A 230686-nucleotide genomic window follows, 5' to 3' on the forward strand; every position below is an offset into this window, starting at 1 on the left:
GCAAGCTGTAAGCAAAATACTGCTGCTCAATAAACTGATGAGGCAAATGACACGAAGCATCTGAGCACCTGATTTAAACAATTCGATGCAGTATACCGTGATCATGCAAGCGGCTAAAGAGTAAACTTGAATAGAAAAACAATATGCATAAAAAACGCCAGCTTTTCAGCTGGCGTTTAGCCATAAGTAAATCAATTTCATTACTTTTTATGACGTGGTTTATAGAAGAAGAAATAACCAATGATCAGGATAACAAACCAGATTGGGCTGACTTTCAGTGCTTTAAAAGTATCTGGCTCTAAAGACAGCACATAAATCATGCCAACAAAGAAAATAATCGTGATCCAACAGGTAAATAGGCCGCCCGGCAATTTAAATGTTGATTTGGCATGCAGTTCAGGGCGTGTCGTGTAGTAACGGATATAACTCCAGATAATTAGTAACCACACGCAAATGAACAAAATAGTTGAAAGCGTTGTTGCAAGAGTGAATGCTTCAACTGTATTCGGTACAAAATACTGTAATGCCGCACCTAACAATAAACATGCAGCAGAAAAATACAATGCATTTGCAGGTACTGCACGTCTGTTCAATTTACCAAAAGCTTTTGGACCTTGTTCTTCACGAGATAAACCAAACAACATACGGCTTGTTGAGAATACACCGCTGTTCATCGAAGACATAACTGATGACAATACTACTAAGTTCATCAAGATCGCTGCTGCCGCAATACCAGCTTGGCTAAACAAGTTTACAAATGGGCTGATCGCCGGATCAATTCTATTCCACGGAGTTACCGACATCACGATAAGCAATGCCAAGACGTAGAAAATAATGATACGAACTGGAATTGAGTTAATCGCTTTAGGTAAGTTACGCTCAGGATCTTTGGTTTCAGCAGCTGTTGTTCCAACAAGTTCTACGCCCACGAAAGCAAAGATCGCGATCTGGAAGCCAGCCAAGAAGCCATGCACCCCTGTTGGGAAGAAACCGCCATTTGCCCACAAGTGAGTAAATGAAGCCACCTCGCCCGTACTAGAAGTAAAGCCAGTAAAGATCATCCATAGACCCACTGCAATTAAAATAATAATCGCAAGAATCTTAATAAGTGCAAACCAGAACTCTAATTCACCAAATAGGCGTACAGTTAACAGGTTCAAACCCATAATAAATACAATAGCAGCCACACTAATCATTGCCCCTTCAACTGGTGAGAAAGGCTGGCCGTTATTGAAAAATTGTAAGTAATAGATAATTGCAGACAGATCGGCGATACCAATCGTGATCCAGCACAACCAATAGGTCCATCCCACAAAATAACCTGCCCATGGGCCAATTAAATCTGTGGTGAAATCAATAAACGATTTATAGGTTAAATTTGACAGGAGTAATTCGCCAAGCGCACGCATGACAAAAAACACCATTACACCAATAATCAAATAAATGAATAAGATAGATGGGCCGGCAAGACTAATTGTTTTACCTGACCCCATGAATAAACCAGTACCAATGGCACCACCAATTGCAATCAGCTGTAAATGCCGATTGGAAAGACTACGATGGAGCTCACCTTGTTCATGAGGATCACTCAGATTTTGATTCGACATTTTATGAATACACTCCAGTAATTTTTTTAGTCCGTTAGCTAAATTCAAATCAAAAAGACGATATCGCACCATTTGCAGGTATCTTTTAAATGTATATTTTTTGACAACTTTTCAGCTAACCAATTTTTGTCTGTATGGCTGATAATTTCAAGATACATACAATTAAATCCGATAATACGCACAAGAACATAGCAATACAACGCACCTTCCAGTCTAAAATTAAGACTTGAACCACTTTGATTTTTCAATTAAAAAAGGCAATCAGATCGATTGCCTTTTATATTTTGCTTCTAAGTTATTTATTCTTGGGCAAAATTACGTTTTATTTTTGACTTATAAAAACCAAAGTAACCAATTGCAAGAACGAGGAACCAAATTGGACTGACCATAAGCGACTTAGCTGTGTCTGCTTCAAGGCTTAAAATCGCAATCGTAAATAAGAAGAAAACAATAACGACATAACTCATCGCTACCCCACCCGGCATTTTAAAGTTCGATTTTTCATGCAGTTCAGGAGATAACTTACGGTAGCGGATATAACACACCAAAATCAAAATCCATACCGTTAAAAATAAAATGGTGCATAACGTTGTTGCCAAGGTAAATGCTTCAATCGTATTGGGCACAAAATATTGTAATAAAGCACCACCCATAATACAGGCACAGGAAAAAATTAAACCATTTGCTGGAACTGCGCTTTTAGTCAACTGACCTAATGTTTCAGGTGCCTGACCATCACGCGATAAGCCATACATCATTCGGCTAGTTGAAAAAATACCGCTGTTCATCGATGACATGACCGATGACAACACCACTAGGTTCATAATAATTGCAGCAGTTGGAATACCTGCCATTAAGAATAGTTCAACGAATGGACTACGGTCTGCTTTTACCTGATCCCAAGGCGTTACAGACATCACCACCATTAATGCCAATACATAGAATAAAATGACGCGGATCGGAATTGCGTTAATTGCTTTAGGCAAATGTTTATGAGGGTCTTTAGTTTCAGCAGCTGTGGTTCCGACCAGTTCTACCCCAATAAAAGCAAAGATCGCAATCTGGAAGCCGGCAAGGAAACCATTTACCCCATGAGGAAACATACCGCCATGATTCCAAATATTAGAAATAGCCGCAACAGAGCCAGATGGTGATTGGAACTTGGTCACTACCATATAGATGCCGGCAAGAACTAGAGCAATAATGGCAACAATTTTGATAATCGCAAACCAAAATTCGACTTCGCCAAATAAACGAACCGTCAATAAGTTTAAAATCAATAGAAAGAGAACACAGCCTGCACTAATCATTGCCTGTTCTATTGGGCTAAAACTAACTCCATTGGGGAGCCAAAAGCTCAAATAGCTCGTCACCGCAGTTAAATCTGCCATTCCAACAAGCACCCAACTTACCCAATAGGTCCACCCGACATAAAAGCCAGCCCAAGGCCCAATCAGGTCATAAGCCATATCGACAAACGACTTATAATTTAGGTTTGAAAGTAAAACCTCTCCCAAAGCACGCATAAGAAAGAAAATCATGGTACCAATAATTAAATAGATAAATAAAATTGATGGCCCCGCCAATGAAATAGTTTTGCCCGACCCCATAAACAGGCCTGTTCCAATGGCCCCTCCAATAGCGATCAATTGTAAATGGCGATTGGTCAGCTTTCGCTGTAAGTCGCCAGCATGATCATGATGCTGAAGATTAGACATAGGTAAATATCCTAAAAATTTCCCACCTTAGCTAAAGCAAAATACATTCCAATATTTTTAGACAACGCATGAAAAATAGGCCCTTGAAAAATGATCGGGTTCTGCCTACGTTCAGGGTGTCGTTTTGCTATACTCTGTTTTTACTGATTATGAAGTTAACAAACCGAAGTCGAATATGAGCAAAGTCAAAACTGTTTACCGTTGCGAACAATGTGGTGCGGATCATCCTAAATGGGCTGGTCAATGTTCAGAGTGTGGTGAATGGAATTCTCTGACTGAAGTTAAACTCGAACCTACTACAGCCCATCGCGCTCGTCCTAAAATTGGGGGCTACGCAGGCCAAGTTGCCAATATAACAACACTAAATAAAGTCTCGGTTTCTCATGAAACCCGCTTACCTACAGGTATTAGCGAGTTTGACCGCGTACTTGGCGGTGGCTTGGTCACAGGCTCAGTAGTCCTGATTGGTGGTGACCCGGGTATTGGTAAATCGACCATTCTTTTACAAACAGCAACCCACATGGCAAGTGCAAAAAGTTCTGCGCTTTATATTACGGGTGAAGAATCATTGTCTCAGGTGGCCTTACGTGCCCAGCGCCTTGACTTGCCTACAGACCAGTTAAAAGTCATGGCTGAAACCTGTGTCGAACGCATTTGTGAAGTTTTAGAGCAAGAACGCCCTGTGGTAGCAATTTTGGACTCGATTCAAACGCTTTACACAGAAACGCTTCAATCTGCACCTGGTGGGGTTTCACAAATTCGTGAATCTGCTGCGTTATTAACCCGCTATGCAAAAAATAGTGGCACGGCGTTATTTATTGTTGGTCACGTGACCAAAGAAGGTGCACTGGCAGGCCCACGTGTTTTAGAACATATGGTGGACTGTGTGCTTTATTTTGAAGGCCAATCAGACTCACGCTATCGTATGATTCGTGCGGTGAAAAACCGTTTTGGTGCAGTCAATGAACTTGGTGTATTTGGCATGACCGATAAAGGCTTACGTGAAGTGGCTAACCCTTCTGCTATTTTCTTAAGTCGTTATGACGAAGCCATTCCCGGTTCAATTGTCATGATTAGCCGTGAAGGAACGCGCCCGCTTTTAGTTGAAGTTCAAGCTTTAGTCGATGATGCTCAAGGACAACCTAGACGTGTCGCTCTTGGTCTTGAACAAAACCGTTTAAACATGCTGCTTGCTGTAATGCACCGTCATGGGGGTGTACAAACTACAGGGCAAGACGTTTATGTCAATATTGTCGGTGGTTTAAAAATTACTGAAACAGGTTCTGACTTGGCTGTTTTACTGGCGTGTGCATCAAGTTTACGTACCAAGGCATTGCCTCAGCAACTTGCAGTTTTTGGTGAAGTTGGTCTTTCAGGTGAAATCCGACCTGTACCGAATGGACAAGAGCGCTTAAAAGAAGCAGCAAAACATGGCTTTAAATATGTCATTTTACCTAGAGGCAACGCACCACAAAAAGCGATTCCAGGAGTACAAGTAATTGCTGTGGCACGCTTACATGAAGCCCTTACCGAAGCGATGCAGCTCAGCGATGAATTGACATAAAAAAACATATTTTTATAGTTGAAATTTAGTGTAAATGACTGCATAAATACAATTACAAATTAATTTTAAACAGGAATTTCCTATGGAAGTACACCAGCGCGGCTTGATAACCGGTATTTTAATGGCTGCTTTGGCAATTTCTCCTCTTGCTGAAGCAAAACGTGCAGGTGGTGGTAAAAGCCACGGCATGGCACGCTCTACCACTTCAAGCCAGTCATATCAACAACCTCGTCAAGTGACTCCAGTTCAACAACCTGCTACAGCACCTCAAAGATCTGGTCCGGGTGTTGGTTCAATGGTTGCAGCTGGTGTAGCTGGTGCTGCCGTAGGTGCTGTTGCAGCACATGCTTTAGCTGATGACAAACCAACATCAACTGAACAACGTGTAACCCAGCCAGATAACGAGCAACAAGCGGTTCAAGCTCAACAGCAACAAGAGAAGAAAGGTGGTATCCCAGGCTGGTTATGGGTATTACTTGCTGCTGCTGTTGCCTTTTTTGTATTCCGCAAATTGGGCGGGAAAAAAAAATTAGCAGCAAATAATCCTTACGCTCCAAACAGCAACGGTCAAAACACATTTGGCCGTTCAGCTGCACCAACTAACTCAAACGACAATACCAATATTTTTGGTCAGTCTGTTGGTGGTGGTACAGCAACTCAAGCACCGTTTGGTGGTGCAACAACAAGTAATGGCAACCAGTTACCAGATGGTAGCGAACCTGCTTCTTTCTTACGTGTTGCCCGTCAGCGTTTTAACCACATTCAGTCAATCAACAGTGCAAGTAACATCGAAGAAATTCGTCGCTACTTAACACCTGAACTTTATAACTCTATGTATAACGACATCATGGAGAATCAAGATCAGGACGTTGCCGAGTTTAGTAACTTAAATGCAATGGTTGTAGACAGTGCGACTGAAAATGGTCAATACATTGTGAGCGTACGCTTTACAGGTACAGTAAGTGAAGATTTAAATAGCTTGCCACAGCCATTTACAGAAATCTGGCACTTTGTAAAACCTGTTGGCTCTCAGCAAGACTGGGTTGTTGCAGGTATTCAACAAGCTTAATTTAAATAAGCTCCAAATAAAAAAGCCACAATATGTGGCTTTTTTATTTGCTCGCCCTCAGGCAATTTCGGCTGGAAATGCGATGACTTTTTCAATTTTAAGTTGTTCGGTTGCAACCATGAGTAAACGGTCTATGCCTAAAGCAATTCCTGAACATTCTGGCATATGAGGCAAAGCTGCTAACAAGTGTTCATCTAATGGCATAACATGAAGCCCTTGCTTAGCCCGTTCTGCATTATCTGCTTCAAAGCGTGAACGTAACACGTCTGCATCAAGCAATTCATCGTAAGCATTGGCAAGCTCTAAGCCTTCAATATAAACCTCAAAACGCGCTGCGACCTCTTCCCCATCTTCATCTACTTTCACTTTCGCCAAAGATGCCATTTCTGGCGGAAAGTCAGTTAAAAAGACAGGTGCATCAAAACCTAAACTTGGCTCAACAAAATGAGAAAACAACAAGTCCATATAAGCTAAGCGGTCGTCACCTAAATCAAGATTTAAACCAACACGATTTGCAGTATCTTTGAGTTGCTTTAAAGTTGCTTGTAACGGGTTAATATCTAAACGGTCCTGAAAGGCATGCTTATAGCTCAAAATAAATGGACGAACTTCGCCAAAACGATGCTGCAAACAGGTTTGCAATAAATCGGCTGTTTCATGCATTAATGCTTTTAAGTCTAAACCCGGACGATACCATTCGAGCATGGTAAATTCACTGTTGTGTTTACGCCCGTGTTCATCGTCACGAAAAACCTTGCATATTTGATAAATCGGTCCGCTACCACTTGCTAGCAAACGTTTCATGGCAAACTCAGGAGAAGTCTGTAAATACTGAGTCTGTAATTTGCCACTGATATGGCGTAACGCCTGAACCGAGGCTAAATGCACATCGGTAACGCCTGCTTGTGAAACTACGGGTGTTTCAACTTCCATGACCCCACGTTCTGCAAAGAACTGGCGAATTTGGGTATAAAGCTTGGCACGAGCCTTTAAAGCATCAATTGAACACGTAGGTTGATAACTTAAACTCATGCTTGCGGTCCCCCGTGTGCTGCCCATTCACGACGCAGCGGGTAATTCTTACGTAATAAATCAAATGCTTTTTGCTCTACTTTGCCGTCTTTAACACAGGCACGAGTATTGGCATCATCTTGAGCAATATCATAAATATGAGATATTTTTTGCTTTAACACTGCTTTTAAGTCATGTCCTGAAAAATAATCTTCACATGCAGGCAACTGCGTTTCGAAACGCTTATTAATGTCGTAGCCAAATTTTTGGCAAAACGCTTCATAAATCAATTGTGTACCACGAGCTTTTCCTTCCAAGCTATAACCTGCTATATGCGGTGTCGCCAAAGCCAACATATTTAAAAGCTCATCTGATATCACTGGCTCATGTTCAAATACATCAAGTACAACTTTACGTTTGGTACGTTGAATGTCTTCGATTAAAGCAACTTCTTTCACAACCGGACCACGAGCGCTATTAATTAAAATCGTATCTGGTTGAAGCGCTGCAAAAGTTTCTTCGTTGAAAAGATGATATGTCGCATGTTCACCGTTTTTCGTAAGCGGCACATGAATTGAAATAGCATTGGCTTGTTGTAATAGGGCTTTAAAGTTCACATTTTCAATTGAATCTAACGTTACATATGGGTCAAAGCCAATTACGTTCCAGCCAAGCAACCGAGCCATATAAGCTAAACGTTTCCCCACGTTTCCAAGCCCCACAATGCCTAGCGTAAATTTTTCTTGTTGTTCTAAAAGGCTAGCATCTAAATGAAGTAAAGCGGTAATGACATATTCAGCAACTGCCTGTGCATTACAACCTGCGGCATTGGCCCATGTAATATTATGCTTTTCTAGGGCTTGAATATCTAAATGATCAGTCCCGATTGTGGCACTACCTACATATTTTAAAGCAGTGTTTTGAATTAAACTTTCATTTACAGCAGTAACTGAGCGGACCAATAAAGCTTCAGCATCTTTCACATCTGCGTGCGTTAAGGTGCGTCCTGCATGGTGTTGAATATCGCCAAATTCTGAAAAAAAGTAATCGGTAAACGCCAAATTTTCATCTGCGACGATTTTCATGGTCTGCAACCCATAGTTTATAAAAACGTTATTATCCTTTGAGTTGTAGCAAAGCACAATGTTAAGGGTATTAAATTCGCACAGGTTTTAAGACTCAGTTCAACTACAAACCACCACCAAAATAAAAGTAAGCCATCACGGCAAGTGTGAGCCAAATTAAAATAATCAGTACAGCAACCAAATAATTTCGTGGCCCTTTCTCATGTTCATCTAACCATTCTTTGGCTTGTTGTTCTGCATCTAAAATGACTTGTTGAGGCGTAAAACGAAGCGCTAGCCAAATGAGTATCGGTAAAATGATGGCATCATCAATAAAGCCTAAAATAGGAATAAAATCTGGAATTAGGTCAATGGGACTAAAAGCATAAGCCACAGCCACTACCGCAATAACTTTGGGTAACCACGGCATTTGAGGATGCCTTGAGGCAAACCAAAGCATAATAATTTGTTTTTTTAGACGTTTTGCCCATTCTTTTAGTGATTGTAACCAAGACATTTGGACAGACTCTGAACCTTTTGAGTTTTATAATAATCTATAAAATCTATCCTTAGCTTAAAAGCAACAGAGATGTTAGATGAGCTTCGTTTTAAGCCCATCATATTGAACGATATATTTTAAATTTCCGTATATAAAACAAACCGGTCTCCCCTACAAAAACTTGCCAATGTGAGGCCAGATTGTTTGGCTAACTGAATGGCCATACTGGTCGGTGCTGAAATTGAAGCTAGTAAGCTAATATTCATTTGAGCGCATTTTCGTATCAGTTCATAACTTGCCCGACTAGTCATCACCACAAAACCTAAACTGGTGTCGTAGTTTTCTTGCGCTATATAACCAATTAATTTGTCTAAAGCATTATGGCGGCCAACATCTTCAAATAAAGCAACGATTTGACCATCAACCACCCAAGCAGCGGCATGCGCACCACCCGTTAAAGCGGTAATTTCTTGCTGGGCTTTTAAATGGGAAATGGCACTCGGAATTTGCTCAAGCCATAGCTTTGATGCATGCGTTGTAATTTTGGGAACATCTAACTGAAACTGCTCCAAACTTTCAATGCCACATAAACCACAACCTGTACGACCAACCATCATGCGTCGATGCTCTTTTAATGCAGCAAATGCTCTCGATGAAATGGTCATTTCAACCGTAATGCCTAATTCATTTTGATGTACATCAAGGACATATAGCTCTTTTAAACTGGTCAAAATGCCTTCTGAGAGACTAAAACCTTTGGCAAATAATTCGACATCGGTCGGTGTTGCCATCATCACCGCATGTGAAATACCGTTATATACCAAAGCAATTGGGTACTCTTGCACAATATGATCTAAAACATTTTCAGATTCGGTTTTGTTAAACCGCTGTACTTGTAATGTTTCAACCCCATAAGCATGTGGTGTCAAAATTATTTCCTTTATTTCAAGAATGGCGCTTGTTTAGAGCGCCATTTGCTTAGATTTCATTTTAAAAAACAGGTTCACTTAGAGGCTGCTGACTTTCTTATTGGCATCTTCAGGGTCAACTGCTGTTGCCAAGTTAAAGTGCTCTGGTGCATTCCCTGGATGTAAAATCACAGGAACACTTTTAGAAGCCGGAATCTTGGCATATTTGTCATGACTGCTTAAGGCCACCAAAGGATTGGTTTCCGGATAATAAGCCGCCAAGCTCCCTCGCGGAATGTTGTAGGGCACAATACGGAAACTGTGCACAATGCGCTTCACACCATCCGAGAAAACACTTTCAATATCGACCCACTGATTTGCTTCAAAGCCTGCTTCATCAATATCGGCTTGGTTCATAAACAACACACGGCGCTGACCAAATACCCCACGGTAACGGTCATCCAGACCATATAAAGTGGTGTTGTATTGGTCATGAGAACGGGTGGTCATTAAGGTATACACCTTACTTTCGGTATATGCAGCAGCGTATTGGTTTTCTTTATCCGCGTAGACTTCTTCAAGTGGCGTAATCAGAAATTGCGCTTTACCACTCTTGGTATTCCAGATGTGCTGATTAGCAGGATGCTCGAGGTGGAAACCGCCCGGTTTATAAACACGTAAATTAAAGTCATGGAATTCATCAAACACATCGGCAATGGAGTCACGAATGCGGTCATAGCTTTCGATGTACCATTTCCATTTAATCTGACTGTCTGGAAGAACAGCTTCAGCCATTCTTGCCACAATATCGGGTTCAGACAATATGTTTTTAGAAATTGGCGTATTACGTCCTGCCGACAAGTGAACATTACTCATGGAGTCTTCAACCGAAATGGCTTGTGGGCCATGAAGCTGCTCGTCTATTTCGGTACGGCCTAAACATGGCAAAATAAGTGCATCTTTACCGCATACCAAATGACTACGATTCAACTTGGTTGCGACATGGACGGTTAAATCACATTTTCTAAGCGCTTCTTGCGTATATGGAGTATCAGGAGTTGCAACTGCAAAATTTCCACCTAAACCAATAAAGACTTTTATCTCGCCTTCAGCCATGGCTTTAATCGTTTCGACCACGCCATATCCATTTTTTCTTGGTGATTTAATACCGAATACACGGTCAATGTTATCGAGTAGTTTAGGGCTAGGTAGCTCATTAATACCCATGGTGCGGTCGCCTTGCACATTACTATGCCCACGAACCGGACACAGCCCTGCACCCGGTCTACCAATTTGACCACGGGCCAACAATAAATTTGCTAGCATATGTACGTTAGCAGTTCCGTGTCGGTGCTGGGTAATCCCCATCCCCCAACAGAAAATGGAGCGCTCTGACTCTAAAAAGAGTTTAGCGAGCTTTTCTAAATGTTCAGGCGACAGGCCTGAGTGCTTATAAATATCTGCCCACTCAGTTCTTTCCACCTCAGCAATCATCTCATCGAAACCAACGGTATTCACCGCAATAAAGTTTCGGTCAAAAACGCTTGGTTTACCTGAAGCAAGTGCTTTTTTATCCCATTCATTTAAGTGCTTTAACATTCCTAACATCAGTGCATAGTCGCCACCAATTTTAGGCTGGAAATAATAACGGCTAATTGGCGTACTGCCGTTGGTCATCATTTCAAGCGGTGCTTGCGGGTCTTGGAAACGCTCTAAGCCTCGCTCTTTAATCGGGTTAATCGCAATAATGTTGCCACCGCGTTTAGACACTTCACGCAAAGTACCTAACATACGTGGATGGTTGGTTCCCGGGTTGTGCCCAAAACTAAAAATGGCATCGGCTAAATCAAAATCTTCTAAAGTAACGGTGCCCTTTCCTAAACCAATTGAGTCGAGCAAGCCTACACTTGTGGTTTCATGGCACATGTTTGAACAGTCTGGAAAGTTATTTGTACCAAAGCTTCTCACAAACAATTGATATAAAAATGCAGCTTCGTTACTGGCACGGCCAGATGTATAAAATGCCGCTTGGTCTGGATGGTCTAGCGCATGTAAATGTTGAGCAATGAGCTTAAAGGCATCATCCCATGAAATAGGAACATATTTATCGATTGCAGCATCATAACGAACTGGGTCTGTTAAGCGGCCTAAGTCCTCTAGAAAAAAGTCACTTTGTTCTGATAGCCAACTAACCGTATGGCCTACGAAATATTCAGGAGTAACGGTTTTACTGGTTGCTTCAAAAGCAACTGCTTTGGCACCATTTTCACAGAAGTTAAAGGCATGGGCATCTTTCTTTTCTGGCCATGCACAACCGGGACAGTCAAAACCTGTAGGCTGGTTAATGTTGAGTAAGGTAATTGAACCTTTACCTAAAATATCTTGTCGCTTTAGGTTTCGAGCGACACTAAGGAGTGCGCCCCACCCGCCAGCAGGATGAGTATATGGCTCAATTCGCGCAAAACCGTTATTTTCCTGTATATGCTTTTGTTCTTCTGAATTATCCACTTTTTCATCCTCTTATTTCTTTTACAATCAACAGATCCAATAAAATCACAATTTAAATTATGGTTATATCAAGACAATCTGCTGTTTAGCTTATTCGTAGAGTCTACTTTTTATAGGTTTCCGCTATTTTAAAAGCTGGCTCAACCCTTCTTATAATATGTGCCATATTGTTTACAATTACAATCATTCAAAACAACCATACTATTTATATAAAAATTTATAAAACAATAACTTAAAAATTTTATAATCCAATTTTTTACAGATAAAAACATTATTGATTTTCATTTTTATCAGATTGAAAGTATTTAAAAATTGACGCCTACATGTGTTTATCTATGTTTTTTTCGTATTAAGCAGTATAAAACAATGAGAAATTTATCCGTATTAGAACGTTTATGAAGCTTGTGATTGCCCCTGACTCATTTAAAGACAGCTTATCTGCTTTGAAGGTAGCTCAAGCCATTGCCAAAGGATGGCAAGCTGTTTTTCCCGATGCCGAAACTGTTTTGTGCCCGATGGCAGACGGCGGTGAAGGCACCATTGAAGCTGTTTTAGAAGTCTGTGAGGGTCAATGGCGTGAAAAAACGGTGGTTGGGCCATTAGGTCAGCCTGTTCAAGCCAAATGGGGATGGTTAGAAAAGCAAAAAATCGCCATCATTGAAATGGCTCAAGCAAGCGGCATACAGTTAGTCCCACCGTCTGAGCGTGATGCTTGCCACAGTACAACCTTTGGCACAGGGCAGCTCATTTTAGATGCTTTAGATGCAGGTGCAAAAGAGATTATTTTAACTGTGGGCGGCAGCGCCACCAATGATGGCGGCACAGGTTTACTCAGTGCTTTGGGTGCTGTTTTACTCGATACTAACCCAAACGCCTTACCCGCCGGTGGACTTGCTCTAAGCAACCTATCCAAAATTGATTTAACACATTTCGACTCACGCATTCAGCACACACGGTTTTTACTGGCTGCCGATGTGACCAATCCACTTTGCGGCCCAAATGGTGCATCACATATTTTTGGCCCACAAAAAGGGGCTTCCCCTGCTCAAGTACAGTTACTCGATGCAGCGCTTGCACATTTTGCCGATGTCTCAGCGGAGCTTTTAGGTTTCGACAAACGAAATGAAGCAGGTTCTGGTGCTGCTGGTGGCTTGGGTTTTACGGCCAAAAGTTATTTAAATGCAGACTTTAAAGCTGGCGTTAAAGTGGTGGCTGAACTAAACCAACTTGAACATAAAATTGCTAACGCAGATTGGGTAATTACAGGCGAAGGTAAATTTGACCAGCAAACCTTAAGTGGCAAAACTGTTTTTGGGGTGAGCCAAATTGCTAAAGCTCACAACGTACCTGTGATTGTGATTGCTGGGACTTTAGGCGAAGGCTACCAAGCACTTTATGAGCACGGCGTAAGCGCTGCTTTTTCGCTAGCAAACGGCCCGATCACATTAGAACAAGCTTGCGAACATGCAGCAGAACTCATTTATGAAAGAACCGTAGATATTGCGAAATTAATTCAATTTAGCCAAATGAACTGGAAAGATAAAAAAGCTTAATTGGCTAATTTTAAAAGGCTCTCTTTACAGCTTTCTAAGATTTCATCGCTAAGGTTAGATTGGTCTGGGCATGCGCGAGATAAGGCAATTGCCCCTACAGACTGGGCAAGAATATTAATGGCTTGCTTTCTTAACTCAGGCGCTTCTAAAGAAACTTGTTTGGCTCGCTCGTTCATAATGAACTGAATAAGTTGCTCAATACCCTCTTCAAACTCGACTTTTACTTCGTCAGGTTGTCTTGCAGCATCACAAGATAACGCCGTTAGTGTGCAGCCCAAATCCCGATTATCTCGATGAGTGCGGGACACATAAAGCTGAATAAATTGAGTTAAGTTTAAACCTTCTATTCTTTTTAAAACCTGCTCAAGTCCATGTTTAACAGTAATTGAGACAAGGTCTGTTTTCGAACTGAAATGTTTATAAAAGCCGCCGTGGGTAAAGCCTGCGCTAGACATTAATTCGGCAATGCCGACTCCATCGTAGCCTTTGCTACGAAACAGTTGAGTCGCCTTTTCAACAATTTTATCTCGGTTTTCTTTTACCTGACTTTTACTGACTTTCATGTTGGCGCACCCACTTTTATTCACCCTACTGGTCATAATTATACATTGATTATGATTGACATCAAAAATTAGTTATTTTAGATTATGATCATCATCTAAAAAATAAAGCGTGGAGACATCACATGTCAGCTCAATCAAAAGTACTTATTACAGGAGCTTCGTCAGGCATTGGTTCTGTCTATGCAGACCGTTTTGCACAACGTGGCTATCACTTAATCTTGGTTGCACGAGACACCAACCGCTTAGACAAAATCTCGAAAAATCTTCAAGAAAAATACGGTATACAGGTCGAATTTATTCAGGCCGATTTATCAAAGGATCAAGACATTAGCAAAATTGAAGATGTTCTAAAAAACGATGCTGATATTGAAATTTTGGTAAATAACGCAGGTATTACACTTAGCGGAAATTTTTTAACTCAAGATATTAAAGAAATTGAAACACTCATGACTTTAAATATGACGGCGGTTGTTCGTTTGTCTCATGCGGTTTCCGAGCAACTCGTACGTAAAGGTAAAGGCTCAATTATTAATTTAGGTTCTGTTGTTGGGTTGTCTCCTGAATTTGGTTCTACCATTTATGGTGCAAGTAAGTCCTTTATACATTTTTTTAGCCAAGGCTTACATTTAGAGTTAAAAGATCATGGCGTACATGTACAAGCCGTATTGCCTTCTGCAACCAAAACTGAAATTTGGGAACGTTCAGGTATCGATTTAAGCCAAGTTCCGCCATTAATGGACGTCAATGATTTGGTGGATGCTGCTCTAATCGGCTTTGATCGTAAAGAAACAATTACAATTCCTGTGCTGAAAGACGAAAATCAATGGAATAATTTTGAAAAATCACGTATGACATTATTACCAAACTTTTCTTCGGCTGAAGTAGCCCAACGTTATACAAACTAACAAGTACAGCTACCCAATTCTCAAGTAGGAAAATCTTATGAATGTTATTGATGCTCTCCGTAAGCGCCGTGCAATTAAACGCTTCGACCCTTCTTTTCAGTTATCTGAAGATAACAAAAAGCAGTTATTACAAGAAGTTTTAGCAAATGCACCCAGTGCTTTTAACTTGCAGCATTGGCGTCCGGTTGTTGTCGAAGATGCTGAGTTAAGACAAAAAATTCGTGCTATTGCTTGGGACCAACCACAAGTTACAGAAGCATCTTTACTGATTGTGTTATGTGCAAAATTAAATACATGGGAAGTTGATGCTAAACGTGTATGGGATGGTGCGACTCCAGAAGTTCAAAATATTATGGCTGGCGCGATTGACCAGTATTACCGTGACCGCCCACAAACCCAACGTGACGAAGTTATGCGTAGTGCAGGGATTTTTGCTCAAACTCTGATGTTACTTGCCCAAGAACATGGTTTAGATAGCTGCCCGATGGATGGTTTTGACTTTGACGCAATGGCGAAACTCGTTAACTTGCCTGAAGACCATGTGGTGTGTTTAATGATTGCTGTTGGTAAGTCAGCTTCTGAACCTTATCCACGTGTGGGTAAACTTCCTTTCGATGAAGTCATTATTCAAAATACATTCTAAGTGATAAGTCTTTTAGACCCTCATACTATAAACAGTGTGAGGGTCTAATTTTTAATGACTTTCATTATTTTATGACATCTTTTTTTCGTTTAGCTTATTGGTTAAACGGCGAACTAAAAGAAAGAATAAAGGCACAAAGAAAATAGAAAGCAAGGTTCCTGAAATCATACCGCCCGTTACGGCTATACCAATTTCTTTACGGCTAACAGCTCCTGCTCCTGTAGATACAGCCAAGGGAAGAACGCCCGCAACAAATGCCAGAGATGTCATAATAATGGGACGTAATCGCTGACCTGCTTCTTCAATAATCGCTTCCATTAATGCTTGACCTGCCTCTAACTTGGCTGCCGCGAACTCAACAATCAAAATAGCATTTTTGGCAGAAAGTCCAATGGTAGTAAGCATAGCTACCTGAAAGTAAATATCATTCACAAAACCAGCCAGACTTGCAGCCACCACAGCTCCAATCAGACCTAAAGGAATCACTAGCATGACAGAAACAGGAATGGACCAACTTTCATAAAGTGCTGCTAAACACAAAAAGATAAAGATAATGGATGCTAAATATAACCAAATGGTTTGACCGCCAGCTAACTTCTCTTGATAAGACAACCCGCTCCACTGAAGGTTAAAGCCTTGTTGTTGATCAACTAACTCCTGCATCTTATCCATAGCCCCACCAGAACTTTCACCAGTTGCCGCAGAGCCTTGTATTTGTACAGCTGAAAGACCATTAAAGCGTTGCAGCATTTGTGGTCCCATTTGCCATTTTACAGAAGAGAAACTAGAAAATGGTGTCATCTGACCTGTAGCACCGCGAACATACCATTGCCCAATATCTTGAGGTAAGGAACGATAAATCGCGTCTCCTTGCATATAAACTCGCTTAACACGTCCCTGATCGATGAAATCATTAATATAAGATCCACCCCATGCCGAAGATAGCGTATTACTGATATCTGTTTGAGCCAAACCAAGTGCACTGGCTTTTCTTTGATCGATATCGACTTGTAACTGAGCTTTATCTTCTAAACTATTTAGACGGACTGCTGCTAAGTCAGAATCAGCACTTGCTGCTTTTAACACATTATTTTGTGACGCCAGTAAAGCATCTAAAGCATCACGTCCTTTATTTTCAGCATCTTGTAACCAAAGCTCAAAACCACTTGATTGCCCAAGCCCCCTTACTGCGGCTGGTGAAAGTACCTGAACACGTGCGTTACGCAGCGACTTAAAATATGAGTTTGCCCGAGCAATCACTGCTTCTGCTGTGTTTTCACTCCCTTCTCGATCATCCCAATGTTTGAGTCCAGCAAATGCCATTCCCACATTTTGCCCACTGCCCGCGTTATTTCTACCCATCACCATGAAAATCACATTGAGATTATCCTTTTCTTTCGTCAGGAAATAATCTGCTATCAAGTTACCCACCCGTTCTGTTTCAGCGAGTGTTGTGCCTACTGGTGTACTAAACTGGACCATAACTGAGCCTTGGTCTTCTTGTGGTAAAAACCCAGTATTCATTCGCGTATATTGCCAGCCTAACAAAGCTGTAATACCTAAGAATATGATCATAAATATTTTGGGCTTATCTAAAACAGCGAGCAGCTTTGTACGATAGCTTGACTGCCCTTGTTCGACTTTACGATTGAACCAACTAAAGAATTTTCTCTGCTTCTGTTTTTCATTTGCAGGTTTAAGTAAGGTTGCACATAACGCAGGTGAAAGGGTTAAAGCAACAATGGCTGAAAGCACCATAGCCGATACGAGTGTTACCGAAAATTGGCGATAGATAATGCCGACAGAACCACCAAAAAAAGCCATAGGTAAAAATACCGCAGCAAGTACCATCGCAATACCGACCAACGCACCCGATATTTCTTTCATTGAAATTAGGGTAGCTTGCCGGGCATCAATATGTTGCTCATGCATAACCCGCTCTACATTTTCTACAACGACAATTGCATCATCTACTAGTAAACCAATTGCAAGTACCATCGCAAATAAAGTCAGCGTATTAATGCTATAACCCAATATACTGAGTACACCAAAGGTTCCTAACAATACGACCGGAACCGCAATAGCTGGAATTAAAGTCGCGCGCCAGCTCTGTAAAAATAAGAACATGACAATAATGACTAGAACAATTGCCTCAGCTAAAGTTTTAATCACTCCTTTTACAGATGCTTCAACAAATGGAGTACTGTCACGTGGATATGCAACTTTTAACCCTGATGGCATAGAACCGGTTAAACGCGTGACCTCAGCTTTTACTCTTTCAGCAGTTTCTAAAGCATTGGCGCCCGAAGCAAGTTGAATAGACATACCCGAAGCTGGCTTTCCATTCAAACGTGTAGAGGTTTGATAATTTTCTGCACCGCGCTCTACACGAGCTACATCTTTAAGTAAAACTACAGCTCCGTTTGTTTGAGTCCGTAAAATAATATTTTCAAATTGATTTACAGTCTGTAGACGGGATAATGCTGTTACGGTTGCATTTAAAGCCTGTCTCTCACGAGTTGGTAATGCCCCCAACTCACCTGCTGTAATTTGTGCATTTTGAGCTTCAATTGCAGTTCTGACATCTGAAGGCATAAGGCCATAGCTATTTAGTTTATGTGGATCGAGCCATATGCGCATTGCATATTGAGCACCAAATACTGTGATTTCACCTACGCCATCGACGCGACTTAGCGGGTCTTGAAGTGTGCTCACCATGTAGTCGGATATATCGACAGAAGTTCTTGTATTACTTTCATCGTAAAGTGCAAAAACCAATAGACTATCGCCTTGTGACTTTGTCACGGTTATACCTTGCTGCTGCACTTCTTGCGGTAGTCGGCTAAGCGCCTGATTGACTGCATTTTGGACCTGAACTTGAGCGGTATCCGGATTTGTTTTTTGATTAAAACTTAAGCTTATACGTGCCTGGCCAGCGGAGCTGCTACTCGATGAAAAATAAAGTAACCCATCAATGCCCTTAATTTGCTGTTCCAAAATCTGGGTTACACTATCTTCAACAGTTTTGGCAGATGCCCCGGGATAATTTGCAGTGACGTTTACACCTGGTGGTGCAATATCTGGATATTGTTCAATGGGTAAGGTCAAAATAGAAATGGTACCTAAGGCCATAATACAAATAGAAAGAACCCAAGCAAAAATAGGCCGTGCAATAAAAAAACTCGACAACATAGTGCATCCTCAGGTCATTGGAGTAGGTTCAATCGCCATACCGGCACTTAAACCTTGCAGGCCATCAACAATGACTTGATCTCCTTCGTTCAAGCCCGATTTCACTAACCAACGGTTATCAATTGCATTTCCTAGCGTAATTTTTCGTTGTTCAGCTTTATTATCTTTTCCAACCACCCATACAAGCGCATTTCCATCTGCATCTCTAAAAAGTGCTCCTTGGGGAATTAAAATGCTGTTAGATCGCGTACCCGTTCCAAGCTCTGCACGTACATACATTCCCGGCAATAAACCATGATTTGGATTTGAAAATGCTGCACGCAACATGATACTTCCAGTTGCTTCATCTACTGCAATATCACTGAACTTAAAAGTTCCTTGTTGCGAATAAGTGGTGCCATTTTCGAGCTGTAAACGTACTGAAAGTTCAGTTGGTTTTATTCCATTTTCAGTGAGCTGTTTACGTAGCGCCATATATTCATCACTCGACTGAGTTAAATCGACATACATCGGGTCAAGTTTTTGAATGGTTGCTAAAGGATCTGTTTGTGCAGAAGTCACTAAAGCTCCGCGTGTAATCGAAGAGCGCCCTATCCGCCCTGAAATAGGCGCAGTAACTTGTGTATAACGCAAATTAGTTCGCGCTGTTTTTAATACTGCTTCATTTACAGCAACGGTGGCTTTTGCCTGTTCATAGGCACTTAACGCATTATCAAGTTCTTGCTGACTAATGCCATTTACCTTAATTAATTCCTTATAACGCTCAGCTTGCAGACGAGTTGAATTCACTGTCGCTTTAGCAAGTGCAAGGTTACCCGCAGCCTCATCAACGCTATCGCGATAGAGTGATGAATCAATTTTATAAAGAGGCTGTCCCTTACTTACCTGAGAGCCTTCTTTAAATAATTGCTCGACAACTACTCCATTTACTTGTGGCCGCACCTGAGAAATTTCAGAGGCCACTGTTCTCCCAGCTAACTGGTAAGAAGATTCAATAGTCTCTTTTTTTATAGTGATAATGCCGACCTTTTGATTATTTTTAACAATAGGCTTATCAGAATCACATCCATTTAGAAAAACAATCAAAGGCAATAAATACAAAGTATTACGACAAAGAAAACGAACTTTTGGCATATCTGGAACCCCAGACTTATGGACAATTTATTTACTTTACTGTAAAGTAAATAAATAAGATGTGCAAGAAAACCTCAATATGTTAAAAAAATCTCCAGGACGTCCCTCTCGAATCCGCCCGACTATTGTGGCAGCAGCACGTGAACTCTTTCTTGAACATGGTTTAGAAGTTCGTTTAGAGGCAATCGCCACGAAAGCAGGCACCAATAGACAAACTTTATACAACCATTTCCCAACGAAGACTGCACTGCTAATCGAAGTTTTTGATCATTTAAAAACAGAAATGGAAGCCCCTTTTATTGAGCAACATGAGGTCAACAATAAGCGACTGGATCAGCGATTGTTGGACATTGGGCAAGCCGTGCAAAATCATTTTTATAATATTGATGTAATTCGCCTGCAACGATTACTGATTATTGCTTTAGTTGAAATGAAAGAAATTCTTCCTAAAATTCAGACCCGTACTCAAGGTAATATTAAAAGGTCTTTAAGTCATATTCTTGAAACCGCGCACAATGCTGGCGTGATTCAAGTTGAACATCCCGACGAAGCAGCTAAAGCCTTTTTGGGCGCAGTGATGGGATATGCCTATCCGGCAACGCTTCTAGGAGGTGCAGTGCCAACACCAGAAGAATTAAAAAAACTCAATAAAGAAACCTGTACTATGTTTTTAAAAGCATGGCAGTATAAAGAATAACTGCAAAAAAATGATAAAAGCCCCTATCCAACGGGGCTTTTTAAAATAGGCTCATAACTAAAACATGCTAAACAATATTGACCATATCAATCTAAACCACATGCTCACCTAAATACCATAACCGCCATCAATATTAATATTTGAACCAGTGATATATCCCGCATGCTCGCTACAGAGCCATAAAACTAAATCTGCAATTTCATTTCTATTACCATAACGTTTAATCGCCATAAGGTCTAAAAGTGAATTTGCCATTTCGCCTTCTGCCGGATTCATATCAGTATCGACAGGTCCCGGTTGAATATTATTTACGGTAATAAATCGTTCACCCAAATCTCGAGCCATACCTTTGGTTAAGCCATTCACCGCAGATTTAGTCATAGCATATAAAGTTAATCCAGCTGTAGGCACACGTTCAGCATTGATACTTCCTATATTAATAATACGCCCATAATCAGGCATATATTTAACAACCTCATGGCAGGCTACAATCACGCTTTTAATATTTACGGCCATGATCTTTTCTATTTCTTCTAATGTCACATCTTGTATTTTGTTCATCACAAAAATACCAACATTATTCACTAAGATATCAATTCGACCGAACTCATCTGCAACTTTATGAATGGCGTGAATAACCTGTTCTGGTGAACCACTATCAGCTTTAATTCCCATCACTTTTAAGCCATTCGCTTTAAGATCATCTACCAAACGGTTAGCTGCCTGATCTGAGTTTGCATAAGTAAAGGCTACTGTTGCTCCGTGTTCAGCCAATTTAGTGACAATAGCCGCACCTATACCACGTGAACCACCTTGTACAAATGCAATTTTACGTTCTAAATCATGTGATGAAGTCGTGTTCATAACTTATTCCTCTCACAAACTATTTAATTTAATTGAATTTAAATAAATTATTTTCATCTTGGTAACAGACCAAAATAGTTAGTTGTATTTCTTTAATGTTCCGATCAAAGCATCATGAAACATTTTAGGATTTTGCATTTGTGGCGAATGCCCCATGCCTTCAAACTCAATTAATTCAGCATTTGGAATCATTTTTACGGTTTCTTTACCCAAAACGCTGTATTGACCAATTTTTTGTTTAACGTCAGGTGGGGCTATATCGCTACCAATTGCAGTCGTATCACCCGTACCGATATAAAGCACGGTAGGTACTTTAAGTTGAGGAAACTCATAATAGACGGGTTGTGTAAAAATCATGTCGTAAATAAGAGCTGAATTCCATGCGACCTTTTCGTGTCCTTTGCCCGCATTTAGTCCAGCCAACATATCAACCCATTTGTCATATTCTGGCTTCCATACGCCTTGATAATAAGTTTTTAATTCATAGGCTTTGATTGACTCAGCACTCACCTTCAGTTCACGCTGATACCATTGATCAATAGTACGGTACGGAACCCCTTTTGCTTTCCAATCTTCTAGTCCAATTGGATTAACCATTGCGAGGAGTTTTGTTTGTTGGGGATACATAAGAGCATATCGCGTTGCGAGCATGCCACCTGTTGAATGTCCTAATAAAATCGGTTGTTTAACACCTAGTTTTTCGAGTAAAGCATGAGTGTTCTGTGCAAGCTGTTGGAAACTATATTGATAATGATCGGGTTTACTAGAAGTACAAAAACCGATCTGATCGGGAGCAATCACCCGATAACCATTTTGTGTTAGAAAATTAATGGTTTCTTCCCAAGTTGCAGCACAAAAATTTTTGCCATGAAAAACCACTACTGTTTGTCCATTCGGCTTCTTGGGTTGAACATCCATATATCCCATTTTTAAATCTTGCTGTTGGGATGAGAAATTAAAATACTGGAGCGGGTAAGGATATTTAAATCCTTCTAAATGCTCTCCATAAACATTATTTGCATAACTAACTGATGACGCAGTAAGACAAGCAAAAAATAAAGACAAGAATGGAAGTTTATTTTTCATCTATCATTTCTCCCAACCACTTGGAATAAAGATGTTTTAGGTGAGTTACATCCGAACCTAAGATAGATTCGGATGTAAAAGTTTTAGTCATTATTTAAATAAAAAGTTCGATAAACTTTTTTCAACACCTTCGGCATTTTCTTCCACCATCCAGTGTCCTGTATCTGGCAAAATAATGGCAGTGTATTGGGCAGGATTAGCGACAAATCTTGCTCGCATCTCTTTCACCAAAACATCATTTACACCTTTTTGGCCAGTAAGCGCCATAGAAGGTATTGTTAACTTTTTACCATTAGCGAGCAGTGCTTCATTTTGACGAATTGAGTCGGCATGCGAACGGTAATATCCAAAAGCTGCTTTTAATTTATCTCGAGTCGAATACGGCTCAATCAACTCAGCAAGCAGTTCAGGCGTAAAAATTTCTTTTTTACCTGCATACGTTTTAATAAAGTATGAGAAAAATAAATTTGGATCATTTGCAATTTGCTTCTCAGCAATATCACCAAAACTAAAATAACCAAAGTGCCAACCTAGACCCGGACCATCTGCGGTATACCCCGGATATTCAAACATCGCACGATCCGGAATTGGCGAGTCCATAAATACCGCTTTTTTGATATAGCCTTGATTATTGGCAACGAGTGGATAAGAAGCCGTATTGCCTAAATCGTGGCTGACATAATAAATCGGCCCCTTCCCAGCAATTTTCTTAATCGCACCAATCAAAATTTTTGAGGTATTTTCTGCTGAATAATCATCATTAAGTATGGGACCAGATTGACCCAGACCCGGCAAATCAATCGCAATGACTTTATGATCTTTCATATAAGAAAGCATGACAGGTTCCCACATTTTCCATGTCGAACCAAAACCATGAATAAATACGATCGGCGTGCCTTTAGATCCACCTTCAACATAATGGAGTTTTACGCCTTCAGACTCGATAAACTTACTAGATAGACCCTTTGCATAAGCATATTGCCCTAGTCCATTAGATTTCACCTTATTAAACATTTGTTGTGAAACGGCTGGTGGCGTATCAATTGACTTTAAGTTTGGGTCATATTCTGCATTTGCTTGATTTAACCCAAATATCCCCATTGCTGCGGATAAAGCCATAACTTTAAAAAACTTTTTCATTTTCTTAACCTTAATTTATCGTGTGAGCTTATTGAGCAGTAGGATAGTCGGTATAACCCGTTGCATCGCCACCATAGAAATATTCAGATTTGGCTTGCGCTAAAGCATGGCCTGACTGTAAACGCTCAACTAAATCTGGGTTGGAAATAAAAGGACGTCCAAATGCCACTGCATCTGCTAAGCCTTTATCAAGAATAGATTCGGCTCTTTCGAGTGAATAATTTCCACAAACAATTAATGTATTTGTGAACAATGAACGAAGTTTTTCTCTGAAACCTACTGGATAAGTATCACCATGTGGAAGCATGTCCCACTCAGCCAAATGGATATAGGCAATATTTCTTCTTTGTAATTGTTCAGCTAAATAAAGGGTAATTTCTTCGGGTTGTTGGTCTGTCATACCATTAATCGTTCCCCAAGGTGATAAACGCACCCCTACTCGGCCGGCACCAATTGCATCAATCAATGCGTCGACAGTTTCCAATAAGAAACGTGCACGATTTTCAACAGATCCACCGTAGTTATCAGTACGCTGGTTCGCATCTGTAGATAAGAACTGGTCAAATAAATAACCATTCGCGGCATGAATTTCGACTAAATCAAAACCTGCTTGTACAGCGTTGCGAGCAGCTTGAATAAATTCCTGTTTAACGTTTTGAATATCATCAAAATCCATTGCTCTTGGCATTTCGGCAGGCACCATTGCCCCTTCACCTTTTTCATTGGCAATAAATACTGAAGCTTTGGCCTGAATAGCAGATGGTGCAATGGGTTGTTCGTGGTTGCTATGCAGTGAAGAGTGCGACATACGCCCAACATGCCATAACTGAGCAGCAATTTTTCCGCCTTTTTCATGTACAGCTTGAGTCGCTAAAGCCCAACCTTTGATTTGTTCTTCTGAATAAATACCGGGCGTAAAAGAATAACCTTTACCCACATCAGAAACTTGTGTGCCTTCGGTGATAATCAAACCAGCACTTGCACGTTGACCGTAATAAAGTGCATTAAGCTCAGTCGGCACATCATTAGGTTGTGCTGCTCTTGATCTGGTCATCGGTGCCATAACAATACGATTGCTTAGTTCAACATCGCCCACAATCACTGGATTAAATAATTTGTGATTCATATGTTAGCCCTTAAAATATGCATAAGATTATTTATGTAGTGATCACTATATAATCGTGCTAAAATACAGTCAACATGTTTTTGTAGTGATTGATACAAAATGGAGAGCAAAATGAATAAAACCGCAGGTCGTGGCCGCCCTCGTAATTTCGATCGAGATGCTGCATTAGACAAAGCGATGAATCTATTTTGGCGAAATGGTTATGAAGCGACGTCGATTAATGACCTGACAAAAGCAATGGAAATCAACCCGCCAAGTCTTTACGCTTCTTTTGGAAACAAAGAAAAATTGTTTATTGAAGCTGTTGATTATTATGTTAAAAATTTTGGTAATTATCGAATTGAGGCACTCAAAGAGTCTTTAACTGCTCAAGAAGGCATTAAAAATTTGTTAATCAGAACGATTGATCAATTTTATAGTAAGCCTGATAAAACAGGCTGTTTAGTTGTCTCTGCTGCATTATCAGGTTCATCTGAAAGTAAAAATGTACAAGACATCTTGAGTAATGAACGCAGAAAAACCGTTGCTCTTATTAGAGCGAGACTTGAACAAGGTCAAAAAGATGGTGATGTGGCTGAAAGCTTAAACTTAGATGTATTAGCAGATTATTTTGGCATGATTCTATTTGGTATTACGGTTCAAGCAAAAGATAATGTGCCTATTGAAAATCTATACGACAGTGTAGAAATGGCTTTAAAAACTTTAAACAATTAATTTTAATGATTTTCTAGTTGAAATCATTTGGTTTGATTTCAACTTAAATCACTAAGATAAAATTGCTTTAAACAACCAATAAGGTTTGTAGGTTAGTGAAAAAAAAACGCTCACCTTGATGGTTTTTATTGTTTCTAACTTTTCATTTCCACACTTTTAGCTAAGCCAAAGCATTTAGAAAGTAATTAAATAACCTCTCTTTTTGATCGACCTGTTCTGAGCTTAAAAGCTGAATAATTGCGCCTTCAATCATATATAGCAATATTTTGGCGTCATTAAAGGCTGCATCGTTTTTTAGTAATCTAAGCTGACTATAAATTTCATTGCTAAGCCATGTTCTGTATCTGACCGCAGTTTGGTAAGCGTTTGGATAACTGTTTTTAGTTTCAAAAATAGCCTTAAATAATAAGTAGTACGGCCCTTCTAAGTCGGTATGTAATATATAAAGTTTTTTAAGTTTATCGATTGTGCTTGTGTCATGGTCGTACTCCACTATTGCAACCACTTGGTCTTGGAGCCGTTCTTTTTGCACAATTAAACAGATATCAATGAAGCGTTCTTTAGAGTGAAAATAATTATAAAACGTCATTTTATTCACTTCGGTTTCTTTCACAATTTTGTCGACGCCGACCATATGAAAGCCACCGTAGTGAAATAAGTCGATCCCTTTTTTTACAACCTCAAAAGCACGTGTTGGGAGAATTAAATTTGGCATAGTTTTACCGTTATAAAATAAATTGTTGTTGTATATAAATGAGATATAAAAGCCTTTTATTTTTTTAAAGCTGAAAAAAAGGCATAGCAAAGCCATAAAGACTGTGCTTGGCACATCTCAAGTTTTATTGTTGCTGCAAGTTTTTAGTCGTGACGATTTAAAGCCTGATTTGCCGCATGGCGATCAAACTTGTTAAAAACTAAGTTGTGTTGTTATAGCTTTTGGCAAAGGTTGCCAAGAAATAATGGATGTGCAAAGCCAACTCCTTTTTATTTGGAGTTCTGCCAGACATTTATAAAATTATGGTGGCAGAACGAGAAAGGGTTAGCAGACTAGTAATAACTCAAACTAGCACACCCGTAGGTGTCCCTCTCCCGTCCTACCGCTACGGGAAAGGAACGAGTGGCTACCACATATGAGTATTCCTCAGAAGGAATGGCTCTGATGCGGGAGTTATTATGCGGTCTGCTAAAACCGACTGGCAATGTGGCCAGCAGGCAAAGAATAGTGCTCAACCCTTTTGCAGTCAAGCACACAAAATGACATTTGTTTTAATTTAGATCATTAAAAAGTAAGGATAAATAATGGGTGTGTTATTGTTAAATGGGGGTTTATAAAGGAGAAAATGAAGGCATCAAATATTTTTATAAAGAAGTTTAAATCAACTATATTATTTCTACTTCCTCACTACATTATTAGCTAAAATATAGCCTATAGAACCTATATTAATAAAAAATAAACCCCATTAAATACATCAAAATTTTTTAAAAAATATTTATAATCGCTCATAAAATTACAATAAAACCCAAATTAACAATCAAATTTATAAAATACACTTCAAACTAATTAAAATATTAATTATAATAAATTTTCAACTCTTTTAATTTTCAAAAACTAGATTTAAAAAATAAATCTATTTGAAAATATAGATATTGTGTCACAACAAAATCAATAATCACTTGTTTTAAAACTAGAATACTTTATTACGCACAGCCCACACTACAATAACAAGTAATAATGTAGCTAAAAAAGAAGACATACCTGCAACAAAAAATAGGTCTATTGCACGTGAATTTAAAGAAAACTTCCCATCTATAAAAAATTGAACATATCTACCATCTATATGAAGTATTAATAGAAAAACACTAAAAACAAATAAAAACACACTTACAAAACACACAAATGCTAAATTCTTAATCTTCCATTTTGATTTAACAGCCAAATATCCAAATATCAATAAAGCTGTGAAAAAAATACAAAAAAATATAATAGACATAATTATTCTTTCCTTTTAAAAGGTGAATATATTTTCGTATACTCACCTTTCTAATCATTTACAATGGCAATGCGCACTTAAGATAACAACCATATTGAACAGTATCACCTGAATCAAAGTAAATAGTCCATAACCTACCATTATATACACCGTTAATATACATCTCTGAATATCCTGCTACATAACCATTAGGTTGATAACTTTTAAAACCTAAATAATCAGAGCCTTGATTAATACCACTATTACCAACTTCACCACCCCCTTGTCTACGAGCAGAACTCCGTTCATTAATATCATTTAATATCAAGTTTGTTGTTGTTTTACCTGCAATTATATTTCCTGTGAGAACCAATCCAGCAGGAGTAGTTACTTCTCTTATTTTATTAATTTTACTAGTTTTAGCCATATTGTTAATTGCATTTAAACCTTTTAACCCCCACCGTTTCAGAACCGATGTTCCCGCTGGAATGATAGTAGGTGCAGCTTTACTAATTATATGTACATCAGCAGCTAAAAAAGCAGCTTTACCAACTCCACCAAATGCTGCACCTATAACCATTTGTTGACCTAACTCTTTAATTGAAAATGATTTAGAAAAACTATCTAATATACTTTGGTCATTTTTATATGCGTCATATACTGCATTAAAAAATACTTCTCCTGTATAAAATGCACCTGCTGTTGCTGCGCTCACACCCATTGCAATTAATATTGGGTTTTCACCAGTCATATCTACATACATCACAGGATTATTTAATGCGTATATGTATGGATTTAATCCACCTGCAAGACCAATCGGATCTGGTTCCATGTATCGACCAAGTTCAGGGTTATAAAAACGATTATGGTTATAAAACTGCCCTGTAGTTGCATCATAGTACTGTCCAGGAAAACGTAAATTAAATGTTATCGTACTTACAGGACTACCTAGGCCAAAAGCTGTACTGTCCCAACTCCATACAACACTACCATTGCTATCAATTAGTCGACGCGGGGTATTTTGTACATCCGTTACAATATAATAAATCTTGGTAGTTGCTCCACTCTCGTAAACTGCTGCAACTGGTTTATCTCCTAACCAAATATATTCTACAAGTGGAATTCCAGTAGCTGTATATTCACCAATCAAATGACTTTTTTCATCGTAGATGAATTGAACTGCCGTATTACTCCATGCACTTGTACTTCCACTTAGTGTTCTTTCATTATTAGCGTTATAACTCATATAACGATTAATAGTTGTTGATGTCCCTTCACCTCGACGTCGCCCTGCATAATCGTAACTCGGTAAGATTTCACCCATATATAATTCTGCATTTGCAGTATAATTAAGTGGCTGAGCTGTTCCATTTTTTGTTAATGTGGTAAGTTTATTACCTGTATAGGCATAATCCACATTTGCAGCAGGCTGTAAATGAGTGCCGGACGCTCGTAAACTTAAACGATTGCCATTTTTATCATAAGTATAGGTAATAGCGTAGATAGAGCTTGCATCATTACTTCGACTTTCTGTCAATAAACGTCCTTCCTGATCATAACTAAAATTATCATTTAAGTTATTATTCCGCTTAATACTTATAATACGGTTATCACGATCAAAACTATAATTAAGGCTATAAGTAACAGCCCCTCCACTGTTTTTATTACTAATTTGATTAATGACACCATCTTTTGCTGAACTATAAGTCCATGTGTAACTTCCAGCATTACTTCCCCATGTCCAGCCTGTCATTTGTCCACTTGCGTCATAACTAATATTACTCAACAAAGCATTGCCATCTAAAGTTAAACCTGAAATTTGGCCTTTCGATGTGTTGTCATAATTATAAGTAAGCTTACGACCAGAAGGTAAAGTTATCCCTGTGATCTTATTACCAATACTCCATGCATAGGTATTCGATAAAGTATTTGCACTAGATCCAAATGCAGTTAAAGCTTTATTAGATTGACTCTTCCCAATAATGCGATCATATAAGTCATAGACATAACTGATATCAACTCCATAAGGCTTATTAGAGACTATTTTATCTAATCGACTATAACGACTTGAATCAAATGTATAAGTATCATCATAAGTAAGCATATCAGGTGTACTAGAACTATTACTTTGACACTGAATAGTCTTATTCCGCCCAATTTCATCTATATTCGAGAAACTACATTTGCGATTACCGTATATACTCTGAACTAATTGATCAGCCTCGTTATAACTATAACTTTTAATGCCAAAATCTTTATTAGTCTCTTGAGCCAAGACATTACCATTCCGATAGAGATAAGGATTAGTTCCAGAGGATAATGCATCAAGTACAGTAATTGGATTATCTAAAGCATCATAAGTTTTAGTATCGGTATTACCTGATCCATCAATATGACTAATAGGTCGATTTAATGCATCATAAGTCCAGCTTTCAATGATTCCTTGCGCTGTTTTTGTTTGTATAACATTACCATTTCCGTCATAACCTAATGTTTTCCAATTTGATGTAGAATCAGTTCCGATTTGAATTTTATTTATCCGCCCACTTAAATCTAAAGTCCGATACAAACCTTTAAAAACTGTAATAGCAGAACTATCTTTTACCTCATCACTACTGATAATATTGTTATTAAAATATTTTTTTGTGCTAATACTTCCATCAGAATAAATTGTTTTAATAATGCGGCCTAAATTATCATAGTAATAGCTTCTCTTTTCTCCATCTTCATTCAAGCTACCTACTAGTTGACCAAGTGAATCATAGCTAAAAGTAACTGTTTTTCCCGTAATAGTCCCTGCAGTTGAGCCACTTCCTGTTACAACACTACTTATAGTACCATCGTCATTATAAGTATATTTCTCAACCATCCCGTTTGGATAAACAATACGTTCGGGATCTCCAAATGAATTATATCCAACATATTGTTCATTCCTTTCAGTACCATTAATAGTCGTAGAAACGGATGCTAAATTCCCATAATTATCATATGTATAACTTATTTTATCTAAAGTACCTGAACGTGGACCATCCTTACTACTTAAAAGACCATTATTTGGTTTAGTAATATCCGTAAAATAATTATATGTTGTAACTTTAGACGTACTTTGCACTTGAGTAGAAGATTCAGTTTGTTTGACTATCTGACCTTTTTCATTGATTTCATTTGTTATTGTGAAATTTGAGGTTTTAATTGTTGTAGGGATATTGAATAAGTTTTCAAGTCCATTGGATAATACTCCATAGACATAATTTGTCGTTCTACTAATAGTTGTACCTGATGCTTCAACCACTTGTAGAATACGATTTAACGTATCAAAAGCATACGCAGTAATATTACCATTTTGGTCAGTAATTTGTGTTGGATGGATTTCGCTTGGTGCGTAAACAATAGACTTAATTGGTCGATTGTCTCCTGTTGTTAGACATGGAAAACCTGATACATCAATAATTGTTTTTTTATAATCAGGATGTGTTGTATTAATTACTGTATTTGCAGATTGATTTCCATCTGGAGAAAAAAGCATAGAAATTTTACTAGAATTTTGAATATCATCGTAAGTTGTTGTCGTATCAAGTGCCTTAGTTCCTGTGCTCTCCCCGAGATATGATTGTAAAATAACTTTTACAGCAGTGATCGTTTTATAAATTCCACTTGTTGTTACAACCACACTTGGATAATCAACTTTCCAGGTCTGTCTAACTTGATTAGAGTTATCTGAAACTGATTTTAATATTGGTCGCTGGGCTGCAGTTTCTGGATTACTAACATTATTATCTAACGCTGTCTCATAATGAGATAATGATAAAGCAGCATCATAAGTATAGTCTTCTTTCCTGCCATTTTTAGCATTCTTAACTTGAGTTAGCTGAGGATAACTTATTCCTCCTGCCTGTATAGAGGAATAAGTTAAATCATATTTCTGACTATCCGCTTGTGTTCCGCCTGTAAAACTTACTGAGCTAACTTGTGAGCCATTTCGAACTAGAGAAAGCTTATTATTTTTATTATCAGTTACCTGTTCTAAATTAAGTTGATTATCATAACTTAAATTAATAGTATTTCCATTTGGATAAGTAATTTTATTGAACCTAAATAAAATTTCATTATTGATAGACTTAGAAACTGTCGCGCTATAAACCACCCCTGCACGAGTAACAGTCATTGAGTTAGATGCAATTGAGAATTTAATTTCACCAAAATCTGTAGAAGCATTTCCACTAACATACCCACCACCAGGTAAACTAGAGGCTTCGGGTTCTGAAGAAGTATATAGTCTATATAAAGCACGATTATTTTCTTGAAGAAATGGTTCAGGATAACCAGTTTCTTTAAAACTCGTAGGACCATATTTAAAATAATAACGGTGGTTATCATTCGGTAATTTTATTACATAGTTTGTAATCGTAATATAACCATATTTAGCACGATAAGTACCATAAAAAACATTCACAAAACCATCATAATTATCTGACCATGAGTCCACTCCTATTGAGTTTTCTTGATCTATTGTTTGCAAACGTGTCGCTTTCCGGTAATGAAGATTGTAAGGAAGTGCTCCGGAAATTAAATTTTTACTATAATTTATTTGCCCTGAAAGTAGATTATAACCTGCTGTACACGATTTTATATTTGGATCAAATGAAACAATAGATTCTTTATCTACTGTATACATATCAGCATAGCTATACTGATATAAAATAGTTAAAATACTAAAAAAAACATATATTAATTTCAATACTTTTGATTTAATTAGATTCATCATAATAATATCACTTTATGCTATTTATTTGATATTTTATTAAAATATTCACGATCACGACTAAGCCTTATGTTGTTACTTAAATCAGTGCTAGACTCAAGCAACAATAAATTCAGAGAAGCTTTTGCATTTATACAATCTTCTCTCTGAAAATATTTACTAGTATTTTGATCACAAGCATTTTTTACTTTTTCACTTATCTGGGGATTCATTTTGTACCAGTTAATTGATCGATCTTTTTCCTTACGAGGCACACCTTCCACATTTTTTAAAACCTCTCTAATCGGATCACGACTACACCCAGAAAATAAAAATATTACTCCTGTCAAAATTAATATTATTTTGTATAGCTTATTCACCTCTCACCCCTGTTTTTTCTAATTTTCAACAATTAATGCATTAAATATGCCAAATAAAAAAAACATAATTCAAAGATATTCATTTAAAAAATGCACAAAAATATACTAATATTGCACTGTAATGATCCTTTCTAGCTTCTTTTTTTAGCAATCATTTTAAAATATAGGAAAAATTTAACCTTATAATTAACTATTTTTTATATACATATACACTAAGTATTTAAAAAAATATTCTCATTGACAAATTTAACTAAGGTAAATAGTAGAGAAATACAGATGTGGAAAGCCCCTTTTCTATAGAGGCTTTTTTTCAATTAAGTATTATTTACTTATGAACCCAAGGCACAGCTGGTGAACCAATCCAAGCAGATTTAGTCAGAATATTTTTGCCTTTCATGACCAATATTTATTTGTTCGATTTTTATAATACGGTCTTAACAAGAATCTATCGGGTAAATTGCTGCTCAAGCATGGTTTTCCCCCATTGATTTCCTTCCCATTCTTTTGTCAATTTAAAACCGAACGACTCATAAAGTTTACGAGCTGCGTCAAGACCACTAAATGTCCATAATTGCACAGCAGAGAATTCTTTTTGATCGCAAAAAGTTATAGCTTCTGCTAATAATCTTTTTCCAATACCACTACCTTGATATCCATCCTCAAGAATAAACCAACGTAAATGAGCTTCATTATTTCCTAAATCTTGGCCATCTATAGCTACAGATCCAATAATCTGATCATTATGTATAGCAAGCCAAATGTTATTATTTTCGTCATGCAGTCGTTCCGAAAACTCAGCAAGACCTAATGCAACTTTACCTTCAAAAAAATGTCCAAAGCCATAGTTTTTTGCATAATATCTTCCATGCATTTCTGCGATGCGGCCAATCATTCCAGCACGATATCCAGACACTATCTCAATATTTTTACTTACCTCAACAATTGGGTTAGTTCTACAAGCAACTAAAGCTTTTGCATATGATGTAAGACCTTGAGCAATTTGTTTCTGTTCAAATGGTTCTGAATTTTCTATAGCGCGAATTACCCTCATTTCACCATATGCATTTATTTTTTTAACCGTATTACGCCCTTTATCAGTCAATTGAAGTGATTTAGATCTACCATCATTTATTGCTTGAACTTCTTTAATTTCATCAGCTTCTATTAATTTACTGAGCATTCGACTTACACTAGATTTTTCCAATCCTAAGATTTGTGCTAACTGGATAGCAGTTATAGCACCATAATTTTCAATCTCTAACAATGTATGAACTGCTGAAGGTGAATAGTCTGTAGCAGCAAGAGTGGCATTCATAAATCCAAGTTCCCGAACAATAATTCGTGAAGATCTACGAATTTCCTCAATTAATTTGCGATCTATCATGCGAACACCTCCAAATATAGTTGCATTATACAACTATATTTGGAGGTTTTAGTCAATTATTATTTACGGGTTAATTCAAGTAACGTCTTACGAATGAAACGTAGCTAAACTACAAGGAGCAGGACAAAAGCAATTAATCACAGGTATGCATATCGGAAAATCAGGATTTGTGTATATCCATTTTATAGAACAAAAAAGATAGATATCAAATTTCATATTTAAATGAATGTCATTAACCTCATAATGAATATTCTATGAATATAAAAAACATTTGTTATTAAGTGATATATACAGTTAATATATTCTTTAAATAAAAGTATCCCCCTTCTAAAAGAGGTTTATATGTTGGAGATAGTAATCATCTGATAATCACTCTCAATTTTTACTATTGAGTTGATTATCAATGTCGCAATTTTTCTGTGGTCATGTTTCTGATCATCTCTATTTGCACGTTTGATTATTATCAAGGCTCCAACATGAATCTTTCAAAGTTCGAACAACGAACTCTCCATGTCCTTGCCAAAGGCGGACATATTAAATACCAACGTAATACATCAGGCACAGTCTATTTTGTTGAATGCTATACACGAGAAGGTTTCGTGCTATCTGATTGTTCCTTAGATGTATTTAAAAAGCTAAAAGCAAAACGTTTAATCAAGTCTAAAAATAGCCAACCTTATCAAATTACATTGTTAGGACTCCAGACTGTCCGCCCTCAACTAGACAACCGTTGATATAAGTTGCTATTTATGAAGAGAAAGAAAAATATGAACATTAAAATTCGAGATGAACAACCCGAAGATATTAAAAATATCGAAGAGTTAACCAAAGCAGCATTCTTGAATGCAGAACATTCTAGCCACACCGAACAATTTATTGTGAATAGCCTTCGGAAACATAAGCAACTCACGATTTCTTTGGTCGCCACAGAAAACGACTTAATTGTAGGTCATGTGGCTATTTCACCAATTACAATCACGTCAGGTGAAACCGGCTGGTATGGTCTAGGCCCTATTTCTGTATATCCAAATAAACAGGGAATTGGCATTGGTTCTCTTTTAATGAATGTAGCACTTCAAAAGTTGAAAGAATTAGGTGGAAAAGGTTGCGTTCTATTAGGTGATCCAAATTATTACAGTCGATTTGGTTTTAAATCTTACCCAGATTTAAATTTACCTGATGTCTCAAATGAATACTTTCAAGCTATAAGTTTCAGCAAACATATTCCCTCAGGAGAAGTTACTTATCATGAAGCATTTATGGCAACTGAATAAATAAGTTCACTTCCAACACATAATAAAAAGCCTCTATAAATAGAGGCTTTTTATTAACTTAATACTTAATTATTTATGAACCCAAGGAACGGCTGGTGAACCAATCCAAGCAGATTTAGCCGGAATGTTTTCACCTTTCATGACCAATGTTAATGGCCCTAACACGGCATGATTGCTTACGTTGGCGTTATACAAAATGATACTGCGTGTATTTACCACAACATCGTTACCAATATTCACTTGCCCGATTTTCATAATACGGTCTTCAAACAAGTGAGTTTGTGGGCCAGAGAAGCTATTAAACTCAGCACGGTCACCGATGCTTACACAGTCAAACTCTGTAATATCAGCCGTATCCATATAGACATCTTTACCAATGCGAACACCTAAAATACGCAAGAAGAATGGCAGCATTGGCGTTCCTCTCAAGTAGTTTAAGAAGTTAGGAATCGCAACTGACTCATATAAGCTCGTGATCCCTTCACTTAACCATACAAACATGGTCCACATTGGAGCTGAACGTGGTTGATAACGACCAATCAAAATCCACTTTAACAATGCAACAATAACGAAGCAGCCGACACCATAGAGCAAACCAGCAAGCGTTAAAGCCAACAAACCAGTTGGAATGTTGTATTTGTTAATAACATCAATAATCTCAAGCACAATCATATAACCCACACCAATCGCAAGAGCGGCAGGTAATACAACACGAAGGCCTTCAATAAAACCACGCATTAAACGGCGCTTGATACTTGGCAAGAATGTTAAATGATCTGGATATTTCTCAGCAGCTTCACGTGCAGGTAACAACAATGGTGGAGAACCAAACCAAGTTTGACCATCATACATTTCACGGTTATCTGGTGATTTAGATTGCACGCCAATTAAGACATTGTCTGGTAACACGGTACCATCAGCAATATAAGCACTGTTTCCGACAAAACTACGGTTACCAATTTTGGTCGATTTTAATGTCATCCAGCCGCCTTTGATTTCTTCATCACCTAGCATTACAGCATCGGCAATAAAGCTTTCTTCACCCAAAGTCAGCATTTCTGGAATAACACCGTTTGCGGTTGAAATTTCGGTATTTTTACCTACTTTTGCACCGAGCATACGGAACCATGTTGGCGCATAAATGGTCGCAAACAAGCCATGTAAAGTTTGTAAGCTTGTTTCCAAGATTTGAGACGCAAACCATTTACGATAATACGTGCCGCCATGAACCGCATAGGTTCCAGTTTCAAGACGAGGCAATGCAATTTTACGAATGACTGAAGAAATAACAGCAGTAATCATCATCATCATTGCACTAGCTGGAATCGCTAAAATGAAATAGTAAAGTGCGATTTGCAAATGGTCGTTGGTACTAATATTAAAGACGTTTGCATCTAACCAGTCGACCAAAAGGAAGCTTGGGAAAATTGGAATAAAGAACAGACATGCAATAATTAATGCGCTAATTCCATAATATGCATATTCAGCAATTTTACGAATAAACGATAATTTTGGACGCTCTGGCAATTTAGCGTGTTCGTCCACATGCCCAATTTTCTTCGCAGGTGTACCATCCCAAATTTCTCCGGCTGGTACCACTGTGTCATATTCAATTGAGGTTAAGGCATTTACGTGAGCTTGTTTTTCTAACACTGTATTTTCTTCTAATACAGCATAAGAACCCACATAACTATCTTCTTTCAAGTGAATTGAGCCTAATACCAAGTGGCCATGTTCGACTTTGGCATTTTCCAAGTTTACTTGAGAACCAATGCTCACCCCATCTTCAACAGTAAGTAAAGATGGCATACGAATATGTACTGAACTAATCGTTACGTCATGGCCGATTTTCGCACCAAGCGCTTTCAAATATAAGTTAAGTAAAGTTGAACCTGACAAAAGATAGACTGGTGAAATATTGCTAATACGGTCTGCTAACCACCAACGGAAATAAGTTAATCCCCATAATGGATATTGCCCTGCACCAACGCCCGTCATTAATAATCGTTTTACCGTAATTGAAACCACAAAACTGGCAATAATTACGCTGATATAAACCAATAAAGACATCGCGATTGCATTTGGAATACTATCTCGTGTTCCACCAGTAAAATAATGATAGGTAAAGAATGGCGCTAACCACTGCAAGATATTAATCGAGATTAAAACCGGAATAGTAACGAACTGAGCAATACCACATAACCACTTATAAGTTTGGTTACGAGGGTTATCTTGTCCAATCTGGCTATCAAACACAGTCGGCGTTGGTTGCTCTAGCATGAGTGCAGCAATTGCCCCAACCCTTCTCGCTTGATATAAGTTTTGAATAGTTAAGTGGCTATATTCCGGATGTTCACGTAGGTTCGAAATTAAAACCGCCGCTAGAAGTGAATGTCCACCTAGGTCATCAAAGAAATCTGAGTCGAGTTTAATCGGCATATTTGGAAACAAGCGATTTAAAATACCAAATAAAACTTCTTCGGCCGGGTTCTGTGGTTGGTCAGATTCACTACGATCAATCACACTGGTGAGTGGTCGTGCTTTTAAAGCCTTACGGTCAATTTTTCCTGACAATAAACGCGGAACTTCTTCAATAATCTCAAAACGGTTGGGCACCATATAAGGTGGTAATCGTTGGCTGAGATTATGGCGAATCTCTTTAATTTCGATTGCTTTCTTTGCATCAATTTCTGGTGCAATAAACGCAATGAGCTGGTCAATACCGTCTTCAGGACGAAGAATAACTGCCGCAGTACCAATACCTTCAATATCGCAAAGCGCAGCTTCGATCTCACCGAGTTCAACACGGAAACCACGAATTTTTACCTGATCGTCGGCACGTCCCAAGCAATGTACTTGTCCAAATTCATCAATTTTAGCCAAGTCACCAGTACGATAGAGCGATTGTTCATCTGGACCTTCTGCCCAAGGGTTTTGAATAAACTTATCAGCCGTTAAATCAGGTCTGCCTAAATATCCTTCTGCCACACTTGGTCCGAAAATACAGAGCTCACCTGTTTCACCTTGGGGTAGTAATTCTCTTTCAGCGTTTATGACCAACATGCCATAGTTTGGTAAAGGCTTACCAATGGTAACAAGTTTGCCACGCTCCAATGCCTCAAGACTTGCCGTAACCGTAGTCTCAGTTGGACCATACGTATTAAACATTTTGTGATGAGGCAATGCCCAACGGTCAACCAGTGAATCCGGGCACATTTCTCCACCTAAGTTAATAATTCTTAAGTTAGGTACATCTTCTGGGAATAAAGCAAGTAATGTCGGTACAGCATGTAATACGGTAATGTTTTCTTGCTTTAATGTTTGGCATAAACGTTCAGGGTCACTCACAAGTGACTTAGGTGCAATCCACAATGTTGCACCAACCAAGTAAGAAAGCCAGATCTCTTCAAACGACATATCAAAAGCAACAGAAAAGCCTTGATAGACTTTATCTTGCTCTTCAATACCCAAAACATTATTTTCACTACGTAAAAAGTGGCAAATATTTCTTTGGGTAATCACGATCCCTTTCGGCTTACCTGTTGAACCAGATGTATAAATAATATACGCAGGTTGTTCTGGGGTCGTTTTAGCTAAAGGAATATTTTCACTGAGCGGCTTTTGCAATTCAGTATTGGTCCACTTTGTTTGTGGTACTTCATCTAAATGTGCATACCATTCATCTGTAGTAATCATTCCTACAGCTTCGGCATCTTCAAGACAAACTGCTATACGGTCAGCCGGCGTATCCATATCAAATGGAAGCCATGCTGCACCACTTAAACAAATTGCCAACTGAGCTTTTAAAAGCTCAATACCACGAGGCAACCATAACCCAACAATATGACCTGGTTTTACCCCTCTTATCGTCAAATGCTGAGCCATGATTAAAGCTTGCTGATATAACTCACCATAACTCAACGTTTTATCTGCTTCAATTAAAGCCGTCTTATCAGGAAGAGTTTGTGCAGTATGGACAAAAATATCGGCCAAGACTTCATGCTGCAAAAATTCCGGATGATACTTTCCACGAATAATATTATTCGTGTTTGTTACAAACTGGTTCATTTTTATACTCTCTTTAATTTTCTGATTTGGCTCAAATGAAGTCATGTTTGTTTTTGTGACCCATTAAAGAAATCAAGATATGTCATAAATTAAATAATTGAACTTAAATCAAGATTAAAGTTTTAGTTTTAAAGTCTATTTAATAATATATAAATTCCGATTGTTTAGGCTCATTTTTTCTAAAAAAATTAAGCTCTTAGCTACAATATTTTAATTTCACCACACTCATCAGGATGAAAAACGTACAAAAACAGCCAAGTAAAAACCTATAATTCACAAGATTTATATAACTCTAATTTTAATAAAACTAATAAATGCTATCCGATATACAAATTCTCCATATTTTAAACTTAATTGATTCATTGTGAACATTTAAAAAGTCCTAAAATGGAAAATTCTATTTAAATTTTTAGAGGGTATTTAGTTATTAACAATATATTAAAGTCATTATGAGTCATTTCTATTTATCTTATATTTTTATCTGTATTTTTCTAAAAAACCTTTGCGATTGCTTAACTCAAGCTTACATATGTTTAATATCGTTTAGTTATGAAGGAGTTCTCCCTATTTTGCGCTGCAAGTATTGTTTGTTTATATAGAATCTCAAACATATGAAGAATGAGAGCTGCTGTTACGTTTAAGCAGGTCGAAGTCCCTTCATTTATAATACATTGAAAATAGACTTAAGAACTTAAATAGTAGGGATCATATGAGTCAACACATAATAAACCCAGAAGACATTCCCCTAGCATTTCAAGCCGCTTGGAATAATCATGATATGAAGGCCTTTGCAGCGCTTTTTCATCAAGATGCGACTTTTGTTAATCGTTTCGGTCATTACGTTAAAGGCATTAATGAAATTATTGCTCTTCACCAGCCTATTCATGACACCATCTATAGCGATTCAACACTAGAGAATGAGCTCATAGACGTCACCTCTTTAACTAATGATATCTGTATTTCACATTTTTGGAGTCGTCTAACCGCAGGCTTAGCTCATCCTCAGGGTCCCCATCAAATTGATACCCTTCTTCTCACCGTCCTTGTTAAGCAAAATAACTCTTGGTGTATTCAGGCGCTAGAAAATGTGACTTTAACTAACCCACGCACAGGAGAGATCATACTTAGAAATTTATGAAACAGAGCAATATAATTTTTTAAGTAATTTATAGACATAAAAAAAAGCCCTTGTCATTAACAAGGGCTTTTAAGAATTTTGGCGGAAGCGGTGTTAGTCAAATTAAACAACCAAACCACTGATAAACATACAAAAAATAATTTAATTTTAGTTTTTTACTGTTATTTTTACTACAATAAAATTTCAACCAATCATTTGTTTATATTTCATTCACCTGACACTATTCTTGCTTAGTAAGCTAATGATTGTAAATTACAAATCATCTTAAACTACCCATTCTAAGACAGTTCATGTAATTTTACCTCAATTAAGAGTTCATTCGAGAATATATTCAATTAGAAGATTTTATATTCCCCGCCCCACGTAGTGGTGAAATGCTTTCCGACATGCCATTGACTACACTAATCAAGCGTATGCATGAACAAGAACTAAAAAATGGCTTAGGCTATATTGATCCAAAACAGAATCGTATAATTACCACACATGGCTTTCGGTCTACTTTTCGTGACTGGTCTGCGGAAAAAACTAATTATGCGCGTGAAGTCTGTGAACATGTATTAGCGCACAAACTACCAGATAAAGTTGAAGCTTCTTACTTGCGTGGAGATTATCTAGATAAACGTAAAGAATTAATGGCAGATTGGGCAGAGCACTGCTCTACGCTTACAGAGTGATGTAACACATAAACCTTGTATTTCGCCTAACCAAATAATAATCTTACCCTTTATATTTATCATAGAGCCAACATGTCAATACAAACTATAAGCAGTACCATAACAAGGTTAAATAAGGAGTTAGCAGATATTACTCATCGAATGAGCTTAGAGCAGAAAAAGGGAGCTGATATAATTTCTAAAATTTTACAAATTCAAAATTCTATCGGGAAGACAACTAGCCCCTCTACATTAAAAACAAAGTTATCAGAAATTAGTAGGAAAGAACAAGAAAACGCTCGTATACAATCAAAACTTTCAGACTTACAAAAGAAAAAGATTGATATTGATAATAAGCTGCTGAAAGAAAAGCAGAACCTTATAAAAGAAGAAATACTGGAAAGAAAAAAATTAGAGGTCCTGACTAAAAAACAGCAGAAAGACGAAATTGAACATCAAAAGAAGCTGAAACGTGAAATTGATGCTATTAAAGCTTCTACCCAATATATTACTGATGTTTCAATATCATCTTACAACAATACAATACCTGAGACGGAACCAGAATATGATTTGTTTATTTCACACGCTTCAGAAGATAAAGAAGATTTTGTCAGACCGCTTGCAGAGACATTACAGCAACTTGGAGTAAACGTTTGGTACGATGAATTCACGTTAAAAGTTGGGGACAGTTTACGTCAAAAAATTGATAGTGGTCTCCGAAACTCTAAATACGGTACCGTTGTTCTTTCAACTGACTTTATTAAGAAAGACTGGACCAACTATGAACTTGATGGCTTAGTAGCTCGAGAAATGAATGGCCATAAAATGATTTTACCGATTTGGCACAAAATTACTAAAAATGACGTTTTAGATTATAGTCCGAATTTAGCCGATAAAGTCGCCTTAAATACTTCTGTAAATAGTATTGAGGAAATTGCCCATCAATTAGCTGATGTTATCTTAAATCGATAAGCGCCTTCTAAAAATTAAAATTTTGACTGAGATTTACAAATAACCTAATTCTCAGTCAACTTTTGAACACCCTACAATTTAGACACTTTACAATCAATAATTTAATTATAACTAAAACAATTTTTTTTGTGATGAGTAATACTGAATTCACAAATATTGATGTATATTGAAACAATAAAACCAAATAATTTATATAAAATCAAAAACTTAAAAAATTCTTCTTTAGCCATTTCCGCCCTTTAATATTTCTTTTGATATAAGAAATCGATTCTTCATATTTGTATCCAAGCCAAATTAATGTTATATATTTAACAAATAAGTTGAGTATACAACATGAAAATATCTTTACTCATATCCTCTTTGCCTACACAGAACACATCTACACGTATGAGAGTATGGCGTTCTCTTAAAGCAAGTGGAGCCGCAATCCTTAGAGATGGTGTGTATTTACTTCCCATTTCTCATAGCGAGAAATTTGATCCTATTGCAAGTGACGTTATTTCAGAGCAAGGCTCTGCGTATGTATTCCATGCGGAGCAGCCTTTAAACCTTGAATTAGCTCCTTTCTTCAGTCGAAAAGAAGAATACGATGTCCTCTATAAACAACTCTCTGAGTTAAGAGATCGTCAATCTAAAGATGAAAAGAAAGAGCTGCTCAAGCAAATCCGTAAATTAAGAAAAAGTATCGATGCACTCGTAGAAATTGACTATTACCCCGATGAGACTCAAGCACAGGTACTAAATGAACTTTCTGCTTTAGAGCTTTCAATAGCTCGACTTGGTGAAGTGAATGAGCCTCAAGCAATACAAGCACATATTCAACTTCTAGATAAAAATAGTTATCAAAACAAAATATGGGCAACTCGTAAGAGACCTTGGATTGATCGTCTAGCCTCTGCATGGCTAATCAAGACTTTTATTGATTCAACTCCTACATTTATTTGGTTAGAAACACCAAGTGAATGTCCAGAAGAAGCTTTAGGATTCGATTTTGATGGTGCAGCTTTCAGTCATATCAATCACTGGGTTACCTTCGAAGTTCTTTTACATAGTTTTAATTTAGAAACACCTGCTTTGAAAAAAATTGCAGAGATTGTCCACTATCTTGATATTGGCGGGATTGAGCCACCCGAAGCTTCAGGCATAGAAACCGTCTTTGCAGGAATACATGAAAACATTACAGATGATGACCAATTATTAGTCGCATCAAATGCAATCTTTAATGGCCTATTGTCTAGCTTTAATAAAAATAGCTCTGTACTGAATGATTAAACGCATCAAATACTTTTTAAATTTCAAAAATTTAGGTGAAATAGCAATGAATACAAATGAAGATTCCACTGCTTTAGCTGAAAGCATTCCCCCACATGAACTTCATGGTGTTTCATTTCGTGAAGCTTTTTGGGTATGGCTTAAAGTAGCTGCGCTTAGCTTTGGTGGACCTGCGGGGCAAATCGCAGTAATGCATAAAATTTTAGTTGAAGAGAAACAATGGATTAGTGAAACGCGTTTTTTACATGCCTTAAATTACTGTACACTTGTTCCTGGTCCTGAAGCACATAAGTTGGCTGTATACATAGGTTGGTTATTACACCGAACACGTGGCGGACTCGTTGCGGGTACTCTCTTTATTTTACCGGGTCTACTTGCATTAGGAATACTAAGCTGGATTTATGCAAGTTATGGTCAGATTAGTATTGTTCAAGCATTATTCTTTGGATTAAAAGCAGCCGTACTTGCAGTAGTTCTTGAAGCTGTCATGCGTGTAGGTCGTCGAGCCTTAAAAAACAAGGTGATGGTCATTGTCGCTATCTTGTCATTTATCGGCATCTTTATCTTTGCTTTGCCTTTTCCATTTATTATTTTAGTTGCTGCGCTTATCGGTTACATCGGAAATAAAAGTGGAAGTAAAGCATTTAACGCCTCCTCATCTCATTCTGACGCTAATAGCTCTAATGCTTCATTAGCAGCTATTGATGCTGCTTTTGCTAAGCAGATCCCAGAGCATGTACAACCTTCCCATACAAGAGCTCTAAAAATTACTCTCATTGGTTTGGTCTTATGGCTCGGCCCACTTATAGCTTTTATTACTTTAATGGGCAAAGATAATGTTTATACGCATATCGCTCTATTCTTCAGCAAAATGTCCGTACTTACGTTTGGTGGTGCTTATGCAATTTTATCTTATGTTGCACAGCAAGCCGTCGAAAACTTCCATTGGCTTAAACCTAGTGAAATGCTGATCGGACTTGGTATGGCTGAAACCACCCCTGGCCCCCTGATTAGTGTAGTTCAGTTTGTAGGCTTTATGGCAGCGTATCGAGACCCAGGATCATTGAATCCTGCCTTGGCTGGTACTCTTGGAGGTATATTAGCGAAATGGGTAACATTTGTACCCTCTTTTCTATTCATTTTTATTGGTGCTCCATATATTGAAGCATTAAGAAATAATAAGGCTTTAAATGCCATACTTTCGACAATTACAGCAGCTGTTGTTGGAGTGATCCTTAATCTATCAGTGTGGTTTGCATTACATACATTATTTGCTGAAGTTAATGTAATTCATAAATATGGAATGGTTTTACAAGTTCCAGTTTTATCCAGCATTAACCCATGGTCACTAATGTTATCAATCATAGCTATGCTTGCTTTATTCCGTTTCAAACTTGGAATGATGACTACTTTAGCTGGTTGCTGCGCTATAGGAATTATTCTTCACTTTTTCGGGATAAGCGGCTAATCACTTATAACTATATAAAAATGTTTTAGTTGGACTTATTTGTCCAACTAAAACAGAGGTGGTCCCACATGTTTGAACAACTAAAAGCTTATTTATAAGTGATACTCTGCTCTAGTTAAGCTACCTTATTTTGTTGTGGTAGCTGGTCATAGTAAAACTCATCTGGAGTCATTTTGTCCAGACTCGAATGAGGTCGTTTCAAATTATAAAATTCAAAATATGCGTTTAATTGCTTCTTCGCATCCAAAACATTGCTGTAGGCTTTGAGATACACCTCTTCATATTTAACGCTCCGCCATAATCGTTCAACCATCACATTATCAACCCATCGACCTTTACCATCCATACTGATTTGAATGCCATTTGATTTCAATACATCAATAAATGCATCACTGGTAAACTGACTGCCTTGGTCTGTATTAAATATTTCAGGTCGACCATATTTTTCAATAGCTTCATTTAATGTTTCTATGCAAAATGTAACCTCCATACTAATCGATACTCTATGCGCAAGTACCTTGCGGCTATGCCAATCAATCACAGCACATAAATAAACAAAGCCTTTTGCCATAGGGATATACGTTATATCCGTAGACCACACTTGATTACTGCGCTGAATAGCCAATCCTTTGAGCAGATATGGATATTTGCGGTGAGCTTGATTAGCCTGGCTTAAATTTGGTTTGCAATATAACGCATTAATGCCCATTTTCTTCATTAAAGTACGTGTATGACGTCGTCCTATATGATGTCCTTGACGATTCAACAAATCACGCATCATACGGCTACCTGCAAAAGGGTATTGCATATGTAACTCATCCATACAGCGCATCAGCTTCAGATCTGATGCACTCACAGGTTTTGGGCGATAGTAATAACAACCACGGGAGACTTTCAGCAGCTGAGCTTGCTTAGATACTGAAATCTGAAGTGAGTCATCGATTAACTTTTGTGGTTGAAGCGGCCCAGTTTCTTCAACACACCTTCTAAAAAATCAATTTCTAATGCCTGCTCACCGATTTTTGCATGTAGTTTTTTTAGATCGATGGGTGGTTCTGTTGGAGCTTTTGATTGATCGAAAGCTTGCGAGGAAGCTGAAATCAGTTGATTTTTCCAGTCGATAATTTGGTTTTGATGAACATCAAATTCAGCACTCAATTCAGCAAGTGTTTTTTCTGCTTTAATCGCAGCAAGTGCTACCTTAGCTTTAAAATCATTTGAATGATTTCTTCTTGGTCTACGTGCCATAAAATACTCCATATATTGATGTTTATAACATCATTTGGGGAGCAAAATATCACTTATAAGTGTTGTTCAAATTTCCTGATCCACCTCTAAAATATAAGCTTGGCAAAACAAATATTGAGCTCTTAAACTATCGGATATTGATATGATCATCATGACCTATATATTTACTCAATATAATCATCAAATAGTGCAATCAAGTTAACCTAATATAAAAGCTTATTTTCAATAAAAAACACATCATAATACCCCCTTGCCTTTTAACCACAAAAATATTGAAGTTATTATTTAGAAGCAATTAATAGAAAAATAAACAAATCTTTTTTAAACAAGCTACTAATAAAAATATCTCCATCGAAAATAAAGTATAAAAATTCAAAAACCATTTAATAAAGTATCAATAGAGTTAAAATACATATAGCTTACTTTTAATTTTAAAGAGGAATACAAGAAATAATTTCTTGTATTCCTGTTATAAGATTGGGAGAACCAAGTTGATAATTTCACCCATTTCTTTGGATCTATTAATTTAAGTTTCGACTTTACTTATTTGAGCTTAGCCATTTGGTCGAGTCACAATCGGGAAAATTGAATCTGGACGTTTAAACATTGCAAAGAATTTTCCAATTTTCAGTGGATTACCTTTGACTTTACTGTCTTTAGAAAGCAGGACTTTTACCCCTTCTATTTGACCTGTAATCATTTTTAGATATAAGGGCTTGGTTAAGGTTAATGTAGGGCAATCCAATGCCAAATCTTTACTTTCATCATAACGCTTAAACTGCATGACTGAGTTTTCAACCCATAATGAAAAATGCTCTTTGGTATCCGACAAAACCAGATTGATACACTGGTTTTCATTTTTTAAATTTTCCACATCTAAATTTGTCGCCATAGCTTCAAGAAATCTTTCAGTTGGTGTATGAATCAATAAATCACTCGGATCAGAAGTATTTTGTAGGGGTACATTATTTTGTAGCTCTTGAGCGCCCACCAAAAAGAAATTACGCCAAGTTGAAGCCTCAGCAGCATAGCCCAATTGACGATAAGTATTCGCCAATAAGTCTTTTGCTTGTTGGTTTTGAGGGTTATTCAACACAATATGTTTTAAAATCTCGGCAGCCCATCTATAGTCAGCTTGAGCGTAGGCATCCCGCGCATTTTTCAATGCATTGTTCTCCCCACCTGCTAACTCAATATATTTTTTTGCAACAGCTTTAGGGGGTAATGGATCTAAATTGGAAGGATGGGCATCGAACCATCCCATATAATATTGGTATACTGCTTTTACATTATGTTTTAGGGTTCCATAATAGCCATGAGCATATAGTTTTTGATCAAGTGCCGCTGGAAGCTTAATTTTTTCGGCAATTTCAGCGCCATTAAAACCAGAGTTCATATATCTCACCGTCTGATCATGCGTGAACTTATAAACATCTCGCTGGGTTTTAATAAAATCTTGAATATTGTCATTGCCCCAGACAGGCCAATGATGCTGTGCAATCAATACATCGGATGCTTTGGCATGCTGCATTGCTTGGTCTAGATAGCCCACCCATTTTAAGGCATCACGGACTTTAGCACCCCGAAGGGTATAAAGATTATGCATGGTATGAGATAGAATTTCTGCGCCGTTATAAAGTTTCAATGATGGGATAGAGAACGTTAATTCTGCTGGTGCTTCTGAACCCGGCACGTTATAAAACACAAAATCCAAGCCATCAACCGTCATTTTCTGTTCTGGTTGAGTGATCAGTTGTGTAGGCTCAAGGATGCCCATTTTTCCCACAGCAACAGCCTTACCTAAACCTGTATCCACCAATCCTTCCGCATTTTTAGGTAGAAAAGTTCCATACATATAAGTCGCACGACGTATCATGGCTGAACCTGCCATCACATTTTCACTGGTCGCTTCTTCCATAAAGCCTTTTGGCGCAATAATTGGAGTTTTTCTAGCGTTAATTTCTTCGCTAGAAAGAACGCCTAATGCACCACCAAAATGATCGATATGGCTATGGGTAAAGATAATGGCTGAAATTTTTTGCTCACCTAAATGCTGTCTAGCAAATTTAAGTGCTGCTTCAGCCGTTTCTTTAGAGGTTAATGTATCCACAATAATCCAGCCAGTATCACCCTGAATGATGGTCATATTTGCCAAATCAAAACCACGAATTTGCCAAACTCGATCTGTTACTTTAAATAGCCCAACATTGTTGTTTAATTTTGCTTGTCGCCATAGAGTGGGATTAACGGTATTTGGTGCTTGATCTTGTAAAAAACTAAATGCATCAAAATCCCAGATAACATTGCCTTTCTCACTTTTAATTTGACCTGTTGGCTTGGCAATAAAGCCCTTTTGAGCCTGATTAAACTCAGTCATATCCTCTAAGTTATACTTCGCCTTATATGTATTATTTGATTCAATGACCGCTTTTTCTACTACAGTATTTGCTGCAAAAACAGAAAATGGCAGAATAAGCATCAATGAAACTGTTAAAAACTTAATTTTCATCTTCTTTCCTTTTTTTAAATAAGAGGTGGTCCCACATGTTTGAACAACTAAAAGCTTATTTATAAGTGATACTCTGCTCTAGTTAAGCTACCTTATTTTGTTGTGGTAGCTGGTCATAGTAAAACTCATCTGGAGTCATTTTGTCCAGACTCGAATGAGGTCGTTTCAAATTATAAAATTCAAAATATGCGTTTAATTGCTTCTTCGCATCCAAAACATTGCTGTAGGCTTTGAGATACACCTCTTCATATTTAACGCTCCGCCATAATCGTTCAACCATCACATTATCAACCCATCGACCTTTACCATCCATGCTGATTTGGATGTCATTTGATTTCAATACATCAATAAATGCATCACTGGTAAACTGACTGCCTTGGTCTGTATTAAATATTTCAGGTCGACCATATTTTTCAATAGCTTCATTTAATGTTTCTATGCAAAATGTAACCTCCATACTAATCGATACTCTATGCGCAAGTACCTTGCGGCTATGCCAATCAATCACAGCACATAAATAAACAAAGCCTTTTGCCATAGGGATATACGTTATATCCGTAGACCACACTTGATTACTGCGCTGAATAGCCAATCCTTTGAGCAGATATGGATATTTGCGGTGAGCTTGATTAGCCTGGCTTAAATTTGGTTTGCAATATAACGCATTAATGCCCATTTTCTTCATTAAAGTACGTGTATGACGTCGTCCTATATGATGTCCTTGACGATTCAACAAATCACGCATCATACGGCTACCTGCAAAAGGGTATTGCATATGTAACTCATCCATACACCGCATCAGCTTCAGATCTGATGCACTCACAGGTTTTGGGCGATAGTAATAACAACCACGGGAGACTTTCAGCAGCTGAGCTTGCTTAGATACTGAAATCTGAAGTGAGTCATCGATTAACTTTTGTGGTTGAAGCGGCCCAGTTTCTTCAACACACCTTCTAAAAAATCAATTTCTAATGCCTGCTCACCGATTTTTGCATGTAGTTTTTTTAGATCGATGGGTGGTTCTGTTGGAGCTTTTGATTGATCGAAAGCTTGCGAGGAAGCTGAAATCAGTTGATTTTTCCAGTCGATAATTTGGTTTTGATGAACATCAAATTCAGCACTCAATTCAGCAAGTGTTTTTTCTGCTTTAATCGCAGCAAGTGCTACCTTAGCTTTAAAATCATTTGAATGATTTCTTCTTGGTCTACGTGCCATAAAATACTCCATATATTGATGTTTATAACATCATTTGGGGAGCAAAATATCACTTATAAGTGTTGTTCAAATTTCCTGATCCACCTCTAACCATTCAATAATTCAAATAAAATGTATTTCAACACTTGCATGCACAATTTCTTCATGGATAGAGAGTGCCTGTTTCACTACATCTGGTGTTAAATCTACACCTGTACTCTCTAAAGCCAAGATGCAAGAAAACTTGCCTCTACCAACTTTCCAAACATGTAAATCAGTAATATTAACTTGAGGAAATTCCTCTATAACCTCTTTGATTTCATCAACCACAGGGTGAGACATTTCTGCATCGAGTAGTGTCTTTCCTGTCTCATTTAATAATCCCCATGACCATTTAGCGACAAGAATAGCTCCAACTACACCTAATAGTGCATCTAAGAAACTCCAACCAAAATATTTCCCCGCAAACAATGCAACAATTGCCAATACAGAAGTAACCGCATCAGCTACTACATGCAGAAACGCCGCCTTTTGATTTAAGTCATGATGATCGTGGTGGTGGTCGTGTTCATGGTGATGATCATGCTCGTGGTGATGGTGGTGGCCTCCGTCATGTAATAACCATGCACAAACCAAGTTTACCAATAAACCAACAATTGCAATTGGTATTGCCTCATTGTAATGAATATTCACGGGATTCATTAATCGATCGATAGATTGAATACCCATTAAAAGTGCTACAACCATAAGTAAAATAGCACTACTGTACCCTGCTAGAATCTCAATTTTCCAAGTACCAAAACTAAATCGCTGATCATGAGCATAATGTCGGGCCATTCGATATGCGAAATAAGCTAAGCCGAGAGCAACCATATGTGAACTCATATGCCAGCCATCTGCGAGTAAGGCCATCGAATTAAAAATCCATCCCCCCAATATCTCTAGTACCATCATGATTGCTGTAAGAATTGTCGCAATCAGTATTTTCTTTTGTGCTAAAGGATTTCCTTCATCGAATTGATGAGAATGACGACGATCTAAGTTACTATGAAGTTGCATAAATTTTATCTTTCCAAGATACTCCCCCCAGTATATATTTTTTTTAGGAAAAATCATGTCTCATTTGCATCAAGATAAAAAAATACTTAATCGCATCAAGCGGATTCAAGGACAGGTTACTTCTGTTGAAAAGTCATTATTAACACCTGAAAGCTCTTGTCTTGAAGTATTACAACAAGTTGCAGCAATTAAAGGTGCTGTTAATGGGTTAATGCAGCAACTTCTTGAACAACATTTAAGAGAACATGTATTGAAAGGGGATCAAAATTTTGATGAAGAAGAAATGAAACAGTACTTATTATTATTAGATCGTTATTCAAAATGAGTAGAACAAAATGTTCTACTCATTTTTATTATTAATGGCAGTGACGATCCCCTGTCTTGCTATTCGTGTGGCAGCCTGAAGAATCAGTACCACCTGAATGAGCAAAAGCATTTGTTACCGCAAGCCCCATTAAACATACCAAGATTAGTTTTTTCATGTTGTTCCCCTTTTTTTATTGAACAATAAAATAAGCTTATAATTGTACAACAAACAAACGGAATCTTTCTAAGTCATTAGTCGAAAAAGAGTTATTTAGGCCACTTTTCATGATAGTCATCAATAATATATTCATGGACGTGTACTCCATTGATTCGATGCTGCTGCAAATGCTCATGATCTGGAGGTAAATCATCATGACTGTGGGGTAAAAGAGCCTCATCCTGTGATGGCCACAAACGCATTGCAAGTAATAAAGAAATCGTTGCAATCACTGCCATCGGTATAAAAGTTTGTAATGTTCCTATGTTAGTAGTGAGCCATCCAACCAAGGGATAAGTCACTAACCAGCAAGCATGTGAAAACGCAAATTGCGCTGCGAATAGAGAGGTCCTACTCTCACTCGATGCAGATTTTCGAATCAAACGGCCTGTAGGTGTTTGTGAAACAGAATATCCAATACCAAGCACAAACCAAAGTACAAGCAAACCATTATAAGATGTAATGAAATAACCACTTAACAGCCCAATTACAAGAATTGTTGTTCCCGTCAACATCACTGATCGATCTGGGAACTTATCCAATATCTTAGGCAAAATGAAAGCCGAAAGCATTGAACCAAATCCAAATAAACCAAAAGCCCAAGTAGTCGCATTTTCAGTTAGCTTAAATGTCGATTGAACCAATACCACGGTATTTACAATCACTACAGCGCTTGCTGACGCAATTGCTAAATTGAGAGCAAGCAATGCTTTAAGTCTAGGCGTATTAAAATAAATTTTAGCTCCCTGCTTAATACGGCTATAAACACCTCTAAACGCAGGTACTTTGGCAACTGGTAATTTCGCACTTACCACAAACAAAGCAGAACCGATAAAACCTAATACCGTTCCCAAAAATAAGTTGTGATAACTCATCAAAGTTAATAAAAATGCCGCGAGCATCGGACTAATAATATTTTCTAAATCATAGGCCAATCGTGATAATGATAGCGCATTGGTATAGTCTTTTTCTTCAGGTAAAACATCTGGAATCATGGCCTGAAATGTTGGTGTAAATGCAGCAGAAGCAGATTGCAAAATAAAAATGAGAATATAAATTTGCCAAATTTGTGTCACAAACGGTAGACACAATGCTGTTAATGCTCGAATAACATCTAGCCCAACCAATACTTTTTTTCTTGGTAATCGCTCAGCAAATGCAGATGCTATAGGCGCTACACCGATATAAGCAATCATCTTAATTGCCAATGCAATACCAAGAACTTGGGCTGCTTCCCCCTTTGCAATATCGTACGCCTGTAAAGCTAGGGCGATTGTGATTAACCCCGTTCCGATTAGCGCTATTACTTGGGCCAAAAACAAATGCCGATATGTTGTGTTTTTTAGTACTTCTAGCATCTTATGGATTCCTTTTAGAACCTGACTTCTTTAGCAATTGAATCTCCTTGGAATATTATTCCAAGGAGATTGATCAAAACTTAAAAGACTTTCTTCATTTCACTAAACTGCCCTTCTACAAGTAGAGTTACAGTCACTGGATTTTCCGTACGGTTACGCCAGAACCAACCATGCTTGCCATCAAAAGCTGCCTTTAAGACACCCTGCTGAGTTGTTTCATTCTTTCCTTTTCCATAGCCATGATAGAACCCTTTAGGAGCGTTCACTGGATCACCATGGGTATCATAATTAAGACCACCTCCAACAGCTTTCCAGTCAAAGTTGACACTTGCACTTTGTGGCATCGTCAGTTTCACTTCGGTTGCTTGGCCCGGTTTAAGCTCAATACTAATGCTCTCTTTATTAATAGCAGGCATAATCATTTGAGCATTATCAGTTGCCGTTTGAGTCGAAGTTTCTACTGATATTTGTTCAACACTATTCACTGCCTGTGCAGCATTGATACCATTTTCTGACTCTTCAGTTAGTGATTGTTTGATTTCTCCCATTTTCGTTAAACCAAGCACTTTACCCATACCTGTCGGATCAATTGCATACTCCGCAGGCATGACACAGGTAACTAGCACAATAACGGCACTTACGGCAGCAATTGCTGTTGATTTAATTAACTTTTTTGATGAAGGTAATTCGATATCTTTTGGAATTTCAGCGTTATACATAATTTAGATCCTTATTGAGTAATGAAGCCAGTAAGTTGATAGCCAACAAGTAAAAAACCGAGGAACATGAGGAAGACATTGCTTTGATAAGCTGTTTTAAAGAAATAAGGTGTCTTTCTCCAAAACGTCATTAATAACAAGATGATGCACAGAGCCATAAACTGGCCTAATTCAACCCCAATATTGAATGAGATTAAATTTGCCAACAGTCCATCACTCGGAACTTCATATTCCTGAATTTTTACTGCGAGTCCAAAACCATGAATCAGACCAAAAATTAAAGTCGCGATTTTCGTGTTTGGTTGAAAACCAAACCAACGCTGATAAGCCCCCAAGTTATCTAGAGCCTTATAAACAATCGAAAAACCAATGATTGCATCAATGATGTAGGCGTTTATCGAGATATTGTAATAAACACCCACCAGCATCGTAATCGAATGCCCAAGTGCAAATAGGCTGACGTACAAGCCGATATCTTTCATTCGGTATAAGAAGAAGATAATGCCAACAAGAAATAGTAAATGGTCATATCCAGTGACCATATGCTTCGCACCCAAATAGATGAATGGAATCACATGAATGCCATAAATTTCTTGAATATAGCCCTTATCACCTTCCGCTACTCCATGAGCAAAAAGTGTAGGGCTTACCAATGTAATGAATAAAGCAAGTAATAGCTTTATGTAAGCACTTAATTTCACAATGTGTGAAGCAATAATTTGCATGTATATCAAACTCCAAAATTTAAAATGAATTGAAAATCCATTAACTTTTTGGGCGGTTTAAAAATACGACTCACCATCAGATAAACATATTCTTTTGACCAATCTAAAATCGAAATCCCTTTTAAGAGATGAGCTAAAGCGGCCGATTTAAGTACGTCATAGCCAACAAAATGTTCATAGTAATTATCTTGGTGACTATGTGAATGTTGTTGGCTTATCTCATGATGGTGAGAGTTAATTGCATCAATTGAAACGTGTCTCTGAAATTCATTTTCAGTTACATGCTCTTTAAAGTGCAAACATAAAGCGAGACTGATCATGCAGACTAGCAACATCATCACAAATTTGTTTTGTTTATCTCGCAATATATTTGTCATTAAAGATGCCCCTAAACAACCTGTTTAGCAGCTTCGTTTGATTTTCTTGACCTACCTTGGTTAAACCACACATATAAGGTTGGCAAAATAATCAAAGTCAGTAAGGTTGATGAAATAATCCCACCAATAACAACAGTTGCAATTGGGCGCTGAACTTCAGAGCCAATGCCTACGTTTAAGGCCATCGGAATAAAACCTAATGAAGCGACTAAAGCTGTAATCAACACGGGACGGAGTCTTTCCATTGCACCATGTTTCACTGCATCAATGACACTTTCACCTTGAACTCTAAGTCGCTGAATGGCTGAAACAAGAACCAAACCATTCAGCACAGCAACACCCGATAAGGCAATGAAACCCACAGCCGCAGAAATTGAGAATGGAATATCACGTAGTGCTAAAGCAATCACACCACCTGTTAGTGCAAATGGCACACCTGTGAATACCAAGATACTGTTTCTAACATTACCTAAAGCCATATAGATCATGGCAAAGATCAGAATTAAAGCAATCGGTACTACAACCATAAGACGATTTGAAGCAGATTCCATTTGCTCAAACGTACCGCCCCAAGTCAGCCAATAACCATCTGGTAATTTAAAATCAGCATTCAGCTTAGATTGTGCTTCTGAAATGTAACTACCAATATCAGTTCCACGAACATTTGCTGTAATGACGATACGCCGTTTACCATTTTCGCGAGAAATCTGGTTTGGTCCTTGAACGTTTTTTAACTCGATCAATTCTGATAAAAGAACACTCGAACCATCAGCTAAGCTCACAGGAATCTGATACAGCTTTTCTAGATCTGTTACCGAGTTTTGATCCATACGTACCACAATGTCGAACTTTCGATCTCCTTCAAACACCTTACCTACTGTCTCACCTGTGATTAGGCTAGAAACCTGTTTTTGTACATCCTCTGCATCAAGCCCATAGTTGGCAATCATGTCTTTTTTCAGCTCAACAGAAACCATGGGTAAACCAGACATCTGTTCGACTTTAAGATCAGCAGTACCTTTGACTCCCTCTAAAATCTTAGCGGCAGCGTTTGCTGATTCAAGCAACTGCTCTAAATCATCACCATAAATTTTTACGGCAACATCTGTTCGGACACCTGAAATAAGTTCGTTAAAACGCATTTGAATCGGCTGTGTAAACTCATAATTGTTTCCATATACGCCTTTAGATACGCGTTCAATTTCAGCAACAACCGCAGACTTTTCCTTATCAGGATTAGGCCACTGACTACGAGGTTTCAGCATGACAAAGTTATCTGCTACGTTAGGTGGAACAGGATCAGTCGCAATTTCAGCAGTCCCCACTTTGGCAAAAATAGTCTGAACTTCTGGAATTTTCTTAATCTCTTTTTCTAACGTGTATTGCATTTCAATTGCTTGAGTCAACGACGTACCAGGGATACGCAAGGCATGTAGTGCTACATCTCCCTCATCCAAGGAAGGTATAAACTCTGAGCCTAAACGAGTCGAAAGACTTGCACTAAAAACAAAGAAAATAGAGACAAAAGCGATTAGCAAATATCTGTGATTTAAAGACCAATCTAGAATTGGGTTATAAAATCTTTTGATGCCATGGACGATTTTTGACTCTTCTTCTTTAATTTCACCAGTAGTGACCAATGCCACCATTGCAGGGACAAACGTAATTGAAAGAATCATTGCTGCCACTAAAGCCATAACCACTGTTGCAGCCATTGGTGTAAACATCTTTCCTTCAACACCAGTCAGAGTCATTACAGGTAGATACACCAAGATAATGATCAATTGACCATAGAGAATCGCTTTGCGGGATTCTTTAGTCGCCTCAAACACAGTCGTAAAGCGTTCTTGCCTTGTTAAAACTCGCCCAAGCTCTTTTTGTTTAATTGCCAACTTTGCTAAGGAGGCCTCAACAATTACAACAGCACCATCTACAATAATCCCGAAATCTAGTGCCCCAAGACTCATAAGGTTGGCACTAATTTTCTGGTTCACCATACCTGTGATTGTCATCAACATTGATAATGGAATAACTAGAGCTGTAATCAGCGCGGCACGGAAATGACCAAGAAATACAAACAGAACAACGATTACCAGAATCGCACCTTCTAGAAGATTCTTTTTCACCGTCTGTATCGTTGCATCAACCAAAGTTGTACGGTTATAGACCGCTTTTGCTTCTACACCTTCTGGTAATGATTTTTGAACTTGCTGTAGTTTTTGATCAACAGCATGAGCAACATTTCGTGAGTTCTCACCGATAAGCATGAATGCTGTACCCAGTACAATTTCTTGCCCATCTTTAGTTGCGGCACCTGTACGTAATTCGTGACCAATAGATATTTTGGCAACATCTTTCAATCTGAGGATATAACCATTGCTCGTCGTAATCGGGATATTCTGGATTTGCTCAATTGAGTTAATTTGAGAATCAGAACGAATCAAATACTGTTCACCATTTTTCTCAATATACCCCGAGCCTTTATTCATGCTGTTCTTAGAGATAGCCTCTAAAATCGCTTTCTGATCCAGCCCTATGCTACGTAAATAAGCATAATCAGGTTGAACTACAAATTGTTTGAGATAACCACCAATGGTATTGATTTCATTAACACCCTCTACATTTCGAAGCTGAGGTTTAATCACCCAGTCTTGTAAGGTGCGTAATTCCGTTGGTGAAAGTGGATTAGGATTGTTCTTGGCATTTTCAACGGTATACATGAAGATTTCGCCAAGTCCTGTAGAAACAGGCCCCATAGAAGTTGCAATTCCAACGGGAAGATTTGGTGTCACCCCTTGTAGCTTCTCATTCACTAATTGTCGGGCAAAATAAATATCCGTCCCTTCTTTGAAAATTGCCGTCACTTGTGACAGGCCATACCGAGAGACTGATCGGGTATAGTCTAAATTTGGAATACCAGCCAAAGCCGTTTCAATAGGATAAGTCACCTGAGACTCCATCTCCATTGGAGAGAGTCCTTGAGCTTCACTATTAATCTGAACTTGTACATTCGTAATATCGGGAACAGCATCAATTGGTAGCTTAAAATAGTTATAGGCCCCCAATGCACCGACAAATAGGAATACGATGAGTACAAGCCAACGATTCTTAATCGAGAGTTTAACAATCTGATCAAACATATTCGCTACTCCCCTTAATGGTCATGAGTAGCGCCAGATTTACCTAGCTCTGCTTTTAAAAGATATGAATTTCCTGCGGCATAAACCTGTCCTATTCGTAATCCAGATTTAACTTCCACATACCCATTGTATTTATCGCCAAGCTCCAGAGGTCGAGCTTCAAAATCGTTACCAACACGAATGAATACCACGTCCCAATCACGGAAATTCTGTAACGCATCTTCACGTACAACCATTGGCTTTTGACTTTGATTTTCAAAAATTTGAGCCGTGATTAACTGTCCAGAACGCCACTTAAACTGATTTGGTATCTCAATAAATACCTTCGCTGTACGTGTTTTAGTATCGATGACATCACTAATATATTTGATCTTGCCCAATGCCTCTTCTGTGCCTGTCGGACTTTGAGGTTTAACTTTGACTCTGTTTGTAGGGTTTATAGCATTAAGCTTGTCAGCAGGAACATTTACTACCGCCAAGAGTTGCGAAGTATTTGCGATTTTAAAAATAGGGGTTGAAGCGCTTACATTAGATCCAACAGCACCAAGGACTTCTAATATTGTTCCAGACATTGCAGCACGAACTTCAACAGTACCATTACTAGAACCACCATAAGAGTTGATTAAGTTATTCAACTCATTTGCACGAGTTTGTGCTGCGTCAAAGTCTCGTTTTGCTGAAATATAATCAATTTCAGGTGATACACGCTTTTGCCATAGCGCTCGTTCCTGTTCCATTTTTTGACGAGCAAACTGTAGGCTGTCCAAAGCAACTTTACGATCGGCATTCAAACGAATTACATCTTGGCTTTGAACTACAGCAAGTAAGTCTCCCTGACTCACCTTATCACCTAGATTACGGTAAGTTTTGATCAATGTCCCACTGGCTTTAGGCGTAATAAAGCTTTCAAAATTATCAGGAAACTTCAGTTCGCCTTTTAACTCCAAAGCATTTTCAAACATCTTTGATTCAACTTTTAAAAGCTCTAATCCACTGCTCTTAATACTACTGTCCAACATGGTGACACGGCCTTCCTTCGTATCCCATTTCCAAGTATGCTTTTTCCCTTGATAATCAACGTTTATCATCATTAAAAAGGAATGTGGCTCGTAAACAATTTCATTCCCAATTAAGTAATCACTCTCAGGTTGAAATTGAATATTTTGCTCGGCATCCAAACGTTTGATGTAGATATTTGCTGTTAAGTCTTCAGGTTTAAGTAGTTTATCTTTCAAATACCCATAAACACGGAGGTGTGGTTCCACTCCTTCCTCAAATATCTTGACCTCAGCAGAGAAATCTCCATCTCGATATAAACGACCACCGTGAGGCCCTTTCTCATCTCCAGCCACAGCTACTTTTTCTTCGGCGACCTCACCATGTGCGCTCGCTTGTGTTTTATTGCCCGATTTATACCAAGCAATTGCACATAAGACGATAAGTAAGGCAACGACACCAGTTGCAATCAATGTATTGGTTTGTTTATTCATATTCTTGCCCTTATTCTTGATCTAAATGAGTAATGTAGTTACGTTCGACATCTGCAATTTCAGTTTGCAAAGCCAACCACATATCGAATCGAGCAAGATGTTTGTCTAACCAAATTTGCTTAATATTATTGAATTCAAGTAAAGAGTTTTTCCCTGCTTGGTATCCCATTTCAGCAATTCGGAGACTCTCATTTGTTGCGGGCAAAACCGTTTGATCATATTGCTTAATCGCATCAATCAAGTTGGAACCTCAATAGCCTTGTTTTCCAATTCAATTTTAGAATTACGATTCACAAGCACCGACTGTGTTTCTGCTTTCGTATGCTCTGCTTGAGCGATCGCAATATTGCCTTTATTTCGACTAAAAATATTGAGGGGTATTGATGTCGAAACCTGAAAGACTTTGTCATTGGTTTCTTGGTAGTTTCTAACCCCTACTCCCAAAGTAATATCTGGTATTGCTTCTTTACGAGCCAACTCAAACTGAGCTTTTTTCAGCTTTGAACTTAAAGTTGCTTCTTGCTCAGACAAACTTATTTTGTCTGTGAAATTAAAGCTTAGCGGAACCTCCAATGCACTACTGGGCAGGTTGGAAGTGAACTTAGAACATAGATTTTTCTGGAACTGAATCTTCTTCACTTCATTTTGATGGCGCAATTTCGACTCAGATGAAAGTGCTATGCTTAGTTGAGCATCGGAAGGAATTACTCGCCCGTACTTAAGACGTTCGGAAAGAACGTTAGCTTGTCTGGCATTCAATTTACTCTCAGAAGAATAAATTTCAGCACGCTGAGTAGCTACATACCAGTTCGCCATACAGATTCTTAAATCTGCTTTGAGTTCAGCCTGACGCTTTGCTATTTCGAACTGATTACGATCACCTTGAAAACTCGCAATCTGTTTTCTCAAGGAAAGTTTATTACTGAGGGGGATCTCTTGTGATAGCCCCAGCAAGGTTGTTGGGCCATCCAAATCTTTCAATTTTGAATTACCGAGATTATCCAACTCCATATTGAAAGTCGGATTAATTAATCTGCCAGCAAACTTTTGATTGATTTCATAAGCTTGCTCGGACTGCTGTAAGCTATTGAGTACAGCATCATTTGCGATTACCTGCTTTTGTAGTTCTGCATAATTCGTTTCTGCGAATACATTTGCTGCTGTTGCTACAAATCCACAGGTAAGAAATATCTGATATTTTTTAGACATGACTTTACCTATACAAAAAAATTAAAAACTATTTTTTGTATAGAAAGATCAATTACGTAGGACGATTAAATCTTTAGAGAAAGTATAAGAATTACTAAATACTAGAGGGGATCGCCGCTTTAAAAAGACTCGATAAACGGGCTTTTCAAAAAGCTGGAAAAAGAATAAAACTAGTGGAAGTGCGAAACTAAGAATAAAGATTGGATCTATGCTGAAATCACTATCAGAAGAAATTGGCTTTACTGAATGATGATAGATCGGCTCATCAAAATTCTTCCACGTATGTGCTTCTGCATCATGATCAGCAGAACTTTTTAGAGAATCATCTGAGTGCTGTAAAGACCAATGACTAGAAGCATCATCCTCTACAATGATACTCAACTCATGCTGATGTTCAATATTTTCAAGTAGAACAGGCGCCCACGCATGAACTCCCGTAATTGTTATGGTAAACAAAAACAGGACAAATGCGAGTATAAGCTTAGAAAACCTACTTGAACGCATAGTCATGAACATACTTCTGATTTGCTACCAAAATACTAAAAAGCGTTATTAAAGTAAATCCATCTCTCAAAAATTCTAGGAGTGAGTATTTTCTTATCTACAGTCCAAAATCTGCAAAAAAAAGAGTACAAGTACTCTTTTCTAACTAGGTCCATTTCAATTGAGAGCCTGCACAGAATGCTGCAACCCTTTCTGAATGTCTTGAACATGAGTTAAATCACTAAGCTGCTGACCCTGCTCTGGTTTTGGTTCATTGATATAAAACTCCTCAACAATATCCAGTCCCTCCTCACCTCCTACCTCAAATCTGGCATTACCATAACCTAGCCTTGCCACATGATCTAAAGCCTCCTGATAAAACCCTGCTGTCTTGCTTTGTCCATCGATCTGTTTGGCTGAAGTAATGGCTTCTTGTAGATTGATTCCATCACGTAAGGTTAAGTCCACGTAATAAATTGGGGTACGGTAACTTTGCGTTGTGCTTTTTCCTCGTAAGGTCAGTTGCAATGGCAAACATGAAAGTAAATCACCTGAAGCCGCATGGTAATAACGAAGCCGTGCAGCTAAGGTACGAATGCTATTGAAACCTGTAGTCCTAAAAATGAATGTACCCAACTCATCCGACTCATCTAGATTGACGTAAAGCCGCCCATAAGGCTTGCAGTGTCCACCTTGGGCCAAGGGGCATAAATCAGGTGATGGACATGGATGCTGTTCAACCCCGTTTTGTCCAAGTCGCTGACAGGTTTCACCATTACCAGTACAGATGGGCCGACCAGTTTGTCGGTCGAATAGAGTGTACTCAGCTCGCAAGTTGAGTTCAGGATCATTAAAAATCATCCGGACAGGAATGGTTCTGAGTTTCTGGTTTTGTGCCTTGGCTCTTAGCTGCTCATCCAGTGGGTGTTTCACCCAGCCATCCTTATTCTGAATTTGGCTAGTAATCGTAAATTGATCATCTTTTTCAGGCAGACGTTTACCATTCTTTTCGACCACTTTACCGATACTAATTCTGCCGAGTATTGGCGGTGTAATCGCTAAACCTTTGATCATGTTGTTTGTCCTATAAGTAAAATTTTACTGATTACCCCTTGCTATGTAAGTAAACAGAAATATGAAAAGCTACGACTTCGCAAAAACCGCCATTGTTGGTCTACCGCTCCTTCGGGAGTCGGTAGATCGGGGGTGGTTTTTTTGCGCTTTTGGGAAGAATGGATATTTCATGCATATATAGTTAGCGATATAGATGCATGGTTTTGATCGGGTCAGTCATCATTGCTATAGATTTGAAAACGTCGTGTCCCCACCTTGTTTTGTGGAAACTCATTGATTAGTTCAGGATGCATTTTCAATACAGCCTTATTATCTAAAGCAATGGAGTCTTTAGATCGTTTCCACGTCACTGAACCATTGGCAAAAGTTGCTCGTTCAGCATCTTTCATTAACATCTGAATTTGATGCTTAGTTTCATCAAAGCTGTTTTGGTGTTTTTCAATATGATGCTTTTCTTGAATCAGTTGAGCAAACAACTGATTGGCTTGTTCATTTTGACTGAGATCTTCGACACTGAGTGGAATATGTTGAGGATAGAGTTGCTGAATGGCTTTAGCTGCCGATTCACTGGCATCGACTGAAGGTGGCGTGTCATTTTCCACACACTCCCAAAAGTATCGCTCTGCATTCACAATATGTTGAATGACTGATTCACTGCGTGCCACTTTATAGATACGAGTTTCATGACCACAGATCAGCACACAAATATGCGCTGCCTTTTTGCCTGTTACAGCGAGTTGATGTTGCACCTGACACAATACGTATAAAGGCACACCATCTCGCCATAACTTTGCTCCATATTCCCCTGCGGTTTTGCATTCTAAAATCTGTACTTCCTCACTACCTACCACCGAGTAATCTAAGTTAGCCAGCATAAAATGCTTATCCTCATCAGGATGTTGTAGTACGGCATTGATACGACGAACTTTGTTGTTGGTATGCATGCTGTAGTATTCAGCGACCAAAGGTTCAAGTTGTTTACCCCAATATAAAGGGGCATGACCTGTGCTTTCATCTTCAATGGATTGTTTAACTCGACCTGTCTTGATCATCCACAGTTCTAGCATCGACATATAGGGATTAAGTCCACAGGCTGCGGCACAGTCACTACTGCCAATACCTTGGCGTCTGACTTCAAGCCATTCTGCTTGAGTCATATTCTTTGTATTGACCAAGCGTTTGGCTGTGAATAATTTTGGGGCAATAAATGGGGTACTTGCCTGTTGCATAGATGGATTTAAAATTGCGGTATTCATATTGAAGTCCTGATTATTTTGCTATGTAAAATGATGGGGATCACAAAAAATGGGCATAAAAAAACCACAGCCGAAGCTATGGTTTTAATAATTTTTAAAATTCGAAATTCCATTTAAAAATGCTTAGTTAGGTCTAACTTTCCATGATTGAAAAATGTATATTCCGCACTATGCAAGCATGTTAAGTGCCTGTTCCAATCCTCGTTGTTTGATCGATGCGCCAGCACCAAACCAAGCTGAATCAAGCCGGTGATCGGTACTCATGGCACGACGTTCGTGGTCTATAAATTCTGTGATTGAACACAGTAATCCATAGGCTGTTCCTTTGGCTGAACTTAGCTCCGCACCTCGTCCTTGACCATTAAACATTTCCATAGCTCGACTCATCGATTTGGCATTTGGTTCAGCTTTGTCCTTGCCATTGGCTTGGGCTTGTAAGGCTACATCACGGTAGAACTGGATGATGTTGTCCTCCTGATCCACCACGTTGTTCATTGTGCTGTTATTGAACACGGCATCAAAGTAAGCGGATGCTTCCATCTGACTCACTTTACGTTGTGTCAGTTGCTTCATTTCATACATGTGTTCATCCCATGCACGTACTGAAATACCGAGTTGCTGTTTGACCTTATCAGCATCAAATTTAGTACTGTGTGGAACTTTGACCACACCTGCACTGCTGTTCTGTCCTTTTAAGGCAATCGCTAAAGTATTGTTGCACACTACTCGGATCGAGGTAAATTGTGCGGTGGTGGCAAGGGTTCCGTCACATGCTGTTGCCAAGAGCATATAGCCATTACTGACATCTTTGCCCTTCAACATGGATGTTTGCCCTGTACGTGCTAGTGCCCAGAATTTCTTGCCACCTTTGAGTACACCTGCGGTTTCAAGTTCAAAACCTGATTGCTCGGTGAGGTCACGATAGAATTCTAAAATCTCTCTCGGTTGCACTTCCTGAAAGCGTTGACTGACGACTGACAGTGGAGCATGGGTATCAGAGCGATATAAAACTCGTTGTTCTTCATAAGGCATGATGATGCTTTGCCCACGGTCATTCTGCGCCATATAACTGACATTAGAAGATTCAATCCGCCAATCCATACCTGCCTGCTGTGCCCAGACTTCAATCGGTTGGTTTTGTGTCAGTTGATTCCCTAGTCCGTGCCAAGGGGTTTCTCCGACATACGCCATTTGTTCAAGTTGATGTGCCATAGTTTTATTCCTTTTAATTTGAAAATGAAATTTGAATTTGTGTGGTTACTAACGATCTTTAATGCAAAAGGTGCGCTGGAAACTTTTGGTAGCAGTTGTGGCAGAAGCATAAATTCTGCTGTGGTGGTGTGCTTTGTTCGGTAAATGAATTCAACACACTGCCGAGTACCGTTCCTGCTATTCCACCGACAATCGGTGGCAGATTGAAAGACTTTGCGACCGTGGTTCCCAATGCACCCAATGTGGTCGGTGTGACCAAATTGGTTAAGGTCGTATTTGATTGTTGTGTACTTGCTTCAACCAATATCACATTCGTTGAATGGCAAAAGGGACAGCTCAAGCTCATAGCTCGACTCCTTAAATTTTGTGCATAAAAAAAGCCTGCTCGATGGCAGACTTTGTTTTCATATTTTCATGAAGAACTCAAAAGAGTTTCATGATTCTCATTAGGATATTATGTGTCTGAAATTATTTGGAATAACTTTTAATTTACTAATTCAATTAGTAAATAATCTCTCCAATTTTTTATTTCAAATACAACTATCAATATTATTCCAACACTCAAGCAGGTTTAAGCTGATGAGTACGATTAGGCTGTGCTGAATCAGGTTTGGCAAGTTCCCTATAAATCTCTAATTGACGATTAATTTCATTAATTTTTGGCTGTAGATCAACTGATATAAAATTACTTGACTCATCAATAGCCACCCAACCAGCTTGAACCTTTTCCATTTCATTACCTTTTTGCAACTTATGTAATATCCATTGGTTCAGATGATAGGCACGCATATAAGCTTCATGTTGATAGATCAATAAAGTACTAAAAGTAATAATACGATCAGCATTATTCAACATATGAGTTTCAAAACTTTGTAGCTGTTTGAATAGCACATTTGTTCGATGAACCAATAAATTTTCATTGAACCACGCTGCGAATTCAATGAGTAATTTCACTACGATATCTCTCTGATTACACAAGGCTTCTCGATTCATACTATTTGCACCTGTAGAACCAGCAACCCCTCCCATATATGCACCAATACCACTCGCAACAATGACTCCAACACCACCTGTAGCAAGACCTGCTAATGCGCCGAGTAGCATTGACCCTGTCATTGCACCTCCAGCAATTGCAGCAGTTTCTTTGCCAACATTTTTTAAGTATTGCTCGCCATCCACTTTACCTGAATTAAAATCACCATAATTACGATATGCCGCTAAACCAATCGTTAATAGTGGGATTGGTAGCATATCTCCTACATCCGCAAAATCTGAAACTTGCTCTAGTCCTACACCAGTAGTTTCCTGAACAGCTTCATAGCTTAAAGTGGTATCCACTAACACCATCGGATGATTACCTAGCTGCTCTGCAAGTTCACTGTTCACAATCACTGGAATATCTGGATACTTATCAAAATGACTTAATACATAATCAGCATCCATTGAGCACTTAACTTGCATCGGTGTGCCATCAACAATCAAATCATAACCAGCTTGGTTTGCGCTATCGGGAAATTCAACTGTATGTCCTTGTTGTTGTAAATTCAGTGCAACCTGTTGTTCAGCAACATAACCAGTTAAACGAGTCACTGCTCCTGCACTATCTAGTGTATTCGCTGAAATGTCTTGTAAAGTATTTAAGTTTTCAGGATTTCCTTTTGATGCAAAGCTCAATGCATCTAATACAGATGGATCAATATGTGCATAATCCCAAATTAATCCTAAAGAATATGCGGATGCCGTTAAGCCCACACCCACCTTTAGCCCTTGATCAGATAATATTTTTTCTAGCTCTTTTTGTGCTTTTTGATTTTGGTTAAGACACTCAACAATTTTTTTATTTTTCAAAAGTTTTGGTGCACTCGCAATAATTCCTTCACTATATGGAATCTGCGAATCACGCCCTCCAAAAAATGTACCAACTCCCTTACTAAAACTATTTAGCCCACGTCCCATGTCAGCTAAGAAATTCGTATCTTCAGGACGAGTTGCAATAACGTCTTCTGGTAAAAGGGCTGTTATAGCACGATTGAGTAGATTCCCTTGTAATGCTCTATCTTTCGCATCGTCTATAGAGCAAAGTAAATATACAGCATATTGCAAATCACCAAACTCTCCTTTTTCCTGATTATAGATAACATTCTTCCGCATTATTAAACATTCAAGATAATCAAAATATAATGTTTCTTGATAAGAACAATGCTCAAAATAGTACTCAAACTTTTCTATAGCGCTAGTATAGATTTGACTACGTTTGTACACTATCGCCTGTGCTTTAATGACAGCATTGCTAGGCTCACGCTCAAATAAAATTTTTAAGATCTCTCGACTAATCTGTAAATGTTCACTTTTTTCAATCTTCGATAAATACCGACTGACTAATTCAGAAATATTCATCGACGCTTGATGCTTGAGTTTGAATAAAATACATTGCTCTAACCAAGCATAATTTTTTGCATGCCCCTGATAGTGAGGGATAAATACTGTTTCAATCAATTCAACCAATTCTAAAGCAACGCCAATTTCCTCAGATGAATTGATAGAAAATTCCCATTTTTGTGGAATAGTCACACTAAATAAGCGAGAGAAAAACCCCGAATTAAGATCAGCTTTTTCTTGAGTAACTAACATCAACATATCTTCTGGAGTAAGTGTATGTTTTTGAGTTTTAATTCTATCTAGTCGTACTTTAAGTAATTTAAAATTCATATATCCCCCTAATTTTTTGAATTTTCAGATAATTTACTATTTTAGACACCAGAATTATATTACTTAAAATTGAAAAAGTACTAGTGTATTAAAAATAATAAAATTATTGATTTATTTATATATTTTCATAACCTCGATTGACTAAACTCACCCTTAATTTTATCATTCGACTGCTGACCTACATCGTCAGTCGGTTTTGACAGACCGTTTACAAAAGGCGCACAACAACGCTGTGATGGTTTTGTGCGTTCTCTTAAGTCACGCCTTTACGGTGAGACTGGGAGGGGCACGCTTGCGTGCGCTGATTTCCTTTTGTATCAGTCTGTCAACCCGCCCAGTCTTGCCACCATTATTTGACAGTAATTTGGTAAGACTCTCTTTCATACAAAAGGAGTAGTCACCATGACTCAGCACTTTCTATCTATATTATTTTCCCTAAAACGATTTTCTATTCCTCTGTTGCAATAGCAACTTTCAAAATTTTTTGCTTATTTGACTGATCTAAACGCTATCTAGCCTTGGAAAGCTTTTTCAGATCTACACTTTAGTCAATTCAGCAAAATATATTACACATCAAATAACACAATAAAAATTAGGGGAAATGATGAAAATTCAAACTTCACTCATTGTTGTCTCAGTTGCACTTCTAGCATCAGGCTGTGCCAGCAAAACCGAACGCCAGTTTATCAGTGGTTGTAAAACAGGCGGCATTAATGACAGCACTTGTTCATGCATCTACGACAAACTTGAAAAGAAATATGGTGAGGGTGGACTGAAAGAAAATATCTACACCTTACAACAAACTGAATCCTTCCAGATGGATATGGTCAATGTGTCCTATCAGTGTATGAAGGAGTAGCCATGAGAACACTTGCAGGCATTATCTGCGTCATCGCTGTGATTTGTGTACTGGGTCTACCCTTCATTAGCTTCATGATCGTGATGGGAATTTTTATTGCATTGGCAAAATTTGCAACTGGGGGGGAAGTAAATGAATTCTAATCTTAAAGCTGGACTGATCAGCACTTATCTGGTCATTGGATTCTTTTTTGCCATCTATCAACATTTCTGGGGGCAGTATAACTATAAGCCATTTACCTACAATTTAGGGCAAGGCTTAGTGTGGCCTGCGGTGATGTTTCCTGTAATCGGTAAAATTGTTGGTGGAATTTTGATTCTACTATTCGTCTGGTTTGTTGTTATTCGTCCTAAATTATAAGGGAGTGCAATCATGAAATCATTATTTTCCACCATTGCCTTGTGTTCCCTGTTAATGGCATGTAGCCAGAACAATCAACCACCAAAAACTGATACTTCAGGTGAGCCTACCAATAATGCTGCTCAGCATACTCAATCAATCTATGCTCCTTATACCGAGGAAGCAGTTAAAGCTAAACTCAATGAAATGCAGATGATTATTGACAATGGTCATGTCTATTTACCTGCTGAGGTCAAGGAAGCGGAGTCTTATATCAGTGGTTGGAATAAGTATCCTGATGTGCTGAAAGCCATGATGGAAACTGACCTTAATCCAAACAACACTCAGGAAGCTGCTGACATTCCGCTTGAGAATGAATCTGCACAAGTTAGCGATCTAAATGTTAAGGCTCGCATTAGTGCTAGAGAATCTCAATCTGCTTTTAATGTACAAGGGGCAATTGAATATATTCTTGAAATTCAATCGACCAGCAATCAGCCTTTTGTTCTACAAGGCATGAAAATTAATCGTGGTCGTTGTGGTTATTACACCGCTGACTTTCATAGCAAGATGCCTGTGCAAATGAGCTATAGCTCTACAGTATCGTACTTATTGAAATGCCGTGGTGATCAGGTGCTTGAAGCTGAATTAATCACCGATCAAGGAAATGTAAGTTTGTCTTTTTGATGTCAAACTGTACAAGATAGAGAATACATCTGATAGTCGTGTTCTCTATTTTTAATATCATAATGACTCATTTTGTTCAATATCTCTGCGCCATTTTACTTCAAACTGACCTGTACCAAAAGTCCGCATCTGTGGAGAGGTTTTAGCCCGTAAGCGCTGATCTTCTTTTTCAGGATTGACCAAGTACATCGCTGCACGAATCGCATTTGTAACTTGTATTGGTTGATCACGATGAATCATTCCAACCCCAAGCAATCCATTTTTATCAAATTTTTCCTTGTTGTCTTTGGTATTACAGTTGTAGTGAGTACCCTGTTGATTGGTGATGTGCTTCCAATACTCAGCCACCAGTTTTGCTAAACCTGAATCCTCTATACGACTATTCCCATCATAGATGAGTAATAAATGGCAGTGATAGCCTTTTTCTACACCCTGCTCTAATGCCCATACATAACCTTGTAAGTGCTTAAAACAGGTATCTTTATTTGACATACGATTACATAGAATATCCAATGCATACTTAAAGTCTTGAATACCCCAATGGATTTGATATTCTTTAAGAATAGAGATATCTACTCGAACAAACTGTAATCTAGCATAGTGTGTAAGCAGTTTATTTAGGTAGCATTCCAGTTTAAAGCGATTACGTTGTTCTTGACGCTGAAAATCGAATTGTTCTCGTATTGTATTTTTCATCTCATGTTGAATTATGCCTTGAATATGGAAGATGTGGTTTAGTTCAAATCGTAAAATATCTTCATAAAGATGGGAGTCCAATTTATCCATAATGTAATCTACGAGATTAATCACTCTTTTGAAAACATTAATGATTCTGGAATAAGTAAAATCTTCTCTGTAAATCACCTTAAAAGCACACACAGCATCCAACAGCTCTCGCTTGAATTCTTCATGATCATCAACAAATTGCTCATGGCATGTACTAACCATAAAATCTTCGATTGAGATAAGAATGGATGATTCACTTTCTAATGGATTATTCTGGTACATTTAGGTTCTCACTGAAACATAAGGTTCATATCTAAGTGAGAGATGTAAAATTTTACTGATCATGATTCTAAAGCAGGATGTTGTGGTCATCCTGCTTAGCTGAACATGCTTAGAGACTTTGGAACATACTATAGGGTTAATTTAGAATGCTTTTAGTGATTTGATATTGATACATTGTCTATAACCCATTTGAGTATGGGCTATACTTAACTAAATAACTCACTGTATTTAATCAACGATATAAGTTATTGTTTATATTATTAATAGATAATAATAGACCTCTTGCGAAAGTAAAAACCACCTCAATCTAAATTTCATGAGATATCAGAAATTAAATCGTTTTTCAGATTCTGAATTCCAGCGCTTGGTTGGTGTACCTCGACCAGTTTTTAGTGAAATGATCGAAGTTTTAAAAGAAGTAGAATCACTTAAAAAGAAATCTGGGCGTCCTCATACTTTAGCTATAGAGGATCAATTATTATTAACACTCAATTACTTACGGAATTACAGCACTCAATTGGAGTTGGCTGCAAATTACCATATCGCTGAAAGTAATGTGAATCGAACCATTAAAAAGGTTGAAGATGCATTGATGAAATCAAGACGGTTTACTCTGCCAAAACGAAGCATTACCACAGCAGACGAACAGTTTAACTGGGTCATTATTGATGCGACAGAATGTTCAATAGAACGTCCGAAAAAAAAATCAGAGTAAGTTCTACAGTGGTAAAAAGAAGAAACATACGCTAAAAGCACAAGTGATCTATCATCCGAACAGCAAACAAATCATAGGGCTAGATATATCGAATGGCAGTCAGCATGACATTAAATTGGCAAGAAGAACGGTTAAAAAATTCAAACATTGTAAATATGTTATGACCGATTTAGGGTACTACGGATTAGAGCAAGATGGCTTTAAATTATTGATGCCAATAAAGAAAAAGAAGAATTTACCCTTATTTGATGTTGAGAAAAAGTACAATAAAATGATTGGAAAAATACGAGTTGTGATCGAACATATTAATAGTCAATTGAAAACATTTAGAATATTAAGTGAACGCTATCGAAATAGACGGAAAAGATTCGGTTTACGCATTAACTTAATCGCTGCACTGGTAAATCGGATGAACTTGCAATAACGACTTTCGCAAGAGGTCTAATATATATTACCTGTTAAGCAAACCTGTCTAGACTGACCATTACACCACTGCGCCATACAGCGAGAATAACCAAATTATGGGAATATTACAGAAGCTAAACTTACGCTACTTTTTTATTCAGCAATTCAGTTCCTCCTGTATAAAACTGATCCAGCAATCCATATTTTTTCATGTCATCAACACTAGGTTCAATGAATTTCAGCAAATAGTCTTCGTTCGAATATTCCTCCTCTTTCCCACGAATTGGATGAGGGATATCGATCAGAAAAAACTCATCTTTAGTGAGTGTTGAATCGGGCACATAGATACAACTATACATTTTCTGCGACTCGACTTTTGGTATAATTTGAAAAAACTTGCCTGCTACATGACTGAGTCTTCGCGTACTTTTTAAAAATGGTAAAATCTGATTTTTGGCAATCAAATTCAAACAAAATAATAAGAATTCTAGGATGAACCGTTGCTCCTGTTTCTCTAGCTTCTGAATCTGTATTTGGATGTCCGCATCTGGATCGCTGTTTCTGATTAAGTCAGGATTTGTAATCAATTCCAAACGGTATTTTTCTTGAAAGACAAAAGGATAAATATCTTTTTCAATTGTAGTCCGATTTAAAATATCTACACCATATAACAGTGAACCTTGTAAGATATGCTGACGTAAACCCCGCTGATCAAGCAGTCTGCAACACCATGATTCAAAATAGCATTGCATCATTGTCAAATTTGAATCCAAATCATTCAACTTGATATGTTGCTTCTTTTTATTGATTAATGCTTGTTTGAACACTTTTGCAAATACTGTCAAATCTCCTTGTTCCTGATGGCATTGTTGTAATTGCAAATAATGAATTAGACATTCTTTAATGAAACTAGAAATCGTCTCCTGAACTTGTGATGAAGACTGGATACGCTCAATCATTGTTCCAGAAATAATGTTGATTTTATCTGAATCAAGCCCCTTAAGAACCAATGTCGTAAGGTGATTGAGATCGCGTGAGTTGTCAGAATCCAACGGCTGCACCTGCTCAGAAATTACCGTAAAAATATCAGCAATCATTTTTATTTCAAAATGATGTCTTTCACTCGCTTCCAATATATAAAACCGACCATACCGAGCATGATTACCCCAAAAGGTATGAGATAAATTCAACACGTAGGTTGGCGTTATATTTTTTATAAATTTGTTATTGATCGTCCCATGCACATGTACCCGAAGCAGACCTATCTTTTTCAAAAAGTAGATCGAATCAAATATTGCTTGCTTATTTAACCCTGTTTTAGCAACCAGTTGTGTTGTACCTATATTACGTATCACCCCATAAGCATCACATGAGCGAGTCAAGTTTGATAATGTCAACAATACCCTAAAATCCAGTTTTTGTTCGGGTAGTAAATCAAACTTTTTAGTGGTCACTCTGACTTGAGATAATTTGATTAAAATAAGCATTAAAAGGTCAAACTGCTTAATCGCTCTCTTAAGGCGGACATACCTATGATGGGATGTTTCATGTTGATTAACTTTACTCAATAGCAGATTTAAATAATCTAAATTCAGCTGTATTGTTCTAACTCTTGCCCGCCGACCTGTTTCTGGATATGAAAACTCCAATATCTCAAAGCCTGATAACTCCTCCAATACCAGTTTTAATTTTTTATGTTGCACACCTATCTTTTCAGACAATTCCAACAATGAATCGTTGGTTTTTTGTGTACCAAAGAGACTAATAAATTTAATCAGCACCAGTCTAGCGTAGGAACTTAATCTATGTGGTGATAACTCATTAAAATTAAAAATGAGCTGCTTATGCTCTTCTGTCATTTCATCCATACATTTTTATTCATTCAACATTGCTATTAGTAAATTTTAGAATTATTTTTAGATAGGCACAAATATTTACTATAAAATAAATTTAAAACAAATAAACATTTACTAAACGTATTTAGAAATGTTTATTCCACCTTAATTAAAATCTATAATCATATTAGAATTTCAAACATCATAGAACATCAAAATGGCAAGAAAACAACTGACATTGCAACAATGGCTTGATAAAGATCAGACATTAAAATCCTTGTTTTTAGAGCACGAATGTAACAAAGAGCAGGCACTACTGCAGATAGTTCAGCTTCCTGATGGACGATTGCAAATTCAGCCCATCGAAACCATGATCCACCCATTACTCGTAGCAGAAATAACGAATCAATGGGTACTTTTACTCAATGAAAAATATTTTTCCGATCTAAAAAATAGATTCAGAAATTTCAAATATTCCAAGAAAAATCATGCGAATGTGAGAAAGCAATTTTATCTAACCTCACATACAGCCAAAAAAATGGAGGCATTGACTGAAAAGCTCAAACTTAAAACTGAGGCAGAGTGTCTAGAATTCCTGATGAATACGTATGAGGCAAAGCAAACGCTCCCTCCACCCTATAAGCAAAAATTAAATGAAAAAGACATGATTATTGAGGAATTGAACCAACGCATCAAAGCCCTTGATAAAATGCTTTATATTAAACAGCTTCAGGTACGCAAACAGGATGAAGTCATCCAGAAGTATCTCATTAATGAATTAATCAACAGTAAAATTACCATTAATGAATTAACCAATAGCCCCCTTCAGGACGCCAGTGAAATTCAGAAATTAAAACTCCAGTTTTTAAAGGAAATACAGAAAAATATTCAGCTAGAGCAAATCAGGCACCTATCCGTTGATCAAATTGCTTCTGATACTTTTGGTAATGAATAAGCTGATGATTGTTTTTTATGAGTACTTCTTATCACTTTTGAATAAGAATATCCTGTAACAGTTCAGTACAATCCCTTAAGTGGTGAAGAATACTTTCATCATTATAAATGGTGTTATAGGGTATTTTTTTCCCCAGCAGCAAAGCAGGGTCAGTTGACTTCTGAGCAATGATTAATTCGTTTATTTCTAACTGAAGTTTGTCGATCCTGTTCTGATATTTACGATTCTGATAAACCTTTCCATGATAATTTTCATTCTGTTTATTATGGGAATTAATGAGTCGTCCCTTTTCCAATTCTTCAATCAATGCCAGCTTAGAATCTATTTCATTCTGAATCCAGACCAGATTATTTTTTTGATATTCAAGTCTAAGTATTGGCAAAATTGATTTTACCGCCTGTGATAAATTCTCCCACCGACCATTTTTATGAGCTTCATCCCTTAAAACCCGATACAGAATTTGATGCCGTGGGTATACATTCTTATCATTACGAACTTTGACTGCCCGAATACCTCTCATTCGTTTCAAAATCTTTAAATTGCGTTGGGTGCAAATATTTTCATCCAGAGCCTGATAAGCCTGTAAAATGACACTATAACGTTTTTTTTGAATTGTATTTGAAAGCGTATCAAACTCGTCTTTTAATGCATTTAGCTGTTCCAATAGTACTACTATCTGCATAGGTGAAATGACAGTATTCTCACCTAAAATCAGTTGATGAAATTCATTTATTTCTTTCAGAATTAAATCATTGAGGTGTAGTCGCTCGTTCAGCACCTTTCGCTGTATATCGCTTAACTCAGCAACGATGATTCTTTTTTCTGGCTCATCAGCTGTTTTTATATTTCCACATGCCTCATTTTGTAAAAAACTGGATTCATAATAAGTAAACAGACAATCAATGAACTCCTGTTCCAATTCATTTAAGTCTTCAAATTTTATAATAGACATATTTTTATATTCCAATATGTTAACAATGTATAATAGTAATGTTTTTTTATAATTATGCACTGTTCTTTTATCACTGTATACCACTGTCTATCATGAGCCATATGAAAGTATGCAATGTTCAATATCAATACTTTCATACTGTTAATATTTATGTGTATAAAATCCTAGAGGTGGAAAATGATAGAACAGCATTATCGTGTCAAAGACTTAGTCAACTACCCTGAACGCCCTGCCAAGGACTATGTAGATCGTGGTGGTCGCAGACGAAAGCTATCTTATAAGCCTGCAACCAAAGGGATATTGAATATTGCAGAATCCACCTTCTGGAAAATGATTCGTCGGGGTGATTTTCCTGAACCTACCTATTTAACAGCAAGTATGCCCACATGGGCTGAAAGCCAGATTATTGAATGGCTTGAACTCAAAGAGCTTAAAGCAGCATAAATTAAATAGCCTGTCGTTTGACAGGCTATTTTTTTATCATTGGATTTTCATCTTTTTACTGTTGCTGATCCAGCAATGATTCTAGGTAATTCGCCCACTCCTGCATCATCTCCCGACGATTGTTTAAAAATTTGGTTCGATTGTAGGCTGTACCATTATTATCTTTTACTTTATGTGCCAATTGATGCTCAATAAAGTCTACACGTTGTTCTAATATTTCATCCAACATGGTTCGTGCGGTTGCACGTAATCCATGTGCCGTTTGCTTCCCAGCATAGCCCAAGCGTTTTAACGCTGAGTTAATCGTATTATCAGAAATAAAAGTTTTACCATCCCGACCCACGAAAATGTATTCACTGTATGGGTGCAGATCAATAATTGAATCAATTAAGTCAAAGGCCTGATCTGACAATGGTACAATATGAAGCTGCTTGGTTTTACTAGCTGTAAATTTAAAGCATCTTTCTTCACAATAGAAATACTCCTTTTTCAGCTTGCGTATCTCCCCAGGTCGCTGAAAGGTCAACACGGAGATTTTTAACGCCACTTGTGTGATATGTGAACAACGTGGATAAAGTTTGGAGTAGTTCCAAATTTTATTGAGCATTGGAGCTAGTTCCTGCTCCTCTGTCACGGCTGCAAAGTTCCCACCCTGTGGTTTGGGCAGTTCAATATCCTCAATAGGATTGTATTGAATCAGCTTCTTTTTACGTGCTGACTTAAATATCTGGTTCAAGTCCGATTTTAGGCGTTTGGCAACTGACAATGCACCACGTTCAATAATGCGCTTAAAGACCTTAATCTCAAGAATTTCCAAGGTAAGCTGTGGAAAGGTTAAATCACCAATATAGGGATAGACATCGTGCTTTAAACGACGGATCGTCTCTTCATCCTGTTTTTGCTCTAGCTCACGTTTATATAGCCATGCTTCAGCAACAATACGAAAGGTATTTTCTGCTTCTTTCTGTTTCTGGGACTTGGTTTCAATCCGCTCCATTGCTGGATCGATGCCCTGCTTAATGAGCTTCTTATATTCATCACGAATAGTGCGAGCATCATCCAGTGAAACTTCAGGATAAGTACCTAAAGATAAATCATTACGTTTGGCTAAAAATGGACGTGTGTAATTGAATATCCAGTACTTGCTACCACTCTGATCAATACGCAGGTACAGGTTTCCCCCATCAGACAGCTTATACATCTTGTCAGGATCAGGTTTAGCTTTTTTAACTTGTAAAGCACTAAGCTTATTGATTCCACGAGTCGCCATAATTCAGACATAAAAAAATGCAGTAAGAAATAATCTTACTGCATTTTTTACTACTTTATAACTACCGATTGGCGTAGTGCGTCACGGCTTGTCATATCGTATATTTCCAACTTTAACCTTATAAATCATAAACTTATATAGTGTTAAACAGTGTCAGAAACTTGAATTTGGCGGAAGCGGTGAGATTCGAACTCACGGAGGACTCACACCCTCGTCGGTTTTCAAGACCGGTGCATTAAACCGCTCTGCCACGCTTCCAACGAGCGCTATAATATAAACAAAAATGCAAGTTGGCAAATCTTTTATTTAATTTTTAATTCACACGCTCAAAATAAAAACAAATCTATTTAAATTTCATCATTTTTAGGCTTTTCATAACGAATTGCATTGATATACCAAAGCTTTTTACCTAAAGGAGTGTGCACTTCAACCTCATCATCGACTTGTTTACTCAAGAGTGCACGTGCCATTGGCGACTCAATCGAGATATGTTGAGGATGATGATCATAAATTTCATCAATCCCTACGATACGTAAAGTTTTTTGTTCACCTTCTTCATTTTCAATTTCGACCCAAGCGCCAAAGTAAACTTTGCCTTCTTGCTCGGGAGCATAATCGACAATTTTTAACTCTTCTAAACGTTTTCCTAAATAGCGTACCCGTCGATCAATTTTTCTAAGCAGCTGCTTATTGTACTGATAATCGGCATTTTCACTGCGGTCGCCAAGGCTTGCCGCCCAATTCACTTTCTTTGTGATTTCTGGTCGTTCTTCATGCCAAAGTTGTTTTAATTCAGCAACTAATTTGTCATGTCCTGACCGAGTGATTAAGTTAGATTTCATGATAAAAAACCACTGATGAACAACATACTGCTTACAAGATGTAGCATTTTATACCCTATTTACTCATATCAGAAGTGTATAAATTTTCTTCCTTAATAAATTCATGTTGTTATGTTGATATATCGAATATTTAATTGTTCAAAATTTGACAATCTTTTTTTTGAAGATTATGATGCGCGCATCTTAAATGTTGAGTATTTTTTAACCCAACCAAAAACTTTGTAGATTTTCTACATAGTTTATTTTTTTCATTTCATGTCATTTTGAATGACGTCATGACTGCCCACCCCTTATTGAATTTATCAACTTTTAAAAGTTATGGCAGCTTTTTGTCTGGCTTTTAGGGCATAAATTATCTGTAGCGGAGACAACATGCACAGTAATTCAAGTTCTGGGTCGAGGCTTGGCCTTAGCTCTTTATTTTCTTCTCTCCCATTGAAAGTTCTTGCACTCAGCACTATGTTTTTTCCCTTTCATAGTATTAATGCAGGAAAAACCCTACAGTACAATACTGTAGTTAACACCAACACATTAACTGTAGTTGCTGTAGAAAGCCCAACTACTGTTTTTAAAGAAGATCAATTTTTACATGGCTTCGGTTATGACTTGGCTCGTAACTATGCGCAAAGCTTAAATGTAAAGTTGGACTTCAAAATCGTGGCAGATAACGCCACCGCACTCAAGTGGGTCCAGCAAGGTAAAGCAAATCTTGCCATGACGACCGCGAGCTTAAGCTCAATCGAGAACAAAGGTTTAATGTCTTTTTCTGCAAGTTGTGGTGACAACGTAAATTTGCAAAAAAATGGATTAAATCCCGATTTAAGCTGGGTGTTTAAACAAGCAGATGATCCTCTTACACAAACAGCCAGTGGTTTTGTTTGTCAAAGCAAGCAAAATGGTCTGACTCAACAACTGGCTTCATTTTACAACCGTAACGTTGTAAAACCTGAGTCTTGGTCGACGATTCAACGTGATATAAGTACACGTCTACCTATTTACAAAGCCAGCTTTAAACAAAGCGCGGCCAAGTATGATTTAGATTGGCATTTGCTTGCAGCAATGAGCTATCAAGAATCGTATCTTAAGCCAGAGTCTGTTTCACCAACAGGCGTACGCGGGTTAATGATGTTAACCAACAGTACAGCTCGGGCAATGGGTGTAAGTAACCGTAGCGATCCAGCGCAAAGCATTCAGGGCGGTGCGAAATATTATGATCTCATGCTAAGTGAGTATGGTGATATTCCCTACCCAGATCGTAACTGGTATGCCCTTGTGGCCTACAATATGGGTCCGGGAGCAGTCAACCAGATCCAGAAGCGCTTACAAACCCAAGGAAAAGACCCAAACCAATGGGTTAATCTCTATGACTATTTACAACGCAATCAAATGCGAAATGGTCGATACAAACAAGCGGTACAGTATGTGACTCGTATCCGTGCTTATCTTGAGCATATTAAAACGGCTCAAACACGAATCAATATCTAGTTTTATTGTTTTAAAAGTTGATAAATTCATTGTTTGTATCAATAAAAAGCTTACCTCTTGGGGTAAGCTTTTTATATGAATTCTTTTAGAATTAAGCTGTTTGTTCTAATACTTTCTTGAACAAATCTTTTTGTTCTTGGCTTGGTTTAGCTGTTTGTAAAGCCATTAACTGAGACATGTCGCCTTGAACTTTAATTTTACCAGTCATGAATGCTTGCATAGCTGCAGCCATATCAAACTCTAGGAATACTTTACGTAAAGTTTCAGCATCCATGTTTAAAGTTGTTTTGGCATTTGAAGACAAACCTTTTTGGATTTTACCCCCATCTAACGCTAATTCGGTATTTCCAGAAGCATCTGTAACTACTAAATTAATTGCCAAATTCGCAAGAGCTGGTGGCAAATTAAGATCACCTGCTTCAGCAGTTAATTTTTCGACAGTCGCAAACCAATCATCAGTTAAAAATGCAGGCATGATTCTTCCTCAAATTTATTTGTTCAATTTCTCTAGTTAGTTGCCTATCCAGACAACATCATATGAAGCACTTCTGCTTGTGCGTTGTTATAGCATGTAATTTTAAGGTTGGGCTATGACTTTTTGTACGGAACATTCATTTTTTAGTATTTTGATACATTAAAGGCACTTGTTTATAAAGTGCCTTTAATTGACTTACTTAATTGTTTTATTCAGCAGCAAAACTTAAGTTCACGACATCTAAACGTTTTTTAAGTTCTTCAGGGTCTTTAAAGTCGATCTCGCGCTGAGAATCTAGCGCTTCGAAATCAAACAAATCACGGTCTGCTAACTGAGACGGAGACACGTTTTGTAACGCACCAAAAATACTGTGTAAACGTTTCGGATATTGTTTATCCCACTCACGCAACATTTCATTAAGCATGGCACGTTGTAAGTTCTCTTGTGAACCACAAAGGTTACACGGGATAATTGGGAACTTACGTAATTCGGCATATTTGATAATGTCTTTTTCTTCAACATAAGCTAAAGGACGAATCAAAATATTTTTCTTATCCGAAGACAAAAGCTTAGGTGGCATTGCTTTTAAGCTACCGCCATGGAATAAGTTCAAGAAGAAAGTTGCAATGATGTCATCACGGTGATGGCCTAACGCAACTTTAGTGGCACCAATTTCTTGAGCAAAGCCATAAAGCGAACCACGGCGCAAACGTGAACACACTGCACAGTATGTTTTACCTTCAGGCGTTAAACGCTTGGTAATGGTATAAGTGTCTTTTTCCAAAATGTAATATGGAATGTTATTTTCTTCCATATAGCGTGGTAACACATCTTCTGGAAAGCCCGGCTGTTTTTGGTCAAGGTTAACCGCAACAATATCAAAGTTGATTGGTGCAATACGTTTGAACTGCAACAAAATGTCGAGCAAGGTATAACTGTCTTTACCACCAGACACACACACCATGACCTTATCACCATCTTCAATCATGTTGAAGTCACGGATGGCATGTCCAACTTGACGGCGAAGCTTCTTAAGCAAACGATAATAGGCCGAGCTTGTTGGAAGTTCAGGCTTAAAATTAAATCCTTCGTTGGACTCAACTGGCGCGTACATAGACGAGATATACCCATAAATAAAAATACCGCGCAATTTTATATGATTCGGACGGGAATCGCATCAAAAGAATAGTTTCAATTCTTGAAGTCGTCATAATGCTCAGGCATGATGCAAAAGCAGTGCTCCATTTTGACCGATGAGTTCATTTTTTGCGCAAAACGCTTACTTTTTGGACTTTTCCACAGTTTTCCACAAAACCTGTGGATAAAATTGTGGATTTCTTAATACTTGACAAACTGTTTTCACCTTCTGTTAAGGGTTTTATTTAAATTGATCATTTTTTAACCAATGATTTTTGCCTTTAATTTTCAAATAGTTAGACAAGTCAATAGAATCATTTTAAAAATTTTTTTTAATTTTTTTTGATGATCATTCGAACAAAACAGCTTGATTTTTTAAAAGAGCAAAAATAAAAAAAATTACACAAAACTTCTTTCTGTAATATTTTTTGATAAACTCTTTGACTAGTTACGAATACCTTAAAATTGTGAATAACATAAAATGAAAAATTCGGTTCAATATCTTTTTTCGTGTTTACTGGGGATGACCACTTTTTCGGTAGGTATAACACCGACTTTAGCGGGTCAAATGTACATTTACCAAGACAAAAATGGCAGCACTTTACTTACTAACCGTAAAAGCTATGACCATTCACTCAAGAAAGTAAAGGTGACTTACTACCCCGATAGTAATATTCATAGTTATACAAACTGGGGCGCTTCAGAAGCTTCTGTTCTACCAAGCTATAGCAAAAATAAAAATGCTTTTGACCATATTATTAAACAAGCAGCACAACAGCATGGTGTATCCGAAGGTCTAATTAAGGCAGTCATGCATACCGAATCTGGTTTTAATGTGAATGCTCACTCTCCTGTGGGTGCGCAAGGTTTAATGCAACTCATGCCAGCTACTGCTCGCCGTTTTAACGTATCTAATGCTTATGATCCTCAGCAAAATATCTTTGCTGGTGCTAAATATCTAAGTTGGTTGCTCAAACGATTTAACGGCAATACGCAAATGGCTCTTGCGGCTTATAATGCAGGTGAAGGGAACGTGGATAAATACGGCGGCATTCCGCCATTCCGTGAAACCCAAGATTATGTACGACGAGTCACAAGTCGATATCAAAACTTATATTCTTCTGGTGTAAGCCTTTCATCTTTTAGTAATTCAAATATTTCTACCCAGACTGTAAATCAGCCAGAGTTGACCCAAACCACCACAACTCAACAAGTATCGGCTAAACCTGTTAAATATTCTTCTGCACGCCAAATCGTGACATTGTCTGATGGCACCTATACCGATGCACCAACAGGGACTTATGTCACCAATAATGCAACGGCAATTGCCCATATCAGAATTGAGTAAAATTAAAAACCGCATACTTTGCAGCTCATGCTTTAATAAGGCCCATCGTCTAAAAATTGTAATGATCTATTACCCCAACCCTAGTATTTAGACGGGCCTTATAAATAACCTGTTTAATTTGAATACATTCGTATACCGGAAAGAATGTATCGATTCCTTATTTTTTCCTTGAATTTTTCCCCCAAGCGCCGCATATTAGCTGAGTGATTTATAATTTATAAATCAGATAATATTTTATTTATAAGAGGATTTTCTCAATGATGCGGATTGGTTTGTTTTTGCTTACCAACCTCGCGGTACTGGTTGTAGCTGGCATTATTTTGTCACTCTTCGGTGTCGGTAGTTACCATGGCGCGGGTGGCTTAAATCTAGGCAACCTTTTAGTCATCTGTTTTGTGTTTGGTATGGTGGGCTCTTTAGTCTCTCTATTTATGTCCAAATGGATGGCTAAGAAAACTACTGGTACAGAACTGATTGACCCAAATGCTCCTCGTAACCAAGCTGAAAGCTGGTTATTGCAAACAGTCGCTGAACTTTCTCAACGTGCTGGTATTAATATGCCAGAAGTTGGTATCTTCCCTTCATATCAGTCTAATGCTTTCGCAACAGGCTGGAATAAAAATGATGCGTTAGTTGCCGTTTCAAGCGGTCTACTTGAGCGTATGAACAAAGATGAGCTACGTGCCGTGCTTGCGCACGAGATTGGTCACGTTGCAAATGGTGACATGGTTACCTTGGCACTCATCCAAGGTGTTGTAAACGCCTTTGTTATGTTCTTTGCTCGTGTAGTAGGTGATTTTATCGACCGTAATGTTTTTGGTCGTCAAGACAATGAAGCACCTGGTATGGGGTACTTCCTCATTACGATGGTTTTAGATATCGTGTTCGGTATTCTAGCTTCTGCTATTGTAATGTGGTTCTCTCGTTACCGTGAATACCGTGCAGATGAAGCCGGTGCACGTTTAGCTGGTAAACAAGCAATGATTTCTGCTTTATTACGTTTGCAAGCTGAAACAGAGTTACCAGACCAAATGCCAAAAGAAATGAAAGCGTTCGCGATTGCGGAAGGTAAAGAACAAGGTTTCAGCTTAGCTGCTTTGTTCCAAACTCACCCAACGATTGAACAGCGTGTCGCAGCTCTACATCAGTTAGATTGCCCATAACACAGTAAATAAAAAAGCCTCCAGTTGGAGGCTTTTTTATTAGCCTGAATGATGGGCCAGTCCCCAAAGAAAACTAATCCCCCACCACATTGCTAAACCAATCAGAACAAGCACCAATACCCCTAATAAATCCGGTATATGTAGCCATAGCCAACTCACAACAGGATTACGCCAGAAGGCTGACTGTTGCTGTTTCTTTTCAAGCTTTTCATGTAAATACGGATGAATAACATGTATATCACTTTGAATCGCATATTCTTCACGAATATGGGTATGAACCACATCTAATGCTTTTCTACTAGGACGTATAAAAATATCGAAAATAGTTCCTGCAACTGGTACACACCCCACCACAGCATCGACTACAGCCAATTTTATGACGGGAGTAAGCTTGTGCTGTGGCACACCAATTTGCTTGGCTTTATATATGGTGTAGCAAGTCAGGACAAAACCCGCAACATCACCAGCAATTGGAATAGTACTTAAAGCAGCATCGGCACCAATACCCTGCTTTGTAAAAGGAATACGGACGGCGCTATCCATCATGGTTGCAAACTTGGCAAGGTCCCGTTCTAGTGCGATGACCTGCTGCTGTGTTAGTTTTTTTTCTTGAGGCATCTAAATCAAATATATGAAGAGAAGTTAAACTTAATATACTTGATTTAATGCCTGTTTTTAAATTGTTTGCTTTTAACTTGAAGCTTTCGATTTAAACAATGAACGTAATAACACATACATAACTGGAATAAAGAATAGAACCAGTACAGTACCAAACATTACGCCACCTAAAATACTAATACCAATTTCTTGGCGGCTCACCGCACCAGCGCCTTGTGCAAATACAAGTGGAATCACACCTGCACCAAAGGCTAAAGAAGTCATTAAAATCGGTCTTAAACGCAAGCTTGCGCCTTCTAAAGCGGCCTGAATAGCATTCTTTCCTTTCTCTTGGGCTAATGCAGCAAACTCAACAATTAAAATTGCGTTTTTACATGACAATCCAATCGTGGTTAGAAGTGCAATTTGGAAATACACGTCATTTGGTAAACCAAAGATATAAGAGAAAATGACACTTCCTCCTACACCTAGCGGAATAGAAGTCATCACGGCAGCAGGAATACTTAAGCTCTCATACAAAGCAGCTAAACATAAGAAAATAAAACCTGCCGAAATCAGATATAACCATACCGCCTGATTGGTCGACTTCTGTTCTTCAAAAGACAGACCAGTCCAAGCCAAACCAATATCTTTTTGCTGGTTGACGAGTTGTTCAACATCTTTCATAGCCTGACCAGAACTGCTACCACCGGCAACATCGGCCTGTAACTGTAAAGCACTATATCCCATATAGCGTTTTACAATTTCTGGTGCCCCACCCCAGCTAAAGTTAGCAAACGAACTAAAAGGCACCATTTCATTTTGATTATTACGCACAGACCAATTATATAAATCTTCAGGTTTAGATCTGAACTCGGCATCACCTTGAATCATGACACGTTTAATACGTCCCCGATCAATAAAGTCGTTTACGTAAGTTCCGCCCCATGCACTCGACAAAGTGTTATTAATTGCAGAGAGTTCCAAACCATTTGCCAAAGCCTGTTTCTGGTCAATTTTGATATTCAGATTTGCTTTACTATTGGTAGACTGCTTATCAAAGTTTTCAAAAGTTGAATAGTTTTTACTTTGAGCCTGTAACTGACGGAACATACCATCTAAGAAGTTTTGCCCTTGTCCATTTAAATCTTGAATCCAGAAATCCAAGCCATCAGTCTGCCCCAAACCATTTACCGAAGGAGGTAAGGTCACGTTAATTTGAGCATTACTAAAATTTCTGAAATATTTCATTGCACGCTTTTGTATAGCGTCAGCCGAGTCCTCTTTCGCCGTACGTACATCCCAAGGTTTTAAAGCAATAAAGCCTTGCGCTAAATTTTGTCCTGTCCCGGCATTATTTCGACCGTAACGAATTAAAACCAGATCAACATTTTTATCTTCTTTAGTGAGAAAGTATTGGCGCACTTGTTCACCAATTTTCTGACTTTCAGAAATTGGAGCACTGTCTACCAGCTTAATTTGCACACTTAAAATACCTTGGTCTTCTTTAGGAATAAAGCCGCTTTTTAAACCACTGTAGAAGAGCATAAAAACTGCAATCAGCGCCACAAAAATCACAATAACCGATTTACTGTAATGAATACTCGTCTGAACAAGCTTGATATATTTATTTTTAAGTTGATCAATTTTTTGGTTAAACCACACTGCCCAGCGCATAGGTTCAGGATTAGGTTTTAAAATTAATGCACACAATGCAGGCGTTAAAATGAGTGCAACCGTAAGCGATAATGCCATAGCGGCAACTAAAGTAATGGAAAACTGACGGTAAATCACGCCAATTGAACCACCTAAAAAAGACATTGGAATAAAAACAGCAGTTAAAACCAATGTAATGCCGACTAATGCACCGCTAATTTCACCCATTGACTCAATTGCAGCTTCTTTTGGAGTTAAGTGCTGTTCATGCATGAGCCGCTCAACGTTTTCAACTACGACAATCGCATCATCAACCAACAAACCAATGGCGAGTACCAGTGCAAATAACGTTAATGTGTTAATACTAAAACCAAGCACATATAAGACTGCAAAAGTTCCCAAAATCACAACCGGAACGGTAATACTCGGAATGAGTGTTGCACGCCAGCTTTGCAAAAACAGGAACATCACCAAAATTACCAAAATAATGGCTTCTACAAGCGTCTTTACAACTTCCTTAATCGACTCTTGAACAAACGGCGTATTATCTCGTGGATAAACGATTTTATAGCCTGCTGGTAATTTAGTGGCGAGCTGATCTAAGGTTTGATGGATGAGCTTAGAAGTTTGAATAGCATTTGCGCCCGAGGATAAAGATATACTTACACCCGCAGCAGGATAACCATTAATCGTGTTGAAAGACTGATAGTTTTCTGCGCCAAGCTCAACTCTTGCAATATCTTTTAAATAAACATAACTCGCCGTTTTATCTGACTTTACGACAATATTTTTAAAATCATCAACAGTCTTTAGTCGAGAACCTGCCGTCACTTTTGTATTTAGATATTGACCATCAATGACTGGTAAATCACCGATTGCACCTGCAGCAACTTGGGTATTTTGAGCAGTGATTGCATTAGCCACATCACTTGGCATTAAATTATATTGCTTTAACTTGTCTGGATTTAACCAGATACGCATCGCATATTGCGAACCGAATACATCCGTTTCACCCACCCCTTCAATACGGTTTAAGTTATCGACGACATGTGTAGTTAAATAGTCCGACAGCTCAATATTTCCAGTTTTACCAGTCGAGTCGTATAAACCAATTACCATAAAGGTATCGCCTAGTGACTTACTGACTGTCACCACTTGACGTTGTACTTCATCGGGTAAACGGCGTATGACACCACTAATACTATTTTGGACTTGGACCTGAGCAGTATCGGGGTTGGTTCCATTATCGAAACTAATGGTAATTCGGCTACGTCCTGATGAATCACTTGATGAGCTAAAATAGAGTAAGTGATCAATCCCTTGTATTTGTTGTTCTAAAATTTGGGTAACACTTTGCTCAACCGTTTGTGCATCTGCCCCGCTATAACTTGCCGACACTGTAATTTTCGGAGGTGCAATATCGGGATACCGTTCTACGGGCAAGTGCATCACCGAAAAAATACCAAAAGCCATGACAATGATCGCCAGTACATTGGCAAAAATAGGGCGCTGAATAAAAAATTTAGATAGCATGGCTGCTCGGTATGATGTCGTTAATTAACAGGAGTAAATGCCGCTTTGAGACCTTGTGATCATCAACGAGCGGTGTAAAAAAGACAAGTGGAATTAAAACAATAAATGTAATTAAGACAAAAACAAAGCGTGATTCACTATTTCCAACAAAGCAATAAAGAACCAGTTAAATAGTGTCACTTAAAATTCATGAATTCTTCATGATCACGTCAAACTAAATCCCAATACTTGAGTCGTTTCAACTAAAACAATATGAGTAGAATTATGTTTAGAAAAGCACTTTTATGCTTAAGTTTAATTAGCTTGGTCGGTTGCAATGACGATGATAAAACCGAAACAACTCCAACTACACCAGAATATCAACTTCCTAAAATTTTAGTGATTGGACACCGCGGCGCTAGCGCTTTACGTCCTGAACATACTTTGGCTTCATATCAAAAAGCGATTGATGATGGTGCTGACTTTATTGAACCTGATCTGGTTTCAACAAAAGACGGTGTATTGGTTACTCGTCATGAAAACGAAATTGGTGGTACTACCAATATCAGTACTCTTGCCCAATTTGCAGACCGTAAAACCACAAAAAATATTGATGGTGTCAATTTAACGGGTTGGTTTACGGAAGACCTCACTTTAAATGAATTACAACAAGTTAAAGCACGTGAACGTATTCCTGAGTTCCGACCAGCAAATACGGCTTATAACGATCTGTATTCAATTCCAACACTTGAACAAGTCATTGAACTTGCCGAAGCAAATTATAAAAAAACCGGAAAGATTATTGGCTTATATATTGAAACCAAACATCCAACTTATTTTAAAAACAAGAATTTGGCCATGGAAGACACACTTCTTAAAACTCTTGCCAAATATCAATATACACGTGATATTGCCCCTATCTATTTGCAATCGTTCGAAGTCAGCAATTTAAAGTATTTAAAAGATCAACTTGATCTACATAAAACACTTAAACATGCACAAATCATTCAGTTATATGATGCAAAAACCTCTCGACCAGCAGACTTTGTTGAATCTGGTGTTTCTAAAACATATGGTGATTTAGCTACAGCGCAAAGCTTAAAAGATGTTGCTAAATATGCAAATGGTGTAGGCCCAAGCAAAAACTATATTCTCAATTTCAATAATGATGGTTCAGTACAAACTACTTCATTTATTAGCGATGCACATGCCGCTGGCTTAAAAGTACACCCATATACTTTCCGTCCAGAAAACAACTTTTTACCTCAGCCTTTAAAATGTAGTGACAAACCTGCCGAGCGTTGCCCGACAGGTGCTCTAAAAGAGTTTGAAGCATATTTCAAAGCAGGTGTAGATGGTATCTTTACAGATGACCCAGCACTCGGCCGTGAAGCAGTCAATAACTTTGAGAAAGCAACTAAATAGTTAAAGACTTAATAAAAAACAGGGCATTCAATGCCCTGTTTTTATTACTTATCAACACTGTTATTAAAATATAGAGGAATCCATTGGTATTGCTCTGCATTTACTTTATACACATGGCCAATTCCTGGGAATGGCAAATGTGGAGCAGCTACCCATTGCTGTTTATTTGAGATTTCAGCAAACATTTTCAAACGAGTGTTAATTGCCTGCTCAGAATTTACATCAAAATCTACACCGGTTTTTGGAGCATCAAACTGCAAAGAATGTGAGTGAACAATGTCTCCTACAAAGACAATTTGTTGATTTTTACTCTTTAAACGGAAACTGTGGTGACCCGGTGTATGCCCTTGTGTATTGATTACTTCAAACCCTTGAATGACATCGCCATCTTTAAAGGTCTTGAAAGCTTTTTTCGCTTGATACGGTGCAAGCGCAGCTTTTATATTTTTAACCGTGCCTAAATAGTTTTCTTTTTTATCTGCGGGTACAGTTTTTTCAGAAGCTGGATTTAACCAATAGTCAGCTTCACGTTCATGTGCATAAATAGTTGCATTAGGAAATACAGCTTTTCCATTTTGAGCAATACCACAAACATGGTCTGGATGTAGATGGGTTAACAAAACCGTTTTCACGTTAGCAAGTTGATAGCCTGCCAATTCAAGATTTTTAGCAATTGAACCCAACTGTGGGCCAAAACAACTTGAAGCACCACTATCAACAAGAGTTAAACTTTTACCGTCATCTACCAAGAATGCATTTACCGAAGTTTGAACCCCTTTCTCATTAACAGCGGCGTATTTTGTTAAAATTTTAGTCTTCTCAGCCTGACTCAAATTTTTAAATAACTTAGGGTCTAAATAAATAGTGCCATCCAGTAAAGAGGTGATGCGATAATTACCAAATTGATGCTTATAATATCCCGGTACTTGTTGAGCTGAGGCAGGCTCTGCATAGCTTACATGTAACCCACTCATGACAAGTCCTAATGCTACAAATAATTTTTTCATCTCTTCTTCTCTATCAAGTTATAAAGTCAAAATCTTTAAAAAAGATTTAATATTTTTTTTAAGGGCCGCGATATATAATGCATGAAAAGTGTTAAAAATATAAGTGAATGAATAGTTATTCTCCCTACAAAGGCAAAAGTGGACTAAAGCGCATCTTGAATGCGACAGGTTATTCAATTTCAGGATTTAAGGCAGCTTATAAAAATGAAGCCGCTTTCCGACAAATTGTTTTAATTAATATTGTGCTTATCCCTACTAGCTTTTTTCTAGATGTAACTCGCGGTGAACATGCACTTATGGTGGTTGTGTGTTTATTTGCAATTATTGTAGAACTATTCAATTCTGCGATTGAAGCGGTAGTTGACCGTGTATCACTTGAAAAACACCAACTCTCTAAAAATGCTAAAGATATGGGAAGTGCTGCTCAATTTGTCGCGCTTTCAATTATAGCAGTGACATGGCTTATCATTTTATTAGGTTAAAAAAACCATGCTTATAAGAGGATAAGCATGGTGTAACAAAAAAGAGGAACTACAGCTACTGTTCCTGACTATAAGTTTAAGAATATCAACTTAACTTTTTCTTAATTTATATAAGAAATAAAAAAATCCCTGCATTTGCAGGGATTTTTTATTTAGACGTTGATGTTTATTACATCATGCCGCCCATTCCACCCATACCGCCCATGTCTGGAGCAGCTGGTTTGTCTTCAGGAATGTCAGTGATCATACATTCTGTAGTCAACATTAAGCCAGCAACAGAAGCAGCGTGCTCAAGTGCAGAACGAGTTACTTTAGCTGGGTCAAGGATACCCATTTCTAACATATCGCCATATTCACCAGTTGCAGCGTTATAACCGAAGTTACCTTCACCTTTCTTAACTGCATTGATTACTACAGATGGCTCATCACCAGCGTTCGCAACGATTTGACGAAGTGGAGCTTCGATCGCACGACGTAAAATGTTGATACCTGCAGTTTGATCTTCGTTAGCACCTTTTAGGCCTTCAAGCGCATTTACGGCACGTACAAGCGCAACACCACCACCTGCAACAACACCTTCTTCAACTGCTGCACGAGTTGCGTGAAGAGCGTCGTCAACGCGGTCTTTCTTCTCTTTCATTTCAACTTCAGTTGCTGCACCGATTTTAATTACAGCAACACCGCCTGCCAATTTAGCAACGCGTTCTTGTAATTTTTCACGGTCATACTCTGAAGTAGATTCTTCGATTTGAGCACGGATTTGTTGAACACGCTCAGCGATAGCAGCAGCATCACCTGCACCATCAACAATAACTGTATTTTCTTTAGAAACAGTGATTTTGTGCGCTGTACCTAAATCTTGAAGAGTCGCTTGTTCTAAAGACATACCAACTTCTTCAGAAATAACAGTTGCGCCAGTCAAGATCGCGATGTCTTGAAGCATTGCTTTACGGCGGTCACCGAAACCAGGAGCTTTAACAGCACATACTTTGATAATACCGCGCATGTTGTTTACAACAAGAGTTGCAAGCGCTTCACCTTCAACATCTTCAGCGATGATAAGAAGTGGTTTACCAGTTTTAGCAACTGCTTCTAAAACAGAAATCAATTCACGAATGTTGCTGATTTTTTTATCAACAAGAAGGATGAACGGATTTTCAAGTTCAGCAGTCAAAGTATCTTGCTTGTTAGCAAAGTATGGAGAGATATAACCACGGTCAAACTGCATACCTTCTACAACGTCTAATGCGTCTTCAAAGCCAGAGCCTTCTTCTACAGTGATTACGCCTTCTTTACCTACTTTTTCCATCGCTTGAGCGATAAGTTTACCAACAGTAGTATCAGAGTTAGCAGAGATAGAACCAACTTGTTCAATTGCTTTGAAATCATCAGCTGGCTTAGCAATAGAACGGATATTTTCAACTACAGTTTTTACTGCAATGTCGATACCACGTTTTAAATCCATTGGGTTCATACCAGCAGTTACTGATTTGATACCTTCGTTTAAAATTGCTTGAGCAAGTACAGTTGCAGTTGTCGTACCGTCACCTGCGATGTCGTTAGTCTTGCTTGAAACTTCACGTACAAGTTGAGCACCCATGTTTTCAAACTTGTCTTTTAATGAAATTTCTTTGGCAACAGTTACACCGTCTTTAGTGATGTGCGGCGCACCGAAAGAACGGTCGATTACAACGTTACGGCCTTTAGGACCTAAAGTCACTTTAACCGCATCTGCAAGTACGTTTACCCCTGCAATCATTTTTGAGCGAGCTGAATCACCAAATTTTACGTCTTTAGCTGACATATTAAACTCCGAATCTTTTTAAATACTGAATCTGATAATGAATTGAGTTATGGATCGATTAGCCTACTAATACAGCTAAGATGTCTGACTCTTTCATGATTAAGAGTTCTTCACCGTTTACTTTAACTGTTGTACCTGCATAAGTACCAAATAACACCTTGTCACCAACTTTAACATCCAAAGCACGTACGCCGTTATCAGTGATTTGACCATTACCTACTGCAATTACTTCACCTTGAGATGGCTTTTCAGCAGCAGAACCTGGCAATAAAATACCGCCAGCAGTTTTGGTTTCTTCTTCTACGCGACGAATCACAACGCGATCATGTAATGGACGAATGTTGCTCATAATTAACTCCATCAGACTTAGTCTTTTTGATTAATCGTTATTGCTTTAATCCAGAGCAATAACAAAATATTTAGATGTCACTTTTGTGGGGATGAAAAAAATGGCTTCAAGGGGAAATAAGAAAAATTTTTCTGTTTTTTGAATATTTTTTAAACAATCAAATATTTAATCTCATCTAAACCAAATCAATCTGTAGTGAATTCAGCCTGCTGTTCATTAAACCAATAATGCTGAATCTTTCCTGTATTTGAAACCGTATTAAAGCTATTTGGATTATGATGATATAAACGAGTAGAAGTTGCTGTACCCGCATGAATATCATAAATAGGATGATCTATTTCCAGATGGTAAATTTGAGTTAAATCATATATAGCCGTTTTATGAAGATGACCATGCAGCATTCCGAATAATCCAGTTGTACTCCACTTCTCTAAGGCGATTTTTCCTAAAACCGGACAATCCTTTATTCCATGCTTATTATCGGGTGGTGTATAAAAAGGTTGATGGAAAACCACTAGCTTTAATTTATCTTTAGGCCCTTTTTGTAAACGCTCATAAGTATCTTGAATTTGTTCAATCGAAATATGACCACGCGTATGGTAACGACGGCGTATGCTATTTACACCAACAATATAAAAATGTTCAGTTTCTAAAGTTGGCTCCAGTTCACCAAAAAAATATCGATAACGAGTAAATGGAGAAAAAAAACGATTCCAGACATGATACAAAGGAATGTCGTGGTTGCCTGGCACCACTAAATAAGGAATATTGAGACTATCTAAATATTGCCGACATTTAAAAAATTGTTCGTATTTGGCACGTTGAGTAATATCTCCACTTACAACAATTACTTCAGGCTGTTGCTGAATACAGAAGTGCCTAATTGCCTCTAAACACTCTTGTTTTTCCGTTCCAAAGTGTAAATCAGACAGATGTAATAACATTCGGCACCATTATATTTAAAGCATTTTTTTCTACAGTGAAATTTAAAGGTGGTTTCATCTCTATGATTTCACCATCTAAAGCAACTGTAAGTTTCGATTTTTTTGTACATTCGACTACAACATGATCTGCACAAAAACTATATACATCTTGGGCATCTTCAACTTTACCTTGAATCCACTGCCAAAGCATATTGAGTAAACTCAGCTTATCACTTTTTGTAATTACAACTCCAGCAACTCGTCCCTGTGCTGCACATTCTGCAATTCTAAGTTTCATATCACATAGTTGTAATTGATTATTCCCAAAGAAAATAAGAGGTGCTTTAACGGGATATTTTTTACCATCTACTGTTATAGATAGCTTCATTGACTTATTTTCTCTTAACAAAACATCTAAAGCGGATGTATAGGCATGTAAAGGAAGCCTTCCTAAATATTTATTGTAGAGTTCGCGCTTTTTGATAAAGAGTGGATATAGACCTAAACTAGCATTATTTAAATAAATATGATCATTGATTGCTGCTATATGTACTGACCGAGGAATGCCTGTAGCAATCACTTCTGCTGCTTCTAAAAGATCTAGGGGAATATCTAAAACTTTAGCGACATAGTTAAAAGTACCTAAAGGCAAGATTCCCATTGGAATAGAAGTATTCTTAAGTTTAGATGCAACAGCATTTAATGTGCCATCCCCACCAGCTGCAACAACCACCCCTATATTTTCGTTTTGTGAATGCCGATGAATAACATTATTCATCAGATCATCGAACAATGTATTTTCATTTAATTCAAATACTTGTATTTCAAAATCATGTTCAGTAAATACAGTCATCAGTTGCTCATAAACATCTTCATGTTTTGAAGCGTGAAATCCTGATTTTTCGTTATAGATGATCGAAAGAGGTTTCAAGGGCCGCATTTTATTATCGTAAAGTAAGATGTTTATTCTATTTTGTATATAAAATCACCTATTAAAAGTCTCTTTATGTAAATTTTGAATGATCTTCATTTGTTTAATCAATAATAATTCTCAAAAAAAATTTAAGAGCTAATTTATTGATTTTAAATAAAATAACTTAAGTAAATAACATACATACAACATAAAAATATAAAAGTAAAAACTATATAAAACATCATAAGCAAATGATTTTCATATAAAAACAATCGGAATTCCAAATATCTAATTGTTAGTCTTTAGTCTTATTTTTTTTATGATTTTATGCTTTAATACAGCCACTTTTTTATTTGATCTTTCATTGTACCCCAATGAATAGACTTGTACGTTGTACATATTTTGAATAGGCCTCACCATGACCACAGTGAACGCACCAGAATTCGTTCGTCATCCTAAGCTTATAGCATGGGTTGAAGAAATTGCAAACTTAACCAAACCAGCAAAAATCGAATGGTGTGACGGAAGCGAAGAAGAGTATCAACGTCTAATCGACTTGATGATCGCTAACGGCACCATGCAGAAATTAAACCAAGAAAAACATCCTGGTTCTTATCTTGCAAATTCTGACCCATCTGACGTTGCGCGTGTTGAAGATCGTACTTACATCTGCTCTCAAAATAAAGAAGATGCTGGTGCGACAAACAACTGGGAAGATCCAGCTGTTATGCGTGAAAAATTAAATGGTTTATTTGAAGGTTCAATGAAAGGCCGTACGATGTACGTTGTTCCTTTCTCTATGGGTCCTTTAGGTAGCCATATTGCTCATATCGGTATCGAGTTAACTGATTCTCCTTATGTTGCTGTTAGCATGCGCAAAATGGCACGTATGGGTAAAGCTGTTTATGATGTATTAGGTACAGACGGCGAATTTGTTCCTTGTGTACACACAGTAGGTGCTCCACTTGCTGAAGGTCAAAAAGACGTTGCATGGCCTTGTAACCCAGAGAAATATATCGTTCATTACCCAGAAACTCGTGAAATCTGGTCTTTCGGTTCTGGTTACGGCGGTAACGCATTACTTGGTAAAAAATGTTTAGCTCTTCGTATCGCTTCTGTCATGGGACGCGAACAAGGTTGGTTAGCTGAACACATGCTTATTCTTGGTGTGACTAACCCTCAAGGTGAAAAACACTACATCGCTGCTGCATTCCCATCTGCTTGTGGTAAGACAAACTTTGCAATGTTAATTCCACCAGCAGGTTATGAAGGTTGGAAAATCGAAACTGTAGGTGACGATATTGCTTGGATCAAACCAGGTGAAGATGGCCGCTTATATGCGATTAACCCTGAAGCTGGTTTCTTCGGTGTAGCTCCTGGTACAAATACCAAGACTAACCCTAACTGTATGGCAACACTTCATAAAGATGTTATCTATACAAACGTAGCAGTAACTGAAGATGGTCAAGTATGGTGGGAAGGTCTTTCTAAAGAAGTTCCAACAAACTTAACGAACTGGAAAGGTCAACCTCACGTAAACGGCGAAAAAGCAGCACATCCAAATGCTCGTTTCACTGTTGCAGCTGGTCAATGTCCATCTATCGACGCTGATTGGGAAAACCCAGCAGGTGTTCCAATTTCTGCGTTCATCTTCGGTGGTCGTCGTGCAGATACAGTTCCTTTAGTTTCTGAAGCTTTTGACTGGGTTGACGGTGTATATAAAGCGGCAACTATGGGTTCTGAAACTACTGCTGCTGCTGTTGGTCAACAAGGTATCGTTCGTCGTGACCCATTCGCGATGCTTCCATTTGCTGGCTACAACATGGCTGACTACTTTGACCACTGGTTAAGCCTTGGTGCAAAAGTAAGCGAGAAAGCTGAAGCTTCTGGCAACAAATTACCGAAAATCTTCAACGTAAACTGGTTCCGTCGTGATGCTGAAGGCAACTTCGTATGGCCTGGTTTCGGTCAAAACATGCGTGTTCTTGAGTGGATCATTGACCGCTGTGAAGGCCGTGCAAACGCTGTTGAAACACCAATCGGTTTTGTTCCAACATATGAAGACTTGAACTGGAAAGGCACTGAGTTCAGTAAAGAACAATTTGACCTTATCACTACTCAAGATAAAGACCAGTGGGTTACTGAAATTGAAAGCCACACTGAGTTATTCAATAAACTTGGCGAGCGCTTACCAAAAGCATTAAAAGAACGTCAAGCAGCATTACTTGAAGCTGTAAAAACTGGCTTCTAATTGCTAAATATAAAAAAGGCCGCTTTATGCGGCCTTTTTTATTATGCGGCATCATCTTTTAGTCGACGTTCAGATAAGTAAGCTTCTAACACTTTCACCTGTTTCTCATTAAACGCCAAACCTAATTTAGATCTTCGCCAGAGTATGTCTTCTGCAGTATTTGCCCACTCATATTCACATAAATATTTAACTTCACATTCAAATAAATCATGACCAAAATTTTGCCCCAATTGTTCTATACTATTTCGTTCATGAAGCATGTTCCAAACTCTTGAGCCATATGCATGTGCCCAACGTTTGGCAAGGGATTCTGAAACTCCATTTACACTTAATTGAATCTGGTTGATTAAATCATCTAATGTAGTCCAGTGCTCAGCACCCGGTAATGGTTCATTGGCAGTCCACTCCTCTGCCATTTCACTAAAGAACGGAGACAAATGCTCTAAAGCGGCCTCAGCCAGTTTCCGATAAGTCGTAATCTTTCCACCAAATACCGATAACAATGGTGCCGTTTTATCTTCCGTCTGTAGTGCCAAAGTATAGTCGCGGGTAATTGCCGAAGGGTTATCAGACTCATCATCACATAAAGCACGTACACCTGAGTACTGACTTATAATATCCGCTCGCGTTAACTGCTTTTTAAAATGTGAATTTGTCACTGTCAAAAGGTAATCTATTTCTACATCAGTAATCTTTACCTTTTGTGGATCACCTGTGTATTCCTGATCTGTTGTACCAATGAGGGTATATTTTTCTAAATAAGGAATTGCAAAAACGATCCGTCGGTCTTCGTTTTGCATAATAAAAGCCTTATGACAGTCATATAGCTTTGGCACAACAATATGGCTTCCTTGGATCAATCGGACTTGATAAGGAGATCTTAAATTTAGATTTTCACTAATAATTTCTTCAACCCAAGGACCAGCTGCATTTACTAAAGCTCTTGCACGTATCTGATAAACCTCAACTCCACTTTGTAGTTCCAAGTGCCAAAGTTCTTGTTCTTTATAAGCCTTAACACATCGTGTTCGTGTCACGACTTTGGCACCCTGCTCTTTAGCTTGTAGCGCATTTAACACCACAAGACGTGCGTCATCTACAGTACAGTCAGAATATTCAAAGCCACGCGTTATCGCTGGTTTTAAGGGACTATCTTCTTTGAAATAAATCAGATTTGAACCTAATAATTTTTCTCGTTTTCCCAAATGATCATAAAAAAATAGGCCCGCTCGAATTAACCATGCAGGACGCAAATGCGGTCGATGAGGCATAATAAAACGCATAGGTGCAATAATATGTGGCGCTTTAGCCAACAACACTTCACGCTCTGCTAATGCTTCTCTGACTAACCTGAATTCTTTATGTTCTAAATAGCGTAGACCACCATGAATTAATTTACTGCTAGCAGATGAGGTGTGACTGGCTAAATCATCTTTTTCACACAAAAATACCGATAGTCCACGGCCTGCTGCATCGTTGGCAATACCCACTCCATTAATACCGCCACCAATTACAGCAATATCATATACTTTTGAATAATCATTAGTTTGTACTGTCATTTCTCATATTCTTTTTATTGTTGATCTTATAAAAATTAAAACATCAAATTGATGAAACAACAATCAAAAAAGTAGAATAATCAATTTTGAATAAATAAACATTGAGCCGCTAATTGATTACTCTACTTTTAATTTAACTCATTAAAGAACAAATCAATCCTCAGCCCAACTTTGACTGCGTTTCACTGCTTTCAACCAACCCTTATAAATAAACTCAGATTGTTCAGCAGACATTTTGGGTTCAAAAACTTTTTCTATGGCAGATTTATTTCTTAACTCGTGCAGATCTTGCCAGAAACCCGTTGCTAAACCTGCAAGGAAAGCTGCGCCCAAAGCAGTGGTTTCTTTCATTATTGGACGTTCTACAGGGGTTGCTAAAATATCAGACTGAAATTGCATCAAGAAGTTATTTTCCGTTACGCCACCATCAACACGGAGCGTACGAAGTTCTTCTTCTGCATCTTGCTGCATAGCATCTAAAACTTCTCGAGTTTGAAAAGCAATGGACTCTAAAGTTGCACGAATAATATGTTCAATACTAGCCCCACGCGTCAGACCAAAAATTGCTCCGCGTGCTGTCGGGTCCCAATACGGTGCCCCTAATCCGGTAAAAGCTGGAACAACGTATACACCGTTACTGTCTTTTACTCGTGTTGCATAATGCTCAGAATCTTTAGCGTTCTTAATAACCTTTAATTCATCGCGTAACCACTGTACACAAGAGCCACCATTAAACACGGCACCTTCTAAAGCATAATTCACTTCTCCGTTTGCACCGCATGCAATAGTAGTCAGTAATCCATGCTCTGAACGAACAATCTTTTTACCTGTGTTCATGAGTAGAAAGCAGCCTGTACCATAGGTATTTTTAGCCTGCCCTGACTCAACACACATTTGACCAAAAAGTGCAGCCTGTTGATCGCCAGCGATTCCCGCAATAGGAATACCTACTTCTTGGCCACTAATAGTATGTGTATACCCATAGACCTCAGATGAACTACGCACCTCAGGTAGCATTGCTCTAGGAATATCTAAAGCTTGTAAAAGTTTTTCATCCCATTCAAGCTTTTCGATATCAAACAGCATAGTCCGTGAAGCATTGGTAAAATCAGTGACATGGACAGCACCATTAGTTAATTTCCAAATGAGCCAAGTATCCACCGTACCGAATAATAACTCTCCTCGCTCAGCACGCTCACGGCTGCCTTCCACGTGATCTAAAATCCATTTAATTTTTGTGGCCGAAAAATATGGATCAATCACTAAGCCTGTGGTTTTACGAATATATTCTTGCCAACCAGCTTTATGCAATTGATTACATATTTCAGTCGTCTGTCGACTTTGCCAAACAATGGCATTATAAATAGGCTTACCTGTTTTCTTATCCCAGACAATGGTGGTTTCTCGCTGGTTTGTAATCCCAATTGCCGCAACCTGCTCACTCTTGATGCCTGCTTGAGCCAAAGCCTCTACCCACACAGCGCTTTGAGTTGCCCAAATTTCCATTGGATCATGTTCAACCCAGCCTGGCTGAGGGTAAATCTGGGTAAACTCTCTTTGAGCAATACTGACAACATTTGCATCATGATCTAAAACAATTGCTCTTGAGCTTGTTGTGCCCTGATCAAAAGCAACAATATATTTCTTTGGGCAATTTGACATCTGAATGTCCCTTTCATTATCCACACACATCTAGTCCACAATGCAAAGACATTATGCCTAACTGTATTTATTTAAAATTTTCTTTGGAATATATCATTATTTTTAAGGGATATAGGTTTTCTTCGCCCAAACATTACTCATTCTTTATCGGTTTTTACTACTTGGGAAAAAATAATATTCTAAAAATCCGAGTAAGCTTATAAAAATGAACTGATCGGCTAATTTGAAATCACATAAATATTCAACTTATTCCTTTGCTTAAATAATAAACATTGTTTTACAGACATAAAAAAAATAAAGTGAAATACTCCTCAAGATAATATGTAAAAACGGAATAAATCTTCTCTTCTTTAGCATTCAACCCAAGCGAAACATGGAGCGACTCATGGTTGATCAACCTTCTACCGCAACACCTCCACATTCTAATTTAGATACAAAAACTCGTCTAAAATCAATTTTGGGCGGTTCTGCTGGCAACCTTGTCGAATGGTACGACTGGTATGTATATGCCGCATTTACGCTCTATTTTGCTCATGCTTTTTTCCCAAAAGGGAGCCAAACTGCTCAACTTCTTCAAGCAGCTGCAATTTTTGCAGTAGGCTTCCTTATGCGTCCGATTGGCGCATGGATAATGGGGATTTATTCAGACCGTAAAGGACGTAAAGCTGGCCTTACGCTTTCTGTCACCTTAATGTGTGTTGGCTCTCTACTCATTGCGGTTACCCCTTCCTACGAAAGTATTGGCGTATTTGCACCATTACTTTTAGTTATTGCACGTTTAATTCAAGGCTTAAGTGTAGGTGGTGAATACGGTGCAAGTGCCACATATTTAAGTGAGATGGCTGAAAAGAACCGCCGTGGTTTTTTCTCAAGCTTCCAATATGTCACCTTAATTGCAGGACAACTTACAGCTTTATGTGTACTACTCATCTTGCAAATGGTACTCAACGAGCAGCAATTGCATGACTGGGGATGGCGTATTCCCTTTTTCATTGGTGCACTTTTAGCAATTGTGGTATTCCGTATTCGCCGTGGGCTATTAGAAACACAATCTTTTAAAAATGCTCAAACAGAGACAGATCAGCCAAAATCAGGAATGTTTGCTTTATTTAAGCATTATCCTAAAGAAGCCTTTACAGTATTGTTCTTAACTGCTGGTGGTACACTCGCTTTTTATACTTACACCACCTATCTACAAAAATATTTAGTCAATACATCTGGTTTTACCAAACCTGAAGCGACTCAAATTACTACTCTAGCATTATTTATTTTTATGTGTTTACAGCCATTGGCGGGTGCATTATCAGATCGAATTGGGCGTAAACCACTGATGATTTTCTTCGGGGTGACAGGTGTTTTATTCACCTACATTCTATTTGATGCTCTCGCAAACACGCATAACTACTGGACTGCATTCTGGTTATGCTTTGGGGGCCTGATCATGGTGACTGGCTACACTTCAATTAATGCTGTCGTGAAAGCTGAACTTTTCCCAGCACATATTCGTGCTTTGGGCGTAGCTCTCCCTTATGCAATTGCAAACACTTTATTTGGAGGAACAGCCGAATTCTTCGCATTAAGTTTTAAAGAAGCTGGTCATGAATCTTGGTATTTCATTTATGTCAGTATTATGATTTTCATTTCATTACTGATCTATATATTTATGAAAGACACCAAACATCATTCAAAAATCAAAGAACATTAATATTTTTATTAGAGCTAATATCATGAGCCGATGTTAGCTCTAAACTAGTGAATAACCACAAACAACGCTTCTATTTTATGAGATACTGCGTATAAGAAAATAAGGACGATACTGATGAATAAAAGTATTTTATGTTTGGCATTAAGTAGTATGTTTATTTTAACTGCTTGTCAGACTACGCCTCGACAATATAATGGTTCAACTGGCTATCAGATTGAAAACCAAACTAAAACTTCAGCGACTCTAGCTTATACTTTAGCTGGCCGTAGTAACCAGCAACTTGATGAGCGCAAATTACAACGTGCTTGTCAGAATGTGTTAGGTGCCCAGAAAGTTTATAAATTATCAATTTTAAGCATCAACGAAATTCCTAATCCAGCTAAAGATGAGCATTATGGAATTCAACTTGGTGAAACTCGCGCGTCTTTTGGCTTATCAAATACACCTAGCTTAAATAATGGTGAAGATTATGCGACACGCCAAGCACTTGAAGCACGTCCAAGTACATTGAAAGTTGTTCGTTATACTTGTTCATAACATAAAAAAAGACGCTGTTCTTTTACAGCGTCTTATAAAAACTTACATTTCTAAATTCTTTTGCTTCATCCAAATCTGGCCACGTTGTCGCACTTCTTTCTTCAATTTTTTCATATTTTGGATGACTAAAATTTTTAACACGGCTATCGGCTACCCATACTTCTGGTGCAAATTTTAAAAATTCGTCTAAGAAAAAGCGGTTACATTGGTCATATAACACATCAGCAGCGAGTAAAACATCAACCTGCTCAGCTTTATATAAATCATCCAGATATTCGAGCTCTACATCATTAAGTAAAGCATTTTGACGGCAAGCATTTAGACTAACCTGATCAATATCACAGCAGATTACGCGTTTTGCTCCAGCCATTTTTGCAGCAATTGCCACTACACCAGAACCTGCTCCGAAATCTAACACTACTTTATCTTTAACATGGTGCGGCTCTGCAAGTATCCACTGAGCCATTGCCAAGCCTGATGCCCAACAAAAAATCCAATACGGCGTGTCATTCCAGATACGGCGAATAACTTCGTCATCCAATCGATCAGTTGGAAAAACTGGAGGAATCAACCATAAAGAAATTGGAGTTTCTGGCAACTGTTGTGCCATTAATTCACAATGAGGAATGACTTCATGTAGGGCTTGAAGTAAATGTTCAGGGGCTTTAGACAGTTGAAAGGTGCAGCTCATAAATAAGCTCAACAATTTACAATTACTATTTGATACGCGTTAACGTCATCCGCAATTGTTCGAGGTAGGACTACATTAAACTAAAATGTTTCTGCGACTCATCTATAGCTAACCAGTAGCTGACGAGTTTTGCGGATGACAAATGGTTTTGGTTACTTTTCCCGAAAGAAAAGTAACATACGAGCTCCTAACATTTGCGTTAAACGGTAGGACGCCGTCGTGAATAAATTAAATTAACCTAAAGCTTTTTCAGCAGCTTCTACAGTTTGACGAATCAAAGTTGTAATAGTCATTGGACCAACACCACCCGGTACTGGTGTATAAGCAGAAGCAATTTCTTCAATACCTTGTAATTGAATATCGCCTACACCGCCGCCATCACGTGGGTGGAAACCAGCATCTACCACAACTGCACCCTGTTTAATCCAGTCTTTTTGAATAAGTTCAGCTTTACCTACAGCACCAACAATAATGTCAGCTTGTTTCACAAGCTCAGGTAAGTTTTGTGTACGTGAATGACAAATCGTTACTGTTGCATTTGCTTGTAACAACATCATTGCCATTGGTTTACCTAAAATTGCTGAACGGCCAACCACAACCGCGTGTTTACCAGCAATTTCGATGTTGTTTTCTTTAAGAATTGTCATGATACCCGCAGGAGTTGCTGAACCATATGCAGCTTCACCCATTGCCATACGGCCAAAACCAAGGCAAGTTACGCCATCAACATCTTTTGCTAATGAGATCGCATCAAAACACGCACGCTCATCAATTTGTGCAGGAACTGGATGTTGTAAAAGAATACCGTGAACATCTGGATTGGCATTAAGCTTTTCGATTTCAGCTAATAATTGTTCTGTTGTGGTTTCTTGTGGTAATTCGATTTTTAATGAATCCATACCTACTCGGCGGCAGGCATTCCCTTTCATACGTACATAAGTTGCAGAAGCACCATCATCTCCAACCAAAATAGTCGCTAAAATCGGGGTACGACCTGTTTTTGCTTTCAAAGCTTCAACACGTACCAACAAATTTTCTTCAATTTGCTTTGCTAATGCACGACCGTCTAAAACCAATGCCACAGCACATCTCCAAGGTAGACATGAATTTAATGTGCCAATAATACATGATAATTTCGACAATTTTATTCTAGATGTTGTTTTTATGTGCATCTTCGCTCAAAACAGTATTGTTTTTTTTGTAAAGGTTGCTAATATGTGCATCACCAAATGTAGGCGGGGTGGCAGAGTGGTCATGCAGCGGACTGCAACTCCGTGGACGCCGGTTCGATTCCGACCTCCGCCTCCAAATTTGGTAAAGCCCGGGTGGTGAAATAGGTAGACACAGGGGATTTAAAATCCCCCGCCCTCAAAGCGTGCCGGTTCGAGTCCGGCCCCGGGCACCATCTTCAAGTACTGAATATGGTGTCATAAAGAATCCAGCGTAAGCTGGTTTTTTTATGCCTAAAAAAAGGGTTGCTTCAGCAACCCTCTACTTTTCTATAGCTTCAAGCAGTCTTTTGATCTTGTTTTAACGGCATCAAATTTAGATCCAATACAATATCGTTTTGTCGGCTTGAATCTATCTGATATTCAGCATTTTTAATTGAATCTACAAATCTCCATTCAGAATGAACTTGCGCCTGATCTAGAGTAACCAACAAGTATCCTCGTTGATTTAAATTACAGTAGGCTAATTCATCAATTAATGTAGTAAAAGCAAATTCAAACTGTTGCAGTTGAGCCAGTGGAATACTTAAATATTTTTCTAAACCTGGAGACGATACAGAACTAGTTGCCAATTCAACTCCAATATACTTTCCTTTCTGGCTATATAAATAAGATGCCCATGCGTTATGAGTATCCCCCGCGAGCACAATCATCTTTTTATTAAACTCTGCCAATTTGTCATATACAAACTCTCTCTCAGCATAGTAACCATCCCAAGCATCTAAATTGTATGGTGCCACCGTCATAATTCTTGCTTTTTCTTGGGCTGTTAATGTCGGATCATTTTGTTGCAAACGAAGTTTTAAAGTAACCAACTCGGTGATTTGTGTATTCATTTTAGCAAGTGTTTCAGGCGAAGTTCCCCCTGAAGTAATTTGCCCTAAAGATGCCAATAGCTCAGCTGGAATCCACATTTTACTCATCAAGACTTGCTGCCCCACAACATTCCATGTAGCTGTAGATTGCTTCAATTTATCAACTAGCCAATCTCTTTGCGTATAACCCATTAAAGTACGCGCTGGATTAGTTAAATCTGCCTGAAATTTGGCAATATCCAAACCAGAGGCCGTCATATAGTCTTTGTATTCAAGCTGCTTATCACGCGCAATAATACGCGTATCTAGCATGGTTAATTGGACAAGTGAACCAAAGTTAAACTGACGATAAATATTTAAATGGTCAGAACTAGAGACTGGGCGAATTGGCATCCATTCAAAATAAGCTTGTAGAGCAGCTAATTTTCTATCTGAAAAAGACCCTTCATCGCTTTGATGATTTTCCGCACCATCACGCCAAGCATCATTCGCTAGTTCGTGATCATCCCAAATTACAATAAAAGGATGACGCTGATGAGCAGCTTGCAAATCCTTATCCTGACGATAAAGTGCATAACGTTTGCGATAATCCTCTAATTTAATAATTTCTTTATTATTATCAGCAGGTAGCATACGCCCAAGCTTTACCGCATCTTCCGCCGCATAACCATCTGCACCATATTCATAGATATAGTCCCCCAAATGAATAATGACATCGACATTCTGTTTAGCCATTTCCCGATAGACATAAAAGTAACCCGCAGGATAATTCGAGCAAGAACATACTGCAAAGCTCACTTTATTCGTAGAAGTTGGTAATGTTTTCGTCTGTCCTACTGGTGAGACTTTACTACCAAATTTAAAACGGTAGTAGTACACCGTATCTGCTTGTAACCCAGCTGCATCAACTTTCACTGTAAAGTCATCAGTCTTCGTTGTTTCAACCATTCCTGTCTTTAAATTTTGTTTAAACTGATTATCGGTTGAAATTTCCCATACAACTTTTAAACGCACTCCTAAATCTACTGGAGTTACTCGTGTCCACAAAATGACTTTATCCTGCAAAGGATCTCCACTTGCAACCCCATGAAGAAAATCTGCTTGTACTTGCGGATTTTGATCATCTGAGCCATCGTTGCAACCCGTAAAAGCAACAGGTATAGATAAAGCCCCAAAACCGAATAGACTTTTTTGAATTAATTCTCGGCGTGAAATTTTCTCTGACATAAAATTCTCTAAGTTTTAAGCAATGAGTGCTTTAAACTTAAGTACATAACATGAACAGCTGATCTCAGTTTGATGAACAAATCATGACAAAAATTGGTTAATTTATATAAATACCGATAAGAACTGATTGAAAATAAAGCAAACTCTCCGATTTTCTCTTGCCAATCGCGCACTTGTCCTCTATTATTGCGCACATGCCCGGGTGGTGAAATAGGTAGACACAGGGGATTTAAAATCCCCCGCCCTCAAAGCGTGCCGGTTCGAGTCCGGCCCCGGGCACCATTTTCAACTATTGAATTTGGTGCTACAAAGAATCCAGCGTAAGCTGGTTTTTTTATGCCTAATGAAAATGATCCCATGATAAGAATATTAATATTTATATCCTCTCTACTCTTTATATCCTCTGCAAATGCTGAAGATATTTTTAACGGCACTATCTTATTTAAAAATAAATATTGGCATTTTATACGCTGTTCTATCACTCAAGATGACTATTTAATTGAAGCTTCTCAAGATGTGATTACTCAATTAAAAGCATTACAGCAGAAAGAGAAAAAATATTGGGTAAGCTTATTAGCAAATGTCAAAGTACAGCAGAATGGAAATTTAATATTGGAAGTTGAGAAAATAGATGAAGTTCATTTAGGGTCTTCATGTCATTTATTAGATGCACTTGAAAGCTTTGAAAATCGAGAGTAATTACCACTCTCGATTCATAACCAGCTCTTCCATTTCAAGATCTAAAAATCCTGCATCTTGCACCACCATCATCATTGCCTCCGCAATATAATCAGCAGCACTATCATCAAGCGATGAATCTAGATCTTCAAACTGCGGTTTCATTTCATTAATTTCACTTATAGTCTGATGAGCATATCGATAAACATCTTGATCAGCTAAAGCAGGCTTTTGAACTTTTTTAGCAAATTGTTCAATGAGCTGCTTAAGTTCAGCGACCAAAATATCTGGATAATATTCATCATCAAACATCGGGAGAAGTAGGTCTTCGAACATACAAAAGATTACACAACAGCAAAAACTTGCCGCTTATAACATATTTTCACAAAAATCACGAGATTTTTACCCGACTCACTCATCCACTTTATTTAAGACACCCATACCCTAGTCTATTTATACAAGGGAATTTCAAGCTTGTTGCATAGCTTGCCAAACCGAGATAGCGTCATGCATTGCTTTTACATCATGTGCTCTGACAATGGAAGCTCCTTGTTGAATACTAAGCAAATGCCCAGTAACACTTCCGACAGCACGTTGATCAGCGGCAGAACCTTTTAAAGCTTCTCCGATAAACCGTTTACGAGAAAGACCAGATAAAATTGGATAGCCCAATTCATTAAGTTTCCAAAATTCTTTTAATAGTTTTAAATTTTGCTGAGCATTTTTTGCAAAACCAAATCCAGGGTCAACAATAATGTTGTGCTTTTTTACCCCAACAGCCAAAGCCTCATCAATACGTTGTTGCAATTCTTGCATTACATCTAATGTTACATCAGCGTATTGATCCAACTGATTCATTGTAGTTGGCTCACCACGCATATGCATAATCACCACAGGGATATCTAGCTCTACAGCGGTTTTTAAAGCATTAGGACGTGTTAAGGCGCGAACATCATTCCAGATATGTGCCCCTGCTGCTTTTGCTGCGCGAATAACTTCCGGCTGGCTCGTGTCGATCGACAGAATAACGTTATGATGAGATAAAGCTTCCACAACAGGTACCACACGGCGCACTTCTTCTTCTACTGCAACTTCTGAAGCACCAGGTCTTGTAGATTCTCCTCCAATATCAATAATAGTCGCACCTTGCTCAATCATACTCAGTGCATGATCAACCGCTTGGTCTAATTGGTTATGTTTACCACCATCACTGAAAGAATCAGGGGTAACATTTAAAATACCCATGACATGAGGCTGAGATAAATCTAATTGAAGCTGTCCACACTGTAAAATCTGCTTAGGTAAAGAAATTAACTGCATAAAAAGCTCCGGATCAAAATCAGCAGCTATTTTAACAAGTATGCTTTACATGCTGTCGATTTCTTTCAGCTTTATCGAAATTTAAGACAAATAAAAAAGCCACATGATTGTGGCTTTTTTATTAATTAACTTAATTCATTGCTGGTAATGGCGGTGGAGTAGATGGACCATCTTTTGGTGGTTCAAACGCAGATACCGGATTTTCAGCAATATAAACTTTAGGTGGTTGAGGCTCACGACCTTCCATGATGTCACGGATTTGATCACGATCAATGGTTTCCCATTCCATCAAAGCTTTAACCATTGCATGTGCGATATCTTTATTATTTTCCAAGATATCACGAGCAACTTTATACTGTTCATCTAAAATACGGCGTACTTCCTGATCAACTTGCTGTTGAGTAGCTTCAGAAATTGTACGGCTACCTACATTACCGAAGAATCCATTTTGGTTTTCATCTTCGTAAACCATAACACCCATTTTGTCAGACATACCGTACTTCGTTACCATCGCACGAGCCATTTTAGTAGCACGTTCGAAGTCATTTGAAGCACCAGTCGATTGTTGCTGAATGAAAACTTCTTCAGCAATACGTCCACCAAACAAAATTGCAATTTCATTCAACATTTTGTCTTTATAGTGGCTAATCTGATCTTGTTCAGGTAACTGCCAAGTTACACCTAAAGCCCAACCACGCGGCATAATTGTTACCTTATGCACAGGGTCAGTACCCGGTAAAATCTCAGCAACAATTGCATGTCCAGCTTCATGGTAAGCAGTTGCACGACGCTCTTCTTCACGTAAAACCATTGATTTACGTTCAGGCCCCATATAGATCTTGTCTTTTGCATCTTCAAAGTCATGCATATCGACAGTGTTCTTATTACGGCGAGCAGCAAACAAAGCAGCTTCATTTACAAGGTTTGCCAGCTGAGCACCAGAGAAACCAGGTGTACCACGAGATAAAACTTTAACATCTACACCAGTAACTGAAGGCAATTTTTTCAAATGTACATTCAGGATCTGTTCACGACCACGAATGTCAGGTAAACCAACCATAACTTGGCGGTCAAAACGCCCTGGACGTAATAATGCTTTATCCAATACGTCAACACGGTTAGTCGCAGCAATAACGATTACGCCTTCATTACCTTCAAAACCATCCATCTCTACGAGCATTTGGTTCAAGGTTTGCTCACGCTCATCATGTCCACCACCTGTACCCGAACCACGGTGACGGCCTACTGCATCAATCTCATCGATAAAAATGATACATGGTGCATGACGTTTTGCTTGTTCAAACATGTCACGGACACGGGACGCACCCACACCCACAAACATTTCAACAAAGTCAGAACCAGAAATGCTAAAGAATGGAACTTTTGCTTCACCAGCAATTGCTTTGGCTAATAACGTTTTACCAGTACCTGGAGGGCCAACCATAAGTACGCCACGTGGAATCGTAGCGCCCAAGCGTTTGAATTTTGCAGGATCTTTTAAGAAATCTACAATTTCCACAACTTCTTGTTTCGCTTCATCACAACCAGCAACGTCAGCAAAAGTCACTTTGATTTGGTCTTCTGAAAGCATTTTCGCTTTCGATTTACCAAAACTCATCGGACCATTTTTACCGCCTGCACCACCACCCATGTTACGCATAAAGAACATGAATAACAGAATGATTAACAGTACAGGGAAACTAGCAATGAGAAGTTGCATCAAAATGCCTTGACGTTGTGGTGCTGTGCCCTCTACAACAACATTTTGCTTGTTTAAGCTTGGCATAAGTTCAGTGTCTTCAACTTGCGGACGAACAGTTTCAAACTGAGATCCGTTAGTTTTTTCACCACTAATATTTAAACCGTCAATCGTGACTTGCTTAATTTGGCCAGCATTCACCGCTGCAACAAAATCTGAATATTTCATTGCAGTAGGCTTATTGCGGTCACTGATATTACTGAAAATTAAAATCAGAACACCCAGTATTATTAGCCACAATACGGCATTCTTGAAGTAATCGCTCAAAGCTTTATTCCCATATCGATCTAATTTGATCATGCCCAATCTTGGCCGATCGTCTTAAAAACAGCAATTGTCTTGCTTGCGGATAACCTAAAAGATACAAAATGCACAATTTTTAGGAGCTTGGCAAGTAAACTTTATTGCAATGCTTTCTTACGCCCTTGTCCAACCAAAAAAACTTCTTTAGATCGTGCCCGAGAAGCTGCTGGTTTTGCTGTTTTTAACACATCAAAACTATCAACGACTTGTTTACGAAACTCATCAAATCCTGCGCCTTGGAACACTTTAACAACAAACTGTCCATTTGGACCCAAGACTTTCTGAGCAAAGTCTAAAGCAAGTTCACACAAGTAAATCTGTCGAGGTTGATCAACAGCCCTATTACCTGATGTATTGGGGGCCATATCAGAAATTACAATGTCTACTTGTCTTCCGTTTAAAATATTTAACAATTTTTCAAATACAGCTTCTTCTCTGAAGTCGCCTTGTAAGAAAGTGACATCCGGTAAAGCATCCATAGGTAAAATATCGGAAGCAATAACTAAACCCTTGCTACCAACAAGTTTCCCAGCAATTTGCGACCAACTCCCAGGAGCTGCTCCCAAATCAACCACTGTCATGCCTGGCTTGATCAACTTATATTTTTCTTGAATTTCAAGAAGTTTATAGGCTGCTCGTGCACGATATCCTTCCTTTTGTGCTTTTTTTACAAAAGGATCGTCTAGATGTTCCCTCATCCACGCACGACTACTTTTAGACAATTTTTGGTTTGTGATGCGTGTTGCCATAACTCACTAAATATCAAAAAAACTTCTGATTGCTCATTGTACGTGAAAATTACTCTCATTACAGTACGGATGTAACGTAATCTCAATAACTTTTACAGTTTTTTTCCAATAATGTTGATCGATTATTTATACAGTTTTTCGTACATTTGATTTTAAGTTTTTTGCTATACTAAGTCGTTTTTAAAATCAGGTATTTTTAATGGCCGCTTTATCTATTCATGAACGTAAACGTTTACGTCAAATTGGTCACGTGCTTAATCCGGTTGTCATGATTGGTGGACAAGGCTTAACAGATGCTGTAATCGAAGAAACGCTTCGTGCTTTAAATGATCATGAACTCATCAAAGTAAAAATTGCTGGTGAAGACCGTGAAGCTCGTGCAGCTGTAATTGATGCAATTGTAGAAGCAACTGGCGCTGAAGCTGTGCAGAAAATTGGTAAAATCGTTTTACTCTACAAAAAAGCAGCTAAGCAAAACCAACACTTATCTAACCTCGTTCGTCACGCTCACTTAGCAAACTAACTTATTGACTACTTATGGCAAGTTACGAACTTTCAGCTTTTGATCGTTTTCATGCTGTTTCTGTTGTTGGCGCAATTGAACAGCAAGCCCCGCATACATTAAATGTGGGTTTTTGGATTCGTGATCCAAACCAACTTATTATCTGGCCCCAAGAAGTCGCGGCTCATCCTCGTCAAGATTTTTTGTGGGAAGATACTTGTTTTGAAATTTTTATCGGCGTGCATGATGAAGATTTCTACCGGGAAATTAACCTTTCCCCTTCTCAAGCATGGCAGACCTACCAGTTTGAAGAATATCGATATCCAGAAAGCATGCCTCCCCTCGTTGCTTACGATATCGAACTAAATCATCTCAAGCGTACCCATTATGGTTTAAATGTAAGTCTTGATTTAGGTCAGTTTATGCAACAGCACCGTTTGAAATGGGCAAACCTTTATTTAGGTTTAACTGCTGTTTTAAAAACAAAAGATGGTATGCAGTACTATGCAATGCAGCATAGTGGCAAAAATGCTGATTTTCACAATAAACGTGATTGGCTGCATCAGTTTTAAAAAAATAAAAAAAGCGAGAAATTAATTCTCGCTTTTTTATTGAATTTTATTCTTCAATTCTTAGTGATCTCTTGCTTTGTTCCAAGCCTCAACCGCATTATTTTTAGTGCGTTTTAAACTCTCACTTAAAGAATCTTTATGTTTTAAAGAAATTTGACTAATGTCACCCTTAAGTTCTTTAGTCACTTTCGTTAAATCTTCAATTAATGCATTAATTTCAGCTTTTAATGTATTTTTCAGTTCATTTAGTCCTTCTTGAGAAGTATTGAACTGAGCTTTAATCACATCAAGACGTTGTAAAATATCTTGTTTAATCTGAGCAAACTGGTTTTGAATATTCTGATTCAATTCTTGAGTTTCAGCCTCAATTTTTTCTTCAGTCTCGGTAATTACAGCTTTAACTTGTTCTTGAGTTTCTGCAATAGCTTCTTTAACTTGCGAAGTTGCTTCATGAGCGACTTCTTTCACCTGTTCTGTTTTTTCAGCTACAACTTCTTTTACCTGTGTTGCTTTTGTACTCACTGCTTTTTTAGCTCGAGTTGTTGTTTTCGCTACAGCTTCTTTTGCTTCAGTTACTTCGGCTTTAACCGTCTCTGCTACAGACGAAGCATTCTCAGCTATATCTTTTGAAACTTGATTATTGCTCATGCTATTTCCTCATATTGTTTATTTTTTAGCTAGTATTACAATAAGTGGAATTGGCTTATTTCAGGCACCAGATTGTTAGACAATTTGCTAAAAGTATCAATTTCAGACAAGCGGATGAGTTTTTTTGCAAAAAGCAAGCAAGGAATTATATTTTTTAATCGAAAATAAATAGACTTTTTAGGGTTCCATGCGTATAATGCGCTGTTAAGTTACAAGCGGGCAGACCGATAGGGAGGGGCATGTTTTTTTAGAACATTGCCTATCTTTTTTAGGTCTACTCGCTTTTTTACAGCCGAAATTCAGGAGCTTTGGTTTGAGCACCCCCGCCATTTTAGCCCTCGCAGATGGAACGATCTTTAAAGGAACGTCAATCGGCGCAACGGGAAGTACGACTGGAGAAGTCGTTTTTAACACAGCCATGACAGGCTATCAAGAAATTTTGACTGACCCAAGTTATGCACAACAAATTGTGACATTAACTTACCCTCATATTGGTAACACTGGTTGCAACGAAGAAGACGTTGAATCTGGTCGTATCCATAAAGTATGGGCGAATGGTTTAATTATTCGTGACCTTCCACTATTACACAGCAACTTCCGTTCTGAGCAATCATTAAGTGAATATCTGCAAGCACACAATGTTGTCGCAATTGCTGATATTGACACACGTAAACTTACTCGTATTTTACGTGATAAAGGTGCACAAAATGGTTGCATCCTTGCCGGCGAAAATATTACTGAAGAAGAAGCGATTGCTAAAGCTCGCGCTTTTGGTGGTTTAAATGGTTTAGACCTTGCAAAAGAGTGCTGTGATCCAACAGGCTTTGAATGGTCTGAAGGTTCATGGGTATTAGGTAAAGGCTTTACTCAACCTGAGTTAAAATACCACGTGGTTGCATACGATTATGGTGTCAAAACCAACATCTTGCGTATGCTTGCAGACCGCGGTTGCAAACTCACTGTTGTTCCTGCTGAAACTCCGGCTGAAAAAGTATTAGCACTTAATCCAGATGGCGTATTCCTTTCAAACGGCCCTGGCGACCCAGCTGCTTGTGATTACGCTATCGAAGCTGTAAAAACTATTGTTGAAACCACAACATTACCTGTATTTGGTATCTGTTTAGGACACCAAATCTTGGCACTCGCTTCTGGTGCAAAAACTGTAAAAATGAATCATGGTCACCACGGTGCGAACCATCCTGTACAAAATCTTGAAGATGGAACAGTGATGATCACCTCTCAAAACCATGGTTTTGCTGTAGATGCAGAGACATTACCGGCTAACTTAAAAGCAACGCATAAATCATTGTTCGATGGCACCTTACAAGGTATCCATCGTACTGACAAACCAGCTTTCAGCTTCCAAGGTCACCCTGAAGCAAGCCCGGGTCCACATGATTGTGCACCATTGTTCGATCATTTCATCGAACTTATCGAAGCATCTAAACAGTAATTAAGGAGCGAATAATGCCTAAACGTACGGATATTAAAAGCATCTTAATTATTGGTGCTGGTCCAATTGTTATCGGTCAGGCTTGTGAGTTTGACTACTCTGGTGCTCAAGCATGTAAAGCGCTTCGTGAAGAAGGTTACCGTGTTATTTTGGTTAACTCTAACCCAGCGACCATTATGACTGACCCTTCAATGGCTGATGCAACTTACATTGAGCCAATTACTTGGCAAACTGTTGCTCAAATCATTGAAAAAGAGCGTCCAGATGCAGTCCTTCCAACTATGGGTGGACAAACTGCATTGAACTGCGCACTTGCACTTGATGAAAACGGCGTATTAGCGAAATACAACGTAGAACTTATTGGTGCAACGAAAGAAGCGATTGAAAAAGCTGAAGACCGTAAACTCTTCGACATCGCTATGCGCAAAATCGGTTTGGAATGTCCAAAAGCTGCTATTGCTGAAACCATGGAAGAAGCATTGGAAATCCAATCTCGCTTTGGTTTCCCAGTAATTATCCGTCCATCATTTACAATGGGTGGTTCAGGCGGTGGTATTGCATATAACCGTGAAGAATTCCTTGAAATTTGTGAACGCGGTTTTGACCTATCTCCTACTCACCAGTTATTGATTGATGAATCTTTAATTGGCTGGAAAGAATACGAAATGGAAGTTGTTCGTGACAAAAACGACAACTGTATTATCGTATGTGCGATCGAAAACTTTGACCCAATGGGTGTTCACACAGGTGACTCAATCACTGTAGCACCAGCTCAAACATTAACTGACAAAGAATACCAATTGATGCGTAATGCTTCAGTTGCGGTTCTTCGTGAAATTGGTGTTGAGACAGGTGGTTCTAACGTTCAGTTCGGTATTAACCCGAAAGACGGCCGTATGGTTGTGATCGAGATGAACCCTCGTGTATCTCGTTCGTCTGCTCTTGCTTCTAAAGCAACTGGTTTCCCGATTGCAAAAATTGCTGCGAAACTAGCTGTTGGTTATACCCTTGATGAATTGAAAAATGACATCACTGGCGGCGTAACTCCTGCGAGCTTTGAACCATCAATCGACTATGTTGTAACGAAGATTCCTCGTTTTAACTTCGAGAAATTCCCACAAGCAGAACCAGTTCTTACCACTCAGATGAAATCTGTTGGTGAAGTCATGGCAATTGGCCGTAACTTCCAAGAATCTGTACAAAAAGCATTACGTGGTCTTGAAGTTGGCGTAAGCGGTTTCGATGAAAAAATCGAAGCTGGTGCAACAAACGTAAAAGAAACCATTTTAAAAGAGCTTAAAGTTCCGGGTCCTGAGCGTATTTGGTACGTAGCAGATGCATTCCGTCATGGTTTCTCTTTAGATGACGTATTTGAAGCAACTAAGATTGACCGTTGGTTCTTGATCCAAATTCAAGATATCGTTAAGACAGAAGCTCAAGTAAAAACTTTAGGTTTTGGTGATCTAACTGCTGAAAATATCCGTTCGTTCAAACGTAAAGGTTTATCTGACCTTCGTATTGCGAACCTTATGGGTATTTCTCAAAAGCAATTCCGTAAGCAACGTTGGAACTTGGGTGTTTATCCAGTTTACAAACGTGTTGATACATGTGCTGCAGAGTTTGAATCTGGTACAGCATATATGTATTCAACTTACGATGAAGAGTGCGAAGCAAATCCATCAAACCGTGACAAGATCATGGTAATTGGTGGTGGTCCAAACCGTATTGGTCAAGGTATCGAATTTGACTACTGCTGTGTACACGCTGCTTTAGCAATGCGTGAAGACGGTTATGAAACAATCATGGTGAACTGTAACCCTGAAACTGTTTCTACCGACTATGACACATCTGACCGTTTATACTTCGAACCTGTAACACTTGAAGATGTTCTTGAAATCGTACGTACTGAGAAGCCAAAAGGTGTAATTGTACAATACGGTGGTCAGACTCCACTTAAGTTAGCACGTGCTTTAGAAGAAGCTGGTACTCCTATTATCGGTACTTCTCCAGATGCCATTGACCGCGCAGAAGACCGTGAACGTTTCCAACAAATGATTCAACGTTTACAGCTTCGCCAACCAAACAACAGCATCGTAAAATCTGCTGAAGAAGGTATCTCTGAAGCTGCGAAAGTTGGTTATCCGTTAGTTGTTCGTCCATCTTATGTATTAGGTGGTCGTGCAATGGAAATCGTATATAACGAAGATGAACTTAAACGTTACCTTCGTGAAGCAGTACAGGCTTCTAATGAAGCGCCTGTTCTTCTTGATCACTTCCTTGATGATGCAACTGAAGTTGACGTTGACTGCGTATCTGACGGTAAAGATGTCGTAATCGGCGGTATCATGCAGCACATCGAACAAGCTGGTATTCACTCTGGTGACTCTGCATGTTCTATTCCTCCTTACTCTCTTTCTAAAGAAGTACAGGATGAAATGCGTCGTCAAACAGTTGCTATGGCGAAAGAACTTGGTGTAGTTGGTTTGATGAACGTTCAGTTCGCAGTTAAAGGCGACGATATTTACGTTCTTGAAGTAAACCCACGTGCATCACGTACTGTTCCGTTCGTATCAAAATGTATTGGTGAATCTTTAGCAAAAGTAGCTGCTCGTTGTATGGCGGGTCAATCTCTTGAATCTCAAGGCTTTACTAAAGAAATCATTCCAACTCACTTTGCTGTGAAGGAAGCTGTTTTCCCATTTGCTAAGTTCCAAGGCGTAGACCCAATGCTTGGGCCTGAGATGAAATCTACAGGTGAAGTAATGGGCGTTGGTAAGACATTTGGCGAAGCGTTCTATAAAGCCGTTTTAGGTTCGAATGATCGTTTACCTGGTCTACCAACTGAAGGCGAAGAAAAGATTGCTTTCTTATCTGTTCGTGAATCTGATAAGAAATATATTGCTGATATCGCTAAAAAGTTCGTAGCTTATGGCTTCAAACTGGTAGCAACAGGTGGAACGTATAAAGTACTTAAAGAAGCAGGTTTGGAATGTGAATCTGTAAATAAAGTAACTGAAGGACGTCCACATATTGTTGACCGCTTGAAAAATGGTGAAATACACCTTATTGTCAACACTACTGAAGGCAAACAAGCTCAATATGATTCTGCAATGATTCGTCGTGCTGCCCTCCAAGGCAAAGTTTATTACACAACGACTATCAATGGTGCAGAAGCAGTTTGCCAAGCCTTTGCTGTGAAATTGCCAATGGATGTATACCGCTTGCAAGATTTAACTGTAGGTTAATTTTTTTCCGATAAGTCCCGCCACCTTATCGGTGGCGGGATTTTTTCATTTTTTTAACTGTGTTTTCTCAACTTAAGAGGGACCGAAATGCAACGTTATCCAATGACCCCTGAAGGTAAAATCGCCTTAGAGAAAGAATTACAACATCTGAAATCTGTTGAACGTCCACGTATTACTCAAGCGATTGCTGAAGCACGTGAACATGGGGACTTAAAAGAAAACGCAGAATACCATGCTGCTCGTGAACAGCAAGGTTTCTGTGAAGGCCGTATCCAAGATATCGAAGGGAAATTGGGTGCTGCACAAGTCATCGATGTTAAAGACTTAGAACAAAACGGTCGTGTTGTATTCGGTGTTACGGTAACGATTGAAAACCTTGATACTGAAGAACGTAAGACTTATAAGATTGTTGGTGATGATGAGGCTGATTTTAAAATCAATAAAATTTCAGTAAATTCACCAATTGCACGTGGCCTTTTGGGTAAAAATGAAGGTGATGAAGTAAAAATTACCACTCCTCAAGGCGAAGTTGAATACGAAGTTGTAAGTGTAGAATATTTTTAATTTTTAATTAGATATACTTAGGCTATAAGACCCCTCAATTGAGGGGTTTTTACATTTAAGACAAATAGTAAAAAATTCACTATGCGTCTTTTAAAAAACCTGATGCAAAGATTTGAAAAGCATTTAATGCTTCAGGAAGTACCTGTTCAGGATATTCACTAGAAGCCACCCATAAGGCTGCATTCATGGCAGCACCATTTAAAAGCACTGCTGCTGCTTCTGGATCTACAATTTTAATTCGTTCCTCTATCAAAAGCTGTTCAACGCACTCACGAGTAGACTGCAAACATCTATTTTGACTTGGCCAATGCGCCGGATCACCCAACACTGCAGGGCCATCACGTAGCACAATACGCTGAAATTCAGGCTTCAAAGCATTTTGAATATAAGTCTGCCCTTCAACTAGTAATCCTTCCCAAAGATCATCAAGCTGCTCTCGATGCTGCTGAGCATATTCGGCCATCTGTGAATCAATTTGTTCTACAACTGCTGCAAATAAACCACGCTTATCGCCAAAATGATGATAAAGCGCCCCACGAGTCAATCCTGCCTCGGCCGTGAGTTTATCCATTGAAGTATCGGTATAGCCATATTCCGCAAATGCATGACGTGCTACTTCAATTAGTTTTTTGCGGGTTTCCGCCATTTTTCTTTCACGAACAGACATATATTTCACCAGCTAATCATCACAAAAAATATTAATTGACATACGCCTCGTATGTCAATTAAGTTTACATACGAGGCGTATGTGAAAATTAACCGACATTTATTGATTAGAAGTTAAATACTGAAGGAGAACAAACCTGATGAGAACTGCAATATTTCCCCAAAATCGTCATGCCTTATATGAACAGCATGGCTATTCAGCCGCAATTCAATCGAAAGATTTACTCTTTGTTTCAGGGCAGGTTGGTAGCCTTGAAGATGGCTCGCCTGTACCTGATTTTGAAAAACAGGTAACACAAGCTTTTAAAAACTTAGAAGAGACATTAAAAGCAGCAGGTTGCAATTTCGATGATATTATTGATGTCACTACCTTTCATACGGATCCCGAACGGCAGTTTGAAAGTATTATGAAGGTTAAAAATCAAATCTTTACACAAAAGCCTTATCCCAACTGGACAGCTGTTGGCGTAACTTGGTTAGCAGGTTTTGATTTTGAAATTAAAGTCATTGCACGTATTCCTCATAAGTAATGAAGACAAATTAGTACGTGTTTTAGTATTCGATTCACTAGCTGAACTAAGATTATTGGTTCAGCTTGAATCGCAATTGGGTATAATGACCTATTCCCTTTTTATATATTCCTTATGGCTGAAAAGTTAATTAACTCCCCTGTCCGCCATTGGTGCGAATTTGAATTTATTTCCAAAACTGTAAAAAATCCGAATATCCATATTAAAGGTAATTACTCTTACTACTCAGCCTATTGGGATCAAGGTTTTGAACGCTGTGTCGTACGCTATTTACACGACAAACCATCTACTCCCGATAAACCAATCGATCAGCTTTATATTGGTAATTTTGTATGTTTTGGCGCTGAGTGTGTGATTATGATGGGTGGTAATCAGCTTCATAGACCAGACTGGATTTCGACTTTCCCTTTTGATACCCGCAGTTTTTTAGCAGCTGGCGACACCATCATTGCAGATGGTTGTTGGATTGGAAGCCGTGCCATGATTATGCAAGGTGTAAAAATCGGTGAAGGTGCTGTTATTGCAACTGGAGCTGTCGTCACTAAAGATGTCCCACCCTATGCAATTGTAGGTGGAGTTCCGGCAAAAGTTATTAAATACCGTTTTCCTCAAGAACAAATCGACAAACTACTTGCTTTAAAACTTTATGATTTAGATGAAAAACAAGTTTTAAAAATGCGTGAATATTTGCAAACTGATGATATTGACGCTTTAACAATCCATATTGAAAATTTAAGAGATAAGTAAAATATATTCTCAAGTTTTTCTTGTTTAAAAATCATAAATGATTACGTGGCCGAATTTAAATCGTAAGAAAAGAAGTATAAAGTATTGAATAAATAAGCATCATTACAATAAGGAACATTCTCATGTTATACCAACATATTCTTGTACCAATTGACGGTTCTGAAACATCTATGGTCGCTATGAAAGAAGCGATCAAACTTGGCAAAGCATTAAATAGTAAAATTACTATCGTACAGGTCATGGTACTTGATCCAATTATTGCAGATCTTTATGTAAAGACTGGCCAAACCAATGAACTAATTGAGCGGACTAGAACATACTTACTTGATATTTTAGAACAAGCCAAACAACAGTTTTTACAAGAAGGTCTTAGCGTAGAAACCAAATTACTTGAAGGTTTCGTTGTGCATGAAGAAATTATTCAAGCTGCACAAGAGCTTAATGCTGACTTGATTATAATGGGCTCTCATGGCCGTACAGGCGTACGAAAACTTGTATTAGGAAGTGTTGCACAAAAAGTTTTAGGTGAAAGCCATATTCCTGTTTTAATTGTTCGCTAAAAAATGCCTGTCTGGCTCAATTCGGCCAGATAGGCACCTATTTTTTAAAAGGAATAACGTCTTCTCTTGATTGCTCAACCGTTATTGTTTTTTTACTTTTAAAAGCATCCCAAGAATAATTTTTATAATTTAACTGCCATAAATAGTAAGATTGACCGATATCTTTAAACCTAATATTTAATGTCATCCATGTTTCATCATGGCAATGCTGTGACTTCTTATACTCTCGTTCTGAAAAACATGCCCGAATCATTTTACTCGAAGAAAAATTAATATCTTTTAAGGCAACTTGATACTGCCCTTTAGACTTAAGCTCAATAAAATCAGCGTTTTCCTCAAAGCGTCCTCCTCCAGAATAACCAGTAAACCATGTGTTTAGCACTGCTATCGCATGCTCATTTTTATTGAGTGGATATAGTGCTGGAAAGATTTTGAGTCCATTAGGGCCTAAATCATCAGAATGTGGCTCTTTATTACTATGTTCATAATTTTTAAAATTCCACTGATTCAACACCGTATATTGATTATTTTGCTTTTTAACTTCAGCAATTTGTGGAGTTTCATCTATTAAATAATAAGTCTGATCTTGTGTGTTTTTGACTTTCCATAGCTTAGCTTCATCGCTACATTTATGACTTAACTGCTGACAAATCGAATGTATATCTTGTGATGAGACTTTCACATTTATAAAAGGTTGAGCTGAAATAGCCTGCTCTGCAAAACTCGATTGCACTGTTAAACCTAGTAGTAATATGGCTAGACTCTGCCATTTATAATTCTGCATTTGTATTTGTTCTCTATTAATAATTTTAAGGTTGCCATGCGAACTGCTTTAAGTTCACTTTGCCATTCAACAAATAGACTCCTTCAGCTTCAAGCTTTAACTGCTGAACATTTTCACCTTTTTCATTAAACTTACTTAGGCTAATTTTACCTTGTGAGTTAATAACACGGTACCAAGGAACTTGATGATCTGCATCAAGATGCTTAAGAACATAACCTACTAATCTGGCGTGTTTGGGTAACCCTGCCATACGTGCTATTTGTCCGTAAGTTGCTACTTTTCAATATGGAATTAGAGCAATGACTTCTAAAATCTGTCGATGTAGTTCATACTGAGTTGTCAAAATGGAATCCATAAAAATTGACATCGTTCATATCATATAAAAATTTACTTTAAATCTCTTTAAAAGAATATGCAGAGACATTGCGATGAATATGAAAAAAACCTTACTGATGATTACAGGGACACTTCTGTGTGTTTCTTGTACGACCCGCCCTCCTCTACAAACGCCAGATTTATCAGAGGAACCTGCCAATAATAGACCTGTAGTTCCAGTTACTTTCGTTTTTACTACAGACAATCCTTCTGCTGCACGCTTTGATAACCTTACACAAATGCGAAAAGAAGTCCGCATCTTAAATACATATTATTTAGATGACCAAGGCAATAAAATCTTTAATTTCAAATTAAACCGTTATATTTCTTACCAAGATTTTTCAAAAATGCATTGCGAACTTGGTAATGAAATAAACCAGGCTCGTCCTATTTCTATAGGCTCGATCCCTGCAAGTGTGAATGCATGCTTTCCTAAACGAACAGCACGTAAAGAGGTCATAGTCTTTATATACGATGCGTATTCAAAAAACTTAGAATTTGATGATGTTACTAGTCGTACATTCCGTAATAATGGAAAACCCTTTATTTTATTAGACTGGAATCGATTAAATTACAACATTCAAGCGGGTAGTATTCATGAAATGGGCCATGCTTTCGGCTTAAAACATGTGTGTGTACCTAATGCAACCAAAACCACCCCCACCAATATTATGGCCAGTGCTGAGTGTAAATTAGGCAGTGGCGGTTTAAGAAATTTGGGGTTTACTCAAACACAGCTTCAAACCATCTTATCAACTTATAAACAATATTCTTAAAATTTAATTTCAACATATCTCCCCAAGTTATCTTGAGATGCCATGTAATTCTCATGGGTCAGTAAAGATGTCATATAAGTACTGGCCTTTGAGAAATCTTCAATATCTACTGGATACGGTTGCCAAAAAGTTTTTAAGTTATCCGTATAAATTGGATAAAGACGAAGTAAGTCATTTGCCAAATCGAGTTTGGCTATACAACCAAATGGCAAAGCATTTTGCTGTTCATATTCTCCATCACTATTAAACACAGCATTACCAATACCAAACACAACAGGCTTTTGGTTGATGATCTGGATTGGCTGAATAGTATGAGCGCCATGACCAACTATAAGATCAGCTCCTGCTTGAGCAAGAATAGTCGCGAGTTTAGTTTGGTCTTTTGTAATAGGCTTAAAGTCGATACCCCAATGACAAATAACAATAATTTTGCGCTCTGGATGATTCTGCTTATAACGCATTATTTGTTCAAGTAAAACACCATTTAAACAAGCTACTCCACTTCTTGACCCTAGTGCATAAAAATCATAGTCTAGATAAGCACTGTCTCTATGCCAATAACCATTAAAAATCGCATAGTGCTTAGCTTCAAAAGCTATTTCAAAGTAATTGTGAGCATCTTTTTGGTTCAGTCCAGCGCCAATATAAGCAATACTCGCCTGATCCAACTGTTGTAATGTATGGGCCAACCCTTCATCACCATAATCCTTCAGATGATTGTTCGCCAACACCAAATAATTCAAATGAATGCTCTTAAACTCTTCTAATGTTTTTTTAGCGTCGGCTTTTAGAATGAATGGCTTTTTATCTTTTAACGGCGATTGATTTTCTAAAGAAAAGACTGCTTCAAAGTTAGCGATGTTGATGTCATTTTTACCTAAAAATGGCTGTATTTTTTCAAATGAATAGTGGTATCCATACTGCTGTAAAGCATCTTTTTGTCCTCTAGACTTACGCTTTTCAGTGTACATTTCACCGAAATAGGTATCTCCCAGAATATTGATAATGCCTGTTTGAGAAGAATATTTTTTTGCCTCGACATGTACTTCTTGAAAATAATGGTAGTAAGGAACCAAATGCTCAAGACGGTGAATATCATCCAAAAAAGAGAAAAAGCCAATGCTCCGGTTATGTTCGGAATAAGTGATATAAATCTGTCTAAAGGTGTGTGAGATGTATAAAACCGAAGTGAGTAGCGGATGAGCAAACAAAGGCGTAATCGGTTGATATAATTTATTTTTAAAAGAAAGTGTTCTAATAAAGAAAAGTTTTTTCAGCTCGGCTGGGTAGCTATAAATGTGTTTTACCAACAAAAATAGATTTTTTAATTGATTAGGTGCTTTTAAAGTTAATTTGTAGTTTTCCGCTCTTTTAGACAAGATCAATTGAGCTTGCTCAACGGAATCAAATAGCATATTGCTTAAGGCTTCTTTAACATCATTTGCCTGAGTAAAAATTAAGAATTGTAAGAGCTGGGCAAATGTATAAGATTCATTTTTTTCTAAACCCAAATATTGTTCACCAATTTTCTTATTTTTTTGTTCAGAAACCCGATAGACTTTATCAGCTTGAACTTTTTTTTTATGGAATTGTTCTAATGCATAATCAATCAATAATAAAGTAGAAATGTCTCCATCAATTTCAAATGTCCAAATTGCCTCTTCAAATTGAGCATGATCAAGAGCAGCTAGCAGCTTAATTTCAAACAGAGGGTTGGTCATATCTCCCCTCCTTCGAAATCTTTTACGTAAGCAAGGTAGCCAGACAAGTTATGTTCCTGATCATCAATTCTTACTCTAAAGCGATCATGTCGTACATAAAAAGCATGCAATATTTTGTCTGGTCGAGCCATATACATGGCTATTTCCGGATAGAAAAAACCTGTGGTTTGAAATTCGGCTCGAAATGTAATGAGTTTTTTTAACTCAGACATATATGCTTGTTCAAAAAGTGCATTATGGCCTTGCTCTTTTAAACGATTTACCATTTTATAGGCTGCCATCAGCATTTCTAATAAAGTGGCATATGTTGTTTTTCTATTTCGAATAAAAATAAAATGTTTTAAATAATTATTTAAACCAAAAATAAAATATTTTTCCTCAGGACATATTTTTGTAAGCTCATTGGTACAATAACTTAACCAGTGATCATGATATTTTTCATATCTTTTATGAATAAAATTTTCAAACATTAATTTAACAGTGTCTAATAATCTTTTATCCTGATTTATTTGATACAACCTGAGTAAAGCTAATGCTGCTTCTCCATCATAATAAATGATTCTAAACTTTTCTTTTAAATCATAGTCTGGATAATTTAATACATGAGTAGTTAATCCATCTGAATCAACTAATTTTAAAATACCATTTGCAAGTTTCTCTGCATATTTTAAATAATCTGTTTTTTGAGTAATTTCCTGATATTTCGTTAACATTAAAATAGCTGCTGCGTTTGCACCTAATTTAATTTCAAACTCCCCTTCTTTACCATCAATCATAAAAGCAGTTGTAGAGTCTTTTTCTTTATAGAAAGTAGTAAGAGCGTATTGAATTGCTGCAATAATTTTAGGCCAGTACTCAGGTTTATCTTGTAATTCGAAAGTTTCTAATAGTGCATAAAGTGATGTGCAATGACGTACAGTATTGTAGTTGCGGATATCTCGATCGAAGGCAGGAAAATAGCCATAAATGAATTTGCCATTTTCTTGAATCTGGCTGTGCAAAAACGCTGCATTTTTCTCAATGAGCTCTCTAAAATGCAGCTTTTTATTGGTCGCAATACCTCTAATACCATTTGCATCATAACGGCTTGCTAAATTAATAAACTGCCCATTTTCATAAAAAGTTGCATAGGTATCGAAAGTCCAAATGTCTTGCAGCTCTTGTAGTCTAATTTGTGGTTTAGTAGCGTTATATTTTTGCTTAATTGCATAGTTCAGATTGATTTCATCAAAAAAGTTAGGTTTGTCATAACTCAAACCTCGAATAATTGCTTTGCCATATATCTCTTGCTCCAGAAAAACCACCGAACATGCTTCATCAAATGCAATTCCTCTGCGGTAATGATTATTATGAAATTGATGATGAACAAGTTGTTCTATTTGACTCCAACTTTGTTTTTCTAGATTGTACGCAACATCAATTTTTATATAGTCTGGAAGTTGATCTGGAGAAAACTGTCTATTAATAAAATCGAATAACTGTATAGTTGCTTGTGAAAAAGCTGTTTTTTCGGTATGCCACACACTACATCTTTGATCTTTAGGACCAAATGATATAAACAAAATTGTTTTTTCCGGAAGGTCTGGAACATGCTGAGCGAAATGTTCCAACCAAAGCTTAAGTTGTCTTTTAAAGTCTAAAAATACCGCCACTCGAATTAAGCCCCTATCCGTTATTTGTTGTTCTATAAAATTCTCAAGGCATCATAGCATGAACTCTCTAAAAGCTAGGTTAAAGTATTGTTTAAACATAAAAAAGAGAACCCTAGGGTTCTCTTTTTTATTTGGTTAATTATCTATTAATAGATAATTTGACCATTGTTAAGAAGATCATTAAGCGTTAATGATGTTCTTGGTTCATCTATATGAATCGTCAACAATTGTGTGCTTGTGTAAGTCGTACCTAAGCCATCACGGTCTACACTAATGGTGGCATTTTGTGTCGCTGCGTTATAGCTTACCGATACATACTGACCAATAGTTAAACTGTTCGGATGAGTAAGTAACAAGTTACTAATATCGATCTTATCAGCTTGGTTATCAGTTGCTGTATTACCTACATGGAAATCAGTCCATGTATCTACACCACCAGTTGTTGTGTTGCCACCTGTTGGATTGTTCACGCCAGCCGCAGTTAACGTATTGTAAATCAAGGTATCTGCGCCATTTCCAAGCGTGAATGTATCATTCGCTCCTGTACTTACAGCTAGGCTATTCAACTCTTGACTTAAGTTGATGGTCAATGTGCTAGTTGACTCCGCACCAGTCACGGATACGAGTTTATAGTTAATCGTATCAATCGTAGCACTTGCCGCGCTATCAAGTGGTTTGTAATAGTACGAACCATCATGGTAGAGATACAACGTACCTTCGCCAGTATTGATCGCCTGACCAGCAGCAATTTGGTAATTTCCTGGTGTAACTTCAACATATAGTTGAGAAGCAGCTGAAGTATCTGCAACTCCACCAGTTGTATCGCCTAACAAGATATTGCCGTGAATCCAATCTGTTAAACCATCAGGTGTGTATTGATCTAGATGTGTAGCTTTTGTAGTTACTACAGAATCTAGAGTCACAGTTCCTAAAGAAATCAGACTAGATAAACTAAATACTACTCGATAAGTACCAGCAGATAAGTGAGATACGTCAGCTGAGTATGCTGGTGCACCTAATACTCCTGCCAAGGCTGTCGCAGAACCTGAGTAAACAGTATCTACCCATGTTGAACCCACCAATTGCTGGATTTTATAACCAGTTGTTGGAAGAGCCGACAAACTTAATGATGCCGTATAGTCTAATTCAACATGAACATCACTTACCGTGTTAGCAGCAATAACGAATTGATTCGAAGTGACTGTATTGCTTAATACAGGTAATGGCGGGAAGCCTGCAAGGTTACCAATAGTTACCGTGCCACTTGGTACGTCAACAACAGCATCCGTTACTTGTTTCATACTAACAGTTGCATGATTAGTATCAGCATTTGCTACAGGTAACGGTATTACCGCATCTGCACCAGGGTTAGCATTATTCCAAGTGATATTCACATCTGGAGAACCAATTTGGATATGCAATGTTGCTGTGTCTGTTCTACCAGTTACAGGGTCTGTCACTGTATAGGTAAAGCTATCAACTTTTCCTATATTTTGTGTGTTCGCTGTAGCTTGATAACTATAAGTACCATCAGCATTAATCGTTAAGGAACCATAAGCACCCACAATAACTGTTGATGAACCTACATTTACAGCCTGCGTATTACCAGTTTCAGAAGTGACAGAAGTCACAACTGTCGTAGTCGTAATATAGTCTGGCGTATAGTTTGGTCCATATACAGCAGAGTTGTCGTCTGAAAGAACATTGCCTGTAACCGGAGTTACAACCAAGTTAGGTACTTGCGTAATATCACCATTATTCAAAGTAATACTTGCTGTAACGCTACCTAGAGCTGTTAGAAGCGTATTGCTTTCCATAAATAGCTCATAGCTACCAGAACCTAAATTATCAACTTTGAATTTCACTTCAGAGCCAAAGATACCTAATAGGTCAAGCACTCCAGTATTCGCGCTATCTGCAATTACTGTACGAGTACCGTCTGGATTTACTCGTGTTAATACCACATGTAAACCATCAACAACTGTAGCTACTGAACCAAAGTTAACCGAGATAATGGCTTCAGACACATGTCCTTCAGCTACATTAAAGGTTGCTGTACCTTGTTTAGACCCAATAACGACTCCGCCAACTCCTAACAACCAGTTATAACTAATCGCGTTACTAAGAACTTGTTGTGTAGTTGGGTAAACCATGTCAATTGCTGCTGAAGCAACGTTATCCATTGCATCAACTGGAACATGACCTGTAATCACTGCAGGCTGAGATGGATCTGCTGCATTCCAAGTCATAGCAACCTTGTTACTATCCAAGTGGACATACAAGACAGCTTGAGATGTATTACCTGTTGCTGGGTCTAGTAACGTATACGAGAACTGATCAACTTTACCAAGGTTTAGACCATCTGCATTTGGTGTATAGGTATAATTACCATGTTGATCAATCACTAACGTACCGTAAGTACCAGTGATTGTAGTTGTACCCGTTGCGTTAACGGCATTTCCATTCACTGCTGAGATCACTGCATTATTACTTGCAGCATCTACTGCACCATTAATACCAGCATCTTTGATGACGTTACCAGAGATCGGATCAACTGAATATCCAGATACAACATATGGGTTATACACATCCATTGTACCTGTCAATGTACCACCAATACCCACACCTAGTAGACCACTGTAGCCCATAAATGCACGATATTGTCCTGGATCTAGCCCTTCAATGACTGCTGTTGGAGTACCTCCTATTAGAGATAGACTAACTAAAGTCGCTTGTGGGTTATTTCCGCCAATAGATACCCATTGTCCTGTTGCAGCATCATATTTTTGAACAACAATCGAATAATCATTCAATACACCAGCGTTGAGTAAACCACTGAATGTAAATGTCGCAGTACCTTGACGGTCAGCATCCACATTGAATGCAACTGTTGGGTTACCAAGGAGCTGTAAATCTAGACCTGCTAACGATATTGCAGCTACATAACTTGCACTACCAAGTGCTACGTCATTCGCAACAAGTAAAGATTCCGGATTAATTTCAGCAACTGCCAAGTTATCTGCAGCTTTGACAGAACTTAACTGAATGTTAAGAGCTGCTTGAGCTACATCACCAGTTACAGAATCTTTTAACGTATATACAAAGTGATCAACCTGTCCAACTCCAGAAGCATTTTGATTTGGAGTGTAAGTGTATGAACCATCAAGGTTAATCACCAATGTACCGTATGTACCATTAATGATTGTGCCATTAGCAAGAACAGGTTGGTTATTAACTTCACTCACAACTGTATTTGGAGTTACGACATCAGCTTGACCGTTTGAGTTAACATCTACGATCACATTACCATCTGCAGCTTCTGTATAGAAACCACCGATTTGAGTTGTATCATAAATGTCCATAGTACCTGTTAATGTACCTAGTAAACCAATACCTGCCAGACCGTTATAAGTCATAAAGGCACGATATTGGCCTTGCTCAAGCCCATCGATAACAACACCTGGTGTAGAACCTAATAAAGTCAGGTGAAGAATATCTGCTTGACCACCGCCATATATAGAAGTCCATTGACCAGTAGCTGTATCAAATTTTTGTACAACTAATGAGTAATCAGATAAAGCATTAACCCCTATTAAAGCACTGTAGGTAAATGTCGCATTACCTTCTTGGTTGGCAGCTACATTAAAGTTAACCGCTTCAGAACCAAGCTGTAAGTTAAGTCCAGCAAGTGATACAAGCGCCAAGTAAGTTTTACTACCAAGAGCCGCATCATTTGCGATTTGTAATGGCTGTGGAGCAAGAACAGCTGTATCAAAGTTGTCATATGCAATGATAGAAGAACTTGCAATTGTATAACTTTGAGTAGCTTGCAAGTTACTACTGTTGCCAGCAGCATCCGTAAAGGTAGCTTTTGCATCAACTGTCAAATCAGTATCAGCTACAAGCTGGCTACCAGGTACACCTATTGTCCATGTTCCATTCGCCGGATCTACTACAGCCGTGTAATCCATGCCATTAACGTTAACAACAACCGAGGTAACAGTTGCATCAGCAGGAATAGTCACTGTTCCAGTAATATTTACTGTTCCTGCAGTCTCAACCGGACTAAGGATGTTATCACCTGTAATCGGATTAATCGCAATTGCAGCAGCATTAATGTCTGGTGGCGTAGTATCCACAGTTACTGTGACATCAGTAGCATTATCGATATTGCCTTGCGCATCTACTGCTTGGGCATGGATAGTCACTGGGCCATCTGCAGTTACTGCGATCGCAGCAGTGATATAACCATTGCTTAAGTCAGTTGCATTGACTGTATAGTTAGTGCCATTAACATTTACAACAGTACCCACCGCTGCATCTGGACCTAATCCTACACGGGCATTAAAGCTACCGTCTGTACCAAGTTCTGATGCATTGATGATGCCGTCAATGTTTAAATCATCCGGTACTGTAATCGCAGTGATTAAATCAGCTGGTGTGGTATCTACAGTTACAGTGACATCTGTTGGACTACTGATGTTGCCTTGCGCATCCACTGCCTGGGCATGGATGGTAATTGGGCCATCTGCTGTCACAGGAATCGCTGCTGTGATATAGCCATTGCCAAGGTCAGTTGCATTCACTGTGTAGTCAGTGCCATTGACATTCACAACAGTACCTACTGCTGCATCTGGACCCAATGCTACACGGGCATTAAAGCTGCCGTCTGTGCCAAGTTCTGATGCATTGATGATGCCATCAGCATTTAAGTCATCCGGTACTGTAATCGGGCCAAGCAAGTTCGCTGGAACAGTATCGACAGTCACGATTACATCTGTTGGACTGCTGATATGACCTTGTGAATCCACTGCTTGGGCATGGATGGTGATTGGACCATCTGCAGTTACAGGAATTGCTGCGGTGATATAGCCATTGCCAAGGTCAGTTGCATTCACTGTGTAATCAGTGCCGTTAACGTTTACGACTGTGCCTACCACTGCATCTGGACCCAATGCGACACGGGCATTAAAGCTGCCGTCTGTGCCAAGTTCTGCTGCATTGATGATACCGTCAGCATTTAAGTCATCCGGTACTGTAATCGGACCAAGCAAGTTCGCTGCTGCAGTATCTACAGTCACGACCGCGCTACCTGTGCCCACATTACCTGCCGGGTCGGTTGCTGTCACAGTCACAGTATGCGGACCATCAGTCAACACTGGAAGTGTATTGTCTGCAAGTGTCCAGCTACCATTGCCATTGTTCACCGCAGTATAGTTCACACCATTTACAGTCACCACAACAGTCGCTGTTGGATCATTCACTGTACCTGTTAATTCAGGTGTACTGTCATTGGTAGTGACATCACTTAAACCAACTGTCGGCGCAGTAGCGTCTAAAGTTACCGTCACATCTGCCGGGCTACTGATATTACCTTGTGAATCCACTGCTTGGGCATGAATGGTAATTGGGCCATCCGCTGTTACAGGAATCGCTGCGGTGATATAGCCATTGCCAAGGTCAGTTGCACTCACTGTGTAGTCAGTGCCATTAACATTCACAACAGTACCTACCGCTGCATCTGGACCCAACGCTACACGCGCATTGAAGCTACCGTCTGTGCCAAGTTCTGATGCATTGATGATACCGTCAGCATTTAAGTCATCCGGTACTGTAATCGAACCAAGCAAGTTCGCTGGTGTGGTATCCACAGTCACAGTGACATCTGTTGGACTGCTGATATTGCCTTGCACATCCACTGCTTGGGCATGGATGGTAATTGCACCATCGGCTGTCACAGGAATTGCTGCGGTGATATAGCCATTCGTCAAGTCAGTTGCACTTACTGTATAGTCAGTGCCGTTAACATTCACAACAGTACCTACCGCTGCATCTGGACCCAACGTTACACGGGCATTAAAGCTACCGTCTGCGCCAAGTTCTGATGCATTGATAATACCATCAGCATTTAAGTCATCCGGTACTGTAATCGGACCAAGCAAGTTTGCTGGTGTTGTATCCACAGTCACAGTGACATCTGTTGGACTGCTGATATTACCTTGTGCATCCACTGCTTGGGCATGGATGGTGATCGGACCATCCGCTGTTACAGGAATTGCTGCGGTGATATAGCCATTCGTCAAGTCAGTTGCACTCACTGTGTAGTCAGTGCCGTTAACGTTTACGACAGTACCCACTGCTGCATCTGGACCCAATGCTACACGGGCATTAAAGCTACCGTCTGCGCCAAGTTCTGATGCATTGATGATGCCATCAGTATTTAAGTCATCCGGTACTGTGATCGCACCAAGCAAGTTCGCTGGTGTGGTATCTACAGTTACAGTGACATCTGTTGGACTGCTGATATTACCTTGTGCATCCACCGCTTGTGCATGGATGGTAATTGGGCCATCAGCAACCACTGGGATCACTGCTGTGATATAGCCATTCGTCAAGTCAGTTGCACTCACTGTGTAGTCAGTGCCGTTAACGTTTACTACAGTACCCACCGCTGCATCTGGACCTAATCCTACACGGGCATTGAAGCTATTGTCTGTACCCAGTTCTGATGCATTGATGATGCCATCAGTATTTAAGTCATCCGGTACTGTAATCGCACCAAGCAAGTTCGCTGGTGTGGTATCTACAGTTACAGTGACATCTGTTGGACTACTGATGTTGCCTTGCGCATCCACTGCTTGTGCATGGATGGTAATTGGGCCATCTGCTGTTACAGGAATCGCTGCTGTGATATAGCCATTGCCAAGGTCAGTCGCACTCACTGTGTAATCAGTACCATTGACATTCACAACAGTACCTACCGCTGCATCTGGACCCAATGCTACGCGGGCATTGATGCTGCCGTCTGTGCCAAGTTCTGATGCATTGATAATGCCGTCAGCATTTAAGTCATCCGGTACTGTAATCGCTCCAAGTAAGTTCGCTGGAAGCGTATCTACAGTCACGATTACATCTGCTGGACTGCTGATATGACCTTGTGAATCCACTGCTTGGGCATGGATGGTGATTGGACCATCTGCAGTTACAGGAATTGCTGCGGTGATATAGCCATTGCCAAGGTCAGTTGCATTGACAGTGTAGTCAGTGCCGTTAACGTTTACGACTGTGCCTACCACTGCATCTGGACCCAACGCTACACGGGCATTAAAGCCGCCATCTGTGCCAAGTTCTGCTGCATTGATGATACCGTCAGCATTTAAGTCATCCGGTACTGTAATCGGACCAAGTAAGTTCGCTGCTGCAGTATCTACAGTCACGACTGCGCTACCTGTGCCCACATTACCTGCCGGGTCGGTTGCTGTCACAGTCACAGTATGTGGACCATCAGTCAACACTGGAAGTGTATTGTCTGCAAGTGTCCAGGTACCGTTGCCATTGTTCACCGCAGTATAGTTCACACCATTTACAGTCACGACAACAGTCGCAGCTGGATCGTTCACTGTACCTGTTAATTCAGGCGTACTATCATTGGTGGTTACATCACTTAAAGCAACTGTCGGCGCTGTCGTATCTAAAGTTACAGTGACATCTGTTGGACTGCTGATGTTGCCTTGCGCATCCACTGCTTGTGCATGGATAGTCACTGGGCCATCTGCTGTTACAGGAATCGCTGCTGTGATATAGCCATTGCCAAGGTCAGTTGCACTCACTGTATAGTCAGTGCCATTAACATTCACAACAGTACCCACCGCTGCATCTGGACCCAATGCTACACGGGCATTGAAGCTACCGTCTGTGCCAAGTTCTGATGCATTGATGATACCGTCAGCATTTAAGTCATCCGGTACTGTAATCGAACCAAGCAAGTTCGCTGCTGTAGTATCTACAGTTACAGTGACATCTGTCGGGCTGCTGATATGACCTTGTGAATCCACTGCTTGGGCATGGATGGTAATTGGGCCATCCGCTGTTACAGGAATCGCTGCGGTGATATAGCCATTGCTTAAGTCAGTTGCACTCACTGTGTAGTCAGTGCCGTTAACATTCACAACAGTACCTACCGCTGCATCTGGACCCAATGCTACACGGGCATTAAAGCTGCCGTCTGTGCCAAGTTCTGATGCATTGATGATACCGTCAGCATTTAAGTCATCCGGTACTGTAATCGGACCAAGCAAGTTCGCTGCTGCAGTATCTACAGTCACTACCGCACTGGTTGTACTTACATTACCTGCCGGGTCGGTTGCTGTCACAGTCACAGTATGTGGACCATCTGCCAACACTGGAAGTGTATTGTCTGCAAGGGTCCAACTACCGTTGCCATTATTCACCGCAGTATAGTTCACACCATTTACAGTCACCACAACTGTCGCAGTTGGATCGTTCACTGTACCTGTTAATTCAGGTGTACTGTCATTGGTGGTGACATCACTTAAACCAACTGTCGGCGCAGTGGTATCTACAGTTACCACAGCATTAGTTGTACCCACATTACCTGCTGGGTCAGTTGCTGTCACAGTCACGGTATGCGGACCGTCTGTCAACACTGGAAGTGTATTGTCTGCAAGGGTCCAGGTGCCATCACCATTGTTCACCGCTGGATAATCCACACCATCTACAGTCACCACAACTTTCGCTGTCGGATCGTTCACTGTACCGGTTAATGCAGGTGTACTGTCATTGGTTAATGCTGTTGTTACTGCAACTGTTGGGGCAACTGCATCTACTACACCTGTGCCAGGTAATGACGGGTTACCCGCTGGGTCAGTCGCTGTCGCTGTTACTGTTTGACCATCAGTCAGGTCACCTGGGTTTGGTACTGTCCACTTACCATCCGGGCCTGCAACTACAGTCGCTGTTGTGCCATCCGGGAAGCTCACGGTAACTGTTGAACCAGGTTCTGCTGTACCTGTTACAGGATTAGTCGCATTGATTGGATCAAGTACCGGTGCACTTGGTGCTGTCGTATCTACAGTTACCACAGCATTGCCTGTACCCACATTACCTGCCGGGTCAGTTGCTGTCACAGTCACGGTATGCGGACCGTCTGTCAACACTGGAAGTGTATTGTCTGCAAGGGTCCAGGTGCCATCACCATTGTTCACCGCTGGATAATCCACACCATCTACAGTCACCACAACTTTCGCTGTCGGATCGTTCACTGTACCGGTTAATGCAGGTGTACTGTCATTGGTTAATGCTGTTGTCACTGCAACTGTTGGGGCAACTGCATCTACTACACCTGTGCCAGGTAATGACGGGTTACCCGCTGGGTCAGTCGCTGTCGCTGTTACTGTTTGACCATCAGTCAGGTCACCTGGGTTTGGTACTGTCCACTTACCATCCGGGCCTGCAACTACAGTCGCTGTTGTGCCATCCGGGAAGCTCACGGTAACTGTTGAACCAGCTTCTGCTGTACCTGTTACAGGATTAGTCGCATTGATTGGATCAAGTACCGGTGTACCTGGTGCTGCCGTATCTACAGTCACGATTACATTTGTTGGACTGCTGATATGACCTTGTGAATCCACTGCTTGGGCATGAATGGTAATTGGGCCATCCGCTGTTACAGGAATCGCTGCGGTGATATAGCCATTGCTTAAGTCAGTTGCACTCACTGTGTAGTCAGTGCCATTAACATTCACAACAGTACCTACCGCTGCATCTGGACCCAATGCTACACGGGCATTAAAGCTGCCGTCTGTGCCAAGTTCTGATGCATTGATGAAGCCATCAGCATTTAAGTCATCCGGTACTGTAATCGGACCAAGTAAGTTCGCTGCTGCAGTATCTACAGTCACGACTGCACTGGTTGTACTTACATTACCTGCCGGGTCGGTTGCTGTCACAGTCACAGTATGTGGACCATCTGCCAACACTGGAAGTGTATTGTCTGCAAGGGTCCAACTACCATTGCCATTGTTCACCGCAGTATAGTTCACACCATTTACAGTCACCACAACTGTCGCAGTTGGATCGTTCACTGTACCTGTTAATTCAGGTGTACTGTCATTGGTGGTGACATCACTTAAACCAACTGTCGGCGCTGTTGTATCGACAGTTACCACAGCATTAGTTGTACCTACATTACCTGCCGGGTCAGTTGCTGTCACAGTCACGGTATGCGGACCGTCAGTCAACACTGGAAGTGTATTGTCTGCAAGGGTCCAGGTGCCATCACCATTGTTCACCGCTGGATAATCCACACCATCTACAGTCACCACAACTTTCGCTGTCGGATCGTTCACTGTACCGGTTAATGCAGGTGTGCTGTCATTGGTTAATGCTGTTGTTACTGCAACTGTTGGGGCAACTGCATCTACTACACCTGTGCCAGGTAATGACGGGTTACCCGCTGGGTCAGTCGCTGTCGCTGTTACTGTTTGACCATCAGTCAGGTCACCTGGGTTTGGTACTGTCCACTTACCATCCGGGCCTGCAACTACAGTCGCTGTTGTACCATCCGGGAAGCTCACGGTAACTGTTGAACCAGGTTCTGCTGTACCTGTTACAGGATTAGTTGCATTGATTGGATCAAGTACCGGTGCACTTGGTGCTGTCGTATCTACAGTTACCACAGCATTGCCTGTACCCACATTACCTGCCGGGTCAGTCGCTGTCACAGTCACGGTATGCGGACCGTCAGTCAACACTGAAAGTGTATTGTCTGCAAGGGTCCAGGTGCCATCACCATTATTGGTTGCTGGATAATCCACACCATCTACAGTCACCACAACTTTCGCTGTCGGATCGTTCACTGTACCGGTTAATGCAGGTGTGCTGTCATTGGTTAATGCTGTTGTTACTGCAACTGTTGGGGCAACTGCATCTACTACACCTGTGCCAGGTAATGACGGGTTACCCGCTGGGTCAGTCGCTGTCGCTGTTACTGTTTGACCATCAGTCAGGTCACCTGGGTTTGGTACTGTCCACTTACCATCCGGGCCGGCAACGACAGTCGCTGTTGTACCATCTGGGAAAGTGACCTTAACTGTTGAACCAGCTTCTGCTGTACCTGTTACAGGATTAGTTGCATTGATTGGATCAAGTACCGGTGCACTTGGCGCAGTGGTATCTACAGTTACCACAGCATTAGTTGTACCCACATTACCTGCTGGGTCGGTTGCTGTCACAGTCACGGTATGCGGCCCATCAGTCAACACTGGAAGTGTATTGTCTGCAAGGGTCCAGGTGCCATCACCATTATTGGTTGCCGGGTAGTTCACACCATCTACAGTCACCACAACTTTCGCAGTTGGATCATTTACTGTACCGCTTAATGCAGGTGTGCTGTCATTGGTTAATGTGGTTGTTACAGTTACTGCTGGTGCAACCGCATCTACTGTGCCAGTTGATGGTGCTGATGGGTTACCCGCTGGGTCAGTTGCAACAACTGTAACTTTGTCTCCATCTTTAAGATCACCTGGGTTTGGTACTGTCCACTTACCATCCGGGCCTGCAACGACAGTCGCTGTTGTACCATCTGGGAAAGTGACCTTAACTGTTGAACCAGCTTCTGCTGTACCTGTTACAGGATTAGTCGCATTGATTGGATCAATTACTGGTGCATTTGGCGCAGTGGTATCAACAGTTACCACAGCATTAGTTGTACCCACATTACCTGCTGGGTCGGTTGCTGTCACAGTCACGGTATGCGGCCCATCAGTCAACACTGGAAGTGTATTGTCTGCAAGGGTCCAGGTGCCATCACCATTATTAGTTGCCGGGTAGTTCACACCATCTACAGTCACCACAACTTTCGCAGTTGGATCATTTACTGTACCGCTTAATGCAGGTGTGCTGTCATTGGTTAATGTGGTTGTTACAGTTACTGCTGGTGCAACCGCATCTACTGTGCCAGTTGATGGTGCTGATGGGTTACCCGCTGGGTCAGTTGCAACAACTGTAACTTTGTCTCCATCTTTAAGATCACCTGGGTTTGGTACTGTCCACTTACCATCCGGGCCTGCAACTACAGTCGCTGTCGTACCATCCGGGAAAGTGACCTTAACTGTTGAACCAGCTTCTGCTGTACCTGTTACAGGATTAGTTGCATTGATTGGATCAATTACCGGTGCACTTGGCGCAGTGGTATCTACTGTATAAGTTTTTGATTCAGTTATATTGCTACTATTACCCGCTGCATCAGTAAACGTAACTTTTGCATCAATGGTTTTATCGCTATCTGCAATTAATCCACTGCCTGGTACAACTACGCTCCATGTTCCTGCTACTTTATCTACAGTTGCAGTATAAGTTACACCATTCACAACTACAGTAACGACAGTATTTGCAGCATCTGCTGGAATATTTTTTAAGCTGCCTGTAACAGTAACGTTACCAGCAGCTTCAGTTGAATTAATAACATTATCTGAAGTTATAGGATCAACAGAGAAAGTAACCCCATTTGTATTTGGGGGTGTAGTATCTGCAGGAGAAGAGTCATTACTACTACCACTATTTGATGCAGCAGCAATGATACCGCCTGCAACTAGAGGTACTGCTGCCCATAACCATGGGTTCACACCTGCATCATGATAAAGTAATGGCTGAATTGAAGAAATTGGTTGATAAATAACATCAGACACTAATGCCTGTGGTGCTTCTGCTGGTAGTGCTGCTGGTAAGTCTTCACCTAAAAGTGCTTGTGGCTCCACATCACTGTCGGCATCTGCATCTGCATCGCTGTCAGCATCTGCATCATTTTCAGCATCTTTAAATTTTGCCCAAATGAGTTGACCATTCTGATCTTGAAATACAAGACTGTTATCAGCTGGTTCAGCAGTACCACTAAAGAAGCCTTCAATAACAATAGTTTCGCCATTTTTTAGGCGAATTACTGCATTAGTACCCTCTCTATTGACTACCAGTACATCACTGGCAGCTACTTTTACCAATACAACTGACGCTTCTGAAAGTTTTGCAGAAGTTCCCTCTGTTGTTACCAAGGTTTTGTGACTGTCCTTGGCAATAATTTGTATCTCAGGCATATCTATATTCCTTTTATATTATTGATTTAAATGATTTTTTGTATAATTCTTTTTACTTAATGTTTTCGAGTTTTTGACCTACAACTTAAAAACATTAAGTAATGTGATCATTTTTACATTAACCACTTTAAAATAAAAAAAATAAATACTAAAGTCCTTAAAGAAAAAAATTTAATTAATACAAATTTTATATAAATAAAATTCTCGTTCTTATTCTTATAAATTACGAAAAATAACTAGCAACTGTTTTATATATAAAACAAATTTAATTTTTTATTACTGAAAATTTATTGAAAACTATTTTAATTTAATTTTTTATATAACAATTTTTAATATCTCAATAAAATAAAATATATTAATAATGATATATATAGAAAAAAATGGCTTCAGATAATATTTTACTATTACACTAAAGCCTAATTTTTTAATACTAATTAAAAAGATTTTTAAGTTAAGTTAAAAATTATCTGGACTCTCGAAACGTTTTACTTCTTGTAACTTATTAGGGTCATGCATAGTTGCAATACCATCTTCTGTTTTTTGATCAACAATAACATCTGGGTTAAAGATAGTAATAGTTTCTCTTCCTAACGCATCTTCTCCTACAATATATTGAAAGCCACGGCGATTCATTTTGTGACATAACTTTTGGTAAAAGCCTTTAAGTCCTTCGGTTTCTTCATTAGGGTTGTAATAAAATGCGTTCATTACTGCCGGTAGACCAAGGCCACATACCACACCAGATAACAGTACACTAATAAAGGTATATCCAATAAGAATACTACTATAAGGACTAAGTGCTGGAATATTTGCAACAGCCAGAATTAAAGCAAGTGAAATCCCGCCTCGTACGCCACCCCAAGATAAGATAGTTAAACTACCATTGTAGCTTTTGGTTTTGCGCATTGTTGGGAAGAAAGCAAAAGACATAAAATTTGCTGCAAAACGAGAAATATGCAAAATAAAGAAAGCAACTATTCCCCCTAAGATCAGGCTAAAATTCAAATCAAGAATAAACAGCTCAAGACCAATTAAAGTGAATAAGAATGAATTGATAATTCCTTCTACTGTATGCCAAAAATGATTAACTTCTCTAATCTCGCGCTCTTCACGGATTTCTTTCCATTTATTACCAACAATTAAACCGCCAATCACACAAGCAATCGGAGCAGAAGCATGAGCAAACAAAGCAACTAAATATGCTCCGCTAGCAAGTAAGGCAGTTGTTAGAATCAGGGACTCCATTTCGTGTTTGCCACGTAATAGACGTAATGTTCCTATACCGAATGCCCATCCAATACCGACAGCAACCACAATTTCATAAAGTAAAGCCTCTAAAGTCGCAACTAACGAAAAATGTTCACCTTGTAAAACGTTCAGCAATGTCATAAATAGTGCAATACACATTGCATCATTAAATAAAGATTCGCCTTCTAATTTGACAATCAAATGATGGGGCGCACGAATCGAACTTAAAACACCTTTAATACCGATCGGGTCAGTTGCCCCCAATGCCGCGCCTAATAATAGAAGAACTAAAATTGGTACATGATGGCCAACCAGTAATTGGAAGCCGTAAAGTAAGCCACCAAACAATACGGCGCAGATAACTAGTGCAATAGTCGCTAGAATACTAATTTGTCGCCAATAACTTCTTAAGTCTGAAATTTTAAATTTCAGTGCAGAAGATGTCAGAATAAAACAAATGACGCCATTAATTAAAAAGTCATAAAAATCGATATGACGTACTGCTTCTTCAATATTGTGAATATTAATGGTAATGAACTGATTACCATTTAAGAGACTAGCTCCCCATTGCAAAATGAAGACAAAGATTGCAGAAACAAGAGGCACGCCAATAGCTTGAGGAAAGCCTAAAATACGCTTATTGAATATAGTCGTTGCAATTGATAAGGCAAATACAACTGTAAGTGCTTGTAATAAGAAAAAATTACCCATGAATACCCTTCTTCTGGGTCAATGACCAAATAAAAAACCTAGACAGCTAAACTGAACAGAATGAGGAAGTAGGCACCTTATAAGGGCCTAAACAGTTAAAAGTTGGAATATAAGTTTAACGAATTACTTTAATCATTCTATCGATCAGTTAAATTTCTTAACATTAATTATGAAGTTGGGGTATTAAAAGATGAGCTTATTTAAAGTGTTTTAATAAACTCATCTTTAACATTAGATAGGATTATTAAAAGTATCACATTGGTTGATATCACCGGACTTTAAGCCCACTTGAAACCAATGCATCCGCTGTTCACTCGTACCATGCGTAAAACTATCAGGTACAACTTGTCCTGTCGCACGTTTTTGCAAATAGTCATCACCAATTTTTTGAGCTGCATCCATTGCTTCTTCAACATCACCAGACTCTAAAAACTGAGTACGTTGTTGATTATGATTTGCCCATATACCTGCTAAACAGTCAGCTTGTAACTCTTGTCGAACAGATAATTGGTTACCCTCTCTTTGGCTGACTTGCGAACGAGCTTGTTGCACTTGAGATGAAATACCAAGCAAGGTTTGAACATGATGACCTACTTCATGCGCAACAACATAGGCTTGGGCAAAATCCCCTGCCTGATCTTGGCGAGAAAGCTCTGATTTATTTTGCTCACCCGAAATCCCCATTTGCTCGCGCATATCTTTAAAGAATTCGGTATCGATATAAACTTTTTGGTCAGCTGGGCAATAAAAAGGTCCCATAGCAGATTGAGCGGTACCACAACCTGAGCGAGTCACTCCACTAAATAAAACTAACGTTGGCGGTGTATAAGTTTTACCTAACTGTTTAAATATAGGTGTCCACGTATCTTCTGTATCAGCTAATACAGTTCCAACAAAATCCGATGCTTCTTTTTGCTCAGGTGTTAAACTTTCTGGTGAGGTTGCATTTGATTGTTGTGAAGCAGTAACCTGCTGCGTTGCCTGATAAGCCATTTGCGGATCAACGCCAAAAAATTTCCATGCGACAAATGCCACGACCAAACCAATAATACTAATACCACCTGCTTTAACACCGCCCCCACCTCGACGGTCCTCAACATTGGTACTGACTCTACGATCTCTCCAGCGCATAACGTCCCTCTTCTTATTAAATGGCCTGATTAGTCAGAAGCTTTTGGCCACATTTTCTGTATTAAACTCACCACAAGCAACACAACCGCCCCAGCAATCATACCAATCGCAAAGTTCATTAATGTCGGTGTTAAAGCTCCAATAATATTGCCTACTGCGGGTATATTCTCTACATGATCGACGGTACTATCAGTAATATGATGAAGTAAAGGAATTGTATGGTTAATAATCCCTCCACCTACTAAAAACATTGCAATAGTTCCAACAATAGAAAGTAGCTTCATTAAAAGAGGAGCAAAAGCAAGTAAACCACGTCCTAGAGTTTGTTTAAAAGAAGCAGCCTGTTTTGTTAAATATAATCCTAAATCATCAATCTTAACAATCACACCAACCAAGCCATAAACACCTAGTGTCATCACAACAGCAATAATGCTAAGTACACTTATTTTTGTTATTAAAGCCGCCGTAGCAACCGTTCCTAAAGAAATAACAACAATTTCAGCAGATAAAATAAAGTCAGTTCGAATAGCTCCTTTTACTTTCTCTTTTTCAAAAGTAGCCAGATCCAGCTCTTCATTGTTAAATTCTTTTTCTGCTTCCTCAGAGGTTGAAGCTTTTCTATGCATAATTGTATGAAGAACTTTTTCAACACCTTCATAACATAGAAATAAACCACCTAGCATCAATAAAGGGTTAATCAGCCACGGTGCGATAACACTAATTAATAAAGCTAAAGGTACTAAAATAAGCTTATTAACTAAAGAACCTTTGGCAACCTTCCATACGATAGGCAATTCACGATCTGCACGTACACCTGTTACCTGTTGTGCATTTAAAGCCAAATCATCACCTAAAACACCGGCAGTTTTCTTTGCTGCCATTTTGCTCATTAAAGCGACATCATCTAAAATTGTTGCAATATCATCTAATAATAAAAGTAAGCCACTTGCCATTTCTTATCCAGGTTTGTATTTATCTAGCTATTGTAAGATGAAATATTCCGTTTTCTGTAATTTTACTGAATAAATTCACAATATTATTTTAAGAAAGTTTAACCAATCGCTGACGAAAAAAATTTATTTCCCGTACAATAATGCCAATCTTTTATATTACAGGGCTTACTATCCCTGATTAAGCCAATACGATAGTGGAATAAATAATGAGTAATGTTGATCAGCGTCCAATTATTTTGACAGGCGACCGCCCAACCGGACAACTTCACCTTGGGCATTTTGTCGGTTCTTTGCGTTCACGTGTAGGTTTACAGGATAGCCACCATCAACACCTCTTATTAGCAGATGCACAAGCATTAACAGATAATGCAGATAACCCAGATAAAGTACGTCGTAACATTTTAGAAGTTGCTCTAGATTATTTAGCTGTTGGTATTGATCCGACTAAAACAACTATTTGTGTTCAGTCATGTTTACCAGCACTGAATGAACTTACAATGCTATATCTTAACTTTGTAACTGTGGCTCGTTTAGAACGTAACCCGACTATTAAATCTGAAATTCAAATGCGCGGTTTTGAACGTGACATTCCTGCGGGCTTCCTTTGCTATCCTGTTGCACAGGCGGCTGATATTACGGCTTTTAAAGCAACTGTAGTACCAGTAGGTGAAGATCAGATTCCAATGATTGAGCAAACGAATGAAATCGTGCGTCGTGTAAACCGTCAAATTGGTCAAGACCTTTTACCTGAATGTAAAGCGTTGCTTTCTAATATGGCTCGTTTACCTGGTTTTGATGGTAAAGCAAAAATGTCTAAGTCATTAGGTAATACCATTGTTTTAAATGCTTCTGACAAAGACATTAAAAAAGCTGTAAACGCAATGTACACTGACCCAAATCATCTTCGTATCGAAGATCCAGGTCAGGTTGAAGGAAACATCGTATTTACTTACTTAGATGCATTTGATCCAAACAAAGAAGAAGTTGAGGAATTAAAAGCTCATTACCGTCGTGGTGGTCTTGGTGACGGTACTGTTAAAAAACGTCTCGAAGGTGTGTTAAAAGAATTAATTACTCCTATTCGTGAGCGCCGTGAAGAACTTGCTAAAGACCCTGATTACATTATGGATGTTTTACGTCAAGGTACTGATAAATGTCGAATCATTACTCAGCAAACTTTAGATGAAGTTAAAGATGGCTTAGGCTTATTTAAATTCTAATTCTTAGATTCAAAATATAATTCAAAAAGCCCTACGGGGCTTTTTTCATAATTATATTTAGATTCAATAACTTAAGTTATTACAATTTCTATATATTTATTATGATTCACACGCTCTTACCCTTTTAACGTGAAGTAACACTAATTAACGTGAACCTTAATGAACAAATATGAACACCTCACTAATATAGCTCAAGTAGGTTGATATGAACCTCACGACATTTCTCCTTAAGCCGAAACTGTTTTTAACAGATTCGTTGTTCTACGCAATGATCACCCCAATCATTGCGTATTTTTTTGTCTCTTTTTAGCGTTATTATTTCTCATTTCATTTTATGCTACTTTTCAATGATGCAAAAAAAAATGCCGCATCATTTTTCAGATGCGACATTTTTTAAAGATTTAAGGTAGCTATTAAACTAAACCTTTCTCTTTTAATACTTGCAACATAGTTGAACCAAGCTCAGCTGGGCTACGAGTGTAAGCCATACCTGCTTTTTCAAATGCAGCAAATTTCTCTTCAGCAGTACCTTGACCACCAGAAATGATCGCACCAGCGTGACCCATACGCTTACCTTTAGGAGCAGTTACACCAGCGATGTAACCTACTACAGGCTTAGTCACGTTAGATTTGATGAATTCAGCAGCTTCTTCTTCTGCTGTACCACCGATCTCACCGATCATGATGATTGCATCAGTATCTGGATCGTCTTGGAACAATTGAAGCGCTTCGATTTGGTTCATACCTGGGATTGGGTCACCACCAATACCGATACAAGTAGACTGACCTAAACCAAGCTTAGTTGTTTGAGCAACAGCTTCATAAGTCAATGTACCTGAACGTGAGATAATACCAATACGACCTGGTTGGTGGATGTGACCAGGCATAATACCGATCTTACATTCACCCGGAGTGATCACGCCTGGGCAGTTAGGACCAACTAAACGAGTCCCGTTACCGTTAGTTTCTAAATAACGTTTTGCTTTAAGCATGTCGATTGTTGGAACACCTTCAGTGATCACAACGATTAGGCCAACACCTGAATCAACCGCTTCAACGATTGAGTCTAAAACGAATGGAGCTGGTACATAGATTACAGATGCATCTGCATTTGTTTCACGTACAGCTTCTTTCATTGTGTTGAATACTGGTAAGTCAAGGTGAGTTGTACCACCTTTACCTGGAGTAACACCACCAACAACTTTTGTACCGTAGTCTAAAGCTTGTGCAGAGTGGAAAGTACCGTTTTTACCAGTAAAACCTTGTACCAATACTTTAGTGTCTTTATTAATTAATACGCTCATGATTGATACTCCCCTTACGCTTTAACTGCAGCTACAACTTTTTCTGCGGCATCAGACAAACCGTTCGCAGAAATTAATTTCAAACCAGATTCATCAAGTAATTTAGCACCTAACTCAGCGTTGTTACCTTCTAAACGAACAACAACTGGAACAGTTACGTTTACTTCTTGAACCGCTGCAATAATTGCTTCAGCAATCATGTCACAACGTACGATACCACCGAAGATGTTAATTAAAACACCTTGTACAGATGTATCAGCAAGGATGATTTTGAACGCTTCAATTACGCGCTCTTTAGTTGCACCGCCACCAACGTCAAGGAAGTTTGCAGGCTGACCACCATAAAGTTTAATGATGTCCATAGTTGCCATTGCAAGACCAGCACCGTTAACCATACAACCGATGTTACCTTCTAAAGCAACGTAGTTAAGATCAAATTCAGATGCTTTTAATTCACGCTCATTCTCTTGAGATTTGTCACGTAAAGCAGCAACTTTAGGTAAACGGTAAAGCGCGTTAGAGTCGATACCTACTTTAGCATCTACACATAAAATTTCGCCGTTTTCACGAACAGAAAGCGGGTTAATTTCAAATAAAGCAAAATCGTTTTCAACAAATGCTTGGTAAGCAGCTGTCATGATTTTTACGAATTGACCGATTTGTTTGTCTTTCAAACCTAAAGCAAACGCAACTTCACGTGCTTGGAATGGTTGTAAGCCAACTAATGGATCAACTTCAACTTTGATAATTTTTTCTGGAGTTTCTTCAGCAACTTTCTCGATTTCTACACCACCTTCTGTAGAAGCCATGAAAGTAATACGACGGCTAGAACGGTCTACAACCGCGCCCAAGTAAAGCTCACGCTCAACTGGATATACGTCTTCAGCAACAATGATGCTGTTTACTGGTTGACCATTTGCATCTGTTTGATACGTTACAAGACGAGTACCAATGATATTGTTTGCAAATTCGATAACATCTTCTTTAGATTTTGCAACTTTAACGCCACCAGCCTTACCACGACCACCAGCATGAACTTGCGCCTTCATTACAGCGAATTTACCACCAAGCTGTTCAAATGCAGCAACTGCTTCGTCTGCATTGGTTGCCAAGATACCTTCTTGTACCGGCATACCATATTCTTTCAATAACGCTTTAGCTTGATACTCATGTAAGTTCATTTAGTTACCTACTTAACTTTGTTTGTTGTCTTCAATTTGCGCAACATTCTCATGTTGTATGTGCAAATTGCTGTCTACGTCTATCAACTTGATGATTTTTTAATCACACCATCGAATGTGAAAAAGAGCGGAGAAACCGCTCTTTAATTTTATTTACGCTTACGTTGAATCGCGTGAATTGCACGACCATCTACAGCAAGTGCAGCTTCATGAACAACTTCAGAGAATGTTGGGTGACCAAAAGTCATCAACTGAAGATCTTCAACAGAAGATACAAATTCAAGAGCGATCATACCTTGGTGAACGATATCAGATGCTGCAGGTCCAATCACATGCATACCTAATAAACGGTCAGTTTTTGCATCAGCAACGAACTTAACAAAACCTGCACCTTCACCAGCAGCTAAAGCACGACCATTTACAGCAAAACCGAATTGACCAGTTTTTACTTCATGACCTTTTTCTTTAGCTTGTTCTTCAGTTAAACCAACCCACGCCGCTTCAGGGTGTGTATAGATAACAGAAATGATTGTGTCATAGTTTACTTGAGCAGCATGACCGTGAATACGTTCAACAGCCATTACACCCTCTTCCATTGCTTTATGAGCAAGCATTGGACCGCGAACCAAGTCACCAATCGCATATACACCTTCTACAGAAGTTGCACAGTGATCGTTTACTTCAACTAAACCACGTTCAGTTAATTTAATGCCTGAATCTTCAGCCAATAAACCTTCTGCATAAGCTTTACGGCCAACACAAACGATTAATTTGTCAAAAGTTTGAGTTTTTTCTTCGCCACCTTGAGTGTATTTAACAGTCACTTCACGACCATTAACTTCAGTGCCAGAAACTTTAGCACCAACGCGAATATCAAGACCTTGCTTAGTTAAAAGCTTTTGGTATTCTTTTGCCAAAGCTTTATCAGCCATTGGCAAGAATGCATCCATTGCTTCAAATACAACAACTTCAGCACCAAGACGACGCCATACTGAGCCAAGTTCTAAACCGATTACACCTGCACCAATTACACCTAAACGCTTAGGTACTTCTGGGAAGTTTAATGCGCCAGTTGAATCAACAATAATATCTTGATCTACAGGAGCTACAGGAATATTTACAGGCACAGAACCAGACGCAAGAATCACGTATTTAGGTTCTAAAACTTGAGTTTCACCTTCATGAGAAACGAACTCAACTTTTTTACCAGCAAGTAATTTACCTGTACCTTTTAACCACTCAATACCGTTGCCTTTAAGCAATTGGTCGATACCGCCAGTTAATTGGTCAACAATTTTGTCTTTACGAGCAAGAAGTTTTGCAAGATCGAAATTCACTTCACCAGTTGTAATACCGTGATCAGCTAAGTGATGCACTGTATCTTCATAACGATGAGAAGAATCAAGCAAAGCTTTAGAAGGGATACAACCTACGTTTAAGCAAGTACCACCTAAAGAAGGCTTACCGTTGTGAATACGTTTTTCAATACAAGCGACTTTGAAGCCTAGTTGAGCAGCGCGAATCGCAGCTTCATAACCACCAGGACCACCGCCGATGACAACAAGATCAAATTGTTGAGACATTTTTATCTCCATAAACCAAGATAGAGGATCGCTCTATCCTGGTAGGTATTTATTCGAAGAAATTAAAGATCAAGGATGAGTTTAGCTGGCTCTTCTAACAATTCTTTGATTGCTACTAAGAAACCTACAGCTTCTTTACCATCGATCATACGGTGGTCGTAAGAAAGCGCTAAGTACATCATTGGCAAGATTTCAACTTGACCATTTACCGCCATAGGACGCTCTTGGATTTTGTGCATACCCAAGATACCAGTTTGCGGCTGGTTCAAAATAGGAGTTGAAAGCAATGAACCGAAAGTACCACCGTTAGTGATAGTGAAAGTACCACCAGTCATTTCTTCGATAGATAATTTACCATCACGTGCTTTAGCAGCATAAGCAGCAATACCTGCTTCAACTTCTGCGTAGCTCATACGGTCCGTATCACGTAATACTGGTACAACAAGACCACGATCAGAAGATACTGCAACACCGATGTCATAGTAACCGTGATAAACGATATCGTCGCCATCAATTGAAGCATTTACAGCTGGGTAACGTTTAAGCGCTTCAGTTGCTGCTTTAACGAAGAATGACATGAAGCCTAAACGAGCACCATGACGTTTTTCGAAAGCATCTTTATATTGCTTACGCAATTCCATGATTGGCTTCATGTTAACTTCGTTAAATGTAGTTAACATTGCAGTTTCTTGAGTAGCTGCAAGAAGACGCTCAGCAACACGTTTACGTAAACGAGTCATTGGAACGCGTTTTTCGATACGTTCGCCAACAGCAACGCTTAACGGAGTAACGTTAGCAGCTGGTTTAGCTTGATGGTTTGCAACATCTTCTTTAGTGATACGACCACCACGACCAGTACCTTGTACGTCAGAAGCAGCAATACCAGATTCAGTTAACGCTTTACGAACCGCAGGAGCTTGATCAGACACAGTTTCTGTACGCTCAACAACAGGAGCTGCACCAGCTTGAGTTTGAGCAACTGCTTGTTCTACTGCTGCAGGAGCAGCAGCTGCGCCAGCACCAGCTTCGAATTGAGCAATAACTTCGTCAGAAAGAACTGTATCGCCTTCACCTTTAATGATTGCAACCAAGCTACCATCTGCAGGAGCAACAACTTCTAAAACAACTTTGTCGGTTTCAATATCACAGATTACTTCATCACGTGATACAGGTTCACCCACCTTTTTATGCCAAGTTGCGATGGTGCCATCTGCAACAGACTCTGGGAATACCGGTGCTTTAATTTCGGTTGCCATTATTGAGAATCTCCTGATTGTTCAGCTTCGATTGCCAATGCATCATTAATTAGCTGAGCTTGTTGTTTTGCATGCAAGTACGGTGAGCCACAAGCTGGTGCAGCAGAAGCTTCACGACCTGCAAAACTGATACGGATTTGTTTGCCAGATTTTAAGATATCGTCATATAAACGAGGTGCGATAAACAACCAAGCGCCTTGGTTCTTCGGCTCTTCTTGTGCCCAAACGAGTTCTTTCACATTTGGATAAGCAGCCAAGATTTCTGCAAGACGTTGCTCTGGGTATGGATACAACTGTTCGATACGTACGATTGCAACATTAGTTAAGTTTTGTTCACGACGTTTTTCGAGTAAGTCGTAATAAACTTTACCGCCACAAAGTACAAGACGAGTTACATCTGACTTGTTAATTTGATCGATTTCGTCAATTACAGTTTGGAATGAACCATGTGCTAGCTCTTCTAAAGTAGAAGTCGCAAGTCTATGACGAAGTAAAGATTTCGGTGACATTACGATTAATGGCTTACGAATTGGGCGTACAGCCTGACGACGTAATGCATGGAAAATCTGTGCAGGTGTCGTTGGAGTGATCACTTGCATGTTGTCTTCAGCACATAACTGTAAGAAACGTTCTAAACGAGCTGAAGAGTGCTCTGGACCTTGACCTTCGAAACCATGTGGTAACAACATCGTTAAACCACAAACACGCTCCCACTTAGTCTCACCAGAAGCAATAAACTGATCAATCACAACCTGAGCACAGTTTACGAAGTCACCAAATTGTGCTTCCCAAATAATTAAGCTCTTAGGAATTGTAGTTGCGTAACCATATTCAAATGCAAGAACTGCTTCTTCAGATAACAAAGAATCGTAAATCGCGAAACGTGGTTGGTTCTCTTTAACATGACAAAGAGGAATGTAAGTTGAACCGTCAACTTGGTTATGCAATTTCGCATGACGGTGTGAGAAGGTACCACGACCTACGTCTTCACCAGTAATACGAACTAGATAGTCTTCATCCAATAAAGTCGCATAAGCTAAAGTTTCTGCTGCACCCCAGTTTAAAGGAGTTTCGCCAGTTTGCATTTTCACGCGATCTTCAATTACTTTTTGAACCTGACGCTGCATTACAAACCCTTCAGGAAGTTTGCTCATGCCCTCGCCTAATTCTTTAAGGCGGTTCAAGTCAAATGAAGTATCCCAATCGTCTGTATAGTCATGGCCCAAATATGGAGTCCAATCAACAAACATTTTGGTATTTGGTTCAAGAATCAATGCATTTGCTACATGATTACCCGCTTCTAAATCAGAACGGTAATCTTCAACCATTTGATCAGCTTCAGCACGATCAAGTACTTTCTCTTGTACAAGTTGATCAGCATAAAGTGTACGAGTAGTTGCTTTCTTCGCAATTACTTGATACATCAATGGTTGTGTACCAGATGGCTCATCCGCTTCGTTATGACCACGACGGCGATAACAGAACAAATCGATAACAACATCTTTACGGAATTCGTGACGGAAATCATGTGCTAATTGAGTAGCAAAGATAACAGCTTCAGGATCATCACCATTTACATGGAAAATCGGTGCCTGAATCATTTTAGCAACGTCTGTACAGTACTCTGTAGAACGCGCATCACGTGGATCAGAAGTTGTGAAACCAACTTGGTTATTCACAATAATATGAACCGTACCACCAACTGTATAGCCACGAGTTTGTGACATTTGGAAGGTTTCCATGTTCACGCCTTGACCTGCAAATGCAGCATCACCATGAACAATAACTGGCAATACGTCATCACCGCCGATGTCTCTACGACGTACTTGACGCGCACGCACAGAACCTTCAACTACAGGACCAACAATTTCCAAGTGAGATGGGTTAAATGCCAATGCCAAGTGAACTTCACCACCTGGAGTCATTACATTACTTGAGAAACCTTGGTGGTATTTAACGTCACCAGAACCTTTCTTATGAAGTGATTTACCTTCGAACTCACCAAACAAGTCCGCCGGATTTTTACCCATAATATTAACAAGAAGGTTCAAACGGCCACGGTGTGGCATACCGATAACAACTTCTTTACAACCTACAGCACCAGCACGCTGGATAATCTCATTTACCATAGGAATAAAAGATTCGCCGCCTTCAACACCAAAGCGTTTAGCACCGACGTATTTATTACCGAGATATTTTTCTAGCCCCTCAGCAGCAGTTAAACGCTCTAAGAAGCCTTTCTTTTGATCATTTGAGAAATTGAATTTACCACGGGCACTTTCAAGACGCTGTTGAATCCAACGTTTTTCTTTTGTGTCCACGATATGCATGTATTCAACACCGATTGAACCACAATAGATTGCTTCCATTGCTTCAATCATTTCGGCAAGCGTTGCTTCGCTCTTGCCAATCTCAAGATTGCCTGTATTGAATACTGTGTCTAAATCTGATTTGGTTAAACCGTGTGCTGAAAGATCTAAATCAGGAATATCTTCACGCTTAGCAAGACCTAATGGATCTAATTTAGCTTTTTGATGTCCGCGATTGCGATAAGCAGCAATAAGTTGTAAAACGCCAATTTGACGACGCTCATGCTCAGTACTTACAGTACTTTGTACAACAGGTTGAACACGATTAGCATTACGTCCTAGTAATAGGAATTGCTCACGCACAGCGCTGTGTGGTTGGTCACCCTTTGGATATTTATCGAAATATTGGCGCCAGTCCTCAGCGACGGAGGTTGGGGAAGTCAGGTACTGCTCGTAAAGTTCTTCAATATACGCTGCACTATCAGCGGAAAGTTCAGTGTCAAGACGCAATGCGTCAGCAACTTCTTGCATTTGTGGACCCATTTCCTATTGCAAAAAATATTACAGGCTGCCTTTTAAGCACACCCATGATGCATAATGTCAAATTGGTAAAAATGACACTACTTACCCAACAGGTCTTCAAGACCATGGGGCGTCATACTACCTAGAGAGAAAACTCCATAGGTAATTAATGAATCACAACGCCCTCAATGGCATCATCACTCACCTTATACTCGATTAAAACCGAGCAATTTTTTGCAAATCTTTTTAGAAAAATTAACTATACAATTAACTTTTCTAAAATGACTTTGACCATAAAAATTAAGCACTGATCTAAGATCGTGCCACTTAATTTAATTTCACTAGTATACGCTTTTTTTACCTACAACTTTGTGGCAAATCGTATCATGTTCTTAACGAACGATTGATTTTTTTGACACATACCATCTATAAATTGGCGAAATACATATCCAATTTTATCTATTAATATATGGTGCTTTATATAAAAACCCCTCTTTTAACGACTAAAGTATAAGACGTCTATTATAAAATTAAAAAAAAACGCACATCAAGGATGTGCGTTCTCTATTTGTGCAGAATTAACCCGCTTGATCTAACAACATATTACGGATGTGACCGATAGCTTTTGTTGGATTCAAACCTTTAGGACATACTGACACACAGTTCATGATACCTTTACAGCGGAACAAACTGAATGGATCGTCAAGACGAGCCAAACGATCTGCTGTCGCAGTATCACGAGAATCGATAATAAAACGGTATGCATTCAACAATGCTGAAGGACCCAAGAATTTATCAGGGTTCCACCAGAATGATGGGCATGAAGTTGAACAACATGCACAAAGAATACACTCATACAAACCATTTAAGTGTTCACGCTCTTCCGGAGACTGTAAACGCTCTTTAGGCGGAGCTGGCTGGTTATTGATCAAGAATGGCTGAATTTTGTCATATTGATCATAGAATTGGTTCATATCAACAACCAAATCTTTAACAACCGGCAAACCTGGCAATGGACGAATTACGATTTTCTCTGGTAGGTCATTAAGGTTTTGCAAGCAAGCTAAACCATTTTTACCATTGATGTTCACACCATCAGAACCACAAATACCTTCACGGCAAGAGCGACGGAATGTTAACGTTTCGTCTTGAACTTTCAAAGCAAGCAATGCATCAAGCAACATACGGTGCTTATCAGTCAATTCAAGTTTGAAAGTTTGCATGTACGGCGCTTTATCCTTATCAGGATCATAGCGGTAGATTTCGAATGTACGAGTACCTCTACTCATCTTTATACTCCCGATTAGAATGTACGTGGTGCTGGTGGAATTGGATCAACAGTTAACGGCTTGAAGCGCACTGGCTTATATTCCAAACGGTTATCTGATGAATACCATAAAGTATGTTTCATCCACTCATCATCACGGCGACCGTATGAATAAGTTGGGTGATCAGCTGGTAATTCATAGTCAACTACCGTATGCGCACCACGACATTCTTTACGCGCAGCAGCTGAAATTAATGTAGCTTTTGCAACTTCATATAAGTTTTCAACTTCAAGCGCTTCAACACGTGCAGTGTTAAATACTTTAGATTTATCTTTCAAGTGAATGTTACGCACACGCGGTTCAAGAGCAAGAATCTCTTTAACACCTTTATCAAGCAATGCTTGAGTACGGAACACACCAGCGTGGTCTTGAACGATATCACGAATTGCATCAGCAACTTCTTGTGCATTTTCACCAGAAGTTGATTCATCCAACTTACGTACGCGATTTAAAGTTTGCTCTAATACGTTTGTTGGAAGCGGTGCATATTCATCACCATGATGCTTAGTTACGTAGTCGATAATGTGCTCACCAGCAGCTTTACCAAATACAACCAAGTCAAGAAGTGAGTTAGTACCTAAACGGTTTGCACCATGTACTGATACGCAAGAACATTCACCAATTGCATAGAAACCTTTTACAGGTTTAGTGTAGTTGTCTGTACCAGGTTCTGGTAAGCACACTTGACCATGCATATTCGTAGGAATACCACCCATTTGATAATGGATTGTTGGCACTACTGGAATTGGTTCTTTAGTAATGTCTACGTTTGCGAATTTTTTACCGATCTCAAATACAGATGGTAAACGCTTCATGATTGTGTCAGCACCTAAGTGAGTCATATCAAGTAAGATATAATCACCTTTTGGACCACAACCACGACCTTCTTTAATTTCCTGGTCCATAGAGCGTGATACGAAGTCACGTGGAGCCAAGTCTTTTAAAGTCGGTGCATAACGTTCCATGAACGGTTCGCCGTCTTTGTTACGAAGGATCGCTCCTTCACCACGACAACCTTCAGTTAACAATACACCTGCGCCCGCAACACCCGTAGGGTGAAATTGCCAGAATTCCATATCTTGTAATGGAATGCCAGCACGAGCAGCCATACCAAGACCGTCACCAGTGTTGATATAAGCATTTGTTGATGCACGGTAAACACGACCAGCACCACCAGTTGCAAACAATGTTGCTTTTGCTTGGAATACGGCAATATTACCAGTTTCTTGGTCAATTGCAGTCACACCAAGCACATCACCTGCTTCGTTACGGATCAAATCAAGAGCGATCCATTCAACGAAGAATTGAGTACCCATTTTCACGTTGCTTTGATAAAGCGTGTGCAATAATGCGTGACCAGTACGGTCAGCAGCAGCACAAGCACGTGGAACTGGTTTATCACCATAGTTCGCAGAGTGACCACCGAACGGACGTTGGTAAATTGTACCATCAGCGTTACGGTCAAACGGCATACCCATGTGTTCAAGTTCATACACAACTTTTGGTGCTTCACGACACATAAATTCAATTGCGTCTTGGTCACCTAACCAGTCAGAACCTTTTACTGTATCGTAAAAGTGGAAATGCCAGTTATCTTCTTGCATGTTACCTAACGACGCACCGATACCACCCTGAGCAGCAACTGTATGTGAACGTGTTGGGAAAACTTTAGTAAGTACAGCAACTTTCAAACCTGCTTGAGCAAGTTGGTAAGATGCACGCATACCAGAACCACCACCACCAACGATAACAGCATCGAAAGTGAGGTTTTGAATATTTGAATAATCTTCTTTAGGGTTTATCGCGCCCATGATATCTTCCTATCAATTCGCCCAGAAAATCTGGATACCCCAGATTGCGTACACAAACACTGCAATAATGACAGCCGTAGTCAGTACAAGGCGTAAACCTTTCGCTGAAGGACCCATTTGACGAGTAGTGACATAGTCAGTGAAAACTTGCCACATACCAATCCATGCGTGTGCGATAAGCGACAAAATTGCCAATAAAGAGAAAATCTTCATTGGTAATGTCATCATGAAGCCAGCCCATTGTTGATAGTCAAATCCGCCTTTGCAGAGAATCCAACCAAAAAGAACAACAGTATAAGCTGCCAATACCACAGCACTTACACGCTGGATAAACCAATCACGAGAACCTGAACCTGTTAAACCTGTAGCACTTTTCATTAGAACATAATCCATACAAAGGCTGCGATAATGGCTACCACAGATAAGATCAATGAAATTGTCGCTGCAATACGACCGCTTTGCAGTTCTTCAGCAAAACCTAGATCTGCAAGCAAATGCTTAACCCCAGCAATAAAGTGGAAAATTAAGCCGGCTACAAATACCCAAACGATAAAACGTACAAGGATATTTCCGAAAACGACATTTTTAACGTAGTCAAATCCTTCTGGTGAAGATAATGATTTATCTAGAATCCATAAGAGAACTGGTACTAATAAGAAAACGATGACACCTGATAAACGGTGTAAAATTGATGCAATAGCCACGGGTGAGCGTAAATTTACCGCTAACACCTGACCCATGGACAAATTGACAGGTCTGTTGCTTTTCACAGCGGGCATCCTGTAGGTAGAAACTCCGACCGGAGTTTGTTGAATTAATTCCAAGGAAAGCTGGCATTGTTAGGCAAGCACAGCTCATGCCTAACCTATAAACGACACTGAATTATAAAACGCGAAATATCAAAATACAAACAATCCACTTTGCCTTTTCCGCAAAAACTCATTAAATAAGAATCATTCACATAGCCAAACAGTAGTCTTCCCTATCCAAAATTTAAGAGTAAACAAAACATGTGCTTGTTTAACAACATCTTTTATAAAAAATATCTTTTCTACTGCTTTATCTAAAATAAGTGAGTTTTAGACTAAAGATAAAGTTAATAATTCATCAAGCCTAATCAAAATCATAAACCAAATTTACCGTTACATACTAATTTTAATCATTTTTATTTTAAAAATATCCAATATCATCATTTACCTTAAATGTAATAAAGAGCTACTTGACTCTTAACAGTGAGTAGTATTTTTACAAAAAAAGAGTTTTAAATTTTTAAGGATGTTCAACAAGCTATTTTTTAAACAATTAAACTTAAAAAAAGTACAACTTTTGGAATTATCAAATAGTGATAATTAAGCAATTTTTGAATCGCAATTTAAAATTACAGACTGAGTTTTATGATTTTTTTAAGCGGATTGGCATTTTATGACCACGTCTGATTCTTAATTCTAATTTAAAAATTTGCTTACAATTGTACTCACGCTTCATTTTTTTTCTGCACGTTCTTCTTGAATTGACTTATGATACCATCCCGATGCAGTGATTTTACTGACTTTTTTGCTCGGGTCTTGATGACTAACTCTCTGTGGGAACGTCATTTTTTATCCATAAGTATAATTGACAAAATTTCAGTACTCACTAATCTTATAGCAAATTTTGACACCGTCTGATTCGCACATGAGAAAATTAGGATTTCGAGTCAGATAATCATTCACCAGGACAGGAGATCTATTGAATGTCTGAAGCAACTGGCAAAAAAGCCGTATTACATCTTGATGGCAAAGAAATTGAATTACCAATTTACAGTGGCACATTAGGTCCCGATGTAATCGACGTTAAAGATGTATTGGCCTCAGGTCACTTTACTTTTGATCCTGGTTTTATGGCGACAGCTTCATGCGAGTCTAAAATCACATTTATCGATGGTGACAAAGGTATTTTATTACACCGCGGTTACCCGATTGACCAGTTAGCGACTCAAGCAGACTACCTTGAAACTTGTTATTTATTATTAAATGGTGAGTTACCAACCGCTGAACAAAAAGTTGAGTTCGATGCGAAAGTTCGTGCTCACACTATGGTTCACGATCAAGTTAGCCGTTTCTTCAATGGTTTCCGTCGTGACGCACACCCTATGGCAATCATGGTTGGTGTAGTTGGCGCATTATCTGCGTTCTATCACAACAACCTTGACATTGAAGACATCAACCACCGCGAAATTACTGCGATTCGTTTGATTGCTAAAATTCCAACGCTTGCTGCTTGGAGCTACAAATATACTGTAGGTCAGCCATTCATCTATCCACGTAACGACTTAAATTACGCGGAAAACTTCTTACACATGATGTTTGCAACTCCTGCAGACCGTGACTACAAAGTAAACCCTGTTCTTGCGCGTGCAATGGATCGTATTTTCACGCTTCATGCTGACCACGAACAAAACGCTTCTACGTCTACAGTTCGTCTTGCTGGTTCTACTGGTGCGAATCCATATGCGTGTATCTCTGCTGGTATCTCTGCTCTTTGGGGACCTGCACACGGTGGCGCGAACGAAGCAGTTCTTAAAATGCTTGATGAAATCGGTAGCGTTGAAAATGTTGCTGAGTTCATGGAAAAAGTTAAACGCAAAGAAGTTAAACTTATGGGCTTCGGTCACCGCGTTTACAAAAACTTCGATCCACGTGCTAAAGTGATGAAGCAAACTTGTGACGAAGTTCTTGAAGCATTAGGTATCAACGATCCTCAATTAGCACTTGCTATGGAACTTGAACGTATTGCATTGAACGACCCGTACTTTGTTGAACGTAAACTTTACCCTAACGTAGACTTCTACTCTGGTATCATCCTTAAAGCGATTGGTATCCCAACAGAAATGTTTACTGTTATCTTCGCTCTTGCACGTACAGTTGGCTGGATCAGCCACTGGTTAGAAATGCACAGCGGTCCTTACAAAATTGGTCGTCCACGTCAGCTTTACACTGGTGAAGTGCAACGTGACATCAAGCGTTAATATTCGAAAGAACATTAATGTAAAAAAGCTGCCTAATGGCAGCTTTTTTTATAAATAAGTTTTTTAAAAGTTATTCTTCTTCAAACATATTTAACAAGTGATGACTAATACCATCAGCTCTTAACCAAGCCAGCTCATAACTTGCTTTAGCCAAAGCCAAGACACGTCTTTCAAATTCAGTCCACACTTCTTTAACTTGTGCTTCTGAAATACCTAAACCGCTTTCAGATACAAGATGCTTATTTTTTTCACATATTTTTAAGGCATGATAGAGTTTACGGCCTTTACTCGCCCCTTCCACTAACCGAACACGCTTACTTAATATAAATCCTTCCACATGCTGAACATTTGCCTGTGGCAACATAGGCACCAAAATCTGGTCTAATTGATCATCTAAGCGCTTCCAGACAGCTAAACGCTGCTCTACTGTATAAGTATTCCATTGAATTACTTCATGGTTAAAACGGCGACAACCACGACATACTTGATCACCAAAAACTGTTGAACAACGCCCTGCACATGGGGTGAGAGAGAGCGTTCGATGATCATTACTCAAAACAAACTCCTTAAATAAACCATATACTTTTTATGGTTTTCTCGCTTATTACAAATTTTCGCGCTAAAATACGCGCCTTAAATTTCTATCTTAATACATTTGGAGTATTCCATGAACGCTACTGTAGAACAGCTTGCACCTGTAGAACAGCAAGCGACCGCGGGTTGGGTTGTTGCAGCACTATATCAATTTAAAGAAGTTCAAGATCCGGCCGATCTTCAACAACGTCTTTTAGACTTAGTGAAAACAATTAACCTTTGCGGAACTCTGATTGTAGCAGGTGAAGGAATTAATGGTACGGTTGCAGGAGACCGTGAGGCAATTGATACAATTCATCAATTTTTATTAAATGAAGGCTTCAATGCTATGGAATATAAAGAATCCCATAGTTCTGACAAACCTTTCCGTAAAATGAAAATTAAGCTTAAAAAAGAAATTGTGACTTTAGGTGTAGAAGTAAAACCTCGTGACTTAGTTGGTCACTATCTTGATCCTAAAGAATGGAATGAGCTTATTGCACGCGATGATGTCATCTTAATCGACACACGTAATGACTATGAATACAAAGCCGGCACTTTCAAAGGTGCAATTGACCCTAAAACAGAAACATTCCGCGAATTTCCTGAGTACGTTAAAAAAGAATTAGAACAGCATAAAGACAAAAAAATTGCGATGTTCTGTACTGGTGGTATTCGTTGTGAAAAATCAACTTCTTTACTTCTTCAAGAAGGATTTAAAGAGGTTTATCACCTAAAAGGCGGTATTCTCAAATATTTAGAAGAAACACCAGCTGATGAAAGTCTTTGGGAAGGTGAATGTTTCGTATTTGACGGACGTACTGCGGTAACTCATGGTGTCGAAGAAGGCGCAAACATTAAATGTCATGCTTGTGGCTGGCCTTTAACTCCTGAAGAATCAGCGCTACCAAGCTATGAACATGGTGTTTCTTGCGTATATTGCATCGATAAAACGACAGAGAAACAAAAAGCTGGTTTCCGTATGCGCCAGTCACAAATTGCTGCTGCTAAGCGTAAACGCCTATAAAATTAAAAATTAACTACAAAAGGCATTTAGTTTTCTAAATGCCTTTTTTTGTTTCTTCTAAATAAGTGCTAATAATAAAAAACGCCCTAGAAAGGACGTTATTTATTATTTCTTCTAATAAATTAATTTGGATGATCCTAGACAGTATCGTGGACAACAAATCCCTCTAAATTCTTAAAATATTTCTTCTCAAAGGCTTCAGGGCTTAACCAGCCATTTGCAGAATGTCTTCTGACCCGATTGTAATAAATCTCAATATAGTCAAACAAGACAGCATTCGCTTCTTTTCGAGTGGCAAACACACTGCCATGGACCACATGACCTTTCAATGTATGAAAGAAGCTTTCAGTCACTGCATTATCCCAACAGTTTCCACGTCTAGACATACTCTGAGTACAATCATTTGTCAGTAACAGCGCTCTAAAATCACGACTACAGTACTGTGAACCTTGGTCCGAATGAACCATAACACCAGTTGGATAACCCTGACGAGCCATTGCATAGTTAAACGTATCACACACCAACTGGCGGTCTATTCGATGGCTGGTTTGCCACCCCACGATACGACGACTAAATAGATCCAGCATCACACATAAATACAGCCAACCTTGCTTGGTACGGATATAGGTAATATCCGTTGTCCAAACCTTGTTAGGCTGAATGACTGTAAATTGACGCTCTAACAGATTGGGTGCTGTAGGCAAACGATGGTTTGAATCAGTCGTATGCTTGTATTTACGCGCAATCCTGCTGCGTAAACCCAGATTTTTCAGCATTCTTCCAACAGTGCGTTCACTCATGCTGTAACCTAAATCATGCATGTCATGTACCAATGAAGGTGCACCCAATCGTGCATGATGCTGCCAATATACGGCTTTTAAATCATTATATTTCTCTACCGTATTGGCCTGACGTTTTCGCCAGGCATAATAGCCTGAAGTGCTGACACCTAGGTATTTACAGGCAGAAGATACCGTGACTTCATTCATATCTAGATCTTGAATTACCGTGTACTTTTCTTGGCATGATCTGTTAGAAAGTACACATGCGCTTTTTTTAAGATGTCATTGGCTTCCTTGAGCTGTTTGACTTCTTTCTCTAATTCCAAGATCCGCTGTTGTTCTGGTGAAAGTTGACGTTTGCTTGAACCCACTGGATTGGTTTCACGAATCCATTTGTCTAAAGTTGAATAACCCACACCTAATTTCTGGGCGATTGCAGCTATAGGCTCGTGTGAGTTTGAAAGTGCATAATCAATTGCTTGCTGTTTAAATTCAGCACTAAAACGTTTGGCCATTTCTTGGATCTCCAAAGTTAACGTTACGTTATCTTTAGAGGGAAGTACTGTCCATTATTTTGGCTAGGATCAGGAGTATGGTACATCAAATATAATTCATTCAAATTATCTGGAATTTCTTCTGCCAGTTCATCCATTAACTGTCCATTGCGACGGAAAGACTCCATTTGTGGATCTTCTTCATCAATTCCACTAAAAACCATGATCGGTAAAGTCAAATCAACCAATTGTTCTTCATACTCAGGAGCAAACCATGCCTCTTCATTTAAGAACATTGCATCAACAAACCCTACACTCCAATCGCCTAGGCTTGATTCAACATCAGCTTCTTCAACTTCAAATGGAAATTCAATCCCATTTTCATTTGCTAAATCTTGACGAATCGACTCTAGCCAAACCTTGATTTGCTGAATAATTTCTGCCGGAACCTTTTTCTGGTTACCTTCGAATAATTCATCTAACCAGCGGTCAAACTGAGGGCCTACTGCAATTGCACACAAAAAACCATGAGTTGCAGCAAAGTCTAGACCATACTCATTGTGGTCTCCATCTAGATATTCACTTAACTGGTCTAAATCTAATGCACTCATTGTGTTACCTGACTTTAAAAAGAAATTGACGATAGCATAGCACTTAAGCCGACGATGCCCTATTTAGTTTTGATTAGTCTTCATCATCAAGATCATCATCGTCTAAATCATAATCGAAATCTTTTAACTCACGCTCTAAACGGCGCTGTGCCAATAGATCATCAATTAATCTACGTTTTTCCAACGATTCTTTTGCACTGATTTTGCCTGATGACTCATCAAAACCGACATCATCATCATCGCCGTAGTTATCATCTAGTTCAAAATCTGTAGAAGACACTAAAACTACCTCATAATGAAAAAATGTGAATGGGTCTAGCCGCTATTTATCTGTCTTACTTTTCCTTGTCAAGTTTTATTTATATTTTTTTCATTTAATTGCTCATTTGTACTTTTTTTCGCCCAAAAAATTGTGTATTTATAAAACAGCACAGTCTTTTGATAATCGAAGATTTCTACAAATTTTTCTATGATTTAAACTTGAAAAAAATGATTTTAGCCCAATATTCAAAAAATAGTCGTGAATTCAAAGATATTTTTTATTTAACGGTCACCGATCAAAGCCGAAACATTTCAAGCAAATTGTGCTATCATGCACGGTTTTTCACTGCCACAGATTCAACAAAGAGTAAGCAAAGATGAGCGATATGCATTCCCCTACTTCTCAAGTAGCGGCTCTGATTAGCCGAGGCAAAGAACAAGGTTACTTAACTTACGCTGAGGTTAACGATCATCTGCCGGACTCGATTACTGAAAGCGAACAGATTGAAGACATCATCCAGATGCTTCAAGACGTTGGTATTCCTGTACACGAGCGTGCACCTGAATCTGACGATACCATGTTCGGCGAGTCAGCTGACGCAACTGATGAAGTTGCTGAAGAAGAAGCTGCTGCCGTACTTGCATCTGTTGAAAATGAGCCTGGACGTACGACAGACCCTGTACGTATGTACATGCGTGAAATGGGTACAGTAGAACTATTAACCCGTGAAGGTGAAATCAGCATTGCTAAACGTATTGAAGAAGGGATTCGTGATGTCCTAAACTCAATCGCTTACTGGCCAAATGCTGTTGAAGTTGTATTAAAAGAATATAATGATTTTTTAACTGGCGAACGCCGTCTTGCCGATATTTTATCTGGCTACCTCGATCCTGAAACTGATGAAGATATTCCTGAAGTTTTAGAAGAAGTTGAAGAGCTTGAGGAAGAAGACGAATCATCTACAAAGTCAACGAAAGAAGTTAAGCTTGATGATGACGATGAAGAAGAAGAGTCTGAAGGTGATGACGACTCTGAAGGTGATTCAGGCCCAGACCCTGAAGTTGCAAAAGTTCGTTTTGCTGAATTAGAAGCTGCATGGGCTCAAACTAAAGCTGTGATTGAAAAACATGGCCGTAATAGCCCTGAAGCAAATGAAGCTCTTGAGTCTTTAGCAACTGTATTCATGATGTTTAAATTTACTCCACGTTTATTTGACATCATTTCAGAAATGATTCGCGGAACTCACGAGCAAATCCGTGCCAACGAACGTGAAATTATGCGTTATGCAGTGCGTCGTGGCCGTATGGATCGTACTCAATTCCGTACATCTTTCCCTAAACAAGAATCTAATCCAGCTTGGTTAGATGAACAAATTGCTAAAGCTCCTGCAGAAATCAAGGCTCATTTAGAAAAAGTTCGTCCAGATGTTTTAGCATTCCAGCAAAAAATTGCAGATATTGAGAAAGAACTTAATTTAAGCGTTGCTGAAATTAAAGATATTTCTAAACGTATGGCGATTGGTGAAGCCAAAGCACGTCGTGCGAAAAAAGAAATGGTAGAAGCTAACCTTCGTTTGGTAATTTCGATTGCGAAAAAATATACCAACCGTGGTTTACAGTTCCTTGACTTGATTCAAGAAGGGAACATTGGTTTGATGAAAGCCGTAGACAAGTTTGAATACCGTCGTGGTTATAAATTCTCGACTTATGCAACTTGGTGGATTCGTCAGGCAATTACCCGTTCTATTGCAGACCAAGCACGTACAATTCGTATTCCTGTACATATGATTGAAACGATTAACAAGATTAACCGTGTCTCTCGTCAATTGTTACAGGAAATGGGCCGTGAACCTACTCCAGAAGAGTTAGGTGAACGTTTAGAAATGGATGAGGTCAAAGTTCGTAAGGTTCTTAAAATTGCTAAAGAACCAATTTCAATGGAAACTCCAATCGGTGATGATGAAGATTCGCATCTTGGGGACTTTATTGAAGACCAGAACATCACTTCTCCAATTGATGCTGCGACTTCAGAAGGCTTAAAAGAAGCGACTCGTGAAGTTCTAGAAAACTTAACTGAACGTGAAGCTAAAGTATTAAAAATGCGTTTTGGTATCGATATGCCAACCGATCATACTTTAGAAGAAGTGGGTAAACAGTTTGATGTAACACGTGAACGTATTCGTCAAATCGAGGCGAAAGCATTACGTAAATTACGTCACCCTTCTCGTTCTGAACACTTGCGTTCTTTCTTAGAGAATGACTAAGTTTTGAAATCTTGAAATTTCGACACTAGCCCCCATTTAATAGAAAGAGCTACAAACGCCTGCGATGATGCAGGCGTTTCACATGATGAGGTTACTTATGTTAGACCGCACTCCATCTCGCGAACTCCGTGAAGACCTTTGGGTATTTCCAATGGACTATCCAATTAAACTCATTGGCGATGCGGGTGAAGAATTACGTATAGCTGTAGTTGATATTCTAGTAAAACATTTTCCTGACTTTGACCAATCAACGTTAAAAGTACAAGAATCTCGTACAGGCAAATACCATTCATTAACCGCACAATTACGCTTTGATGAATTGGAACAAGTTCATGCTTTGTATGCAGACTTGGCTGCTTGTCCGCAAATAAGAACTGCACTTTAATTTTAAAATGCCATGACAACTTTAATGTCATGGCATTTTTATTTATAACAACCTTATTATAAATAATCACAAATATTTAGAATCGTTTAAGCAAAATACTTTAAACTCATCAAGAGCATACTCTCATGACTTAATGTTGTGAGCTGCCCTTCTGTTTAGTACGTCGCACAGGAAAATGTTTAATGAGCCTTGATAAACCCACTTTGATTATTCGTCAGTGGAACGATTTACAAGATTATCAAAGCAAATTCGAATTGATGAAGAACCTGACCAATCAACGTGATGAAAACACAGCAGACGAGCTGTGGTTGCTCCAGCATCACGAAGTTCTTACTCAAGGACAGGCTGGAAAACCAGAGCATATTCTAATTCCATCGAATATTCCTGTCGTTCAAACTGACCGTGGTGGACAAGTGACATGGCATGGACCAGGCCAACTGGTAGCTTACTTTATGTTTGACCTTAATCGACTAAAGTGGAATGTACGTACATTGGTTAGTTTTGCTGAACAATTTATGATTGATGTTTTAAAGAAATATAATATTGAAGCATATGCAAAACCTGATGCTCCAGGCGTATATGTAAATGATAGAAAAATTGGTTCCTTAGGTTTCAAAATTCGCCGTGGACGTAGTTATCACGGTTTAGCCCTAAACTTGGACTGTGCTCTAACTGGTTTTCAAACTATTAACCCTTGTGGTTATGCAGGGTTAGAAATGGTCCGCATAAAAGATTTAGTGACTCCATATCCATCATTTGAGCAACTTTGTCAGGACTTTATTGAGTATATTAAGGCCTCTGGGTTCTTTAATGACCCTGAAGTCAAAATTGAATAAATGATTTTGAGATGGAATAAAAATAGATTAGAGTAATTACTCTAAATTTGCTTTTGCATAATTTTAAGAAGGGATAGCAAGTGATTTCGACAAAAGCTGTAAAGCCCACTCTGCAACTTGCCTACGTTAAGCTCATGATGGATGTTGTTGGTCGTGGCTTAGTCATGGCGAGTCAAGTAGATAGTGAAATACAAGAGGAAGTGTCCAAATTTCCTGTTCACTTTGTACTTTCAATGAATGTCTTCCCAAATGGACCAGCATTTTTTGCTCGAGTGACAGAAGATAAACAATTAGAGCTGCTAAAAAGAGCGGAAAAAAAACCTGATTTAACCATTACATTTAAGCATGTAAGCCATGCTTTTTTGGTTTTTACTTTTCAGGAAAGTACAGCGCAAGCATATGCAAATGATCGAATGATTGCCGATGGAGATGTATCCGCAGGAATCCGTTTTGTTCGCTGCTTAAATAAGTTGGAAATTCTTATCTTACCTAAATTGGTTGCCTCATTAGCAGTCAAGCAATATCCAACCGAACTTACCCTAAAAGAAAAATTCAACGAAGCTGCAAATATTTATTTAAAAGTAGCTAAGTCTTACTTCAAGCGGAGCGCATAACATGGCTAAACCATATTACGAATTCTTTTGTCCTGTAAAAGTTATTGCCGGTAATGCTGCATTAGAACATATTCCGTTTGAACTCGCGACCTTGGGTGCAAAGCGTCCTCTTATCATTACCGATAAAGGTGTACGTGCAAATGGCTTATTAAATCCTATTGAAGCTGCATTTAGCACAACTGATGCTGTTATCGCTTATATCTTTGACGATGTTCCACCTGATTCAAGTCTTGAAGTTGTTCGCCTTGCAGCAGAAGCTTATCGTACCAATAAATGTGACGCGATTATTGCTGTGGGTGGAGGCTCTGTTATTGATACCTCTAAAGCAACTAATATTTTAGTTTCAGAAGGTGGAGATGACCTTCTTCAATATTCAGGCGCACATAACTTACCAAAACCACTAAAACCATTTTTTGTTATTCCAACTACATCAGGTACAGGTTCGGAAGTAACTATGGTGGCCGTAGTTTCGGATACACAAAGAAATGTTAAATTAGCATTTACTTCTGCGTATCTCATGCCACACGCAGCTATTTTAGATCCGCGCATGACATTAACTTTACCTCCCCACCTAACAGCAATGACAGGTATGGATGCGTTAACCCATTGTGTTGAGGCCTATACATGCTTGGCAGCAAATCCACTCAGTGATGCCTATGCAAGTGCAGGTATCAAAAAGATTAGTGAAAATCTATTCAATGTCTTGGAAAACCCAAATGACTCACAAGGGCGTTTAGAGCTAGCACAAGCATCGACTATGGCTGGTATTGCTTTTTCTAACTCAATGGTAGGGCTTGTACATTCTTTAGGTCATGCTTTAGGTGCAGTTGCCCACCTCCCTCATGGCCTATGTATGAATTTATTCCTACCTTATGTGCTTGAATATAATAAACAAGTCAATGGGCAGAAAATTAGTGAGTTACTATTACCACTTGCAGGTGCCGATATTTATGCCCAGACTCCTGCCAATCAACGTGCAGATAGAGCAATTGCAACAATTTTAGCGATGCGTGATCGCTTATTTAGTCTAACTAAATTACCACGTACTTTGCGCGAAACTGGCAAGGTTACTGAAGCACAGCTTGATGAAGTTGCAGAAAAAGCACTAAATGATGGCTCTATTATTTTTAACCCTAAAGAAGCAAGCTTAAAAGATATACGTGAGATCTTACAAAAAGCTTGGTAATTTAAGTTTTAGCTAGCTCAAGTAAAAACTTAAAGGTCTGATTTTTATAATAAATCAGACCTTTTTTATATCTATGAATTTTTATTCATCATTTTATTTGGAAATATGGCAAAAAATTTGCTAAAAATTCCACGAAAGTACTGACAATTTGCATCAATTTAGGATAGATTGGCGCACTTTATCTTTTATGTAGGGGGGATCGTTCGTCTCAAACGATCCTTAACACCAAGCTGATCCTTGATCAACGATTATGAGGATAACGCCGTTGACAAACTTATCTGGGACTAAACCAACAGCTAAACTTCAAAAGAATCTTGTGCTATGGCACATTATTATTATTGGTTTAGCTTATATTCAGCCATTAACTTTATTTGATACTTTTGGTTTAGTATCAGAACGAAGTGGTGGTCATGTACCTACTTCTTATATTTTTGCCTTAGTTGCAATTTTATTGACGTCGATCAGTTATGGACACATGATCAAACGCTATCCTTCTTCAGGATCGGCATATACCTACGCCCAAAAGTCAATTCACCCTAATGTTGGTTTTATGGTGGGTTGGTCATCTTGGCTAGACTATTTACTTTCACCACTCGTCAATATCATTTTGGCCGATATTTATTTAAGAGCATTGTTTCCGGAAGTAAATAATTGGTTATGGGTTATTGGCTTAACTGCATTAATGACTGTGATTAACTTATTCGGCGCACGTTTCGTTGCTCGTTTTAACAGTACAATTGTAGTTATTCAACTTGGTGTTATCTTTTACTTTGTTTATCAAGTATATACCTTGCTTACTCAAGGGGTATATGCTGATGGCACGCTGAATCCAGATAAATCAGAACTATGGTCACTCACTCCTTTTTGGAATGATATGACTTCTATTAGTGCTTTGATTGGTGGTGCAACAGTACTGTGTTTTTCTTTTACAGGTTTTGATGCTTTATCTTCACTTGCCGAAGAAACAAAGGATGCTGAAAGAACGCTGCCAAAAGCGATTTTCTCAACAGCATTACTTGCTGGTGTCATCTTTATTATAAGTACTTACTTTATCCAGTTATATTTTCCAAGTAACCCAAATACTTATTTTAAGCCTTTAGATGAATCACAACCTGTGATGGTTGCAGCAATTGGCAGTATTGCCTTTAAAACGTTAGTTTTATATTTTGCTGTAGTTGCAGTTATGGCATCGGGTATTTCAGCACATGCTGGTGTATCTCGCTTAATGTATGTAATGGGTCGTGATGGGGTTATCAATAAAAAGTTGTTTGGTCATATTAGCCCAAGATTGCATACTCCGACTTACAACATTCTTATCGTTGGTGTAGTTGCATTGTCTGCTGGCTTTTTAGACCTTGAACATATTGTTAACTTAATTAGTTTCGGGGCCTTAACTGCTTTTAGTTTTGTGAATTTCTCAGTAATTTCGCGCTATGCGCTTAGAGATGGTAAAAACAAATCTATTAAAGATATTATTAATTACATTATCGTACCAACGCTTGGCTTTGCCAGCGTGTTCCTAATGTGGTTGGAGATCGACAAGCTTGCTTTACAAATCGGCTTGGCTTGGGCAGTGGTTGGTGTAGGTTATCTTGCTTACAAAACCAAAGGCTTTAAATACAATGCTCCTCAACACAACGAGCATGAATAATAAAAAAGGCGCTTAAAGCGCCTTTTTTATGGACTTATTATCCAAATATTTTATTTACAATACCTTGTACGCGTTTTGCATAAAGTTTTGCTGTTTCCAAATCCCCTGTTGGAATCTCATCTACACTTGCGTCTGATGGCGACTGAACAAGTAAACCTACTGAACCACCTAGGTTATTAACATCTTCACGTTTTGCATTTTTAGTATTTGCTGGTAACAGACCCAAGCTCACCCAAATACCACCGTGTTGTGATGCTAAAGTTTGTAATTGGATAAGCGTAACTTGCTTATCACCATTTAGACTTGCACTGTTGGTAAAGCCTGCAAATACTTTATCTTCCCAACCACGTGTAAACCAAACTTTTGAAGTTGCATCAGCAAATTTTTTAAACTGCCATGGTGCTGTACCCATGTAAGTCGGAGCACCGAAAACAATACCTTTTGCATTGTTTAATGTTTCCCAATCTTGCTCAGTAATATTACCTTCCTGATCAATCTGGATAAGTTGAGCATTAATTTCATTAGCAAAAGTTTCAGCAACTACTTTCGTGTGGCCATAACCAGAGAAATATACAACCGCAATATTAGAATTAGACATGGGAGAAACCTGTGTTTTATTAAATTCTGTTTTATGATATATTTTAGAAACTAGGTGTCAATTAGTTACCACATGGTAACTAGTATATTTTTTTTAAAATAAGTAGGTAAATGGTATGAATGAATGCCTAAAATACAATATTTTTCAACAACATTGCCCTGCTCGTTTATTTTTTGAAAAAATTGCAGATAAGTGGGTTTTACTCATCTTAAATATTCTTGAGGAAGAAACTCAGCATTTCAATTTACTCAAAAAGAACATTCAAGGTATTTCACCTAAAGTCTTATCACAAAAGTTAAAAATGCTAGAAAGAGATGGTTTTATCGAACGTAAAATTCAAGACACTTCACCCATTCGTGTAGACTACTCACTTACACCATTGGGTCAGAATGTCGCATCAATGGCATTCCAATTAAAAGAATGGGCTGAAACAAACATTGAGCAAGTTTTAGCAGCACAAATCATGTATGACGAAAAAATACTAGAACAAGCTTAAAATAAAATTAGATCAAAAAAATAAGGCCACCTAGGGCCTCATTTTTTGTATTTAGGAAACTAACCTAAATTTTTAAAACCTTGCTGACGCCATGCTTCGTAAACAATCACTGCAGTTGCATTAGACAAATTCAAACTTCTAGAGTTTTCAGCCATGGGTAACCGAATCCACTGCTCTTGAGGGAACATCAAGCGAACATGCTCAGGCAAGCCGCGTGTTTCTGGCCCCATCAGTAAAGCCACAGGTCGATTCAAATCAACTGTATGCGGAGTTGCAGAACCCTTCGTCGTTAGAGGAAAGACATGCTCAACACCTTTTGACTTTAAGTCTGCGAGGCATGCTTCAATATTGTCCCAAATCTGCATTCTTGCCCATTCATGATAATCAAGCCCCGCACGTTTAAGCTTTTTATCATCAAGCTCAAAACCTAAAGGCTTAACCAAATGCAATTGAGCCCCTGTATTCGCGCATAGTCGAATAATATTCCCTGTGTTTGCAGGGATTTCAGGCTCGTATAGAACAACATGAATCACTTAATTACTCACTTAAATTACTTGTTGGTTAGCTTAGGCAATAGTTACCTCTCTTTTGTAGATAGTAATTGGCCTACTAATTCCACTGTAACTGTTCGCGCAAACGTACGACCTCACCAATAATTGTGAGAGTCGGCGCATGAATTTGATGTTCTGTCACTTTAGATGCAATATCAGCAAGTGACCCCACCACAACCTTTTGTTCAGGGGTTGTGCCCTTTGAAATTAATGCGACTGGCATATCTGGACGCTGTCCGTGTGCAATCAGTTGCTCACAAATACGTTCCAAGCCCACCAAGCCCATATAAAGAACTAAAGTCTGGTTCTCATATACTAGCTCATTCCAAGGAAGCTCAGGAGAACCTTCTTTTAAATGACCAGTTAGAAAACGCACACTCTGAGCATAGTCACGATGAGTGAGCGGAATACCAGCATAAGCTGAACAGCCTGACGCTGCCGTAATGCCTGGAACCACCTGAAATGGTACACCAGCTTGGAACAATTCTTGGATCTCTTCGCCACCACGCCCAAAAATAAACGGATCACCGCCTTTTAAACGACAAACACGCTTTCCTTGTTGAGCATATTCAACGAGTAAAGCATTGATCCCATCTTGAGGAACAGAATGATTTGAGCGAGCTTTACCAACATATATTTTTGTCGAGTCTCGACGGCATAATTCTAAAATGGGTTGAGATACCAAACGATCATAAATAACTACATCAGCTTGTTGCATTAAACGCAAAGCTTTTAAGGTAAGCAGTTCAGGATCACCTGGACCTGCACCCACCAAATAAACTTCACCTTTAGGTGCTTTCCACTCCAGCAATGCTTGTTCAAGCATGCTATCTGCAACATCACGATTATCGTTAAAAACCTGCTCTTTTAAGGGACTTGCATACAAGTTTTCCCAAAAAATACGGCGTTCATCAGGATTAGAAATTTTTTCTTTAACCTGATTTCGCCATTTTCCAGAAAATTCCGCTAACTTCCCCATTCCATGCGGAATGGATGTCTCTAACTGTGTACGGATTTGACGAGATAAAACAGGAGACGTCCCATTTGAAGCAACCGAAATCACTAAAGGTGAACGGTCAATAATCGCAGGAACCATAAAGCGGCAATGTGGAATATCGTCAACACTGTTTACAAGTAAATTACGTACTTCACATTGCTCAAAGACTGTTTTATTGACTTGCGGATCGTTAGTCGCAGCAATGACTAAACGATAGGGTGTACTTAAAAACTTCTCAGAGAAAACTTCAGCAAAATGCTGACCGCTTATTGCTGTTACTAATTGCAGAAGCTGCTCTTCAATTTCAGGAGCAACAATATCTATTATTGCCCCCGCCTTAGCTAATAAGGTTGCCTTGCGTAAAGCAATATGCCCTCCGCCCACAATCAGACAACGTTGCTGCTGCAACTTCAAAGAGATTGGAAAAATATCCACCTTAAACCTCTATATCAATCATCTGATTATGTTTAAGCAAAAAACGTGCACAATTTAGATGCAAAGCTTAGTCAATAAAAGTTGCACCACCCATATATGGGCGTAATACTTCTGGAATCTCGATTGAGCCGTCTTCACGTTGGTAATTTTCCATTACTGCAAGTAAAGTACGTCCTACTGCAAGACCTGAACCATTTAGCGTATGCACTAATTCAGTCTTCTTCTGATCCATACGGAAGCGTGCTTTCATACGACGCGCTTGGAAGTCACCCATATTAGAGCAGCTTGAAATCTCACGATATGTATTTTGGCTTGGAACCCATACTTCTAAATCGTAAGTTTTCATCGCACCAAAGCCCATATCACCACCACAGAGCAAAATTTTGCGGTATGGCAAACCAAGTGCCTGCAAAATGCCCTCAGCATGTGCAGTAAGTTCTTCAAGGGCCTGCATAGACGTTTCTGGTTTAACGATTTGCACCATTTCAACTTTATCAAATTGGTGCTGACGGATTAAACCACGTGTATCACGGCCATAAGAACCAGCTTCACTACGGAAACATGGTGTATGCGCTGCATATTTTAATGGTAAACGGTCTGCGTCAATAATTTCATCACGAACAAAGTTAGTGACTGGAACTTCAGCTGTAGGAATAAGGTAGTATTCTTTTTCACCTTGAAGTTTAAATAAATCTTCTTCAAATTTTGGTAATTGTCCTGTCCCACGAAGTGAGTCAGCATTAACCAAATAAGGCACGTATGCTTCAGTATAGCCATTCTTTAGAGTATGGGTATCAAGCATAAACTGAGTTAAAGCACGTTGTAGACGCGCTAAAGGCCCCTTCAATACGCTGAAACGTGAACCAGTGAGTTTGGTCGCAGTTTCAAACTCTAGTCCACCCATCCACTCGCCTAAATCAGTATGATCTTTGATTTCAAAATCGAACTGACGAGGTGTACCCCATTTTGAGATTTCAACGTTATCACTCTCATCCTTACCAGCTGGCACAGATTCATCCGGTAAGTTTGGAATGCTAAGTGCTTTTTGCTCAATCTCGTTTTGTAGTTCTGATAAAGCAACTTCAGCTGCTTTAATCTCATCACCAATCGCCTGCATGCGTGCCATGATTTCAGAAGCATCGCCACCGGATTTTTTAATCTGACCCACTTGTTTAGCACCGGCATTTCGCTCTGCCTGTAACTTTTCAGTTTTTGATTGCAAGTCTTTACGGCGAGTCTCTAAAGACGCCCATTCTTGAACGTCTAACTGAACACCACGTTTTGCCAAAGCTGCATTAACGACTTCAATATTATTTCTGAGTAACTTAGGGTCGATCATAATTAATCATAATATGGGTAAAAAACTGGCAATAGTGTAAGCCCTTAACACTAAAAAATATAGTGATCATCTTCATATCGAATAGCTTTCACACAATTCTAAGAAGAGACCTCATATTTTACATGTTGTAGTTTGGCACACTCGGTAAATACTCAGGTTTAATGAACTTAGCTGCCTCAGAATATGGCAGTATTAATTCAGTCATTCCTTCTGCATAAGAAGCTAACTCATAGACAGGATAGACAAAAACAATCCCATTGGCACCATAATAGTAATTATCACTTAGTTGCAGTTTTTCACGGCTAATATTGTGGTCTTGAAGCCAGTTCGTATTCGCATCAAAAAGTGCATCAACGAGTTGTTTTTCTACATCTGGCTTAATGAGTTCAGCAACAGTAATGTGTTTTTTATTTAATAAATCAAAATTTACAAACTCTTGATGAGACATGCCATGTGCTGCACCCACAGAGTATGAGTATGTCTGTAAGGCAAAGGTTGCAAGATTATAATTTTGTCCCAAATAACGGACATAAATTGCACTTTGACTTGAGCTCGGCTCCCCTTCTGGTACCTCGACAGGTTTATCAGCCAAGTTTGCAAAAGCATTCGGGTCTGCTTTTTTTATACGGTTCGTAAAATAATCATTAATCCATTTTTGGTTGGTTTGTACTGTCTGAAAATCATATTCAGTACAGCCATCTTCAAGACAAACTTTAGATTTTGGTAATTTGACTGGAATTACTTTTGCCTGAATCACTGGAACTTCTGCTTGTTTTTGTTCTTTTACTGAAGCACTAGATGCAGGTTGCTCATCTTTAGCTGCAGATTTTGGCTGACAACCACTTACTGCCGCCATGGCAGCCACCATAGGAAGAATGAAAATAATTTTCTTATCGTAAAGTCGCATGTTAATCCCCGTGTAATCTGTTTTATCACTATACAAAGCGTAGGAATAAGACGGGGTTAAAAAATGTATCTAGGATTGATATATAAAAAGAAAGCCACCCTTTTAGGTGGCTTTCTTAACGAATCACAATAATTATTGATCAATAATATCTGTGCCTTTTGGTGGCGTAAAATTAAAAGTTGAAGCTGGAATTGAGGCATTCACTTTTACATTATTAAATTTCACATAAGTGGTTTGACCTAAAGAATCTTGTAATACCATTAACGTAGGTGCTTTGTTGGCACCAAAACTAATAGTTAAGCTTTGGAAAGCTCCATCTTCTTTTTTCGGGAATAAAGTGAAATATAATTTAGATTTATCTGGCTGAGTCACTCGGTAAGACTTCATGATTTGACTAGTATTACCAGAGAGCAATAAAGCTGGAGTATCGGCTACTTGCGAATCTAAGCTTTGACGTACAGCTTGCTGTAAATCAGGATCATAAATCCATACTGTTTTACCACTTGTCACAATAGTTTGTTTGGACGGGCTCACAGTTTCCCAATAAAATTTCCCCGGACGTTCAACTTTCATTGAACCTTTAAATGTCTGGTTCATATGCTGAGCACCTAGACCTTTTTTCTGTGCTACAGCTTTTGTAGTTGCTTTGGTTGTTTGTTCAAAATCAGCAGTTAAACGCTGTAATCCTGATAACTGATTTACCAGGTTCCCAATTGCCTGTTGCTCCGGTGCTGCTACTGGTGCAGCAAACGCTGTAGTACTCATTACAGGAGCAAGCACTGAGGCGCTGAGTGTAATAGCACACATGGTTTTACGAAGCATATTCATGTCATCACCTTTTTAGTTGCTGTAAGATAACTTGTTCGCTTTTAATTTAACTCAGCCAAACAAGCTCTTCATTCAAGACTCATATTAACCGACAAACTCTGTGCTAATCATTGAGAAAATAAGATATTTTGTTATGTTGTTCATATAGTTTGTAGAATTTCATTCATCATGATGAAGATAAAATTAATGAAATTCCATAAAAAAAGCCCACAAAATGTGGGCTTTTTCTTAAGCTAAAACTTAAACAGTTTCAACTTTTACGTAGCGACGGCCAAATTGACCTTTCACTTCGAATTTTACTACGCCGTCAGCAGTAGCAAATAAAGTATGGTCACGGCCCATACCAACATTTGCACCAGCGTGGAATTCTGTACCACGTTGACGAACGATGATGTTACCAGCAGTTACAGTTTGACCACCGTAAACTTTAACACCTAACATTTTTGGGTTTGAATCACGACCGTTCTTCGTCGATCCACCGGCTTTTTTAGTTGCCATGTCTCTTACTCCTCGTGATTAGCCTGAAATACCAGTAATTTTCAACTCAGTGAACCATTGACGGTGACCTTGTTGCTTACGGTAGTGTTTACGACGACGCATTTTGATAATGCGGATTTTGTCGTGACGACCATGACCAATCACTTCTGCAGTTACTTTAGCGCCAGCTACAACTGGAGCACCGATTTGAATGTTGTCACCGTTTACAACCATTAATACATCATCAAATGTAATAGTTGCGCCAGATTCAGCCTTCAATAATTCAACTTTAAGGGTTTCACCCTCAACTACACGGTGCTGTTTACCACCGCTTTGGATTACTGCGTACATAACGTACTCCAATCAGCCCGTGTCGTCGTGCCGATAAAGGGATATATCGATCTTAAAACGAACGCCACTGGGGTTATACAAGGCGACAGATTTTAAGTGAAATTTGATCAAACGACAAGTGCTTTATCTTTATCTGGGCAATAGAGACCGCTATTCTTACATAATAAAAACAGCTTAAATTCGAATTTAGTACTTTTCATTGATTCTGAATGAAATTTAAAATACAGTTCCAAACACAACTTGCAACAAGAACAAGCTGTATTCATGTTGACGTTATTAAAATTTATTGTTTTGTCGGAAACACACCGTTTTGCCGAAATAAAGAACAAAGAACTCTTCATGAACATACAAATGATTCATATCAATTGCTTGTTTCCCTGTTTAATGCACTTTTAATTGATACACTAACGCCACTTATCACCAATACGGGGTTTTTCTTCATATGGTCATCGATTTTAAGCAAGACATTCTCGCTCCTGTTGCTACAGACTTTGCTGCGATGGATCACTTGATTAATGAAGGAATTAGCTCAAAAGTCGGCTTGGTCATGTCGGTCAGTAAGCATGTTGTTGAAGCTGGCGGCAAACGTATGCGCCCAATCATGTGCTTACTTGCAGCACGCGCTTGTGGCCTCGACAATATGCAACATGCACAGCGTTTAGCTGCTATTATTGAAATGCTTCATACCGCAACTTTAGTGCATGATGATGTGGTCGATGAATCGGGGCTTCGCCGTGGCCGCCCTACTGCCAACGCAACTTGGAACAACCAAACTGCCGTGTTAGTGGGTGACTTCCTTATTGCCCGTGCTTTTGACTTATTGGTTGATTTAAACAACATGACCTTATTAAAAGACTTCTCAACAGGTACATGTGAAATCGCTGAAGGTGAGGTATTACAGCTTCAATCTCAGCATCAACCAGATACAACCGAAGAAACATATTTAAAAATTATTCACGGGAAAACCTCTCGTTTATTTGAACTTGCAACTGAAGGTGCTGCCATTTTGGCGGGACAAGAAGCTTATCGTGAACCTTTAAGATTATTTGCAGGTCATTTCGGAAATGCATTCCAAATTATTGACGATATTTTAGACTACACTTCAGATGCTGAAACATTAGGTAAAAATATTGGTGATGATTTAATGGAAGGTAAACCGACTTTACCGTTAATTTCAGCATTAGCACATTCAACTGGTGAAGAACACGCCATTATTCGTCGTAGTATTGCGACAGGTGGGGTTGACCAATTAACCAGAGTAATTGAAATTGTGCAAAAGTCTGGTGCTTTAGATTATTGCCAGCGCCGTGCCCAAGAAGAAACAGAAGCAGCACTGCAAGCCTTATCAATCTTGCCTGATACACCTTATCGCCAAGCATTGATTAACCTCACTCGGCTTGCATTACATCGAATACAGTAGATATTATTTTGCCTATGCATATAAATTTTTCAGATCATTTTTTAAAAATCCAGAAACAGCTTGAAAACCCTCAAGCTGTTATCGACGAAAATATCCTCATTGACTTAGTCAATGCCTTACGGCCATCCGATCCTCATGATACGGATGAGATAGAGCAAAAAATACAAGCATTTATTGACAGCTTATTACTTACTCCTACCGCTCCTGCCCTTTTACAAACCTTTTTATTACGTTTAATTAATCAATATAAGCAAGTGAGCTTATATGCAGATAGCGGTATTTTGTCTTTAGATGGTTTCTGGAACCAGCTTGGGCAAAGACTTGGCGGCCATTTTCTACCGCTTATTGAAGATGCAAGCCAACTCAAAATTTTGATTGGAAAAATTTTCTATTTAGAAAGTGATTCAGTCTGGTTAAACAATGTTGATGACAAGGATTGGGCAACCTTATTCGGTCTAATTGGGCAAAGTAATAGTAATGTTGAAGAAAAACATGCCATTCAGCGAGAAATGATCAAGGCTATTACGGTTCTATCTTATCGTATTAGTGGTATTGGGCTTTATCCTGAATTTATTAATGCTCAGCCTGAGCTAACTGAATATGAGTCGCCGTTTTTAGTACAGAATCGTGAAATTATTGAGTTTATCGAAAAATATAAAAAACAAGATATTTCTCAAGATGACACTGTGGTAACTGTACCTCCAGATGCATCTCAAGCATTTGTAATGTTGGAACAATGTCGGGATGTCGTTTTAAAGATACGTCGAGCAACAAAAAGAATTGGTGTTAGTTTAAGTTTGACATATCTATTGTCCTTACTTGAACAATGTTTAGACCGAATTGAATTATTGCTCTATTTGGTTGTTGATAACAGCGAAGGACGTTACGTTTCTTTAGGAAACTTAATTTCGGACTTAACCAAAGCTCATTATAGTGAAAAAAGCGTCCGTTCTTTACTTAGCACGACTAGTGAGCTTATTGCCTTTCAAGTCACAGAAAATGCGAGCCGTACCGGTGAGCACTATGTAAGTACAGACACTAAAGGCTTTTGGGGAATGTACAAAGCCGCTGCCGGTGCAGGTGTCATTATTGCCTGTATGGCAACATTAAAGATTCTTGCTGCACGAATGACGATGGCGCCACTCATGCAAGCCTTTACGTTCAGTATGAACTATTCACTTGGCTTTATTCTGATTCACGTATTGCACTTTACCGTTGCAACAAAACAGCCAGCAATGACCGCTGCTGCACTCGCTGCAACTGTACAGCAACGTAAAGGTTCTAAAACTGCACAAATTGCAGAATTAGCAGCGCTTATTATCAATATTATTCGAACTCAGTTTATTGCTATTTTGGGGAATATCTCGATTGCGATTCCTACCGCTGCCCTCATTACCTTTGCTTGGCAGTTCTATCTTGATGAGCCCTTATTAACCCATACCAAAGCAACCTATTTATTACATAGTTTAAATCCTTTTACGTCATTAGCTGTTCCTCACGCAGCAATTGCGGGAGTCTGCTTGTTTTTATCAGGCCTGATTGCTGGTTACTTCGATAACATGGCAGTTTACCGAAAAGTAGGACCGCGTTTAAAAGCTCATCGCCGACTACGCAATTTATTTGGACAAGAACGTCTTAATCGTTTTGCAGAATATATTGAACGTAATTTAGGTGCACTTGCGGGTAACTTTCTATTTGGTGTCATGCTAGGAAGTATGGGAACAATAGGTTTTATTTTAGGTTTACCTCTAGATATTCGACATATTGCCTTTGCATCAGCAAACTTTATTCAAGGTTTAATGACTATAAACGGTAGTCCAGATATTGGCTTGATTATTGTTTCGTTTTTAGGCGTACTCTGTATCGGTCTCACGAACTTATTTGTGAGTTTCACTTTAACGATTATTGTGGCTCTACGCGCACGCCGAGTACGCTTTGAACAATGGAAACCTTTGGCTAAACTGGTCATGACCCATTTTCTTACACGTCCGAGCGACTTCTTCTGGCCTCCAAAACAGCCTTTAGAATTAGAAGAAAATGCCCAAGCCAATAGTGGAAAAAAAGCAGAACACTAACTGTTTTGCTTTGTACACAAAATGTGATATCCGTCAATTTTGTTGTGATTGTTTTTCCAAATGTTAAAAAAATTTCAAAATGAATTTACGATGATCTATCAGGCTTGAAAAAAAGTGTACTGGCAAGTACACTTTCAACGGCGTTCAGTAGTAGAAAACTACATGAATAAGCAAAGGTGTGTATATGCCCTATCTATTGCTTTGTATTGGTTGCGTTTTTTTAGGATTAGGTATTCTTGGTCTATTTGTGCCAAGTCTTCAATCTTTGGACTTGCTCACCGTTCAAACATTGAGTCACCATCGTTTAGATTATCTTAATACTATAACCACCTTTCTTGCACGCATAGGCGGCATGCCTTTTGTATGTTTTTTATCCTTTCTAATATGTGTATATTTAGCATGGTATAAAAAATATATTACTGTTATTTTCATTAGCTTGGGAGTTTTTGGCAGTATCACCATTGGTTGGCTGCTCAAATGGTGTGTTAACCGGCCTAGACCTCCTGAGGCATATCATATTGTTGAAAGTTATGGTGCATCGTTCCCAAGTGCACATAGTGTTTATGCATCAACACTAGCTTGTCTGGCAATGATTATGTTATGCCGTAAGCACAACATTAACTCTCCTTATATTGTTTTGATCTCCTGTCTTTGGTTTGTGTGTATGGGGCTTTCAAGAATATATGCAGGAGTTCATTTCCCAACAGACGTACTCGCTGGTTGGGGCATTGGTTTTATTTGGATTGCACTGCTTTGGCTCTGGTTATTACAAACACAAAGTAGGTTAAGTAGAAAACAAATATATTTTTAGATTTTATCTAAACGAGGTGGAACAATGATGTCGGCTAAGCTTTGGGCACCAGCCCTTACTGCTTGCGCATTAGCAACAAGTATCGCACTTGTTGGTTGTAGCAAAGGCTCCGATGAGAAACAGCAAGCTGCTGCTGCTCAGAAAATGCCGCCTGCAGAAGTAGGTGTTATTGTTGCTCAACCACAAAGTGTTGAACAAAGCGTTGAGCTTTCAGGCCGTACTTCAGCATATCAAATTTCTGAAGTTCGTCCTCAAACAAGTGGCGTGATTTTAAAGCGCTTATTTGCTGAAGGAAGTTATGTTCGTGAAGGTCAGGCACTCTATGAGCTCGACTCTAGAACGAACCGTGCAACGTTAGAGAATGCAAAAGCATCACTCCTACAACAACAGGCAAATCTAGCTTCACTACGTACCAAGTTAAATCGTTATAAACAACTTGTTTCTAGTAATGCTGTGTCTAAACAGGAATATGATGACTTACTTGGTCAAGTTAATGTTGCAGAAGCACAAGTTGCAGCAGCTAAGGCTCAAGTAACAAATGCAAATGTAGATCTTGGTTATTCTACAATTCGCTCTCCTATTTCTGGACAATCTGGACGTTCATCAGTAACGGCTGGTGCTTTAGTTACTGCAAATCAGACTAATGCGTTAGTGACGATTCAACAGTTAGATCCAATTTATGTTGATATTAATCAGTCTAGCGCTGAGTTGTTACGTTTACGTCAACAATTAAGTAAAGGCAGTTTGAACAACAGTAACAATACGAAAGTAAAATTAAAGCTTGAAGATGGTTCTACCTACCCGATCGAAGGCCAACTTGCTTTCTCTGACGCTTCTGTAAACCAAGATACAGGAACAATTACTTTACGTGCCGTATTCTCTAACCCGAATCATTTATTGCTTCCGGGTATGTATACCACTGCACAAATTGTTCAGGGTGTTGTTCCAAACGCTTATCTGATTCCTCAAGCTGCGGTTACACGTTTACCTACAGGTCAAGCTGTAGCAATGCTTGTTAATGCCAAAGGGGCTGTTGAGAGTCGTCCAATTGAAACCTCAGGTGTTCAAGGACAAAACTGGATTGTGACTAACGGCTTAAAAGCTGGCGATAAAGTCATTGTTGATGGCGTTGCCAAAGTCAAAGAAGGGCAACAAGTAACAGCAAAACCTTATCAAGCTCAACCAGCAAATCCTCAAGGTGCAGCGCCAAATGCTGCGAAACCGGCTCAATCAGGTAAACCTCAAGCAGAACAGAAAGCAGCTTCAAATGCATAAGGGGTAGATTGAATGGCACAATTTTTTATTCATCGCCCCATATTTGCGTGGGTGATTGCATTAGTCATTATGTTGGCGGGTATTCTCACGCTAACAAAAATGCCTATTGCACAGTATCCAACGATTGCACCACCGACAGTCACCATTGCTGCGACTTATCCTGGTGCATCGGCTGAAACAGTTGAAAACACCGTAACCCAGATCATTGAACAACAAATGAATGGTCTCGATGGTTTACGTTATATTTCTTCTAACAGTGCTGGTAACGGACAAGCATCTATTCAATTAAACTTTGAACAAGGTGTTGACCCTGATATCGCACAAGTTCAGGTTCAGAACAAATTGCAATCTGCAACTGCGCTTTTACCTGAAGATGTACAACGTCAAGGTGTAACAGTTACTAAATCTGGTGCAAGCTTCCTACAAGTTATTGCATTTTATTCACCAGATAACAGCCTTTCAGACTCAGACATTAAAGACTACGTAAACTCTTCAATTAAAGAGCCGCTTAGCCGTGTTGCTGGTGTTGGTGAAGTTCAGGTCTTTGGTGGTTCATATGCAATGCGTATTTGGCTCGATCCAGCCAAGTTAACAAGTTACCAACTCACTCCTAGTGATATTGCAACTGCGCTTCAAGCACAAAACTCGCAAGTTGCTGTAGGTCAGTTAGGTGGTGCGCCTGCTGTACAAGGTCAAGTACTTAACGCAACAGTGAATGCTCAAAGTTTGTTACAGACTCCTGAGCAGTTTAGAAATATCTTTTTAAAGAACACAGCATCTGGTGCTGAAGTTCGTTTAAAAGATGTAGCTCGCGTAGAGTTAGGTTCGGATAACTATCAGTTCGACTCGAAATTTAATGGTAAACCAGCAGGTGGTCTTGCAATTAAAATTGCTACAGGTGCTAACGCACTGGATACGGCAGCTGCTGTTGAACAACGTTTATCTGAATTACGTAAGAACTATCCAGCAGGTTTACAAGATAAACTAGCTTATGACACGACTCCATTTATCCGTCTTTCAATTGAAAGTGTAGTACACACATTAATTGAAGCCGTGATTTTGGTATTCATTGTCATGTTCCTATTTTTACAAAACTGGCGCGCAACGATTATTCCAACGCTTGCAGTTCCAGTGGTTGTATTAGGTACATTTGCTGTTATTAATATTTTTGGCTTCTCAATTAACACCTTAACCATGTTCGCTATGGTATTGGCAATCGGTCTTCTGGTCGATGACGCTATTGTTGTAGTGGAAAACGTTGAACGTGTAATGAGTGAAGATCATACTGATCCGGTTACGGCTACTTCACGCTCAATGCAGCAGATTTCTGGTGCGTTAGTGGGTATTACCAGTGTATTGACAGCGGTATTCGTACCAATGGCCTTCTTTGGTGGTACAACAGGTGTAATTTACCGCCAGTTCTCGATTACCCTTGTAACTGCAATGGTACTGTCGTTAATTGTAGCGTTGACGTTCACACCTGCACTTTGTGCGACTATTCTAAAACAGCATGATCCAAATAAAGAACCAAGCAATAATATCTTCGCTCGTTTCTTTAGAAGCTTTAACAATGGTTTTGACCGCATGTCGCACAGCTACCAAAATGGTGTTAGCCGCATGCTTAAAGGCAAAATCTTCTCTGGCGTGCTCTACGCTGTTGTAGTTGCCCTTTTAGTCTTCTTGTTCCAAAAACTCCCATCTTCATTCTTACCAGAAGAAGATCAGGGTGTTGTAATGACACTTGTTCAATTACCACCAAATGCAACGCTTGACCGTACAGGTAAAGTGATTGACACCATGACAAACTTCTTTATGAATGAAAAAGACACAGTAGAATCAATTTTCACTGTTTCTGGTTTCTCATTCACAGGTGTGGGTCAAAACGCTGGTATTGGCTTCGTTAAGTTGAAAGACTGGAGCAAACGTACTTCACCGGAAACCCAAATCGGCGCATTAATTAAGCGTGGTATGGCATTAAACATGATCATTAAAGATGCATCATATGTTATGCCGTTACAGCTTCCTGCAATGCCTGAATTGGGTGTAACTGCCGGATTTAACTTGCAGCTTAAAGATTCAAGTGGTCAAGGCCATGAGAAACTAATTGCAGCACGTAACACTATTTTAGGCTTGGCATCGCAAGATAAACGCCTCATGGGTGTACGTCCAAATGGCCAAGAAGATACGCCTCAATATCAAATTAATGTAGATCAGGCTCAAGCTGGTGCTATGGGTGTTAGCATTGCTGACATCAACAATACAATGCGTATTGCTTGGGGTGGTTCATACATTAACGATTTCGTTGACCGCGGTCGTGTGAAAAAAGTTTATGTTCAAGGTGATGCGGGTAGCCGTATGATGCCTGAAGATTTAAACAAGTGGTATGTACGTAATAACAAAGGTGAGATGGTTCCATTCTCGGCATTTGCTACTGGCAAATGGACATATGGTTCTCCACGTCTTGAACGTTATAACGGCGTATCATCGGTTAACATTCAAGGTACACCTGCACCTGGCGTGAGTTCTGGTGATGCCATGAAAGCAATGGAAGAAATTATTGGTAAGTTACCATCTATGGGCTTACAAGGTTTCGACTATGAATGGACAGGCTTATCACTTGAAGAACGTGAGTCTGGTGCTCAAGCGCCATTCTTATATGCGCTTTCATTGTTAATCGTATTCCTTTGCTTGGCTGCATTGTATGAAAGCTGGTCAATTCCGTTCTCGGTTTTACTTGTGGTACCGCTTGGTGTCATTGGTGCGATCGTATTGACTTACTTGGGTATGATTATTAAAGGAGATCCAAATCTCTCGAATAACATTTACTTCCAGGTAGCGATTATTGCGGTAATTGGTCTTTCGGCAAAAAATGCGATCTTGATTGTTGAGTTCGCAAAAGAGCTGCAAGAGAAAGGTGAAGATCTACTTGACGCAACCTTACATGCTGCAAAAATGCGTTTACGTCCAATTATCATGACAACCCTTGCCTTCGGTTTTGGTGTACTTCCGCTTGCACTTTCAACAGGTGCTGGTGCAGGAAGTCAGCACTCGGTAGGCTTCGGTGTACTTGGTGGCGTACTCAGCGCGACATTCTTAGGTATCTTCTTTATCCCTGTATTCTATGTGTGGATTCGTAGTATCTTTAAGTACAAACCAAAAACCATAAACACTCAGGAGCATAAATCGTGATGCAAAAAGTATGGTCTATTTCAGGTCGTAGCATTGCGGTATCTGCACTTGCGCTTGCTTTGGCAGCTTGTCAAAGCATGCGCGGCCCAGAACCAGTCGTGAAAACCGATATTCCACAGAGCTATGCATATAACAGCGCTTCTGGTACATCTATTGCTGAACAGGGCTACAAACAGTTCTTTGCTGACCCACGTTTGCTTGAAGTAATCGACTTGGCTCTTGCGAATAACCGTGATTTACGTAAAGCAACGCTCAATATTGAACGTGCTCAAGAGCAGTATCAGATTACGAAGAACAACCAGCTTCCAACAATCGGAGCAAGTGGTAGTGCAATTCGTCAGGTTACGCCAAGTCGTGACCCGAATAACCCCTACTCTACTTACCAAGTAGGTTTGGGTGTAACTGCTTATGAGCTTGATTTCTGGGGCCGTGTTCGTAGTCTAAAAGACGCTGCTTTAGATAATTACCTTTCAACACAAAGTGCACGTGATTCGACTCAAATCAGTTTGATCAGTCAAGTTGCTCAAGCATGGTTAAACTATTCGTTTGCAACGGCGAATTTAAGACTTGCAGAGCAAACACTTAAAGCGCAGCAAGATTCTTACAATCTCAACAAAAAACGTTTTGATGTAGGTATCGACAGTGAAGTTCCATTACGTCAGGCACAGATTTCTGTAGAAACTGCGCGTAACGATGTAGCGAACTACAAAACTCAAATTGCTCAAGCACAAAACTTGTTGAACTTACTTGTAGGCCAACCAGTTGCACAAAACTTGTTACCGACACAGCCTGTGAAACGTATTGCTCAGCAAAATGTATTCACTGCTGGTTTACCAAGTGATTTGTTAAATAACCGTCCAGATGTAAAAGCGGCCGAATATAACTTAAGCGCTGCGGGTGCGAATATTGGTGCAGCAAAAGCACGTTTATTCCCAACCATTAGCTTAACGGGTTCAGCAGGTTATGCATCAACTGACTTAAGTGATCTATTTAAGTCTGGTGGTTTTGCATGGTCAATTGGTCCAAGCTTAGATTTACCAATCTTTGACTGGGGTACTCGTCGTGCCAATGTAAAAATTTCTGAAACCGATCAGAAAATTGCATTGTCTGATTATGAAAAATCAGTTCAGTCTGCATTCCGTGAAGTTAATGATGCACTTGCGACACGTGCCAACATTGGTGAACGTTTAACAGCTCAACAACGTTTAGTAGAAGCAACTAATCGCAACTACACACTTTCAAATGCCCGCTTCCGTGCAGGTATTGATAGTTACTTGACAGTTCTTGATGCACAACGTTCATCTTATTCAGCTGAACAAGGTTTGTTATTGCTTCAACAAGCAAACTTAAACAACCAAATCGAGTTATATAAAACTCTAGGTGGCGGTTTAAAAGCAAATACTTCAGATACAGTGGTACATCAACCATCAAGTGCTGAACTGAAAAAGCAATAAGCTTTAAATCACATTCTTATAAAAGCTCACTTCGGTGGGCTTTTTTATTGCAACCAATGTGAATATTTTTTATCTTGAAACCTTAATAAATTTTGATTGATAAAAAACAATGTTATTAAGTAATTTAGAAAGCGTTCCAGGCCATCAAATTTTAAAACAACTTGATGTTGTATATGGCAGCACTGTTCGTAGTAAACATGTAGGCCGTGACCTCATGGCAAGTTTAAAAAATATTGTAGGTGGAGAACTCACAGGCTACACCGAACTTTTAGAAGAATCCCGCCAAGAAGCAATGGATCGCATGATTGCTAAGGCACAGCAACTTGGTGCTAACGCAATTGTTGGCATTCGTTTTTCAACTTCAAACATTGCCCAAGGTGCTTCCGAGTTATTTGTATATGGCACAGCAGTCGTTGTGCAGCCCCAAGCACCTCATCTACCCGATCCATTTAATGCATAGGTAGAAAATGGACAATCTTATTTTTCAGCTTGTTATTTTTCTTATTCTTTTCAGTATTGGTTGGGCTTTTGGCCGCCATATTGAACGAAAACATTTAAATGAACTTCTAGAAAAAGAGCAACAATTTGCACATATCAGAATTGATACCAATCGTTTTGCAACGAGTGATCAATTAGGCCATTTTATTAGCAGTAATGTAGTCATTTCTCACGACTACTTTAAATATGTACTGGCTTCTATAAAAAATGTTTTAGGAGGTCGGCTGACCAGTTATGAAAGCATTGTTGAACGAGCTCGCCGTGAAGCGATTATTCGTTTAAAACAGCAAGCCCATAATGTGGGTGCTAACCATATTATGGGAGTTCGGTTGAGTACAACCGAACTCGGTATGCAAGGCGGAATGGTTGAAGTTTTTGCTTATGGTACAGCAGTCAAAGACTAGCACTGCCCCATAGCAGAAAAATGTATACGCGGATTGCCAATATTTTTGGTTAAATGTTGGCAAATTCCGGTAATTTTCCATTTGTCCTGTTGTTTTGCCAAAGTAAAATAATAACGACCAAAAGAATGAAAATAATCATTTTCAGAAAAACGGTAAATTTGATAATTACACTCTAGCCATGCACGATCTTGTTCAATCCGAACAAGAGGATTACTCAAATTATGTTGTAGTCGCAAATGTGACAAAGCTTGTTGCCTCGAACCTTTATATTCATGACAAGACACCACACATAAAGGCTCCCCTCTAAACTGGAAATAGTCCACCTCAAGTTGATCGGCCAATAACTCATCAAACGCATCCCAATTTTTCTGGTCAAAGACCAATTGAAAACGCGTAACAACGTCTAAGATACGATGGTAGTCTTGATCCATGGTGAACCTTCTATGTGGGTTTTTCCATCAATTTAGCACGGCAAAATCTCTTTTTTATTTCACTTTTGTTTTTCGAATCATTTTATAGAGTAATTTCGGTGACATACGGGAAACCATCACACCTAATTTTTCTTTAGTACCGCCTACCACAATATATTCTTGTCCTTGCATTAACGCCTTAACTGAATGTTCTGCAAAAACATCGGCTTCTAGTCCATTTTCGATTGCTTCATCTTGATGGCCTTGAGGTTGTCCTGCGCCATTTAACGCATTAAACGAAACATTAGTTTTTACAAAGCCCGGGAAAATAACAGAAACTTCAACACCCTGATCGGCAACTTCGGCACGTAAACTGTTGGCCCACATGTGAATAGCAGCTTTAGCAGCCGAATAACTTGCACGGTATTGCGTACCTAGAAGGCCTGCCACACTCGACACAAATACGACTCGGCCAGACTTTTGTTTGAGCATAGTCGGCAGCACAGTTTTAGTTAGTGCCACTTGCGAGAAATAATCGACTTCCATAATGGCGCGTTCTGTTGCCATTGTGGTGTCCTGAATCAAAGCACGTTGACTTAAACCCGCATTATTAATAAGCCAGTCAATTCGTCCTTTTGCTTTTAAAATCTGCTCATAAGCCTCTTGAACTTGCTCTTGATTGGTAATGTCTGCAACTACCGACAAGTGCTGATCCGGATGGAGTAAACCAACGCGAACTTCTTCTAATTCTTCAAAGCGACGCGAAGTTAAAATTACTTGAGCCCCTTGCAAAGCAAATTCACCAGCTAAAGCTTTACCTAAACCGGAAGATGCTCCAGTAATCCACACCACTTTATTTTGCAAAGTATCAAGTTTGGCCATTTTGACTTCCTATTATCTTTTTAAATTATGCTGCTTGATGCATAAAGGCCAAAAAGTGATTGATATAATGAGTCGCTGTGGTCTGATCAACCTGCGTCCCCAATTTTTCCAAACGTTTATAGCCCAAATGCGTTGTCATATTAATGACCCCATTTAGGGTTTTGTCGACAACCAAATTAAATTTTAAACGTTTTTTAGGTTCACGTACTAGGCTTGTTACGCCTAAATCAACAATTTGAATCAAGGTCTGAAAAGCCTCTTCTACGCTTTGCATATTGCCCGCACGTATTTGTTCAGTCAGTGTTTGGGCCTGTTGCACAAGTTGTGGTGTGATTGGGTAAGTAATATAAACATCTTGCTCACGCTCTTTCATAAGTGATGTCATATAATCAACCAAAGGTAATAGACGTTCATTGCCGAAAAAAGAGACTGACCAAGGCATATATTTTCGGAAAGTATCTAAAATTTGTTGAAGAACTTTCTCGGACTCATGGCGCTGTTTTTCAGTCATGGTAGAGTTGTCTTGCTCATCCTTTAACAATACTGAGAAAACTTGCTCAATAATTTCACAAGATAAATCGGAAAGAACACTACCTAATGCTTTAGATTGGCTTTCTTTTACCCCTGCGTGTAATTTCTCTCGAATTGAAGCAAATTGGGTATAGGTTGAATCGGAAATCTTTAAAAAAACTTTGTAGCTCATATATCGCATCCCTTATCAATTCTTTTGTAATTTTTCTGCCGTGCCGCTACACGATTAAATTGTGATCCATGCTTCATAAATCTACCGTTTTTTGAAAAAAATACAAAACCGTTTATCTGTTTTCAGCACATTAATTTCGAGGCAATTTTTTGCTACAATAGATGCAATTTTTTATGCATATTCGATCTAAGCTACTATGACTGACGCTCAAACCGCTCAAAATATTGCCACCACCTACGATCCAACCGAGATCGAAAAGAAGTGGTACAAAACGTGGGAAGAACAAGGTTACTTCAAACCTTCTGGTCACGGTGAATCATTCTGTATCATGATTCCACCACCAAACGTCACTGGTAGTTTGCACATGGGCCATGGCTTTAACAATGCCATTATGGATGCCCTCACCCGTTATAACCGTATGATGGGTAAAAACACTTTGTGGCAACCGGGTACTGACCATGCTGGTATTGCAACTCAAATGGTGGTTGAGCGTCAACTTGGCTTACAAGGTGTAACTCGTCACGACTTAGGCCGTGAAAAGTTCATCGAAAAAGTTTGGGAATGGAAAGAACAATCTGGCGGCACAATTACCAAACAAATTCGTCGTTTAGGTTCGTCTGTAGACTGGTCACGTGAACGCTTCACGATGGATGAAGGTTTATCAAACGCAGTTAAAGAAGTATTCGTTCGTTTGCACGAAGACGGTTTAATTTACCGTGGTAAGCGTCTTGTAAACTGGGACCCTAAACTTCAAACTGCTCTTTCTGACCTTGAAGTAGAAAGCAAAGAAGAAAAAGGCTCACTTTGGCACTTTAAATATTTCTTTGAAGATAAATCAGTTAAAACTCAAGATGGCAAAGACTATCTCGTAGTTGCAACGACTCGACCTGAAACATTACTTGGTGATACTGCTGTTGCTGTTCACCCTGAAGATGAGCGTTATGCACATCTTGTTGGTAAAAATATTGTATTGCCAATTACTGGTCGTTTAATTCCAATCGTTGCTGACGACTACGTTGAAAAAGACTTCGGTACTGGCTGTGTAAAAATCACGCCTGCTCACGACTTTAACGACTATGAGTTAGGTAAACGCAATAGCTTGCCAATCATCAATATCTTCAACAAAAACGCTGAAGTTTTAGGTGAGTTTGAATACATTGCCAAAGCTGGTGAACAAATTTCTAAAACCATTACTGCACCTGCAGATTATGCTGGTTTAGAGCGTTTTGAAGCACGTAAAAAACTAGTTGCTCAAGCGGAAGTTGAAGGCTGGTTAGACCAAATCCAACCGTATGACTTAAAAGCGCCACGCGGTGACCGTTCTGGGGTGATTATTGAGCCATTATTGACTGATCAATGGTACGTAAAAATTGCACCGCTTGCTGAGCCTGCAATTGAAGCAGTTCAAGATGGCCGTATTAAGTTTGTTCCAGAGCAGTACAGCAACATGTACATGGCATGGATGCGTGACATTCAAGACTGGTGTATTTCACGTCAGCTTTGGTGGGGTCACCGTATTCCAGCTTGGTACGATGCTGATGGCAACATCTATGTTGGCCGTAGCGAAGAAGAAGTTCGCGCGAAAAATAATATCGCGGCCGATGTTGAGCTTAAACAAGACGAAGACGTACTTGATACATGGTTCTCATCTGCACTTTGGACATTCTCAACTTTAGGTTGGCCAGAACAAACGCCTGAACTCAAAACTTTCCATCCGACTGACGTGTTGGTGACTGGTTTTGACATTATCTTCTTCTGGGTTGCCCGCATGATCATGATGACCATGCACTTCATGAAAAATGAAGATGGTTCATCTCAAATTCCATTTAAGACGGTTTACGTTCACGGCTTGGTACGTGATGGTGAAGGTCAAAAAATGTCGAAGTCTAAAGGTAACGTACTTGACCCATTAGACTTAATTGACGGTATCGATTTAGAAAGCTTAGTCGCAAAACGTACGACTGGCCTAATGAACCCGAAAGATGCTGCGAAGATTGAAAAATCAACGCGTAAAGAATTCCCAGAAGGCATTAATGCTTATGGTACTGACGCAGTTCGTTTCACGTTCTGTGCTCTTGCAAACACTGGTCGTGACATCAAGTTCGACTTAAAACGTGTTGAAGGTTACCGTAACTTCTGTAACAAAATCTGGAACGCAACGCGTTTCGTTCTGATGAATGTTGAAGGTCAAACCGTTGGTCAACAAGCTCGCCCTGATCTATGGGAACTTCCAGAACAATGGATTATCAGCCGTCTGCAAAAAGCTGAAGCTGCTGTACACCAAGCGTTTGCAACGTATCGTTTAGACCTTGCTGCTCAAGCGATTTATGACTTTATCTGGAATGAATACTGTGACTGGTACGTTGAGTTAACTAAACCAGTTCTTAACGATGCAGAAGTTTCAGAAGAGCGTAAAGCTGAAGTACGTCGTGTATTGCTTGCTGTAATGGAAGCTTCATTGCGTTTGGCTCATCCGTTAATGCCGTATTTGACAGAAGAAATCTGGCAAACACTTGCACCAATGCTTGGTCAAGGCGGCCCAACAATTATGACTGCTCAATACCCTATTCCTGAGCAAGCAAAAATCAATGAGCAAGCTGAAGCAGATATGCAATGGCTTCAAGGTTTGATTGGTGCGGTTCGTAATATTCGCGGTGAAATGGGCTTAGGTAATGCGCGTTTATTGCCAGTATTACTTCAAAACATTTCTGATGCTGAACGTGAGCAAATCACTCGTATTGAAGCGTTGTTCAAAGCATTGGCTAAAGTTGAAAGTATTGAGTTCTTAGGTAAAGACCAAGAACCACCGCTTTCTTCTTCAAGTGTTGTAGGTCATGCATCGGTATTTGTACCAATGAAAGGCTTAATTGACCCTAAAGCTGAGCTTGGCCGTTTGCAAAAAGACTTGGATAAAATCCAAAAGCAACACGACCAAATTGCAAATAAACTTGCAAATGAAGGCTTTGTATCTAAAGCACCAACAGCAGTTGTTGAAGGTGAAAAAGCGAAGCTTGCTGAGTTTGCTGCACAGTTAGATAAAGTTAAAGCGAATATGGAGCAAATTGCTGCGCTTTAATTTAATTAGTTAAACGAACCCAGAATCTGTGTAAGCAAGTTCTGGGTTTTTCTCTATTGAAAAATTACTTTTTTTGTAGAATCAGCATATGAAGATGCCATGTTTTTATATAACCATCCAATAAAGGTAAATTTTCATTCATTTCTTTATGAAACAAAAAATTAAAATCGCATAAGAATAAATCAGCTATATCTTGATAAGTAAATCCTATAAATTTTGTAGGTTCTCTAATAACTCACTCATCATGAATTCCTAATAAATCAACTACAAGAATTCCACCTTCAGGAAGTGCTTTTATAATTCGTTTAATTACACTATAAAAATAACTTGGATCGCAAAAGAATAGACTTGATGAAGCAATAATTAAGCTTGCAGACGGGAAATTAAAGTCTTCAAAAGATTCGTGATAGAAAATAAATTTAGAGTCATCTTTGAATCGATCAGTACAAACTTTTTGCGCATCAATTGAAATATCAAAAGCATGAACATTAAATCCCTTTGAGAGTAGATAAGCAGATTCATTGCCAGCGCCACAGCCACAATCGATAGCAACTAAAGGTAAGTTAGGAAAATAACCTAAAGCCTTCTCTAAAATAGGTCTATGTTTAAGTTCTTTTGATAATTGAATAAATTTTTCATTCATAAATCCGATCTTTTACTTTTTATAATTTCCACACTATATTTTATAAAAAATCCAATCTCAACAATTTCCTATTTCAGAATTTATCCCTTATCAAATCATCGGTAGTCTCATGGCTGCACATAAAACCTAGAAGCTGATTAAAGCACCCCATGCTCCAATAACATCTCAACCCCACTCACCTTTTTCATATGCTTTAAACGCTCTTTTTCCCATTTCACCTGCTGCTTTAGCTCTGTGCAGTCAGCATCTACAGCTTTATAAACATCACTAACATGTACATGCTCAGCTTTTACATTCTTGGCTAACTGAAAAGAATCCAAAATTTCAGCTATTTGACTTTCAAGCTGCTGACTTTGTGCATCTAAGGCCAGTTTATAAAACCTTAATTGCTCGGCAGATAATTCTTTAGCGCCTAGCCCTTTATTCTGTTCAAGCTGTAACTGGAGTTTGAGTAAATAAAACAAATCCTGCTTTTCGTAGGCCTGACTTGCCTGTTGAAACAGCTCAGTTTTTTCTAATTTTTTAGTTTCATCTTGCTCACGGTCTGGGTGAATCATCGCAGCAATTTTTAAATAAACTGTTTTTAACGACTGTGCTGCCATCTGCTCAGCTTGTTCGCGTTTTTTTTGCTGTCTTTGCTGTTTAGCTTGTTCCCGCTCTTGTTGTTGCTCGGCAGCGTACTTTTCAAAGTCTTCTTCAAATTCTGAACTTTGATCAACGCTTTCTTGGTATTCAGATTTTATTGACTGAGCTTTTTTATTCTTCTTTGCTGAATCTTGTGTATGTTGTTGATAAAAATTATCGATCTGCTTTACTAACTCTAACTGCTCAGCAGATAGCATTTTGGAGCGCTTCAACATTAGTGCAAGTTGGGCAATTTTTTCATCGAGTTGTTGCATGTCTGCTTTAGAAAACTCGTGGCTATGCAACATATTCCAAAGTTGCTCTAACTGTTGAAATAGCACTGCATGCAAATCGCTATACACAGGCATCAGTTTTTGCCGTATGTGCTGTTGAATCTCGGCTTGTGCATTTTGCCATGTGGCAAGGCTCACTTTTTGCTGTTCTATTTTATCAATCAGGCGATTCAATTTTTTTTGCTGTGCAGACGGTTCAGACCTTTGCTGCAAGCTCACTTTGAGATCAAAGGACATACTACTCATCCACCTGAAAAAGAAAAAAGTGTAGCAATAATCAGATGAGGAAGGTAGCCAAGCATTCTTTAAATATGAGTCAGCCTAAAGATTTATATCTTAAGAAATCCACCAAATCACTAATGGCAAAGTCACGGCGGCGCATAACGTTTGAAAGCTAATCACGGCTGCCATGAGCTGACTATCGCCACCCAAAACTTTAGTTAAAATGTAGGAAGCAGAAGCAGTCGGTAGCGCAAAGAAAATGACTAAAATCTGTGTTTGCAAGCTTGGTAAACCAAACCACATGCAGACCCCGTAAGTCAAAGCAGGTACTGCTAAAAGCCGAGCAAACGTGTCTGCTGCCAATACCACAATGTCTTTTTTAATTTGCATAAACTGTAAAGCTGCACCCACACATAACAAACCTAGTGGCAAACTCGACACTGAAAAAAGCTTAATAAACTGGATAAAGCCTTCCCAAATCGGGATGTGAAGTGCATTGACTGCTGCACCGACTATACATGATGCAATTAAAGGGTTTTTAAGCAGTGCAATCAAAACAGGTTTAATTGCCATATGTTCTTTAGAAGTTAAAGCAAGCACCGAAATAACGTTTACCAGTGGAATGCAAAGTGCCAATAAAATTGCCAGAATTGCCATTCCTTCACTTTTAAAAAGCGAAGTCACTAAAGCCAAACCGATATAGGTATTAAAGCGAACCATGCCTTGTACGTGCACACCAAAACGTGCAGGTGGTATGTGCCAAAATATTCGGAGGATGTATAAAAAAATGGTGACTGCTAAAACCACAATCAACATCGCAATGATGGCTGTACTCAAGCTTTTTAAGTCAATTTTTGCAGTCGAGAGCGTACTAAAAAGCAAAGCAGGAAATAAAATATAATAATTGAGCTTCTCTGCCCCTGCCCAAAACTCATCGCTAAAAAAACGATATTTTTTAAATAAGTATCCCGATGCAATTAATGCAACTAAAGGAAAAAGAGATAAAACAATACTATTCATTTCTTTACTCGAGTTTTGTTAGGGCTTGCTGCTTTGGCAATTAGCTTGGCTTACTCATATATTAAAGATAATGAAAACTCATGATAAAATGAGTTTTTACTCATAATAAGTACAACATGACCTTTACCCAGCTTGAAATTTTTGCACTCATTGCTGAACTAAAAAGCTTTACTGCCACAGCAGAAAAGTTGGGAATTTCACAGTCGGCAGTTTCTCATGCGCTTAAAGCATTAGAACAACAATGGGGCATTAACCTGATTTCAAGATCCCAAAGTGATATTGAGCTGACCACAACAGGTCAGCAGTTATTAACCCATGTAAAAGAGCTATTGAGTATTTCAAATACCTTAGAAAAAGAAGTGGCGGCCATCCACGGTTTAAACGAAGGCACATTACGTATTGGCTCTTTTGGAGCTTCATCCTCTATTTATCTATTGCCTGAAATTTTAGAAACCTTTCGGCAACGCTACCCTAAAATCGAAATTTATATCGATGAAGGTGAAGATAAAGAAGTTGCTCAATGGTTATTGGAACGGCGCATAGAGGTTGGTTTTTTAATTATGCCAGATGAGCGATTCGATACATTCCCTTTAATCGAAGATCGTTTTGTTGCCTTAATTCCGAGTGGTTACCCGCTGGCGCAGCAACTCTATATTGATCCAGCCCAACTAGAAAACTGCCCTTTTATAATGACAATGGCTGGTAGTCGACATCAGGTCGAATTAATTTTAAAAAACTTTAATGTGAAACCAGATATCAAATTTTATGTTTCCCAAATTCTAAGTATCGTCAGTATGGTACACAACCAGTTAGGGATTTCGATAGTCTCTGATATGGTCATCACCAAAGAGTTACTCTCACTTTATCCAAACGTGGTCAAACGCCCTTTTAAACCGAATCTTAAACGCTCTATTGGCCTTGCAGTAAAAAACAAGAAACACATCAGTCCAGCCGTAAAAGCATTTATAGAGGTTGCTCAAGAGGTTTGGTCTAATAAATAATTTAGTAGAATTTAATTCGTTTTATATTTTAATAACGAACTCATTTGGGTCATTTTATAAACAAATTAGATGACTTTTATCATAAAAATGTGCCATAACAGCCTATTTTAAGCAAATTAACGCACCATTTATCGCCAAAAACTAATTTCAAAATCCAAATTGGTGCGCTTATTGCATATTCACTTTTATGCAATTGAGTTTGTTTCGACAAACTTAGGTTTTTAGATTCCTTAAATCTATTTTGGTGCAATTCACAGACCCAGATTTGTTCCAAAATGGAATTTAGCACTTTTTTCGAGCATGCTATGCAAAATGTAGATCTATTTTTCTTGTTACTTGGTGCAGTTTTGGTTCTTGCCATGCACGCAGGTTTTGCATTCTTGGAACTTGGTACAGTTCGCCACAAAAATCAGGTGAACGCGCTTAGTAAAATTCTGACTGACTTTGCCCTCTCCGCAATCGCATATTTCTTTGTTGGTTATTACATTTCTTATGGCCAGCATTTCTTCCATGATGGTACAGCGCTAGCAAGTGATCATGGTTACAATTTAATGCGCTGCTTCTTTTTACTGACTTTTGCTGCGGCAATTCCTGCAATTATTTCAGGTGGTATTGCAGAACGCGCCAAAATGCGTTCACAAGCAATAGCAACGATCGCTTTAGTAGGTCTGGTCTATCCTTTTTTTGAAGGTATGGTCTGGAATGGTAACTATGGTCTACAAAAATGGTTAGAAGCGACCTTTGGCGCAGCTTTTCACGACTTTGCTGGTTCAGTTGTAGTCCATGCAATGGGTGGCTGGATTGCACTCGCTGCGGTTATTTTATTAGGTGCTCGTTCTGGTCGTTATAAGAAAGATGGTCGTGTAAGTGCTCACCCTCCTTCTTCAATTCCATTTTTAGCACTTGGTTCATGGATTTTAATCGTGGGCTGGTTTGGCTTTAACGTGATGAGTGCTCAACGTCTTGATGCTATTTCTGGGCTAGTTGCTATTAATTCACTTATGGCAATGGTTGGCGGAACGATTACAGCAAATGCAATTGGGAAAAATGACCCAGGTTTCTTACATAATGGTCCACTTGCCGGTTTAGTTGCTATTTGTGCCGGATCTGACATTGTTCATCCCGTGAGTGCACTTGTTATTGGTGGTATAGCTGGTGCCATGTTCGTATACCTATTTACCTATACTCAAAATAAACTCAAAGTAGATGATGTACTAGGTGTATGGCCTTTACATGGCGTTTGCGGTGCCTTCGGCGGTATTGCAGTGGGGTTATTTGGTCAAAAATGGCTAGGTGGTTTAGGCGGTGTATCTTTTGCCTCACAACTCATTGGTACAGTACTCGCGATTGCTATTGCACTTGCTGGCGGTTTTATTGTTTATGGCATCCTTAAAGCGACCATTGGTATTCGTTTATCTCAAGAAGATGAGTTTCGTGGTGCAGATTTGTCTATTCATAAAATCTCTGCCAACTCTGAAGAAGGCATGTTTTGATTCAATGATTATGAAGCAGGATTTAAATATTCTGCTTCATATACCTCTTACAAATAAAACCTCTTAGTTTAAAAATAACTTTTCTTGATTAAAAACTACACTTTTAATTTTCCATACATTCAATTTAATATATTGAAAAATATATTAAATTGAATATTTTTCTAAGATTTAAAAACAAAATCCTGTTTAGTTTAAGAACAATTTAAGTTTTATTTTATGTAATGCCTTCAATTCACGCTTAAATTGATGTTAAAACACAATGAATCAACAAAAACATTTTTTTCAGCTTCAGCTTATTTTTCTTGCTATCAGCTTTTTTATACTTTTATTTGTATTCCCAGTGGGTGGAAAAATTGATATGTACCTCATCCAACCTTGGATTGATTCAACTGGTCAATTTTTTAATCGGGAAAATTGGTATCTCGAAAGGCTTAATCATCAAATCGTAAAAGACATTATCACTGCGGTTTATGTCATCTTTTTTGGTCTGTGGCTTGCTTCATTTAAAGTAGAAAAGTTAAAAATCTATCGCTGGCAATATGGTTATATGTTTTTTGTCAGCATGATTGGTAGCGGTGTTGTTGGTTTATTAAAATCACAATCTGCTCATGCCTGCCCTTGGAATATGGTTCATCCTAATAGTTTAGGTGGCTATATTTGGGACTTTACAGCAAAACATGGTCATTGTTTTCCAGGTGGTCATGCCAGTGCTGGATTTATCATAATGACCGGTTATTTTGTTTATCGTCTTGAACAACCAAAACGAGCTTATTTTTATTTATTTTCAGGCATTTTATTAGGATTTATGATGGGTTGGGCACAAATGATGCGAGGAGCACATTTCCTAAGTCATAACTTATGGACAGGTTGGATTGTTTGGGCAGTGAACATTTTCTTTTATGCGATTTGTATTCATCGCTTTGAGTTCGAAAAACAATTAAAACAAGAGCTTAGTTAAGCTCTTGTTTCATGTAAATGTAAAACCTTAGGTAACTTCACTAAAACTGAAAGACCACCAAGTTCTAAACTTTTATCGAGAGTTAGAGTTCCACCAAGTCTTTGAGTTGCACGATCTACAATTGATAAGCCTAAACCACTTCCCACTTCAAGATGATGGTGTACTCGATAAAAACGTTTAAGCACCTTATCGTAATTTTCAGGATCTATACCTGCGCCACTATCTTCGATTTGAATACAAGCAAAGTTATCTGGGTCGGTATAAACTGAAATGTTAATTACCCCCTGATGTGGTGTATATTTAATTGCATTATCAATTAAGTTAAAAATAATCGAATGTACGGTAGGTTCAATACTATGCATCTCGACAGGGTCATTTCTAACAAAGCCTAAATCAATTTCTTTTTGCATGGCTAAATTAACCAACTGCTCAACGCAATTTAAAGCCACATCATTGAGCTGGAAATAGCCAGTAGGTTCAACCATACTTAAAGTTACATCTTGCTTTGCCAACGCTAAAAGCTGCGTCACTAAATGCTGAATACGAGCTAAACCTTTGCTTAAATTTTGCAACGATTCATGCTCAGGAAACTGGCTTAACAAAATCTTGGTTTGTAAGTTCAATGCAGTAACAGGTGTTCTTAGTTCATGAGCAGCATCAGCAATGAATTGCTTCTGTTCATTTTGTGCTTTAGAAATACGGTCAAACAGACGGTTCATTTCATCAATGGTAGGCAAAAGTTCTAGAGGATAATCATGCACCTCAATTGGTGTTAACTCCTCAGAATCACGCTCCATTAACTCATTTTTAAAATCATCTATTGGTTTTAAACCACGACTAATAATGGCTGCCAAGGCAAATATCGCAAAAGGTAAAATAATTAAATATGGAATGAACATGCTGCCGGCAAGCTCCCATGCGAAAGCTTCACGAACCCGCTCTTGTTGACTGACCTGAATTTGGTAGTCTTTCAACGGTAAAACATATGTTCGGACTACACCTTCAGCGGTTTTATGTGAATAAAAACCAGCTTGTTGCACTGGAGGAACCAAGAAGTGAAGATGATGAGATAAATTCGCTTGGTCTTTATAAGCCCAAATATCTAAAAATAAATCTTCTTCGTGGTAAGTTCGATGTAAATCAAACTTACTACTTACTGTTTTTAAGGGATACTCAGCCGTTCTTTCCGCTAAATACTGCATTTGAGTATCTAGAATTTCATCGACTTCCTGAAGTGCAACCTTATAAGCACTAAAAATTAAAATACAACCTAAGATGACACTGAAAATTGAGGTGCCCCAAATCAGTCGTTTTTTTAATGAATAATGCACGTTCATGAAGTCCCGAAATCTTAAATTATGATTGCCCTAAACGGTAACCCAGTCCTCGGATAGTTCGAATAAAGTCTTTACCCAACTTAGCCCTTAAATGATGGACATATACCTCAATCGTGTTGCTGGTCACATCACTATCAAAGTCATATAACTTATCTTCCAAATTAGCTTTTGAGAAAATTTTATTTGGATGACTCATAAGCGGAATCAAGATTGCCCATTCACGATTCGATAAATCAATACGTTGTCCTTTAAATGTTGCAATGTGCTGTTCAACATTTAAAACCAGATCACCGCTTTCTAGTAGTTGATCTTGGCTTGCAAGTTGAGCCTCTACGCCACTACGGCGTAATAAGGCATGAATACGAGCGAGTAATTCATCAAACTCATAAGGCTTAATTAAGTAATCATCTGCTCCCAAATTCAAACCATCAACACGGTTTTGCAGTTGGTCACGTGCAGAGATAATCAAGACTGGTGTTGCTGCTCTTTGACGGATCTGCTTTAAAACTTGCATACCATCCATCATTGGCAATCCCAAGTCTAAAAGAATGAGATCAAACTTATTCTTTGCTAATTGGGCCAAACCATCTAAACCGTTATTGACCCATTCCACCTCAAATTGATGATATTGCAGCAACGTCGTTGTTGATTCTGCAATCATAAAATCATCTTCAATCATCAAGATTTTTGTCATGTTCTAGGCTCGCTTTAGTTTACATGGGCACAAGAGTGCAACATGTCCAGTTGAGGGTTGATGACCTGAGTTTGTACATCCAATAAACTTAACAAACTTGGGAATAGATTATCCTGACTTAACTTTTGTTTAGTTTGTTGGTTTAAACAATTTACTTGAGCAAGATTATGTTGTTTCCAGCCATCAGAGAACCACATAATCATTGGAATATGTGTTTGTTGGCTCGGTGCGATTGAGTAAGGCGAACCATGCAAATACATACCATGCTCACCTGTCGACTCTCCATGATCAGATAAATACCATAAACCTGTTTGATAATTCGATACTTCTTTTAAAGTATTGATCATTTGGCTTAATACATGGTCTGTATACACGATTGTATTATCATAACTATTTAATAGCTCAGCTGGTGAACAACCCTGTATCGCATTAGTATCACAAGTTGGTTTAAATGGTTGATATCCCTCAGGTGCCCGTTTGTAATATGCTGGTCCATGGCTACCCATCTGATGTAATACAACTAAACGTGGACGTTTATCGTCTTTCGGAATAGAGGCCAAATACTGCTTTAAGCTATCAATGAGAATACCATCAAGACATTCGCCATCTTTACACCATTTTTGCTTTAAGTCTTCTGGAATCTGGTATTGTTCAACACGATCACATGCACCTTTACAACCCGAGTTGTTATCAATCCAAGTCACTTGATAGCCTGCGCGTTTTGCAATATCTAGTAAGCCTTCACGATGGCTTGCCAATTGCTCATCATAATCAGCACGTGGCATACCAGAGAACATACATGGCACAGAAACTGCTGTTGCCGTACCACATGAACTCACTTGAGAGAAATTTAAAATATCTTGTTTAGAAAGCTCTGGGTTTGTATTTTTAGCATACCCATTGAGCGAGAAACTTTCTGCACGTGCAGTTTCGCCCACTACAAGTACCATGAGTTTAGGTAAATCTTTTTGAGTTTGCTGAACTTGATGGGCATCTTCACCGTACTTCACAAGAGGAAGATTTTTCTTAGGCGCTTTTTTACGATAATAAGACATCACCGAAGAAATAGTGTTTTGAGGAGAGATCATCCCTTTTAAATCACGATGTTCTCTAAATATTGCTGCAAAATCAACATAATATGCAAACAACAAACCACCTACAACGGCAAATGCAAGAGCGATTGAAAGTACTTTTTTAAGCAAAAGCGGAAGTATTCTTTCTGATTTGAGTTTTACCTGAGTAATTAAAAAAATAGGTAAAATAACAAAGAAGATTGTCCAGAACCCAAAACGCAAAGACAATAAATCTGTAGCTTCAGCAACATCTGTTTGAGCAATATTCTGAATCTGATCAGGTGAAATAATGACACCTAAAGTATTTACAAAGTACGAGCTAAAACCACCAATAAATACCAGTAAAATGGCAAAAATTTTGGCCGTCCATTTCCAGTTTAAAATTTGTAAAGCCGCATAATAGGTAGCAACAACAATCACTACAGTAGCCGCTAAGAAAAAGGTCGCTTTTATACCTAAATATGGCGTTAACAAATGAACTTTTTTATAAAAACCAAAATTTAGAATTGCACCTAACCAAATGGCTATAATGAAGTTGAACATAAACAGGGAAATCTGCTTATTTCTTAATGTAGAAAAAAAACTCAGCATCTCTGGTTACTACGACCTTTTTTTATGATGCTCTACTGTAAAAATTGAAACTTAAAAATGACTTAAATAATAGAATGATCGGTATAAACCATTTTTAACGGCTTTACGCTACTTATTTATTTCAATTAAAAAAATGAGTCGAGACTCATATGAATCTCGACTCACTTAGCTAAGAAGCATTGAGAATTTAGAAGCTATACTTAGCCATTAAACCAATACGGTTATCTTTATAAGACTGGCCAGCAAACGTTTCACGTTTACCATTGACATATTCAAGGCCTAAATCAATTGGTTTAACAGGCGTATAGATGAAGTTAATCCATGCTTGCTGAACTTTTTCATTACCAGCTGTATATGCTTTTGCATAATCAGTGCCGTCATCAGCAAACTCTGCACCGTACGCTAAAGTTGAACGTAAGTTAGGTAAAATTTTATAAGTACCACCTACTTGTACAGCAACAAATTTATTTTGCTCGATATTATTATTTACTAAAGTATAGGCAGCATTACTACCATATAAATAGCTACTATCACCAACTACATATGAAACATCAGCAAAAACTTTTAAAGGATCAGAAACTTTGAAGTCTGTACCTGCAGCAATACCCCATCCAGTTTTATTATCATCGCCAAGTGATGATTTATAATTTTCTACCAAAGCACGAGCTGATGCAGAACCTTTACCGTCTGCATAACCTTGAGTAATTTTAGCAGTTAATGCAGGTAAGCTATACTTGATGCTATCGCCGGCTGCTGCTGAAGTACTATCACCTTTTTCAGCAGAAACAAACAATTGTGTAGTTGGACCCAACTTGTAGCCATAGCGTACTTGAGGAACACGTTTTGTACCACCACCAACGTTTGTCGAGAAATCGATCATTTCTGGTGCATGAGTTGACAAGAAGTTAGACGTCGTTTGACCAAATAACCAGTCATTATACGTTAAATAAGCATGACGAATACGTAATGAGCCATTCGAATCTGTTGTTGAGCCAGCAAAATCGACTTCGAGTTTACCGCCTACCTTAGCATCGCCAACAGGTGTATTAAAATCTAAACCAAGACGTGTGGTTTTAGCAGTCGAACGTAATTTATCTTTTGTTTTACCATCAGTTTTACTAACATCACCAAAGTCGTTATCGGCACCTTCGATAATATAGTTAGCATCACCACGAACGAAACCATAAAGGTTTACATCAGCACCAGCTTTAGATTTAAAACCTGCTAATGGAGAAGCTGGCGCAGCAACAGGTTGAGGCTGTGCTTTAACTTCAGCTAACTGCACTTGCTGTTGTTGCTGTACTTGGCGCTGTTCTTTAACTAATGCTTTTAATGCTTCAACTTCTTGACGAAGTTTTTGAATTTCCTCTTTTTCAGAGGTTGCCGCATTTGCCCCACTCATCATTAAAGCTGTTACTGTAATAGCTAAACTTTTAACAACAAACGATTTACGATTAAGGAATAGATCCATCAAAAACTCCTAAAAATATATTTTATGTTGCTTATCCATGCCAAGTTGATTCGGTGACCATTGAGCACTAAAAAATCAACTATTCTCCAAATTTGATTGCATTAATTTTATTACCGCAATCAAAACCAATTTTAACGCTGGGTAAGATTAAAAATTCCAAATCAAAAGAAGCAAGACATACTTTTGTTTACAGAACTTTTACCTTGACTTCATGTTGTAACGAATCCTACACAACTCTCTTATCTTATAGAATGATTAAATCATTATTTCATTATTCTTTTTTAGACTTTAGGCTAATAAACCGTCTAAGTGAATATTTTTTTACCGACGTTGCTTGATTCACATAATTTTTCTTGTTACTTCCATCCTTTTTTCCTTTCTAGCGTCCATTTGCTACCCAAACAAGATGGCACAATTAATAAGCCATTTGAATAGCTAAAAATATACATTTTTAAAAGAATGAGTAAAGTTATAAGCACAACTTTTTAGCTTAACTTAATATGAATTAAGTTTCTTTATTTCATCAGCTTAATATCACTTTTTATACAGCTTTTGCTGCCTTCCATACGTAAATAGGAATTAAAAATAGTACAGCAATAGTGACAATAGCTATCAAATAATGGAAATAACCAAGTACATCTCCAATAATTCCACTCAAGGTATAAAGCCCCCCACTTACAGTCGCCATAATCGAAACCTGAAAAGTAAAATCGGTACCTGCATAGTACTTTCGACTGTAATGCATAACCAACGTTAGCATTACAACCAATAGCATGGCAGCAAAGGCATCTTCCAAAGCATTTACAGAATAGATAAGCCATGTATTTATTTTTATCTCCTGCTCATAAGCATAAGCTAAATAAACATAAGCACCTAAACTCATAATTTTTAATATGGAAAAGCTAATTAATGTAGCTGGTCTAGAAAAGTGCTTTAGCACCCACCCTGCAATAAATGCTCCCACTAAAGCAGCAACAGCACCTAGCATAGTGATGTAAACACCAATTTGGGTAAAGCTTAATCCCATATCAACCATTAAGGGTTTAAATAACGGCCCGGCTAAGCCATCTGCCACTTTAAAAGTGATAAGCACCATTAACCAAGAGCGAAGCTCTTTATTTTGAGAAAAATAACTCAAATAAGACTTAATTTTTATCAATAAATTTGGCTGGCTAGACTGATTGTCAGAATGAGAAGCATGAGGAGGCTCTTTGAATAGTAAAACAGGTAGAGTATTGATAAATACTAAAGCAGCTAATAATAAAAAAGTTGGCTGCCATGACAACCAATCTAAACACCATAACACAGCTCCCCCACCTACAATAAAACCAAGCCGAGAGCCTACAACTTGAAATGTATTTCCCCAATGTTGCTGATCATGTTGTAATAAATTGACAGCTAAAGCATCGGTTGCAATATCTTGAGTTGCGCCCGTCGAGTTCATAAATAACAGTGCAATAAAAAATATAAATAAGTACAAAGGCTGATCTAAAGCCTGAATAGGAAAAAAAGATAAAATACAAAGTACTGCCACCGTTAAAAGCTGAGTGGGTAAAATCCAGCTACGATAATGACCTAAACGGGAAATTGCGTGTCGATCCACCCACGGTGCCCAAAATATTTTGATTGACCAAGGCACCATAAGCAGCCCAAAACCACCAATATGCGCGAGTGATACACCTTGAGCTCTTAATATTACGGGCAAAGCATGGGTCATAAAACCCACAGGTAGACCTTGCGCCCAATATAAGGAAAATAGCAAAAGATAAAGATTTTGCTGTCGAAACATATATACCTACTTTTATTTCTTTGTGCGGTAATAACATGAAATACCATGCGTAGTCTTACATTTTGCCAATGAAGCATAGATTTCAAAAGATTAAGATAAAACAAAGGATGATTTAAAACTTAAAAATATGGAACAACATTTCCCTAAGCTACCTCCACAGGTCCCTCAACGTGGTAATGCTTTAAGTCGAGCATTATTTAAAAAACTTTTTTTGGCTCAAGGCTGGACCATAGAAGGTGAAGTTCCTAACTTTCCTAAGGCTGTAGCGATTATTTCTCCTCATACATCCAATATTGATGGCTGGTATGGTTTTTTAGCTATTTTTGGGCTTGGCATTCAAATTACAGTACTAGGTAAAGACAGCTTATTTAAGCCTCCTTTTAAACGTGTTTTAGATTGGGCAGGTGTTATTCCGGTAAAACGTGACTCTGCCAATGGACTGACTGAACAGGTGGTTGCAACCATTCAGGATTATGACAAAATCTGGATTGGAATGGCGCCAGAAGGCACACGTAAGAAAGCAAAAAAAATGAAGAGTGGCTTTTACCATATTGCTGCAAAGGCTAATATCCCGATTGTGATGTTCTCTTTTGATTATGATCGCAAGACTATTCACTGCTTAGGCTATTTAACTCCTAGCGGAAATTATGATGAAGATCTCGCCAAAATTTTTGAACGTTATGATGGAAAAATATCACCGAAAAATCGTAATTGGCTTGCAGAACCTTTACAAAATCTTGTGAAAAAAACCTAGCAAAAATTGAACGAATCTGGTCTGATGGGCCATCTTAATTTATCTTGCCATAGATTGTTTTTCAAAGATGAAAATTGCTCAATTTGCCAGTATCGGATTTATCTCTTTAGCCTTATTTGGCTGTGATAAATTCAGCAAAACACCAACACCGACCACTTCAGTTAAAGCACGCGAACCAGTTATTGCACTTGCCTTAGGCGGGGGTGGAGCAAAAGGATTTTCACATATTGGTGTTATCAAGGTCTTAGAATCACATGGTATTAAACCTAAAATTGTTACGGGTACAAGTGCCGGTAGTTTTGTAGGAAGTATCTATGCCAGTGGGCAAACACCTTATCAGCTCCAAAATCTTGCACTTAAATTACAAGAATCGGATATTCGTGATTTAACGCTTAATCGCCAAGGTATTATTCTTGGACAAAAACTACAAGATTATGTGAACCGTAACGTGGGCAATAAGCCTATTGAGAAATTCCCAATTCGTTTTGCAGCAGTAGCAACCCGTCTTGATAATGGTCAAAAAGCTGACTTTATTAAAGGTAATGCAGGTCAAGCAGTACGTGCATCTTGTAGTATTCCAAACGTATTTGTACCTGCCACTATTGGCAATCAAAAATACGTAGATGGCGGATTAGTTAGCCCAATTCCTGTAAAAACAGCACGTGATATGGGTGCAGATATTGTGATTGCCGTTGATATTTCAGCACGTCCAGCAGGAAATCGCCCGGCGAATATGTGGGGCTTACTTGATCAAACCATTAATATTATGGGTCAACAAAGTATTAATGAAGAGTTAAAGCTAGCAAACGTAGTCATTCAACCTAAAGTTGGACACTTAGGTACACTCGATTTAAAATCAAGTAATGAAGCTATTTTAGAGGGTGAGAAAGCTGCTCAAGGCCAAATTCGTCAAATTGAAACTGCAATTGCGAATTTCAAAAAATCTCCAGCCGCATTTAAGCCAGCACCACGTCCTAAATTTTAATTGAGGTGGTTTTTTTCTATCCACACTTACTATCATCTGCTACAGTGGTAAAAGTGATATGAGATCACTTTTACCCATCATAAAGATATATAAAAGAGCAGATCTATGGAGTTTGTTGTAGAACCTTGGCACTGGTTTGTATTGGGTATCTTACTTATTCTTTCTGAACTGATTATCCCTGCTTTTGCCGCTCTCTGGTTTGGTATTGCAGCCATTATGGTTTGCTTTCTCTATTGGTTATTTCCAGATATTAGCCTTACAACCCAAATTGTATTGTGGATTATTTTATCGGTGCTATGCACCATTCTTTGGTTCAAATTTATTAAACCCTTATCGATTGATAGAACTAAAGCAGGTTTACCTCGTGAGGCCACCATTGGACAAATTGGTATGGTGATTCAAACCGGACTTGCTCATGACCAAATTATTGTCCGTTTCCCTATGCCTATTTTAGGGGCCGATGAATGGAACTGTCGCAGCACTAGCCCTGTGAAAGTCGGTGATCGAGTCCGTGTCATTGATATTTCGGGCAATGACTTAATTGTCCAGCCCCACAGTACTTCATAAACATTAAAGATAAAGAGAGGTTATTTTCATGCCAGTTGGTACCATTATTGTTTTAGCCTTTTTGGCTTTTGTAGCAGTTACTATTTTTAAAGGGGTACGTATTGTTCCTCAAGGTTATAAATGGATTGTTCAGCGTTTAGGGAAATATCATTCCACGCTTAATCCAGGGTTGAACTTTGTTATTCCTTATATTGATGACGTAGCTTATAAAGTCACCACTAAAGATATTGTGCTGGATATTCCATCTCAAGAAGTGATTACCCGTGACAATGCTGTATTGCTTATGAATGCAGTAGCTTATATCAATTTAACAACCCCTGAAAAAGCAGTGTACGGTATTGAAAACTATACATGGGCCATTCAAAACCTTGTACAGACTTCATTACGTTCTATTGTTGGTGAAATGGATCTAGATGATGCACTGTCTTCACGAGATCACATTAAAGCGAAGCTCAAAGCTGCAATCTCTGATGATATTTCGGATTGGGGTATCACTTTAAAAACTGTAGAAATTCAAGATATTCAGCCATCTTCAACCATGCAAGCTGCTATGGAAGCTCAAGCCGCTGCTGAACGTCAACGTCGTGCTACAGTGACTAGAGCTGACGGTGAAAAGCAAGCTGCAATTTTAGAAGCAGATGGTCGTTTAGAAGCATCTCGCCGTGATGCAGAAGCACAAGTTGTCTTAGCAGAAGCATCTCAAAAAGCGATTGAAATGGTAACAAGCGCAGTCGGTGATAAAGAAACACCTGTCGCTTATCTATTAGGTGAACAGTACGTTAAAGCAATGCAAGACATGGCTAAATCGAGCAATGCTAAAACTGTTGTATTACCTGCTGATGTTTTAAATACAATCCGTGGCATTATGGGAAAGCATAATTAATTTAACTGCTTTCAATAAGTCATTGAAATAAAAACGGCGACCTGATGGTCGCCGTTTTCATATTGAGTATTATTGGTTGTTTAATCTTTTTTGATCTTTCAAAGGTAGCTTTTTTACGACTAAGTCATAAGAATCTCGAATCAAATCTTGAAGTAAATCACGAGTTAAGTCTTTATGCGGAGTAATAGAGATCCAGTGTTTTTTATTCATGTGGTAACCCGGAATAATAAATGAATAAAGCTCCTGATATTCCTGACTTTTATATGGATCACATTTAACAGTAATCATTTTTGTGCCCGTTCCTTCCCCTACTAATAAAAACACCTTTTCTAAAATTTTAAAGACGTCGCATTCTGGTCCAAAGGGTTGGCTTTGCTCACTAAAAGGAAGATTACACGCAATCTCTATTGCAACTTGATGGAGCTGATCACCATTCATTCTTATCTCCTTTATTCATTGAATATGAATACAAGCAGGATTATTAATTTGATTTTATATTAGTTGGTACGGGCTAAAAGGAATTGTGAAATCTCAACTAATTCTTTTGCATTTTCACCAAAATGCGCTAAAGCCTCAAAAGCTTGATCATGCAACTCTTTTGCATAAACCTGTGCTTGCTCAAGTCCCATTAAAGCAGGATAAGTCGACTTTTGTACTTGTTCATCCTTACCCGCAGTTTTACCTAAAGTTTCAGTGCTTGAGGTAATGTCCAAAATATCATCTTGCACCTGAAAAGCCAGTCCAATTGCTTGTCCGTATTGACGCAATTTCGGAATTGCCTGATCTGTTCCAGAGAAAATTGTCACTGCACCCATCATAATGGCAGCCTGAATAAGCGCTCCCGTTTTATTACGGTGGATATTTTCTAGTTCGTCTTGAGAAATTTGTTTAGCTTCAGCTTGTAGGTCTAAAACCTGTCCACAAACCATTTTAGAGCTGGCTGTTGCTAAAATTTGAATTTGCTTTAATACAATTGCAGCATCAGTTCCCTGCCCTTGTTCATCAAACAAACGACTCCCTAAAACCTCAAAAGCCATCGACTGTAAAATATCACCTGCAAGTAAAGCGGTATCTTCACCAAATGCTACATGGCAAGTTGGCTGACCACGACGAAGTAAATCATTGTCCATACAAGGCAAATCATCATGCGCTAGGGAGTAGCAATGAATAAGTTCAACCGCAACTGCCGCACGGCGAGCAGCCGCAAAATTTGGATTGTCTTGTAAAGAAGCTGTGGCGTAACACAAAGCTGGACGCACACGTTTTCCACCAAGCATAACTGCATGGTGTACTGCGCTTTTTAAAGGTTCAGGAATTGAAAATGCGGCGAGTGTTGTCAATAAATCTTGTTGAATACGTTGTTGAGCTTGTTTTAAAACATCCGCATTAACTTGAGAGAGTGATGACACAGTCGCCTCGTAAAATCAGTAGAGAAATTTTATTGAATGTGATGAAACATTCATGTGCTACATCATACACGATTCACTGTAAAAAGTGCGTGATGAGTTATAGATGTCAGAAGTAAAAAAGCCTCTCTATCGTAGAGAGGCTTTTCATTTAAATGACTTTTAGAAACTATCACCCGGAACGCGTACCCAACCTTCCATTAAGACACGTGCACTACGGCTCATAATGGCTTTTTTCACTACCCATTGACCATTTGTAAGTTCAGCTTGAGCACCAACACGTAATGTTCCCGATGGATGTCCAAAACGCACTGCTTCACGCTCGCCACCACCAGCTGCTAAATTTACCAATGTACCCGGAATGGCAGCAGCCGTACCAATTGCTACCGCTGCAGTTCCCATCATGGCATGGTGGAGTTTACCCATCGACAAAGCACGAACCAGTAAGTCGACATCATTTTCTGAAACGTTTTTACCGCTTGAAGCTGTGTAATTTTTCGGCTTAGAGACAAATGCAATTTTTGGTGTGTGCTGACGTGCAGCTGCTTCTGAAATATCTTTAATTAAACCCATCTGTACAGCCCCATAGGCACGAATTTTTTCAAAACGTGCTAGTGCTGCTGCGTCACCATTAATATGATCTTGCAGTTCTGTACCTTGGTATCCTAAATCTTCTGCATTTAAGAAAATGGTTGGAATACCGGCATTAATAAATGTGGCTTGAAAACTACCAATCTCAGGCACATCTAATTGGTCAACAACATTCCCTGTCGGGAACATATCACCGCCCTCTTCACCATCATCGGCTGGGTCTAAAAACTCAATTTGAACTTCTGCAGCAGGGAAAGTCACTCCATCCAGTTCGAAGTCACCAGTTTCTTGAACTTGACCATTGGTGATAGGTACATGAGCAATAATGGTTTTTTGAATATTTTTTTGCCAAATTCGAACAGTACAGAGGCCATTTTCAGGAATACGATCGGCATCAACCAAACCATTTGAAATCGCAAATGAGCCAACCGCAGCAGTTAAATTACCACAGTTACCACTCCAGTCCACAAAAGGCTGATCTATTGAAACCTGTCCAAATAAATAGTCTACATCGTGATCTGGCTGTGTGCTTTTAGCGAGAATAACGGTTTTACTGGTACTTGAAGTCGCTCCACCCATTCCATCAATTTGCTTTCCATAAGGATCTGGGCTACCAATGACACGTAGTAAGAGTTGATCTCTTGCTTGACCTGCCACCTGAGCTCTTTCCGGCAAATCATCAAGTTTAAAAAATACGCCTTTACTGGTTCCACCACGCATGTAAGTTGCTGGAATTTTAATTTGCGGTACTGAGCTCATATCAACTGTTATCCTTACTATTGTGTTTTTATATCTCGAAACAAACAGACTTGTTTAGTCATCCGCTTCATCTTAAATCGTTTTGTGATCTAGAGATAGCGTTATGCTTTTATACATCAATCGTATTGACGCAGACTTATTTTGAGAATTTAGATTCATGCTCGCAATGACCGAATTAAGCAAAATCATGAAAAAAAGAGTCTATCAAAAATATATTTTTAGAATATTTTTTAATCATTTTTAAATTATTAAAAGCAAGTTAATGATTTTAAATATTTTTTAGTGTTACTTTTCAGTCACCGCTTGTTAATTTGTAGTCTAGGCTAAAATAAATCCATCTATTAGAATAATTTACTTATTCATAGTGAGTGAAGACCTTTGACCAACGAATCTTCTACACTGCAACGAGGACTAAAAAATCGACATATCCAATTAATTGCTATGGGTGGAGCAATTGGTACCGGATTATTTTTAGGCTCGGCGCAAGTGATTCAATCTGCGGGACCATCCATTATTTTAGGATATGCCATTGGTGGCTTAATTGCTTTTTTAATTATGCGCCACCTGGGAGAAATGATTGTTGAAGAACCTGTTGCAGGATCGTTCAGCCATTTTGCGTATAAATACTGGGGGAAATTTCCCGGATTTTTAGCTGGATGGAATTATTGGATGCTCTATGTTCTGGTTGCGATGAGTGAACTCACCGCGGTAGCCAAATATATTAATTACTGGTGGCCTCATATTCCAGCATGGACGTCTGTCTTATTCTTCTTTGTCGTAATTACGGCAATTAACCTAACAAACGTCAAATTTTATGGTGAGTCCGAATTCTGGCTTGCTATTATTAAAGTTGCTGCTGTTATCTCTATGATTGTTTTTGGCCTTTATTTGCTATTTACAGCAGATGTGGGTTCAAGCATTTCATTTAGTAACCTGTGGTCTCATGGTGGATTTTTTCCAAATGGCTTTAGTGGCCTCTTCTACATGTTGGCTTTCTTAATGTTCGCCTTTGGTGGTATTGAACTGATTGGTATGGCTGCGGCAGAAGCAAAAGATCCGAAAAAGACCATTCCAAAAGCAATTAACCAAGTTGTTTTCCGTATCTTGATTTTCTATATCGGTTCACTAGCGATCTTACTTTCATTAGTGCCATGGAACCAGTTAGATCTTGGCGGTCTCGATAAAAGTCCATTTGTTATGATTTTTAGCCAAATGGGTATTGGTTGGGCTGCACATTTACTGAACTTTATTATTTTAACCGCGGCCCTCTCTGTTTATAACAGTGGGATGTTTGCCAATAGCCGTATGCTTTACGGTTTAGCTCAACAGGGTAACGCGCCAAAAATTTTCAAGAAAGTAAATAAACAAGGTGTACCTGTACCAGCAGTTTTATTATCTGCATTACTTATTTTTGGCTGTGTTCTTTTAAATTACTTTGTACCTGAAGATGCTTTAAGTCACTTAATGTACATTGTAGTTGGAGCATTGGTATTGAACTGGGCGATGATCAGTATGACTCACCTCAAGTTTAAATCAGCAATGAAAAAACTCGGTCAAAAAACTCACTTCCCTGCACTTTGGGCACCATTTAGTAACTATTTGGTTTTAGGTTTCATTGCTGTTGTACTCTACATTATGTGGAGCCAAGGCTTTAAAGAGTCTGTCATGATGATTCCGATCTGGATTATTCTTATGTTTATTTTGTTTAAAGTACTTAATGCTAAAGAACAATAATCTGAACCCTTGTACTTAAAACATGAAAAAAGCCATTGTCTCGACAATGGCTTTTTTATTTAAATTTAAGGCTATAAAATTAAAAGCATATCTGAATGACTGTTTAGAGCCACTGTTTCGTATCATCAGCGACAGGTGTGCCATGAATAACATGCATAATCATTGCATGCGCAATACTGCCCTTAAATGGAATTTCAGGTAACTGATCAAATTTGAAAAACTGAGCATCACTGAGCTCTTTCTCCTGAATTTCAATTTCGCCCGCTTCATATTCGGCTTTAAAGGCCAACATTAAGTTACTCGGAAATGGCCATGGTTGACTCCCCAAATACTGAATATTATTAATGTGTAATCCAACTTCTTCTAATGTTTCACGTCGCACAGCATCTTCTAGTGTTTCCCCTACCTCGACAAAGCCAGCAATTAAACTGTACATATGGCCCGTATTTCTGGCATTTTTAGCCAGCAAAATCTCGTTCTCTCCACGTGTAATAATAGTAATCACACAAGGGTTAACTCTAGGATATTGACTGAAATTACATGCAGGACAAGTCATAGAATATTCAGTCTTATGCTGCTGGGTTTTATGTCCGCAACGGCTACAAAACTGATGATTACGGCACCACTCGAGTAACTGAAAAGCACGACTCGCCTGTTCAAACTGCGGTTTAGTCCAGTACTGCAACAGTTGGCGAATAGGTATGAACTGATATCCATTTGGTATAGGTTCACCTTCTTGGAAATCTCTTGCTATTACTTGAGGGTCTGCTTGTATATGTAAATCATGTTCCTGCTGTTTAAGGCAAGGCAGATTAAAATTCGCATCAACCAAAAGTTGTTGTTGCTGAAAAATATAAGCAATAGGATGGTTGTTGGTATCCATTTATATACTCGAGTGAAGAACCTTTCGATGGCCTCTATAGCTCATTCAAAAGAATCAAGCTTAAAACATATTTTTCAAAAATCTTACGCATATTGGTAAACACCTTCAATTTATTTAATTTGTATCTTTTTGATTAAAATCACATTTTATTCACACACATTATGTTTTTAAGTTATATCCATCTCTTTATAGCTAAGCGACTAGTGATGAACTTAGAAGCACTGCTTCACATAAAATTGATCTATGAAAACTTAGACTAGTTTTAGTTCCATCTCATGAAACAAAAATATGCGATTTGGCTTAATTCTGGGTGATCAATTAAATCACCAACTCGCAACGCTCAAGTATTTAAACCGAAATGAAGACATTATTTTGATGGCTGAAGTGCTTGAGGAAACATCTTATGTGGCTCATCATCCACAAAAAATAGCGCTAATTTTTAGTGCAATGCGGCACTTTGCAAAAGAATTAAAAGCACAGGGTTGGAAAATCCGTTATCACACATTTAAGCGCGAAGGTCATATAAAAAAGTTAGTCGACTTTATTGCTTTGCAGCAGCAACACTTCTCGGCAAATGCTCTCGTCATTACCCAATGTGGTGAATATCGTTTGCAGCATGAAATCGAAAGTTCATGGGCTAACTCACTAAAACTATCTGTTATTTGTTTAGAAGATGATCGCTTCTTTTGTACCGTAGAACAATTCAAGCAATGGGCAAAGAAATATGAAACGCTAAGAATGGAATACTTTTACCGAGAAATGCGCAAGCAAACTCAATATTTAATGCATGACCAACAACCCATAGGCGGGCAATGGAACTTTGATCAAGCCAATCGAAAAGCATGGTCAGACGATCCGCCTTTGCCACCAAAATTAGCCTTTGAGCATGATCAAATTGATATAGATGTTATTCGACTGGTCAAGAAAGAATTTTCTCAACATATCGGCAATATCGATTCCTTTCAATGGGCAACTACCCGTCAAAATGCCTTGCTTGCTTTAGATGATTTTATTTCTAACAGCTTGCCCCACTTTGGCGATTATCAAGATGCTATGGTTTATGGTTCAGACTTTATGTTTCATAGTCTGCTCTCGCCTTATTTAAATTGTGGATTGTTATTACCAAAAGAGGTGTGTGACACTGCTCAAACAGCCTATTACAACGGACAGGCCCCCTTAAATGCAGTAGAAGGATTTATACGCCAAATTTTAGGATGGCGGGAATATGTGCGTGGAATCTATTGGTTGTCTATGCCTAACTATAGCGATCAAAATACCCTTCATGCCAGCACGCCGCTGCCACAATATTACTGGACGGGTGATACAAAAATGGCATGTATGGCCGAGTGTTTCAGAAATACCTTTGAACATGGCTATGCTCACCATATTCAGCGTTTAATGATTACAGGCAACTTTGCGCTTTTAGCAGGTGTAAATCCATCAGAAATTTGCGAATGGTATTTAGCTGTCTATGTAGATGCTTATGAATGGGTCGAATTACCGAATACTTTAGGCATGGCCATGTATGCAGATGGTGGCATCATGGCAAGTAAACCCTATGCTGCATCAGGTAATTACATACATAAAATGTCAAATTATTGTCAGCACTGTACATATAACGTCAAAACAAAAACTGAAACAGACAGTTGTCCATTTAACAGTTTGTATTGGTATTTTATGAGCCAGCATGAGGCCATATTTCGTCAAAATCCCAGAATGGCGATGGTCTACAAAAACCTTGATCGTATGAAAGATAAAGCTTCTGTCATACATCATGCAAAGTTACTTATTCATCAACTTGATGAGCTTTAACATCATGAAAAAACAGCATCTACCCCAGAAAATATGTGTCTATTGTCAACGCCCTTTTAACTGGCGAAAAAAATGGGAACGTTGCTGGGAAGAAGTAAAATATTGCTCTGAAAGATGTAAACGACAAGCCCGCTCAAATAAGTAAATATTTCACGCGATTGTTTTAACTGATTCAACACTACTCTTCATTGTTGAATCAGTTGTCTTTCAATTGATTATATTTGATGGTCTTACGCATATTTATACTGACGAGAACAGTAAGCTCTTTCAACTTCTGGTGAACGTAATTGCTGATGCTTGGTTTTACGCCCTGCCATACGCTTGCGCCAGAGTTTAAAACTGCTCGATTTTAAGTTATATCTCATTAAACGAATAACTTCACTTTCACGCAAGCCATACTCTCGCTCAATTGCTTCAAATGGTGTTCGATCTTCCCATGCCATTTCAATAATTCTAGATAAGTCCTGTTCATCAATTTTTTTCATGTTATGCCCTTTTAAATTATGTCGTAGCCAAGACGGATTCTTTAACAAACAACCTTTCGGAAATAGCTTCACTTACCCGATTGCTTGCTTTGAATGTTTTCGTGTTTTGCTTCAGATCATAGAAAGGCAAACATGAATTTTTGTGATTTTTTAGCTTTATAAACTCTATTTTTTATATAAGACATAAACAGCTCTAAAACCTTTGAGTGGTTTAACTTTTTATTAACCACTATGACAAAATTTTTAATACCTAAAACATGAAAAAAGCCATTGCCTTAGCAATAGCTTTTTTGTTTATAATCATAAAATTATGCGCCCTTAGCTTAACTGGATAGAGCAGTTGCCTCCTAAGCGACCGACGTGGGTTCGAGTCCCGCAGGGCGCACATATTGAATAACTTAATCCTTCACTTCAGCCAGCAATGTTTCAGCTGCGAGTTTACCTAAATTATTAGAAGCAAGCGGACTATCGCCCGTTAACAATTTACGATCTCTATGACATTGACCTGTAATGCCCTTATTTAAAATTTTGACACCGAGCTTTTCAAGATTTTCACCCACTAACCAAGGTAAAGCACCCGGCATATAACCGATATCAATATTTGCTCCCTTATCTAATGAATCAGGGAATACACAAATTTGATAATCTTTAAAAATATAATTCTCAGGTTGTTCCTCTACTGCCGCAGCCAATAACGAAGCTGGACCATGACATAAAGTAATAATAAATTTGTCTTGTTCAACTGCCCATTTCAGAACTTTTTTGACATCCAAGCTATGTGGAATCTTAGCTAAAACACCATGCCCACCTGGAATAAATACAGCTGCATATGGTGAGTTTTCCCCTACTGCATTTTCTAAAATGTCAGCAAGTTTTAGTGGATTTTTTAGTTTATCTGCATATTTATGGAAAGTATCTAATACCACCTGCTCTTGCTTTGGCATTGCCCACATTTCAAGTTTGGCTGGATTACCGGAAAGTGTCGCAACGTCAATTTCAAAACCAGCATTATCTAAATGGAACATTGGCAAAAGCATTTCTACTGGATGGTTTCCTGTAGAAAAGAACTTACCGTTTTGCATCTGGATATAACGCTCATCAGTTGCAATCATTAAGACCTTTTTATTGCCCGTATACGGCGCTGGGTAGGTCGTACCGTCATAATCTGTTTTAGGAGATGTATATTGGCTCAGTGAGTACGGTGATGGGAAGAATGCATTATCTTCTGCCAAATCTGGAGTCGGATTTTTATCATTTGATGCTGGGGTATTCATTGTTACCATCCTTTAGAATTGAAGAACGAAATAACAGCTTTAAGCCGGTTATTATTTCTTAGTAAATGTATATTTAGATCAAGAAACTGATGCAACACGCCAATAGAATTTGGCAATTTTTATATAGAAATAGGCACAATTAATAATTATAAATTTCAGTTTAGGCAAACATGCCGTTCACCTAAACTGTCACAGATTAAATTAAGTATTGATTTCTAAAACGATCTTTCCAATATGGTCACCTTGCTCCATACATGCATGGGCACTTTGTACATCTGAAAAATCATAGGTTTTATAGATTTGTGGTAAACACTTGCCTTGAGCTAAGAGCGGCCATACATGTTCATGTAAGGACTGAGCAATCTGTGCTTTTTCTTGGCTATTACGCGCTCGCATCGTTGAGCCAGTAATCGTTGCACGTTTTAAAATCAGTTTTTGTAAATCAAATTCTTTTGCAATTCGCCCTCCCATAAAACCAATAATGACCAGTCGACCATCACGCTTTAATAGATTTAAGTTTTTCGAGAAATACGAACCACCCACAATATCCAAAATCACATCAACACCTTGGTCTTGGGTGTGTTTCAAAATTTCTTGCTCAAAATCTTGGGTTTTATAGTTAATTGCAGTCGTTAAATTAGAGAGTGCTTCAACTTTATCTTCACTTCCAACTGTAGCAAAAGTTTTAATCCCTAAAGCATGGCAAATCGCTAAAGCGGTGGTCCCAATACCACTTGCCCCACCATGAATCAGTGCTGTTTCATTTTCTTTTAAACGGCCGATATCAAACAGATTTGCCCAAACTGTAAAGAATGTTTCCGGAATTGCAGCAGCTTGAGTAAATGATAAATTCTCAGGTATTGGCAATACTTGAGTTGCAGTGACAGTACAATACTCTGCATAACCACCACCGTTGGTTAAAGCACAAACCTTGTCTCCAACTTTGAAGTGTTGCACTTGATCACCTACAGCAACTACGACCCCAGCGACTTCAAGACCCGGAATTTGCGTAACACCTTTTGGCATTGGGTATAAGCCCATACGCTGCAATACGTCTGGGCGGTTAATTCCAGCAGCTTTTACCTCAATTAACACTTCATCTGCTTGAGGAACTGGAACATCTGAATCTTGAAGTTTTAAGACCTCAGGTCCGCCAGGAACCGTAATTTCAACAATTTTCATGGTTGTTGGAAGACTCATTGATATGCTCCATGTTTGGTTTATATTTTAAATGTATTGATTTACTTTAATTCATTGAAGATTTAGGTGGAACTCCAAACAGCCTTTTGAACTCTCGACTAAACTGTGAGGCACTTACATACCCTACCTGATAGGCAGCTTCCGCAACACCCATTTGATTATTTAGGATTAAATCACGTGCTTTATGTAATCGAGTAATCTTAATGTACTGTAATGGAGAATAGTTCGTGACTTTCTTAAACGCTTGATGAAAAAGAGAGACACTCATTCCTGCTTGTTTAGCAAGTTCCTGAACCGTTAAATTGTGATAATAATCTCTTTGAATAATTTCACAAATTGTATAAATCACACTATTTCGACTTATCATAGCCGAAAGATTTTCGATTAAATCACGACTACCCGCCTGCAAAACCCGATAAATGAGTTCTCGTTTTATCTGCTCTCCTAATATTGCGGTGTCTTGTTTAGAACGAAGTAAATTCAATAAGCGTAAAGCAACCTCAGATATTGCCGCGTTCATGTCTATAATATTTAAACCACAACTGAGCTTTACATCTCTTTTTTCAAGTTCATCTATAGATAACTGCTGCTCTTTGTTCATTTTAGTGGCTAAATCAGCCATCATTTGTGATTCAAATTTAATTGCAATTGCCAGCATCGGTTCATTTTCAACCCATGTATCGCAATCAAAAGGAATAGCAATCGAGATGAGTAAACACTGGCCTTGTTGAAACTGAAAAGTATCTTTCCCAATATAACCACGCTTTACGCCTTGTATGACTAAAACAATTGAAGGCTCTTGTAATACAGCAACAGGCTGTGTGGAATGATCAACCCTCATAAGAGTGATATTTGAAATATAGGTGGGATATAGCCCTTCTTGAGGAGCTAAATATAAAAAAGCCTCTACCAAACTTTTCATCAAGTCTTTCTGTTGCATTGCTTTATTTTTTACAGGCTATTTAAGATTTACTATATCAATCAAACTAAAAGGAAAAAGCGTTTCTTGGTAGTACTTTGTATAAATAAGCAAGTTAAAACTATTTTTAGGCATAAAAAAACCTAGAAGATTCTAGGTTTTTTCACTTAGTCTGACTATTAAGCAGATAAGTTAAAGAACATTGCTGCAATCAAAATAATGACACCGAGCACAATACGGTACCAAGCAAATACGCGTAGCGTATGGCGCTCAACAAAAAGTACCAGTGCCTTTACTACAAATAAAGCTGCAATAAATGCTGCAACAAAACCAACACCAATATTAATCATATTGTCTGAGGTCAACACATCAGCATTTTTAATTAAGTCAAATGTCGCTGCCCCTAACATGGTCGGCATTGCAAGGAAGAACGAAAATTCTGTTGCGGCTTTACGTGATAAACCTGCAAACATCCCGCCTACAATTGTCGCACCTGAACGAGAAGTTCCCGGAATCATCGCAACACATTGAGCAAGACCGACTAAAAGTGCCTGCTTAAACGTGATTTTTGTCGCATCTAGTGTTTTATGCTCAAACTGTCTAGATTCAACCCAGAAAATAATCAGTGCACCAACAATGAGGGCAATCGCAACCACAATTGGGCTAAACAAAACGCTTTTAATAAAATCAACGGCTAAAACACCAATAATCACTGCTGGGAAAAAAGCAATTAATACACTAAAAGCAAAATGACGCGACTCTACATCGCCACTAAAGAAGCCTTTAATCAAGTTAATAATTTTTTGTCGATATAACCAGCATACTGCCAAAATAGCACCTAACTGGATCACTACTTCGAATACACGACCACCATCTGAATGGAAATCGATAATATGACCAAATAAAATCAAATGGCCAGTACTGGAAATTGGTAAAAATTCAGTTAAACCTTCAACAAACCCTAGAAATAGTGCTTTTATAACTTCAAAATTTTCCATCACTTGCTCAAAAAGTTAATCACTAGAAAGGTCTAAAAATTTGTTTTATATCATGAACGAACCAACATTTTGGCCAAGTTCATGTTCAATATCAGATCATTTCTAGCATTTTGGTTATTGCCTTTAATTAAAGACCGATTATTTAAAGTGCAATAATGTATCACATCATTATGACAAACTTAGGTTAACTATCGTAAAAAGATAAAATCTAATCAAAAACAAATCGTCTTCTAGTTATAAATAAAAGCTCTTAAACTTAAGCAAGCCAAGAAACCATCTTAAAACATCAAACAAACATGATATTATTTCAAGCATATGTCATTTATATTTAAAATTTAAACAGAATGAAAAATACTAAAATCAACGCACGTCATCTGATTATCGATCTCTTTCTTTCCTCTGCTTACCCTCAACTTACGATTAAACAAATTTTGGTGGCTGCCAAACTGTTTAACTTAAGTGAAAATGGTATTCGAGTTGCGACAACCCGTTTATTAAATGAAGGCATGATTGAAAGCGTAGAACGCGGAATTTATCAACTTTCACCTTCTACGAAAGATTGGGCAAAAGTAATACTCAATCGTAAAAATGGTATTAAACAAACTAAAGAATGGCAGCAACATTATCTTGCTGTATTTACAGGCACACTGGGCCGTATAGACCGAACTGCTCTTAAAAAACGTGAACGTGTACTGCGTCAATTTGGTTTTAAAGAATTAGAAACTGGTATTTACATCCGCCCAGACAATTTAGCTTATAGTTTTGAAAAAACCTGTGAGGAGCTTGTTTTAGCTGGGCTAGAGAAAGAAGCAAAAATTTGTATTATTCAGCATTTCGAACCCTCAACGCTTAAGCAAATTTTTTCTTTGTGGGATACCAAACAACTCGAAAAAAATTATGAAATGTATAGTCGAGATATCACGCACTGGCTTGAAAACTATACTCACCTCTCCTTAAATGATGCTGCAGTTAAAGCCCTTCTTTTAGGTAGGGAAACGATTGCTTTACTCATGAATGATCCCCTATTACCAGCACCATTTGTAAATGAGTCTGCGCGTAATCAATTTGCTCAAGATGTACAGCAGTTAGACGCGATCGGCCAAAAACTTTGGAAAAAAATATATGAACAAGAACTAAATCTATAATCATCTGATTTAATTTTTTACAAACAAATATTTCACTTTTTAATTTTTTATAACTATATTTGTAATATAAAAATATAGATACCGAACTCTAATTTGGGAGAATAACAATGAATACGCAGGTAAGTGTTACGGACCTATTTAGCAGAGAAGAAATACAAGAGCTTACAGAACCTTCAGATGCATATGGTGCTTGGGCGGTTGCCAGCACATGGGCTGTTATTGGCGGAACATTCGCCAGCTTAATAATGATGTGGGACTACTTACCGAGTTGGGGTAAATTATTAGCATGTATGCTTGCCTTAGCAATCTTGGCGGGTCGTCAGTTATGCCTCGCAATTTTAATGCACGACGCGTCTCACAAAAGTTTATTCAAAAATAAAAAAATAAATGATTTCGTAGGTGAATGGCTATGCGCCCGCCCCATCTGGAATGATCTTCAAAAATATCGTGTACACCATGTTCGTCACCATGCAAAAACCTCTACTCCAGATGACCCAGATCTTTCTTTAGTTGCTGGTTTTCCTGTCAGTAAAAAGTCTCTGACTCGTAAATTCTTACGCGACTTAACAGGTATGACTGGATTAAAGTTTAGCTTAGGTCGAGTTTTAATGGATCTGGATGTCATGAAATGGACTGTTGCCAATGATCAAATCTGGCTAGACCGCAGTCATAAAAATTTCGTTGACTATGCAAAGAGTATTGCAAAAAACAGTACAGGTGCTATTGCAACGAATTTAGCACTTTATGGCGTTTTAAAAGCATTTGGTCAACAACGTTTTTATTGGTTATGGCCTCTGGCTTACTTAACTCCATTCCCACTTTTTTTACGTATTCGCTCTATGGCAGAACACGCTGGTATGCAAACCAGCAATACTGCTTTAACCAATACTCGAACAACCAAAGCTGGATGGATTGCGAGAAGTTTTGTTGCACCAATTAACGTAAACTATCATATGGAACACCATTTAATGGCTTCTGTACCATATTTTAAATTACCGCGTATGCACCAGATATTAAGAAAACGAGGGCATGTTCCAGTCCCACCTAGCTATTTTGAAGTGATTCACTCACTTTCATCGAAACCAGAATCATCAATTTAAGGCATATTAGAAGATCACTTTCAATTTTGTGGTCTTCTTGATTATTCACTTATATCTAAATTTTTTAGTTTTAACTGAGTTCGATAATACTTAGGTGTCACTCCCATCCAGCGTTTAAAAGCGCGAGTGAAATGGGATGTATCTGCATAACCTAAACTTAAAGCCACAGTTTCAATTGATGTCGAACTATTTTCTAAAAGATGATGTGAATATTGCTTTCGAGTTAAATCAACTAATGCTGAGAAACTTGTATTATCGGTTGCCAAGTACCGCTGTAAGCTACGTTCTGACATATTCATCATTTGAGCGACTTGTTTAACTTTTAATATTTCTCCCTGATTATTGATCAATAATTTTTTTATGACTTGGCTAACTTCTGCTTTCCATCCGCTGCGTAACTTCAATTTATCGAGATCTTTTTTACACTGTGCTTTCAGTAAAGGTACAAGCATCGGGTCGGCCGTTAGGGTGGGCTGCGATAAATATTCTTTTGGAAAAATCCAGACATTCTGTTTTTCATTAAATAAACAATCTACACCCAATTCATCTTTTAATTTTGAAAAACCGACGGGTTCAGACATATTTAACTTAACGGTACCTAAAGAAGATAATCCTGTGAGATGCTTCGCGATTTGAACGAAACCTAATAACAAAAAAATGGTCGCATCTGGACTCAACTGAAAAGCTTTCAAAGGTTGGTGTATAGACCAGTAAATATAATCTTGTTCTTGTTTTAACTCAGGTTTAAAGGCATCACAACGGGCCCCTATAAATTGCTCAAGTATTTTTAAGGCCTCTCCCAAATTTGTACTGACCATGGCCGCCATACCCACTGAACCATAACAAGACGCTTTCATTTCCAAAGCCAAATAACCCGCCAATGCTGGCTCATAAGTGAGTTGAATCGCATGCTCAAGTAAGTTATTTAAGAAATTAAATTCAACATACCAATACGGTTTGTTTAATTGTTCTAATGTTATGCCACTTCCATCTAAAAACTGCTCAGCAGAGATATTCAAGCGCTTAACCATATCGACTAATAAATTAATATAAGTTCCAGGTAATTCTGGGTTCAGGTTTGGTCCACTAGAAATCATAAATATGGCGTCAAATGGTAAAAACTGTCAGTTCATGAACTATGCCATGCTTTTAAATTGATGCATAGTTGTTCAAAACGAAACCCGCTAAATTGCTCTAGACAGTACAATTTCTGAAAAGAATACAGGTTACCTTATGAATATTCTGATCGTTCATGCTCATCCAGAGCCACTATCTTTTACAACATCATTAAAAACCACAGCCCAGCAAACTTTTAAAAAGTTGGGTCATCGTGTAGAAGTTTCTGACTTATATGCAATGCAATTCAACCCTGTAGCTTCCAAAGAGGATTTTTTAGAACTCAATCAACCCGACTATTTCAATTACGCATTAGAACAACGTAATGCCGCCAAGCAAAACCTTTTAGCACCTGATATCCAAGCGGAAATTGAAAAGGTAAAACGAGCAGATTTGATCATTTTAAACTTCCCTCTTTACTGGACTTCTGTCCCGGCAATTTTAAAAGGATGGATGGATCGCGTATTCGTTTCAGGACTTTTTTATGGCGGAAAGCGTTTTTATAACCACGGTGGTATGGCGGGTAAAAAAGCGATGCTCTGTTTAACACTGGGCGGTAGAACGCATATGTTTGGCGAGAGCTCCATTCACGGACCAATTGAACATTATCTCTCACCCATTCAACGCGGCACCTTGGCTTATACTGGTTTTGAGGTCCTTCCACCATTCATTGCCTACCATGTACCTTATATTAGCCAAGAGGCACGAGAAACCATTCTTGAAGACTATATAACGTACCTTACTCACCTCGACCAGCTAGAACCTTTAAAATTTCCCAAACTTGAAGAATTTGATGAGAAGTTATATCCCCTTTAATGGTATGTTTTAGCTCTAAAAGCAGACTAACCAGACATACTTCTCATTTTTTGGTTATTCTTTGGAATATAAAAGATCTTAACTAGTCTTTAAACCCTCCCAAAAATTGATCAATTGGTAAAAAAAATTGCTTAATTTCCACCCATTAATTAAGAATATAAAATTTAATCAATAATATACACATGTAGAGAAACTAGACTTGTCCAGTAAAAATGATAACTAATACTCAATTCATAACCAATCAATTCATATTTTTACAAAAAAATCTTTGGCCATTTTTTTTGGATTTATGACAAAAATGTCATAAATCTAAAGCCTATTAATAATAGATAAAAAATATAAATATCAAATATTTAAAATAATTTAATAATGTAAATATTTCTCCATATTTCATTCATTATTGACATTTTTTGTATAAAAAATGAGTACTCCCCAGTTCATATAACAGATTTACTCTTAGTGTAATTATGCTATTTTTGTTACATGGAGTTATCAAAGCTTTGAAACTTGTAATTAAAAGCTTTGAAGGCAACACAGTTTAAACGGTTTAACTCTGTTACTTTTAAAAAAATGTCTTGAAGTTCAAGGAAAGATTAAAATGAAATTAAAACATCTGAGCACTGCAATGATTTTAGCAACGCTGCCTGCAACTGGGGTTTTTGCAGCAGCTTTGGATCGCTCTGGACAGTCAATGTCCGCATTCTTTCAACCTGGTAATTATTTTGAAGCAGGTATTTCTGTTTTAGACCCAGATGTATCGGGTAAAGAAGCAGGTTCGAGTGCAACACGTCGTGATATTAGTGATATGGCTAATGATTACTACTTCCCAAGTGCAGCATTAAAACTACAACTTAACGATAAATTCTCTTTTGGTCTACTCTATGACCAACCATTTGGAGCAGATGCAGAATATTCAGGTAACAATGTATTCGTTTCTAATCCTGGTACTGATTCTGTTTTATCAGCATCAGCTATCGATGGCCTTGTTACTAAAAAAGCAACTGATGCTTTGCAAGCACAAGGTTTACCTGTCAATGATCAAACTTTAGCTTTAGCAAAAGGCCAAGTTTTAGCAAGCCCACAATTTAAACAACTCGCTGGCGCTCTTGCTGCAGCAAATAATTATTTAGGTAATGGTGGAACTAAAGTTAAAGTTGATACACAAAATTTATCTTTTGTATTTGGTTATCAACCAACAAAAAACTTTAATTTCTACGCAGGTCCTGTATTACAAACAGTTAAAGGTAATGTAAGTTTACGAGGCCAAGCGTATAGCCTTTATAATGGCTATGATGCAAATATCAAAGAAACTACAGGCGCTGGTTGGTTAGCAGGTGCAGCTTATCAAATTCCTGAAATCGCACTTCGAGCATCTGTAACTTATCGTTCTGAAATTGACCATAAAGTGGATATTAATGAAAATTTATCTTTATTAAACTTCCCTGGTCTTACTTCAGTACTTGGTGGTTTAGATGTTCCAGCTTCTAAAATCCAAGCAATTAACTCATCTGGTAAAACTACAATTACTACTCCACAGTCTGTTAACCTTGATTTTCAAACAGGGATCATGGCTGATACCGTTGCATTCGCCAATGTACGTTGGGTGAACTGGAAAGACTTCTCAATTCAACCATATAAATTTGGTAAAGTTTCAGAAGCTGTAGGTGGTCTGGTTGGCCGTCCAAATGGCTTTAACCTAGTTGAATATTCAGACGATCAATGGACAGTGAATGCTGGTGTGGGTCGTAAGCTTAATGATAAATGGGCAGGTAATGTCTCTGTCGGTTGGGACTCTGGCGCAGGTAACCCGGTGACTACATTGGGCCCAACAGAAGGTTACTGGAACGTAGGTGTAGGCGTTCAATATAGCCCTACTCCACAAACATTTATTGCTGGTGGTGTGAAATACTTCTGGTTGGGTGATGCTAAAGCACAAACTGGTGCACAAGCTGGTAGCGATCAATATGTTGCAGAGTTCTCTGATAACAACGCGATCGCCTATGGTTTAAAACTTGGCTATAAATTCTAAGTTTCAAACTCATTCATATAAAAAAGGCGCTTTAAGCGCCTTTTTTATTACCCATTCTTAAGCAGGAATATTACGCTGCGAAACTGAACGAATTGCTTCTTTTAGGGCATCATATCCATTAATTGCTGGGAACTGTGGGAATTCCGCAATGACATTGGCAGGTGCATCAAATAAGAAGCCATGATCAGCTTCACCAAGCATGGTTGTGTCGTTATATGAATCTCCTGCCGCGATTACACGGAAATTTAAACCGTGAAGCGCTTTAACTGACTCGCGTTTTTGGTCTGGTTGACGAAGTTTATAAGCGGTGATCATCCCATTTTCATCAGTTTCTAATTTGTGACAGAAAATTGTTGGCCAGCCTAATTGCTTCATTAGAGGATGAGCAAACTCATAGAAAGTATCGGACAAAATGACCAGTTGGAAATGATTGCTCACCCATTCAACAAACTCTTTTGCACCTGGTAGTGGCCCCATCTCAGCAATAACTTCTTGAATATCATTTAGGCCTAGACCATGTTGTTTTAGAATATTCAGACGCTGAGTCATTAAAACATCATAATCCGGAATATCACGAGTTGTTGCTTCTAGTTCTTTAATCCCTGTTTTTTTTGCGAAATTGATCCAAATTTCAGGAACTAAAACTCCTTCAAGATCTAGGCATACGATTTCCATGAATGCTTCCAACGTTGGTTAAAAATTGCTGTATCATACCATTAAGATTTTCAGATTTGCGTTGTTATTGATCAAATCAATTTTATTCATAAGGATCTAAATTAAAGTGCTAAGCAATTTATTCACTATCCTTTAGAATATTTTTCATAACACAATGCGCCCAAGCCTTTTGCCAGGAACACCCATGACCGTTATTCCGACTATTGATATCGTTGATGCTCTCGCGGCTGAATATGCAGCTAAAAGCCCACGTGAGATTTTAGAGCTTGCATTAAGCCAACAAGGTGAAATCGCAATTTCGTTCTCTGGAGCAGAAGATGTAGTCTTAATTGATATGGCTTCACGTTTAGGTAAACCCTTCCGTGTTTTTAGTCTTGATACTGGGCGGCTGCATCCTGAAACTTATCAATTTATTGAAACTGTTCGTAAGCACTACAATATTAATATCGAGATTTGCTTCCCTGAACCTGAAGCTGTGCAAAGCATGGTGAATGAAAAAGGCTTATTTAGCTTCTTTAAAGATGGACACCAAGAGTGCTGTGGTATTCGAAAAGTTCAGCCTTTACGTAAGAAACTTGCGACTTTAGATGGTTGGATTACAGGCCAACGTAAAGACCAAAGTCCAGGTACACGTACTGAAATTCCGGTGGTACAAGCAGATGCTGGTTTCTCAGGACCAGACAAGCAACTTATTAAATATAACCCGCTTGCGAACTGGTCTAGTGCCGATGTGTGGAGTTACATCCGCATGATGGAAATTCCATACAACCCTCTACACGAGCGTGGTTTTGTTTCTATTGGCTGTGAGCCATGTACACGTCCAGTACTTCCAAACCAGCATGAACGTGAAGGCCGTTGGTGGTGGGAAGAAGCAACACAAAAAGAATGTGGCTTACATGCAGGCAACTTAAAAAAATAGTCTGGTATAAAAAAACCACTGATGAATCAGTGGTTTTTTTTACAGTTATATCTCGTACACAAAGTCATATTTAATCTGTAATAAACGCTATATACTAAATTTTACGGTTCTATAATTCTAATAAGAGCTCAGTTAAGGGCTTCTTAGAAAAAAGCATGAGGCACAACGAGTTATGCGTCCATTACACCCTATTGATTTTATTTTTCTATCGTTAGAAAAAAGACAACAACCGATGCATGTTGGCGGATTGTTTTTATTTGAAATTCCTGAAAATGCCCCTGAAACTTTTGTGCGTGATTTAGTAGAAGAAATTCGCCAATCAAAAAGTATTCCTGTCCCTCCCTTTAATAACCGTTTAAATGGCTTATTTTGGGATGAAGATGAAGAATTCGATATCGATCATCATTTCCGCCATATTGCCTTGCCTCATCCTGGCCGAATTCGTGAATTACTCGTGTATATTTCGCAGCAGCATAGCTCTTTAATTGACCGTGCAAAACCGCTTTGGACCTGCGACATTATTGAAGGGATCGAAGGTAATCGTTTCGCGATGTACTTTAAGATACATCATGCCATGGTAGATGGCGTTGCGGGTATGCGCTTAATTGAGAAGTCTCTATCAAAAACACCAGAAGAAAAAAATGTGGTTCCACTTTGGTGTGTAGAAAGTAAAAGAACAAAACGCTTAAAAGTACCAAAACCAAGTACTAGTAAAATCAAAAGTATTTTAGGAGGCATCAAGTCACAGCTTGAAGTTACTCCGAAGGTCATGCATGAGTTATCACAAACCATCTTTAAAGAAATGGGGAAAAATCCTGACTATGTATCGACTTTTCAGGCGCCAGTTTCAATTTTGAATCAACGCGTAAGCGCTTCACGTCGCTTTGCAGCCCAATCTTTTGAATTAAGTCGCCTTAGAAAGATTTCTAAAGCGCTTGGTGTGACCATTAATGACGTCGTACTTGCTGTATGTTCTGGGGCATTACGTGAATATCTGATTAGCCATAATAGCTTGCCTAAAAAGCCTCTTATTGCGATGGTGCCCGCTTCATTGCGTACAGATGACTCTGACGTAAGTAATCGCATTACGATGATTCTAGCGAATTTAGGGACCCATAAAGACCAGCCTCTAGAACGACTCGAAATTATTCGTCGTAGTATGCAAAATTCAAAGCAACGCTTTAGTCGAATGACTGCAAATGAGATTTTAAACTATAGCGCTGTAGTTTATGGCCCAGCAGGTCTAAACATTATGTCTGGAATGCTCCCTAAGCGTCAGGCATTCAATTTAGTCATTTCTAATGTACCTGGCCCACGTGAGCCACTTTATTGGAATGGTGCGAAATTGGATGCGCTCTACCCTGCTTCTATAGTCATGGATGGGCAAGCGCTTAATATTACGATGACAAGCTATCTGGATAAGCTTGAAGTAGGTTTAACAGCATGTCGAAATGCTTTACCTAAGATGCAAAACCTTTTAACCCATCTTGAAGATGAGATTCAACGGTTTGAAGAAATTATTGAGGAAAAACAGCTGAAACATCATTCAGCAAGTTAAGAAAAATTAAGGGGCTTTGAAATGGCCCCTTATTTTTTAATTGCGCGGCACTGGTTAAGCAACTGATGACATACTGAACGGATCATCGCAGTTGTAATCGGTACTTCTTTACCTTGGTCATTCAACATATAGCAGCTATTTACTGGCGTGCTTTCTAAAACATGTTTAAGACCGTTGCTAATTAGGTTTTCACTTACATTCATGGGTTATACCTCTTATTGTTTGCTAAGACGTTTTAAACAGGGAGAACGTCTACGGCTACTGTATGCAAGTAGTATTTAAAATTCATGAATGAAAGTAAAATTTCAGTTGTAACAAGGATTAAGCGATATCTTGTTACAACTTTAACTTAAAATGATATCGTATTGCTCTTGCGTATATAAATTTTCGACCTGAAATTTAATAACTCTGTTGATAAAGTGCTCTAAATCAGCCACTGCAGGGGCTTCTGCCGTTAATAATCGGTCAATTACAGAAGGATGAGCAACGACAGTAAAGCCACTCGTAGACTCAAATGCACGCGTATATCGTAATATCTCTCGAAATATTTCGTAACACACTGTCTCTGCAGTTTTGACAAAACCACGCCCCTGACACGTTGGACAAGACTCACATAACAAGTGTTCTAATGATTCACGTGTTCTTTTACGTGTCATTTCGACTAAGCCAAGTTCAGACACCTGTGTAATTTTTGTTTTGGCGTGATCACGTTCAAGCATTTTTTCAAATTGACGCATCACCTCTTCACGATGAATGGCTTCCTGCATGTCAATAAAATCAATAATGATAATACCGCCCAGATTTCTTAGTCTGAGCTGACGTGCGATCACCTGAGTCGCTTCCATATTGGTCTTAAAGACTGTGTCTTCGAGACTACGACCACCGACATATGACCCTGTATTGACATCAATAGTAGTCATGGCCTCAGTCTGGTCAATCATTAGATAACCACCAGACTTTAGAGCAACACGTGTTTGTAGAGCTTTTTGAATATCTTCTTCGACGTTATAGAGATCAAATAATGGTCGTTCACCCGGATAATGAATCAGGCGACTTTGCATATTCGGCACAAATTCATCTACAAACTCACGCAGTTTGCCGTGAATTTCTCTCGAATCGACATAAATCTTTGCTGTTTCTTCGCTTGCCAAATCACGAATAATTCGTTGTGGTAGTGGTAGTTCTTCAAAAATTAAAGAAGGAACTGCAACATCCACTTGTTTACGCTGGATATATTCCCATAGCTTGCTGAGGTAACACATATCTTGTGCAATCTCAGCATCATCTACGCCTTCAGCAGCAGTACGGACAATCACACTACCGGGTAGATTATGCTCTGCCTGAATACCTTCGATGATATTACGTAAGCGTTCGCGCTCTTCTTCTGACTCAATACGCTGTGAAACACCAATATGATTACCATACGGCATAAGAACTAAATAGCGAGAAGGAATAGAAAGATCTGTACTTAGACGAGCACCTTTAGTACCGAGCATGTCTTTCATCACCTGAACGGTC

The 230686-nt window shown here is 38.7% G+C and carries 186 protein-coding genes, 5 tRNA genes and 8 pseudogenes (2 of these 199 only partly in view); 80 read left to right on the forward strand and 119 right to left on the reverse strand.

Going from position 1 to position 230686, the window contains the following annotated elements; genetic code table 11:
- The 3 genes from lptM to CSB87_RS04965 form a co-directional block, all read right to left on the reverse strand.
- Positions 1-60, reverse strand: the 5' end (the start) of a protein-coding gene (gene lptM, locus CSB87_RS04955) for an LPS translocon maturation chaperone LptM (RefSeq protein WP_002048546.1). Its footprint begins 165 nt before the window's first position; only the first 60 of its 225 coding nucleotides appear in the window; the start codon lies at positions 58-60; its stop codon lies off the left edge, out of view.
- A 140-nt stretch (positions 61-200) separates the two neighbouring features.
- The gene (locus CSB87_RS04960; RefSeq protein ID WP_031953136.1) at positions 201-1607 is read right to left on the reverse strand and encodes an amino acid permease; all 1407 of its coding nucleotides are present in this window, start codon (positions 1605-1607) and stop codon (positions 201-203) included.
- Positions 1608-1906: 299 nt separating this feature from the next.
- Complete coding sequence (locus tag CSB87_RS04965; RefSeq protein ID WP_002048578.1) at positions 1907-3325, reverse strand: amino acid permease; 1419 nt, start codon at positions 3323-3325, stop codon at positions 1907-1909.
- Positions 3326-3500: 175 nt separating this feature from the next.
- Between CSB87_RS04965 and radA the strand changes: the two genes are divergently transcribed.
- On the forward strand, positions 3501-4889 hold the full coding sequence (gene radA / locus CSB87_RS04970) for a DNA repair protein RadA (protein ID WP_004707421.1): 1389 nt from the start codon (positions 3501-3503) through the stop codon (positions 4887-4889).
- Between the two features lie 82 nt (positions 4890-4971).
- A complete protein-coding gene (locus tag CSB87_RS04975; RefSeq protein WP_002048497.1) occupies positions 4972-5958 on the forward strand; it encodes a Tim44 domain-containing protein in 987 nt (328 codons plus the stop codon).
- Positions 5959-6015: 57 nt separating this feature from the next.
- Here the strand turns inward: CSB87_RS04975 and epmA are convergent, their stop codons facing one another.
- From epmA to CSB87_RS05000, 5 genes are all read right to left on the reverse strand, one after another.
- Positions 6016-6990 (reverse strand): EF-P lysine aminoacylase EpmA, encoded by a 975-nt coding sequence (gene epmA, locus CSB87_RS04980; protein ID WP_022575240.1) that lies wholly within the window; start codon positions 6988-6990, stop codon positions 6016-6018.
- Positions 6987-8054, reverse strand: a complete 1068-nt coding sequence (locus tag CSB87_RS04985; protein ID WP_031953137.1) for a 4-phosphoerythronate dehydrogenase — start codon at positions 8052-8054, stop codon at positions 6987-6989. The genes epmA and CSB87_RS04985 overlap by 4 nt, the downstream gene beginning before the upstream one ends.
- Positions 8055-8157: 103 nt before the next feature.
- Entirely contained in the window at positions 8158-8550 is a 393-nt protein-coding gene (locus CSB87_RS04990) for a YkvA family protein (protein WP_002048592.1), read from the reverse strand.
- Positions 8551-8669: 119 nt separating this feature from the next.
- Positions 8670-9461, reverse strand: coding sequence for a formate dehydrogenase accessory sulfurtransferase FdhD (fdhD, locus tag CSB87_RS04995; RefSeq protein WP_031953139.1), 792 nt, complete (start codon positions 9459-9461; stop codon positions 8670-8672).
- A gap of 78 nt (positions 9462-9539) precedes the next feature.
- Positions 9540-11948, reverse strand: a complete 2409-nt coding sequence (locus CSB87_RS05000; protein WP_031953141.1) for an FdhF/YdeP family oxidoreductase — start codon at positions 11946-11948, stop codon at positions 9540-9542.
- 395 nt (positions 11949-12343) lie between these two features.
- On the opposite strand from CSB87_RS05000, the gene CSB87_RS05005 reads away from it, so the two are divergent.
- Entirely contained in the window at positions 12344-13501 is a 1158-nt protein-coding gene (locus CSB87_RS05005; RefSeq protein ID WP_031953143.1) for a glycerate kinase, read from the forward strand.
- Here CSB87_RS05005 and CSB87_RS05010 read toward each other — a convergent pair.
- On the reverse strand, positions 13498-14064 hold the full coding sequence (locus CSB87_RS05010; RefSeq protein WP_031953146.1) for a TetR/AcrR family transcriptional regulator: 567 nt from the start codon (positions 14062-14064) through the stop codon (positions 13498-13500). The two genes, CSB87_RS05005 and CSB87_RS05010, sit on opposite strands and share 4 nt — an antisense overlap.
- Positions 14065-14186: 122 nt before the next feature.
- Between CSB87_RS05010 and CSB87_RS05015 the strand changes: the two genes are divergently transcribed.
- Positions 14187-14969, forward strand: coding sequence for an SDR family NAD(P)-dependent oxidoreductase (locus tag CSB87_RS05015; RefSeq protein WP_031953149.1), 783 nt, complete (start codon positions 14187-14189; stop codon positions 14967-14969).
- Between the two features lie 37 nt (positions 14970-15006).
- Positions 15007-15612, forward strand: a complete 606-nt coding sequence (locus tag CSB87_RS05020; protein WP_002048541.1) for a nitroreductase family protein — start codon at positions 15007-15009, stop codon at positions 15610-15612.
- Between the two features lie 69 nt (positions 15613-15681).
- On the opposite strand, the gene adeE is transcribed toward CSB87_RS05020, so the two are convergent.
- Together adeE and adeD are read right to left on the reverse strand one after the other, a co-directional pair.
- On the reverse strand, positions 15682-18804 hold the full coding sequence (adeE, locus tag CSB87_RS05025; protein ID WP_106105044.1) for a multidrug efflux RND transporter permease subunit AdeE: 3123 nt from the start codon (positions 18802-18804) through the stop codon (positions 15682-15684).
- Between the two features lie 9 nt (positions 18805-18813).
- On the reverse strand, positions 18814-19938 hold the full coding sequence (gene adeD, locus CSB87_RS05030; protein ID WP_031953153.1) for a multidrug efflux RND transporter periplasmic adaptor subunit AdeD: 1125 nt from the start codon (positions 19936-19938) through the stop codon (positions 18814-18816).
- Positions 19939-20017: 79 nt separating this feature from the next.
- Here adeD and CSB87_RS05035 point away from each other — a divergent pair, with 79 nt between their 5' ends.
- Complete coding sequence (locus CSB87_RS05035) at positions 20018-20635, forward strand: TetR/AcrR family transcriptional regulator (protein ID WP_031953155.1); 618 nt, start codon at positions 20018-20020, stop codon at positions 20633-20635.
- 108 nt (positions 20636-20743) lie between these two features.
- On the opposite strand, the gene CSB87_RS05040 is transcribed toward CSB87_RS05035, so the two are convergent.
- From CSB87_RS05040 to CSB87_RS05055, 4 genes are all read right to left on the reverse strand, one after another.
- On the reverse strand, positions 20744-21499 hold the full coding sequence (locus CSB87_RS05040; RefSeq protein WP_002048543.1) for an SDR family NAD(P)-dependent oxidoreductase: 756 nt from the start codon (positions 21497-21499) through the stop codon (positions 20744-20746).
- A gap of 78 nt (positions 21500-21577) precedes the next feature.
- Positions 21578-22585 (reverse strand): alpha/beta fold hydrolase, encoded by a 1008-nt coding sequence (locus CSB87_RS05045; protein ID WP_031953156.1) that lies wholly within the window; start codon positions 22583-22585, stop codon positions 21578-21580.
- 90 nt (positions 22586-22675) lie between these two features.
- Positions 22676-23725, reverse strand: coding sequence for an alpha/beta fold hydrolase (locus tag CSB87_RS05050; protein WP_031953157.1), 1050 nt, complete (start codon positions 23723-23725; stop codon positions 22676-22678).
- Between the two features lie 28 nt (positions 23726-23753).
- Positions 23754-24851: an alkene reductase gene (locus CSB87_RS05055; protein WP_004885626.1), complete on the reverse strand. Its 1098-nt coding sequence runs from the start codon at positions 24849-24851 to the stop codon at positions 23754-23756.
- A 111-nt stretch (positions 24852-24962) separates the two neighbouring features.
- On the opposite strand from CSB87_RS05055, the gene CSB87_RS05060 reads away from it, so the two are divergent.
- Positions 24963-25565, forward strand: a complete 603-nt coding sequence (locus CSB87_RS05060) for a TetR/AcrR family transcriptional regulator (protein WP_004707394.1) — start codon at positions 24963-24965, stop codon at positions 25563-25565.
- Positions 25566-25725: 160 nt separating this feature from the next.
- Here the strand turns inward: CSB87_RS05060 and CSB87_RS05065 are convergent, their stop codons facing one another.
- From CSB87_RS05065 to CSB87_RS05090, 5 genes are all read right to left on the reverse strand, one after another.
- The gene (locus CSB87_RS05065; RefSeq protein ID WP_031225094.1) at positions 25726-26280 is read right to left on the reverse strand and encodes a TetR/AcrR family transcriptional regulator; all 555 of its coding nucleotides are present in this window, start codon (positions 26278-26280) and stop codon (positions 25726-25728) included.
- 970 nt (positions 26281-27250) lie between these two features.
- Positions 27251-27556, reverse strand: coding sequence for a hypothetical protein (locus CSB87_RS05075; RefSeq protein ID WP_004885603.1), 306 nt, complete (start codon positions 27554-27556; stop codon positions 27251-27253).
- 58 nt (positions 27557-27614) lie between these two features.
- Positions 27615-32300: an RHS repeat domain-containing protein gene (locus tag CSB87_RS05080; protein WP_106105045.1), complete on the reverse strand. Its 4686-nt coding sequence runs from the start codon at positions 32298-32300 to the stop codon at positions 27615-27617.
- Positions 32301-32317: 17 nt separating this feature from the next.
- Positions 32318-32656, reverse strand: a complete 339-nt coding sequence (locus CSB87_RS05085) for a hypothetical protein (RefSeq protein WP_004885599.1) — start codon at positions 32654-32656, stop codon at positions 32318-32320.
- A gap of 445 nt (positions 32657-33101) precedes the next feature.
- Complete coding sequence (locus CSB87_RS05090) at positions 33102-34040, reverse strand: bifunctional helix-turn-helix transcriptional regulator/GNAT family N-acetyltransferase (RefSeq protein WP_031953161.1); 939 nt, start codon at positions 34038-34040, stop codon at positions 33102-33104.
- A 476-nt stretch (positions 34041-34516) separates the two neighbouring features.
- Here CSB87_RS05090 and CSB87_RS05100 point away from each other — a divergent pair, with 476 nt between their 5' ends.
- Together CSB87_RS05100 and CSB87_RS05105 are read left to right on the forward strand one after the other, a co-directional pair.
- Positions 34517-34774, forward strand: coding sequence for a YjhX family toxin (locus CSB87_RS05100; RefSeq protein ID WP_004885596.1), 258 nt, complete (start codon positions 34517-34519; stop codon positions 34772-34774).
- 33 nt (positions 34775-34807) lie between these two features.
- Entirely contained in the window at positions 34808-35314 is a 507-nt protein-coding gene (locus CSB87_RS05105; RefSeq protein ID WP_031953163.1) for a GNAT family N-acetyltransferase, read from the forward strand.
- Positions 35315-35383: 69 nt separating this feature from the next.
- Here the strand turns inward: CSB87_RS05105 and posA are convergent, their stop codons facing one another.
- Complete coding sequence (gene posA / locus CSB87_RS05110; protein ID WP_031953165.1) at positions 35384-39382, reverse strand: delta-poly-L-ornithine synthetase PosA; 3999 nt, start codon at positions 39380-39382, stop codon at positions 35384-35386.
- A 618-nt stretch (positions 39383-40000) separates the two neighbouring features.
- On the opposite strand from posA, the pseudogene CSB87_RS05115 reads away from it, so the two are divergent.
- The 5 genes and pseudogenes from CSB87_RS05115 to chrA all read left to right on the forward strand — a co-directional run bounded on the left by CSB87_RS05115 (position 40001) and on the right by chrA (position 44885).
- A pseudogene (locus CSB87_RS05115) lies at positions 40001-40520 on the forward strand (SgcJ/EcaC family oxidoreductase).
- A gap of 317 nt (positions 40521-40837) precedes the next feature.
- Positions 40838-41194, forward strand: a pseudogene (locus tag CSB87_RS05120) (tyrosine-type recombinase/integrase); the annotation flags it as partial.
- 72 nt (positions 41195-41266) lie between these two features.
- On the forward strand, positions 41267-42145 hold the full coding sequence (locus CSB87_RS05125) for a TIR domain-containing protein (RefSeq protein ID WP_000027438.1): 879 nt from the start codon (positions 41267-41269) through the stop codon (positions 42143-42145).
- A gap of 333 nt (positions 42146-42478) precedes the next feature.
- Positions 42479-43417 carry a chromate resistance protein ChrB domain-containing protein gene (locus CSB87_RS05130; RefSeq protein WP_002065076.1) on the forward strand — a complete coding sequence of 313 codons (939 nt, stop codon included), beginning with the start codon at positions 42479-42481 and terminating at the stop codon, positions 43415-43417.
- Positions 43418-43463: 46 nt separating this feature from the next.
- Positions 43464-44885: a chromate efflux transporter gene (gene chrA, locus CSB87_RS05135; protein WP_002040866.1), complete on the forward strand. Its 1422-nt coding sequence runs from the start codon at positions 43464-43466 to the stop codon at positions 44883-44885.
- 115 nt (positions 44886-45000) lie between these two features.
- Here chrA and CSB87_RS05140 read toward each other — a convergent pair.
- The 4 genes from CSB87_RS05140 to dmeF form a co-directional block, all read right to left on the reverse strand.
- Positions 45001-46133 (reverse strand): IS3 family transposase gene (locus CSB87_RS05140; RefSeq protein WP_223235881.1). Its coding sequence is split into 2 segments (ribosomal slippage): positions 45001-45881 and positions 45881-46133, totalling 1134 coding nucleotides; the frame shifts between segments, so codons are not numbered across the junction.
- Between the two features lie 553 nt (positions 46134-46686).
- Positions 46687-48642: an alkyl/aryl-sulfatase gene (locus tag CSB87_RS05145; RefSeq protein ID WP_000693745.1), complete on the reverse strand. Its 1956-nt coding sequence runs from the start codon at positions 48640-48642 to the stop codon at positions 46687-46689.
- Between the two features lie 82 nt (positions 48643-48724).
- A protein-coding gene (locus CSB87_RS05150; RefSeq protein ID WP_085944219.1) for an IS3 family transposase occupies positions 48725-49869 on the reverse strand; the annotation gives its coding sequence in 2 pieces (ribosomal slippage) (positions 48725-49605 and positions 49605-49869; 1146 coding nt in all).
- Positions 49870-49959: 90 nt separating this feature from the next.
- A complete protein-coding gene (gene dmeF / locus CSB87_RS05155; protein ID WP_001175951.1) occupies positions 49960-50895 on the reverse strand; it encodes a CDF family Co(II)/Ni(II) efflux transporter DmeF in 936 nt (311 codons plus the stop codon).
- 55 nt (positions 50896-50950) lie between these two features.
- Here dmeF and CSB87_RS05160 point away from each other — a divergent pair, with 55 nt between their 5' ends.
- On the forward strand, positions 50951-51220 hold the full coding sequence (locus CSB87_RS05160; protein WP_000018740.1) for a metal/formaldehyde-sensitive transcriptional repressor: 270 nt from the start codon (positions 50951-50953) through the stop codon (positions 51218-51220).
- Between the two features lie 31 nt (positions 51221-51251).
- Here CSB87_RS05160 and CSB87_RS05165 read toward each other — a convergent pair whose 3' ends face one another.
- The 14 genes and pseudogenes from CSB87_RS05165 to CSB87_RS05230 form a co-directional block, all read right to left on the reverse strand.
- Positions 51252-51377: a YHYH domain-containing protein gene (locus CSB87_RS05165; protein WP_000733641.1), complete on the reverse strand. Its 126-nt coding sequence runs from the start codon at positions 51375-51377 to the stop codon at positions 51252-51254.
- A 91-nt stretch (positions 51378-51468) separates the two neighbouring features.
- Complete coding sequence (locus CSB87_RS05170; RefSeq protein ID WP_000895211.1) at positions 51469-52776, reverse strand: MFS transporter; 1308 nt, start codon at positions 52774-52776, stop codon at positions 51469-51471.
- Between the two features lie 80 nt (positions 52777-52856).
- Positions 52857-53495 carry a hypothetical protein gene (locus tag CSB87_RS05175; protein WP_000282061.1) on the reverse strand — a complete coding sequence of 213 codons (639 nt, stop codon included), beginning with the start codon at positions 53493-53495 and terminating at the stop codon, positions 52857-52859.
- An 11-nt stretch (positions 53496-53506) separates the two neighbouring features.
- Positions 53507-54220 (reverse strand): HupE/UreJ family protein, encoded by a 714-nt coding sequence (locus tag CSB87_RS05180; protein ID WP_001165581.1) that lies wholly within the window; start codon positions 54218-54220, stop codon positions 53507-53509.
- 5 nt (positions 54221-54225) lie between these two features.
- Complete coding sequence (locus tag CSB87_RS05185; RefSeq protein ID WP_000181823.1) at positions 54226-54597, reverse strand: hypothetical protein; 372 nt, start codon at positions 54595-54597, stop codon at positions 54226-54228.
- A gap of 11 nt (positions 54598-54608) precedes the next feature.
- A complete protein-coding gene (locus CSB87_RS05190; protein ID WP_031953170.1) occupies positions 54609-57737 on the reverse strand; it encodes an efflux RND transporter permease subunit in 3129 nt (1042 codons plus the stop codon).
- Between the two features lie 14 nt (positions 57738-57751).
- A complete protein-coding gene (locus CSB87_RS05195) occupies positions 57752-59227 on the reverse strand; it encodes an efflux RND transporter periplasmic adaptor subunit (protein ID WP_031953172.1) in 1476 nt (491 codons plus the stop codon).
- 10 nt (positions 59228-59237) lie between these two features.
- Positions 59238-60436, reverse strand: a pseudogene (locus CSB87_RS05200) (TolC family protein).
- Positions 60437-60484: 48 nt separating this feature from the next.
- The gene (locus tag CSB87_RS05205) at positions 60485-60940 is read right to left on the reverse strand and encodes a hypothetical protein (protein ID WP_002086797.1); all 456 of its coding nucleotides are present in this window, start codon (positions 60938-60940) and stop codon (positions 60485-60487) included.
- Positions 60941-61096: 156 nt separating this feature from the next.
- Complete coding sequence (locus CSB87_RS05210; protein WP_000589670.1) at positions 61097-61993, reverse strand: hypothetical protein; 897 nt, start codon at positions 61991-61993, stop codon at positions 61097-61099.
- Between the two features lie 212 nt (positions 61994-62205).
- Complete coding sequence (locus CSB87_RS05215; protein WP_001090272.1) at positions 62206-63249, reverse strand: YqaJ viral recombinase family protein; 1044 nt, start codon at positions 63247-63249, stop codon at positions 62206-62208.
- Positions 63250-63417: 168 nt separating this feature from the next.
- Positions 63418-64461 carry a DUF932 domain-containing protein gene (locus tag CSB87_RS05220; RefSeq protein WP_000951122.1) on the reverse strand — a complete coding sequence of 348 codons (1044 nt, stop codon included), beginning with the start codon at positions 64459-64461 and terminating at the stop codon, positions 63418-63420.
- 58 nt (positions 64462-64519) lie between these two features.
- Entirely contained in the window at positions 64520-64807 is a 288-nt protein-coding gene (locus CSB87_RS05225) for a hypothetical protein (protein ID WP_000058781.1), read from the reverse strand.
- Between the two features lie 215 nt (positions 64808-65022).
- Positions 65023-67170, reverse strand: coding sequence for a glycine zipper family protein (locus CSB87_RS05230; RefSeq protein WP_001009680.1), 2148 nt, complete (start codon positions 67168-67170; stop codon positions 65023-65025).
- Between the two features lie 604 nt (positions 67171-67774).
- Here CSB87_RS05230 and CSB87_RS05235 point away from each other — a divergent pair.
- From CSB87_RS05235 to CSB87_RS05245, 4 genes are read left to right on the forward strand one after another with little or no spacing between them, the layout of a single operon-like run.
- A complete protein-coding gene (locus tag CSB87_RS05235; RefSeq protein WP_000701730.1) occupies positions 67775-68029 on the forward strand; it encodes a hypothetical protein in 255 nt (84 codons plus the stop codon).
- 2 nt (positions 68030-68031) lie between these two features.
- The gene (locus CSB87_RS19865) at positions 68032-68172 is read left to right on the forward strand and encodes a hypothetical protein (RefSeq protein WP_001259410.1); all 141 of its coding nucleotides are present in this window, start codon (positions 68032-68034) and stop codon (positions 68170-68172) included.
- Positions 68162-68389, forward strand: a complete 228-nt coding sequence (locus tag CSB87_RS05240) for a hypothetical protein (RefSeq protein WP_001087629.1) — start codon at positions 68162-68164, stop codon at positions 68387-68389. The genes CSB87_RS19865 and CSB87_RS05240 overlap by 11 nt, the downstream gene beginning before the upstream one ends.
- Positions 68390-68401: 12 nt before the next feature.
- A complete protein-coding gene (locus CSB87_RS05245; protein WP_000838342.1) occupies positions 68402-69055 on the forward strand; it encodes a hypothetical protein in 654 nt (217 codons plus the stop codon).
- Between the two features lie 57 nt (positions 69056-69112).
- Here the strand turns inward: CSB87_RS05245 and CSB87_RS05250 are convergent, their stop codons facing one another.
- On the reverse strand, positions 69113-70063 hold the full coding sequence (locus CSB87_RS05250) for a YagK/YfjJ domain-containing protein (RefSeq protein ID WP_000284561.1): 951 nt from the start codon (positions 70061-70063) through the stop codon (positions 69113-69115).
- A 316-nt stretch (positions 70064-70379) separates the two neighbouring features.
- Here CSB87_RS05250 and CSB87_RS05255 point away from each other — a divergent pair.
- Positions 70380-71202 (forward strand): IS5-like element ISAba27 family transposase gene (locus CSB87_RS05255; protein WP_076611894.1). Its coding sequence is split into 2 segments (ribosomal slippage): positions 70380-70760 and positions 70762-71202, totalling 822 coding nucleotides; the frame shifts between segments, so codons are not numbered across the junction.
- 121 nt (positions 71203-71323) lie between these two features.
- Here the strand turns inward: CSB87_RS05255 and CSB87_RS05260 are convergent.
- Entirely contained in the window at positions 71324-73051 is a 1728-nt protein-coding gene (locus CSB87_RS05260) for a hypothetical protein (RefSeq protein ID WP_000344079.1), read from the reverse strand.
- A gap of 184 nt (positions 73052-73235) precedes the next feature.
- Here CSB87_RS05260 and CSB87_RS05265 point away from each other — a divergent pair, with 184 nt between their 5' ends.
- A complete protein-coding gene (locus CSB87_RS05265) occupies positions 73236-73973 on the forward strand; it encodes a hypothetical protein (RefSeq protein WP_000101621.1) in 738 nt (245 codons plus the stop codon).
- Between the two features lie 31 nt (positions 73974-74004).
- Here CSB87_RS05265 and CSB87_RS05270 read toward each other — a convergent pair whose 3' ends face one another.
- Positions 74005-74925, reverse strand: a complete 921-nt coding sequence (locus CSB87_RS05270) for a hypothetical protein (RefSeq protein WP_000022452.1) — start codon at positions 74923-74925, stop codon at positions 74005-74007.
- Positions 74926-75102: 177 nt separating this feature from the next.
- Between CSB87_RS05270 and CSB87_RS05275 the strand changes: the two genes are divergently transcribed.
- Positions 75103-75369 carry a helix-turn-helix transcriptional regulator gene (locus CSB87_RS05275; protein WP_000572501.1) on the forward strand — a complete coding sequence of 89 codons (267 nt, stop codon included), beginning with the start codon at positions 75103-75105 and terminating at the stop codon, positions 75367-75369.
- Between the two features lie 55 nt (positions 75370-75424).
- Here CSB87_RS05275 and CSB87_RS05280 read toward each other — a convergent pair whose 3' ends face one another.
- From CSB87_RS05280 to greB, 3 genes are all read right to left on the reverse strand, one after another.
- A complete protein-coding gene (locus CSB87_RS05280) occupies positions 75425-76639 on the reverse strand; it encodes a tyrosine-type recombinase/integrase (RefSeq protein ID WP_000235462.1) in 1215 nt (404 codons plus the stop codon).
- Between the two features lie 168 nt (positions 76640-76807).
- Positions 76808-76897, reverse strand: a tRNA-Ser gene (locus CSB87_RS05285).
- An 89-nt stretch (positions 76898-76986) separates the two neighbouring features.
- Positions 76987-77481: a transcription elongation factor GreB gene (gene greB / locus CSB87_RS05290; protein WP_002048569.1), complete on the reverse strand. Its 495-nt coding sequence runs from the start codon at positions 77479-77481 to the stop codon at positions 76987-76989.
- Between the two features lie 372 nt (positions 77482-77853).
- Here greB and CSB87_RS05295 point away from each other — a divergent pair, with 372 nt between their 5' ends.
- Complete coding sequence (locus CSB87_RS05295) at positions 77854-78966, forward strand: transglycosylase SLT domain-containing protein (RefSeq protein ID WP_031946851.1); 1113 nt, start codon at positions 77854-77856, stop codon at positions 78964-78966.
- 91 nt (positions 78967-79057) lie between these two features.
- Here the strand turns inward: CSB87_RS05295 and CSB87_RS05300 are convergent, their stop codons facing one another.
- Both CSB87_RS05300 and ttcA read right to left on the reverse strand, forming a co-directional pair.
- Positions 79058-79441 (reverse strand): SCP2 sterol-binding domain-containing protein, encoded by a 384-nt coding sequence (locus tag CSB87_RS05300; protein WP_001110719.1) that lies wholly within the window; start codon positions 79439-79441, stop codon positions 79058-79060.
- Positions 79442-79649: 208 nt separating this feature from the next.
- Positions 79650-80555, reverse strand: coding sequence for a tRNA 2-thiocytidine(32) synthetase TtcA (gene ttcA / locus CSB87_RS05305; protein ID WP_002048552.1), 906 nt, complete (start codon positions 80553-80555; stop codon positions 79650-79652).
- Between the two features lie 504 nt (positions 80556-81059).
- On the opposite strand from ttcA, the gene CSB87_RS05315 reads away from it, so the two are divergent.
- Together CSB87_RS05315 and htpX are read left to right on the forward strand one after the other, a co-directional pair.
- On the forward strand, positions 81060-81926 hold the full coding sequence (locus CSB87_RS05315; RefSeq protein WP_002048562.1) for a lytic transglycosylase domain-containing protein: 867 nt from the start codon (positions 81060-81062) through the stop codon (positions 81924-81926).
- A gap of 257 nt (positions 81927-82183) precedes the next feature.
- Complete coding sequence (gene htpX, locus CSB87_RS05320) at positions 82184-83089, forward strand: protease HtpX (RefSeq protein ID WP_002048489.1); 906 nt, start codon at positions 82184-82186, stop codon at positions 83087-83089.
- 39 nt (positions 83090-83128) lie between these two features.
- Here htpX and CSB87_RS05325 read toward each other — a convergent pair whose 3' ends face one another.
- Both CSB87_RS05325 and CSB87_RS05330 read right to left on the reverse strand, forming a co-directional pair.
- The gene (locus CSB87_RS05325; RefSeq protein WP_031953177.1) at positions 83129-83707 is read right to left on the reverse strand and encodes a DUF4112 domain-containing protein; all 579 of its coding nucleotides are present in this window, start codon (positions 83705-83707) and stop codon (positions 83129-83131) included.
- Positions 83708-83779: 72 nt separating this feature from the next.
- Complete coding sequence (locus tag CSB87_RS05330) at positions 83780-86875, reverse strand: multidrug efflux RND transporter permease subunit (protein ID WP_106105046.1); 3096 nt, start codon at positions 86873-86875, stop codon at positions 83780-83782.
- A gap of 264 nt (positions 86876-87139) precedes the next feature.
- Between CSB87_RS05330 and CSB87_RS05335 the strand changes: the two genes are divergently transcribed.
- A complete protein-coding gene (locus CSB87_RS05335) occupies positions 87140-88279 on the forward strand; it encodes a glycerophosphodiester phosphodiesterase (protein WP_031953180.1) in 1140 nt (379 codons plus the stop codon).
- A 44-nt stretch (positions 88280-88323) separates the two neighbouring features.
- Here CSB87_RS05335 and CSB87_RS05340 read toward each other — a convergent pair whose 3' ends face one another.
- Positions 88324-89286, reverse strand: a complete 963-nt coding sequence (locus CSB87_RS05340; protein ID WP_004707372.1) for an MBL fold metallo-hydrolase — start codon at positions 89284-89286, stop codon at positions 88324-88326.
- Positions 89287-89393: 107 nt separating this feature from the next.
- Between CSB87_RS05340 and CSB87_RS05345 the strand changes: the two genes are divergently transcribed.
- On the forward strand, positions 89394-89768 hold the full coding sequence (locus CSB87_RS05345; RefSeq protein WP_004707370.1) for a diacylglycerol kinase: 375 nt from the start codon (positions 89394-89396) through the stop codon (positions 89766-89768).
- Positions 89769-89937: 169 nt separating this feature from the next.
- On the opposite strand, the gene groL is transcribed toward CSB87_RS05345, so the two are convergent.
- The 4 genes from groL to CSB87_RS05365 all read right to left on the reverse strand — a co-directional run bounded on the left by groL (position 89938) and on the right by CSB87_RS05365 (position 93784).
- Positions 89938-91572, reverse strand: a complete 1635-nt coding sequence (gene groL / locus CSB87_RS05350) for a chaperonin GroEL (RefSeq protein ID WP_002048605.1) — start codon at positions 91570-91572, stop codon at positions 89938-89940.
- A 58-nt stretch (positions 91573-91630) separates the two neighbouring features.
- Positions 91631-91921 (reverse strand): co-chaperone GroES, encoded by a 291-nt coding sequence (locus tag CSB87_RS05355; protein WP_031953182.1) that lies wholly within the window; start codon positions 91919-91921, stop codon positions 91631-91633.
- 185 nt (positions 91922-92106) lie between these two features.
- On the reverse strand, positions 92107-92865 hold the full coding sequence (locus CSB87_RS05360; RefSeq protein ID WP_002048510.1) for a metallophosphoesterase family protein: 759 nt from the start codon (positions 92863-92865) through the stop codon (positions 92107-92109).
- Positions 92846-93784: a diacylglycerol/lipid kinase family protein gene (locus CSB87_RS05365; RefSeq protein ID WP_031953184.1), complete on the reverse strand. Its 939-nt coding sequence runs from the start codon at positions 93782-93784 to the stop codon at positions 92846-92848. Before CSB87_RS05365 ends, CSB87_RS05360 begins: the two co-directional genes overlap by 20 nt.
- A 391-nt stretch (positions 93785-94175) precedes the next feature.
- On the opposite strand from CSB87_RS05365, the gene CSB87_RS05370 reads away from it, so the two are divergent.
- Positions 94176-96008: a phosphoenolpyruvate carboxykinase (GTP) gene (locus tag CSB87_RS05370; RefSeq protein ID WP_031953186.1), complete on the forward strand. Its 1833-nt coding sequence runs from the start codon at positions 94176-94178 to the stop codon at positions 96006-96008.
- A 41-nt stretch (positions 96009-96049) separates the two neighbouring features.
- Here the strand turns inward: CSB87_RS05370 and glpD are convergent, their stop codons facing one another.
- Complete coding sequence (glpD, locus tag CSB87_RS05375) at positions 96050-97567, reverse strand: glycerol-3-phosphate dehydrogenase (protein ID WP_031953188.1); 1518 nt, start codon at positions 97565-97567, stop codon at positions 96050-96052.
- A gap of 153 nt (positions 97568-97720) precedes the next feature.
- Entirely contained in the window at positions 97721-99229 is a 1509-nt protein-coding gene (glpK, locus tag CSB87_RS05380) for a glycerol kinase GlpK (protein WP_106105047.1), read from the reverse strand.
- 373 nt (positions 99230-99602) lie between these two features.
- Between glpK and CSB87_RS05385 the strand changes: the two genes are divergently transcribed.
- Both CSB87_RS05385 and CSB87_RS05390 read left to right on the forward strand, forming a co-directional pair.
- Positions 99603-100934: an MFS transporter gene (locus CSB87_RS05385; RefSeq protein WP_006580510.1), complete on the forward strand. Its 1332-nt coding sequence runs from the start codon at positions 99603-99605 to the stop codon at positions 100932-100934.
- A gap of 114 nt (positions 100935-101048) precedes the next feature.
- Positions 101049-101471, forward strand: coding sequence for a hypothetical protein (locus tag CSB87_RS05390; protein WP_001043188.1), 423 nt, complete (start codon positions 101049-101051; stop codon positions 101469-101471).
- 22 nt (positions 101472-101493) lie between these two features.
- Here CSB87_RS05390 and CSB87_RS05395 read toward each other — a convergent pair whose 3' ends face one another.
- A complete protein-coding gene (locus CSB87_RS05395; RefSeq protein WP_031953193.1) occupies positions 101494-102162 on the reverse strand; it encodes a class I SAM-dependent methyltransferase in 669 nt (222 codons plus the stop codon).
- 233 nt (positions 102163-102395) lie between these two features.
- Positions 102396-103244, reverse strand: coding sequence for a bifunctional methylenetetrahydrofolate dehydrogenase/methenyltetrahydrofolate cyclohydrolase FolD (folD, locus tag CSB87_RS05400; RefSeq protein WP_001229846.1), 849 nt, complete (start codon positions 103242-103244; stop codon positions 102396-102398).
- A gap of 152 nt (positions 103245-103396) precedes the next feature.
- Between folD and CSB87_RS05405 the strand changes: the two genes are divergently transcribed.
- Positions 103397-103470 (forward strand) — tRNA-Cys (locus tag CSB87_RS05405).
- Between the two features lie 11 nt (positions 103471-103481).
- A tRNA-Leu gene (locus CSB87_RS05410) sits at positions 103482-103567 on the forward strand.
- A 102-nt stretch (positions 103568-103669) separates the two neighbouring features.
- On the opposite strand, the gene CSB87_RS05415 is transcribed toward CSB87_RS05410, so the two are convergent.
- Complete coding sequence (locus CSB87_RS05415) at positions 103670-105433, reverse strand: alkaline phosphatase D family protein (protein ID WP_031953195.1); 1764 nt, start codon at positions 105431-105433, stop codon at positions 103670-103672.
- A 196-nt stretch (positions 105434-105629) separates the two neighbouring features.
- On the opposite strand from CSB87_RS05415, the gene CSB87_RS05420 reads away from it, so the two are divergent.
- Positions 105630-105715, forward strand: a tRNA-Leu gene (locus CSB87_RS05420).
- Between the two features lie 75 nt (positions 105716-105790).
- Entirely contained in the window at positions 105791-106132 is a 342-nt protein-coding gene (locus CSB87_RS05425) for a hypothetical protein (protein WP_199963275.1), read from the forward strand.
- Here CSB87_RS05425 and CSB87_RS05430 read toward each other — a convergent pair whose 3' ends face one another.
- The 4 genes from CSB87_RS05430 to rlmE all read right to left on the reverse strand — a co-directional run bounded on the left by CSB87_RS05430 (position 106133) and on the right by rlmE (position 110242).
- Entirely contained in the window at positions 106133-106447 is a 315-nt protein-coding gene (locus CSB87_RS05430; protein WP_004707350.1) for a DUF5713 family protein, read from the reverse strand.
- A 132-nt stretch (positions 106448-106579) separates the two neighbouring features.
- Positions 106580-107431: a dihydropteroate synthase gene (gene folP / locus CSB87_RS05435; RefSeq protein WP_031953196.1), complete on the reverse strand. Its 852-nt coding sequence runs from the start codon at positions 107429-107431 to the stop codon at positions 106580-106582.
- Positions 107432-107561: 130 nt separating this feature from the next.
- Positions 107562-109457 (reverse strand): ATP-dependent zinc metalloprotease FtsH, encoded by a 1896-nt coding sequence (gene ftsH / locus CSB87_RS05440; RefSeq protein ID WP_001286662.1) that lies wholly within the window; start codon positions 109455-109457, stop codon positions 107562-107564.
- A 134-nt stretch (positions 109458-109591) separates the two neighbouring features.
- Positions 109592-110242, reverse strand: a complete 651-nt coding sequence (gene rlmE / locus CSB87_RS05445; protein WP_000235573.1) for a 23S rRNA (uridine(2552)-2'-O)-methyltransferase RlmE — start codon at positions 110240-110242, stop codon at positions 109592-109594.
- Between the two features lie 199 nt (positions 110243-110441).
- On the opposite strand from rlmE, the gene yhbY reads away from it, so the two are divergent.
- Positions 110442-110765, forward strand: coding sequence for a ribosome assembly RNA-binding protein YhbY (gene yhbY, locus CSB87_RS05450; RefSeq protein WP_000729551.1), 324 nt, complete (start codon positions 110442-110444; stop codon positions 110763-110765).
- A gap of 14 nt (positions 110766-110779) precedes the next feature.
- A complete protein-coding gene (locus CSB87_RS05455; RefSeq protein WP_004707346.1) occupies positions 110780-111316 on the forward strand; it encodes a DOMON-like domain-containing protein in 537 nt (178 codons plus the stop codon).
- A 60-nt stretch (positions 111317-111376) separates the two neighbouring features.
- On the opposite strand, the gene CSB87_RS05460 is transcribed toward CSB87_RS05455, so the two are convergent.
- Entirely contained in the window at positions 111377-111964 is a 588-nt protein-coding gene (locus CSB87_RS05460) for a flagellar basal body-associated protein FliL (protein WP_002048572.1), read from the reverse strand.
- A 313-nt stretch (positions 111965-112277) separates the two neighbouring features.
- Here CSB87_RS05460 and carA point away from each other — a divergent pair, with 313 nt between their 5' ends.
- The 3 genes from carA to greA all read left to right on the forward strand — a co-directional run bounded on the left by carA (position 112278) and on the right by greA (position 117226).
- Complete coding sequence (gene carA / locus CSB87_RS05470; protein ID WP_000106446.1) at positions 112278-113417, forward strand: glutamine-hydrolyzing carbamoyl-phosphate synthase small subunit; 1140 nt, start codon at positions 112278-112280, stop codon at positions 113415-113417.
- Between the two features lie 14 nt (positions 113418-113431).
- Positions 113432-116662: a carbamoyl-phosphate synthase large subunit gene (gene carB, locus CSB87_RS05475; RefSeq protein ID WP_004707343.1), complete on the forward strand. Its 3231-nt coding sequence runs from the start codon at positions 113432-113434 to the stop codon at positions 116660-116662.
- 87 nt (positions 116663-116749) lie between these two features.
- Positions 116750-117226 (forward strand): transcription elongation factor GreA, encoded by a 477-nt coding sequence (gene greA / locus CSB87_RS05480; RefSeq protein WP_031953198.1) that lies wholly within the window; start codon positions 116750-116752, stop codon positions 117224-117226.
- A gap of 69 nt (positions 117227-117295) precedes the next feature.
- On the opposite strand, the pseudogene CSB87_RS05485 reads toward greA, so the two are convergent.
- Positions 117296-117893: pseudogene (locus tag CSB87_RS05485) on the reverse strand (TetR/AcrR family transcriptional regulator); the annotation flags it as partial.
- A 139-nt stretch (positions 117894-118032) separates the two neighbouring features.
- Here CSB87_RS05485 and CSB87_RS05490 point away from each other — a divergent pair.
- The 3 genes from CSB87_RS05490 (at position 118033) to CSB87_RS05500 (ending at position 119729) form a co-directional block, all read left to right on the forward strand.
- Complete coding sequence (locus CSB87_RS05490) at positions 118033-118422, forward strand: RidA family protein (protein WP_079377801.1); 390 nt, start codon at positions 118033-118035, stop codon at positions 118420-118422.
- Between the two features lie 114 nt (positions 118423-118536).
- Positions 118537-119169 carry a CatB-related O-acetyltransferase gene (locus CSB87_RS05495; protein ID WP_031953205.1) on the forward strand — a complete coding sequence of 211 codons (633 nt, stop codon included), beginning with the start codon at positions 118537-118539 and terminating at the stop codon, positions 119167-119169.
- Between the two features lie 122 nt (positions 119170-119291).
- Positions 119292-119729 (forward strand): universal stress protein, encoded by a 438-nt coding sequence (locus CSB87_RS05500; RefSeq protein ID WP_031953207.1) that lies wholly within the window; start codon positions 119292-119294, stop codon positions 119727-119729.
- A 37-nt stretch (positions 119730-119766) separates the two neighbouring features.
- On the opposite strand, the gene CSB87_RS05505 is transcribed toward CSB87_RS05500, so the two are convergent.
- Positions 119767-120513 carry a hypothetical protein gene (locus CSB87_RS05505; protein ID WP_004707334.1) on the reverse strand — a complete coding sequence of 249 codons (747 nt, stop codon included), beginning with the start codon at positions 120511-120513 and terminating at the stop codon, positions 119767-119769.
- Positions 120514-120538: 25 nt separating this feature from the next.
- A pseudogene (locus tag CSB87_RS05510) lies at positions 120539-120868 on the reverse strand (MGMT family protein).
- Positions 120869-120947: 79 nt separating this feature from the next.
- On the opposite strand from CSB87_RS05510, the gene CSB87_RS05515 reads away from it, so the two are divergent.
- Entirely contained in the window at positions 120948-121664 is a 717-nt protein-coding gene (locus CSB87_RS05515) for a hypothetical protein (protein ID WP_006580506.1), read from the forward strand.
- Here CSB87_RS05515 and CSB87_RS05520 read toward each other — a convergent pair.
- The 6 genes from CSB87_RS05520 to CSB87_RS05545 all read right to left on the reverse strand — a co-directional run bounded on the left by CSB87_RS05520 (position 121661) and on the right by CSB87_RS05545 (position 141970).
- Positions 121661-123385 carry a CapA family protein gene (locus CSB87_RS05520; protein WP_031953209.1) on the reverse strand — a complete coding sequence of 575 codons (1725 nt, stop codon included), beginning with the start codon at positions 123383-123385 and terminating at the stop codon, positions 121661-121663. The genes CSB87_RS05515 and CSB87_RS05520 overlap by 4 nt on opposite strands.
- Positions 123382-125037: a poly alpha-glucosyltransferase gene (locus CSB87_RS05525; protein WP_031953211.1), complete on the reverse strand. Its 1656-nt coding sequence runs from the start codon at positions 125035-125037 to the stop codon at positions 123382-123384. The genes CSB87_RS05520 and CSB87_RS05525 overlap by 4 nt, the downstream gene beginning before the upstream one ends.
- A 146-nt stretch (positions 125038-125183) precedes the next feature.
- Positions 125184-137927, reverse strand: a complete 12744-nt coding sequence (locus CSB87_RS05530) for a BapA/Bap/LapF family large adhesin (protein WP_106105048.1) — start codon at positions 137925-137927, stop codon at positions 125184-125186.
- A 456-nt stretch (positions 137928-138383) separates the two neighbouring features.
- Positions 138384-139886 carry a cation:proton antiporter gene (locus tag CSB87_RS05535; protein ID WP_002051161.1) on the reverse strand — a complete coding sequence of 501 codons (1503 nt, stop codon included), beginning with the start codon at positions 139884-139886 and terminating at the stop codon, positions 138384-138386.
- 231 nt (positions 139887-140117) lie between these two features.
- Positions 140118-141017, reverse strand: coding sequence for a neutral zinc metallopeptidase (locus CSB87_RS05540; RefSeq protein ID WP_002051488.1), 900 nt, complete (start codon positions 141015-141017; stop codon positions 140118-140120).
- A gap of 29 nt (positions 141018-141046) precedes the next feature.
- A complete protein-coding gene (locus CSB87_RS05545) occupies positions 141047-141970 on the reverse strand; it encodes a DUF808 domain-containing protein (RefSeq protein WP_004885495.1) in 924 nt (307 codons plus the stop codon).
- 206 nt (positions 141971-142176) lie between these two features.
- Here CSB87_RS05545 and trpS point away from each other — a divergent pair, with 206 nt between their 5' ends.
- Complete coding sequence (trpS, locus tag CSB87_RS05550) at positions 142177-143190, forward strand: tryptophan--tRNA ligase (protein ID WP_000072941.1); 1014 nt, start codon at positions 142177-142179, stop codon at positions 143188-143190.
- 413 nt (positions 143191-143603) lie between these two features.
- Here trpS and sucD read toward each other — a convergent pair whose 3' ends face one another.
- The 10 genes and pseudogenes from sucD to sdhC form a co-directional block, all read right to left on the reverse strand.
- Positions 143604-144494 carry a succinate--CoA ligase subunit alpha gene (sucD, locus tag CSB87_RS05555; protein WP_002051332.1) on the reverse strand — a complete coding sequence of 297 codons (891 nt, stop codon included), beginning with the start codon at positions 144492-144494 and terminating at the stop codon, positions 143604-143606.
- Positions 144495-144508: 14 nt separating this feature from the next.
- The gene (gene sucC, locus CSB87_RS05560; RefSeq protein WP_001048573.1) at positions 144509-145675 is read right to left on the reverse strand and encodes an ADP-forming succinate--CoA ligase subunit beta; all 1167 of its coding nucleotides are present in this window, start codon (positions 145673-145675) and stop codon (positions 144509-144511) included.
- A gap of 149 nt (positions 145676-145824) precedes the next feature.
- On the reverse strand, positions 145825-147258 hold the full coding sequence (gene lpdA, locus CSB87_RS05565; RefSeq protein ID WP_002051272.1) for a dihydrolipoyl dehydrogenase: 1434 nt from the start codon (positions 147256-147258) through the stop codon (positions 145825-145827).
- Positions 147259-147320: 62 nt separating this feature from the next.
- The gene (gene odhB, locus CSB87_RS05570; protein WP_002051292.1) at positions 147321-148514 is read right to left on the reverse strand and encodes a 2-oxoglutarate dehydrogenase complex dihydrolipoyllysine-residue succinyltransferase; all 1194 of its coding nucleotides are present in this window, start codon (positions 148512-148514) and stop codon (positions 147321-147323) included.
- A complete protein-coding gene (locus tag CSB87_RS05575) occupies positions 148514-151354 on the reverse strand; it encodes a 2-oxoglutarate dehydrogenase E1 component (protein WP_031953218.1) in 2841 nt (946 codons plus the stop codon). Before CSB87_RS05575 ends, odhB begins: the two co-directional genes overlap by 1 nt.
- 157 nt (positions 151355-151511) lie before the next feature.
- Positions 151512-151640 (reverse strand): annotated as a pseudogene (locus tag CSB87_RS05585) (hypothetical protein).
- A gap of 283 nt (positions 151641-151923) precedes the next feature.
- Positions 151924-152634 (reverse strand): succinate dehydrogenase iron-sulfur subunit, encoded by a 711-nt coding sequence (locus CSB87_RS05590; protein WP_002051353.1) that lies wholly within the window; start codon positions 152632-152634, stop codon positions 151924-151926.
- Positions 152635-152648: 14 nt separating this feature from the next.
- Positions 152649-154484 carry a succinate dehydrogenase flavoprotein subunit gene (gene sdhA / locus CSB87_RS05595; protein WP_002051114.1) on the reverse strand — a complete coding sequence of 612 codons (1836 nt, stop codon included), beginning with the start codon at positions 154482-154484 and terminating at the stop codon, positions 152649-152651.
- Between the two features lie 12 nt (positions 154485-154496).
- A complete protein-coding gene (gene sdhD / locus CSB87_RS05600) occupies positions 154497-154862 on the reverse strand; it encodes a succinate dehydrogenase, hydrophobic membrane anchor protein (RefSeq protein ID WP_000833672.1) in 366 nt (121 codons plus the stop codon).
- Positions 154862-155263: a succinate dehydrogenase, cytochrome b556 subunit gene (gene sdhC / locus CSB87_RS05605; protein ID WP_006580405.1), complete on the reverse strand. Its 402-nt coding sequence runs from the start codon at positions 155261-155263 to the stop codon at positions 154862-154864. Before sdhC ends, sdhD begins: the two co-directional genes overlap by 1 nt.
- 953 nt (positions 155264-156216) lie before the next feature.
- On the opposite strand from sdhC, the gene gltA reads away from it, so the two are divergent.
- The gene (gene gltA / locus CSB87_RS05610; protein WP_001287579.1) at positions 156217-157491 is read left to right on the forward strand and encodes a citrate synthase; all 1275 of its coding nucleotides are present in this window, start codon (positions 156217-156219) and stop codon (positions 157489-157491) included.
- 70 nt (positions 157492-157561) lie between these two features.
- Here gltA and CSB87_RS05615 read toward each other — a convergent pair whose 3' ends face one another.
- Entirely contained in the window at positions 157562-158047 is a 486-nt protein-coding gene (locus CSB87_RS05615; RefSeq protein WP_031953223.1) for a DUF1289 domain-containing protein, read from the reverse strand.
- 111 nt (positions 158048-158158) lie between these two features.
- Here CSB87_RS05615 and CSB87_RS05620 point away from each other — a divergent pair, with 111 nt between their 5' ends.
- Entirely contained in the window at positions 158159-159091 is a 933-nt protein-coding gene (locus tag CSB87_RS05620; protein WP_002051550.1) for a rhodanese-related sulfurtransferase, read from the forward strand.
- A 137-nt stretch (positions 159092-159228) separates the two neighbouring features.
- Here CSB87_RS05620 and CSB87_RS05625 read toward each other — a convergent pair.
- From CSB87_RS05625 to CSB87_RS05635, 3 genes are all read right to left on the reverse strand, one after another.
- Positions 159229-160388 (reverse strand): IS3 family transposase gene (locus tag CSB87_RS05625; protein WP_085945698.1). Its coding sequence is split into 2 segments (ribosomal slippage): positions 159229-160154 and positions 160154-160388, totalling 1161 coding nucleotides; the frame shifts between segments, so codons are not numbered across the junction.
- Positions 160389-160411: 23 nt separating this feature from the next.
- On the reverse strand, positions 160412-160978 hold the full coding sequence (locus tag CSB87_RS05630; protein ID WP_106105049.1) for a YecA family protein: 567 nt from the start codon (positions 160976-160978) through the stop codon (positions 160412-160414).
- Between the two features lie 73 nt (positions 160979-161051).
- Complete coding sequence (locus CSB87_RS05635) at positions 161052-161258, reverse strand: PA3496 family putative envelope integrity protein (RefSeq protein ID WP_000099358.1); 207 nt, start codon at positions 161256-161258, stop codon at positions 161052-161054.
- 358 nt (positions 161259-161616) lie between these two features.
- Between CSB87_RS05635 and rpoD the strand changes: the two genes are divergently transcribed.
- The 6 genes from rpoD to CSB87_RS05665 all read left to right on the forward strand — a co-directional run bounded on the left by rpoD (position 161617) and on the right by CSB87_RS05665 (position 168175).
- Positions 161617-163503, forward strand: coding sequence for an RNA polymerase sigma factor RpoD (rpoD, locus tag CSB87_RS05640; RefSeq protein ID WP_004712253.1), 1887 nt, complete (start codon positions 161617-161619; stop codon positions 163501-163503).
- 97 nt (positions 163504-163600) lie between these two features.
- On the forward strand, positions 163601-163888 hold the full coding sequence (locus tag CSB87_RS05645) for a YbeD family protein (RefSeq protein ID WP_002051390.1): 288 nt from the start codon (positions 163601-163603) through the stop codon (positions 163886-163888).
- 182 nt (positions 163889-164070) lie between these two features.
- Positions 164071-164724, forward strand: coding sequence for a lipoyl(octanoyl) transferase LipB (lipB, locus tag CSB87_RS05650; protein WP_004712250.1), 654 nt, complete (start codon positions 164071-164073; stop codon positions 164722-164724).
- A gap of 80 nt (positions 164725-164804) precedes the next feature.
- Positions 164805-165338, forward strand: a complete 534-nt coding sequence (locus CSB87_RS05655) for a hypothetical protein (protein WP_004712248.1) — start codon at positions 164805-164807, stop codon at positions 165336-165338.
- A 1-nt stretch (position 165339) separates the two neighbouring features.
- Positions 165340-166524, forward strand: coding sequence for an iron-containing alcohol dehydrogenase (locus tag CSB87_RS05660; protein WP_004712246.1), 1185 nt, complete (start codon positions 165340-165342; stop codon positions 166522-166524).
- A gap of 265 nt (positions 166525-166789) precedes the next feature.
- Positions 166790-168175 (forward strand): APC family permease, encoded by a 1386-nt coding sequence (locus CSB87_RS05665; protein WP_009501482.1) that lies wholly within the window; start codon positions 166790-166792, stop codon positions 168173-168175.
- 37 nt (positions 168176-168212) lie between these two features.
- Here CSB87_RS05665 and CSB87_RS05670 read toward each other — a convergent pair whose 3' ends face one another.
- Positions 168213-168773: a flavodoxin family protein gene (locus CSB87_RS05670; protein WP_002051305.1), complete on the reverse strand. Its 561-nt coding sequence runs from the start codon at positions 168771-168773 to the stop codon at positions 168213-168215.
- A 115-nt stretch (positions 168774-168888) separates the two neighbouring features.
- Here CSB87_RS05670 and CSB87_RS05675 point away from each other — a divergent pair, with 115 nt between their 5' ends.
- The gene (locus tag CSB87_RS05675; protein ID WP_016803845.1) at positions 168889-169269 is read left to right on the forward strand and encodes a winged helix-turn-helix transcriptional regulator; all 381 of its coding nucleotides are present in this window, start codon (positions 168889-168891) and stop codon (positions 169267-169269) included.
- Positions 169270-169328: 59 nt separating this feature from the next.
- Here the strand turns inward: CSB87_RS05675 and CSB87_RS05680 are convergent, their stop codons facing one another.
- The 7 genes from CSB87_RS05680 to rplU all read right to left on the reverse strand — a co-directional run bounded on the left by CSB87_RS05680 (position 169329) and on the right by rplU (position 175154).
- The gene (locus tag CSB87_RS05680) at positions 169329-169802 is read right to left on the reverse strand and encodes a tRNA (cytidine(34)-2'-O)-methyltransferase (protein WP_002051239.1); all 474 of its coding nucleotides are present in this window, start codon (positions 169800-169802) and stop codon (positions 169329-169331) included.
- 76 nt (positions 169803-169878) lie between these two features.
- On the reverse strand, positions 169879-171252 hold the full coding sequence (gene cysG / locus CSB87_RS05685) for a siroheme synthase CysG (protein WP_031953226.1): 1374 nt from the start codon (positions 171250-171252) through the stop codon (positions 169879-169881).
- 67 nt (positions 171253-171319) lie between these two features.
- Positions 171320-172591: a serine--tRNA ligase gene (serS, locus tag CSB87_RS05690; protein ID WP_004712237.1), complete on the reverse strand. Its 1272-nt coding sequence runs from the start codon at positions 172589-172591 to the stop codon at positions 171320-171322.
- Positions 172592-172709: 118 nt separating this feature from the next.
- Positions 172710-173498, reverse strand: coding sequence for an RsiV family protein (locus CSB87_RS05695; protein WP_031953228.1), 789 nt, complete (start codon positions 173496-173498; stop codon positions 172710-172712).
- Between the two features lie 132 nt (positions 173499-173630).
- Positions 173631-174326, reverse strand: coding sequence for an outer membrane lipoprotein chaperone LolA (gene lolA, locus CSB87_RS05700; protein ID WP_031953230.1), 696 nt, complete (start codon positions 174324-174326; stop codon positions 173631-173633).
- 240 nt (positions 174327-174566) lie between these two features.
- A complete protein-coding gene (gene rpmA / locus CSB87_RS05705; RefSeq protein WP_000201632.1) occupies positions 174567-174824 on the reverse strand; it encodes a 50S ribosomal protein L27 in 258 nt (85 codons plus the stop codon).
- Between the two features lie 18 nt (positions 174825-174842).
- On the reverse strand, positions 174843-175154 hold the full coding sequence (gene rplU, locus CSB87_RS05710; protein WP_000271409.1) for a 50S ribosomal protein L21: 312 nt from the start codon (positions 175152-175154) through the stop codon (positions 174843-174845).
- A 96-nt stretch (positions 175155-175250) separates the two neighbouring features.
- On the opposite strand from rplU, the pseudogene CSB87_RS05715 reads away from it, so the two are divergent.
- From CSB87_RS05715 to CSB87_RS05755, 9 genes and pseudogenes are all read left to right on the forward strand, one after another.
- Positions 175251-175550: pseudogene (locus CSB87_RS05715) on the forward strand (hypothetical protein).
- A 46-nt stretch (positions 175551-175596) separates the two neighbouring features.
- Positions 175597-176574 carry an All-trans-nonaprenyl-diphosphate synthase gene (gene sdsA / locus CSB87_RS05720; protein ID WP_004712232.1) on the forward strand — a complete coding sequence of 326 codons (978 nt, stop codon included), beginning with the start codon at positions 175597-175599 and terminating at the stop codon, positions 176572-176574.
- Between the two features lie 14 nt (positions 176575-176588).
- Entirely contained in the window at positions 176589-178649 is a 2061-nt protein-coding gene (locus tag CSB87_RS05725) for a site-specific recombinase (protein WP_004885469.1), read from the forward strand.
- Between the two features lie 184 nt (positions 178650-178833).
- Entirely contained in the window at positions 178834-179460 is a 627-nt protein-coding gene (locus CSB87_RS05730) for a phosphatase PAP2 family protein (protein ID WP_002051172.1), read from the forward strand.
- Between the two features lie 24 nt (positions 179461-179484).
- Positions 179485-180735, forward strand: a complete 1251-nt coding sequence (gene adeI, locus CSB87_RS05735; protein ID WP_002051558.1) for a multidrug efflux RND transporter periplasmic adaptor subunit AdeI — start codon at positions 179485-179487, stop codon at positions 180733-180735.
- A gap of 12 nt (positions 180736-180747) precedes the next feature.
- The gene (gene adeJ, locus CSB87_RS05740; protein WP_004885467.1) at positions 180748-183924 is read left to right on the forward strand and encodes a multidrug efflux RND transporter permease subunit AdeJ; all 3177 of its coding nucleotides are present in this window, start codon (positions 180748-180750) and stop codon (positions 183922-183924) included.
- The gene (adeK, locus tag CSB87_RS05745; protein ID WP_002051147.1) at positions 183924-185378 is read left to right on the forward strand and encodes a multidrug efflux RND transporter outer membrane channel subunit AdeK; all 1455 of its coding nucleotides are present in this window, start codon (positions 183924-183926) and stop codon (positions 185376-185378) included. The genes adeJ and adeK overlap by 1 nt, the downstream gene beginning before the upstream one ends.
- Positions 185379-185487: 109 nt before the next feature.
- Complete coding sequence (locus CSB87_RS05750) at positions 185488-185838, forward strand: YbjQ family protein (RefSeq protein ID WP_002051367.1); 351 nt, start codon at positions 185488-185490, stop codon at positions 185836-185838.
- Positions 185839-185845: 7 nt separating this feature from the next.
- Positions 185846-186280, forward strand: a complete 435-nt coding sequence (locus CSB87_RS05755) for a YbjQ family protein (RefSeq protein WP_004712225.1) — start codon at positions 185846-185848, stop codon at positions 186278-186280.
- On the opposite strand, the gene CSB87_RS05760 is transcribed toward CSB87_RS05755, so the two are convergent.
- Genes CSB87_RS05760 through CSB87_RS05770 form a run of 3 tightly spaced genes read right to left on the reverse strand, consistent with a single transcriptional unit; the run spans position 186277 to position 188275 of the window.
- The gene (locus CSB87_RS05760) at positions 186277-186711 is read right to left on the reverse strand and encodes a nuclear transport factor 2 family protein (RefSeq protein ID WP_031953232.1); all 435 of its coding nucleotides are present in this window, start codon (positions 186709-186711) and stop codon (positions 186277-186279) included. The genes CSB87_RS05755 and CSB87_RS05760 overlap by 4 nt on opposite strands.
- 54 nt (positions 186712-186765) lie before the next feature.
- Complete coding sequence (locus tag CSB87_RS05765; protein WP_031953234.1) at positions 186766-187572, reverse strand: SDR family NAD(P)-dependent oxidoreductase; 807 nt, start codon at positions 187570-187572, stop codon at positions 186766-186768.
- A 25-nt stretch (positions 187573-187597) separates the two neighbouring features.
- Positions 187598-188275 carry a hypothetical protein gene (locus CSB87_RS05770; RefSeq protein WP_002051408.1) on the reverse strand — a complete coding sequence of 226 codons (678 nt, stop codon included), beginning with the start codon at positions 188273-188275 and terminating at the stop codon, positions 187598-187600.
- A 196-nt stretch (positions 188276-188471) separates the two neighbouring features.
- Here CSB87_RS05770 and CSB87_RS05775 point away from each other — a divergent pair, with 196 nt between their 5' ends.
- A complete protein-coding gene (locus CSB87_RS05775; RefSeq protein WP_031953236.1) occupies positions 188472-191351 on the forward strand; it encodes a valine--tRNA ligase in 2880 nt (959 codons plus the stop codon).
- Between the two features lie 64 nt (positions 191352-191415).
- Here CSB87_RS05775 and CSB87_RS05780 read toward each other — a convergent pair.
- From CSB87_RS05780 to CSB87_RS05790, 3 genes and pseudogenes are all read right to left on the reverse strand, one after another.
- Positions 191416-191994 (reverse strand): annotated as a pseudogene (locus tag CSB87_RS05780) (methyltransferase domain-containing protein).
- Positions 191995-192131: 137 nt separating this feature from the next.
- Positions 192132-193148 (reverse strand): molecular chaperone DnaJ, encoded by a 1017-nt coding sequence (locus CSB87_RS05785; protein ID WP_146128704.1) that lies wholly within the window; start codon positions 193146-193148, stop codon positions 192132-192134.
- Between the two features lie 99 nt (positions 193149-193247).
- On the reverse strand, positions 193248-194153 hold the full coding sequence (locus CSB87_RS05790) for an AEC family transporter (RefSeq protein WP_031953241.1): 906 nt from the start codon (positions 194151-194153) through the stop codon (positions 193248-193250).
- A 116-nt stretch (positions 194154-194269) separates the two neighbouring features.
- Here CSB87_RS05790 and CSB87_RS05795 point away from each other — a divergent pair, with 116 nt between their 5' ends.
- The 3 genes from CSB87_RS05795 to CSB87_RS05810 all read left to right on the forward strand — a co-directional run bounded on the left by CSB87_RS05795 (position 194270) and on the right by CSB87_RS05810 (position 197605).
- Complete coding sequence (locus CSB87_RS05795) at positions 194270-195154, forward strand: LysR family transcriptional regulator (protein WP_031953243.1); 885 nt, start codon at positions 194270-194272, stop codon at positions 195152-195154.
- Between the two features lie 305 nt (positions 195155-195459).
- Positions 195460-196647 (forward strand): ammonium transporter, encoded by a 1188-nt coding sequence (locus CSB87_RS05805; RefSeq protein ID WP_031953245.1) that lies wholly within the window; start codon positions 195460-195462, stop codon positions 196645-196647.
- A gap of 259 nt (positions 196648-196906) precedes the next feature.
- On the forward strand, positions 196907-197605 hold the full coding sequence (locus CSB87_RS05810) for a phosphatase PAP2 family protein (RefSeq protein WP_017393843.1): 699 nt from the start codon (positions 196907-196909) through the stop codon (positions 197603-197605).
- On the opposite strand, the gene CSB87_RS05815 is transcribed toward CSB87_RS05810, so the two are convergent.
- From CSB87_RS05815 to CSB87_RS05835, 5 genes are all read right to left on the reverse strand, one after another.
- Positions 197602-198936 (reverse strand): two-component system sensor histidine kinase PmrB, encoded by a 1335-nt coding sequence (locus CSB87_RS05815; RefSeq protein WP_004712203.1) that lies wholly within the window; start codon positions 198934-198936, stop codon positions 197602-197604. The two genes, CSB87_RS05810 and CSB87_RS05815, sit on opposite strands and share 4 nt — an antisense overlap.
- Before the next feature lie 25 nt (positions 198937-198961).
- Positions 198962-199636, reverse strand: coding sequence for a DNA-binding response regulator PmrA (locus CSB87_RS05820; RefSeq protein WP_002051287.1), 675 nt, complete (start codon positions 199634-199636; stop codon positions 198962-198964).
- A 14-nt stretch (positions 199637-199650) separates the two neighbouring features.
- Positions 199651-201300 (reverse strand): phosphoethanolamine transferase, encoded by a 1650-nt coding sequence (locus tag CSB87_RS05825; protein WP_031953246.1) that lies wholly within the window; start codon positions 201298-201300, stop codon positions 199651-199653.
- Between the two features lie 187 nt (positions 201301-201487).
- Positions 201488-202771 (reverse strand): DcaP family trimeric outer membrane transporter, encoded by a 1284-nt coding sequence (locus CSB87_RS05830; protein WP_031953247.1) that lies wholly within the window; start codon positions 202769-202771, stop codon positions 201488-201490.
- A gap of 541 nt (positions 202772-203312) precedes the next feature.
- Positions 203313-204560 carry an MFS transporter gene (locus CSB87_RS05835; RefSeq protein WP_031959220.1) on the reverse strand — a complete coding sequence of 416 codons (1248 nt, stop codon included), beginning with the start codon at positions 204558-204560 and terminating at the stop codon, positions 203313-203315.
- Positions 204561-204687: 127 nt separating this feature from the next.
- On the opposite strand from CSB87_RS05835, the gene CSB87_RS05840 reads away from it, so the two are divergent.
- From CSB87_RS05840 to CSB87_RS05855, 4 genes are all read left to right on the forward strand, one after another.
- Positions 204688-205314 (forward strand): lysophospholipid acyltransferase family protein, encoded by a 627-nt coding sequence (locus tag CSB87_RS05840; RefSeq protein ID WP_004885444.1) that lies wholly within the window; start codon positions 204688-204690, stop codon positions 205312-205314.
- Between the two features lie 67 nt (positions 205315-205381).
- Positions 205382-206299: a patatin-like phospholipase family protein gene (locus tag CSB87_RS05845; protein ID WP_004705841.1), complete on the forward strand. Its 918-nt coding sequence runs from the start codon at positions 205382-205384 to the stop codon at positions 206297-206299.
- Between the two features lie 105 nt (positions 206300-206404).
- The gene (locus tag CSB87_RS05850; RefSeq protein ID WP_004885442.1) at positions 206405-206866 is read left to right on the forward strand and encodes an NfeD family protein; all 462 of its coding nucleotides are present in this window, start codon (positions 206405-206407) and stop codon (positions 206864-206866) included.
- A 28-nt stretch (positions 206867-206894) separates the two neighbouring features.
- Entirely contained in the window at positions 206895-207749 is an 855-nt protein-coding gene (locus tag CSB87_RS05855) for an SPFH domain-containing protein (protein WP_002051299.1), read from the forward strand.
- A gap of 69 nt (positions 207750-207818) precedes the next feature.
- Here CSB87_RS05855 and CSB87_RS05860 read toward each other — a convergent pair whose 3' ends face one another.
- From CSB87_RS05860 to prpF, 3 genes are all read right to left on the reverse strand, one after another.
- On the reverse strand, positions 207819-208187 hold the full coding sequence (locus tag CSB87_RS05860; protein ID WP_031953249.1) for an MmcQ/YjbR family DNA-binding protein: 369 nt from the start codon (positions 208185-208187) through the stop codon (positions 207819-207821).
- Between the two features lie 59 nt (positions 208188-208246).
- Positions 208247-209158, reverse strand: a complete 912-nt coding sequence (locus CSB87_RS05865) for a polyprenyl synthetase family protein (protein ID WP_000097114.1) — start codon at positions 209156-209158, stop codon at positions 208247-208249.
- A 159-nt stretch (positions 209159-209317) separates the two neighbouring features.
- Positions 209318-210505 (reverse strand): 2-methylaconitate cis-trans isomerase PrpF, encoded by a 1188-nt coding sequence (gene prpF / locus CSB87_RS05870; protein WP_031953250.1) that lies wholly within the window; start codon positions 210503-210505, stop codon positions 209318-209320.
- Positions 210506-210883: 378 nt separating this feature from the next.
- On the opposite strand from prpF, the gene CSB87_RS05875 reads away from it, so the two are divergent.
- Positions 210884-212239, forward strand: coding sequence for an amino acid permease (locus CSB87_RS05875; protein ID WP_002014084.1), 1356 nt, complete (start codon positions 210884-210886; stop codon positions 212237-212239).
- A gap of 103 nt (positions 212240-212342) precedes the next feature.
- Here the strand turns inward: CSB87_RS05875 and nudC are convergent, their stop codons facing one another.
- On the reverse strand, positions 212343-213122 hold the full coding sequence (nudC, locus tag CSB87_RS05880; RefSeq protein ID WP_031953252.1) for an NAD(+) diphosphatase: 780 nt from the start codon (positions 213120-213122) through the stop codon (positions 212343-212345).
- Between the two features lie 288 nt (positions 213123-213410).
- Here nudC and CSB87_RS05885 point away from each other — a divergent pair, with 288 nt between their 5' ends.
- Both CSB87_RS05885 and CSB87_RS05890 read left to right on the forward strand, forming a co-directional pair.
- The gene (locus tag CSB87_RS05885; RefSeq protein WP_031953254.1) at positions 213411-214934 is read left to right on the forward strand and encodes a cryptochrome/photolyase family protein; all 1524 of its coding nucleotides are present in this window, start codon (positions 213411-213413) and stop codon (positions 214932-214934) included.
- A gap of 4 nt (positions 214935-214938) precedes the next feature.
- A complete protein-coding gene (locus tag CSB87_RS05890; protein ID WP_079377804.1) occupies positions 214939-215079 on the forward strand; it encodes a DUF2256 domain-containing protein in 141 nt (46 codons plus the stop codon).
- Positions 215080-215164: 85 nt separating this feature from the next.
- Here CSB87_RS05890 and CSB87_RS05895 read toward each other — a convergent pair whose 3' ends face one another.
- Entirely contained in the window at positions 215165-215419 is a 255-nt protein-coding gene (locus CSB87_RS05895) for a TIGR03643 family protein (protein WP_004705831.1), read from the reverse strand.
- A 312-nt stretch (positions 215420-215731) separates the two neighbouring features.
- Between CSB87_RS05895 and CSB87_RS05900 the strand changes: the two genes are divergently transcribed.
- Positions 215732-215804: transfer RNA gene (locus CSB87_RS05900), tRNA-Arg, on the forward strand.
- A gap of 13 nt (positions 215805-215817) precedes the next feature.
- Here the strand turns inward: CSB87_RS05900 and hchA are convergent.
- The 4 genes from hchA to CSB87_RS05920 form a co-directional block, all read right to left on the reverse strand.
- Entirely contained in the window at positions 215818-216693 is an 876-nt protein-coding gene (hchA, locus tag CSB87_RS05905; RefSeq protein WP_022575726.1) for a glyoxalase III HchA, read from the reverse strand.
- A gap of 201 nt (positions 216694-216894) precedes the next feature.
- Positions 216895-217893 carry an NAD(P)H-quinone oxidoreductase gene (locus CSB87_RS05910; protein WP_031953256.1) on the reverse strand — a complete coding sequence of 333 codons (999 nt, stop codon included), beginning with the start codon at positions 217891-217893 and terminating at the stop codon, positions 216895-216897.
- Between the two features lie 46 nt (positions 217894-217939).
- Positions 217940-218833: an AraC family transcriptional regulator gene (locus CSB87_RS05915; protein ID WP_031953258.1), complete on the reverse strand. Its 894-nt coding sequence runs from the start codon at positions 218831-218833 to the stop codon at positions 217940-217942.
- A gap of 158 nt (positions 218834-218991) precedes the next feature.
- Positions 218992-219810 (reverse strand): undecaprenyl-diphosphate phosphatase, encoded by an 819-nt coding sequence (locus tag CSB87_RS05920; protein ID WP_002051555.1) that lies wholly within the window; start codon positions 219808-219810, stop codon positions 218992-218994.
- A gap of 344 nt (positions 219811-220154) precedes the next feature.
- Between CSB87_RS05920 and CSB87_RS05925 the strand changes: the two genes are divergently transcribed.
- Together CSB87_RS05925 and CSB87_RS05930 are read left to right on the forward strand one after the other, a co-directional pair.
- Positions 220155-220955, forward strand: coding sequence for a PaaX family transcriptional regulator C-terminal domain-containing protein (locus tag CSB87_RS05925; RefSeq protein ID WP_004885424.1), 801 nt, complete (start codon positions 220155-220157; stop codon positions 220953-220955).
- Positions 220956-221062: 107 nt separating this feature from the next.
- Positions 221063-222055 (forward strand): fatty acid desaturase family protein, encoded by a 993-nt coding sequence (locus tag CSB87_RS05930; RefSeq protein ID WP_031953260.1) that lies wholly within the window; start codon positions 221063-221065, stop codon positions 222053-222055.
- 41 nt (positions 222056-222096) lie between these two features.
- On the opposite strand, the gene CSB87_RS05935 is transcribed toward CSB87_RS05930, so the two are convergent.
- Positions 222097-223131 (reverse strand): AraC family transcriptional regulator, encoded by a 1035-nt coding sequence (locus tag CSB87_RS05935; protein ID WP_031953262.1) that lies wholly within the window; start codon positions 223129-223131, stop codon positions 222097-222099.
- Positions 223132-223288: 157 nt separating this feature from the next.
- Here CSB87_RS05935 and CSB87_RS05940 point away from each other — a divergent pair, with 157 nt between their 5' ends.
- On the forward strand, positions 223289-223987 hold the full coding sequence (locus CSB87_RS05940; protein WP_031953263.1) for an NAD(P)H-dependent oxidoreductase: 699 nt from the start codon (positions 223289-223291) through the stop codon (positions 223985-223987).
- A gap of 598 nt (positions 223988-224585) precedes the next feature.
- Entirely contained in the window at positions 224586-226016 is a 1431-nt protein-coding gene (locus CSB87_RS05945) for an OmpP1/FadL family transporter (RefSeq protein ID WP_004885418.1), read from the forward strand.
- A 57-nt stretch (positions 226017-226073) separates the two neighbouring features.
- Here CSB87_RS05945 and thrH read toward each other — a convergent pair whose 3' ends face one another.
- Positions 226074-226691: a bifunctional phosphoserine phosphatase/homoserine phosphotransferase ThrH gene (thrH, locus tag CSB87_RS05950; RefSeq protein ID WP_002051289.1), complete on the reverse strand. Its 618-nt coding sequence runs from the start codon at positions 226689-226691 to the stop codon at positions 226074-226076.
- A gap of 184 nt (positions 226692-226875) precedes the next feature.
- On the opposite strand from thrH, the gene CSB87_RS05955 reads away from it, so the two are divergent.
- Complete coding sequence (locus CSB87_RS05955) at positions 226876-227610, forward strand: phosphoadenylyl-sulfate reductase (protein ID WP_031953265.1); 735 nt, start codon at positions 226876-226878, stop codon at positions 227608-227610.
- A 172-nt stretch (positions 227611-227782) separates the two neighbouring features.
- Positions 227783-229168 (forward strand): WS/DGAT/MGAT family O-acyltransferase, encoded by a 1386-nt coding sequence (locus CSB87_RS05960; protein ID WP_031953267.1) that lies wholly within the window; start codon positions 227783-227785, stop codon positions 229166-229168.
- Between the two features lie 29 nt (positions 229169-229197).
- On the opposite strand, the gene CSB87_RS05965 is transcribed toward CSB87_RS05960, so the two are convergent.
- Both CSB87_RS05965 and rng read right to left on the reverse strand, forming a co-directional pair.
- Positions 229198-229371, reverse strand: a complete 174-nt coding sequence (locus CSB87_RS05965; RefSeq protein WP_001103036.1) for a PA1571 family protein — start codon at positions 229369-229371, stop codon at positions 229198-229200.
- 141 nt (positions 229372-229512) lie between these two features.
- Positions 229513-230686 carry the 3' portion of a ribonuclease G gene (gene rng / locus CSB87_RS05970; RefSeq protein WP_004712131.1) on the reverse strand. 281 nt of this gene lie beyond the right edge of the window, so only the last 1174 of its 1455 coding nucleotides appear in the window; the start codon falls outside the window, past its right edge — the gene reads right to left on this strand; its stop codon occupies positions 229513-229515.

Origin of the sequence: Acinetobacter sp. AR_0276 (genome assembly GCF_003000705.1) — a bacterium.
GTDB lineage: Bacteria > Pseudomonadota > Gammaproteobacteria > Pseudomonadales > Moraxellaceae > Acinetobacter > Acinetobacter nosocomialis.

Excerpts from the sequence above, each read along its gene's own strand:
- CSB87_RS05775 (WP_031953236.1), top strand. The coding sequence starts at position 188,472 with ATGACTGACGCTCAAACCGCTCAAAATATTGCCACCACCTACGATCCA.
- CSB87_RS05245 (WP_000838342.1), top strand. The coding sequence starts at position 68,402 with ATGAAATCATTATTTTCCACCATTGCCTTGTGTTCCCTGTTAATGGCA.
- CSB87_RS05840 (WP_004885444.1), top strand. The coding sequence starts at position 204,688 with ATGGAACAACATTTCCCTAAGCTACCTCCACAGGTCCCTCAACGTGGT.
- nudC (WP_031953252.1), bottom strand. The coding sequence starts at position 213,122 with ATGGATACCAACAACCATCCTATTGCTTATATTTTTCAGCAACAACAA.
- greA (WP_031953198.1), top strand. The coding sequence starts at position 116,750 with ATGCAACGTTATCCAATGACCCCTGAAGGTAAAATCGCCTTAGAGAAA.
- sucD (WP_002051332.1), bottom strand. The coding sequence starts at position 144,494 with ATGAGCGTATTAATTAATAAAGACACTAAAGTATTGGTACAAGGTTTT.
- CSB87_RS05750 (WP_002051367.1), top strand. The coding sequence starts at position 185,488 with ATGTTATTAAGTAATTTAGAAAGCGTTCCAGGCCATCAAATTTTAAAA.
- CSB87_RS05540 (WP_002051488.1), bottom strand. The coding sequence starts at position 141,017 with ATGCGCTGGAGAGATCGTAGAGTCAGTACCAATGTTGAGGACCGTCGA.
- CSB87_RS05340 (WP_004707372.1), bottom strand. The coding sequence starts at position 89,286 with ATGAAAAAATTATTTGTAGCATTAGGACTTGTCATGAGTGGGTTACAT.
- CSB87_RS19865 (WP_001259410.1), top strand. The coding sequence starts at position 68,032 with ATGAGAACACTTGCAGGCATTATCTGCGTCATCGCTGTGATTTGTGTA.
- CSB87_RS05260 (WP_000344079.1), bottom strand. The coding sequence starts at position 73,051 with ATGGATGAAATGACAGAAGAGCATAAGCAGCTCATTTTTAATTTTAAT.
- CSB87_RS05850 (WP_004885442.1), top strand. The coding sequence starts at position 206,405 with ATGGAGTTTGTTGTAGAACCTTGGCACTGGTTTGTATTGGGTATCTTA.
- CSB87_RS05955 (WP_031953265.1), top strand. The coding sequence starts at position 226,876 with ATGACCGTTATTCCGACTATTGATATCGTTGATGCTCTCGCGGCTGAA.
- CSB87_RS05035 (WP_031953155.1), top strand. The coding sequence starts at position 20,018 with ATGTTAAAAAAATCTCCAGGACGTCCCTCTCGAATCCGCCCGACTATT.
- CSB87_RS05535 (WP_002051161.1), bottom strand. The coding sequence starts at position 139,886 with ATGGGTAATTTTTTCTTATTACAAGCACTTACAGTTGTATTTGCCTTA.
- lolA (WP_031953230.1), bottom strand. The coding sequence starts at position 174,326 with ATGAATATGCTTCGTAAAACCATGTGTGCTATTACACTCAGCGCCTCA.
- CSB87_RS05240 (WP_001087629.1), top strand. The coding sequence starts at position 68,162 with ATGAATTCTAATCTTAAAGCTGGACTGATCAGCACTTATCTGGTCATT.
- CSB87_RS05370 (WP_031953186.1), top strand. The coding sequence starts at position 94,176 with ATGACCACAGTGAACGCACCAGAATTCGTTCGTCATCCTAAGCTTATA.
- serS (WP_004712237.1), bottom strand. The coding sequence starts at position 172,591 with ATGATCGACCCTAAGTTACTCAGAAATAATATTGAAGTCGTTAATGCA.
- CSB87_RS05825 (WP_031953246.1), bottom strand. The coding sequence starts at position 201,300 with ATGCTGAGTTTTTTTTCTACATTAAGAAATAAGCAGATTTCCCTGTTT.
- CSB87_RS05275 (WP_000572501.1), top strand. The coding sequence starts at position 75,103 with ATGATAGAACAGCATTATCGTGTCAAAGACTTAGTCAACTACCCTGAA.
- CSB87_RS05105 (WP_031953163.1), top strand. The coding sequence starts at position 34,808 with ATGAACATTAAAATTCGAGATGAACAACCCGAAGATATTAAAAATATC.
- CSB87_RS05080 (WP_106105045.1), bottom strand. The coding sequence starts at position 32,300 with ATGATGAATCTAATTAAATCAAAAGTATTGAAATTAATATATGTTTTT.
- carB (WP_004707343.1), top strand. The coding sequence starts at position 113,432 with ATGCCTAAACGTACGGATATTAAAAGCATCTTAATTATTGGTGCTGGT.
- thrH (WP_002051289.1), bottom strand. The coding sequence starts at position 226,691 with ATGGAAATCGTATGCCTAGATCTTGAAGGAGTTTTAGTTCCTGAAATT.
- CSB87_RS05590 (WP_002051353.1), bottom strand. The coding sequence starts at position 152,634 with ATGAGTAGAGGTACTCGTACATTCGAAATCTACCGCTATGATCCTGAT.
- CSB87_RS05100 (WP_004885596.1), top strand. The coding sequence starts at position 34,517 with ATGAATCTTTCAAAGTTCGAACAACGAACTCTCCATGTCCTTGCCAAA.
- rlmE (WP_000235573.1), bottom strand. The coding sequence starts at position 110,242 with ATGGCAACACGCATCACAAACCAAAAATTGTCTAAAAGTAGTCGTGCG.
- glpD (WP_031953188.1), bottom strand. The coding sequence starts at position 97,567 with ATGACAGTACAAACTAATGATTATTCAAAAGTATATGATATTGCTGTA.
- adeJ (WP_004885467.1), top strand. The coding sequence starts at position 180,748 with ATGGCACAATTTTTTATTCATCGCCCCATATTTGCGTGGGTGATTGCA.
- CSB87_RS04985 (WP_031953137.1), bottom strand. The coding sequence starts at position 8,054 with ATGAAAATCGTCGCAGATGAAAATTTGGCGTTTACCGATTACTTTTTT.
- CSB87_RS05630 (WP_106105049.1), bottom strand. The coding sequence starts at position 160,978 with ATGAGTGCATTAGATTTAGACCAGTTAAGTGAATATCTAGATGGAGAC.
- CSB87_RS05040 (WP_002048543.1), bottom strand. The coding sequence starts at position 21,499 with ATGAACACGACTTCATCACATGATTTAGAACGTAAAATTGCATTTGTA.
- hchA (WP_022575726.1), bottom strand. The coding sequence starts at position 216,693 with ATGAATACCCCAGCATCAAATGATAAAAATCCGACTCCAGATTTGGCA.
- CSB87_RS05965 (WP_001103036.1), bottom strand. The coding sequence starts at position 229,371 with ATGAATGTAAGTGAAAACCTAATTAGCAACGGTCTTAAACATGTTTTA.
- rpmA (WP_000201632.1), bottom strand. The coding sequence starts at position 174,824 with ATGGCAACTAAAAAAGCCGGTGGATCGACGAAGAACGGTCGTGATTCA.
- CSB87_RS05360 (WP_002048510.1), bottom strand. The coding sequence starts at position 92,865 with ATGTTATTACATCTGTCTGATTTACACTTTGGAACGGAAAAACAAGAG.
- CSB87_RS04965 (WP_002048578.1), bottom strand. The coding sequence starts at position 3,325 with ATGTCTAATCTTCAGCATCATGATCATGCTGGCGACTTACAGCGAAAG.
- trpS (WP_000072941.1), top strand. The coding sequence starts at position 142,177 with ATGAGTAATGTTGATCAGCGTCCAATTATTTTGACAGGCGACCGCCCA.
- sdsA (WP_004712232.1), top strand. The coding sequence starts at position 175,597 with ATGGTCATCGATTTTAAGCAAGACATTCTCGCTCCTGTTGCTACAGAC.
- adeI (WP_002051558.1), top strand. The coding sequence starts at position 179,485 with ATGATGTCGGCTAAGCTTTGGGCACCAGCCCTTACTGCTTGCGCATTA.
- CSB87_RS05645 (WP_002051390.1), top strand. The coding sequence starts at position 163,601 with ATGTTAGACCGCACTCCATCTCGCGAACTCCGTGAAGACCTTTGGGTA.
- adeK (WP_002051147.1), top strand. The coding sequence starts at position 183,924 with ATGCAAAAAGTATGGTCTATTTCAGGTCGTAGCATTGCGGTATCTGCA.
- CSB87_RS05060 (WP_004707394.1), top strand. The coding sequence starts at position 24,963 with ATGAATAAAACCGCAGGTCGTGGCCGCCCTCGTAATTTCGATCGAGAT.
- CSB87_RS05160 (WP_000018740.1), top strand. The coding sequence starts at position 50,951 with ATGTCTCATTTGCATCAAGATAAAAAAATACTTAATCGCATCAAGCGG.
- CSB87_RS05895 (WP_004705831.1), bottom strand. The coding sequence starts at position 215,419 with ATGAAAAAAATTGATGAACAGGACTTATCTAGAATTATTGAAATGGCA.
- CSB87_RS05835 (WP_031959220.1), bottom strand. The coding sequence starts at position 204,560 with ATGTTTCGACAGCAAAATCTTTATCTTTTGCTATTTTCCTTATATTGG.
- CSB87_RS05125 (WP_000027438.1), top strand. The coding sequence starts at position 41,267 with ATGTCAATACAAACTATAAGCAGTACCATAACAAGGTTAAATAAGGAG.
- CSB87_RS05620 (WP_002051550.1), top strand. The coding sequence starts at position 158,159 with ATGAACGCTACTGTAGAACAGCTTGCACCTGTAGAACAGCAAGCGACC.
- lpdA (WP_002051272.1), bottom strand. The coding sequence starts at position 147,258 with ATGTCTCAACAATTTGATCTTGTTGTCATCGGCGGTGGTCCTGGTGGT.
- CSB87_RS05230 (WP_001009680.1), bottom strand. The coding sequence starts at position 67,170 with ATGAATTTTAAATTACTTAAAGTACGACTAGATAGAATTAAAACTCAA.
- CSB87_RS05045 (WP_031953156.1), bottom strand. The coding sequence starts at position 22,585 with ATGAAAAATAAACTTCCATTCTTGTCTTTATTTTTTGCTTGTCTTACT.
- CSB87_RS05225 (WP_000058781.1), bottom strand. The coding sequence starts at position 64,807 with ATGAGCTTGAGCTGTCCCTTTTGCCATTCAACGAATGTGATATTGGTT.
- CSB87_RS05940 (WP_031953263.1), top strand. The coding sequence starts at position 223,289 with ATGAATATTCTGATCGTTCATGCTCATCCAGAGCCACTATCTTTTACA.
- rplU (WP_000271409.1), bottom strand. The coding sequence starts at position 175,154 with ATGTACGCAGTAATCCAAAGCGGTGGTAAACAGCACCGTGTAGTTGAG.
- CSB87_RS05660 (WP_004712246.1), top strand. The coding sequence starts at position 165,340 with ATGGCTAAACCATATTACGAATTCTTTTGTCCTGTAAAAGTTATTGCC.
- CSB87_RS05165 (WP_000733641.1), bottom strand. The coding sequence starts at position 51,377 with ATGAAAAAACTAATCTTGGTATGTTTAATGGGGCTTGCGGTAACAAAT.
- CSB87_RS05455 (WP_004707346.1), top strand. The coding sequence starts at position 110,780 with ATGGCAAGTTACGAACTTTCAGCTTTTGATCGTTTTCATGCTGTTTCT.
- CSB87_RS05065 (WP_031225094.1), bottom strand. The coding sequence starts at position 26,280 with ATGCCAAATTTAATTCTCCCAACACGTGCTTTTGAGGTTGTAAAAAAA.
- CSB87_RS05820 (WP_002051287.1), bottom strand. The coding sequence starts at position 199,636 with ATGACAAAAATCTTGATGATTGAAGATGATTTTATGATTGCAGAATCA.
- CSB87_RS05430 (WP_004707350.1), bottom strand. The coding sequence starts at position 106,447 with ATGTTCGAAGACCTACTTCTCCCGATGTTTGATGATGAATATTATCCA.
- CSB87_RS05250 (WP_000284561.1), bottom strand. The coding sequence starts at position 70,063 with ATGTACCAGAATAATCCATTAGAAAGTGAATCATCCATTCTTATCTCA.
- sdhC (WP_006580405.1), bottom strand. The coding sequence starts at position 155,263 with ATGCCCGCTGTGAAAAGCAACAGACCTGTCAATTTGTCCATGGGTCAG.
- sdhD (WP_000833672.1), bottom strand. The coding sequence starts at position 154,862 with ATGAAAAGTGCTACAGGTTTAACAGGTTCAGGTTCTCGTGATTGGTTT.
- CSB87_RS05515 (WP_006580506.1), top strand. The coding sequence starts at position 120,948 with ATGAAAAAAACCTTACTGATGATTACAGGGACACTTCTGTGTGTTTCT.
- htpX (WP_002048489.1), top strand. The coding sequence starts at position 82,184 with ATGATGCGGATTGGTTTGTTTTTGCTTACCAACCTCGCGGTACTGGTT.
- CSB87_RS05755 (WP_004712225.1), top strand. The coding sequence starts at position 185,846 with ATGGACAATCTTATTTTTCAGCTTGTTATTTTTCTTATTCTTTTCAGT.
- CSB87_RS05695 (WP_031953228.1), bottom strand. The coding sequence starts at position 173,498 with ATGCGACTTTACGATAAGAAAATTATTTTCATTCTTCCTATGGTGGCT.
- CSB87_RS05415 (WP_031953195.1), bottom strand. The coding sequence starts at position 105,433 with ATGTCAGAGAAAATTTCACGCCGAGAATTAATTCAAAAAAGTCTATTC.
- CSB87_RS05725 (WP_004885469.1), top strand. The coding sequence starts at position 176,589 with ATGCATATAAATTTTTCAGATCATTTTTTAAAAATCCAGAAACAGCTT.
- CSB87_RS05190 (WP_031953170.1), bottom strand. The coding sequence starts at position 57,737 with ATGTTTGATCAGATTGTTAAACTCTCGATTAAGAATCGTTGGCTTGTA.
- CSB87_RS05195 (WP_031953172.1), bottom strand. The coding sequence starts at position 59,227 with ATGAATAAACAAACCAATACATTGATTGCAACTGGTGTCGTTGCCTTA.
- CSB87_RS05920 (WP_002051555.1), bottom strand. The coding sequence starts at position 219,810 with ATGGAAAATTTTGAAGTTATAAAAGCACTATTTCTAGGGTTTGTTGAA.
- CSB87_RS05355 (WP_031953182.1), bottom strand. The coding sequence starts at position 91,921 with ATGAGCAACATTCGTCCATTACATGATCGCGTTGTGATTCGTCGCGTA.
- CSB87_RS05925 (WP_004885424.1), top strand. The coding sequence starts at position 220,155 with ATGAAAAATACTAAAATCAACGCACGTCATCTGATTATCGATCTCTTT.
- CSB87_RS05845 (WP_004705841.1), top strand. The coding sequence starts at position 205,382 with ATGAAAATTGCTCAATTTGCCAGTATCGGATTTATCTCTTTAGCCTTA.
- CSB87_RS05810 (WP_017393843.1), top strand. The coding sequence starts at position 196,907 with ATGAATCAACAAAAACATTTTTTTCAGCTTCAGCTTATTTTTCTTGCT.
- CSB87_RS05315 (WP_002048562.1), top strand. The coding sequence starts at position 81,060 with ATGAAAAATTCGGTTCAATATCTTTTTTCGTGTTTACTGGGGATGACC.
- folP (WP_031953196.1), bottom strand. The coding sequence starts at position 107,431 with ATGCAGTTAATTTCTTTACCTAAGCAGATTTTACAGTGTGGACAGCTT.
- CSB87_RS05335 (WP_031953180.1), top strand. The coding sequence starts at position 87,140 with ATGTTTAGAAAAGCACTTTTATGCTTAAGTTTAATTAGCTTGGTCGGT.
- CSB87_RS04960 (WP_031953136.1), bottom strand. The coding sequence starts at position 1,607 with ATGTCGAATCAAAATCTGAGTGATCCTCATGAACAAGGTGAGCTCCAT.
- CSB87_RS05185 (WP_000181823.1), bottom strand. The coding sequence starts at position 54,597 with ATGACAAATATATTGCGAGATAAACAAAACAAATTTGTGATGATGTTG.
- CSB87_RS05010 (WP_031953146.1), bottom strand. The coding sequence starts at position 14,064 with ATGAAAGTCAGTAAAAGTCAGGTAAAAGAAAACCGAGATAAAATTGTT.
- radA (WP_004707421.1), top strand. The coding sequence starts at position 3,501 with ATGAGCAAAGTCAAAACTGTTTACCGTTGCGAACAATGTGGTGCGGAT.
- CSB87_RS05460 (WP_002048572.1), bottom strand. The coding sequence starts at position 111,964 with ATGAGCAATAATCAAGTTTCAAAAGATATAGCTGAGAATGCTTCGTCT.
- CSB87_RS05005 (WP_031953143.1), top strand. The coding sequence starts at position 12,344 with ATGAAGCTTGTGATTGCCCCTGACTCATTTAAAGACAGCTTATCTGCT.
- glpK (WP_106105047.1), bottom strand. The coding sequence starts at position 99,229 with ATGTCAAATTGCCCAAAGAAATATATTGTTGCTTTTGATCAGGGCACA.
- adeE (WP_106105044.1), bottom strand. The coding sequence starts at position 18,804 with ATGTTGTCGAGTTTTTTTATTGCACGGCCTATTTTTGCTTGGGTTCTT.
- epmA (WP_022575240.1), bottom strand. The coding sequence starts at position 6,990 with ATGAGTTTAAGTTATCAACCTACGTGTTCAATTGATGCTTTAAAGGCT.
- CSB87_RS05270 (WP_000022452.1), bottom strand. The coding sequence starts at position 74,925 with ATGTCTATTATAAAATTTGAAGACTTAAATGAATTGGAACAGGAGTTC.
- CSB87_RS05175 (WP_000282061.1), bottom strand. The coding sequence starts at position 53,495 with ATGTATAACGCTGAAATTCCAAAAGATATCGAATTACCTTCATCAAAA.
- prpF (WP_031953250.1), bottom strand. The coding sequence starts at position 210,505 with ATGAGCTCAGTACCGCAAATTAAAATTCCAGCAACTTACATGCGTGGT.
- CSB87_RS05795 (WP_031953243.1), top strand. The coding sequence starts at position 194,270 with ATGACCTTTACCCAGCTTGAAATTTTTGCACTCATTGCTGAACTAAAA.
- posA (WP_031953165.1), bottom strand. The coding sequence starts at position 39,382 with ATGAACCAGTTTGTAACAAACACGAATAATATTATTCGTGGAAAGTAT.
- groL (WP_002048605.1), bottom strand. The coding sequence starts at position 91,572 with ATGTCAGCTAAAGACGTAAAATTTGGTGATTCAGCTCGCTCAAAAATG.
- greB (WP_002048569.1), bottom strand. The coding sequence starts at position 77,481 with ATGAAATCTAACTTAATCACTCGGTCAGGACATGACAAATTAGTTGCT.
- CSB87_RS05365 (WP_031953184.1), bottom strand. The coding sequence starts at position 93,784 with ATGCGGCCCTTGAAACCTCTTTCGATCATCTATAACGAAAAATCAGGA.
- CSB87_RS05505 (WP_004707334.1), bottom strand. The coding sequence starts at position 120,513 with ATGCAGAATTATAAATGGCAGAGTCTAGCCATATTACTACTAGGTTTA.
- CSB87_RS05670 (WP_002051305.1), bottom strand. The coding sequence starts at position 168,773 with ATGTCTAATTCTAATATTGCGGTTGTATATTTCTCTGGTTATGGCCAC.
- CSB87_RS04975 (WP_002048497.1), top strand. The coding sequence starts at position 4,972 with ATGGAAGTACACCAGCGCGGCTTGATAACCGGTATTTTAATGGCTGCT.
- CSB87_RS05090 (WP_031953161.1), bottom strand. The coding sequence starts at position 34,040 with ATGATAGATCGCAAATTAATTGAGGAAATTCGTAGATCTTCACGAATT.
- CSB87_RS05805 (WP_031953245.1), top strand. The coding sequence starts at position 195,460 with ATGCAAAATGTAGATCTATTTTTCTTGTTACTTGGTGCAGTTTTGGTT.
- CSB87_RS05345 (WP_004707370.1), top strand. The coding sequence starts at position 89,394 with ATGAATAGTTATTCTCCCTACAAAGGCAAAAGTGGACTAAAGCGCATC.
- CSB87_RS05855 (WP_002051299.1), top strand. The coding sequence starts at position 206,895 with ATGCCAGTTGGTACCATTATTGTTTTAGCCTTTTTGGCTTTTGTAGCA.
- CSB87_RS05130 (WP_002065076.1), top strand. The coding sequence starts at position 42,479 with ATGAAAATATCTTTACTCATATCCTCTTTGCCTACACAGAACACATCT.
- CSB87_RS05500 (WP_031953207.1), top strand. The coding sequence starts at position 119,292 with ATGTTATACCAACATATTCTTGTACCAATTGACGGTTCTGAAACATCT.
- CSB87_RS05910 (WP_031953256.1), bottom strand. The coding sequence starts at position 217,893 with ATGAGTCTTCCAACAACCATGAAAATTGTTGAAATTACGGTTCCTGGC.
- CSB87_RS05330 (WP_106105046.1), bottom strand. The coding sequence starts at position 86,875 with ATGCTATCTAAATTTTTTATTCAGCGCCCTATTTTTGCCAATGTACTG.
- CSB87_RS04990 (WP_002048592.1), bottom strand. The coding sequence starts at position 8,550 with ATGTCTTGGTTACAATCACTAAAAGAATGGGCAAAACGTCTAAAAAAA.
- CSB87_RS05300 (WP_001110719.1), bottom strand. The coding sequence starts at position 79,441 with ATGCCTGCATTTTTAACTGATGATTGGTTTGCGACTGTCGAAAAATTA.
- CSB87_RS05520 (WP_031953209.1), bottom strand. The coding sequence starts at position 123,385 with ATGACCAACCCTCTGTTTGAAATTAAGCTGCTAGCTGCTCTTGATCAT.
- CSB87_RS05960 (WP_031953267.1), top strand. The coding sequence starts at position 227,783 with ATGCGTCCATTACACCCTATTGATTTTATTTTTCTATCGTTAGAAAAA.
- CSB87_RS05530 (WP_106105048.1), bottom strand. The coding sequence starts at position 137,927 with ATGCCTGAGATACAAATTATTGCCAAGGACAGTCACAAAACCTTGGTA.
- CSB87_RS05930 (WP_031953260.1), top strand. The coding sequence starts at position 221,063 with ATGAATACGCAGGTAAGTGTTACGGACCTATTTAGCAGAGAAGAAATA.
- CSB87_RS05885 (WP_031953254.1), top strand. The coding sequence starts at position 213,411 with ATGCGATTTGGCTTAATTCTGGGTGATCAATTAAATCACCAACTCGCA.
- CSB87_RS05145 (WP_000693745.1), bottom strand. The coding sequence starts at position 48,642 with ATGAAAATTAAGTTTTTAACAGTTTCATTGATGCTTATTCTGCCATTT.
- CSB87_RS05075 (WP_004885603.1), bottom strand. The coding sequence starts at position 27,556 with ATGTCTATTATATTTTTTTGTATTTTTTTCACAGCTTTATTGATATTT.
- CSB87_RS05765 (WP_031953234.1), bottom strand. The coding sequence starts at position 187,572 with ATGGCCAAACTTGATACTTTGCAAAATAAAGTGGTGTGGATTACTGGA.
- CSB87_RS05210 (WP_000589670.1), bottom strand. The coding sequence starts at position 61,993 with ATGATCAAAGGTTTAGCGATTACACCGCCAATACTCGGCAGAATTAGT.
- CSB87_RS05205 (WP_002086797.1), bottom strand. The coding sequence starts at position 60,940 with ATGCGTTCAAGTAGGTTTTCTAAGCTTATACTCGCATTTGTCCTGTTT.
- CSB87_RS05675 (WP_016803845.1), top strand. The coding sequence starts at position 168,889 with ATGAATGAATGCCTAAAATACAATATTTTTCAACAACATTGCCCTGCT.
- CSB87_RS05490 (WP_079377801.1), top strand. The coding sequence starts at position 118,033 with ATGAGAACTGCAATATTTCCCCAAAATCGTCATGCCTTATATGAACAG.
- gltA (WP_001287579.1), top strand. The coding sequence starts at position 156,217 with ATGTCTGAAGCAACTGGCAAAAAAGCCGTATTACATCTTGATGGCAAA.
- yhbY (WP_000729551.1), top strand. The coding sequence starts at position 110,442 with ATGGCCGCTTTATCTATTCATGAACGTAAACGTTTACGTCAAATTGGT.
- adeD (WP_031953153.1), bottom strand. The coding sequence starts at position 19,938 with ATGCCAAAAGTTCGTTTTCTTTGTCGTAATACTTTGTATTTATTGCCT.
- CSB87_RS05790 (WP_031953241.1), bottom strand. The coding sequence starts at position 194,153 with ATGAATAGTATTGTTTTATCTCTTTTTCCTTTAGTTGCATTAATTGCA.
- CSB87_RS05170 (WP_000895211.1), bottom strand. The coding sequence starts at position 52,776 with ATGCTAGAAGTACTAAAAAACACAACATATCGGCATTTGTTTTTGGCC.
- CSB87_RS05220 (WP_000951122.1), bottom strand. The coding sequence starts at position 64,461 with ATGGCACATCAACTTGAACAAATGGCGTATGTCGGAGAAACCCCTTGG.
- CSB87_RS05235 (WP_000701730.1), top strand. The coding sequence starts at position 67,775 with ATGAAAATTCAAACTTCACTCATTGTTGTCTCAGTTGCACTTCTAGCA.
- rpoD (WP_004712253.1), top strand. The coding sequence starts at position 161,617 with ATGAGCGATATGCATTCCCCTACTTCTCAAGTAGCGGCTCTGATTAGC.
- dmeF (WP_001175951.1), bottom strand. The coding sequence starts at position 50,895 with ATGCAACTTCATAGTAACTTAGATCGTCGTCATTCTCATCAATTCGAT.
- CSB87_RS05325 (WP_031953177.1), bottom strand. The coding sequence starts at position 83,707 with ATGCCTCAAGAAAAAAAACTAACACAGCAGCAGGTCATCGCACTAGAA.
- CSB87_RS05945 (WP_004885418.1), top strand. The coding sequence starts at position 224,586 with ATGAAATTAAAACATCTGAGCACTGCAATGATTTTAGCAACGCTGCCT.
- CSB87_RS05055 (WP_004885626.1), bottom strand. The coding sequence starts at position 24,851 with ATGAATCACAAATTATTTAATCCAGTGATTGTGGGCGATGTTGAACTA.
- sdhA (WP_002051114.1), bottom strand. The coding sequence starts at position 154,484 with ATGGGCGCGATAAACCCTAAAGAAGATTATTCAAATATTCAAAACCTC.
- CSB87_RS05015 (WP_031953149.1), top strand. The coding sequence starts at position 14,187 with ATGTCAGCTCAATCAAAAGTACTTATTACAGGAGCTTCGTCAGGCATT.
- CSB87_RS05425 (WP_199963275.1), top strand. The coding sequence starts at position 105,791 with ATGATAAGAATATTAATATTTATATCCTCTCTACTCTTTATATCCTCT.
- CSB87_RS05180 (WP_001165581.1), bottom strand. The coding sequence starts at position 54,220 with ATGCAAATTATTGCTTCACACATTGTGAAATTAAGTGCTTACATAAAG.
- CSB87_RS05545 (WP_004885495.1), bottom strand. The coding sequence starts at position 141,970 with ATGGCAAGTGGCTTACTTTTATTATTAGATGATATTGCAACAATTTTA.
- CSB87_RS05730 (WP_002051172.1), top strand. The coding sequence starts at position 178,834 with ATGCCCTATCTATTGCTTTGTATTGGTTGCGTTTTTTTAGGATTAGGT.
- lipB (WP_004712250.1), top strand. The coding sequence starts at position 164,071 with ATGAGCCTTGATAAACCCACTTTGATTATTCGTCAGTGGAACGATTTA.
- CSB87_RS05020 (WP_002048541.1), top strand. The coding sequence starts at position 15,007 with ATGAATGTTATTGATGCTCTCCGTAAGCGCCGTGCAATTAAACGCTTC.
- CSB87_RS05265 (WP_000101621.1), top strand. The coding sequence starts at position 73,236 with ATGGCAAGAAAACAACTGACATTGCAACAATGGCTTGATAAAGATCAG.
- CSB87_RS05385 (WP_006580510.1), top strand. The coding sequence starts at position 99,603 with ATGGAGCGACTCATGGTTGATCAACCTTCTACCGCAACACCTCCACAT.
- CSB87_RS05785 (WP_146128704.1), bottom strand. The coding sequence starts at position 193,148 with ATGTCCTTTGATCTCAAAGTGAGCTTGCAGCAAAGGTCTGAACCGTCT.
- CSB87_RS05575 (WP_031953218.1), bottom strand. The coding sequence starts at position 151,354 with ATGCAAGAAGTTGCTGACGCATTGCGTCTTGACACTGAACTTTCCGCT.
- chrA (WP_002040866.1), top strand. The coding sequence starts at position 43,464 with ATGAATACAAATGAAGATTCCACTGCTTTAGCTGAAAGCATTCCCCCA.
- CSB87_RS05860 (WP_031953249.1), bottom strand. The coding sequence starts at position 208,187 with ATGAATGGTGATCAGCTCCATCAAGTTGCAATAGAGATTGCGTGTAAT.
- CSB87_RS05760 (WP_031953232.1), bottom strand. The coding sequence starts at position 186,711 with ATGGATCAAGACTACCATCGTATCTTAGACGTTGTTACGCGTTTTCAA.
- CSB87_RS05050 (WP_031953157.1), bottom strand. The coding sequence starts at position 23,725 with ATGAAAAAGTTTTTTAAAGTTATGGCTTTATCCGCAGCAATGGGGATA.
- CSB87_RS05395 (WP_031953193.1), bottom strand. The coding sequence starts at position 102,162 with ATGAGCTGCACCTTTCAACTGTCTAAAGCCCCTGAACATTTACTTCAA.
- sucC (WP_001048573.1), bottom strand. The coding sequence starts at position 145,675 with ATGAACTTACATGAGTATCAAGCTAAAGCGTTATTGAAAGAATATGGT.
- CSB87_RS05215 (WP_001090272.1), bottom strand. The coding sequence starts at position 63,249 with ATGAATACCGCAATTTTAAATCCATCTATGCAACAGGCAAGTACCCCA.
- CSB87_RS05915 (WP_031953258.1), bottom strand. The coding sequence starts at position 218,833 with ATGCAACAGAAAGACTTGATGAAAAGTTTGGTAGAGGCTTTTTTATAT.
- CSB87_RS05890 (WP_079377804.1), top strand. The coding sequence starts at position 214,939 with ATGAAAAAACAGCATCTACCCCAGAAAATATGTGTCTATTGTCAACGC.
- CSB87_RS05390 (WP_001043188.1), top strand. The coding sequence starts at position 101,049 with ATGAATAAAAGTATTTTATGTTTGGCATTAAGTAGTATGTTTATTTTA.
- CSB87_RS05830 (WP_031953247.1), bottom strand. The coding sequence starts at position 202,771 with ATGGATCTATTCCTTAATCGTAAATCGTTTGTTGTTAAAAGTTTAGCT.
- CSB87_RS05495 (WP_031953205.1), top strand. The coding sequence starts at position 118,537 with ATGGCTGAAAAGTTAATTAACTCCCCTGTCCGCCATTGGTGCGAATTT.
- CSB87_RS05770 (WP_002051408.1), bottom strand. The coding sequence starts at position 188,275 with ATGAGCTACAAAGTTTTTTTAAAGATTTCCGATTCAACCTATACCCAA.
- odhB (WP_002051292.1), bottom strand. The coding sequence starts at position 148,514 with ATGGCAACCGAAATTAAAGCACCGGTATTCCCAGAGTCTGTTGCAGAT.
- ttcA (WP_002048552.1), bottom strand. The coding sequence starts at position 80,555 with ATGTACGCGCCAGTTGAGTCCAACGAAGGATTTAATTTTAAGCCTGAA.
- CSB87_RS05295 (WP_031946851.1), top strand. The coding sequence starts at position 77,854 with ATGCACAGTAATTCAAGTTCTGGGTCGAGGCTTGGCCTTAGCTCTTTA.
- CSB87_RS05280 (WP_000235462.1), bottom strand. The coding sequence starts at position 76,639 with ATGGCGACTCGTGGAATCAATAAGCTTAGTGCTTTACAAGTTAAAAAA.